The organism is Bradyrhizobium sp. NBAIM14, from assembly GCF_020193895.1.
Lineage (GTDB): Bacteria > Pseudomonadota > Alphaproteobacteria > Rhizobiales > Xanthobacteraceae > Bradyrhizobium > Bradyrhizobium yuanmingense.
This window is the reverse complement of record NZ_JADYVQ010000009.1, coordinates 1-226,983: the sequence shown is the minus strand read 5'-3', so window position 1 is coordinate 226,983 and position 226,983 is coordinate 1. Positions and strand designations below refer to the sequence as shown.

Annotated in this window: 214 protein-coding genes, 2 tRNA genes, 1 other RNA gene and 2 pseudogenes; 100 read left to right on the top strand and 119 right to left on the bottom strand. The window is 64.9% G+C overall.

Annotated features, from left to right (window positions below):
- Positions 1-322 precede the first annotated feature (322 nt).
- Complete coding sequence (locus tag I6F28_RS22445; protein WP_225141103.1) at positions 323-1,864, top strand: L,D-transpeptidase family protein; 1,542 nt, start codon at positions 323-325, stop codon at positions 1,862-1,864.
- Between the two features lie 20 nt (positions 1,865-1,884).
- On the opposite strand, the gene ligD is transcribed toward I6F28_RS22445, so the two are convergent.
- The 9 genes from ligD to I6F28_RS22400 all read right to left on the bottom strand — a co-directional run bounded on the left by ligD (position 1,885) and on the right by I6F28_RS22400 (position 11,514).
- On the bottom strand, positions 1,885-3,702 hold the full coding sequence (gene ligD, locus I6F28_RS22440; RefSeq protein WP_225141102.1) for a DNA ligase D: 1,818 nt from the start codon (positions 3,700-3,702) through the stop codon (positions 1,885-1,887).
- A 111-nt stretch (positions 3,703-3,813) separates the two neighbouring features.
- On the bottom strand, positions 3,814-4,509 hold the full coding sequence (locus I6F28_RS22435; protein WP_036014686.1) for a branched-chain amino acid ABC transporter ATP-binding protein: 696 nt from the start codon (positions 4,507-4,509) through the stop codon (positions 3,814-3,816).
- Positions 4,502-5,233 (bottom strand): ABC transporter ATP-binding protein, encoded by a 732-nt coding sequence (locus tag I6F28_RS22430; RefSeq protein WP_036014683.1) that lies wholly within the window; start codon positions 5,231-5,233, stop codon positions 4,502-4,504. The genes I6F28_RS22435 and I6F28_RS22430 overlap by 8 nt, the downstream gene beginning before the upstream one ends.
- A complete protein-coding gene (locus I6F28_RS22425) occupies positions 5,223-6,326 on the bottom strand; it encodes a branched-chain amino acid ABC transporter permease (protein ID WP_225141100.1) in 1,104 nt (367 codons plus the stop codon). The genes I6F28_RS22430 and I6F28_RS22425 overlap by 11 nt, the downstream gene beginning before the upstream one ends.
- 79 nt (positions 6,327-6,405) lie before the next feature.
- Entirely contained in the window at positions 6,406-7,623 is a 1,218-nt protein-coding gene (locus I6F28_RS22420) for a substrate-binding protein (RefSeq protein ID WP_225141098.1), read from the bottom strand.
- 4 nt (positions 7,624-7,627) lie between these two features.
- Positions 7,628-8,485 carry a branched-chain amino acid ABC transporter permease gene (locus I6F28_RS22415; protein WP_025032673.1) on the bottom strand — a complete coding sequence of 286 codons (858 nt, stop codon included), beginning with the start codon at positions 8,483-8,485 and terminating at the stop codon, positions 7,628-7,630.
- A 36-nt stretch (positions 8,486-8,521) separates the two neighbouring features.
- A complete protein-coding gene (locus I6F28_RS22410) occupies positions 8,522-10,036 on the bottom strand; it encodes an amidase (RefSeq protein ID WP_225141096.1) in 1,515 nt (504 codons plus the stop codon).
- 151 nt (positions 10,037-10,187) lie between these two features.
- A complete protein-coding gene (locus tag I6F28_RS22405) occupies positions 10,188-11,372 on the bottom strand; it encodes a substrate-binding domain-containing protein (protein WP_036026234.1) in 1,185 nt (394 codons plus the stop codon).
- Entirely contained in the window at positions 11,260-11,514 is a 255-nt protein-coding gene (locus I6F28_RS22400; RefSeq protein ID WP_162131185.1) for a hypothetical protein, read from the bottom strand. The genes I6F28_RS22405 and I6F28_RS22400 overlap by 113 nt, the downstream gene beginning before the upstream one ends.
- Positions 11,515-11,551: 37 nt before the next feature.
- Between I6F28_RS22400 and I6F28_RS22395 the strand changes: the two genes are divergently transcribed.
- The gene (locus tag I6F28_RS22395; RefSeq protein ID WP_025032676.1) at positions 11,552-11,995 is read left to right on the top strand and encodes a MarR family winged helix-turn-helix transcriptional regulator; all 444 of its coding nucleotides are present in this window, start codon (positions 11,552-11,554) and stop codon (positions 11,993-11,995) included.
- Positions 11,996-12,081: 86 nt separating this feature from the next.
- Here I6F28_RS22395 and I6F28_RS22390 read toward each other — a convergent pair whose 3' ends face one another.
- The gene (locus tag I6F28_RS22390) at positions 12,082-12,486 is read right to left on the bottom strand and encodes a DUF6006 family protein (protein ID WP_225141094.1); all 405 of its coding nucleotides are present in this window, start codon (positions 12,484-12,486) and stop codon (positions 12,082-12,084) included.
- Positions 12,487-12,963: 477 nt separating this feature from the next.
- On the bottom strand, positions 12,964-15,804 hold the full coding sequence (secA, locus tag I6F28_RS22385) for a preprotein translocase subunit SecA (RefSeq protein ID WP_225141092.1): 2,841 nt from the start codon (positions 15,802-15,804) through the stop codon (positions 12,964-12,966).
- A gap of 352 nt (positions 15,805-16,156) precedes the next feature.
- Between secA and I6F28_RS22380 the strand changes: the two genes are divergently transcribed.
- Complete coding sequence (locus tag I6F28_RS22380) at positions 16,157-17,071, top strand: peptidylprolyl isomerase (protein ID WP_225141090.1); 915 nt, start codon at positions 16,157-16,159, stop codon at positions 17,069-17,071.
- A 100-nt stretch (positions 17,072-17,171) separates the two neighbouring features.
- Positions 17,172-18,413, top strand: a complete 1,242-nt coding sequence (gene argJ, locus I6F28_RS22375; protein ID WP_225141088.1) for a bifunctional glutamate N-acetyltransferase/amino-acid acetyltransferase ArgJ — start codon at positions 17,172-17,174, stop codon at positions 18,411-18,413.
- Between the two features lie 43 nt (positions 18,414-18,456).
- Here the strand turns inward: argJ and I6F28_RS22370 are convergent, their stop codons facing one another.
- Complete coding sequence (locus I6F28_RS22370) at positions 18,457-19,782, bottom strand: TadE/TadG family type IV pilus assembly protein (protein ID WP_225141086.1); 1,326 nt, start codon at positions 19,780-19,782, stop codon at positions 18,457-18,459.
- Positions 19,783-19,919: 137 nt separating this feature from the next.
- On the opposite strand from I6F28_RS22370, the gene I6F28_RS22365 reads away from it, so the two are divergent.
- Positions 19,920-20,330 carry a (deoxy)nucleoside triphosphate pyrophosphohydrolase gene (locus I6F28_RS22365; RefSeq protein ID WP_225113640.1) on the top strand — a complete coding sequence of 137 codons (411 nt, stop codon included), beginning with the start codon at positions 19,920-19,922 and terminating at the stop codon, positions 20,328-20,330.
- A gap of 119 nt (positions 20,331-20,449) precedes the next feature.
- On the opposite strand, the gene I6F28_RS22360 is transcribed toward I6F28_RS22365, so the two are convergent.
- Entirely contained in the window at positions 20,450-21,298 is an 849-nt protein-coding gene (locus I6F28_RS22360; protein WP_057027793.1) for a methyltransferase domain-containing protein, read from the bottom strand.
- A gap of 64 nt (positions 21,299-21,362) precedes the next feature.
- Here I6F28_RS22360 and I6F28_RS22355 point away from each other — a divergent pair, with 64 nt between their 5' ends.
- Genes I6F28_RS22355 through I6F28_RS22340 form a run of 4 tightly spaced genes read left to right on the top strand, consistent with a single transcriptional unit; the run spans position 21,363 to position 23,836 of the window.
- On the top strand, positions 21,363-22,172 hold the full coding sequence (locus I6F28_RS22355; RefSeq protein WP_225141084.1) for a ComF family protein: 810 nt from the start codon (positions 21,363-21,365) through the stop codon (positions 22,170-22,172).
- Positions 22,173-22,206: 34 nt separating this feature from the next.
- Positions 22,207-22,482 (top strand): glutaredoxin 3, encoded by a 276-nt coding sequence (grxC, locus tag I6F28_RS22350; protein WP_036026245.1) that lies wholly within the window; start codon positions 22,207-22,209, stop codon positions 22,480-22,482.
- A complete protein-coding gene (locus tag I6F28_RS22345; RefSeq protein WP_036014649.1) occupies positions 22,479-23,357 on the top strand; it encodes a carbon-nitrogen hydrolase family protein in 879 nt (292 codons plus the stop codon). The genes grxC and I6F28_RS22345 overlap by 4 nt, the downstream gene beginning before the upstream one ends.
- Positions 23,354-23,836, top strand: coding sequence for a DUF1178 family protein (locus tag I6F28_RS22340; protein WP_036014648.1), 483 nt, complete (start codon positions 23,354-23,356; stop codon positions 23,834-23,836). Before I6F28_RS22345 ends, I6F28_RS22340 begins: the two co-directional genes overlap by 4 nt.
- On the opposite strand, the gene I6F28_RS22335 is transcribed toward I6F28_RS22340, so the two are convergent.
- Positions 23,833-24,732: an EamA family transporter gene (locus tag I6F28_RS22335; RefSeq protein ID WP_225141082.1), complete on the bottom strand. Its 900-nt coding sequence runs from the start codon at positions 24,730-24,732 to the stop codon at positions 23,833-23,835. The two genes, I6F28_RS22340 and I6F28_RS22335, sit on opposite strands and share 4 nt — an antisense overlap.
- A 140-nt stretch (positions 24,733-24,872) precedes the next feature.
- A complete protein-coding gene (locus I6F28_RS22330) occupies positions 24,873-25,526 on the bottom strand; it encodes a DedA family protein (protein ID WP_036026250.1) in 654 nt (217 codons plus the stop codon).
- 294 nt (positions 25,527-25,820) lie between these two features.
- On the opposite strand from I6F28_RS22330, the gene cobS reads away from it, so the two are divergent.
- The 8 genes from cobS (at position 25,821) to I6F28_RS22290 (ending at position 37,931) form a co-directional block, all read left to right on the top strand.
- Entirely contained in the window at positions 25,821-26,819 is a 999-nt protein-coding gene (gene cobS, locus I6F28_RS22325; protein ID WP_036014642.1) for a cobaltochelatase subunit CobS, read from the top strand.
- Positions 26,820-26,960: 141 nt separating this feature from the next.
- Complete coding sequence (gene cobT, locus I6F28_RS22320) at positions 26,961-28,862, top strand: cobaltochelatase subunit CobT (protein ID WP_036014640.1); 1,902 nt, start codon at positions 26,961-26,963, stop codon at positions 28,860-28,862.
- Positions 28,859-29,962, top strand: a complete 1,104-nt coding sequence (locus tag I6F28_RS22315; protein ID WP_036014638.1) for an esterase-like activity of phytase family protein — start codon at positions 28,859-28,861, stop codon at positions 29,960-29,962. The genes cobT and I6F28_RS22315 overlap by 4 nt, the downstream gene beginning before the upstream one ends.
- A gap of 208 nt (positions 29,963-30,170) precedes the next feature.
- Positions 30,171-31,283: an NADH:flavin oxidoreductase/NADH oxidase gene (locus tag I6F28_RS22310; RefSeq protein WP_225141080.1), complete on the top strand. Its 1,113-nt coding sequence runs from the start codon at positions 30,171-30,173 to the stop codon at positions 31,281-31,283.
- Between the two features lie 115 nt (positions 31,284-31,398).
- Positions 31,399-31,806, top strand: a complete 408-nt coding sequence (locus I6F28_RS22305) for a hypothetical protein (RefSeq protein ID WP_036014633.1) — start codon at positions 31,399-31,401, stop codon at positions 31,804-31,806.
- A 286-nt stretch (positions 31,807-32,092) separates the two neighbouring features.
- Entirely contained in the window at positions 32,093-33,292 is a 1,200-nt protein-coding gene (locus I6F28_RS22300) for an efflux RND transporter periplasmic adaptor subunit (protein WP_036026265.1), read from the top strand.
- Positions 33,289-36,453, top strand: coding sequence for an efflux RND transporter permease subunit (locus I6F28_RS22295; RefSeq protein ID WP_225141078.1), 3,165 nt, complete (start codon positions 33,289-33,291; stop codon positions 36,451-36,453). Before I6F28_RS22300 ends, I6F28_RS22295 begins: the two co-directional genes overlap by 4 nt.
- Positions 36,454-36,740: 287 nt before the next feature.
- Positions 36,741-37,931: an ABC transporter substrate-binding protein gene (locus I6F28_RS22290; protein ID WP_036014626.1), complete on the top strand. Its 1,191-nt coding sequence runs from the start codon at positions 36,741-36,743 to the stop codon at positions 37,929-37,931.
- Positions 37,932-38,144: 213 nt separating this feature from the next.
- Here I6F28_RS22290 and I6F28_RS22285 read toward each other — a convergent pair whose 3' ends face one another.
- From I6F28_RS22285 to I6F28_RS22270, 4 genes are read right to left on the bottom strand one after another with little or no spacing between them, the layout of a single operon-like run.
- The gene (locus tag I6F28_RS22285; protein ID WP_057027794.1) at positions 38,145-38,531 is read right to left on the bottom strand and encodes an MAPEG family protein; all 387 of its coding nucleotides are present in this window, start codon (positions 38,529-38,531) and stop codon (positions 38,145-38,147) included.
- A gap of 27 nt (positions 38,532-38,558) precedes the next feature.
- Entirely contained in the window at positions 38,559-39,641 is a 1,083-nt protein-coding gene (locus I6F28_RS22280; protein WP_225141076.1) for a lipocalin-like domain-containing protein, read from the bottom strand.
- Complete coding sequence (locus I6F28_RS22275) at positions 39,631-42,093, bottom strand: FtsX-like permease family protein (protein ID WP_225141074.1); 2,463 nt, start codon at positions 42,091-42,093, stop codon at positions 39,631-39,633. Before I6F28_RS22275 ends, I6F28_RS22280 begins: the two co-directional genes overlap by 11 nt.
- Positions 42,090-42,743 carry an ABC transporter ATP-binding protein gene (locus tag I6F28_RS22270; protein WP_036014611.1) on the bottom strand — a complete coding sequence of 218 codons (654 nt, stop codon included), beginning with the start codon at positions 42,741-42,743 and terminating at the stop codon, positions 42,090-42,092. Before I6F28_RS22270 ends, I6F28_RS22275 begins: the two co-directional genes overlap by 4 nt.
- Before the next feature lie 144 nt (positions 42,744-42,887).
- Here I6F28_RS22270 and I6F28_RS22265 point away from each other — a divergent pair, with 144 nt between their 5' ends.
- Positions 42,888-44,213, top strand: a complete 1,326-nt coding sequence (locus I6F28_RS22265; protein WP_109145517.1) for an MFS transporter — start codon at positions 42,888-42,890, stop codon at positions 44,211-44,213.
- 256 nt (positions 44,214-44,469) lie between these two features.
- Here the strand turns inward: I6F28_RS22265 and I6F28_RS22260 are convergent, their stop codons facing one another.
- The 9 genes from I6F28_RS22260 to soxX all read right to left on the bottom strand — a co-directional run bounded on the left by I6F28_RS22260 (position 44,470) and on the right by soxX (position 51,449).
- The gene (locus I6F28_RS22260; RefSeq protein ID WP_225141072.1) at positions 44,470-45,678 is read right to left on the bottom strand and encodes an MFS transporter; all 1,209 of its coding nucleotides are present in this window, start codon (positions 45,676-45,678) and stop codon (positions 44,470-44,472) included.
- A 166-nt stretch (positions 45,679-45,844) separates the two neighbouring features.
- Positions 45,845-46,018 (bottom strand): hypothetical protein, encoded by a 174-nt coding sequence (locus I6F28_RS22255; protein WP_036014608.1) that lies wholly within the window; start codon positions 46,016-46,018, stop codon positions 45,845-45,847.
- 87 nt (positions 46,019-46,105) lie between these two features.
- Positions 46,106-47,143 carry an MBL fold metallo-hydrolase gene (locus I6F28_RS22250; RefSeq protein WP_036042512.1) on the bottom strand — a complete coding sequence of 346 codons (1,038 nt, stop codon included), beginning with the start codon at positions 47,141-47,143 and terminating at the stop codon, positions 46,106-46,108.
- A gap of 131 nt (positions 47,144-47,274) precedes the next feature.
- Positions 47,275-49,026, bottom strand: a complete 1,752-nt coding sequence (gene soxB / locus I6F28_RS22245; protein ID WP_225141070.1) for a thiosulfohydrolase SoxB — start codon at positions 49,024-49,026, stop codon at positions 47,275-47,277.
- A 49-nt stretch (positions 49,027-49,075) separates the two neighbouring features.
- Positions 49,076-49,381 (bottom strand): hypothetical protein, encoded by a 306-nt coding sequence (locus tag I6F28_RS22240; protein WP_225141068.1) that lies wholly within the window; start codon positions 49,379-49,381, stop codon positions 49,076-49,078.
- A complete protein-coding gene (soxA, locus tag I6F28_RS22235) occupies positions 49,378-50,241 on the bottom strand; it encodes a sulfur oxidation c-type cytochrome SoxA (protein WP_225141066.1) in 864 nt (287 codons plus the stop codon). Before soxA ends, I6F28_RS22240 begins: the two co-directional genes overlap by 4 nt.
- Positions 50,241-50,552, bottom strand: a complete 312-nt coding sequence (gene soxZ, locus I6F28_RS22230) for a thiosulfate oxidation carrier complex protein SoxZ (protein WP_036014600.1) — start codon at positions 50,550-50,552, stop codon at positions 50,241-50,243. The genes soxA and soxZ overlap by 1 nt, the downstream gene beginning before the upstream one ends.
- 15 nt (positions 50,553-50,567) lie before the next feature.
- On the bottom strand, positions 50,568-51,065 hold the full coding sequence (gene soxY, locus I6F28_RS22225; protein WP_036014597.1) for a thiosulfate oxidation carrier protein SoxY: 498 nt from the start codon (positions 51,063-51,065) through the stop codon (positions 50,568-50,570).
- 27 nt (positions 51,066-51,092) lie between these two features.
- Positions 51,093-51,449 carry a sulfur oxidation c-type cytochrome SoxX gene (gene soxX, locus I6F28_RS22220; protein WP_524536112.1) on the bottom strand — a complete coding sequence of 119 codons (357 nt, stop codon included), beginning with the start codon at positions 51,447-51,449 and terminating at the stop codon, positions 51,093-51,095.
- Positions 51,450-51,670: 221 nt separating this feature from the next.
- On the opposite strand from soxX, the gene I6F28_RS22215 reads away from it, so the two are divergent.
- Positions 51,671-52,345 (top strand): DUF938 domain-containing protein, encoded by a 675-nt coding sequence (locus I6F28_RS22215; RefSeq protein ID WP_036014591.1) that lies wholly within the window; start codon positions 51,671-51,673, stop codon positions 52,343-52,345.
- Positions 52,346-52,462: 117 nt separating this feature from the next.
- On the opposite strand, the gene I6F28_RS22210 is transcribed toward I6F28_RS22215, so the two are convergent.
- The gene (locus I6F28_RS22210) at positions 52,463-54,529 is read right to left on the bottom strand and encodes a prolyl oligopeptidase family serine peptidase (RefSeq protein ID WP_225141064.1); all 2,067 of its coding nucleotides are present in this window, start codon (positions 54,527-54,529) and stop codon (positions 52,463-52,465) included.
- A 187-nt stretch (positions 54,530-54,716) separates the two neighbouring features.
- Here I6F28_RS22210 and I6F28_RS22205 point away from each other — a divergent pair, with 187 nt between their 5' ends.
- Both I6F28_RS22205 and I6F28_RS22200 read left to right on the top strand, forming a co-directional pair.
- The gene (locus I6F28_RS22205; protein ID WP_225141062.1) at positions 54,717-55,964 is read left to right on the top strand and encodes an MFS transporter; all 1,248 of its coding nucleotides are present in this window, start codon (positions 54,717-54,719) and stop codon (positions 55,962-55,964) included.
- Positions 55,965-56,150: 186 nt separating this feature from the next.
- On the top strand, positions 56,151-57,395 hold the full coding sequence (locus I6F28_RS22200) for an MFS transporter (RefSeq protein ID WP_225141060.1): 1,245 nt from the start codon (positions 56,151-56,153) through the stop codon (positions 57,393-57,395).
- 105 nt (positions 57,396-57,500) lie between these two features.
- On the opposite strand, the gene I6F28_RS22195 is transcribed toward I6F28_RS22200, so the two are convergent.
- Positions 57,501-58,991, bottom strand: coding sequence for a M48 family metalloprotease (locus I6F28_RS22195; protein WP_036014583.1), 1,491 nt, complete (start codon positions 58,989-58,991; stop codon positions 57,501-57,503).
- A gap of 35 nt (positions 58,992-59,026) precedes the next feature.
- Positions 59,027-59,797, bottom strand: a complete 771-nt coding sequence (locus I6F28_RS22190; RefSeq protein WP_225113658.1) for a thermonuclease family protein — start codon at positions 59,795-59,797, stop codon at positions 59,027-59,029.
- A gap of 399 nt (positions 59,798-60,196) precedes the next feature.
- On the opposite strand from I6F28_RS22190, the gene I6F28_RS22185 reads away from it, so the two are divergent.
- The 3 genes from I6F28_RS22185 to I6F28_RS22175 all read left to right on the top strand — a co-directional run bounded on the left by I6F28_RS22185 (position 60,197) and on the right by I6F28_RS22175 (position 63,134).
- Positions 60,197-61,402 carry an ABC transporter substrate-binding protein gene (locus I6F28_RS22185; RefSeq protein WP_128265543.1) on the top strand — a complete coding sequence of 402 codons (1,206 nt, stop codon included), beginning with the start codon at positions 60,197-60,199 and terminating at the stop codon, positions 61,400-61,402.
- A gap of 194 nt (positions 61,403-61,596) precedes the next feature.
- Positions 61,597-62,385 (top strand): enoyl-CoA hydratase, encoded by a 789-nt coding sequence (locus I6F28_RS22180; RefSeq protein ID WP_036026312.1) that lies wholly within the window; start codon positions 61,597-61,599, stop codon positions 62,383-62,385.
- A gap of 2 nt (positions 62,386-62,387) precedes the next feature.
- The gene (locus tag I6F28_RS22175) at positions 62,388-63,134 is read left to right on the top strand and encodes a VOC family protein (RefSeq protein ID WP_192893004.1); all 747 of its coding nucleotides are present in this window, start codon (positions 62,388-62,390) and stop codon (positions 63,132-63,134) included.
- Between the two features lie 111 nt (positions 63,135-63,245).
- Here the strand turns inward: I6F28_RS22175 and I6F28_RS22170 are convergent, their stop codons facing one another.
- Genes I6F28_RS22170 through I6F28_RS22160 form a run of 3 tightly spaced genes read right to left on the bottom strand, consistent with a single transcriptional unit; the run spans position 63,246 to position 66,319 of the window.
- Positions 63,246-64,058, bottom strand: a complete 813-nt coding sequence (locus tag I6F28_RS22170) for an enoyl-CoA hydratase/isomerase family protein (RefSeq protein WP_225141058.1) — start codon at positions 64,056-64,058, stop codon at positions 63,246-63,248.
- 17 nt (positions 64,059-64,075) lie between these two features.
- A complete protein-coding gene (locus I6F28_RS22165; protein WP_036014568.1) occupies positions 64,076-65,236 on the bottom strand; it encodes an acyl-CoA dehydrogenase family protein in 1,161 nt (386 codons plus the stop codon).
- Positions 65,237-65,254: 18 nt separating this feature from the next.
- Positions 65,255-66,319: an acyl-CoA dehydrogenase family protein gene (locus I6F28_RS22160; RefSeq protein WP_225141056.1), complete on the bottom strand. Its 1,065-nt coding sequence runs from the start codon at positions 66,317-66,319 to the stop codon at positions 65,255-65,257.
- A gap of 246 nt (positions 66,320-66,565) precedes the next feature.
- On the opposite strand from I6F28_RS22160, the gene I6F28_RS22155 reads away from it, so the two are divergent.
- Positions 66,566-67,351, top strand: coding sequence for an SDR family NAD(P)-dependent oxidoreductase (locus tag I6F28_RS22155; RefSeq protein ID WP_109141716.1), 786 nt, complete (start codon positions 66,566-66,568; stop codon positions 67,349-67,351).
- A 147-nt stretch (positions 67,352-67,498) separates the two neighbouring features.
- On the opposite strand, the gene I6F28_RS22150 is transcribed toward I6F28_RS22155, so the two are convergent.
- Complete coding sequence (locus I6F28_RS22150) at positions 67,499-67,771, bottom strand: GlsB/YeaQ/YmgE family stress response membrane protein (RefSeq protein ID WP_370103030.1); 273 nt, start codon at positions 67,769-67,771, stop codon at positions 67,499-67,501.
- Positions 67,772-67,798: 27 nt separating this feature from the next.
- A complete protein-coding gene (locus tag I6F28_RS22145) occupies positions 67,799-68,365 on the bottom strand; it encodes a YidB family protein (RefSeq protein ID WP_036014559.1) in 567 nt (188 codons plus the stop codon).
- A 161-nt stretch (positions 68,366-68,526) separates the two neighbouring features.
- Between I6F28_RS22145 and I6F28_RS22140 the strand changes: the two genes are divergently transcribed.
- Both I6F28_RS22140 and I6F28_RS22135 read left to right on the top strand, forming a co-directional pair.
- Entirely contained in the window at positions 68,527-69,528 is a 1,002-nt protein-coding gene (locus tag I6F28_RS22140) for a 2-dehydropantoate 2-reductase (RefSeq protein ID WP_225141055.1), read from the top strand.
- Between the two features lie 20 nt (positions 69,529-69,548).
- Positions 69,549-69,764 carry a hypothetical protein gene (locus I6F28_RS22135; RefSeq protein WP_074448068.1) on the top strand — a complete coding sequence of 72 codons (216 nt, stop codon included), beginning with the start codon at positions 69,549-69,551 and terminating at the stop codon, positions 69,762-69,764.
- Between the two features lie 163 nt (positions 69,765-69,927).
- Here I6F28_RS22135 and I6F28_RS22130 read toward each other — a convergent pair whose 3' ends face one another.
- Positions 69,928-70,551, bottom strand: a complete 624-nt coding sequence (locus I6F28_RS22130) for a hypothetical protein (protein ID WP_225113664.1) — start codon at positions 70,549-70,551, stop codon at positions 69,928-69,930.
- Between the two features lie 231 nt (positions 70,552-70,782).
- On the opposite strand from I6F28_RS22130, the gene I6F28_RS22125 reads away from it, so the two are divergent.
- Genes I6F28_RS22125 through I6F28_RS22110 form a run of 4 tightly spaced genes read left to right on the top strand, consistent with a single transcriptional unit; the run spans position 70,783 to position 74,362 of the window.
- Positions 70,783-72,300 carry an AMP-binding protein gene (locus I6F28_RS22125; RefSeq protein ID WP_225113665.1) on the top strand — a complete coding sequence of 506 codons (1,518 nt, stop codon included), beginning with the start codon at positions 70,783-70,785 and terminating at the stop codon, positions 72,298-72,300.
- Positions 72,301-72,321: 21 nt separating this feature from the next.
- A complete protein-coding gene (locus tag I6F28_RS22120; protein WP_036026331.1) occupies positions 72,322-72,960 on the top strand; it encodes an RraA family protein in 639 nt (212 codons plus the stop codon).
- A 26-nt stretch (positions 72,961-72,986) separates the two neighbouring features.
- The gene (locus I6F28_RS22115) at positions 72,987-73,358 is read left to right on the top strand and encodes a dimethylsulfonioproprionate lyase family protein (protein ID WP_036014542.1); all 372 of its coding nucleotides are present in this window, start codon (positions 72,987-72,989) and stop codon (positions 73,356-73,358) included.
- Between the two features lie 47 nt (positions 73,359-73,405).
- On the top strand, positions 73,406-74,362 hold the full coding sequence (locus tag I6F28_RS22110; RefSeq protein ID WP_074448067.1) for a tripartite tricarboxylate transporter substrate-binding protein: 957 nt from the start codon (positions 73,406-73,408) through the stop codon (positions 74,360-74,362).
- Between the two features lie 7 nt (positions 74,363-74,369).
- On the opposite strand, the gene I6F28_RS22105 is transcribed toward I6F28_RS22110, so the two are convergent.
- The gene (locus tag I6F28_RS22105; protein ID WP_036014526.1) at positions 74,370-74,729 is read right to left on the bottom strand and encodes a VOC family protein; all 360 of its coding nucleotides are present in this window, start codon (positions 74,727-74,729) and stop codon (positions 74,370-74,372) included.
- A gap of 137 nt (positions 74,730-74,866) precedes the next feature.
- Between I6F28_RS22105 and I6F28_RS22100 the strand changes: the two genes are divergently transcribed.
- The 3 genes from I6F28_RS22100 to I6F28_RS22090 all read left to right on the top strand — a co-directional run bounded on the left by I6F28_RS22100 (position 74,867) and on the right by I6F28_RS22090 (position 77,078).
- Positions 74,867-74,943 (top strand) — tRNA-Arg (locus I6F28_RS22100).
- Positions 74,944-75,062: 119 nt separating this feature from the next.
- Positions 75,063-75,785, top strand: a complete 723-nt coding sequence (locus I6F28_RS22095; RefSeq protein ID WP_225113667.1) for a DUF2569 family protein — start codon at positions 75,063-75,065, stop codon at positions 75,783-75,785.
- 153 nt (positions 75,786-75,938) lie between these two features.
- Positions 75,939-77,078, top strand: coding sequence for an amidohydrolase/deacetylase family metallohydrolase (locus I6F28_RS22090; RefSeq protein WP_057027798.1), 1,140 nt, complete (start codon positions 75,939-75,941; stop codon positions 77,076-77,078).
- A 44-nt stretch (positions 77,079-77,122) separates the two neighbouring features.
- Here the strand turns inward: I6F28_RS22090 and I6F28_RS22085 are convergent, their stop codons facing one another.
- Positions 77,123-77,848 carry an alpha/beta fold hydrolase gene (locus I6F28_RS22085; RefSeq protein ID WP_225141053.1) on the bottom strand — a complete coding sequence of 242 codons (726 nt, stop codon included), beginning with the start codon at positions 77,846-77,848 and terminating at the stop codon, positions 77,123-77,125.
- Between the two features lie 120 nt (positions 77,849-77,968).
- On the opposite strand from I6F28_RS22085, the gene I6F28_RS22080 reads away from it, so the two are divergent.
- Positions 77,969-78,949, top strand: a complete 981-nt coding sequence (locus tag I6F28_RS22080; protein ID WP_225141051.1) for a helix-turn-helix domain-containing protein — start codon at positions 77,969-77,971, stop codon at positions 78,947-78,949.
- 153 nt (positions 78,950-79,102) lie between these two features.
- Here I6F28_RS22080 and I6F28_RS22075 read toward each other — a convergent pair whose 3' ends face one another.
- The 5 genes from I6F28_RS22075 to I6F28_RS22055 are packed head-to-tail and all read right to left on the bottom strand — an operon-like array spanning position 79,103 to position 83,162.
- Positions 79,103-80,248 carry an acyl-CoA dehydrogenase family protein gene (locus tag I6F28_RS22075; protein WP_109141712.1) on the bottom strand — a complete coding sequence of 382 codons (1,146 nt, stop codon included), beginning with the start codon at positions 80,246-80,248 and terminating at the stop codon, positions 79,103-79,105.
- 13 nt (positions 80,249-80,261) lie between these two features.
- Complete coding sequence (locus tag I6F28_RS22070) at positions 80,262-81,089, bottom strand: SDR family NAD(P)-dependent oxidoreductase (RefSeq protein ID WP_225137656.1); 828 nt, start codon at positions 81,087-81,089, stop codon at positions 80,262-80,264.
- Between the two features lie 20 nt (positions 81,090-81,109).
- The gene (locus I6F28_RS22065) at positions 81,110-81,520 is read right to left on the bottom strand and encodes a MaoC family dehydratase (RefSeq protein ID WP_225141049.1); all 411 of its coding nucleotides are present in this window, start codon (positions 81,518-81,520) and stop codon (positions 81,110-81,112) included.
- Complete coding sequence (locus I6F28_RS22060; RefSeq protein WP_109141709.1) at positions 81,517-81,972, bottom strand: MaoC family dehydratase N-terminal domain-containing protein; 456 nt, start codon at positions 81,970-81,972, stop codon at positions 81,517-81,519. The genes I6F28_RS22065 and I6F28_RS22060 overlap by 4 nt, the downstream gene beginning before the upstream one ends.
- 8 nt (positions 81,973-81,980) lie before the next feature.
- Positions 81,981-83,162, bottom strand: coding sequence for a lipid-transfer protein (locus I6F28_RS22055; RefSeq protein WP_109141708.1), 1,182 nt, complete (start codon positions 83,160-83,162; stop codon positions 81,981-81,983).
- A gap of 88 nt (positions 83,163-83,250) precedes the next feature.
- Between I6F28_RS22055 and I6F28_RS22050 the strand changes: the two genes are divergently transcribed.
- Both I6F28_RS22050 and I6F28_RS22045 read left to right on the top strand, forming a co-directional pair.
- Positions 83,251-83,988: a TetR/AcrR family transcriptional regulator gene (locus tag I6F28_RS22050; RefSeq protein ID WP_225141046.1), complete on the top strand. Its 738-nt coding sequence runs from the start codon at positions 83,251-83,253 to the stop codon at positions 83,986-83,988.
- On the top strand, positions 83,985-85,541 hold the full coding sequence (locus I6F28_RS22045) for an acyl-CoA synthetase (RefSeq protein ID WP_225141044.1): 1,557 nt from the start codon (positions 83,985-83,987) through the stop codon (positions 85,539-85,541). Before I6F28_RS22050 ends, I6F28_RS22045 begins: the two co-directional genes overlap by 4 nt.
- A 122-nt stretch (positions 85,542-85,663) precedes the next feature.
- On the opposite strand, the gene I6F28_RS22040 is transcribed toward I6F28_RS22045, so the two are convergent.
- The gene (locus I6F28_RS22040; protein ID WP_225141042.1) at positions 85,664-86,605 is read right to left on the bottom strand and encodes an SDR family NAD(P)-dependent oxidoreductase; all 942 of its coding nucleotides are present in this window, start codon (positions 86,603-86,605) and stop codon (positions 85,664-85,666) included.
- A gap of 72 nt (positions 86,606-86,677) precedes the next feature.
- On the opposite strand from I6F28_RS22040, the gene I6F28_RS22035 reads away from it, so the two are divergent.
- On the top strand, positions 86,678-87,334 hold the full coding sequence (locus tag I6F28_RS22035) for a TetR/AcrR family transcriptional regulator (protein ID WP_225141040.1): 657 nt from the start codon (positions 86,678-86,680) through the stop codon (positions 87,332-87,334).
- 118 nt (positions 87,335-87,452) lie between these two features.
- The gene (locus I6F28_RS22030) at positions 87,453-88,130 is read left to right on the top strand and encodes an alpha/beta hydrolase family protein (protein ID WP_225141037.1); all 678 of its coding nucleotides are present in this window, start codon (positions 87,453-87,455) and stop codon (positions 88,128-88,130) included.
- Between the two features lie 3 nt (positions 88,131-88,133).
- Here I6F28_RS22030 and I6F28_RS22025 read toward each other — a convergent pair whose 3' ends face one another.
- Positions 88,134-89,108: a ketopantoate reductase family protein gene (locus I6F28_RS22025; protein WP_225141035.1), complete on the bottom strand. Its 975-nt coding sequence runs from the start codon at positions 89,106-89,108 to the stop codon at positions 88,134-88,136.
- A 151-nt stretch (positions 89,109-89,259) separates the two neighbouring features.
- Here I6F28_RS22025 and I6F28_RS22020 point away from each other — a divergent pair, with 151 nt between their 5' ends.
- Positions 89,260-90,063 carry an enoyl-CoA hydratase-related protein gene (locus tag I6F28_RS22020; protein ID WP_225141033.1) on the top strand — a complete coding sequence of 268 codons (804 nt, stop codon included), beginning with the start codon at positions 89,260-89,262 and terminating at the stop codon, positions 90,061-90,063.
- A 3-nt stretch (positions 90,064-90,066) separates the two neighbouring features.
- On the opposite strand, the gene I6F28_RS22015 is transcribed toward I6F28_RS22020, so the two are convergent.
- Positions 90,067-90,339 carry a hypothetical protein gene (locus tag I6F28_RS22015; protein ID WP_225113683.1) on the bottom strand — a complete coding sequence of 91 codons (273 nt, stop codon included), beginning with the start codon at positions 90,337-90,339 and terminating at the stop codon, positions 90,067-90,069.
- A gap of 112 nt (positions 90,340-90,451) precedes the next feature.
- Here I6F28_RS22015 and I6F28_RS22010 point away from each other — a divergent pair, with 112 nt between their 5' ends.
- From I6F28_RS22010 to I6F28_RS21995, 4 genes are all read left to right on the top strand, one after another.
- Positions 90,452-91,819: an FAD-dependent oxidoreductase gene (locus I6F28_RS22010; protein ID WP_225141031.1), complete on the top strand. Its 1,368-nt coding sequence runs from the start codon at positions 90,452-90,454 to the stop codon at positions 91,817-91,819.
- Positions 91,820-91,849: 30 nt separating this feature from the next.
- The gene (locus tag I6F28_RS22005) at positions 91,850-92,854 is read left to right on the top strand and encodes an ABC transporter substrate-binding protein (RefSeq protein ID WP_225141029.1); all 1,005 of its coding nucleotides are present in this window, start codon (positions 91,850-91,852) and stop codon (positions 92,852-92,854) included.
- A gap of 358 nt (positions 92,855-93,212) precedes the next feature.
- Positions 93,213-93,986 (top strand): ABC transporter ATP-binding protein, encoded by a 774-nt coding sequence (locus I6F28_RS22000; protein WP_225141027.1) that lies wholly within the window; start codon positions 93,213-93,215, stop codon positions 93,984-93,986.
- Positions 93,979-94,800, top strand: a complete 822-nt coding sequence (locus tag I6F28_RS21995; protein ID WP_225141025.1) for an ABC transporter permease — start codon at positions 93,979-93,981, stop codon at positions 94,798-94,800. Before I6F28_RS22000 ends, I6F28_RS21995 begins: the two co-directional genes overlap by 8 nt.
- 120 nt (positions 94,801-94,920) lie before the next feature.
- On the opposite strand, the gene gtdA is transcribed toward I6F28_RS21995, so the two are convergent.
- Positions 94,921-95,961, bottom strand: a complete 1,041-nt coding sequence (gtdA, locus tag I6F28_RS21990; RefSeq protein ID WP_225113687.1) for a gentisate 1,2-dioxygenase — start codon at positions 95,959-95,961, stop codon at positions 94,921-94,923.
- Positions 95,962-96,174: 213 nt separating this feature from the next.
- On the opposite strand from gtdA, the gene maiA reads away from it, so the two are divergent.
- Positions 96,175-96,807, top strand: a complete 633-nt coding sequence (gene maiA, locus I6F28_RS21985) for a maleylacetoacetate isomerase (protein ID WP_225141023.1) — start codon at positions 96,175-96,177, stop codon at positions 96,805-96,807.
- Positions 96,797-97,309 carry a MarR family winged helix-turn-helix transcriptional regulator gene (locus I6F28_RS21980; protein ID WP_225141022.1) on the top strand — a complete coding sequence of 171 codons (513 nt, stop codon included), beginning with the start codon at positions 96,797-96,799 and terminating at the stop codon, positions 97,307-97,309. Before maiA ends, I6F28_RS21980 begins: the two co-directional genes overlap by 11 nt.
- Before the next feature lie 153 nt (positions 97,310-97,462).
- On the opposite strand, the gene I6F28_RS21975 is transcribed toward I6F28_RS21980, so the two are convergent.
- The 5 genes from I6F28_RS21975 to I6F28_RS21955 form a co-directional block, all read right to left on the bottom strand.
- Positions 97,463-99,076 carry a benzoate-CoA ligase family protein gene (locus I6F28_RS21975; protein ID WP_225141020.1) on the bottom strand — a complete coding sequence of 538 codons (1,614 nt, stop codon included), beginning with the start codon at positions 99,074-99,076 and terminating at the stop codon, positions 97,463-97,465.
- Positions 99,073-100,236 carry an FAD-dependent monooxygenase gene (locus tag I6F28_RS21970; RefSeq protein ID WP_225141018.1) on the bottom strand — a complete coding sequence of 388 codons (1,164 nt, stop codon included), beginning with the start codon at positions 100,234-100,236 and terminating at the stop codon, positions 99,073-99,075. The genes I6F28_RS21975 and I6F28_RS21970 overlap by 4 nt, the downstream gene beginning before the upstream one ends.
- Before the next feature lie 187 nt (positions 100,237-100,423).
- Positions 100,424-100,639 (bottom strand): hypothetical protein, encoded by a 216-nt coding sequence (locus I6F28_RS21965; RefSeq protein WP_109145511.1) that lies wholly within the window; start codon positions 100,637-100,639, stop codon positions 100,424-100,426.
- A gap of 133 nt (positions 100,640-100,772) precedes the next feature.
- Positions 100,773-101,591 (bottom strand): cysteine rich repeat-containing protein, encoded by an 819-nt coding sequence (locus I6F28_RS21960; protein WP_225141016.1) that lies wholly within the window; start codon positions 101,589-101,591, stop codon positions 100,773-100,775.
- 147 nt (positions 101,592-101,738) lie between these two features.
- A complete protein-coding gene (locus I6F28_RS21955; RefSeq protein WP_036014249.1) occupies positions 101,739-102,746 on the bottom strand; it encodes an NADP-dependent oxidoreductase in 1,008 nt (335 codons plus the stop codon).
- 168 nt (positions 102,747-102,914) lie between these two features.
- Between I6F28_RS21955 and I6F28_RS37845 the strand changes: the two are divergent.
- Positions 102,915-103,010, top strand: a pseudogene (locus I6F28_RS37845) (amino acid ABC transporter substrate-binding protein); the annotation flags it as partial.
- Between the two features lie 197 nt (positions 103,011-103,207).
- Here the strand turns inward: I6F28_RS37845 and I6F28_RS21950 are convergent.
- Positions 103,208-104,008, bottom strand: a complete 801-nt coding sequence (locus I6F28_RS21950) for an ATP-grasp domain-containing protein (RefSeq protein ID WP_225141014.1) — start codon at positions 104,006-104,008, stop codon at positions 103,208-103,210.
- Between the two features lie 373 nt (positions 104,009-104,381).
- On the opposite strand from I6F28_RS21950, the gene I6F28_RS21945 reads away from it, so the two are divergent.
- The 3 genes from I6F28_RS21945 (at position 104,382) to I6F28_RS21935 (ending at position 107,494) form a co-directional block, all read left to right on the top strand.
- The gene (locus I6F28_RS21945; RefSeq protein ID WP_036014229.1) at positions 104,382-105,155 is read left to right on the top strand and encodes a ferredoxin--NADP reductase; all 774 of its coding nucleotides are present in this window, start codon (positions 104,382-104,384) and stop codon (positions 105,153-105,155) included.
- 303 nt (positions 105,156-105,458) lie between these two features.
- Positions 105,459-107,156, top strand: coding sequence for an FMN-binding glutamate synthase family protein (locus tag I6F28_RS21940; protein ID WP_197424408.1), 1,698 nt, complete (start codon positions 105,459-105,461; stop codon positions 107,154-107,156).
- 98 nt (positions 107,157-107,254) lie between these two features.
- Positions 107,255-107,494 (top strand): PilZ domain-containing protein, encoded by a 240-nt coding sequence (locus I6F28_RS21935; RefSeq protein ID WP_036014228.1) that lies wholly within the window; start codon positions 107,255-107,257, stop codon positions 107,492-107,494.
- A 178-nt stretch (positions 107,495-107,672) separates the two neighbouring features.
- Here I6F28_RS21935 and I6F28_RS21930 read toward each other — a convergent pair whose 3' ends face one another.
- Positions 107,673-108,968, bottom strand: a complete 1,296-nt coding sequence (locus I6F28_RS21930; protein WP_036014227.1) for a hemolysin family protein — start codon at positions 108,966-108,968, stop codon at positions 107,673-107,675.
- 242 nt (positions 108,969-109,210) lie between these two features.
- Here I6F28_RS21930 and I6F28_RS21925 point away from each other — a divergent pair, with 242 nt between their 5' ends.
- Entirely contained in the window at positions 109,211-111,286 is a 2,076-nt protein-coding gene (locus tag I6F28_RS21925) for a methyl-accepting chemotaxis protein (RefSeq protein ID WP_036014226.1), read from the top strand.
- Positions 111,287-111,503: 217 nt separating this feature from the next.
- Here I6F28_RS21925 and I6F28_RS21920 read toward each other — a convergent pair whose 3' ends face one another.
- The 4 genes from I6F28_RS21920 to I6F28_RS21905 form a co-directional block, all read right to left on the bottom strand.
- Positions 111,504-113,474 carry a carbohydrate porin gene (locus tag I6F28_RS21920; RefSeq protein WP_036014225.1) on the bottom strand — a complete coding sequence of 657 codons (1,971 nt, stop codon included), beginning with the start codon at positions 113,472-113,474 and terminating at the stop codon, positions 111,504-111,506.
- A gap of 387 nt (positions 113,475-113,861) precedes the next feature.
- Entirely contained in the window at positions 113,862-114,815 is a 954-nt protein-coding gene (locus tag I6F28_RS21915; protein ID WP_225141012.1) for a DUF1194 domain-containing protein, read from the bottom strand.
- Between the two features lie 206 nt (positions 114,816-115,021).
- Positions 115,022-115,285, bottom strand: coding sequence for a hypothetical protein (locus tag I6F28_RS21910; protein WP_036014244.1), 264 nt, complete (start codon positions 115,283-115,285; stop codon positions 115,022-115,024).
- Positions 115,286-115,425: 140 nt separating this feature from the next.
- On the bottom strand, positions 115,426-116,232 hold the full coding sequence (locus I6F28_RS21905) for a creatininase family protein (RefSeq protein WP_036014242.1): 807 nt from the start codon (positions 116,230-116,232) through the stop codon (positions 115,426-115,428).
- Positions 116,233-116,385: 153 nt separating this feature from the next.
- Between I6F28_RS21905 and I6F28_RS21900 the strand changes: the two genes are divergently transcribed.
- The 6 genes from I6F28_RS21900 to I6F28_RS21875 all read left to right on the top strand — a co-directional run bounded on the left by I6F28_RS21900 (position 116,386) and on the right by I6F28_RS21875 (position 121,812).
- Complete coding sequence (locus tag I6F28_RS21900) at positions 116,386-117,408, top strand: ABC transporter substrate-binding protein (protein ID WP_036014224.1); 1,023 nt, start codon at positions 116,386-116,388, stop codon at positions 117,406-117,408.
- A 191-nt stretch (positions 117,409-117,599) separates the two neighbouring features.
- Complete coding sequence (locus tag I6F28_RS21895) at positions 117,600-118,415, top strand: ABC transporter ATP-binding protein (protein WP_225141010.1); 816 nt, start codon at positions 117,600-117,602, stop codon at positions 118,413-118,415.
- A complete protein-coding gene (locus tag I6F28_RS21890) occupies positions 118,412-119,230 on the top strand; it encodes an ABC transporter permease (protein WP_057027478.1) in 819 nt (272 codons plus the stop codon). Before I6F28_RS21895 ends, I6F28_RS21890 begins: the two co-directional genes overlap by 4 nt.
- Entirely contained in the window at positions 119,230-120,219 is a 990-nt protein-coding gene (locus I6F28_RS21885; RefSeq protein WP_057027479.1) for a 2-hydroxyacid dehydrogenase, read from the top strand. The genes I6F28_RS21890 and I6F28_RS21885 overlap by 1 nt, the downstream gene beginning before the upstream one ends.
- Positions 120,219-120,941 carry an AprI/Inh family metalloprotease inhibitor gene (locus I6F28_RS21880; protein ID WP_036014220.1) on the top strand — a complete coding sequence of 241 codons (723 nt, stop codon included), beginning with the start codon at positions 120,219-120,221 and terminating at the stop codon, positions 120,939-120,941. Before I6F28_RS21885 ends, I6F28_RS21880 begins: the two co-directional genes overlap by 1 nt.
- Before the next feature lie 94 nt (positions 120,942-121,035).
- On the top strand, positions 121,036-121,812 hold the full coding sequence (locus I6F28_RS21875) for a tetratricopeptide repeat protein (protein ID WP_225141009.1): 777 nt from the start codon (positions 121,036-121,038) through the stop codon (positions 121,810-121,812).
- A gap of 5 nt (positions 121,813-121,817) precedes the next feature.
- Here I6F28_RS21875 and radC read toward each other — a convergent pair whose 3' ends face one another.
- The 4 genes from radC to I6F28_RS21855 form a co-directional block, all read right to left on the bottom strand.
- Positions 121,818-122,531, bottom strand: a complete 714-nt coding sequence (gene radC / locus I6F28_RS21870) for a RadC family protein (RefSeq protein WP_225141007.1) — start codon at positions 122,529-122,531, stop codon at positions 121,818-121,820.
- A 132-nt stretch (positions 122,532-122,663) separates the two neighbouring features.
- Positions 122,664-123,926 carry an adenylate/guanylate cyclase domain-containing protein gene (locus I6F28_RS21865; RefSeq protein WP_225141005.1) on the bottom strand — a complete coding sequence of 421 codons (1,263 nt, stop codon included), beginning with the start codon at positions 123,924-123,926 and terminating at the stop codon, positions 122,664-122,666.
- A 373-nt stretch (positions 123,927-124,299) separates the two neighbouring features.
- Positions 124,300-125,118, bottom strand: a complete 819-nt coding sequence (gene map, locus I6F28_RS21860; protein WP_225141004.1) for a type I methionyl aminopeptidase — start codon at positions 125,116-125,118, stop codon at positions 124,300-124,302.
- A 120-nt stretch (positions 125,119-125,238) separates the two neighbouring features.
- The gene (locus tag I6F28_RS21855) at positions 125,239-126,555 is read right to left on the bottom strand and encodes a mechanosensitive ion channel family protein (RefSeq protein ID WP_225114606.1); all 1,317 of its coding nucleotides are present in this window, start codon (positions 126,553-126,555) and stop codon (positions 125,239-125,241) included.
- A gap of 207 nt (positions 126,556-126,762) precedes the next feature.
- On the opposite strand from I6F28_RS21855, the gene I6F28_RS21850 reads away from it, so the two are divergent.
- Complete coding sequence (locus I6F28_RS21850; protein WP_225141002.1) at positions 126,763-128,556, top strand: potassium/proton antiporter; 1,794 nt, start codon at positions 126,763-126,765, stop codon at positions 128,554-128,556.
- Positions 128,557-128,692: 136 nt separating this feature from the next.
- Complete coding sequence (locus I6F28_RS21845) at positions 128,693-128,953, top strand: PepSY domain-containing protein (protein ID WP_036014215.1); 261 nt, start codon at positions 128,693-128,695, stop codon at positions 128,951-128,953.
- A 15-nt stretch (positions 128,954-128,968) separates the two neighbouring features.
- Here the strand turns inward: I6F28_RS21845 and modC are convergent, their stop codons facing one another.
- From modC to mepA, 4 genes are all read right to left on the bottom strand, one after another.
- Positions 128,969-129,631, bottom strand: coding sequence for a molybdenum ABC transporter ATP-binding protein (gene modC, locus I6F28_RS21840; RefSeq protein ID WP_036014214.1), 663 nt, complete (start codon positions 129,629-129,631; stop codon positions 128,969-128,971).
- Positions 129,632-129,633: 2 nt separating this feature from the next.
- Positions 129,634-130,329, bottom strand: coding sequence for a molybdate ABC transporter permease subunit (gene modB / locus I6F28_RS21835; RefSeq protein WP_225141000.1), 696 nt, complete (start codon positions 130,327-130,329; stop codon positions 129,634-129,636).
- Between the two features lie 67 nt (positions 130,330-130,396).
- Positions 130,397-131,182 carry a molybdate ABC transporter substrate-binding protein gene (gene modA, locus I6F28_RS21830; protein WP_225140998.1) on the bottom strand — a complete coding sequence of 262 codons (786 nt, stop codon included), beginning with the start codon at positions 131,180-131,182 and terminating at the stop codon, positions 130,397-130,399.
- A gap of 366 nt (positions 131,183-131,548) precedes the next feature.
- A complete protein-coding gene (gene mepA / locus I6F28_RS21825; RefSeq protein WP_225140996.1) occupies positions 131,549-132,493 on the bottom strand; it encodes a penicillin-insensitive murein endopeptidase in 945 nt (314 codons plus the stop codon).
- 452 nt (positions 132,494-132,945) lie between these two features.
- Between mepA and I6F28_RS21820 the strand changes: the two genes are divergently transcribed.
- Positions 132,946-135,111: an EAL domain-containing protein gene (locus I6F28_RS21820; protein WP_225127047.1), complete on the top strand. Its 2,166-nt coding sequence runs from the start codon at positions 132,946-132,948 to the stop codon at positions 135,109-135,111.
- Positions 135,112-135,357: 246 nt separating this feature from the next.
- Positions 135,358-135,522 carry a helix-turn-helix domain-containing protein gene (locus I6F28_RS21815; RefSeq protein WP_162130849.1) on the top strand — a complete coding sequence of 55 codons (165 nt, stop codon included), beginning with the start codon at positions 135,358-135,360 and terminating at the stop codon, positions 135,520-135,522.
- A gap of 889 nt (positions 135,523-136,411) precedes the next feature.
- On the opposite strand, the gene I6F28_RS21810 is transcribed toward I6F28_RS21815, so the two are convergent.
- The 3 genes from I6F28_RS21810 to I6F28_RS21800 form a co-directional block, all read right to left on the bottom strand.
- The gene (locus I6F28_RS21810) at positions 136,412-136,813 is read right to left on the bottom strand and encodes a GNAT family N-acetyltransferase (protein WP_225140994.1); all 402 of its coding nucleotides are present in this window, start codon (positions 136,811-136,813) and stop codon (positions 136,412-136,414) included.
- A gap of 138 nt (positions 136,814-136,951) precedes the next feature.
- Complete coding sequence (locus I6F28_RS21805) at positions 136,952-137,899, bottom strand: ABC transporter substrate-binding protein (protein WP_225140992.1); 948 nt, start codon at positions 137,897-137,899, stop codon at positions 136,952-136,954.
- Positions 137,900-138,089: 190 nt separating this feature from the next.
- On the bottom strand, positions 138,090-139,310 hold the full coding sequence (locus I6F28_RS21800) for an MFS transporter (RefSeq protein ID WP_036026423.1): 1,221 nt from the start codon (positions 139,308-139,310) through the stop codon (positions 138,090-138,092).
- A 305-nt stretch (positions 139,311-139,615) separates the two neighbouring features.
- Between I6F28_RS21800 and I6F28_RS21795 the strand changes: the two genes are divergently transcribed.
- From I6F28_RS21795 to I6F28_RS21785, 3 genes are all read left to right on the top strand, one after another.
- Positions 139,616-140,806 carry a serine hydrolase domain-containing protein gene (locus tag I6F28_RS21795; RefSeq protein WP_225140990.1) on the top strand — a complete coding sequence of 397 codons (1,191 nt, stop codon included), beginning with the start codon at positions 139,616-139,618 and terminating at the stop codon, positions 140,804-140,806.
- Positions 140,807-140,949: 143 nt separating this feature from the next.
- Positions 140,950-141,903 carry a tetratricopeptide repeat protein gene (locus I6F28_RS21790; protein ID WP_225140988.1) on the top strand — a complete coding sequence of 318 codons (954 nt, stop codon included), beginning with the start codon at positions 140,950-140,952 and terminating at the stop codon, positions 141,901-141,903.
- 430 nt (positions 141,904-142,333) lie between these two features.
- Entirely contained in the window at positions 142,334-142,747 is a 414-nt protein-coding gene (locus I6F28_RS21785) for an SRPBCC family protein (RefSeq protein WP_036014235.1), read from the top strand.
- A 147-nt stretch (positions 142,748-142,894) separates the two neighbouring features.
- Here the strand turns inward: I6F28_RS21785 and I6F28_RS21780 are convergent, their stop codons facing one another.
- The gene (locus I6F28_RS21780) at positions 142,895-143,140 is read right to left on the bottom strand and encodes a hypothetical protein (protein WP_036014203.1); all 246 of its coding nucleotides are present in this window, start codon (positions 143,138-143,140) and stop codon (positions 142,895-142,897) included.
- Between the two features lie 181 nt (positions 143,141-143,321).
- On the opposite strand from I6F28_RS21780, the gene I6F28_RS21775 reads away from it, so the two are divergent.
- The 5 genes from I6F28_RS21775 to I6F28_RS21755 are packed head-to-tail and all read left to right on the top strand — an operon-like array spanning position 143,322 to position 148,612.
- On the top strand, positions 143,322-143,576 hold the full coding sequence (locus I6F28_RS21775; RefSeq protein WP_036014201.1) for a DUF2933 domain-containing protein: 255 nt from the start codon (positions 143,322-143,324) through the stop codon (positions 143,574-143,576).
- The gene (locus I6F28_RS21770) at positions 143,576-144,250 is read left to right on the top strand and encodes a methyltransferase family protein (protein ID WP_036014198.1); all 675 of its coding nucleotides are present in this window, start codon (positions 143,576-143,578) and stop codon (positions 144,248-144,250) included. The genes I6F28_RS21775 and I6F28_RS21770 overlap by 1 nt, the downstream gene beginning before the upstream one ends.
- Before the next feature lie 48 nt (positions 144,251-144,298).
- Positions 144,299-145,006, top strand: coding sequence for an ABC transporter ATP-binding protein (locus tag I6F28_RS21765; protein WP_036026433.1), 708 nt, complete (start codon positions 144,299-144,301; stop codon positions 145,004-145,006).
- Between the two features lie 4 nt (positions 145,007-145,010).
- Positions 145,011-147,374: an ABC transporter permease gene (locus I6F28_RS21760; RefSeq protein ID WP_036014194.1), complete on the top strand. Its 2,364-nt coding sequence runs from the start codon at positions 145,011-145,013 to the stop codon at positions 147,372-147,374.
- 2 nt (positions 147,375-147,376) lie between these two features.
- On the top strand, positions 147,377-148,612 hold the full coding sequence (locus tag I6F28_RS21755) for an efflux RND transporter periplasmic adaptor subunit (RefSeq protein ID WP_036026436.1): 1,236 nt from the start codon (positions 147,377-147,379) through the stop codon (positions 148,610-148,612).
- 210 nt (positions 148,613-148,822) lie between these two features.
- Here the strand turns inward: I6F28_RS21755 and lepA are convergent, their stop codons facing one another.
- Positions 148,823-150,634, bottom strand: a complete 1,812-nt coding sequence (gene lepA, locus I6F28_RS21750; protein WP_036041840.1) for a translation elongation factor 4 — start codon at positions 150,632-150,634, stop codon at positions 148,823-148,825.
- 112 nt (positions 150,635-150,746) lie between these two features.
- Between lepA and I6F28_RS21745 the strand changes: the two genes are divergently transcribed.
- Entirely contained in the window at positions 150,747-152,372 is a 1,626-nt protein-coding gene (locus I6F28_RS21745; RefSeq protein WP_225140985.1) for a glycosyltransferase family 39 protein, read from the top strand.
- 98 nt (positions 152,373-152,470) lie between these two features.
- Here I6F28_RS21745 and I6F28_RS21740 read toward each other — a convergent pair whose 3' ends face one another.
- From I6F28_RS21740 to I6F28_RS21720, 5 genes are all read right to left on the bottom strand, one after another.
- Positions 152,471-152,788 carry an HPr family phosphocarrier protein gene (locus tag I6F28_RS21740; RefSeq protein WP_036014186.1) on the bottom strand — a complete coding sequence of 106 codons (318 nt, stop codon included), beginning with the start codon at positions 152,786-152,788 and terminating at the stop codon, positions 152,471-152,473.
- On the bottom strand, positions 152,785-153,186 hold the full coding sequence (locus I6F28_RS21735) for a PTS sugar transporter subunit IIA (protein WP_007597752.1): 402 nt from the start codon (positions 153,184-153,186) through the stop codon (positions 152,785-152,787). Before I6F28_RS21735 ends, I6F28_RS21740 begins: the two co-directional genes overlap by 4 nt.
- 133 nt (positions 153,187-153,319) lie before the next feature.
- The gene (locus tag I6F28_RS21730) at positions 153,320-153,844 is read right to left on the bottom strand and encodes an HPr kinase/phosphorylase (protein WP_225140983.1); all 525 of its coding nucleotides are present in this window, start codon (positions 153,842-153,844) and stop codon (positions 153,320-153,322) included.
- Positions 153,841-155,637 carry a sensor histidine kinase gene (locus I6F28_RS21725; RefSeq protein ID WP_225130995.1) on the bottom strand — a complete coding sequence of 599 codons (1,797 nt, stop codon included), beginning with the start codon at positions 155,635-155,637 and terminating at the stop codon, positions 153,841-153,843. Before I6F28_RS21725 ends, I6F28_RS21730 begins: the two co-directional genes overlap by 4 nt.
- A gap of 113 nt (positions 155,638-155,750) precedes the next feature.
- Positions 155,751-156,452: a response regulator transcription factor gene (locus I6F28_RS21720; RefSeq protein ID WP_008542552.1), complete on the bottom strand. Its 702-nt coding sequence runs from the start codon at positions 156,450-156,452 to the stop codon at positions 155,751-155,753.
- Positions 156,453-156,693: 241 nt separating this feature from the next.
- On the opposite strand from I6F28_RS21720, the gene I6F28_RS21715 reads away from it, so the two are divergent.
- The 3 genes from I6F28_RS21715 (at position 156,694) to I6F28_RS21705 (ending at position 161,999) form a co-directional block, all read left to right on the top strand.
- On the top strand, positions 156,694-157,443 hold the full coding sequence (locus I6F28_RS21715) for a HugZ family pyridoxamine 5'-phosphate oxidase (RefSeq protein ID WP_225134029.1): 750 nt from the start codon (positions 156,694-156,696) through the stop codon (positions 157,441-157,443).
- 64 nt (positions 157,444-157,507) lie between these two features.
- Complete coding sequence (locus I6F28_RS21710; protein WP_225140981.1) at positions 157,508-160,096, top strand: CHAT domain-containing tetratricopeptide repeat protein; 2,589 nt, start codon at positions 157,508-157,510, stop codon at positions 160,094-160,096.
- Positions 160,097-160,382: 286 nt separating this feature from the next.
- On the top strand, positions 160,383-161,999 hold the full coding sequence (locus I6F28_RS21705) for a phosphoenolpyruvate carboxykinase (protein ID WP_109145474.1): 1,617 nt from the start codon (positions 160,383-160,385) through the stop codon (positions 161,997-161,999).
- Positions 162,000-162,174: 175 nt separating this feature from the next.
- On the opposite strand, the gene I6F28_RS21700 is transcribed toward I6F28_RS21705, so the two are convergent.
- Both I6F28_RS21700 and I6F28_RS21695 read right to left on the bottom strand, forming a co-directional pair.
- Complete coding sequence (locus I6F28_RS21700; RefSeq protein ID WP_109145473.1) at positions 162,175-162,990, bottom strand: acyl-CoA thioesterase; 816 nt, start codon at positions 162,988-162,990, stop codon at positions 162,175-162,177.
- A 224-nt stretch (positions 162,991-163,214) separates the two neighbouring features.
- The gene (locus tag I6F28_RS21695; protein WP_057027505.1) at positions 163,215-165,731 is read right to left on the bottom strand and encodes a glycogen/starch/alpha-glucan phosphorylase; all 2,517 of its coding nucleotides are present in this window, start codon (positions 165,729-165,731) and stop codon (positions 163,215-163,217) included.
- 203 nt (positions 165,732-165,934) lie between these two features.
- Between I6F28_RS21695 and I6F28_RS21690 the strand changes: the two genes are divergently transcribed.
- Positions 165,935-166,168, top strand: coding sequence for a hypothetical protein (locus I6F28_RS21690; RefSeq protein WP_057027807.1), 234 nt, complete (start codon positions 165,935-165,937; stop codon positions 166,166-166,168).
- Between the two features lie 23 nt (positions 166,169-166,191).
- On the opposite strand, the gene I6F28_RS21685 is transcribed toward I6F28_RS21690, so the two are convergent.
- Positions 166,192-167,055 carry a LysR family transcriptional regulator gene (locus I6F28_RS21685; RefSeq protein ID WP_225127163.1) on the bottom strand — a complete coding sequence of 288 codons (864 nt, stop codon included), beginning with the start codon at positions 167,053-167,055 and terminating at the stop codon, positions 166,192-166,194.
- Between the two features lie 109 nt (positions 167,056-167,164).
- Here I6F28_RS21685 and I6F28_RS21680 point away from each other — a divergent pair, with 109 nt between their 5' ends.
- Positions 167,165-168,076 (top strand): DMT family transporter, encoded by a 912-nt coding sequence (locus I6F28_RS21680; protein WP_036014164.1) that lies wholly within the window; start codon positions 167,165-167,167, stop codon positions 168,074-168,076.
- Between the two features lie 116 nt (positions 168,077-168,192).
- Here I6F28_RS21680 and I6F28_RS21675 read toward each other — a convergent pair whose 3' ends face one another.
- From I6F28_RS21675 to I6F28_RS21650, 6 genes are all read right to left on the bottom strand, one after another.
- A complete protein-coding gene (locus I6F28_RS21675; RefSeq protein WP_225140979.1) occupies positions 168,193-168,963 on the bottom strand; it encodes a TIGR02186 family protein in 771 nt (256 codons plus the stop codon).
- Complete coding sequence (locus I6F28_RS21670; RefSeq protein WP_057027507.1) at positions 168,960-169,877, bottom strand: sulfite exporter TauE/SafE family protein; 918 nt, start codon at positions 169,875-169,877, stop codon at positions 168,960-168,962. The genes I6F28_RS21675 and I6F28_RS21670 overlap by 4 nt, the downstream gene beginning before the upstream one ends.
- 187 nt (positions 169,878-170,064) lie before the next feature.
- Positions 170,065-171,000, bottom strand: a complete 936-nt coding sequence (locus tag I6F28_RS21665; protein ID WP_036014158.1) for a transporter substrate-binding domain-containing protein — start codon at positions 170,998-171,000, stop codon at positions 170,065-170,067.
- 89 nt (positions 171,001-171,089) lie between these two features.
- On the bottom strand, positions 171,090-171,680 hold the full coding sequence (locus I6F28_RS21660) for an SCO family protein (protein ID WP_036014156.1): 591 nt from the start codon (positions 171,678-171,680) through the stop codon (positions 171,090-171,092).
- A gap of 24 nt (positions 171,681-171,704) precedes the next feature.
- The gene (locus I6F28_RS21655) at positions 171,705-171,899 is read right to left on the bottom strand and encodes a hypothetical protein (RefSeq protein WP_036014155.1); all 195 of its coding nucleotides are present in this window, start codon (positions 171,897-171,899) and stop codon (positions 171,705-171,707) included.
- Positions 171,900-172,026: 127 nt separating this feature from the next.
- The gene (locus I6F28_RS21650) at positions 172,027-172,548 is read right to left on the bottom strand and encodes a Clp protease/crotonase-like domain-containing protein (RefSeq protein ID WP_036014153.1); all 522 of its coding nucleotides are present in this window, start codon (positions 172,546-172,548) and stop codon (positions 172,027-172,029) included.
- Positions 172,549-172,829: 281 nt separating this feature from the next.
- Between I6F28_RS21650 and I6F28_RS21645 the strand changes: the two genes are divergently transcribed.
- The 7 genes from I6F28_RS21645 (at position 172,830) to I6F28_RS21615 (ending at position 180,618) form a co-directional block, all read left to right on the top strand.
- A complete protein-coding gene (locus I6F28_RS21645; protein WP_036026461.1) occupies positions 172,830-174,488 on the top strand; it encodes an FAD-binding dehydrogenase in 1,659 nt (552 codons plus the stop codon).
- 3 nt (positions 174,489-174,491) lie between these two features.
- Positions 174,492-175,409, top strand: a complete 918-nt coding sequence (locus tag I6F28_RS21640; protein WP_225140977.1) for a CE1 family esterase — start codon at positions 174,492-174,494, stop codon at positions 175,407-175,409.
- 128 nt (positions 175,410-175,537) lie between these two features.
- Positions 175,538-175,888, top strand: a complete 351-nt coding sequence (locus I6F28_RS21635) for a RidA family protein (protein ID WP_025032572.1) — start codon at positions 175,538-175,540, stop codon at positions 175,886-175,888.
- A gap of 113 nt (positions 175,889-176,001) precedes the next feature.
- Positions 176,002-176,367: a nuclear transport factor 2 family protein gene (locus I6F28_RS21630; RefSeq protein ID WP_036014140.1), complete on the top strand. Its 366-nt coding sequence runs from the start codon at positions 176,002-176,004 to the stop codon at positions 176,365-176,367.
- 249 nt (positions 176,368-176,616) lie between these two features.
- A complete protein-coding gene (locus tag I6F28_RS21625; protein WP_225140975.1) occupies positions 176,617-179,202 on the top strand; it encodes a ligase-associated DNA damage response DEXH box helicase in 2,586 nt (861 codons plus the stop codon).
- 42 nt (positions 179,203-179,244) lie between these two features.
- Positions 179,245-179,916: a ligase-associated DNA damage response endonuclease PdeM gene (gene pdeM / locus I6F28_RS21620; protein WP_050995974.1), complete on the top strand. Its 672-nt coding sequence runs from the start codon at positions 179,245-179,247 to the stop codon at positions 179,914-179,916.
- A 270-nt stretch (positions 179,917-180,186) separates the two neighbouring features.
- Positions 180,187-180,618 carry a hypothetical protein gene (locus I6F28_RS21615; RefSeq protein WP_036026470.1) on the top strand — a complete coding sequence of 144 codons (432 nt, stop codon included), beginning with the start codon at positions 180,187-180,189 and terminating at the stop codon, positions 180,616-180,618.
- A gap of 61 nt (positions 180,619-180,679) precedes the next feature.
- On the opposite strand, the gene I6F28_RS21610 is transcribed toward I6F28_RS21615, so the two are convergent.
- Together I6F28_RS21610 and pyrE are read right to left on the bottom strand one after the other, a co-directional pair.
- Positions 180,680-181,483, bottom strand: coding sequence for a DUF2865 domain-containing protein (locus I6F28_RS21610; protein WP_036026471.1), 804 nt, complete (start codon positions 181,481-181,483; stop codon positions 180,680-180,682).
- Positions 181,484-181,700: 217 nt separating this feature from the next.
- Entirely contained in the window at positions 181,701-182,264 is a 564-nt protein-coding gene (pyrE, locus tag I6F28_RS21605) for an orotate phosphoribosyltransferase (protein WP_036014130.1), read from the bottom strand.
- A 184-nt stretch (positions 182,265-182,448) separates the two neighbouring features.
- Here pyrE and I6F28_RS21600 point away from each other — a divergent pair, with 184 nt between their 5' ends.
- Positions 182,449-183,075, top strand: a complete 627-nt coding sequence (locus I6F28_RS21600) for a glutathione S-transferase family protein (protein WP_036026473.1) — start codon at positions 182,449-182,451, stop codon at positions 183,073-183,075.
- Positions 183,076-183,234: 159 nt separating this feature from the next.
- On the opposite strand, the gene I6F28_RS21595 is transcribed toward I6F28_RS21600, so the two are convergent.
- From I6F28_RS21595 to I6F28_RS21585, 3 genes are all read right to left on the bottom strand, one after another.
- On the bottom strand, positions 183,235-183,870 hold the full coding sequence (locus I6F28_RS21595) for a LysE family translocator (protein WP_036026474.1): 636 nt from the start codon (positions 183,868-183,870) through the stop codon (positions 183,235-183,237).
- A 270-nt stretch (positions 183,871-184,140) separates the two neighbouring features.
- Entirely contained in the window at positions 184,141-187,221 is a 3,081-nt protein-coding gene (gene polA / locus I6F28_RS21590) for a DNA polymerase I (RefSeq protein WP_225140973.1), read from the bottom strand.
- Positions 187,222-187,480: 259 nt separating this feature from the next.
- Complete coding sequence (locus tag I6F28_RS21585; protein WP_225140971.1) at positions 187,481-188,548, bottom strand: acyltransferase family protein; 1,068 nt, start codon at positions 188,546-188,548, stop codon at positions 187,481-187,483.
- Between the two features lie 203 nt (positions 188,549-188,751).
- On the opposite strand from I6F28_RS21585, the gene I6F28_RS21580 reads away from it, so the two are divergent.
- From I6F28_RS21580 to I6F28_RS21565, 4 genes are all read left to right on the top strand, one after another.
- Entirely contained in the window at positions 188,752-190,068 is a 1,317-nt protein-coding gene (locus tag I6F28_RS21580) for a UDP-glucose dehydrogenase family protein (protein WP_036026478.1), read from the top strand.
- A 118-nt stretch (positions 190,069-190,186) separates the two neighbouring features.
- Entirely contained in the window at positions 190,187-192,661 is a 2,475-nt protein-coding gene (hrpB, locus tag I6F28_RS21575; protein ID WP_036026479.1) for an ATP-dependent helicase HrpB, read from the top strand.
- 127 nt (positions 192,662-192,788) lie between these two features.
- Positions 192,789-193,301 carry a TIGR02281 family clan AA aspartic protease gene (locus I6F28_RS21570; protein ID WP_036026480.1) on the top strand — a complete coding sequence of 171 codons (513 nt, stop codon included), beginning with the start codon at positions 192,789-192,791 and terminating at the stop codon, positions 193,299-193,301.
- Between the two features lie 200 nt (positions 193,302-193,501).
- The gene (locus I6F28_RS21565; protein WP_036026482.1) at positions 193,502-195,001 is read left to right on the top strand and encodes a phosphomannomutase/phosphoglucomutase; all 1,500 of its coding nucleotides are present in this window, start codon (positions 193,502-193,504) and stop codon (positions 194,999-195,001) included.
- Between the two features lie 162 nt (positions 195,002-195,163).
- Here I6F28_RS21565 and I6F28_RS21560 read toward each other — a convergent pair whose 3' ends face one another.
- The 4 genes from I6F28_RS21560 to I6F28_RS21545 form a co-directional block, all read right to left on the bottom strand.
- Positions 195,164-195,673: an Lrp/AsnC family transcriptional regulator gene (locus I6F28_RS21560; protein ID WP_025032510.1), complete on the bottom strand. Its 510-nt coding sequence runs from the start codon at positions 195,671-195,673 to the stop codon at positions 195,164-195,166.
- A gap of 97 nt (positions 195,674-195,770) precedes the next feature.
- Entirely contained in the window at positions 195,771-196,688 is a 918-nt protein-coding gene (locus I6F28_RS21555) for a sugar kinase (RefSeq protein WP_225140961.1), read from the bottom strand.
- A 12-nt stretch (positions 196,689-196,700) separates the two neighbouring features.
- Positions 196,701-197,645 (bottom strand): NAD(+) diphosphatase, encoded by a 945-nt coding sequence (gene nudC / locus I6F28_RS21550; RefSeq protein ID WP_036026487.1) that lies wholly within the window; start codon positions 197,643-197,645, stop codon positions 196,701-196,703.
- Positions 197,646-197,655: 10 nt separating this feature from the next.
- Positions 197,656-198,075, bottom strand: coding sequence for an HIT domain-containing protein (locus I6F28_RS21545; protein WP_036026489.1), 420 nt, complete (start codon positions 198,073-198,075; stop codon positions 197,656-197,658).
- A 200-nt stretch (positions 198,076-198,275) separates the two neighbouring features.
- On the opposite strand from I6F28_RS21545, the gene ffs reads away from it, so the two are divergent.
- The 5 genes from ffs (at position 198,276) to I6F28_RS21520 (ending at position 201,777) form a co-directional block, all read left to right on the top strand.
- Positions 198,276-198,372: signal recognition particle sRNA small type (ffs, locus tag I6F28_RS21540), an RNA gene on the top strand.
- 95 nt (positions 198,373-198,467) lie between these two features.
- A complete protein-coding gene (locus tag I6F28_RS21535; protein WP_225140959.1) occupies positions 198,468-200,303 on the top strand; it encodes a DNA polymerase III subunit gamma/tau in 1,836 nt (611 codons plus the stop codon).
- Between the two features lie 26 nt (positions 200,304-200,329).
- Positions 200,330-200,650 carry a YbaB/EbfC family nucleoid-associated protein gene (locus I6F28_RS21530; RefSeq protein WP_036014105.1) on the top strand — a complete coding sequence of 107 codons (321 nt, stop codon included), beginning with the start codon at positions 200,330-200,332 and terminating at the stop codon, positions 200,648-200,650.
- Position 200,651: 1 nt separating this feature from the next.
- Positions 200,652-201,254 carry a recombination mediator RecR gene (gene recR / locus I6F28_RS21525; RefSeq protein WP_036026497.1) on the top strand — a complete coding sequence of 201 codons (603 nt, stop codon included), beginning with the start codon at positions 200,652-200,654 and terminating at the stop codon, positions 201,252-201,254.
- Positions 201,255-201,342: 88 nt separating this feature from the next.
- On the top strand, positions 201,343-201,777 hold the full coding sequence (locus tag I6F28_RS21520) for a hypothetical protein (RefSeq protein ID WP_036014102.1): 435 nt from the start codon (positions 201,343-201,345) through the stop codon (positions 201,775-201,777).
- Positions 201,778-201,911: 134 nt separating this feature from the next.
- Here the strand turns inward: I6F28_RS21520 and I6F28_RS21515 are convergent, their stop codons facing one another.
- The 3 genes from I6F28_RS21515 to I6F28_RS21505 form a co-directional block, all read right to left on the bottom strand.
- Positions 201,912-203,261, bottom strand: coding sequence for an AmpG family muropeptide MFS transporter (locus I6F28_RS21515; protein WP_225140957.1), 1,350 nt, complete (start codon positions 203,259-203,261; stop codon positions 201,912-201,914).
- A 195-nt stretch (positions 203,262-203,456) separates the two neighbouring features.
- Positions 203,457-203,759, bottom strand: a complete 303-nt coding sequence (locus I6F28_RS21510) for a GIY-YIG nuclease family protein (protein ID WP_225140955.1) — start codon at positions 203,757-203,759, stop codon at positions 203,457-203,459.
- A 133-nt stretch (positions 203,760-203,892) separates the two neighbouring features.
- The gene (locus I6F28_RS21505) at positions 203,893-205,092 is read right to left on the bottom strand and encodes a DNA recombination protein RmuC (RefSeq protein WP_225140953.1); all 1,200 of its coding nucleotides are present in this window, start codon (positions 205,090-205,092) and stop codon (positions 203,893-203,895) included.
- 169 nt (positions 205,093-205,261) lie between these two features.
- On the opposite strand from I6F28_RS21505, the gene def reads away from it, so the two are divergent.
- From def to truA, 3 genes are all read left to right on the top strand, one after another.
- Complete coding sequence (def, locus tag I6F28_RS21500) at positions 205,262-205,789, top strand: peptide deformylase (RefSeq protein WP_036041776.1); 528 nt, start codon at positions 205,262-205,264, stop codon at positions 205,787-205,789.
- Positions 205,790-205,923: 134 nt separating this feature from the next.
- Positions 205,924-206,847 carry a methionyl-tRNA formyltransferase gene (gene fmt / locus I6F28_RS21495; protein WP_225140951.1) on the top strand — a complete coding sequence of 308 codons (924 nt, stop codon included), beginning with the start codon at positions 205,924-205,926 and terminating at the stop codon, positions 206,845-206,847.
- 138 nt (positions 206,848-206,985) lie between these two features.
- The gene (gene truA, locus I6F28_RS21490; RefSeq protein ID WP_036014097.1) at positions 206,986-207,723 is read left to right on the top strand and encodes a tRNA pseudouridine(38-40) synthase TruA; all 738 of its coding nucleotides are present in this window, start codon (positions 206,986-206,988) and stop codon (positions 207,721-207,723) included.
- Positions 207,724-207,896: 173 nt separating this feature from the next.
- Here the strand turns inward: truA and dapE are convergent, their stop codons facing one another.
- From dapE to rpmH, 11 genes are all read right to left on the bottom strand, one after another.
- Positions 207,897-209,063, bottom strand: coding sequence for a succinyl-diaminopimelate desuccinylase (dapE, locus tag I6F28_RS21485; RefSeq protein WP_225134006.1), 1,167 nt, complete (start codon positions 209,061-209,063; stop codon positions 207,897-207,899).
- The gene (locus I6F28_RS21480) at positions 209,060-209,704 is read right to left on the bottom strand and encodes a DUF805 domain-containing protein (RefSeq protein WP_225140948.1); all 645 of its coding nucleotides are present in this window, start codon (positions 209,702-209,704) and stop codon (positions 209,060-209,062) included. Before I6F28_RS21480 ends, dapE begins: the two co-directional genes overlap by 4 nt.
- A 146-nt stretch (positions 209,705-209,850) precedes the next feature.
- Positions 209,851-210,696 carry a 2,3,4,5-tetrahydropyridine-2,6-dicarboxylate N-succinyltransferase gene (dapD, locus tag I6F28_RS21475; protein ID WP_128264986.1) on the bottom strand — a complete coding sequence of 282 codons (846 nt, stop codon included), beginning with the start codon at positions 210,694-210,696 and terminating at the stop codon, positions 209,851-209,853.
- A gap of 199 nt (positions 210,697-210,895) precedes the next feature.
- Positions 210,896-211,585 carry a pyrimidine 5'-nucleotidase gene (locus I6F28_RS21470; RefSeq protein ID WP_057027530.1) on the bottom strand — a complete coding sequence of 230 codons (690 nt, stop codon included), beginning with the start codon at positions 211,583-211,585 and terminating at the stop codon, positions 210,896-210,898.
- 194 nt (positions 211,586-211,779) lie between these two features.
- Positions 211,780-212,766 carry a DUF1036 domain-containing protein gene (locus I6F28_RS21465; protein WP_225141112.1) on the bottom strand — a complete coding sequence of 329 codons (987 nt, stop codon included), beginning with the start codon at positions 212,764-212,766 and terminating at the stop codon, positions 211,780-211,782.
- 161 nt (positions 212,767-212,927) lie between these two features.
- Entirely contained in the window at positions 212,928-213,815 is an 888-nt protein-coding gene (gene argB, locus I6F28_RS21460) for an acetylglutamate kinase (RefSeq protein ID WP_036014067.1), read from the bottom strand.
- Between the two features lie 166 nt (positions 213,816-213,981).
- Positions 213,982-214,347, bottom strand: coding sequence for a DUF423 domain-containing protein (locus I6F28_RS21455; RefSeq protein WP_225114333.1), 366 nt, complete (start codon positions 214,345-214,347; stop codon positions 213,982-213,984).
- On the bottom strand, positions 214,347-215,000 hold the full coding sequence (gene yihA, locus I6F28_RS21450; RefSeq protein WP_225140947.1) for a ribosome biogenesis GTP-binding protein YihA/YsxC: 654 nt from the start codon (positions 214,998-215,000) through the stop codon (positions 214,347-214,349). Before yihA ends, I6F28_RS21455 begins: the two co-directional genes overlap by 1 nt.
- A gap of 114 nt (positions 215,001-215,114) precedes the next feature.
- The gene (gene yidC / locus I6F28_RS21445) at positions 215,115-216,965 is read right to left on the bottom strand and encodes a membrane protein insertase YidC (RefSeq protein ID WP_036014059.1); all 1,851 of its coding nucleotides are present in this window, start codon (positions 216,963-216,965) and stop codon (positions 215,115-215,117) included.
- A 16-nt stretch (positions 216,966-216,981) separates the two neighbouring features.
- Positions 216,982-217,368, bottom strand: a complete 387-nt coding sequence (gene rnpA / locus I6F28_RS21440; RefSeq protein ID WP_109145452.1) for a ribonuclease P protein component — start codon at positions 217,366-217,368, stop codon at positions 216,982-216,984.
- 27 nt (positions 217,369-217,395) lie between these two features.
- Positions 217,396-217,530 (bottom strand): 50S ribosomal protein L34, encoded by a 135-nt coding sequence (gene rpmH, locus I6F28_RS21435; RefSeq protein WP_008542748.1) that lies wholly within the window; start codon positions 217,528-217,530, stop codon positions 217,396-217,398.
- A gap of 350 nt (positions 217,531-217,880) precedes the next feature.
- Between rpmH and I6F28_RS21430 the strand changes: the two genes are divergently transcribed.
- Positions 217,881-219,380, top strand: a complete 1,500-nt coding sequence (locus I6F28_RS21430; RefSeq protein WP_036014057.1) for a sensor histidine kinase — start codon at positions 217,881-217,883, stop codon at positions 219,378-219,380.
- A gap of 296 nt (positions 219,381-219,676) precedes the next feature.
- Positions 219,677-219,753, top strand: a tRNA-Arg gene (locus tag I6F28_RS21425).
- A 259-nt stretch (positions 219,754-220,012) separates the two neighbouring features.
- Here the strand turns inward: I6F28_RS21425 and I6F28_RS37840 are convergent.
- Both I6F28_RS37840 and I6F28_RS37835 read right to left on the bottom strand, forming a co-directional pair.
- Positions 220,013-220,180: a hypothetical protein gene (locus I6F28_RS37840; protein WP_225140945.1), complete on the bottom strand. Its 168-nt coding sequence runs from the start codon at positions 220,178-220,180 to the stop codon at positions 220,013-220,015.
- 127 nt (positions 220,181-220,307) lie between these two features.
- Positions 220,308-220,418 (bottom strand): annotated as a pseudogene (locus I6F28_RS37835) (SEC-C metal-binding domain-containing protein); the annotation flags it as partial.
- Between the two features lie 446 nt (positions 220,419-220,864).
- Here I6F28_RS37835 and I6F28_RS37830 point away from each other — a divergent pair.
- On the top strand, positions 220,865-221,089 hold the full coding sequence (locus I6F28_RS37830; protein WP_225140943.1) for a hypothetical protein: 225 nt from the start codon (positions 220,865-220,867) through the stop codon (positions 221,087-221,089).
- Positions 221,037-221,417 (top strand): hypothetical protein, encoded by a 381-nt coding sequence (locus tag I6F28_RS21405; protein WP_225141116.1) that lies wholly within the window; start codon positions 221,037-221,039, stop codon positions 221,415-221,417. Before I6F28_RS37830 ends, I6F28_RS21405 begins: the two co-directional genes overlap by 53 nt.
- Here I6F28_RS21405 and I6F28_RS21400 read toward each other — a convergent pair.
- The 6 genes from I6F28_RS21400 to I6F28_RS21375 form a co-directional block, all read right to left on the bottom strand.
- Positions 221,345-222,649 carry a hypothetical protein gene (locus tag I6F28_RS21400; protein WP_225140941.1) on the bottom strand — a complete coding sequence of 435 codons (1,305 nt, stop codon included), beginning with the start codon at positions 222,647-222,649 and terminating at the stop codon, positions 221,345-221,347. The two genes, I6F28_RS21405 and I6F28_RS21400, sit on opposite strands and share 73 nt — an antisense overlap.
- Before the next feature lie 229 nt (positions 222,650-222,878).
- Positions 222,879-223,475: a competence protein CoiA gene (locus I6F28_RS21395; protein ID WP_225140939.1), complete on the bottom strand. Its 597-nt coding sequence runs from the start codon at positions 223,473-223,475 to the stop codon at positions 222,879-222,881.
- A 111-nt stretch (positions 223,476-223,586) separates the two neighbouring features.
- Positions 223,587-224,024, bottom strand: a complete 438-nt coding sequence (locus tag I6F28_RS21390; RefSeq protein ID WP_225140938.1) for a hypothetical protein — start codon at positions 224,022-224,024, stop codon at positions 223,587-223,589.
- 3 nt (positions 224,025-224,027) lie between these two features.
- A complete protein-coding gene (locus I6F28_RS21385; protein ID WP_225140936.1) occupies positions 224,028-224,579 on the bottom strand; it encodes a hypothetical protein in 552 nt (183 codons plus the stop codon).
- Positions 224,580-224,626: 47 nt separating this feature from the next.
- Positions 224,627-225,148 carry an SbcC/MukB-like Walker B domain-containing protein gene (locus I6F28_RS21380; RefSeq protein WP_225140934.1) on the bottom strand — a complete coding sequence of 174 codons (522 nt, stop codon included), beginning with the start codon at positions 225,146-225,148 and terminating at the stop codon, positions 224,627-224,629.
- The gene (locus tag I6F28_RS21375; RefSeq protein ID WP_225140932.1) at positions 225,129-225,569 is read right to left on the bottom strand and encodes a hypothetical protein; all 441 of its coding nucleotides are present in this window, start codon (positions 225,567-225,569) and stop codon (positions 225,129-225,131) included. Before I6F28_RS21375 ends, I6F28_RS21380 begins: the two co-directional genes overlap by 20 nt.
- 131 nt (positions 225,570-225,700) lie before the next feature.
- Here I6F28_RS21375 and I6F28_RS21370 point away from each other — a divergent pair, with 131 nt between their 5' ends.
- Entirely contained in the window at positions 225,701-226,012 is a 312-nt protein-coding gene (locus I6F28_RS21370) for a hypothetical protein (protein WP_225140930.1), read from the top strand.
- 50 nt (positions 226,013-226,062) lie between these two features.
- Here the strand turns inward: I6F28_RS21370 and I6F28_RS21365 are convergent, their stop codons facing one another.
- On the bottom strand, positions 226,063-226,470 hold the full coding sequence (locus I6F28_RS21365; RefSeq protein ID WP_225140928.1) for a hypothetical protein: 408 nt from the start codon (positions 226,468-226,470) through the stop codon (positions 226,063-226,065).
- 192 nt (positions 226,471-226,662) lie between these two features.
- Positions 226,663-226,983: transposase (locus tag I6F28_RS21360; RefSeq protein WP_225140926.1), on the bottom strand; the 321-nt coding region annotated here is incomplete at its 5' end.

Below are 226,983 nucleotides of genomic sequence, written 5' to 3'. Positions count from 1 at the left end.
ATCTGAGTCCCCTCGGCCCGAAAGCCCAAGTTCCGTCCCAAGTCGCGTCCATTTAGTCTTCGTTGACCATGCCACTGGGCCAACGCCCTCGTGATCCCCGCTCGGGTTGCGACCACATGACCCAGAGGTTAGAATTTTAATCAATGGCTTCAGGGCATAAGCGCTGGAGCGGGGTCTGACCGGGCCCGTCTCGGCGGGTCGGTTTACCGGTCGGATTGCGCTTCGGAATAATTGGGGTTCGCGCTTCAATGCCCGGCACGGTGTGGGGTCCATCTTGATTTCTCGTTCGCTTGCTCGCGCGCTCTTGGTTTCGGTTGCGCTGATGACGGCCGGCGGTCTGCTCGCCGGCTGCAACACCGATCAGGTCTCGCTTGCGACCAACGCCAAGGCCAATCAGCCGGTGCCGCCGAAGCTGATCGCCGCGATGGCCGAGAAGGACATGGACCTGCAATCGCCGATCCTGGTCCGCCTGTTCAAGCAGGAGGCCGAGCTCGAGGTCTGGAAGCAGACCCGCTCGGGCCAGTTCGCGCTGCTCAAGACCTATCCGATCTGCCGCTGGTCGGGCGATCTCGGCCCCAAGGTGCGCGAAGGCGACCGCCAGGCGCCGGAGGGATTCTACTCGATCAATCCGAGCCAGATGAATCCGCAATCGTCCTATTACCTCTCGTTCAACACCGGCTACCCGAACGCGTTCGACAAGGCGCTGGGCCGCACCGGCTCGCAGCTGATGGTGCACGGCGACTGTTCGTCGCGCGGCTGCTACGCGATGACGGACGAGCAGATCGCGGAGATCTATTCGCTCGGCCGCGAGTCCTTCTTCGGCGGCCAGAAGGCGTTCCAGCTGCAGGCCTATCCGTTCAAGATGACGCCGGTGAACATGGCCAGGCACCGGAACAATCCGAACATGCCGTTCTGGAAGATGATCAAGGAAGGCTATGATCATTTCGAGGTGACGCGGCAGGAGCCGAAGGTCGATTTCTGCGAGAAGAGATACGTGTTCGACGCCGCCAAGCCGGCGGACGCCAAGCGCGATCTGGTGTTCGACGCCTCCGCCAGATGTCCGGCCTATGTGATCCCCGAAGAGATCGCCAGCGCGGTCCGCGAGAAGCAGGCCAAGGACGAGACGGAATATGCAAGGCTCGTCGCCAAGGGCACGCCGGTGGCGCGGATGAACACCGGCATTGACGGCGGCATGCACAAGGTGTTCGCCGCCAAAATTCCGGAAGGCTCGACCGGCCTGTCCGAGAGTGCCGAAGGCACCACGCTGCAGATGCTGGCCATGGCGAAGGCGCCGGGCACGATCCCCGGCCACGTCAACCCGCCCAAGCCGAACCTCGACGCGGTGGCAAGTGCGCCGGCGCCGCGGGAAGAGCCGGTGGTCGCCGTCAGCGCGCCTGCCGCGAGCACCCGCGTTGCCGCGGCGGCGCCCGCTGCGAAATCTGAAAGCGGCGGCTTCTTCTCCAATCTCGGCCGCAAGATGGGGCTCGGCACCGCCGACACCACCGCGACCGCGACCGCGACGCCTGCGCCGCAAGCCACCGCGTCCGTGGCCCCGGCCGCCCAGACGTCCACGACGCCGGCCACGGCCGCCTCGCGACTCAAGGCCGCCGTGACCCGCTTCGTGCCGGGACATGACAAGTCCAAGGATTCAGTCAAGGAGGCGGCGAAGGATACGCCGAAGCCGGCCGTAGCAGCCGCCAAGCCGGCCGAGCCGCCGAAGCCCGATACCCGCCTTGCCGCAACGCGTCCGGCGCTGAAGCCATCGGTGAGCGACGGCGCGGGCGATAGCACCGCGATGATGTCAGGCGCCGCGCCGGTGGTGCAGTCGAACTCGTTCGACAGCCGCTTCTCGGCGGTGAAGTAGGCTAGCGCCCGAGCGCGCAGTTATCGCTCTTTCCTCCGCACCGCACGGTAGGGAATGTGAATCGTGAACGCGTCCGGCACGATCCCGCTTTCGATCCGCTTCCATGTCACCTGCGCAGCAATGGGAAAGTTCTCGCGTGCCCGTGGTGAGAAGGTGCCGATCGCGGTGGTACCGCGGCCGTTGCGCAAATAGTCGAGAAAAATGCGGCCGCTGCGCCTGGCCTGGGCGGAGAGGACGTAGCGGTCCGGCCGACGCAATGCGAAATCGGCCATGAGGTTGCGGGCCGCCCGGTGCGCCTGATCGTGCAGCATTGGGCGGTCAAGCGGCGCCGTCAGATGAATGCCCTTGCCGCCGGTCAGCTTGGGCCAGGTCGCAAACCCCTCACGGCTCATTCGCGCGCGAAGCTCCAGGGCGGTCTCGATCACAGCATCCCATTCGACGCCCTCGCCGGGATCAAGGTCGATCACGATGCGATCGGCGTGCTCGAAATCCTCAACAGTCGAATTCCAGGGATGCAATTCGACTGCGCCGATCTCGACGAGTCCGAGGAAACCGTCAAGGCTGTCCACCCAAAGCCGCGTGCCTTCGCCGCCTTCGCGCTTTCGGATGCGTAGTTGGTGCACCGCTTGCGGAATGTCCTTCGGCAGCGGCCCCTTGTGATAGAACGTCGTGCCGTGCACGTGCCGCACCAGCTTGAGCGGGCGATGTCCTAGATGCAGCAGCGCCTTCTTCCAGACACGCGCCCAGTAATGCGCGAGCTCTTCCTTGGACGGCACGATCGCATCGGGCAGCAGCTGCAGGATATTCTCTTTGGGAACGCCGAGCTTCGGCCGCCCGACCGATGAAGGCACCAACCGGGGCGCCCTGACCTTCCGCGGCGCAAGATCGTCGCGCAGGCCCTTGAATACGGCTTCACGCAGCAGGCCATCGTCGGTCAGGGCGCCATATTCCACCTCGGCATTCACCACGGGCTCAACCCATGTAGCCTTGGGCTTCTTTACCGGCAGATCGAGCGGAGAATCGCGCCGGATCAGTGGGTCAAGCCGTTCACGCAATTCACGCGCGGTCGCCTCGGTGTATCCGGTGCGGACCTTGCCGGCATAAAGCAGGCGCCCATCCTCGTGATGCCCGACGTAAAGCGAAGCCACCTTGCGCGGGTACGCGCCCAGCTTTTCGACGAATGCGACGATCGGAAACGTCTCGCTCTTCTTGCATTTCAGCTTGAGCCAGGCTTCCTGCCGTCCGGAGCGATAAGGTGCGTCCGCGCGCTTGGCGAGCAGCCCTTCGAGGCCAAGCCTGCAAGCATGGCGAAGGATTTGCTCGCCGTCGGCTTCGACGTGCTCGACGTAGATGAAAGTCTCGGGCGCTTCTTTCAGGAGCCGCTGCAGCAGCTGCTTGCGCTCGACAAAGCCGACGCCGCGCAAATCGTATCCGTCAAGATACAATAGATCGAACGCGTGATAGCGAATGCGGCGGCTCTGCTTGGCGGCGAGCTCGCGCCGCAGCTGCTGGAAGTCCGGCCGGCCATTACTGCCGTAGACAACGGCCTCGCCATCAATGATCGCACTCCCGGCTCTGAGCTTTCGCGCGCCGGCTGCAATTGACGAGAACTGCTCGGTCCAATCGTATCCGGCGCGCGAATAGACCGTCGCCGCGCCCGCCTGCAGGTGAAGTTGCGCGCGATAGCCGTCGGCTTTTATCTCGAACACCCAGCCGCTGCCTTGCGGCGGGTTCTCGCGTAGCGTGGGATCGCATGGCACGATGTAGGATGGAATCGGAATCTTCCGCGCGCCGGCTAGGCGCGATAGTCCCGACTGACGCAACGCAACGGCACACATGCGGGATTCAACGCGGCCCGACAGATTCGTTCCGATCTGAAATAAAATCGATGGAATGCCGCGAAGCTCTTGAACAACCCGAATATTTCGCAGTGCGAGGGGCGCCGCGCGCTAAGGCGCCAGATACCGCATCAGCTCCGGACTGCCTTTCACCTCGCCGGCGTCGCCCTGCAGCGCGACGCGGCCGCGGTCGAGCACATAGGCGTAGTCGGCGACTCGCAAAGCGAGGTCGAGGTGCTGCTCGACGATGATGACGGCGATGCTCTTGGCAAGCTCGATCAGGCGCTCGGTGATCTCCTCGATGACGCCGATCCAGACGCCCTCGGTGGGCTCATCCAGCAGCAGCAGTTTTGGATCCCCGAGCATGGCGCGGCCGATCGCGAGCATCTTGCGCTCGCCGCCGGAAAGCGTGCCGGCGGGCTGGTCGAGGCGCTGGCCGAGCTTTGGGAAGATCGCCAGCACGCGGTCGATGGCGGAGGAATCCTTCTTAGCCAGCGAGCCGACGGCGAGATTGTCGCGCACCGACAGGCGCGCGAACACCGAATGCTCCTGTGGCACATAGCCGATGCCGGCGCGGACGCGCTCCTGGGTGGCGCGGCGACTGATGTCGCGGCCGTCGAAGGCGACCTCGCCCTTCCATGCCGGCAGCTCGCCGACGATGGTCTTCATCAGCGTGGTCTTGCCGGCGCCGTTGCGGCCGAGCACGGCGACGCCGCCGCGCCAGGGAATGCCGAGGCTGACGTCGAACAGGACCTGGCTGCGGCCATAGCCGGCGTCGAGATGCTTGATGTCCAAAAATTCAGGCACGGCGCAGATAGATCTCCTGGACGGATGTGTTGGCCTGGATCTCGGACACCGTGCCTGTTGCCAGCACCTTGCCCTGGTCGAGCACGGTGAGGCGATCGCAGATGTCGCGAATGAAATCGAGGTCGTGCTCGACGATGACCAGCGAGCAATGTTTTTTGATCGGCTGCAGCAGCTCGCCGGTGACGCGGCGCTCTTCCAGGCTCATGCCGCCGGTGGGCTCGTCGAGCAATAGGAGCTTCGGCTTGCCGGCGAGCGCCATCGCGATCTCCAGCCATTGCTGCTGGCCGTGCGACAGCGCAGCGGCCGCATCGAAGGCGCGGTCGGCGAGACGGAACTGCGTCAGCATGGACATGACCTGGTCGTGCAACGCACCGCGCGTGCGCGAGAACACGAGGTCGAACAGCGAGGACTGCGCCTGCAGCGCGAGCAGGATGTTGTCGTAGAGCGTGAGCGACGGCAGCACGGATGTGATCTGGAATTTCAGGCTCATGCCGGCGCGCGCACGTTCGGTCGGCGTGAACGCGGTGATGTCGGTGTTGACGAAAGAGACCTTGCCTTGGGTCGGCACTTCGGCGCCGGCGATGCACTTCATCAGCGTGCTCTTGCCCGAGCCGTTCGGGCCAATCAGGCCGTGAAACTCATTCTCGCCGACCGTGAGGGCTGCGCCGTCGAGCGCGGTGAGCTTGCCGAAGACCTTCTTGATGCCGGCCGCTTCAAGGAGCATTGCGCCTCTCCTTTTGCTTGGCACCAAAGCTGCCGACGCGTTCGCGCTCGCCGAGCACAAAACTGATCAGGCCGAGCGGCCGGAACAGGATCACGAGCAGGAGCAGCAGGCCGAGGATGATCGGCCAGATCTCGCGGTAATTGTCCGAGAGCCAGAAGCTGACGCCCTCGACGATGACAGCGCCGACGACGGCACCGATCAGCGTGCCGGAGCCGCCGAACAGCACATAGAGCACGACCTGGGTCGAAACCACGACGCCCACCATGTTGGGCCAGACGAAGCCTTCGTGGAAGGCATAGAGGCTGCCGGCGAGGCCTGCGACGGCGCCGCCGATGGTGAAGATGATGGCTTTGAGATGCTGCGCCTTGTAGCCGAAGAAGGCGATGCGCTGCTCGTTCTCGCGCAGGCCTGCGAGCGCAAGGCCGAATTGCGAGCGCACCAGGAAGCGGCAGAGCAGATAGACCACGACGAGGATGCCGAGCACGAGATAATAGAACGCTGGGCCTTCCGTGAAGTCGTATGACCCAAGCGACATCGGCGCGATCGAGGGGATGCCGTTCTGGCCGCCGAGATAGTACCAGCCGCGCGCGAGCCGATCGGCGGCGTAGGAGCCGGTCAGCGTGCCGAGCGAGACGAAGATCACGCTGGAGGGATGCCGTCCCAGCAGCAGGAAGCCGCCGAGCAGCAGCGCGAAGGTGAGGCCGATCAGCGTGCCTGCCGGCAACACCAGGAAGATGTTGGTGATGTCGAGGTCGCGCGCGAGCAGGGCGACGCCGTAACCGGCCGAGCCGAAGAACAGCGCCTGGCCGAAGCTCATGATGCCGGCATAGCCCCAGACCAGGTCGAAGGACAGCGCAAACAGCGCGAGGATGATCACGCGCGTCGCGAAGACCGTGAGATAGTCCTGCAGCACCAGCGGCGCGAGTAGCGCCGCGAGGAGCACGAGGCCCTCGATGACAGGCAGGATTTTTCGTCTTGCCTTGACCTCGTCATTGGCCCGTTTCGCCGCTGCGCCCTCAGCCATCGCACCGTCCACTTCGTCGTCCGCGTCGGCGACGATGGCCTCTCTTACCACACTCATCGGCTTCAGCATTCCGAGTTCAACATCGTCAGAGGCAGCCGTGTCAATCACGGCGGGGTCCACCTCTCCCCAAGAGGGGAGAGGCGAAGAATCAGCATTCCTTGGGATCGACGAGGCCGTTGCTGCGCCCGACGATCTCGTAGTTTCCGCTCTTGGCGACGGCGGTGTACATCTTCATCTTGCAGTGCCGTTTGCCCGGCACGATCTCGGCGGGTCCGCCCGGACCTTCGGCGATCTTGGCATGGTCGAGCGCGGCGGCCACGGACTCGCGGTCGATCTTGCCGGCTTCCTTGACCGCGGCTTCCCACAGCTTGAGGCCGCGATAGGTGCCGGTGGCAGCGCTGCCGGCGGCGAACAGGAAGTTGCCCGGGAAATCCTTTTCATAGGCCGCCTGGATCTTGGCGTCGAACGGGTTCTCCTTGGTCAGCACCTTGAAATAGTCGAGGCAGCTGGCGAGGCCTTCGATCTCGGCGGCCTGGTTGATGTTGAGCGTGTTCTCGTCGTAGTAGACGCAGGCCAGGCGCCCGCCGTTCTTGAGGAAGCCTGCTTCATAGAGCTGCTTGAAGAACGGGCCGACGCCGGGCGGGATGACGGTGTTGAAGACGACGTCGACCTTGTTGGAGATGATGCGGTTGACGGTCGCGGAGAAGTCGACCTGGTCGAGCGGGTAATATTCCTCGAACACGACCTCGCCGCCATTGGATTCGATCACCTTGCGGGCGTAGACGTTGAGCGTGTGCGGCCAGACATAATTGGCGCTGGGCAGCGCGAACTTCTTGCCGCCGTTCTTGATCAGCCAGGGAATGAACTCGTCGCATTGCTGCGCCGGCGTCGGGCCGGTGCAGAACAAATAGGGCGTGCACTCCTTGCCCTCGTAGAGCTGCGGATAGATGTAGAGGGTCTTGCCGCGCGCGACGATCGGGTCCTTGATCGCGTTGCGCATCGACGAGGTGATACCGCCGAGCACCATATCGACCTTGTCGCGCTGGATCAGCTTGCGAACGTTTCCGACGGCGACGGATTCGTTGGAGGCGGTGTCTTCGATGTAGAGCTCGAGCGGACGGCCGAGCAGGCCGCCGGCCGCGTTGATCTCCTTGATCACCATTTTCGCGACGTTGGCGTCGGCGTTGCCGGCATAGGCGATCGGGCCGGTGAGGTCGGTGGCGATGCCGACCTTGATCGGCGCCTCGGCCGCATTGGCCCAGGGCGCCGGAATCACCCAGCTGCCGACGCCGGTTGCGACCGCGCCGGATGCAAAGGCGAAATTGGACAGGAAACGACGTCGCGTGAGCTGAGTACGATCGAGCATGTGATTAAACCCCTTTTCCAGCGATGAGACCTTGCGGACGGAATTTGATGAAGACGATGGCGAGCACGAAGACGAGGACGTCGGCAACGACGGGTGCCATCACCCAGGGCAGCGCCGCGCTCAGCGTGCCGATAACGCCGGCGCCCGCGACCGGGCCGATGAAGGAGCCGACCCCACCGACCATGACCGCGACAAAGCCCTGGATCAGGAAGCGCAGGCCGAGATCGGCAAACAGGCTGAACACCGGCACGATCAGCGCGCCGGCAAGGCCGGCGAGTGCAGCGCCAAAGGCAAAGGTGGCGCCGTAGATCAGCGGCGTCGAGATGCCTGACGCACGCGCCAGCGACGGGTTCTCCAACGTCGCCCGCACGCGCAGGCCGAAGCTGGTGCGCGACAGCAAGAGATAGCAGAGGCCCATCACCAGCAGCGTGATGACGATGATGGTGAAGCGCCACGCCGAGATATGCATGGCGCCGATGTCGATCGATCCGCCGATCGGCTCCGGCACGGTGAGATAGAAGCCGCCGATCAGCCCGCGAACGGCTTCGCGGATGATCAGGCCGAGCGCATAGGTGCCGAGCATGGCAACGATCGGCGCGGCGTAGAATCGCCGGATGATCAGCGCCTCCAGCACGAAGCCGAGCGCACCGACGACGAAAGGCGCTGCAACCATGCCCGCCCAGATCGGCAGGCCCTTGGCATAAGCGAGATAGGTGATGTAGGCGCCGAGCAGGACGAACTCGCCCTGCGCGAAGTTGAAGATGCCCATCATGCTGGCGATGATCCCGAGCCCCAGCACGATCAGGACGATGATCGCGCCGAAGCTCAGGATCTCGAACGCCGCGACGAACGCGTTAGCCATGCGTTGCGTTTCCGCCGAGTTGAAGCAAAGGTTTCCTCACATCTTCTTCCAGTCGCCGATCTGCTCGAAGGCATGGGCGGCGCGGTAGATGGTGGATTCCTCGAACATGCGGCCGACCAGCATCAGGCCGACGGGCAAGCCCTCGACCATGCCGCAGGGCAGCGACATCGCCGGATGATGGGTGATGTCGAACGGCGCGGTGTTGGAGATCATCTCGAGCGCGCGGGCGACATATTCCTCGCGGCTGGCATTGGGCTCCGGCAGCTTGGTCGCCTTCATCGGCGTCGTCGGCATCAGGAGCAGGTCGTAATCCCCAAACGCCTTGTCGTAGGCCGCGGTCAGCCGGCGCGAGATGTTGAGGGCCTTGCCGTAGAAGCGAGGGCCGAAATTGTTGTTGATGTAGGTGCCGAGCATCATGAACAGCTTCGTGGTCTCGGACAGCGAATCGGCCTGCCGACGCCAGCCGCGATGGAAATCCATCAGCGAGGTCGAATAGAGATCGCCGCGGCTGAGGCCGTAGCCGTCGCCGAACATCATGGTCTGGGTCAGGCCTTCCGTGCCGATCGGCGTCCAGATCGCCCCGCCCATCAGGTGCATCGGGATCGAGACGGTCTCGACCGTGGCGCCGAGATCCCTAAAGCGCTTTGCGGCCTCGCGCACGCTTTCATTCACCGCAGACTCGGCGGTCGGCTGCTCGAAGCCTTCCTTGACGATGCCGATCTTCATGCCCTTGACGCCCTGGCCTAGCGCCTTGGTGTATTCCTCGACCTTCGGAGCCTTGATGCGCGGATCGTAGCCGTCGTCCCCGGCGAGCACCTCGAGCAGCAGCGCATTGTCTTCGACCGTTGCCGTCATCGGACCGGTGTGATCGACATAGATCTCGATCGGCATGATGCCGGTGTAGGGGACGAGGCCCCAGGTCGGCTTCATGCCGTAGATGCCGCAGAACGACGACGGCATGCGGATCGAGCCGCCCTGGTCGCCGCCAATGGCCATGTCGACCTCGCCGAGCGCGACCACGACGCCCGATCCCGACGACGAGCCGCCGGCCGAGTAGCCCATCTTGTGCGGATTATGCACCGGCCCGTAGGAGCCGGTGTGGCTGCCGCCGGACAGGCAGAAATGCTCGCAATGCACCTTGCCCTTGATCTCGGCGCCGGCATCCAGCATGCGCGTGACGATGGTGGCGTCGAAATCGGGCACATAGCCTTCCAAGGTCGACGAGCCGTTGGTCATGGGCACGCCGGCCAGCATGATGTTGTCTTTCAGCGCAACGGTCTTGCCCTTGAGCTTGCCGCTGGCGGCGCCCTGCACGGTCGACTTGCGATACCAGGCATTGCGCGGGTTCTCCTCCGCCGAGGGCCGGTAGCCCGGCGTGCGCGGATATTTCACTTCGGGCAGTTCGTCCGGCATCGCGGCAACGAGATTGTAGGCTTCGATCGAGCCCTGCATGAGACCGCGGAACGAGGCGACGTCCTCGTCGGTGAGCGAAAGGCCGCACTGCTCGGCGACACTGCGAAGTTGGGCTGGCGTGGGAAGGGCAACGGTCACGGCGCTCTCCTTGAAGTTCTTTGCAACGTTGGGCGTGGCCGCCCCGGCGCGACGCACGCACCCGCGGCCTCGCCGAAACATTCAAAACGGAAATATTTTCCTTTTCAAGTATTATTTTGCAAATGCGCCGGCCGGTCTAGTCGCGAGGCGGTCAGAGCGGCTTGATCAGCTTGAAATCGAGACCGTCGGCCTCGGCGAGATGCATCGGCATCCGCACGTGCCCGTTGCAAACAGTAACCCGACCGCGGGCGCCGCTGTAGACGATGTTGCGGCCGGCCGCGAGCAGCGGCCGCATCGCCAGCGAACCAGCCTTGTTCGCAACGGCTTCGAGGAAGCGCAGGCCTTCGTAACTCGATTGCCCCACCGAGCCGATCGGCGGCGCATTCGGCCCGAACATCGCGTGATAACGGCTCTGGAAGTCGTCATTGGCGCGCGCGCCGGTGCCGGTGAAGTAGCCGGAAGCGCAGAACATGTTCTCGCTGTTGTCGGCGCCGATGCCGAGTAGCACGGTATCGTCCATCGCGCCCGCGAGCCGCAGCGTCGTGGCGCCTAGCCCACATTCGCCGAAGGCCCGGTTGAAGGTGATGCTGTCGGTACCGATCAGCGAGATCAACACGACATCGGGCTTGGCGGCGCGGATCCGCGCCAGATGCGGCCCGTGATTGTCTTCGCCGAGCGGGACGAACTCTTCGCCGACGACGCGGCCGCCGGTTTCCTTGATGTAGTTCTTCACCGCGCGATGCGATTGCCAGGGCCAAACGTAGTCGCTGCCGATCAGGTACCAGCGTTTGGCCTTCTTGACGTCCGCGAGCCAATGGATGGCGGGGCGGCTCTGCCAGCGCGGCGTCTCGCCGATCGCCATCACGCCGGGCGTGCGCTCGCCGCCCTCGTAGACCGGCGTGTAGATATAGGGAATGCGGTGGCGTGTGGTGACGTCGCGGAGGCCCACGCGAACCGCGCTGGTGTGCAATCCGACGATCAGATCGACCTCGTCGAATGCGATTGCCTGCTCGGCGCGGTCCAGAACCTCATCCAGCGGCCCGCCGGCATCGTAGATCGACAGCTCGAGCTCGCGGCCGAGAATGCCGCCGCGCTTGTTGATCTCGGCGACGGCAAGCTGCGCGCTGTTCGTGGCACACGGGCCCCACACGCCAGGCGAGCCGGTGCAGCAGATGAAGCCGCCGACGCGCAGCTTGTTGACGCCGCGGCGCTTGAACAAGGCGTCACCGTGCGGCGACAAGGCACCGCCAGCTGCCGAAGACGACAGATTCCTGAACAGCAAGGACGGCGGTAACGCCGAGCCGCCGTGAGCCGGGAAGTTCACCGTCGCGCGCACGCCAACTCCTGTCTGAGGCCAGACCTGAAAGCACATTGAGCAGGCGGCCGCGGCTTCCGCCCTTTTGTTGGGCAATGATCTTATTTTGAAAATATTGAATATTCAAGAATTGAAGTGCATATAGATGCAGCATCGATTGCAAGACATTCACTCATTTGGGTCAAGGCGAAGTCTCAGCCGTGGCAAAACCGCCGAAACAAAATTCCCCAATCACCGAACACCTCGCTTACCTGCTCGCGCAAGCCAACCGGGAAATCAACCGGCAGCTCGAACTGAGGTTGAGCAAGGAGGGCGTGCCGGTCGAGCAATGGCGCATCCTGAAAGTGCTGTCGGACGGCGAGGGCCATTCGATGGGCGAGCTCGCGGACGCCGTGCTGCTCAACCATCCGACGCTCACGAAGATGATCGACCGCATGGTCTCCGACACGCTGGTCTACCGCGTGCAGGACCCGAACGACCGCCGCAAGGTGCTGATGTTCATCTCCGACCGCGGCAAGGTGCTGTGCAAGAAGCTCAACTCGCTCGCGGTCGACCAGGAGGAGCACATCCTGGAGAGCTACGGCGACAAGTCGACGAGCGAGCTCAAGCGGCTGCTGGAGAGCTTGATCGACAGCTCGAATTAGACCTCGTGAAGTGGAGCGTGGCGCCTTGCGAAGCGCACACACACATCTGCCGTTTCAATGCATAGCCAGAGGAAAGCACTCGCGCATCATCGCCAGCACGAGAGGCGATAGCGTTGGCCATTCCATGTCGTCCAGCCCGCGGCCTTGTTGCTGACCGGCTTGGCTAGATACCATTTGTTGCCGTCGGCATGGTTGAAGTACACGCCGCCCTGGGTTCCGGTGCGTGGATTTGTCAACTTCACCCATCGCGAGCCATTATCTGAGAAGCGGCCTGACCAGCGTGCTCCCGAAGTGCTGGTGCAAGTGTTGCCGTTGCAGGTTGTCTGACTGTCATCGACGGCGGCCCATTTCATCCGGGCCGGGCGGCCGTCGATGTTGCACGACCATGTTCCGCCCCACCATCCGCCCACTTGGCTCGCAGGGGCGGAACCGCAGGCGTAAAAACTCATGGCAAGGACACAAAAGGCGGTTGGCAGCGCGCGTTTGGACATTGTCTGGCTCCCAATTTTCAGGCCACGTCTCGTGATTCAATCAAACCACGGATTGAGCTCTGTAGCGGTGATCCAGATCACAATGAGCAGTGGTAAAAAATTGGATGGTCTACCCGAGGGCGTTCGCCGAGACGCGATGCCGCGCTTTGACCATTGGCTCTCCGGGTGAAGAGTTCTTCAGCGACGCAGCCGCGCGAGCGAGTGGCCGCCGGCCATCTGCAGAAGCAGCAGCACTCCGGAGTGATCACAGGAACAGGCGCTGAGGCGGGTTGCCAGATGACTGAAGCGTGCTCAGCCGCGCGTGACGGATAAAGGACCGTCTGACAATTGTGCGCCAGCCATCCTCAATGGCGTGCGCCTACCATTCGTTATGCAACGGAAGACCAGCAGGCATCATATGGATCGAAAGCATTCGACGCCTGGCGAACTCGTGGGCCAAGACAACACCGCGAGTTCGCTGGGTTTTGAGGTCATCGATCAAGCATACCGCCCGTGGCAGTGCTTGTACTTCTTGCCACTACCGCACGGGCAGTCCTCGTTGCGGCCGACCTTGCCCCAGCTCGTCGGGTTCTTCGGGTCGCGCAACGCCGCGTCGGTGGATTGGGCGCCGAGGGTGACGCTGGCGAGAGCCATCTCGTCCTCGCCGGTGTTCGGATCGAACTTGTGCGCCTCCATCGGCGGCAGGACGGGGGCCTCCTGCTCCGGCGGGACGATCTCGACGCGCATCAGCTGCGCCGTGACGGCCTCGCGCAAGTGAGCGCTCATCTCCTGGAAGAGATTGAAGGCTTCGGTCTTGTACTCCTGCAACGGATCGCGCTGGCCGTAGCCGCGCAGACCGATGACCTGGCGCAGATGGTCGAGCATGATCAGGTGCTCGCGCCAGAGATGGTCGAGCGTCTGCAAGAGGATGGTCTTCTCGACGTAACGCATCACGTCGGGACCCCATTGCGCGACCTTGGCCGCCATGTGTTCGTCGGCCTTGGTCTCGATGCGAGTCAGCAGCTCCTCGTCGGCGATGCCCTCTTCCTTGGCCCATTCGTCGACCGGCAGGTCGAGATCGAGCACGCGCTTCAATTCGTCCTTGAGCCCGGCGACGTCCCACTGCTCGGCATAGGCATGCTCGGGCACGTGCTTGGCGACGAGGTCGTCGATGAAGGCGTGGCGCATGTCGGCGACGGTCTCGGCGACGCTCTCGTCCTTCATCAGCTCGACGCGCTGGTCGAAGATCACCTTGCGCTGGTCGTTCTGGACGTTGTCGAACTTGAGCAGGTTCTTGCGGATGTCGAAGTTGCGCGCCTCGACCTTCTGCTGCGCCTTCTCCAGCGCCTTGTTGATCCAGGGATGGATGATGGCCTCGCCCTCTTGCAGGCCGAGACGCTGCAGCATGCTGTCGAGACGGTCCGAGCCGAAGATGCGCATCAGGTCGTCTTCCAGCGACAGGAAGAACTTCGAGCGGCCGGGATCGCCCTGACGGCCGGAACGGCCGCGCAGCTGGTTGTCGATGCGGCGGGATTCGTGGCGCTCGGAGCCGATGATGTAGAGGCCGCCGGGCTTCTTCACGGTCTTGGCAGGCTTGCTTCCCTTGGCCGTCTCGACCTCGACGGTCTCCTCGGCCTTCAGCACGATGTCGCGGAAGTGCTCGATATCGGCCTTGATCTGCTCGATCTTCTTGGCCTTCTCGGCCTCGTCGGTGATATCAGCAGTCTCCTGCTGGATGCGCATCTCCAGCGAGCCGCCGAGCTTGATGTCGGTGCCGCGGCCGGCCATGTTAGTGGCGATCGTGATCGCGCCCGGCACGCCGGCTTCGGCGACGATGTAGGCTTCCTGCTCGTGGAAGCGCGCGTTCAGCACCGCGAACAGTTTCGCCGGCTTGCCGGCGCGGGCGGCGGCATAGAGCTTGTCGAGCGCGCCCTCCTTGCCGAAATCGATCTGCTTGTAGCCGTTCTTCTTGAGGAATTCGGCGAGCACCTCCGACTTCTCGATCGAGGCGGTACCGACCAGCACCGGCTGCAGGCGCGCATTGGCGCGCTCGATCTCGGCGAGGATGGCCTGATATTTTTCCTTCTGGGTCCGATAGACCTCGTCGTCCTCGTCGAGGCGCGCGATCGACAGATTGGTCGGGATCTCCACGACCTCGAGCTTGTAGATGTCGAACAATTCGTCCGCTTCGGTCGCGGCGGTGCCGGTCATGCCCGCCAGCTTCTCGTACATGCGGAAGTAGTTCTGGAAGGTGATCGAGGCCAGCGTCTGGTTCTCGGGCTGGACCTGGACGTGCTCCTTGGCTTCCAGCGCCTGATGCAGGCCTTCCGAATAGCGGCGGCCCGGCATCATGCGGCCGGTGAACTCGTCGATGATGACGACTTCGCCGTCGCGGACGATGTAGTCCTTGTCGCGCGTGAACAGCGTGTGAGCGCGCAGGGCCTGGTTGATGTGGTGCACGACGGAGACGTTCTCGACGTCGTAGAGCGACTCGCCCTTGAGCTGGCCGGCATCGCGCAGCAGCGTCTCGATCTTCTCCATGCCGCCTTCGGTCAGCGTCACCGTGCGCTGCTTCTCGTCGACCTCGTAGTCGGTCTTGTCGAGCCTCGGCAGGAAGCCGTCGATGGTGTTGTAGAAGTCGGAGCGGTCGTCGAGCGGGCCGGAGATGATCAGCGGCGTGCGCGCTTCGTCGATCAGAATGGAGTCGACCTCGTCGACGATGGCGAAGAAGTGCGGCCGCTGGACCATGTCCTCGAGCCGGTACTTCATGTTGTCGCGGAGATAGTCGAAGCCGTATTCGTTGTTGGTGCCGTAGGTGATGTCGCAGGCATAGGCCGCCTTGCGCTCGGCATCGTCGAGGCCGTGCACGATCACGCCGGTGGTCATGCCGAGGAAGCCGTAGATCTGGCCCATCCAGCCGGAGTCGCGGCGGGCGAGGTAGTCGTTGACCGTGACGACGTGGACGCCTTTGCCGGCGAGCGCGTTCAGATACACCGCAAGCGTCGCGACCAGCGTCTTGCCTTCGCCAGTCTTCATCTCGGCGATGTCGCCCTCGTGCAGCACCATGCCGCCAATCAGCTGGACGTCGAAATGGCGCTGGCCGAGCGTGCGCTTGGCGGCCTCGCGCACGGTGGCGAAGGCCGGGACGAGGAGATCGTCCAGCGTCTTGCCGTTCGCGAGCTGCTGCTTGAATTCCGCGGTGCGGGCCTTGAGCGCCTCGTCGGAGAGCTTCGAGACCTCGGGCTCCAGCGCATTGATCGCGTTGACGCGGGACTGATATCCCTTCACCCGCCGGTCGTTGGCGGAGCCGAAAAACTTGCGGGCGAGCGCGCCGATCATGCCTGGTTCCTGTGTTCGCGATTCAACCGCGTTGGGCCTAAGAAGTTGTCACCCGCCCGCCTATCAACTCACCGTGACGCTTCGCGGCGTCAGAGCCCGGACTGCGGGGGACATCCGCCATATGGGTGGGAATTGGGCAAGTCTGGGTTCAACGGCCAAAAACGCAGCAAAATAAACGCCATCGCCATGGTCGCGACCGCGCAGAGATATGGCCCGGTCGGGGCCTTGTCAACGGCGGGCGCAGTGCGGCTAATTCATCATTTTGACAGACTTTTCGCGTTGCCAAGCCCCCCTGATTGGGCGAGTGTCCGCCCCGCTCGAGCAGCCCCCTGCTTCAACATAAGGATTTTCCATGACCACCTCGTTCCCGGCAACCCAGCGCTTCCGCTCCGCGTCCGCCCTGGCTGGCAGCCTCGCTCTGGCGCTGTCCCTGGCGTTTGCGGGCCCGCTCCGGGCCGCCGATGATCCGGTGCTGGCGAAGGTCAATGGCGCGGAAATCAAGAAGAGCGACGTCACCATGGCCGAGGAGGAACTCGGGCCGAGCCTCGCCCAGATGGACCCAGCGACCAAGGACGAGAACGTCCTGTCGTTCCTGATCGACATGAAGATCGTCAGCAAGGCTGCCGAAGACAGGAAAATCGCCGACGGCGAGGAGTTCAAGAAGCGCCTGGCCTTCGCCCGCAACCGGCTTCTGATGGACAGCCTGCTCGCCAGCGAGGGCAAGGCCGCCACCACGCCGGACGCCATGAAGAAGGTCTATGAGGAGGCCGCCAAGCAGATCACCGGCGAGCAGGAGGTGCGCGCCCGCCACATCCTGGTCGAAACCGAGGACGAGGCCAAGGCGGTGAAGGCCGAGCTCGGGAAGGGGGCCGATTTCGCCGAGCTCGCCAAGAAGAAGTCCAAGGACCCCGGCTCCGCCGATGGCGGCGACCTCGGCTTCTTCACCAAGGAGCAGATGGTGCCGGAATTCTCGGCCGTGGCCTTCTCGCTGGAGCCCGGCAAGATCTCCGACCCCGTGAAGTCGCAGTTCGGCTGGCACATCATCAAGGTCGAGGAAAAGCGCAACCGCAAGGCGCCCGATTTCGAGCAGGTCAAGGCCCAGATCGAGCAGTACGTGACCCGCAAGGCCCAGGCCGAGTATGTCGCCAAGCTGCGTACCGAAGCCAAGGTCGAGCGGCTGGACCAGCCGGCGGCGGATGCGTCGAAGGACGCCAAGCCGGAGGCGAAGCCGTCCGACAGCAAGATGGCGCCGCCGGCGAAGAAGTAAGAATTCGCTGTCACTTCGCGGACGCCAAGTATATCTAACGTCGCAATGGCCGGGGCCCCCCCGGCCATCTGCATGTCCAGACCCTACCAAGGCGCTCGCGATGTCCTCCTCCGTCTCCCCGCTCGCCCCCAAAACCGTCCCTGATATGCCTGTGATCGCGGGCATCCGTCTGGCGACGGCCGAAGCCGGCATCCGCTACAAGAACCGCACCGACGTGCTGCTCGCGGTGATGGACAAGGGCACTGCGGTCGCCGGCGTCTTCACCAGGTCGAAGTGCCCCTCGGCTCCGGTGGAATGGTGCCGCGCCAAGCTGAAGGGCGGCAAGGCGCGCGCGCTGGTGGTCAATTCCGGCAATGCCAACGCCTTCACCGGCAAGACCGGCCGCGCCTCCACCGCGCTGACGGCGAAGATCGCAGCCAAGGCGGTCGGCTGCAGCGAGAGCGAAATCTTCCTGGCCTCGACCGGCGTGATCGGCGAGCCGCTGGATGCCACCAAGTTCGACGGCGTGCTCGGTCGCCTCGCCGAAGCCGCCGAGCCCGGCGATTACCTGGCCGCGGCCAAGGCGATCATGACCACCGACACCTTCCCGAAAGTGGCGACCGCGACCGTCAAGCTCGGCAAGGCCAAGGTCACCATCAACGGCATGGCCAAGGGCGCCGGCATGATCGCGCCCGACATGGCGACGATGCTGTCCTTCATCTTCACTGACGCGCCGATCGCGCCCGCCGCGCTGCAGGCGCTGCTCAAGAGCGGCGTCGAGGACACGTTCAACGCCGTGACCATCGACGGCGACACTTCGACATCGGATACGCTGCTGGCCTTCGCCACCGGCGCCGCCGCTGAGCAGGGCGCGCCGAAGATCAGCCGCGCCAGCGACCCGCGCCTGAAGGCCTTCGTCAAGGCGTTCAACCAGGTGCTCGCCAATCTCGCCGAGCAGGTCGCCCGCGACGGCGAAGGCGCGCGCAAGCTGGTCGAGATCACCGTGGAGGGCGCCAAGACCAAGGCCTCGGCTCGCAAGATCGCGATGTCGATCGCGAACTCGCCGCTGGTGAAGACCGCGATCGCCGGCGAGGATGCCAATTGGGGCCGCGTGGTGATGGCCGTCGGCAAGGCCGGCGAGCCGGCCGATCGCGACAAGCTGTCGATCTCGTTCAACGGCATCCGCGTCGCCAAGCGCGGGGCGCGCGATCCCGATTATGACGAAGCGCAGGTGTCGGAAGCGATGAAGGCGCCGGAGATTGCGATTCTGGTCTCGCTCGGCCTCGGCAAAGGCCGCGACCGCGTCATGACCTGCGACCTCACCAAGGAATATGTGGCGATCAACGGGGACTACAGGTCGTAGGTCTTCTCCCTCTCCCCGTTCTTACGGGGAGAGGTGAGCGCCATCATCCGGAGATCCGCGCGTCCGCGACCGCCTTCTTGAACAGCGCGTTCATGGCGTCCGCGATGCCTTGCGTCGGGCTGACCTCGAAATACAGGCCCGGCGAAGCGCAGCTCTGCATGTTCTGTGCGATCTGGCTGTTCGGCGACGGGCCATAGGGGCCGGCATTGAACGGATCGATCCACTTCATGTACCAGGGGTTGGTCGGCAGCGCGAGATACGTCGTGTACAACACCGCGACCTTGACGCCGCGATCCTTCATCGTCTTGCAAAGCGCAGGGTTGAGCGGCGACTGGCACCGCGTGCTGCCCGAGAGCGGTTTCAGGCATCCGGTGTTGCTCTCATCGGCCACGCCATCGGACACGAAGAACAGGTATTTGAGCGGACTGGCCGACGTGCCGCTTCCGGGGGAGCTGATCTCGCCGTTGATCGCGGGAAAGACCGCGGTGAATGGGGTATCCTGATCGTTATTCTCGTTCTGGCCGTTCACCGACATCAAGTCGATCTTGCCGGCCGCCGACTTGGCGCTGGAGAGAGAGGCCGACAACGAAAACAGACTGCGCAGGCCGAGCGAACTTGCAGAGCCGCCGAAATCATAGATCGCCATTCTGAACTGGTTTGAATAGGTCTCGGTGGCGTTTGCCGTATCCATCAAGGACTCGGTGGCGCTCCGAAGCACGTCGATCCGGGTGGTCACGCCAAGCTTCTTGGCAAGGTCGTAATAGTTGTTCTTGTCCTTGAGATCGTGGCAGGCGAAAGCGCACTTGTCTGACGTGTTGTTGACCATCTTCTGCACGTCGGCCGGGGTCGCACCGACGCCCATCGACGGCGAATTGTCCAGCAGCAGGTAGAAATCGATATAGAGCGGCATGCTGGCCGTCGCCTTCGACGTGCCGCTCAACGTCAGCACCGACTTGCCGATCACGCCGAGGAACATGGTGTTCAAAGTTGCGGTGAACGAAACCGTCGCGGTGACGGTCGAGCCGGATTTGACCACGGTCGGTGTGAGGCCGGTCAGCGTGTAGCCGGACTGACTGGTGCGATTGGCATTGAAGATGTTCGTGGCGTCCGTGACGCCGACCGAAATCGAGCCGTCCGCAGTCATGTTGCCGGCGGCCTTGAAGGCGGGCGAAGCCTTGGCGATCGAGCCGACACTGGCGGCATCCGCCGCGGCCTGAAGCTTGGACTGGATCAGCGTCGCGCGCGAATAGTCGATGGCGCAGCCGACCGCACTGATCAGGGGAACGCAGGCGAGTGCGAAAATCACTGCGATATTGCCGCGCCGGTCGTCAACGAACCGGCGGAGGAGAGCCGAAAGCGCAGCGCGCATGAGGTGGCCTGGAGTGGTTTAAAGAGTTCCCACTCTAGGAACTGCGGATTAAATATGACTTATGGTGACCTTGGAAACGTAGACTGCAACGAGGTTAACAAACCGTTGCAAACGATCTCAGCGAGCGACAGACGCGCATGGCCGATCTCAAACTGACACTGGTGGTGGCCTGCGCGCTCGTCGACGCCGACAAACGCGTCCTGATCGCGCAGCGCCCGGAAGGAAAGGCCCTGGCCGGCCTGTGGGAATTCCCCGGCGGCAAGCTCGAGCCGGGCGAGCGGCCGGAGCAGAGCCTGATCCGGGAGCTTCATGAGGAGCTCGGCATCGACGTCGCCGAGCCGTGCCTCGCGCCGCTGACCTTCGCCAGCTACGGTTACGAGACCTTCCATCTGCTGATGCCGCTCTATATCTGCCGGCGCTGGGAGGGGTTGGTCACCGCACGCGAGGGCCAGAACCTTGCCTGGGTCCGCGCCAACAAACTGCGCGACTATCCGATGCCGCCCGCGGACATTCCGCTGATCCCGCATCTGATCGATTTGTTGATGTGAGGTCGAAGCGTACCGCTCTCTGGCGTCATGCCCGGGCTTGTCCCGGCCATCCACGGCCTTCTTGCCAGCCCGAAAGACGTGGATGGCCGGACAAGCCCGGCCATGACGGAAGAGAGAGATCACTCCTTCCCCGCCTTCTTCACCGCCTCCGCTAGGCTCGCTTTCGCCGACCCCGGCTTCAGCGGCTGCTGCTGGCTCGCATGCGGGGCCCAGCCCGAGAGCCAGACGATGTCGAAGGTCGCACGGATGCGGCCGTCGGCATCGGCAAAACGCTCGGCGTAGATCTCGGCCATGCGCAGCAGCGTCGCGCGCCGGCTCGGTGTGCGGCGCCGCTCGATCAGCACATTTGCCGCACCCATGCGGCGGAGATCCTGCATCAAGGCGAACGCATTGGCATAGCGCACCACGACACGGTCGACGTCGGTCACCGGCAGCGCAAAGCCTGCCCGCTGCAATAGCGCACCGATGTCGCGAAGGTCAGCGAACGGCGCCACGCGCGGCGACACACCGCCCTCGCATTCGGCTTCCGCCGCGGCAAACGCCTGCCGCAGCTCGGTGAGGCTGTCGCCGCCGATCATGGCAGCAAGCAGCAGCCCGTCCGGCTTGAGTGCCCGGCGGATTTGCGCGAGCACACCCGGCAGGTCGTTGACGTATTGCAGCGCCAGCGCCGAGACGACGAGATCGAGGCTCTCAGGCGCGAGGGGCAACTTCTCCGCGCCGGCCGCGTCGAGCGCGATGTGTTCGATGGAGGGAAGCCGCGTGCGCAACGCCGCCAGTCCCGCGCCGGGCGTCCAGAGGTCGGCGGGAGCGTGAAACTCCCGCATCACCGCTGCCAAGCGGTCGGACATGTCCTCGGCGACCCGCTCGAGCAGGAATGTGACCGCGCCTTGGGCCTGGGCGCGCTGCTGCCGCCTCTGCAGCAAGGCACGATCAAACAAGGCGGGCGGGATTTGAGCGGTCCGGACCATGCCGCTGGTTACGCCGATCTCCACAGTTCTGGCAATCCGCTGCGTGCAGCGTTAGCCTCCCCACATGGAAGCCGACGCTCCCCCCATCCGTTCCATCGCCGCACCGCTGCGGAGCGCGTGGACGGCCGGCCGCCACGTGCTGGCGCGGGCGGCGCGGCTCGCGCTCGACATCGCCCTGCCGACACAGTGCGTATCGTGCCGGGAGCCGGTCGATGGCGAGGGCGTTTGCGCTTCCTGCTGGGCGCGGCTGTCGTTCATCGAGCGGCCCTATTGCCCGCGGCTCGGCATTCCCTTCGTTTACGACCCCGGCCCCGAGATGCTGTCGATGGAGGCGATCGCGAGCCCGCCGACCTACCAGCGCGCCCGCGCGGCGGTACGCTACGACGACGTCGCGCGCACGCTGGTGCATGCGCTGAAATATCAGGACCGTACCGATCTGGCACCGGCCATGGGCCGTTGGATGGCGCGCGCGGGCCGCGAGTTGCTGACCGGCGCCGACATGCTGGTGCCCGTGCCCCTGCATTGGCGGCGGGCCTGGCGGCGCCGTTACAACCAGTCGGGCGCGCTCGCGCGTGTCATCGAGCGGCAGAGCGGGATCAAGGTGCGGGGCGACGTGCTGCGGCGGGTGCGCGCCACCGAGCAGCAGATCGGCCTGTCGCGGGCCCAGCGCGCCACCAATGTGCAGGGCGCATTTCAGGTATCTCCCGACCGTCAGGCCGAGGTCCAGGGCCGCCGCGTTGTCCTGATCGACGATGTCCTGACGTCAGGGGCTACGCTCGACACCTGCGCGCGGGCCCTGCTCCGCGCCAAGGCGGCCCAGGTCGACGTGCTGGTCTTTGCCCGGGTTGTCGAGAGCGGGCCCCGTCCCATATAATTCAATGAATTCATGACATGAGAGCGCCAGACGAATGACTGCTGCTGTCGAGATCTACACCCGGCCGGGCTGCGGCTATTGTTCCGCCGCCAAGTCACTGCTGACCCGCAAGAAGGCGACCTTCACCGAATTCGACGTCGCCAAGAACCCGTCCTGGCGCCAGGAAATGTACGGCCGCGCCGGCCAGGGCTCGACCTTCCCGCAGATCTGGATCGGCGGCACCCATGTCGGCGGCTGTGACGACCTCTATGCGCTCGATCGCGAAGGCAAGCTCGATGGCATGCTCGAAAGCGTGAAGGCGGTATCATGAGCGAGAACCGCACGTTCACGGCCGCCATGGTGCAGATGCGCACCGGCCTGATGCCCGGGCCGAGCCTCGAGCAGGCTACGAAGCTGATCCGGCAGGCTGCGGCCGATGGCGCCGATTACGTGCAGACACCCGAAGTCAGCAACATGATGCAGCTGAACCGCAAGGCGCTGTTCGAGCATCTCCAGAGCGAAGAGGACGACGCCTCGCTGAAGGCCTACCGGGCGCTCGCGGCGGAGCTGAAGATTCACCTCCATGTCGGCTCGCTGGCGCTGCGCTTCTCGCCGGAGAAGGCGGTCAACCGCTCCTTCCTGATCGGGCCCGAGGGCAATGTGCTCGCGAGCTACGACAAGATCCACATGTTCGACATCGAGCTGCCGGACGGCGAGAGCTATCGCGAATCCGCCAATTACCAGCCGGGCGAGACCGCCGTGATCTCGGATCTGCCCTGGGGCCGCATCGGCTTGACGATCTGCTACGATGTGCGCTTCCCGGCGCTGTACCGTGCGCTCGCAGAAAGCGGCGCCTATTTCATCACCGTGCCGTCCGCCTTCACCCGCAAGACCGGTGAAGCGCATTGGCACGTGCTGCTGCGAGCCCGTGCGATCGAGACCGGCTGCTTCGTCTTCGCCGCGGCGCAGGCCGGCACCCACGAGAACAAGCGCGAGACCTACGGGCATTCGCTGATCGTCGATCCTTGGGGCGAGATCCTCGCCGAAGGCGATGTCGAGCCGGGCATCATCATGGCCAGGATCGACCCGGCCAAGGTCGAGACCGCGCGCCGGGCGATTCCCTCGCTCCAGCACGGCCGCCGCTTCGGCGTCTCCGATCCCAAGGCCGGGCCGGACCATTTGCACCTCGTGCGGGGCTCGGCATGATCCGCTACGCGCTCCACTGCGACCGCAATCACGCCTTCGAAAGTTGGTTCCAGAGCTCGTCGGCCTATGATTCGCAGGTGAAGCGCAAACTCGTGACCTGCCCGATCTGCGGCTCAGCCAAGGTCGACAAGGCGATCATGGCGCCGCGCATCGTCGGCAAGAAGGGGCGCGGCCGCGCCACGCCGCCGCCGGAGCCCGTGGCCGCGACCACGCCCGAGGCTGCGCCGTCAGGGCCGACCTCGCTGCTGATGGCGCAGGAGCGCGAGCTGCGCGCCAAGCTGAAAGAGCTGCGCGACCACATCGTCAAGAACGCCGACAATGTCGGTGAGCGCTTCGCCAACGAAGCCCGCGCCATGCATTACGGCGACAAGGAGCACCGCCCAATCTATGGCGAAGCCTCGCCCGAAGAGGCGAAGTCGCTGATTGACGAAGGCATCGAGGTCTCACCGCTGCCGACCCTGCCGGAAGACCGGAATTAAGCTCCCACCAGCACAGCGACTCCGACGACGATCAGCGCAATGCCCGCAAGCTCGCGCGGTGCGATCGGCTGCTTGAACGAGTAATACGCCACGGCTTGCGCGAACAGCACCTCGATCAGCGCGAGTGTGCGGACGTTGGCGGCCGCCGTCAGTGCAAAGGCGAGGAACCAGAATTGCGAAGCGAAGGCGCCGATGAAGCCGGCGAGCATCGACGGTCGCCATAACCTGAGGATTCCTCGGAGCACGTCCGGCGCGCGCCAGAGCAGGTAGATCGTCAGCACCAGCGTCTGCACGAACAGGCCGAGCGCCAGCGTAATTGACGCCGCGGTCACGAAGGACACGCCGGGCACATTGATGATGGCGCCGCGAAAGCCGACCGCTGACAGCGCGAAGGCCGCCGCGGCAACGAGGCCGGTGATGGTCGGCTTCAGCTCGGCAAAGCTCTTGTCGCCGCCGGGGCGGAGCGCGGTGATGACGACGCCGACGGTGGCGATCATGATCGCGAGCACCTTCAGCCAGGTCAGGTGATCGCCGAGGAAGACGAAGCCGAATATCGCGGTCTGGATCGCCTCGGTCTTCAGGTAGGCCGTCGTCACGACAAACGAGCGGTCGTTCATCGCGAGCAGCATCAGCCCGGTGGCGACGATCTGGCTGAGCGCGCCCAACAGCAGCCATGGCCAGAACACGGCTGGCGGCGGGCTCAGATGATCGCCGGTCGCGAGCAGCACCAGCCCCAGGAACAGCAGCGAGAACGGAAAGCCGAACAGGAAGCGGATATTGGTCGCGCCCCAGGTCCCCAGCGGCTTCGTCAACGACCGCTGCATCGCATTGCGCGCGACCTGCCCGAGCGCGGCAACGATGGTGAAGGGAATCCAGAGGCTGGCGATGGTGAACATGGGGTGGCGGGCGCGAGGATCCGGGCCAACGTGCCGCTAGCGGTGGAGCAGGTCAATCACACGGATGTCATGGGTGCGATGCTCTCGCACAAACTCGGTGCCTGCGAACGCAGGGACGACGGTTGTGATGTAGCGTCTGCCTAAACCTGCGGCTTGGCCGTCGCGCCGCCATACCGTCGGCGATAGATCCACATCCCCACGCCCAGCACGATCGCAACCCCTGCAACGGTCAGCATCCAGATGTGCTTGCCGACATGCGCATGATGATGCAGCCCGGCATATTCATGCAGGGCCGACACGGCCAAGACGCCCGGCAGCACATGGGCGGGCGCCCAGGCCAGGATCGCCGGGATGTTCACGGCATAGAATTTCGTGGGCGCCATGCCCAGCGCGCCGGCGGTCACGGGCACGAAGGCGCGGATCGGCGGCACGAAGCGGGCGAAGAACACGGCCCAGGTGCCGAAGCGGTTGAAGAAGTTTTCGCTCTCCGCGACCACGCGCGGATAATTGGTCAGCGGCCAGGTGTTGAGGATCTCGCGCTGCCGCCTGTGCCCGATCCAATAGGCCGCCCCGTCGCCGAGTACGGCACCAGTTGCGGCCGCCAAGAGCACCCATGGCAGCTGCAATTCGCCGCCGGGGATCAGGGCGCTCAGCGCCAGGATGATGGTCGAGCCGGGGATCACCGATCCCACCACCGGAACGGCTTCGAGCAGCGCCGCCAGGAACAGGGTCAGATAGGCCAGCCACGCATGGGCGGAAACGAAGGCGATGAGGGGATCGAGGAAGGACGTCACGTCGTCTCTTGAAGGGCTGGAGCATGAGGGCTTCGGACCCTACATAAGTAACTGCCTACGGCCAAAGTACCATTCGCACGGATTGGGGCCGACGCGCCCGAATTTCGGCGTGATTCGCAAGGCAGCCCTCCAAAAACTGCGTTCCTTGCCTATCTAAATGAAAAGACAACGGAACTTTGATTGGTGGGCGGGCTTCTGCCGGCTCGTTGTCTCTGATAGGTTGATTTTCAGCACCCAGCCGCAGCCAACGTGCGAATAACCGGTTTCGGGACCGCCCGGGACCTCGGAGGATTGATGACGACCGCCGCCCTGTCCAAAGTTGAGGAAGTTTCCGGCCTGCCCGACATGAAGGTGTCGGTGCGCCAGGTGTTCGGGATCGACAGTGATCTCGAAGTCCCGGCCTATTCCGAAGTCGATCCTCATGTGCCCGAAGTGGATTCCGATTACCGCTTCGACCGCGCCACCACGCTGGCCATTCTCGCGGGCTTTGCCAGGAACCGCCGCGTGATGGTGACCGGCTATCACGGCACCGGCAAATCCACCCATATCGAGCAGGTCGCGGCACGCCTGAACTGGCCCTGCGTGCGCGTCAACCTCGACAGCCACATCAGCCGTATCGACCTCGTCGGCAAGGACTCCATCGTGGTCCGCGACGGCAAGCAGGTCACTGAATTTCGCGACGGCATCCTGCCTTGGGCGCTGCAGAACAACGTCGCGCTGGTGTTCGACGAATACGACGCCGGCCGCCCGGACGTCATGTTCGTGATCCAGCGCGTGCTGGAGGTTTCGGGCCGCCTGACGCTCTTGGACCAGAACAAGGTGATCAAGCCGCATCCGGCGTTCCGGCTGTTCGCCACCGCCAACACCGTCGGCCTCGGCGACACCTCGGGCCTCTATCACGGCACCCAGCAGATCAACCAGGGCCAGATGGACCGCTGGTCGATCGTCACCACGCTGAACTATCTCAGCCACGACGAGGAAGTCGAGATCGTGCTGGCCAAGGCCAAGCACTATCGCACCCAGGAGGGCCGCGACATCGTCAACAAAATGGTGCGCCTCGCCGACCTCACCCGCAACGCCTTCGCCAATGGCGATCTGTCGACGGTGATGAGCCCGCGCACGGTGATCACCTGGGCGGAAAACTCCGACATCTTCGGCGATATCGGCTTCGCCTTCCGCGTCACCTTCCTCAACAAATGCGACGAGCTCGAACGGCCCCTGGTCGCCGAGTTCTACCAGCGCTGCTTCAATGCGGAGCTGCCGGAATCGGCAATCAACGTCGCGCTGAGCTGATCTCTCACGGTGTGTCGTCCCGGCGAAGGCCGGGACCCATACCGCGTGATGTCTCGATTGAAGCGACGCTGATAGTTTCCTGACACAAGAGCGGCCGGTGGTTATGGTCCCGGCCTTCGCCGGGACGACAGATAGGGTCAGATGACCGCCTCCAACTCCAAATTCCGCAGCAACAAGGAAGCACCGACCGAGCCGTTCAAGCGCTCGGTCGCCTCCTGTCTGAAGGCGATCGCGAAGGCGCCCGAGCTCGACGTCTCCTTCGCGGCCGAGCGCCCGGGCCTTGCGCCCGGCAAAGCGCGGCTGCCCGAGCCCGCGCGCAAGATGACGAAGCGTGACGCCGCGATCGTGCGGGGCCACGCCGATTCCATCGCGCTCAAGCTCGCCTGTCACGATCCCAAGGTTCACCGCAAGCTGATGCCCGGCAATCCGCAGGCGCGCGGCGTGTTCGAGGCGGTGGAGCAGGCCCGCGTCGAGGCGATCGGCGCGCGCCGCATGGCGGGCGTTGCCAAGAACCTCACCGCGATGCTCGACGACCATTTCCACCGCGGCAAGTTCGACGAGATCACCGACCGCGCCGACGCGCCGCTGGCGGACGCGCTGGCGATGCTGGTGCGCGAGCGCCTCACCGGCATGGCGCCGCCGACGGCGGCCAAGAAGATGGTCGATCTCTGGCGACCGATCCTCGAAGACAAGATCGGCAAGCGGCTCGACCGGCTCGACGGCGTGCTCGAGGATCAGACCAAGTTCGGCGATGCCGTGCATGACCTGCTGTCGGCACTCGAGCTCGGCGACGAGCGCAACGCCGACAGCGAAGACAATGACGAGAACGAGGAGAACCAGGACGGCGACAACGACCAGTCCGGCGCCGAAGGCTCGCCCGATTCCGACGCCGCGCAGGAAATGAGCGCCGACCAGGCGCAGGCAACATCGGAGGAGATGAGCGAGAGCGCGATGGAAAGCGCGCAGGCCTCGACCTCCGACACCTTCGACGACGGCGAGCTCGGTGACGACGAGACGCCGGGCGAGGCGACGCGCCCGAACCAGCACGGCAGGAACGAGCCGCGTGGGCCGGAATATCACGCCTTCGCGCCCAAGTTCGACGAGGTCATCGCCGCCGAGGACCTCTGCGACCATGACGAGCTGGAGCGGCTGCGCGCCTATCTCGACAAGCAGCTCGCACATCTGCAGGGCATCGTCGCCCGTCTCGCCAACCGGTTGCAGCGCCGCCTGATGGCACAGCAGAACCGCGCCTGGGAGTTCGATCTCGAAGAGGGCATTCTCGACCCGGCGCGCCTGTCACGCGTCGTCACCGATCCCTATCACCCGCTGTCCTTCATGCACGAGAAGGAGGCGACGTTCCGCGACACCGTGGTGACGCTGCTGCTCGACAATTCCGGATCGATGCGCGGACGCCCGATCACGGTCGCGGCGACCTGTGCCGACATCCTCGCGCGCACGCTGGAGCGTTGCGGGGTCAAGGTCGAGATTCTCGGCTTCACCACGCGCGCCTGGAAGGGCGGGCAATCGCGCGAGGCGTGGCTTGCCGCCGGCAAGCCGGCCAATCCCGGTCGCCTCAACGATCTCCGCCACATCATCTACAAGTCCGCCGACGCCCCCTGGCGCCGTGCGCGAAAAAATCTCGGCCTGATGATGCGCGAGGGCCTCTTGAAGGAGAACATCGACGGCGAGGCGCTGGACTGGGCGCACAAGCGCCTGCTCGGCCGGCCCGAGCAGCGCAAGATCCTGATGATGATCTCGGACGGCGCGCCGGTCGACGATTCCACGCTGTCGGTCAATCCCGGCAACTACCTCGAACGGCATCTGCGCCACATCATCGAGGAGATCGAGACCCGCTCGCCGGTCGAGCTGATCGCGATCGGCATCGGCCATGACGTGACGCGCTATTATCGCCGCGCGGTAACGATCGTGGACGCGGAAGAACTCGGCGGCGCGATCACCGAAAAGCTTGCCGAGCTCTTCAGCGAGACCAACACGGCGCCAACGCAAGCGGCCGGTCGCCCGCGACGCAAATTGCATTCGTGAGCACGCATCCATCCCGCCGCAGCTTCGTCAGCCTCGCGGCGGCGGGATTTTCCACTCTCGCGCTGCCGCGCTTGGCGCAGGCGCAGCTGCAGCCCAAGACCGAGCCGCCGCCGCGCGCCCTCCAGCTCGAGCATGCCGTCACCGCGCCGGTCAGCGTCGAGGTCAACGCGCGTAGCATTGCCAATTTCGAGCCGCGCGACCGCTCGCGCACGCGCTTCGGCTCGCTGGATTTTCGCAGCGGCCTGGTGCTGACCTCGCCCTATCGCGGCTTCGGCGGGCTGTCGGGCCTCCGCTTCCTCGACGGCAAGGGCGAGCGCTTTCTCGCGATCTCCGATCAGGGCGGCTGGTTCACCGGCAGCATCCGCTATTCCGGCCGCGAGATGATTGGGCTCGCCGACGTCGAGGCCGCGCCGGTGCTGGGCGCCGACGGGCGGCCGATCACCGAGAAGCGGCTCTGGTACGATACCGAGTCGCTCGCGCGCGACGGCAACCTCGTCTATGTCGGGCTCGAACGCGTCAACCAGATCCTGCGCTATGATTTCGCCAAGGGTGCTACCGGCGCCCGCGGCGAAGTGATCGCCGTCCCGCCGGCCTTGCGCAAGCTGCCCTACAACAAGGGGCTGGAGGCGATGGTCGTCGTGCCCAAAGCGCAGGGACCGGGCAAGAGCCAGGCCCAGCCGCTCGCGGGCACGCTGATCGCCTTTTCCGAGCGCGGGCTCGATGCCGACGGCAACCTCCTCGCTTTCCTGATCGGCGGCTCGACGCCCGGCCAATTCAGCGTGCGGCGCTCGGAGAATTTCGACATCAGCGACGCGGTGCTGCTGCCCTCGGGCGATCTGCTGATCCTCGAACGTAAATTTTCCTGGTTCACCGGCGTCAACATCCGCATCCGCGCGATCCCGCTGAAGGGAATCGCGCCGGGCGCCGTCGTCGACGGCCTGACGCTGTTCGCCGCCGATCTCGGCCACGAGATCGACAACATGGAAGGCATCGACGCCCACGTCACCGCCGACGGCGAGACGGTGCTGACCCTGATCTCCGACGACAATTTCTCGATGCTGCAGCGAACCCTGCTGCTGCAATTCACGCTGGCGGAGTAGCCGGCACTGCCCTGCGGCAAACTCCGCCGTCATCCCGGGCTCGCGCGAGGCGCGCCCCGGGATGACGGCAGAGTCTGTGGCGCAGCTGACCATCAAGCCATTGCCGGAATGCACGAACAGGCGACCCGCCATTCCGGCGCCCCGCTAGCAATCCGCCGCGCGCCCACTACACTGATCCCATCTCCCTCCATCCCCCGGAACTCCCCGCATGTCCGTCCTGTTTTCCCCGATCAAGCTGCGCGGCCTGACGTTGAAGAACCGCCTCGTGGTGTCGCCGATGTGCCAATATTCGGCCGATGACGGCGTCGCCACCGACTGGCACTTCACCCACATCAACAATCTCAGCCTGTCGGGCGCGGCGATGTTCTGCATCGAGGCGACGCATGTCGAGGCGATCGGCCGTATCACGCCGGGCTGCCTCGGGCTCTACAGCGACGCCTGCGAGGCCGCGCTGAAGCCGATCCTGCATTCGGTGCGCAAGCATTCCTCCACCGCGATCGCGATGCAGCTCGCCCATGCCGGCCGCAAGGCCTCCAGCGCCCGCCCCTGGGACGGCGGCCAATTGATTCCGGAAGGGCAGGGCGGCTGGCAGACGGTCGGGCCGTCGGCGGTGCCGCACAAGGAGGGCGAGGCCGCCCCGCTGGCGCTGGATGCGGCAGGCCTGAAGCGCATCCGCGAGGCCTTCGTCCATTCGACCGAGCGCGCCGCGCGGCTTGGTATCGACGCCATCGAGGTCCATGGCGCGCATGGTTATCTCTTGCATCAATTCCTGTCGCCGATCTCTAACAAGCGCACCGACGAATATGGCGGTAGCCTCGCGAACCGCATGCGCTTTCCGCTGGAGGTGTTCGACGTGGTGCGCGCCGCGTTCCCCGCCGACAAGCCGGTCGGCATGCGGGTGTCGTCGACCGATTGGGTCGAGGGCGGCTGGGATCTGGCACAGACCATCGAATTCGCGAACGCGTTGAAGGCGCGCGGCGTCGACTGGATCGATGCATCGTCCGGCGGCGTCTCGCCGCTGCAGAAGATTCCGCTCGGCCCCGGCTATCAGGTGCAGTTTGCAGAGGCGATCAAGCGCGAAACCGGCCTGCCCACGATTGCCGTCGGCCTGATCACCGAGTCGAAGCACGCGGATGAGATCGTCGCGTCGGGCAAGGCCGACATGGTCGCGCTCGCCCGCGGCCTGCTCTACGATCCGCGCTGGGGCTGGCACGCCGCCGCCGAGCTCGGCGGCGTGGTCGAGGCGCCGCCGCAATATTGGCGCTCGCAGCCGTCCACGCAAAAGGCGCTGTTCGGCAAGACCACGTTCGGGGCGAGGTGAGAGCGAGTGGGGTGCGCGCGCTGCCACCCCTCACGCATCCGTAAACCTCCTCACCTTCCATGCCCCCCAAAACTGGCCTAACCTCTCCATACTCAACGCCTCGCGGAGGCTGGCCATGCGCTTTCGTTTTCGTAAAACTGCCCATGTGTTCGAGCGCGTTGGCCTTGCCATGGCGGGGGCCGCGTGCGGATTGTTCGTCGGCGCCTATGTCGGCTCGGCGATCCCCACCCTCACCACGCAGGGCTTCCTGCTGCTGATGATGCTGCTCGGCGGCATCGGCTTCTATCTCGGCATCGACACGCCGCAGATGCCTTTCGACGATGCGCACAGCCAAATTGACGCCGCCGAGCTCATGAGCGCCGCCGGCACGCTCTCCGCCACGCTCACCGCCTTCGCCTCGGTCGCCGTGATCGTGCTCCGGCTCGATCCGCACATGGCCTGGACCTGGCTCGTCTTGGTCGGCTGGATGGCCGGCGTCGCCATGCAGATCGTCGCCGGCGCCAAGGCCAGGCTGCGTAAGTAGCTCTCTTTGTCAGGATGGGCCCGCCTGAAGCGGGCGTCTCGAAGGACAGCCGCCGGGAAAAGCTCGCAATTCCGAGTGCCCGTCGTTCACGGCAGGGTTCGGCTTGCCGCAACTGCCTTGCCCGGCACCGTCTCTCTCTCTGTCAACCCGTCATCCGGTCAGGGCGCCGTTCGGAGCATTGCGCGCGCATTGGTCTTGAAGAGTTCATCTTTGCAACACATCTTGTGGCGCCCGCAGGTAGAGGCGTACCCTGCATCTTCTGCGGCTTTGATGCGAGGACCTGGGGATGAGCGGACCGGACGGAAGCAGGCAGTTGATCAAAAAGCACGATTTCGTTCAGGTCAGCGCAATTGCCGGGCTTCTCGCCGCCGCGTTCGCCCTGTCCGGCTGCGACAAGCCGGCATCGCAGGCTGCGGCTCCGCCGGCGCCGGCGGTGACGGTCGCCCAGCCGGTCAAGCGCACAGTCACCGATTGGGACGAGTTCACCGGCCGCTTCGAGGCGGTGGAGGAGGTCCAGGTGCGGCCGCGGGTCGGTGGCTTCGTCAACTCGGTCGAATTCCAGGACGGCGCCATCGTGCGTCAGGGTGACCTGCTCTACGTGATCGACCCGCGCCCGTTCGAGGCGGTGGCCACTCAGGCGGAGGGCCAGCTGTCAGACGCACGGGCGCGAGTGGAGCTCGCCAAGCGCGAGCTCGACCGTGGTCTCAGCCTCGTGCAGACCAGCGCGGTCTCCGAACAGGTCGTCGATCAGCGCCGCCAGGCCTTGCAGGCTGCGCACGCCGCCGAGATGCAGGCCGAGGGCGCGCTGAAGGCCGCCAAGCTCAACATCGAGTTCACGCATGTGGCAGCGCCCTTGACCGGCCGCGTCAGCCGCCATCTCGTCAGCCCCGGCAATCTCGTGCAGGGCAGCGACACCGGCACCTCGACGCTGCTGACTTCGATCGTCGCGCTCGATCCGATCTACATCTATTTCGACATGGATGAGGCGACGTTCATCAAATACAGCAAATTGTGGTTCGAAGGACGGCGGCCAAGTTCGCGCGATACCGCGAACCCGGTGCAAGTGACGCTGGCCGGCGAGACCAAGCCCTCGCGCGAGGGCACCGTCAATTTCCTCGACAATCGGCTGGACGTGTCGACCGGCACGCTGCGCAGCCGCGCGGTGGTGAAGAACACGGATCTTTCGATCCTGCCCGGCCAGTTCGGCCGCGTCCGCCTGATCGGCAGCGCGCCTTACGAGGCGCTGCTGATTCCGGACGCTGCGATCGCAACCGACCAGTCCCGCAAGATCGTGTTCGTGGTCAAGCCTGATGATACGGTCGAGGCACGCCCCGTCGTGCTCGGTCCGCTCGACGACGGCCTGCGCGTGATCCGTGAAGGGCTGAAGCCGGACGATCGCGTCATCGTCAACGGCATCCAGCGCGCCCGCGTCGGCGCCAAGGTCGCTCCCCAGACCGCGCAAGCGCCGGCCGGTGGCAAGTCATGAATCTTGGCCGCCTCTCCATCAACCAGCCCATTTTGGCGATGGTGCTGTCGATCGTGCTCCTGATCGTCGGTGCACTCGCCTACACTACGCTGCCGGTCTCCGAATATCCGCAAGTGGTGCCGCCGACCGTCGTCGTCACGACGCAATATCCCGGCGCCTCCGCCCAGACCGTGTCCGACACGGTCGCAGCTCCCATCGAGCAGGAGATCAACGGTGTCGAGGACATGCTGTATCTCTACAGCCAGGCGACCTCGAACGGCCAGCTCACCATCACCGTCACCTTCAAGCTCGGCACCGATCTCGACAAGGCCCAGGTGCTGGTGCAGAATCGCGTCGCCATCGCGCAGCCGCGCCTTCCAGAGGAAGTGCAGCGCAACGGCGTCACCACCCGCAAGAACTCGCCCGACATCCTAATGGTCGTGTTCATGCTGTCGCCGGACGACACGTTCGACCAGCTCTACATCTCCAATTATGCGCTGCTCCAGGTCCGCGACCAGCTCTTGCGCATCGACGGCGTCGGCGACATCCAGATCTTCGGCGCCCGCGACTATTCGATGCGGCTGTGGCTCGATCCTGACAGAATCGCCAATCTCGGCCTGACCTCGGCCGAGGTGCTCGCGGCCATCCGCGCCCAGAACGTGCAGATCGCGGGCGGCCAGATCGCCGAGCCGCCCATCGCCGATCGCGCCTTCCAGCCCAACCTCACCTTCACCGGACGTTTGAAGGACCAGAAGCAGTTCGAGGATATCCTGATCAAGGCCGGCCCTGACGGCCGCACGGTGCGGCTGCGCGACGTCGCCCGCATCGAGCTCGGGGCGCTGGCTTACAGCACCAACAGCTTTCTGCTGCGCAAGTCGGCGGTCGCGATGCTGGTGACGCAGCGGCCGGGCTCGAACGCGCTCGCGACCGCAAAGAACATCTCCGACACCATGACGAGGCTGAAGGAGAGCTTTCCCAGGGGGCTCGACTTCAATATCGGCTACAACCCGACCGAGTTCATCGCCCAGTCGGTCCACGAGCTGATCAAGACCATCTACGAGGCCATGCTGCTCGTGGTCGTCGTCGTGCTGGTGTTCCTGCAGGGATGGCGGCCCGCGATCATTCCGATCATCGCGATTCCGGTCTCGCTGGTCGGCACGTTCGCGGTGATGGCGGCGCTCGGCTTCTCCATCAACAATCTCACCCTGTTCGGGCTCGTCCTCGCGGTCGGCATCGTGGTCGACGACGCCATCGTCGTGGTCGAGAATGTCGAACGCCATCTCGAGCACGGCCTCAGTCGTCGCGATGCCGCGCTGAAGACAATGGAGGAGGTCGGCGGCGCACTGGTCTCGATCGCCCTGGTGCTATGCGCGGTGTTCGTCCCGACCGCGTTCCTCGGCGGCATCTCCGGGCAGTTCTTCCAGCAATTCGCCGTCACCATCGCCGTTGCGACGGCGATCTCCTGCTTCTGCTCGCTGACGCTCTCGCCCGCGCTAGCCTCGCAGATCCTCACACCACACGAAGAAAAGCGGCCGCCGGCCGCCTGGAACATCATCGCGCGCGGCTGGAATGCGTTCACCGGCGTGTTCAATCGCGTGTTCGACCGGCTGGCGCATGGCTATGCCGGCCTCGCCAATTTCGCGATTCGCCATTCGGTGGTGATGCTGCTGATCTACGTCGTGCTGATCGGCGGCGCCGGCTGGCTGATCGTGACCACGCCGCAGGGCTTCATCCCGGCGCAGGATCGCGGCTACGTCATCATATCCGTGCAATTGCCGGGCGCGGCGTCGCTGGCGCGCACCACCGAGGTTGTTCGCGAGATCGAGCGGATCTCGCTGGATACGCCGGGCATCGTTCGAGTCGCCGCCTTTGCCGGTTTCTCCGGCGCCACCCGCACGCAGGCCGGCAATGCGGCGGCGCTGTTCCCGGTGTTCGACGAGCCCGAGGCGCGGCTGAAGAAGGGCCTGTCCGCGAATGCCATCACGGCCGAGCTGCGCAAGCGCCTGTCCGCGATCCAGGGTGCCTTCATCATCGTGATTCCACCGCCGGCCGTGCCCGGCATCGGCACTGGCGGCGGCTTTGCCATCCGCATCCAGGATCGCCAGGGCCGCGGGCCTGAAATGCTCGCAGCCGCCACCGACGAGCTTGTCGCCGCCGCGCGCAAATCGCCCTCGCTGCTCGCCCCCTCGGTGTTCTCGCCGTTCACGGCCAACACGCCGCAGCTCTTCGTCGACATCGACCGCACCAAGGCGCAGAAGCTGGGCGTGCCCATCTCCAACATCAACGAGACGATCCAGACCTATTTCGGGTCGACCTATGTCAACGACTTCAACCTGTTCGGCCGCACCTACCACGTCACCGCGCAGGCCGACTTCCCGTTCCGGAAAGAACCGAGCGACCTTGCGCGCCTGCGCACGCGCAACGCTTCCGGCGACATGGTGATGCTCGGCAGCGTGGTCGAGTTCAAGGACGTCTCGGGACCCGACCGCGTCGCGCGCTACAATCTCTATGCGGCGTCCGAACTCCAGGGCGAGCCGGCGCCGGGCACGAGCTCGACCACCGCGCTCAACGCCATCAAGCAGCTCGCGGACGACACCTTGCCGAGCGGCTTCACCTTCGAATGGACCGATCTGTCCTATCAGCAGGTCACCGGCGGCAATGCCGGTCTCTACGTGTTCCCGATCTGCGTGCTGTTCGTCTATCTCGTCCTCGCCGCACAATATGGCAGCTGGACGCTGCCGTTCGCGGTGATTCTGATCGTGCCGATGTGCCTGCTCGCCGCCACCATCGGCGTTCGCGTCATGGGCCAGGACGTCAACATTCTGACCCAGATCGGCTTCGTCGTGCTGGTGGGACTAGCGGCGAAGAACGCGATCCTGATCGTCGAATTCGCGCGCGACATCGAGAACGAAGGCAAGCCGCGGCTGGAGGCCGTCATCGATGCCTGCCGCCTGCGCTTGCGGCCGATCCTGATGACCTCGTTCGCGTTCATCCTCGGCGTCTTGCCGCTGGTGATCTCGACCGGCTCTGGCTCGGAGATGCGCCAGGCCGTCGGCGTCGCCGTGTTCTTCGGCATGATCGGCGTCACCCTGTTCGGCCTTCTGTTCACACCGATCTTCTACGTCGTGGTGCGGAACCTGGCGGAAGGGCGGCGCGACAAGAAGCCGGAGGCGATGGCCTGACGTCTCTCTCGATGGCCAAAGACTCCGCCACATCCTCCGCTGTCATCCTCGCGAACGCGGGAATCCATAACCACAGGGAGGAGTTTAGCGCGACAGCGGCAAGTCTTCGCCAAACACCATCCTGTGGTTATGGGTCCCGGGCTCGCGCTGCGCACGCCCCGGGACGACGGTGGAGAATGTGGCACGCAGAATCCCATACTAACGACCAACATGAAATGGATGGGCGCAAGCGCGGTTCTTCACTACTATCCGCGCGATTTCACAGAAGAATGCCGGGAGTTAAACATATGAAATCAGCACTTTGGGCCGCAGCGGCCTCGGCCCTCTTGATTGCGGTTCCCGCCTCCGCGCAAGGCGTCAAGATCGGCATCCTCAACGACCAGTCCGGCGTCTATGCCGATTACGGCGGCAAATGGTCGGTCGAAGCGGCCAGGATGGCGATCGAGGATTTCGGCGGCGAAGTACTCGGCCAGAAGATCGAGCTCGTCACTGCAGACCACCAGAACAAGCCTGACCTCGCAAGCTCGATCGCGCGGCGCTGGTATGACGTCGAGAACGTCGACATGATCACGGAGCTGACGACCTCCTCGGTCGCGCTCGCGATCCACGAGCTCTCCAAGGAAAAGAAGAAGATCGACATCGTCGTCGGCGCCGCGACATCGCGCCTCACCGGCGATGCCTGCCAGCCCTACGGCTTCCACTGGGCCTACGACACCCGCGCGCTCGGCGTCGGCACCGGCGGCGCGCTGACCAAAGCCGGCGGCGACACCTGGTTCTTCCTCACCGCGGACTACGCCTTCGGCTACGCGCTGGAGAAGGACACCAGCGAGATCGTCACCGCCAATGGCGGCAAGGTGCTCGGCTCGGTGCGCGTTCCGCTCAATTCGTCGGACTTCTCCTCCTTCCTGCTGCAGGCGCAGAGCTCGAAGGCGAAGATCGTCGGCCTCGCCAACGCCGGCCTCGACACCACCAATTCGATCAAGCAGGCGTCCGAGTTCGGCATCGTCGCGAGTGGCCAGAAGCTCGCGGGCCTCCTGATGACGCTTGCCGAGGTGAACGGCCTCGGCTTGCAGGCCGCGCAAGGCCTGGTGCTGACCGAAGGTTATTACTGGGATCTCAACGACAGGACGCGCAATCTCGGCGAGCGCTTCCTCAAGCGCACCGGGCGGATGCCGAGCATGATCCACGCCGGTACCTATTCGGCGACGCTGAGCTATCTCAAGGCTGTCAAGGCTGCCGGCACCAAGGATCCGGATGCCGTCGCCAAGAAGCTGAAGGAGCTGCCGGTCGACGACGACTTCGCGCAAGGCGGCAAGGTGCTCGAGAACGGCCGCATGATCCACGACATGTATCTGTTCGAGGTCAAAAAGCCCTCGGAGTCGAAGAAGCCCTGGGATTATTACAAGCTGCTCGCCACCGTCCCCGGCGACAAGGCCTTCTTCACCGCCAAGGAGAGCGGCTGTCCGCTGACGAAGTAGGGAAGTGGCACAGCGAGCGCCACACCCGCGCTGTCGTCCCGGACAAGCGCGCCTCAAGCGCGCGCCGATCATCGACCCATAACCACAGGCACGCGTGGTTACGGGGACTCGGAGTGATCAGCTCGCATCACGACATCTTCCTGCGGTTATGGGTCCCGGATCGGCGCTTACGCTTGTCCGGGACGGCAGCGGAATGTGTAGCGGCGGATTGCCTCACACCAACCGCAGCACCACCGCCCCGAGCGCCCCGACCCACAGCGCCATTGCCGCGAGCGCCTGGATCGCAAAGCCGGTGCCGCGCTTGGCCACGGCTTGCGAATAGCCGATGAAATAGACGATCCGGCCGATGATCCAGATCACGCCAATCGCCGCCGCGATGGCGTCGCTGATATAGATCGCGAACAGCCAAAGGGCTGGCAGGACGATCGGCATCCATTCCAACGTGTTCATCTGGATGCGGAAGGCCCGTTCGAAATCCGGATGCCCCGACATCGCAGGTACCTTCACGCCGGTCTTGGTGCGCGAGCGCGAGACGTTGATGGAGGTGAAGAAATAAAACGCGATCGCCAGCAGCGTGACGAGGGCGGTGAGATGATACATCGTCGGTTCCTTCATAGAAATCGCGCCTCAATAGCCGGTCAGCTCGAGATAGCCAATGCCGTCATGTGTGCCGGCAAAGCTGATCGGCCCTTCCCAGTACGAGAAGCCGGTCCCCATCCAGGCGTTCGGATTGAGCGGCTTGCAGAGGATCGAGAATGATCGCGCGGGGATCGCGATCTGCCATTGCACCGGCAACTTGCGTCCCGCAATCTCAGCCGTCGCCTTCGGCATCATCTGGATGTCGCTGCCTGCAATCATCTGCGTCTCGCCGGCCGCGCTGATCCAATTGCCGAACGGATAATTTCTGCCGTCCTTCTGCCGCAGCCGGTACAGCATCAGCTTGTCTCCGGATGACAGATGCAGCGACAGCCAGTCCCAGCCGGTCTGGTCGGCGTCGAGCGGCTGGCTGCTCCATTCCCGGTCCATCCAGGCCTGGCCCGAGACCTCGACCGGCTTGTCGTCGATGCTGAGCGTACCGCGCGCGCGGTAGAACGGCTGACTGTAGTAGTACGAGGCCTGCCCACGCTCCGACTTTCGGCTGAAGCCGCGATCGCCCTGCAGCACGACCGGCCGGTCGGCCTCGAGCGTCAGTGCGTAGCTGAAATCGGCGCCAGCTGCCTTCAGCGACAGCGGCGCCAAAGCGCGGTCATCGGTGCGGTCAAAACTCTTCATCTCCCAATCGTCAATCCAGGCATCGAACGGTTTTGCCGTCACGCCGGCTTGCCCGACGCCACCCCGTGAAAACGTTTCGGAGAAGCGGTGGGTCTCGGCGCGCGTCACCGCGGCATGCGCCATCCAGACCTGCTGATTGGCCCAGCCCTCGCCTTGCGGACCTGGCTGCGCCGCCTGGCGGAACAGCGTCCATTGCAGGCCGCAAGGAGCGCCGCTGCTATCGACGAGGTTTGCCGTGAGATACCACCATTCGATACGAAACTGCGGATGCGGTCCGTGATCTTCGGGGAAGGTGAATGTCTTTCCCGGCGTTACCTTTGCAAACCCATCGGCGGTCTCGCCGAGCCCGGCATAGCCCTGTGCGCCGGCGCGGCGCGCGAGAGCGAGGGCGGCAATGCCGCCGGCGAAGGCGCGCCGCGTGATTCTTTCAACGCTCATTGGCAAACACCTTGACGAGGTTCGCCGGCTGCATCCGCGCCAGCCGCACCATCGGCAGCAGCGCCGCAAGCAGCGAGGCGAACAGCGCCACCGCGACCAGCTCGACCAATTGCAGCGGAAACACATGGAACGGCAGCCGCCAGCCGAATGCTTTCACATTGACGATCGCGATGAGGCACCAGGCGACCAGTAGTCCGAGCGGCACGGCCAGCAGTGCCGTGAACAGCGCGACCGAGAGCGTCTTGGTCAGCTCGATCGCGGCAAGGCGCGGCCGGGTCAGGCCGATCGCCCATAGCGGTGCAAGCTGCGGCAGTCGGGCGTTCGCCAGGGTCAGCAGGCTCGTGAGCAATGCGATTCCGGCGACGCCGAGCGTGAAGGCGTTCAGCGCCGACGTCACCGCGAAGGTGCGGTTGAAGATGCGGATCGATTCCGCCTTCACCGTCGCCTGGTCGGCGATTCTGCGGTCGTCGAGCCCGAACTGCTTCTGCAAAGCCGCAATCAGGCCGGGGATATTCTCTCTCGCGACGATCAGGCCGATCCGCGTCTGCGGCGTCTGCGGAAACTGCCGGATCAATGCGGCGACGTTCACAGTGAGCTGCCCCTTGGGGTTGCCGTAATCGGCATAGATGCCGACGATGTCGAGCTCCCAGGTCCCGCCCGGCGCCGGCACCTCGACGACGTCGCCGATCTGCACGTTCAGCCGCCGGCTCAATTGCTCGCTGATAAAGGCGGCATTGCCCGGCACCAGCCGCGTCCAGGCCCGCGGCGCCGTGTCCAGCAGCGGCCAGCGTTCGCGATAGAGCGCGTGATCGGGCAGACCGAGCAACTCGACCGGCTGGCCCTGAACCTGCGCCTCCGCGCGCCCGCCGGGGAGGATCGCCTGAACATCGCTGCGATCCTTCAGCCAGTTGCGGATCGCCGTACCTTGCGCATTGTCGGAGGCGCTGATGTAGACGTCGGCCGCAAGGCGCCCGTCGAGCCAGCCGATGAAGGTGCGGCTGAAGGTCTCCACCATGGTGGAGACCCCGACGTTGACGGCAAGCGCGAGCAAAAGCGCCATCAGCGCCAGCGACAATCCGGAGAGCTGCTGCCGGCTGTCCGCCCAGAACCACAGCACGAGCGGGCCTCGCGCGAAGCGCTGGCCTACGAGCAGGATGATGTCGAGGAAGGCCGGCAGGATCAGTGCCGCACCGAACATCAACGCGGCCAGCACGCCGAACCCTGCGATCAGTGATTGCCCGTAGTGGAGCAGCAGCAGCGCGACGGCGAACGCGCCGCAGGCTGCACAGCTCTGCAGGATCAGCCAGCGGCGTTGGCGCTGCTGCCAGGCGCCCGGCTGCGCCGTCGCCAGCACCGGCATCCTGATCGCCTTGATCAGGCTGGTCGCCGCCGCCACAAGCGCACCCGCCACGCTGATCCCGATGCCGGCGAGCCACCATTCGGGCCGCAGGCTGAGCTGCCCAGGGATCTGCGCGCCATAGAGTCCGCGCAGCGAGGCCGCGACATCGGGCAGCAGGGCGGCTGCGATGAAATAGCCGCACGCGAGCCCGATCAGGCCTGCGACCAGCGCCAGCGCCACCAGCTCGACCACCAGCACCGTATTGACTAGCCGCGCCGAGGCGCCACAGGCCCGCAAAGTGCGCAGCATTGGCAGCCGCTGCTCGAACGCAAGGCCGACGGCCGAATTGACGATGAACAGGCCGACGAAGAACGACAGCAGGCCGAAGGCGGTGAGGTTGAGATGAAAACTGTCGGTGAGACGCTCGAGCTCCGTCTCCGCATTGGGCTCGACTCGCTCTAACTGCTCGCCGACCACGCTCGCGAGCGGTGCGGGCTTGCCCCTCGGCTTGCCGATCAGCAGCCGCGAGACCTGGTCGGGCTTGCTCAGCAGCCGCTGTGCCACGCCGATATCGACCACGAGCACATCGGGTGCGAGCTGCGGCTGGACCCGCAGCGGCGGCAGCCTTGCGCCGCTGCTGATCGCCGGGGCCGTGCCCTCTGCTTGCTGCAAGCCCCTCAGCGTCTCCCGGGCCACCAACGTCTGGCCGGGCGGAGCAACGAAGCTGCTGAGATCCGTGGCACCCAGGCGTGGCGCGTTGCCGACATCGACCGGCAGCGTGACCGGCTCGATGCCGAGCAGCCGCACTGAATGCCCGTTGATCTGGACGCGTCCCTCCAGCACCGGCGACACCGGCCAGCCGGCGCGGCGGAGCTTTATGAACAGCTCCTGCGGGAAAGTCGCCGCATTGGGAGCGACCAGCATCGCGGTGCGCACGCCGCCGAATGTCGCTGCAGCGCGGTCATAGGCATTGCGGGCCTGCTGATTGATGGCCTGCACCCCGCTCCACAGCGCGGTCGCCGCAATCAGGCCAATCAGCAGCGTCGCGAACTGCATCTTGTGGCGCCGCCAATGGCTGAGCAGCACGGCGAGAACCCAGAGCGCGCGCTTCATGAAATGCGCCCCGCATGCAACGTGAGATGACGGTCGAGCGTGGCGGCGAGATGCAGGCTGTGCGTCACCATCAGGAAGCCGCAGCCGGTGCGCGCGACGAGGTCGCGCGCCAGCGCCAGCACCTCCTCGGCGGTAGCTTCGTCGAGATTGCCGGTCGGCTCGTCCGCCAGCAGCAGCGCGGGCTTTGTCGCCAGCGCCCGGCCGATCGCGACCCGCTGCTGCTGGCCGCCTGATATTTGCTCTGGATACCGTTTGAGCAGGCTGCCGAGTCCGAGGCGCTCGACAAGCTCTTTCGTCCAGGCCGCATCATGCCGGCCGGCGATCCGCGCCTGGAAGGCGAGATTGTCCGCGACGGAGAGGCTCGGGATCAGGTTGAACTGCTGAAAGACCAGGCCAACGCGATTCCGCCGCAAGCTGGCGCGTCCGGCATCCGATAGCGTGGTGACCTCGGCGTCACCCAGCCGGATCGAGCCGCCATCGGCGGCGTCGAGGCCGGCGATCAGGTGCAGCAGGGTGCTCTTGCCGCTTCCGGATTCACCGGTCAGCGCGACGCGCTCGCCAGCCCCGAGATCGAGGTCGACGCCGCGCAGAACATGGACGGGCTCGCCGGCCGAAGAGAAGGTCTTTGAGAGGTTTCGGATGCTCAGCACGATGATGGCGCCGGACGGAATTAACGGAATTGCTGCCTAGCACACCTGATGCGGAAATGCCGGGGTTGCGTTGGCCCTGAAGCCGCTGCTAGCTTCCAAGACGGCCAAATCAAATAGGTACCGAAAAGACATACGGGGAGAATGATGAGCGCTCAGGAAATGCCGAATGTGGCGGCTGGGACGACCAAAACGCCAAAGGGCGCCTGGACTGTTACATTTCTCCTCTTTCTTTTCATGGTGGTGAACTTCGCCGACAAGATCGTGGTCGGTCTCGCCGGCGTGCCGATCATGACCGACATGAAGCTCAGCGCCGAGCAGTTCGGCCTGCTCGGGTCCTCGTTCTTCTTCCTGTTCTCGATCTCGGCCATCGTGGTCGGCTTCATCGTCAACAAGGTGCCGACGCGCTGGGTGTTGTTGACGCTGGCGGTGATCTGGGCGGTGTCGCAGTTCCCGATGGTCGGCACAGTCTCCTTCACCACGCTCTTGATCTGCCGCATCGTGCTGGGGGCGGGCGAAGGGCCGGCCTTCTCGGTCGCCGCGCACGCCATCTACAAATGGTTCCCCGACGAGAAGCGCACACTGCCGACTGCAATCCTGTCACAGGGCTCGGCCTTCGGCGTCATCCTGGCGGTGCCGGCGCTGAACTGGATCATCGTCAACCATTCCTGGCACTACGCCTTCGGCGCGCTCGGCGTCGTCGGCCTGATCTGGGTCGCAGCCTGGCTCGCGCTCGGCAAGGAAGGCCCGCTGGAGGATACCGAGGTCCTGGCCGTCACCGAGCCGAAGATTGCGTACGTGCAGCTGCTGACCTCACGCACCTTCCTCGGCTGCGTGATCGCGACCTTCGGCGCTTATTGGGCGCTGTCGCTCGGCCTCACCTGGTTCACGCCGTTCATCGTCAAGGGGCTCGGCTTCTCGCAGAGCCAGGCCGGCTTCATCTCGATCCTGCCCTGGGTGTTCGGCGCCACCATCGTTCTCCTCACCGGCTGGATCTCGCAGGTGATGATGGCCCGCGGCTACACCACGCGCGTCTCGCGCGGCGTGCTCGGCTCGGTGCCGCTCATCGTCGGCGGCCTGATCCTCACCGCGATGGCGCATGTCGAGGGCGCCGGCCTGCAGATCGCGCTGCTCGTCCTCGGCTCCGGACTCTGCGGCGCGATCTACGTGGTCTGCCCGCCGATGCTCGGCGAGTTCACGCCGGCCTCGCAGCGCGGTGCAGTGCTCGCGATCTACGGCGCGCTCTACACGCTTTCAGGCATCATCGCGCCGAGCGTGATGGGCACCGTGATCCAGCGCGCCAGCAGCATGCTCGACGGCTACCTGACGGGCTTCACTATCAACGCGGTGGTCATGATCGGCTCCGGCGTCATTGGCCTGCTGCTGTTGTGGCCGAACACGGAGAAAGCCAGGCTGACACGTGGTGCGGCGGCGCAGGGCACGGCGCTGAAGGGCGCAGTGTCGCCGACGTAAGTCGCGGCTCTCTCTTACCCTCCCCTGGAGGGGGAGGCTCGCTGCGCATGTAGCGAAGCGGAATGCGTAGCGGGGTGGGTGACGGTGTTTCCCATCCGGCAGTGCCCGAGAGGAGAGATCACCCCACCCCGCTCGCGCTGCGCGCGATCGACCACGGGCGAGCTTCGCTCGTCCCGGACCCCTCCAGGGGAGGGTAAGCGGCTGCCTCGTTAGCCTTCGCAGGAACGACAGTTGAATTTGTGTCGATGCCGACGGCTCAATTTGCTTTCGCCGGCCGGCGCTCCGTGAACGGCGACAGCACCACCGTCGCCACCATGAAGATCACGGACGCGCCGAACACCCAGTGCGGCGCGCTTTGATCCATGATCCAGCCGAACAGCAGCGGTGAGACGATGCCACCGAGGTTGAAGCCGGTAGAGGCGATGCCGAAAGCGCGCCCCGCGGCACCCGGAGGCGCGGCATTGCGCACCAGCATGTCGCGCGAAGGCGCGATCACGCCGGAGAGGAAACCCGCGGTCGCCATCGTCGCCGTCAAGGCCCAGCCCGGCAGCGTCACCAGCGCGATCAGCAGCACGATGGCCGCATTCGCGGCGAAGCAGGCTGCGGCGACATAGCCGTGACGCTCGGTGCGGTCGGCGAGGAAGCCGCCGGCGAGTACGCCCGCGGCGCTTGCGGCGAGAAACGCAGTCAGCGCGACATTGGCGATCGAATAGGACGTGCCGTAGCCGCTCATCAGCGCCACCACGCCGAAATTGTTGATGCCGGCAACCGACAGGCTCAGCAGCATGAACAGCGCAGTCAGCGTGATCAGCGCCGGCGTGATGATGGCCTGCTTTGGCGCGCTCTCGCTGCCGGGCTTCTTCTTGTGCGCACCGGCATCGGGTATGTTCATGATGATCAGCAGCAGCGCCACCGCAATGCCGATCGCGCCCGAGGCGATCAGCGCGCCGGTGCCGCCGGACAGCGTTACGAGCGCGGCCACGATCGCCGGTGCGACGGCGCCGCCGAGAAAGCCGGCAAAGGTATGGATCGAGAAGGCGCGGCCCATCCGCCCCTCGTCCATGTGCTCCGCAAGAATCGCGTAATCGGCGGGATGATAGACGCTGTTGGCAAGACCCAGCAGCACTGCGCAGGCGATCAGCGAGGCGTAGCTGAGATGCAGACCGAGCAGGATCAGCGCGGCGCCGCCGAGCGCGAGCCCGGCCAAGAGAATGCGCCGCGCGCCAAAATGGTCGACGAGGTAGCCGGTCGGCGCCTGGGTTAACCCCGATACCGCCGCGAACACGGTGAGGGCGAAGCCGAGCTCGACATAGCCGACGCCGAGCTTCTCCTTCAGGAACGGAAACAGCATCGGCAGGACCAGCAGATGGAAATGGCTGACCCAATGCGCGATCGAGATCCCCGTCAGCGTGCGCAGCGCACTGTCCGTCTTGCCTTGTTGCGGTGCGGCGAGAACGTCGACCATTGCAGTTCCGTTTCACTCCCGATGGACCGGCAAACTATCGGGGCTGGCGGTTATTTGTCCATGAACGCAGGCGCATGGCAGGTAGTGCGGGCGGGGCCGTGCGGGGTCAGGTGTGCTTCACGCCGTTGTCCCCGGCGAGCGCAGGAACGACAGCGGAGCTGCATCCTCAGAACGGCTCGTCGTCCGGGCCATAGCGATCGCGCTTCGGCGTTGCGATGTCGCCGTCTTCGTAGTCGTCGTCATCGGTCTCGCGCCGGCGCGGGGCCCTCTTCGCCTTGTCGTCCGCGGGCTTCTTCTCGGTGATCTTGGGCGGCTCGCTCGACTTGCCGGTCTTGGCCATGGCTGGTCCCGGATGGGTGATGCTGCATCCGAATCTACCTGCCAAATATGTGCGGCGCCTGATTTATCTCAAGGGGCGACGAGATCGTCAGTGCACCACCGGCCCGCCTGCCTTCTTCCAGGCATCGAGGCCGCCGGCGATATGCGCGGTGTTCGGAAGCCCCGCCTCCTTTGCGGCAGCAACGGCCATCGCCGAGCGTTCGCCGAAGGCGCAGAAGAACACCACGCGCCGCCCGGTTGCGGCCGCGACCTCGCGCAGCATGCCGCCGGGCTTGAGGCTCTCCTCGACGGAGGGATACGGCGTGTGCAGCGCGCCTTCGAGCATGCCGTGCTTCATCCGCTCATTGGTCTCGCGCAAGTCCACCAGCAGGATGTCGGGCCGGCCGAGGCTGCGGATCGCCTCGATCGCGCTGAGCGCGCGGCCTTCCTTCTCCAGCTCTTCCTGGTGCAGGCCGACATGCATGTTGGCGGGAATCGCCACGTCCATCATCTTCGGATTGGGCAGCTTCAGATTGGCCATCAGCTCGACATATTCGTCGACCGAGCGCACCTGGAGCCGTGGATTGTAGCGTTTTTCCTCGCCGATGGTGGAGACGGTGTCGCCCTTGTAGTCGTGGGCCGGAAACACCATCGTCTCGTCCGGCAGCTTCAAGAGGCGGTTGAAGATCGAATCGTATTGCGCGCGCGCCGAGCCGTTCTGGAAATCGGTGCGGCCCGTGCCGCGGATCAGCAGCGTGTCACCGGTGAAGACGCGGTCGCCCATCAAATAAGAATAGGAATCGTCGGTGTGGCCCGGCGTGTACATCACGTCGAGCGACAGGCCCTCGATCGTCACCTTGTCGCCGTCGGCCACCCGCATGGCGACGACGTCGGCCTTGGTCTGGTCGCCCATCACGGTCATGCAATGGGTGCGATCGCGCAGCTCGCCGAGGCCGGTGACGTGGTCGGCATGCAGATGCGTGTCCACCGCCTTGACCAGCTTGAGGTCGAGCTCGCGCAGCAATTGGCAGTAGCGGTCGACCTTCTCCAGCACGGGGTCGAGAATCAGCGCCTCGCCGCCGGGGCGGCTGGCGAGGACGTAGCTGTAGGTGCCCGAAACGCTGTCGAAGAGCTGTCGGAAGATCATGGCAGAACCCGGCTTGGAACTGACTTCCAAGATTCTACTACAATACGGGTCGGAAAGAGAAGTAATTCACTGCATGAGCAGAAAAATTTAGAAGATTATTATTATGGCCGCATGATCGCGGACAAAACACATCATCCCAGTCCTGCAATGCCTGGATTGCCTTCGACGCCTTTCAGCGTCACGCCGGAGCCGAGCCGTTCGGGCATCATCCGGCCCGAGCGCAGATATTTGCCGACCACGTCCCACACCGGCGCGCCCTGCTGGCCGTTGACTGAGGCCCAGCCCGCGACCTTGTAGCGGTGGCTGGCGTTGAGCGCCTTGCCGCTGCCGAGCTTCAGCTCCGAGATGCGGCTGCCGATCGCAGCGTCCGGCGTGCAGGTGTAGCTGAGCCCGCCGGCACGGACCATGTCGCCGCCCTGCTGGTAGTAGGGATCGGCGTTGAAGAGGTTGTCGCAGACGTCCTCGAGCAGGTCCTTGATCTGGGCCCCCGTTATCTCCTGCACATAGGTCTCGGGATAGGTGATCGCGGTTTCCGCCAGCAGATCCTCCATGGTCATGGCCTGGCCGGACAGCGCGGTGACGCCCCAGCGGAAGCCCGGCGACAGCGCGATTTCGGCATCGAGCTCGGTGCGCAGCGCGGTGCAGATCAGCTCGTCCATGGGGCCGGAGAAATTGCCGCGGCGATAAAGCAGCCGGTCGGGCGTCGCGATCTTTTCCGACCAGTCGGCCACGTGCGGTGCACGGACCCGGCCGATCAGCTCGGCCATCGCCGGATCGGGCTTCAGCAGCTCCGAATAGACCGGCAGCAGACGATATCTGGCATCGCTGACTTTGCCGCTGTCGAGCGCGAGATCGAGCACACCCAGAAATTTCCCGTTGGAGCCGGCATTGGTGACGAGGGTCGTACCACCTGCGTTCTTCACCGGCATGGGCTGCGGCACGGCATCATGGGAGTGGCCGCCGAGAATGACGTCGATGCCGGTGATCCGGCTGGCGAGCTTGAGATCCACGTCCATGCCGTTGTGCGACAGCAGCACGACGGCGTCGACCTTGTCGGTGCCGCGCAAGGCATCGACATGCTTCTGCAACTCCTCCTCGCGGATGCCGAAGCTCCAGTCCGGTGTGAACCTCCTGGGATGCGCGATCGGAGTGTAGGGGAAGGCCTGGCCGACGATCGCGATGCGATGCCCGCCGAGCTCCTTGATGACGGAAGGCTTGAACACGCGCCCAGTGGCCTTGTCGAAGGCCGGCGCGTCGTTGAACGCGGCCTCTTCGGTCAGGAACACGTTCTGCGCCAGGAACTCGCCCTTGAAACGCTCGAGATTGTCGCGCAGCGCCTGCTCGCCATAGGTGAATTCCCAATGGCCCGTCATCGCCTCGATGCCGAGCAGATTGGCGACCTCGACCATGTCGCGGCCCTGCATCAGGTTGGCCAGCCCCGTGCCCTGCCAGAGATCGCCGCCGTCGACGAGCAGCGAACGCCGCTCGCCGACATCGGCGCGCAGGCGATCGACCAGCGTCTTCAGATGGGCAAAGCCACCGAGCTTGCCGAAGCGGCCTGCGGACTTCTCGAACTCGAAGCAGGTGAAGGCATAGGCATCGGCGCTGTCGGAGCGGATGCCGAAGCGCTCGAGAAAGGCCCGGCCGACCAGATGCGGCGGCCGTCCCGCCATCTCGCCGATGCCGATATTGACGCTGGGCTCGCGGAAATAGACCGGATTGAGCTGCGCATGCGTGTCGGTGATGTGCAGGATGCGCGCATTGCCGAACCGTTCGAGGTCGTAGATGCTGGCGGCGTCAGCGCCGCGGGCGAGCCGCGGCAGGCCAATCGTTGCCGCGGCAAGGCCTGCACCTTTCAGGAAATCGCGGCGGCGGATCGCCATTCAAGAATTCTCCGCGCCTCTCGTGGGGACTGCGTTCACCGCGGGCAGTCTAGCGGATTTCCATCGCCTTCCAGGCTTCTTTTTCGGAAACAGCCTGGAAGATCGACGCCCTCGCCAGCGCTTCGGCCTCCCTGGCTGCGGCCACCGCACGGCCGAAATCGCCGCCATCGGCAGCCCTTTTCGCGGCCGCCAGCGCAGATACGGTCACCGTCCACTGGTTGCGCATGCCCGCCGCCTCGTTGGAGGCGGCTTCGGCGGCGGCATAGGCCGCCTTGTAGTCCGCCTCGCTCGCCGCGCGCGCGGATGGCGCAAGGCTCAAGGCGAGCAGCATGGCCAAGCCAAGTGACAGCTTCATGGCCGTGCTCCCGGTCCCGAGATCGGCAGGCCGTTGGCGACGTAGGACAGGAAATATTCGACGTCGCGATATTCATCCGACTGCGGCTCCAGTGGAACCGCGCGGGTCTGGCTGTTGCAGGTAACGAAGCGGCGGCTGGTCGTGCCCATGCCGCTCCATTCGGAGCGGTAGATCGGCATCGCGTTGAGGATGCCGAGCGCTGGGGCGAGGGTCTCGGCGCGGATGCGCTCGCCCGGGCTCTGCACGTGGCAGCTCGCGCAGGAGAAATTCATCTGGCCGCGCCGCGTGTAGAAATAGCGCTTGCCGTTCTCGTACGCCGCCAGGGCGCGGGGATCGTCGGGTATCTTGATGTCCATCAGCTTGCCGCGCGAGGTGTAGGCCATGTAGGCGGTGAGCGAGGCCATCTCGTCCTTGATGTAGGAATAGGGCGCCTCGCCATTGGCCTCGCGGCAGCGGTTGAGCGCGAGCTCCAGCGTGATGACCTTGCCTTCCCCGCTGTCGAAGTACGGATAATTCTGGCGGATGCCGATGCCGCCGTTCGGGAAGCAGTCGGCATAGGTCTTGCCGTTCTTGAACGGGGTCGAGAACATCTCCTTGCCGGCCTCGAGCGCGAACTCGTAAGGCGGGAATTCCTCCTTCTCCTGCCACTGCCGCTTCATGTCCTCGTTCATGGAATACGGACCGTTGACGAAGTCCTCGTGCTTCACGTTCGGAAATTTCTGGAAGAAGAAGTTCTGGAACGCCTTGGCGTCGGCGACGGGATCGACCTTGTCGGCAGCGATCACGCGCGGCGCGGCGAGCGCGAACGCGACGAGCGCAGCGCTGAGCGAGCCAAGCAGGAGGTGGATGCGGGCCTTCATCACGCGATCTTCGCGGTGGTCGTATCCGAGCCGCCCTTGTTGTCGGTCCAGGAGATCTTGAGCTCGTCGCCCTTCTTGGCGCCCTTGAAGCTGAACTTGACGTAGGGGTCCTTGGAGACCGCTGTGCCCCAATCGGCGACGAACACGTCCTTGCCGTTACATTCGAACTTCAGCTGCTGGATGAAATGCGCCGGGATCAACTCGCCCTTGGAGTCCTTGACGAGGCCGGTGTCCATGGGGTGCTGGATCAGCGTCTGCACCTCGGTGATGTCGCCGGTCGATGTTGCGCGCACGCGAATGCTGGATGCCATGTCGAACTGCCTCGCTTAGCCGCCGCAACCGCCGACGGTGACCTTGACCTCCTTGGTCGCGCTGTAGAGCTTGCCGTCGGCCTCCACGATCGCGGTCAATTTCGTGGTCCTGGCCATCTTGAGCCGGTTGGCGACGGCAGGGATCGTGCCATCGGGAATCCTGTAGCTGGCCGCCAGCGCGCTCGGGTTTTCCGCCACGAAGAACGAGATCGAGGTGACCTTGTCCAGCGTCGTCGTCACCGAGATCGGCACGACGCCGCCGTTCTCGGCGATCTCCGGCGCATCCAGCTTGACCTTGTCCGACGGCTCGGCGGCCTTGCCGTAGAGCGCCTTGATCGCATCCGCCTCGCTCTTCTGCCTGAAGGCCTCTTCCGGATATTTGTCGTTCGCCGCGGCGCGCGCGGGCGCGAACGGCAGATTGCCGAGGCCGAGTAGCGCCACGGAGGCAGCGCCCTGAAGGATCAGGCGCCGCGTCGGATGAGGCCTCCAATGAGGCTTGGGGGTCGTGGTCATCTCAAGTCTCCTAGGGGCCGCCGGCGGTTACAGGGTCTGCAGGAAATCAACAATCGCGTTGATCTCCTGCTCGGTCAAAATCCGGTTCCGGCCGAACGGCGGCATCATGGTTTGCGGATTGCGCTTGGTCTCGTCGAAGATGATCGCGGTGAGCTCGTTGCGATCGGGGTATTTGGCCTTGATCTCCTTCAGCTCCGGTCCGATCGTCCCCGGCAGGTCGCCGCCTTTGATGACGTGGCAGGTGAGGCAATTGCCCTTGCCGCGGTCGAAGGCGAGCTTCTGGCCCTCCGTCACGGTGGATTGCGCCCCCGCCGGGGCCATTGCCGCGCCGGCGAGGAGGGCCAGCGCAGCAAGCAGAGCGGGCTGGCGAGGAAAGGCGGTCAAGGCATCGTCCCGGCGTTATCTCGATGATCTCGTTTGCGGAATTGTTCAAAAGCACAAAGGCCATCGCCTGACAATCAAGACTATGCACGCGGTGAAATGGAGTTAATATCCTGCGCATTGCAACTGACGAGATAGTTCGTTCATTCGGATGGGCGTGAACTAGCAGATTATTCTCGGACGTTTGGCCGCCTTTTCTGGTTCGCATTTTTTGGGGACGTCACTTGGCTGAATATGTGGTCGAATTTGGCAGGGATGGCGGACGGGTCGAGCCGGATGGCCGGCTCGATGCGCCGGCCTTCCATCGCAATCACGAACCGATCTGGGCAGCGCTGGAAAAGCATCTCGCGGATGCGACCGGCAACGTCGTGGAACTCGGCAGTGGAACCGGGCAGCACGTGGTGCATTTCGCCCGCCACACGCCGGGCCTGATCTGGTGGCCGAGCGATCTCAACCAGCGCCACCTCAAGAGCATCGAAGCCTGGCGCGTGCATGCCGGCCTGCCGAACATCCGTTCACCCCTGCGCATCGACCTCACCGATCCCGACTGGTGCCCGGAAATGAAAAGCGGGCAGGGGCCGACCAGCCTCGCGGCCGTGTTCTGCGCCAATGTCATTCACATCGCGCCCTGGGCCGTGGCCGAAGGCCTGTTCGCCGGCGCGGGCCGTTATCTGCGCCGCGACGGCAAGCTGTTCCTCTACGGCCCCTTCAAGCGCGACGGCAAGCATACCGCGCTCAGCAATGCGGTGTTCGACACCTCCTTGCGCGAGGGCAATCCCGAATGGGGCGTGCGCGACGTCGTCGACGTCGAGAAGCTGGCGAAGGCGGCAGGCCTCGGCCTCGTCGACACGATCGAGATGCCCGCGAACAATCTGACGCTGGTGTTTGCAAGAGGCTAGGAGGTCGTCATGCCCGGGCTTGTCCCGGGCATCCACGTTCTTCGGGCGGTAAGGCAAGGCGTGGATGGCGGGGCCAAGCCCGGCCATGACGATGTGGAGACGTCAGCGCACCCAACTCTAGCCTTCATCCCGCCACCCGATCTTCTCCTTCAAGAACCGATAGCCCAGCACCTCGAAACCGGCGCGCTCCTTGTTGTCCTTGCCGTAGCCGTGGCCGCCTGCGGGCGGCTCGTAGAACCAGGCCTCATAGCCCATGGCCTGCAGCTTTGCCGCCATCTTGCGGGCATGGCCGGGATGGACGCGGTCGTCGCGCCGCGTGGTCGCAATCAGGATCGGCGGGTACGACTGGCCGTCCCTGACGTTGTGATAGGCGGAGTAGGTCTTCAGCCATTCCCATTCCTCCGGCTTGTCGGGATCACCATATTCCGCGATCCAGCTCGCGCCGGCGAGCAGCTTGGTGTAGCGGCGCATGTCGATCAGCGGGATGGTACAGAACAATGCGCCGAAACGCTCGGGATAGCGCACCAGCATGTTGGTGATGAGGATGCCGCCGTTCGATCCGCCCTGCGCGGCGATGCGTTTTGCGCTCGTCACACCGCGGCGGACGAGATCGGCCGCGACCGCGGCGAAATCGTCATGTGAAAGCTTCTTGCCGGCAAGCCGTCCGGCATCGTGCCAGCGCGTGCCGAACTCGCCGCCGCCGCGCAGATTCGCCTGCACAATCGTGCCGCCGCGCTCCAGCCACAACTTGCCGAGCGAGGAATTGTAGTACGGCTTCACCGAGTGACCAAAGCCGCCATAGGCGCTCAGATAGACCGGCGCATCGCCGGTCTCGCCGGCAGGGCCCGTCTGCACATAGGGGATACGCTCGCCGTCAACGGAGATCGCCTCGTGCTGCGTCACCACGAGGCCATCGGCGGTGAACGTCTTCGGCGCCTGCTTCAGCACGATCGGGCTTGCGACGCCGCGCTCGATCAGCAGCAGCGCCGGCGGTGTCAGCGGATCCTGCACATTGGCGAGCAGATCGCCATTGCTCTCCGATGCATGGCGGTCGAGCGGCCAGACATCGACGACGCCGATCTGCGGCAGGCCGCCAAGTGTCTCGCGGCTCCAGCTAGTGGCAGACGGTGTGCAGATCTCGAAGCGAGGTTTGAGCTCGTCGAGAATCGACATCACCAGCTTTCCTTCCGCCCAGAACAACCCTTGCAGCGCGCGCCGCGGTGCGGGCTCGAACAGGACGACAAAATCGCGGCTGCCGGCGAGGAAGGCCGAGAGCGAGATGCCGAGCACGGTGTCGGTGGCATAGGTCCGGCCATCGACCTGCCAGTCCTTGCGTAGCTTCATCGCGAACCAGTCGCCATGCGCCTGCATCCAAATCCCGGTCGGCAGATCGAGCTTCGTCGTCGTGCCGGCCGCATCGCGCAGCCAGATGGCGTGGTTGAAGAAGTCGATCTGGTCGACGATCCAGACCCGGGGCGCCGCTCCGGTGTCGTCGGCCATGCCATAGATCACCATGTGATCGGCGGTGGTCTCGATGACCATCTGTGCCTGATCGACCGGTTGGCCGCGCCGCCATAGGCGGACGGTGCGCGCATAGCCCGAGCTCGTCGCCATGTCCTCGCCATGCGCGCTTGACAGCAGCAGCGTGTCGGCATCGAGCCAGTCGACGCCGCCTTTCGCTTCCGGCAGCGCAAAGCCGTTCGCCACGAAACTTTTCGTGGCGAGGTCGAATTCCCGCAAGGTGACGGCATCGCTGCCGCCGCGCGACAGGCTCAAGATCGCCCGCGAGCTTCCCGGCATCGTGGCGATACCGCTAAGCAACCAGTCCTCGTCTTCGCTTCTCGCGAGCTGGTCGATGTCCAGCATGGTCTCCCATGCCGGATCGGCTTTGCGAAATTCCGCAAGCGAAGTCCGCCGCCACAGGCCGCGCGGGTTGGCGGCGTCTTTCCAGAGATTGTGCAGGTCGTTGCCGCGCCGGCTGACATAGGGAATGTTGTCAGGTCGGTCATAGATCGCCGCGAGGATGTCGCGATCGTGCTCGAAGGCCTTGCCGCCGAACGCGGCGAGCGTCAGGCTGTTCTGCCGCTCGACAAAATCGAGCGCCTGCCGGCCCTCGATCTCCTCCAGCCACAGCCAGGGATCGTCGTCGGGCGCTTGAAGCGTGGGCCTGTCGTCGACGGACATGAAGGTAACTCCCGGAAGATCGCGGCGGATAGGATTTGATCGAGCGCAAGCCGTCAAGGGTGCGCAGCGTTATCATTCCAGCGATTGCGTCAGGGGCATGGCCCGCGCCCGTTTGCGCCGGTTGCCGGCCCTCTCTCACCCCTCCATAGTGCCGCGAATAAACAGAGCCCTTTGGGCGGAAATGCCGATGCTGGACGTGACTGCAGCCCATGAGATCGCCGACGATGCCCGCGTGCGTGCCAACGTCGTGCGCCTTGCCGCCGCGCAGGCGTTGACCGGCGCGAATTCGGCGGTGATCTTCGCCACCGGCGCGATCGTCGGCGCCACGCTCGCGCCCGACATGTCGTTCGCGACCGTGCCGATCTCGATGTATGTGGTCGGGCTCGCCGCCGGGACGCTGCCGACCGGCGCGATCTCGCGCCGCTTCGGCCGCCGCGCCGCCTTCGTCATCGGCACGGGTCTCGGCACGCTCACCGGCCTGCTCGGCTCGCTCGCAATTCTGCGCGGCTCGTTCGCGCTGTTCTGCTTTGCTACCTTCCTCGGCGGTCTCTACGGCGCGGTGGCGCAATCCTATCGCTTCGCCGCCGCGGATGGCGCCAGTGCGGCCTACCGGCCGAAGGCCGTGTCCTGGGTGATGGCGGGCGGCGTGTTCGCCGGCGTGCTCGGTCCGCAGCTCGTGCAATGGACCATGGATGTCTGGCAGCCTTATCTGTTCGCCTTCAGCTTCCTGGTGCAGGCCGCCGTCGCGCTGATCGCGATGGGCATCGTCGCCGGCGTCGATATGCCGAAGCCCGCGCCGGCCGATCTGCACGGCGGCCGGCCGCTGCTCACGATCGTGTCCCAGCCGCGCTTCATCGCGGCAGCGCTGTGCGGCGTCATCTCCTATCCCATGATGAACCTGGTCATGACCTCGGCGCCGCTTGCGATGAAGCTGTGCGGCCTGTCCGTGTCCGATTCCAATTTCGGCCTGCAATGGCACATCGTTGCGATGTACGGGCCGAGCTTCTTCACGGGCACGCTGATCGCGCGCTTCGGCGCTCCGAAGATCGTCGCCGCCGGCCTGCTGCTGGAAGCGGGCGCCGCCATCATCGGTCTCTCCGGCCTTACGGCGATGCATTTCTGGGCGACGCTGATCGTGCTCGGCGTAGGCTGGAATTTCTCGTTCATCGGCGCCTCCGCGCTGGTGCTGGAGACGCATCGCCCGCAGGAGCGCAACAAGGTGCAGGCCTTCAACGATTTCCTGGTGTTCGGCATGATGGCGATCGGCTCGTTCTCATCGGGCCAGCTGCTCGCCAATTACGGCTGGTCCGCGGTGAACCTCGTGGTGTTCCCGCCGGTGGTGCTGGGCCTTGCGGTGCTCTCGCTGGTCTCCTGGGCGAAGCGCCGCAAGGCGCGGCTGGAGGCGGCCATGGGCGAATTCCCCGACGCCGTGTGAGTGGCGGGAGGTTGTCAGCAGCGTTGACACTTCGATCCAGGTCGAAGTGATTTTCTGAGGAAGGTTATTTAGATGTCGTCATGGCCGGGCTTGTCCCGGCCATCCACGTCTTTGCGAGGTCGGAAGAAGAACGTGGATGCCCGGAACAAGTCCGGGCATGACGGAGCAAAACAAACGGCAGATGAAATGCTCGACAATCCTCAGACCCCAGCGGCCCACGAATCCTCGCTCCGCTATGAAGGCTGGCGCATCGTCGCGGTCTGCTTCCTGCTCGCCACCTTCGGCTGGGGGCTCGGCTTCTACGGCCAGAGCGTCTATGTCGCCGAGCTGCAGCGCGCGCGGGGCTGGCCGGCCTCGCTGATCTCCTCCGGCACCACGTTCTTCTACCTGTTCGGCGCGCTGTTGGTCGTCTTCGTCGGCGAGGCCGTGCGGAAATACGGTCCGCGGCTGAGCCTGATCGCCGGGACGCTGGCGATGGCGGCGGCTGCGGTCGCGATCGGCGCGGTGCGCGAGCCCTGGCAGCTCTATCTCGCTAATGCCGTGCTCGCCTTCGGCTGGGCCGGCACCAGTCTTGCCATGATCACCAATACGATCAGCCTGTGGTTCGACGAGAAGCGAGGCATGGCGATCAGTCTCGCGCTCAATGGCGCCAGCTTCGGCGGCATCGCCGGCGTGCCGCTGCTGGTGGCGTTGATCGGCCATATCGGCTTTGCCGGTGCGATGTACGCCGCCGCCGGCGCCATGCTGGTGCTGCTCGTGCCGGTCATCCTCCTTCTCGTCGGCCGCCCGCCCGATCGCCACGGGTGGCAGGCGGGGGCGAAGGCGAAGCCGCAATCATCGACTGAGATCCGCGCCTGGGCGCTGCGGGACGCCGGCTTCCTCACGGTGACGATCGCCTTCGCCCTGGTGCTGTTCGCCCAGGTCGGCTTCATCGTGCATCTGATCTCGTTCCTCGATCCCGTGATCGGACGCGAGCGCGCCGCCGTGGCCGTCGCGGTGCTCACCGCGATGGCGGTGGTCGGCCGCGTGCTGTTCTCGCTGGTGATCGACCGCATCAATCAGCGCCTCGCGTCCGCGCTGTCGTTCCTCAGCCAGGCCGCCGCGCTTCTCTTCGTCGTCAACCTGCACAACGATTACGTGCTGATCGCGGCCTGCGCCGTGTTCGGCTTTTCGGTCGGCAACCTCATCACGCTGCCCTCGCTCATCGTGCAGCAGGAGTTCGACTCCGCCGCCTTCGGCGTGCTGATCAGCCTCAACACGGCGATCAACCAGGTGACCTACGCGTTCGGTCCCGGCGTGGTCGGTTTCCTGCGCGATCTCTCCGGCGGCTATACGCTGCCCTTCTATCTCTGCATCGTGCTGGAGGTGATGGCGGCGGCGCTGATCATGGTGCGGGGGAGGCCGCGTCTCTCTGGGATGACATCCGCTTAGCGCGGCGTCGGAGCATGGTCCGGAAAAGTGTGTAGCGGTTTTCCGAAAAGATCATGCTCAAAAGAATAACCTAAAGCGCGATGACGATCCCAATCGCATCGCGCTTTAGTCCGCCACGATCTTGACGCGGTCGCGCACCTTCACCTGCGCGGTGCGATCGAGGCCGTTCAGTACGCGGAAGCGCTCGGCGGGATGGTCGACGCCGGCCATGCGGTGGGAGAGCGACTCCACGGTATCGCCGGGCTGCACAGTGATGACCTTGATGCGCAGCGGGCGCGCGGCCTGGATTTCCTCCAGCGTCAGCCGGCGGAACGAGTTGACGGTCTCGCGCGCATTCCGCTCGCTCTCGGTCGATTTCTGCCGTGCCGCGAAGATGAAGCGATAGACGTCGCTGCCGAAGCGCAGCGCATAGACCTTGAACTGCCACTGGTCGCCCTTGGCGGTGGCGGACGCCGCTGGAAAACCGTTGACGGTGAGATCCTCGGTCGAAGCCTTCTCGACGCCTTCCATCCAGCCGGAATTGAGGTAGTCGCCGAGCGACTGTTCGGCCGGCACGCGCACGACGTCGAAGCGCATCGCCTGCGCGCCGCCCTCGCGGACGCCGATCACGGCCTGCGCGGTGTTGTCGAGCGTGAAATTGTCCGGCGCCTGGAAGGTGAAGCCGAGCTTCGGATGCAGGAAGCGCCGGCCGCGGACAAAACCTTCGCTCGGGTCTTCGCCATAGACGAGATTGTCGATCGCGGCGAGATAGCTTTCGCGATCGCGCTCGGCGCCTTCAGGCGCGGTGTATTGGCGGGCAATGTTCTGCGCGTTCTGGACGCGTTCCGGAGTTGCCGGATGCGACGAGGTGAAATCCTGCGCGCGCGGATCGAGCGAGCTCTTGCCGGCCTTCAGCTCGGCATTTCGCTCCATCGCGGACAGGAAGCGCGCCGCGCCGTACGGGTCGAAATGCGCCTTGGCGGAGATGCCGACGCCGATGCCGTCGGCCTCGAACTCCTGCTTGCGCGAGAAGCTCGCCATGGTGAGCTTGGTCTTGGCCAGCGCCAGCGCGGTGAGGTCGGGATCGTTGCTCATGTCGGTGACGACGCGGGTGACGATCGCGGCCTGGCGGGCCTGGTCCTCGCGCATCGCCGCGTGCTTGGACAGCACATGCGCCATCTCGTGGCTGAGCACGGAGGACAATTCGGAGGTGTCGCTGGCGAGCGCGAGCAGGCCGCGCGTGACATAGAGCTGGCCGTTGGGCAGCGCGAAGGCGTTCACCGCCCCGGAATTGAGGATGGTGACCTTGTAGCCCTGGTCGGGCCGCTCGGAGGCCGCGACCAGCCGGTCGACGGTCTTGCTGACGAGCGCCTCGAGCTTGGGATCGTCATAGGTCCCGCCATAGCTCGCCAGGATGCGCTCGTGCTCCTTCTCGGTGGCCGGGGTTTGGGCGACGGCGGGCTTCGGCTTCGGCATCGCGACGGCTGCCGGGGTCGCCGCAGTCTGGAACCGGCCCATATCGCCGCAGCCAGCGAGAAGTCCGCCCAGCGCAAGGCAAAGCGCGGCCGGCGCAGCCCGCAGGCGGCGGCAATCGCCCAGTCCGTGCCGTTCTAGCACCCCATTCACGTCGTTTAACCCGTGCCCGGCCTGTCTTAAGGCCTTACCCCTGTCGGCTCGTTTGCGCCCAGCAACTCGATCTGCCCCACGAGGCGTACATCGATGCGTGGCCCCGTATTCCCCTCAACCCAGCCCCGAACGCGAATACGCCGATTCTCCAGGGACTTAAGGGCCATACCAGCGCTTTCGAACGCCGCTAGCGTGCGCTTTGAAATAGTCACGGCAAAGCCGCGTGTCCAGTTTCGTCCGAAGTTGAGGTAGGTCGTTGCCCCAGCTTGCCGGACCGACAGGACTTTGCCTTCGACCACCGTAAAGCGCCCGATCTCCGCCAAAATATCGTCCGGACTTTCCGCGTTTTTTATGGCCGACGGGTCAGCCCAGCTGCCCATTTTTTGGCGCCGCGCCGCAGCTTCGGACGCCATCAGGGCGGCCGCGCAGTCCTTGTCCAGGATCTCGGCGGAGGCGATGGCATCGCCCCGAGCGAGCAGCATGGCCTGCACCGAGATGTCGCCTTCGCCGATGAAGACAAGCGCACTCTGGCGGCCGTAGCGATCAGGCGTGTCGTCAGCGCTCCGCAGCATCACGTCGTGGCCGGCGAGCAGCGAGGTCAGCGCCTGCTTCGTGGTCGCGGTCGGCGCGATGCCGCTGAGGCGGATCTCGCGCCCGTCATCGAGCCGCACGCTGCGCGCATCGACGATGGCAGCGACGCGGCCTTCGCCTTGGGACTCGAACTGGCAGGGGCCCGCGAATGCCGAGCTACTTGCGACGAGAAGACATGCGACGATGAAGCGAAGCCGTTGCGTCACGTGATCCGGAGAGGTTGCATTGCGGCCGGACTTTAACTCATGCGTGGTGAGACGCGAAGGGGCTTTCTCACACCCTTCATTGCGAGGAGCTCTTCGCGACGAAGCAATCCAGACTGTTTCCGCGGACGCATTTCTGGATTGCTTCGCGGAGCCTGTCATCGGGCCGCGCTTCGCGCGGACCCGTTGGCTCGCAATGACAATGCGGGGACAGCTTCCGTCCTCGCGGCATTCCGCTTTGCGGAAAGCGCGCATTGATCATTCATCTGCATCGCACCTGCGCTTGCTGCACTCTTGCGCATGCGGCATGATTGCGGCAACAGCGAATAGCCAAGAGCAATAACCCAAGAGCAATAACCAAGCCGCCATCAGAGCACGGCGCGATAAGGGAGGTCGTTTTCGATGAAGACTATTTTGTCCGGCATTTTTGCCGCCGCGTTTGCCCTCAATGCGAGCGCCGCACAGGCTCAGGACAAGCCGCCGCTGAAGATCGGCGGCATCCTCGACATGTCGAGCCTTTATGCAGATATCACCGGCTCCGGCAGCGAGACTGCGGCGAAGATGGCGGTCGAGGATTTCGGCGGCGAGGTGCTGGGACGCAAGATCCAGGTGCTGGCGGCCGACCATCTCAACAAGGCCGATCTCTCCGCCAACATTGCCCGCGACATGCTCGATAATCAGGGCGTCGAGATGATCTACGACGTCGCGGCCTCCGCGACCGCGCTTGCCGCCGGCGAGATCGCGAAAGCGCGCAACAAGATCATCATGTTCAACGGGCCGGGCTCGATCCGTCTCAGCAACGAGGCCTGCGGCCCCTACACCATCCACTACGTGTTCGACACCTACGGCCAGGCCAACGTGACCGGTCTTGCGGCGGTGAAGTCGGGCCTCGACAGCTGGTTCTTCCTCACCGCCGACTACGCCTTCGGCCAGGATCTCGAGAAGGACACCAGCGCCGTCGTGACCAAGACCGGCGGCAAGGTGCTTGGCAGCGTCCGCCATCCGCTCAACACGTCGGATTTCTCGTCCTTTCTGCTCCAGGCCCAGGCCACCAAGGCCAAGGTGATCGGGCTCGCGAATGCCGGCGGCGACACCATCAACGCCATCAAGCAGGCGGCGGAGTTCGGCATCACCAAGGGCGGCCAGAAGGTCTCGCCGCTGCTCGCGTTCGTCACCGATATCGACTCGATCGGGCTCGAGACCGCGCAGGGGCTGCTGCTCGCGGAAGCGTTCTACTGGGACCTCAACGACGACACGCGTGCCTTCTCGAAGCGCTTCATGGAGCGCACCAAGCGCGTGCCGACCTCGGCACAAGCCGGCGTCTATTCCTCCGTCACCCATTATCTGAAAGCTGTGAAGGCAGCCGGCACGACCGACGCGGCGGCGGTGATCAAGCTGATGAAGGAGACGCCGATCAACGACTTCTTCGCCAAGAACGGCAAGATCCGCGAGGACGGCCGCATGATCCACGACATGTACCTGTTCGAGGTGAAGAAGCCGTCGGAGTCCAAGGGGCGCTGGGACGATTACAAGCTGCTCGCCACCGTCCCCGGCAACGAGGCGTTCCAGTCATTGGAGCTGTCGCGCTGCCCGCTGGTGAAGAAGTGACGGCGTGACGTAAGGCACGCCGTCATCCCGGGGCGCGCCAAACAATAGGTCGTCATCCCGGGGCTCGCGAAAGCGAGAGCCCGGGATCCATTGGGCGGCATTGACGGTTGAGAGATGGATTCCGGGTTCGCGACTTCGTCGCGCCCCGGAATGATAAAGTGAGAGAGTGGCACCACAGAATGAGGCCAACATCCATGAACGACATGGTCCTGCAAAAGCTCGAAGGCGGGCTGCTCACCATCACGATGAATCGGCCGGAGCGGAAGAACGCGCTCAATCCCGAGATGGTCGCCGGGCTGGTCGAGGCGGCGCGGCGCGCGGCTGATGATCCCGAGGTGCGGGCGGTGCTGTTCAAGGGCGCCGGCGGCTCCTTCTGCGTCGGCGGCGACGTCAAATCGATGGCAGCTGGTCGCGCGCCGCTGCCGTTCGAGCAGAAGCTCGCAAACTTGCGCCGCGGCATGGAGGTCTCGCGCATCCTGCATCAGATGCCAAAGCCCGTGGTGGCCCAGCTCGATGGCGCGGCGGCGGGCGCCGGCCTGTCCATGGCGCTGTCCTGCGACCTGCGCATCGCCTCCGAATCCTGCAAGATCACCACCGCCTTCGCCAAGGTCGGGTTCTCCGGTGATTACGGCGGCACCTATTTCCTGACCCAGCTGCTCGGCAGTGCGCGGGCGCGCGAGCTCTATCTGATGTCGCCGGTGCTCACCGCGAAGGAGGCACATGCGATCGGCATGGTGACGAAGGTCGTGCCCGACGCCGAGATCGACGCGGCCGCGCATGAGCTCGCGCTGTCGCTGGCGCAAGGGCCGTCGATCGCGCTCGGCTTCATCAAGCGCAACATCAACAACGCCGAGCACCTGGCGCTGGAGGATTGCTTCGACGGCGAGGCGATCCATCACACCCGTTGCGGCGACACCGAGGATCACAAGGAGGCGGCCAAGGCCTTCGTCGAGAAGCGCAAGCCGACCTTTAGGGGCGCATGACCATGGCGCCCTATATCCGGCTGCGTCAGATCTGCCTGGTCGCGCCGCAGCTCGAGCCCGTCATCACGGATATCGGTCGGATCATGGGCCTCGCCGTCTGCTATCGCGACGGCAATGTCGCCAAATACGGCCTCGAGAACGCGCTGCTCCCGGTCGACACGATCCTGCTGGAGGTGGTCGCGCCGTTCAAGGACGGCACCACGGCCGGTCGCTTCATCGAGAAGACCGGCGGCCGCGGCGGTTACATGGCGATCTTCTGCTGCGACGACCCGGACGAGCGCGGCCGCAACGCCAATGCGCTCGGCGTGCGCACCGCCAATGTCATCGACCACGCGCCGTATCACGGCGTCCAGCTCCACCCCCGCGACTGCCGCGCCGCCTTCATCGAGTTCAATCACACCGAAGGCAGCGACGACATCCTCGGGCCGTATCCTCCGGCGGGACCGGACTGGCAGAAATTCATCCGCAAGGATGTGACCGAGGCGCTGACGGCGGTGGAGATGCAGAGCCCGGATCCCGCGGGGCTCGCCGAGCATTGGGGCAAGATCATCGGCGTCCCGCCTGAAGGCACCGAACTGAGGCTGCCCAACGCGACCTTCCGCTTCGTTAAGGGCGCCAGCGAGATCATGAGTGCGCTGGAGTTTCGGGTGGCTGACGTGGCGCAGGTGCTGCATACAGCCAAGGCAAAAGGGCTCGCGGTTGCGGGCAACGAGTTTCTGCTGGGCGGAGTGAAGTTCCGCGTGAGTTGATCGACTCATCCGTAGGGTGGGCAAAGCGAAGCGTGCCCACCAATTCCGCCACACAAATGAAGCGATGGTGGGCACGGCGCTATGCGCCTTTGCCCACCCTACTGCCCCGGCTTACCTTCCCTTGAAATTCGCCACCCGCCGCTCTTCCGTGGCCTTCACGCCTTCCTTGAAATCGTCCGTCGCGCGCAGCCGCGTCTGCTCGGCGAGTTCGTGATTGGTCGCGGCCATCACGCGGTCGGCGAGGCCATTGCGCATCGTGGCGCGGGTGGAGAGCAGGCCGAGCGGGGAGCATTCGGCGATCTCGCCGGCGAGCTTCATCGCGGCCGCCTTCACCTGGTCCTGCGGCACCAGCTCGTTGGCGAGGCCCCATTTGTAGGCTTCCTCGCCCGTGACGCGGCGGCTGGTATAGAACATCAGCTCGGCGTTGTTCTTGCCGATCAGCTCCGGCAGCGTCACGGTCAGGCCGAAGCCGGGATGGAAGCCGAGCTTGGTGAAGTTTGCGGAGAAGCGCGCTTCGGGACAGGTGACGCGGAAATCGGCCGACACTGCAAGCCCGAGACCGCCACCGATGGCCGCGCCCTGCACGGCGGCAACGATCGGCTTCTTGGCGCGGAAGATGCGCACGGCCTGGATGTAGAGATGGTTGATCGGGCCGAGACTGTCGGCCGGATCGCCCTTTTTCTCGGCCTCGCGCGCCTCCTGGGCCTGCCGCGCCGGATCGCCGAAATTGGCGCCGGCGCAGAACGCCTTGCCCTGCGCGGAGAGCACGGAGGCACGGATTTCGATGTCGCGGTCGAACTCGTCGAGCGCGTCCGCGATCTGGTTGATCAGCGAGATATCGAAGAAGTTGAGCGGCGGACGGCGGATCTCGATGGTGCCGACATGCCCGACCTTCTCGACGCCGATATCTTGATAGGTGCTCATGATGATCCTCGATTGACTTAACGCAGACCCAATCCGCGGGCGATGATACCGCGCAGCACCTCGGTGGTGCCGCCCTGGATGGTGAGTTTCGGCGCGGTCTTGATCGCGAAGTCGAGCTGCCGCTCCAAGGTCTCACGGTTGGTCGCGGTCTCCTCGACGAAGGCGGCGAGATCGCGCACGCGATGCGGCAGCTGCTGCTCCCAGACCGTGCCGATGTCCTTGACGATGGACGCTTCGACCACCGGCTCCTTGCCGGCTTCGAGCATGCCGGCCACCGAGACCGACATCCGCCGCATAGTGTGGAGCTGCGCGACCAGGCGGCCGATGCCCTCGGCGCTGCGCGTGTCGGGATTGGGACCGACAGCGCGGACCAGCTCGGTGAGGACGTAATAGGTCTCGAGGAAACGCTCAGGGCCCGAGCGTTCATAGGCGAGCTCGCTCGTCGCCTGTTTCCAGGCGCCGTCGACTTCGCCGAGCACGTGATCGTCAGGGATGAAGTGGTCGGTGAAGACCACCTCGTTGAACTCGTACTGGCCGGTGATCTGGCCGATCGGGTTCACCTTGATGCCCGGCTGCTTCATCTTGACTAGGAACTGGGTCAGGCCGTGGCGGCGGTTTTCCTTGGTCGGCGGCGAGGTCCGGAAGATCGCGATCATGTAGTCGGCGATATGCGCCGACGAGGTCCAGATCTTGGTGCCGTTGATGAGATAGCCGCCCTCGGTCTTGGTCGCGCGCGTCTTCGCCGCGAACAGGTCGGAGCCGGAGTTCGGCTCGCTCATGCCGATCGCAAAGCAGATCTCGCCGCGGCAGATCCGCGGCAGGATCTCCATCTTGATGTGCTCGGGCGCGTACTTCAAAAGCACCGGCCCGCTCTGGCGGTCGGCGACGAAGAAGCGCCGCGTCGGCGCATTGGCGACGCGCATCTCCTCGGTCACCACGTAGCGCTCGAGGAAGGAGCGTTCCTGGCCGCCATACTTTTTCGGCCAGGTCATGCCGAGCCAGCCCTTGGCGCCGACCCGGCGGGAAAATTCCGGCGCGTCGGTGTCCTCGCGATTGGGCTTGTGCGGATCGAAAGTGCCGGCGGCGATTTCCTCGGCGAGGAAGGCGCGCACTTCCTTGCGCAATTGCTCGCATTTCTCCGGCAGGCGGATCGGATCGAAACGGAGGGCAGCGGTCATTTTTGTCTCGTCCCCTGATCAGCGCGACGCCACGAGCGGCCACAATTCATCGGCGCCGCGGTTTGCGACGAGCTTGCCGAGCTCGACGGCCCAGTAGCTTTCCGAGCCAAAATCGTCGCGCCAGGCCAGCGCGCGCAGCGAATAGCGGTGCAGGATGTGCTCCATGGTGAAGCCGATCGCGCCATGGACCTGATGCGCGATGCCGCCGCCCTTCTCGGCAGCTTCCGCGCAGCGGATCTTTGCGGAGGCGGCTTCGAGATAGATCTCGTCGTTGAACGATCTTGCATTGGCGATGGCGTCGGCGGCGGACGTCGCCGCCGCAAGCGCCGCGGCGGATTCGCCGGCGAGGCGCGCGAGATTGTGCTGCACGGCCTGGAATTTCGAGATCTTCTTCTCGAAGGCGACACGCTCGTTGGAATAGCGCACGGAGATGTCGAGCATGGATTCCAGCGCGCCGGCGATCTGGAGGCTGCGCGCGACGCCGCCCATCAGCATCAGATGGGTCTGCTCAAAGCCCTTCGGCGCGGGCTTGATGGCGACGGGCTGGACCTTGTCGAGCGTGACGGTATCGCTGTGGTCGTAGCCGACATTGAGCCCGGCCTCGATCCGCGCCTTGGCCGCGTCGATCAGCGCGATGGAAGCACCATCCTTGCCGTGCGCCAGCACGGCAAAATGCTTCGCCGTCTTGGCAAAGGGCACGCCGCGCGCGCGACCGGAGAGCGCACCGTCGGCATCGAGGGTGATGCGGTCCTTCGGGGACGCCGGCACGATCGTCATCTCGCCTTCGGGGGAAGCGATCCTGGCCTGTGCCAGCAGCCATCCCGCCAGCATGGTCTCGGCCAGCGGCACCGCGACTGCGAAACGGCCGGCGGCGTTCATCAGCGCAAAGCCGTCGGCGAGGCTCGCGCCCGAGCCGCCGAGATCGTCCGGCACCCAGGACAGCGTCAGGCCGGCTTCGCTCAGCGCCTGCCACAGCGGCGCCTGCCAGGAATTGTTCTTGTCGTTGTTGATGGTTTGCGGATCGGCGAGATCTGCGAAGATCTTCTCCGCGGTCTCGACGACGATATTGTCACTCTCCGCCACAGCGTTCCCCGTATCTTGCCATTGGCGCGTCCGGTCTGATCGGCCAGTGCGCAGTCTCTTCTTGCGCCCGATGATCGGAAAAAGCCATGGCCCTGACAAGCGTTGATCGCAGGTCCATCTGCGGCGTGGGCATGGGGCCAGGCTTCAGGAAATGCTAATTCCGCTTAGCGGAGTTTGCTCGATTTGCAGGGCGCGGCAAACTCGCTAAACAGGACGCCACACCAGAGACAGGGGAAGGAAATCCGGATGGCAAAAGACGGCTTGTGCGCAATCGTGACGGGGTCCGCATCCGGGCTGGGTGCAGCGACTGCGGAGATTCTCGCCCGCAGCGGGGCGCGGCTCGTCATCAACTATTCGTCGAGCCAGAAGGAAGCCGAGGCGACGGCCGAGACCTGCCGCAAGGCCGGCGCCGCGGAGGTTTTGGTCGCACAGGGCGACGTCTCCAAGGATGAGGATTGTCGCAAGATCGTCGCGGCGGCCAGCGGCTGGGGCCGGCTCGACATCCTCGTCAACAATGCCGGCACCACCAAGCATGTGGCTCACGCCGATCTCGACGGTCTGTCGGCGGAAGATTTCCAGCGGGTCTATGGCGTCAACACCATCGGCCCGTTCCAGATGGTGCGCGCGGCGCGCAGCCTGCTCGAAGCCGCCGCCAAGGCTTCGGGGCGGCCATCTGCGGTCGTGAACGTGTCCTCGGTCGCCGGCATCAGCGGCGTCGGCTCGTCGATTGCGTACGCCGCGAGCAAGGGTGCGCTCAACACCATGACGCTGTCGCTGTCGCGCGCGCTGGCGCCGCTGATCCGCGTCAACACGGTCTGCCCTGGCTATATCGACACGCCCTGGTTCACCAAGGGCCGCGGCGAGGCGCAGGCCAAGCAGGTGCGCGACAGCGTCGTGGCGAAAGTGCCGCTGAAGGTCGCATCATCCGCGGAGGACATCGCCCAGCTCGTCTGCTTCCTGGCGACGCCGGCCTCCAGCAACATGACCGGCGAGGTCGTGCGCATGGATGCGGGGATGCATTTGATTACGTGAGACCCGATACGCCCTCTCCGCGTCATGGCCGGGCTTGACCCGGCCATCCACGTGAGGCCGCTCGGGTCGAAGGACGTGGATGCCCGGGTCAAGCCCGGGCATGACGATGAGGAGGTGGCGTGCTCTCGTCGTTACCGCTTCTAAGCGCTACCCCTTGATCACGCCGCTCGCTACCAGCCGATTCCAGATGAACAGCACCACCACCGCGCCGATGGTCGCGGTGATGAAGCCGGCGCCCTGGTCGGGGCTGTAATGGCCGATGGCCTGGCCGATCCAGGTGGCCAGAAACGCGCCGGCAATGCCGAGGATGGTGGTGAGGATGAAGCCGCTCGGATTGTTCGGCCCCGGCGACAGCCAGCGCGCGATGAGGCCGGCAATGAAGCCGACCAGGATGATCCAAAACAGGCCACCCATGCTCATGACAGTGCTCCCCTCTCTTTGAACCGATCAGACCCGATCCGAGAGTTCATTCTCGGTCGGCAGCCGTCCGTCCGGCGTCAAATGGTCGACCACCTGCGGCAGATACTGGCTGAGGCCGGAGAGCAGTTCTTCGCGTGACAGGCCGCTCTGGGCGGACAAACTCTCGATCTGGTCGGCGCCGAGCGCGCTGGCGAGATCGCCCGGCGCGATTGGCTTGTTCTCGCCCTTGCCGACCCAGGAATTGGCGGCATCACCGTGTCCGCTCTGCTGGAGCTGGTTGAGGAGATCGCCAAGCCCGCCGCTCAGAATGCTGCCGGCCGCACCGCCGGCGAGCAGGCCGCCGAGGCCGCCCTTGAGCATGTCGTTCAGACCGCCGCCCCGACCTACGTTCACCGGCGGAGGCGCGGGTGTCGGCAACGGTTGGGGCGCTGAGCCGGACTGGTTGCCGGTGAAATGCTTGAATGCCTTCCAGGCGAGCAGGCCGAGCAGCGCCATGGTCATCGGCGACATGCCGCCGGAGGATTTCTCGGAGCTCGGTGTGCTCTGGCCGCGCGGGCCGTTCTGCATGCCGTTGAGGACGTCGAGTAGACCCATGGTGCTCTCCTTTGGCGTCTCGTTCGGCGAGCGTTCGCCGCTGACTGCCCCCGGGGCGAGAAGATATGGGGCACTCATGACCGTTACAAGTCGGATGCGCCGCGATTGGTTGTCGGGCTCGGCTCTGCTATCGAAGGCCGGTCATTCAGGGAGTGAGCTCGGTGATTGCGGATCGACCGATCGTTGTGGCCGGCGCCGGCGCCATCGGCTGTTTCGTCGGCGGCATGCTGGCCGCCAGCGGCCGCCGCGTCGCGCTCCTGGTGCGGCCGCGGGTAAAGACCGAAATCGAGCGGTTCGGCTTGCTTCTGACTGATTTCGACGGCTCCGAGAACAAGCTCGGCGCGGGTCAACTGGCGCTGTCGGAGGATCCCTCGATCTTCCACAGCGCCGGCATCGTGCTGGTGACGGTGAAAAGCGCCGATACCGCTGCTGTCGCCGAGCAGATCGCGCAGCATGCGCCTGAGGATGCCGTCATCGTCTCGCTTCAGAACGGCGTCGGCAATGTCGCTGCGCTGCGCGAGCGGCTGGGCGGCCGCCGCGTGCTGGCCGGCATGGTGCCGTTCAACGTGATCGCGATGGGCGAGGGCCGCTTCCACCGCTCGACCTCCGGCGACATTCATGTTGGCGAGGATGCGGAGAACACGGCCGGGAAGCTCTCGGTCGCCGGCCTCACGATGCGCGCGAGCGGCGAGATCACCGGCGTGCAATGGGGCAAGCTGATCATCAACCTGAACAACGCGCTCAGCGCGCTGTCGGACATGCCGCTTGCCGCGCAACTGGCCAGCCGCGACTGGCGCAGGCTGTTCGCCGACCAGATGGCCGAAGGGCTGGCCGTGCTGAAGGCCGCCCACATCGTGCCGGTGTCGTCGACGCCGATCCCGATGAGCTGGTCTCCAACCCTGCTGCGGCTGCCGGATGCGATCTTCGGTACAATCCTGGGACGGACCATGAAGATCGATCCCGAGGCGCGCTCCTCGATGTGGCAGGATCTGAAGCAGGGCCGCAAGACCGAGATCGACTATCTGCAGGGCGCGGTGATCGCGCTCGCCGAGCGGAACCATGTCGCCGTGCCGCTGATGCGCCGCATTGTTGCGCTGATCAAGGAAGCCGAGGCGGCCGGCAACGGTCCGCTCCGTATGACGCCGCAGCAGATTCGGGGGTAGCGCCCGAAAGGAGGAGCGCGATGAAACGTGGTCTTGTGATCGGGCTCGCGCTGACCGCCTTCTGCGGCACATCGACGCTCGCCTATGCGAGGCCGCCGACGGTGATGAACTCACCTGGATATGACAGGCGATTGCAGGAGAGCCGGTCGCAGTTGGGTGCTTCGCCGATGGTGACGGAGCCGGCGACTGCGCCGTTGGCGAAACCGAAGCAGGGCAAGAAGAAGCGCACGAACTGAGGGTGGGAGCTGATCTCCATCCAACTCGTCATTGCGAGCCACCGGGTCGGCGCAAAGCGCCGCCCGATGACAGGCTCCGCGAAGCAATCCAGAAGCCCACCGCGGAAAGACCCTGGATTGCTTCGTCGCAAGGGCTCCTCGCAATGACGGTTATGGATGCAACTCACCCCTTCTTCGCGGGCTTGCTCGGGGTCGGGTTGAACAGCTTCTTCAGGTCGTTCAAGCTCTCCGACAGCCGCGGCCATTCGCAGGAGAACGAGCCCTTGGCGCAAGGTGCAGCCTTCGGCTTCGCGCCCGCGGCTTGCTGCACCTTCGGCCGCTCGACCGGCACCGGCACGCGCGCGACTTCGGTCCGCAGCGCGACCTGCTGCAGCTGCTGCAACTGCTGCTCCTGCTGTTCGCGCTGCTGCCGGGCGATAGCCTGGGCCGCTTCGTTGCTGCGGCGCTGGTTGGCGAGATAGGCCGTATAGGCTTCGTCGATCTTCTTCTGCTCCTCCGGCGTCGGATTGGGACCGGCGATATCGAAGGTGCGATCCTGGAGGAAATCGTAATAGGAATAGCCGCCGCCCGGCTTGCGGCGGCCGGCGAACTTGGCGTTGCAATCGGCAAGGGCGGCCGTCTTCTCCGCTTTGGTTGCGGCCTTCTCGGCGGCGTCGGCGCATTCCTCGAAATCAACCGGAGCGCGCTTCCACCATTGCGCCTCGGCATGCCCGTGCGTCAGCAGGAACAAACCTGCTGTACCTACGGCGAGCAGCGCCGCACGACGCGATGTAACGACCGACAACATTCTACGAGAGCATTCCTTGCGCAACTCAACCCGAACTGAGTCGAGCCGGATTTTTGCCCCTTTCTTGCCGGCTTGTCACCCATGGAACCCAGGAAATTCAGGGCTGCGATGCTGACATTTTGTGCTTGACGTGGCGCGAGAGTCACAGCGCCCTGACCGCAGGCTGGTACACTCGTGCCGCGAGCGCCTCACTCCTGCGGCGACGCCAAGAAGACGAAATGGAAACGCCTGATGTTGCTGCCGCTCTCAGATGTGCCGCGCTGGTACGCGGAACGCAAACCACACGGCACGATTGCGATCCGTCACGGGCAGGACACGCTGACCTGGGACGAGCTCGAGCGCGGCGCCAACCGCCGCGCGCGGGCATTCATGGCCAAGGGCGTCAAGCCCGGGGATTTCGTCGCGATCGGATTGCCGAACGGCAACGCGTTCTTCGAGACCTCCTTTGCGGTGTGGAAATGCGGCGCGACGCCGACCTCGCTGTCGTGGCGGCTGCCGCGCGGCGAAGCCGCCGCCGTGCTCGACATTCTCAAGCCTGCGCTGGTGGTCGGAGGCGAGGCGGACTGGAATGCGCCGAACCGGTTGCCTGCCGACTTCGTGCCGGAAGGATTTTCGGATGGGCCGCTGGCGCCGCCGGTGGCGCGATACTGGAAGGCGATGACCTCAGGTGGCTCGACCGGCCGTCCCAAGGTGATTCTGGATCATCAGCCGGCGGTGACCGATACCGCGGCTGCGCCGCCGCTCAATATTCCCTTCGGCGTATCGCTGCTCAATCCCGGTCCGCTCTACCACAACGCGCCGTTCATCGTGTCGCATTACGCGCTGTTCGTCGGCGGCAAGCTCACGGGGCTGACCAAGTTCGACGCCGAGGAGACGCTGCGGCAGATCGAACGCGAGCGCGTGCAATGGGTCAATTTCGTGCCGACCATGATGCACCGGATCTGGGCGCTGTCTGCGAGCGTGCGCAACTCTTACGATCTGTCGAGCCTGCAGACGGTCTTCCACATGGCTGCGCCGATGCCGCCGTGGCTAAAGGAGAACTGGATCGGCTGGCTCGGACCCGAGCGGATTTGGGAGCTCTATGGTGGCACCGAGCGGCAGGGCGCCTGCATCATCTCCGGCACTGAATGGCTGACGCACAAGGGCTCGGTTGGCAAGATCGGCGACATGGCGAAGCTTCGCATCATCGGCGAGGACGGCAAGGACGTTGCGCCCGGCGAGACCGGCGAGATCTATTTCCTCAACAATGACGGCAAGGACGCCACCTACCATTATCTCGGCGCCGAGCCGAAGCGTCGCGCCGACGGCTGGGAATCGCTGGGCGATATCGGTCGGCTGGACGCCGAAGGCTATCTTTATCTCGGCGACCGCCTCGCCGACATGGTGCTGCGCGGCGGCGCCAACATCTATCCGGCCGAGGTCGAGGCCGCGGTGTCCGAGGCTCCCGGTGTGCGCTCCTGCGTCGTGGTGGGCCTGCCCGATCCGGAATTGGGCCAGCGTGTGCATGCCATCATCGAGCCGGAGCCCGATGCGGACGGGCAGGCCATTGCCGACGGCATGGCGGATTTCCTCAAGGACCGGCTCAGCCGCTATAAGCATCCCGAAAGCTTCGAATTCGTCAGCGCCCCGCCGCGCGACGATTCCGGAAAAGTTCGGCGCACCCTGTTGCGCGATGAGCGTGCGACGTGGATGAAGGAGGGGCGCGCGTTCCGGATCTTGCCTTCGAAGGCGCGGGCGCATGCCGAATGAGACAAGCAAGGAAGGACTGACATGACGATCACCATCGTAGCGAGCAGCGTGCCGAAGCCGCCGGCAAATATCATCGAAGGTTTCAGGGACGCGCCGACCTCGGTGATCTCGGACAATCTCGCCCGGCTGCCCGGCGCAGTGGGGCTGAGGCCCTATCACCGCGGCGGCAAGCTGGTGGGCACGGCCTTCACCGTGCGCACCCGTCCCGGCGACAATCTCGCGATCCACCGCGCGCTGGATCTGGTCGGGCCCGGCGACGTCATCGTGGTCGACGGCGGCGGCGACGAGACGCGCGCGCTGATCGGCGAGATCATGAAGAACATCGCGCAATGGCGCAAAGCCGAAGGCTACGTAATCGACGGCGCGATCCGCGACGTCGCAGCATTCGCGGCCGACGACTTCCCCTGCTACGCCCGCGCAGTGATCCATCGCGGTCCCTACAAGAACGGCCCCGGCGAGATCAACGTGCCGGTGACGATCGGCGGCAGCGTGATTGCGCCCGGCGACATCGTCGTCGGCGACGAGGACGGCGTGGTGTCGTTTCCCGCTGCCGGCGCGGCCGCCCTGTTGGAAGCGGTGCGTGTCCAGGTCGCGCGCGAGGAGGAGACGCTGAAGGCGATCCGCGAGGGCCGTTACCAGGGCGCCTACGGCAAGTCCTGATCAGAGGAGCGTGAAGGGAGGATGGCGTGAGCCAGAAGGAAGAATTTCACAATCTCGATGATGCCAGCGACGGACTCTTCCGCGAGCTTGCCGCCGGCGTGACCACGCGCATCTTCTCCGGCGAGCAGGCGATGCTGTCGGTGGTGACGCTGGCCCCGCATGCGCAAGGCACGCTGCATCATCACCCCGAGGAGCAGTGGGGCGTGCTGCTCGACGGCTCCGCCATCCGCGTCCAGGGCGAGGAGGAAATCCCGGTGAAGAAAGGCGATTTCTGGCGCACGCCCGGGAACGTGCCGCACACCATGCGCGCCGGCCCGGACGGCGCCCGCGTGCTGGACATCTTCAGTCCGCCTCGGCCAGAATACAGAAAAGCAGGATCAGGCTTCGGCACGACCTAGCGCTCAAAAGCAAAAAAGCAAAGCGCTACACATAAAGGGAGGGGACCATGACGATCACACGACGGGCGCTGCTGGCCGCGCCGGCTATTCTCGCATTGACGCCGGCGATGGCGCAGGCCGGCAAAATCACGCTGGTGGTGCCGTTCCCGCCGGGCGGATCGACCGACGCCATGGCGCGGCTGCTGCAGACGAACCTGCAGACCAAGCTTGGTCGCATCGTGGTGGTCGAGAACAAGTCGGGCGCGGCCGGTGCGCTCGGCGCTGCGCAGGTCGCCAAGAGTCCGGCCGACGGCTCGACCTTCCTGGTCACCTTCGATTCCCACGCGGTGATCCCGTCGATTCTCGACAAGCCGCCGGTCGATGTCGAGCGCGAGCTGATGCCGGTGCTGCTGATCGGCACCGCGCCTTACGTGATCGCGGCCGGCGCCGGCCGCCCCTACAAGAGCTTCGCCGACGTGGTCGCCGCCTGCAAGGCAAGCCCCGGCGCGGTGAAATACGCCTCGGTCGGCATCGGCACGCTCGGCCATCTCGCCATGACCGTGCTCGGCAGCAAGGCCGGCGTCGAGATCATGCACGTGCCCTATCGCGGCGGCGGGCCGGCCATGAACGACGTGCTCGGCGGCCACGTCGATCTCATCGCGGGATCGGCGGCGCTGGTCGCCGCCCAGCTCGGCACCAATATGCTGCGTCCGATCCTGCAGCTCGGCCGCGAGCGGCTGCCGGCCCTGCCTGATACTCAGACCGCGATCGAGGCCGGCTTCCCGGACTTCGAGACGCTGGCCTGGTGGGGCATCTTCGCGCCCACGGGCACGCCGCCGGACGTCGTCGCGGCCTTCGCGGCGGCGTCCAAGGAGATCCTGAGCGAGCCCGCGACCGCCGCCCAGCTGAAGGAGACGCAACACATGACGCTGCTGCTCCAGGACGGCGCCGCCTTCAAGACCTTCTTCGACAAGCAGGTCGCCACCTGGGGCAAGGTCGTGAAGGACAACAATATCAAGGCGTGAGGCCCCGTCATGCCCGACGAAGGGGACGTGCGAAACTGAGCTCATGGCCATCGGGGTCGGTGAGATGGAAGTAGCGCTCGCCCCATTCGGCGTCGCGCGGCGTGGTTGACGGCTGCCATCCGGCGGCGCGCGCCTGCTCATAGGTTGCGTCGACATCGGCGACATGGAAGATGACGCGGCCCCACCAGGACCAGCGCTTGTCGTCCGGCTGTGCCGTCAGGTTGAGATAACCGGGGCCGACGCGAAAGCTCGTGAATGCGGCGGCTTCGCCACCATACAAGAGCTCGAACCCCAGCGACCGGTAGAAGTGCACGGCGCGCCCCATGTCATGCGTGCCGAGCGTGATGGCGCTGATGCTTTCGATCATGTGAGCTGCTCCGTTGGGAGGGGCCTGGAAGTATAGCCGCCCCGTTCAGGCTGACGATCGATCTCGCCCGCCTGATGGCTGGCGAACCGCATTTTGCTCTGCTATGAGGGGGCCGAGCCCGCACCCACGGGTTCCGCGGTCCCGTAGCTCAGCCGGATAGAGCGGCGGTTTCCTAAACCGTAGGTCGGAAGTTCGAGTCTTCCCGGGATCGCCACTTTTCCGCGCGTTTACGCCGCGCCTAGGGCACGCAACGCCGGTATTCCCCCCAAGCGTTATTCCATCGTGACGTGTGCCGACAGCCGGCTAAAATACGGCGGGTGCAGGGGGCCTTGCATGGCGGACTCATGGTACTACGCTGAGGGCGGGCAGCGGCGCGGCCCGTTCTCGATTTCTGAACTCCTCACGCTTCTCGCGGGTATCGCCGATCCTCGGCGCGTGCTGGTCTGGCGGCACGGCTTCGAGAATTGGAAGCCGGCCGGGGAGGTGCACGAGATCACGCAGCAGCTCCTTCAATCGCCGCCGCCAAGCCCAGCATCGCCGCCGGTTGAGGTCATTCGCGAGGCGGCCGCTCCCGCAGAAGACGGCGCTTCATTCAAGGACGTCCAGCCAGAGATGACCGGCATCAGCGGCTGGCTCGGGCTTCTGGCGTTCGGCCAAATGATCGGCATCGTGCGCCTAGTCGTCAATACCGCGCAATATGTGCAGTCGATCTCCAGCGAGACCTGGGTGCAATTCTCAATCGTATTTTGGGGCGAGATTGCGATGAACGTCGCGCTGATCGGTCTCGCAATCTGGACGGCGGTGCTCCTGTTCATGCATTCCCGTAGATTTCCAGCGTTCTTCATTGTGCAGATGATCTGTGCGGTACTGATCCCGTTGATCGATCTGGTTTGGGTTGCATCGATCTTTTCCATCGGCTTGAACCGTCCGTTCGGTGATTTTTTCACTATCGAACCTCTTCAAGTCGCACGAATGGTCGTCGGTGCGATCAGTGCCGCGATTTGGATAACCTATGTCCTTCGCTCCCGTAGAGTCGCGAATACGTTCACGGAGTAAGCCGTCATGCATCTGGCGGCCCGCAAGCCGGGCGGACAGGATGCCCGCTGATTTGCTCGGCTGGTGCAAAAATTGCTAACAGAAGCGGCCGGGCCGGAAGGGGCACCTTCCAGCCCGGTCCATGCCTGTCCGTTGCCATACCCGGAGACCATGATGCCTTTTGACTTGATCCTTCGCGGCGGAAGGGTCATTGACCCCTCGCAGAAGCTCGATGCCGTGACGGATGTCGCATTTTCGAACGGCAAGGTTGCCGCTGTTGGCACAGGGCTCAAGGCGGATCCGGGCACCGATGTCCGCGACATCTCGCAGTTCATCGTGACGCCCGGACTCATCGATCTGCACACCCATGTCTATTGGGGCGGCACCTCGCTCGGCATTGATGCCGAGGAGTTCTGCCGCCTCTCCGGCGTCACCACGGCGGTGGATACCGGCAGCGCTGGCCCCGGCAATTTCGCCGGCTTCCGCAAGCATGTGATCGAGCCGAGCCAGGTCCGCATCCTCGCCTATTTGCACGTCTCGCATGCCGGCATCTTCGGCTTCTCGCACCGGATCATGGTCGGCGAGAGCGAGGAGCTGCGCCTGATGAATCCGATCGAGGCGGCCGAAGTGGCCGATGCCAACCGCGATCTCATCGTCGGCATCAAGGTGCGCGTGGGCCTGCATTCCTCGGGCACCTCGGGCGCGGTGCCGCTCGACATCGCGCTCGAGGTCGCGAACGAGGTCGGCATGCCGCTGATGGCGCATATCGATCATCCGCCGCCGAGCTATGAGGACGTGTTGGCGCGGCTGCGTCCCGGCGACGTGCTGACCCACGCGTTCCGCCCCTTCCCGAACACGCCGGCGACGGCGCAAGGCACTGTGAAGAAGGCGGTGCTGGAAGCGCGCGAGCGCGGCGTGCTGTTCGATATCGGCCACGGCAAGGGTTCGTTCGCGTTCAAGACCGCGCGCGCCATGCTGGCCAATGGTTTCCATCCGGACACGATTTCCTCGGACATCCATCAGCTCTGCATCGACGGACCGGCCTATGACCAGGTGACGACCATGTCGAAGTTCCTGTGCATGGGCATGGAGCTGCCGGATGTGATCGCGGCATCGACGGTGAATGCGGCGATGGCGCTGCGGCGTCCTGAGCTCGGCAGCCTCAAGCCGGGCAGCGTCGGCGACGCCACGTTGATCTCGGTGCGGCAGGGCCAGTTCGACTATGAAGACGTCGTCGGCGAGCACCTGATCGGCGATCGCAAGATCGTGTCCGAAGGCGTCGTCATCGGCGGCCGCTGGTGGCATCCGAATTGAGCGGCGCGCGCGGATCGTGACCACGTGCTCGCATGACGCACTGATCAGTCGCGTCCCGCCTCCCTGATCGCCTTGGCGAGCCGCGCCGGGTCCGAGAAGCACAGTTCGTGGCTTCCCGGCACCTGCACCAGGCGAAACAGGCCGAGCTTCTCCGACAGGCGCGGATGCCAGCCATGGCTGTGCGGCATCGCGGTATCCTCGGTGCAGTTGATGTAGGATTTGGCCAGCGGCATCTCGGCCGGATTGCTCTTGAGCGCGATCTTGTCGCTGAAGGTCGCCAGCGGATGCGGATTGAGCACGTCATAAGCGCGCTGCGCCGTCTCCAGATCGGCATCGTTGATGAAGGCCTCGCGCCAGATCGGGAAGGGCAGCACCACCGAGCCGTCGCCGCGCTCGGCCGCGATGGCGTCGAACAGTCCGATATAATGCGGCGGCACCATGTCGTTGAGGCATTCGCCGTCATTGGGCACGAAGGCATTCCAGTAGACCAGGCGGCGGATGCGCTCCGGCGCGAGGTCGGCAACGCCAGTGATAACCATGCCGCCATAGGAATGGCCGAGCAGGATGACGTCCTTCAGATTATTCTCGGCCAGGTAGTCCGCGATCGATTGGATCGCTTCCTTCAACCCGGTCGTCTTGGCATCGCCCGGACGGTTGCCCTTGATGGTGGGGGTATGGACCTGATGGCCGGCGGCGCGGATCGGCGCGGCGACCGGCTCGAGCTCGGCGCCTGTATGCCAGGCGCCATGGACGAGAACGTAGGTCGACATATTGTGGCTCCTCCCGAGGGTGTGGTTAGATCGGCGCAGCGTCGCCGCACGGCAAGTGTGGACCGGCGACCGATTTGCCGCTTGGCTGGAAGTGAACCGTATTGGTCTCGGAGTGAACCGATGCAGCAGATCGAGCGCCCCGTCCCGTCGCGCCACTCGGCCTGGAATACGGTGGGTGTACGGCCTCACGAGCAATTCGCCTATTATCGCGAGGCAATCTGCCAGGCTTTCATGAATCTGACGCCGGAGCCGGCGGCGGCAAGCGGCTTTCCCGCCAGCGTCGAGCACGTCCGTCTCGGTAATGCCGCGATCAACCGCGTCAGCTTCCCTGAGCATTTGGTGCGCCGTTCCGCGGCCGATATTGCGGCGTCGGATCGCAGCTGCTTCTACCTCAACCTGAAGCTGGCCGGCCGCTGCCGCATCCAGCAGGACGGTCGCGAGATCAGCCTGTCGCCCGGACAGGTCGGCATCTTCGACAGCGACCGCCAGTTCGCGCTTCTGCACGATCGTGGTCCGCAGCTGCGCGTCGCCTCGTTCTGGGTGCCGGCAGAAGCCTTGCGTGAACGGCTGCCGGCTTCGTTCGACGTCGTTGCGGCACGCCTCTCGGACGATCCCGTCGTCGGCCACCTCATTGTCGAGACCGCGCGCACGCTCAGCGAGGGCGCGCTGCAGATGAGCGAGGACGAAGGTGTGCGGCTGTTCCGGGCGCTGATCGAATTGGTTGCCGTGAGCCTGTCGCGAAGCAGCCGCCTGCACGCCGCTGAAGCCGAGAGTCTCGCCGATGCAACCACGCTGGCGGTGAAACGTGCCATCCACCGGCGGCTCCGCCAGCCGGGACTTGCGGTCGCAGACGTCGCCGCCGCCGTCGGCATCAGCGAGCGCTACGTGCACAAGCTGCTGGCGCGATCGGGCTCAGGCTTCACCGACTACGTCATCGACCATCGTCTCGACGGCGCGGCCAGGGATCTCAGGAATCCCGCGATGGCGGAGCGTGCGATCGGCGCCATCGCGTTCGATTGGGGTTTTTCGGACCTCTCCCACTTCACCCGCCGCTTCAAGCAGCGCTTCGGCTGCCGGCCGCGCGACTGGCGCGCGCGGTGAGGGGAGTTTGCGTGCGGGCCGCTTATGGCAACGCCGTAGCCCCGATCTCCGCTCGTCGTCCCGGATCGGCGCTCCGCTCCGCTTCGCTTGTCCGGGACGACGAGTTGGGATTGCCGTGCAGGGGTGCGCGCCTCTCCCCGACAGCGACCTGATCTACAAGGATCTGGCGATCAAGAGCTTCATGATCTCGTTGGTGCCGCCATAGATCTTCTGGATGCGGGAATCGATGAAGATGCGCGAGATCGGGTATTCCTGCATGTAGCCGTAGCCGCCGAACAGCTGCAGGCATTCGTCGGCGGTCTCGACCTGCTTCTCCGAGCACCAATATTTCGCCATCGATGCCGTCACGGTATCGAGGTCCTTGGCGACCAGGCGCTCGATGCACCAATCGACGAAGACGCGTGCGATCATCGCCTCGGTCTTGCGCTCGGCCAGCGTGAAGGCGGTGTTTTGGAAATCCATCAGCGGCTTGCCGAACGCCTTCCGCTCCTTGGTGTAGTCGGTGGTGAGCTTGACCGCGCGCTCCATCGAGGCGACGGCGCCGACCGCGAGCGCAAGGCGTTCCTGCGGCAATTGCTGCATCAACTGGACAAAACCCTGGCCCTCCTCCTTGCCGAGCAGGTTTTCCGGCGGCACGGTCACGTTGTCGAAAAACAGCTCCGAGGTGTCGGAGGCGTGCAGGCCGATCTTGTCGAGGTTGCGCCCGCGCTTGTAGCCGTCCGCGCCCGCGGTCTCGACCACGATCAGCGAAATGCCTTTGGCACCTAGCTCGCCGGTGCGCGCGACCACGATGACGAGATCGGCGGCCTGGCCGTTGGTGATGAAGGTCTTCTGGCCGTTGATGACGTAGGAATTGCCCTGCTTCTTCGCCGTGGTCTTGACAGCTTGCAAGTCCGAGCCGGTGCCGGGCTCGGTCATGGCGATGGCGCCGACCATCTCGCCGGACGCCATCTTCGGCAGCCAGCGTTTCTTCTGCTCCTCCGAACCGTAATTGAGGATGTAATGCGCGACGATGGCGCTGTGCACGGAGACGCCGGTGGTCAGCTCCGGCACCGTGCTTTCGAGATCGTCGAGAACGGCGGCGTCATAGGCGAAGGTCGCGCCCAGGCCGCCATATTCCTCCGGCACGCTCGCCAGCAGCGCGCCCATCTCGCCGAGCCCGCGCCAGGCGAAGCGGTCGACCATCTTCTGCTCGCGCCACTTCTCGGCATGCGGCGCCAGGTCCTTGGCGAGATATTTGCGGAACTGGTCGCGGAAGACGTCGAGGTCTTCGGTCATCCAGGACGATCGATAATGCATCAGCGCCTCGCTCTCAGACAATCAGGCCGCCGCCGGCGACGACCACCTGACCACTGATATAATTGGATTCCGGACTGCAGAACAGATAGACGGCGTCGGCCGCCTCTTCCGGCGTACCGCCGCGGCCGAGCGGGATCATGCGCGACATGGCTTCCAGCATGTGCGGCTGCACGCCGACCTTGATGTCCCGGCCGGCGACGTCGATGGTCTTCTGCTGCGCCTCGATCGGCTGGGTCAGGCGGGTGTTGATGAGGCCGAAGGCGACGCAATTGACGTTGACCTTGTAGCGGCCCCATTCCTTACACATGGTTCGGGTCAAGCCGATTAGCGAGGCCTTGGCCGAGGAATAGCTGGCCTGCCCGGCATTGCCGTAGAGACCTGCGATGGAGGAGATGTTCACGACCTTGCGGAACACCTCGCGTCCCTCTTCGGCCTCCTTCTTGGAGAAGACGCGGATCGGCTCGGCGGCCGCGCGCAGGATCCGGAACGGCGCGACGAGGTGGACGTCGAGCATGGCCTGGAACTGCTCGTCGGTCATCTTCTGGATGGTGGAGTCCCAGGTATAGCCGGCATTGTTGACGATGATGTCGAGCCCGCCGAACTTGTCCAGCGCGGCGCCGACGAAGCGATCGGCGAAGCCCGCCTCGGCGACGCTGCCGTTCACGGCAGTGGCATTGCCGCCGAGTGCCTCGATCTCCGCGACCACGGCGTTGCCGGGCTCGGCATCGAGGTCGTTGACGACCACCCTGGCGCCTTCGCGCGCCAGCTTGAGCGCGATCGCGCGCCCGATGCCGCGGCCTGAGCCGGTGACGAGCGCGACCTTTCCCTGCAGTTTTGTCATTTGAATGAGTCCTCTTGCTGTCACAGCGCGACGACGGCGCTGCCTTCGAGCTTGACCTCGCCGCGATCGTCCTTGGTGGTGAGCGCGAGCCTTGCGCGACGCTCGCCGTCCTTGACGAAGAGCTCGGTCACGGTGCCTTCGCAAGTGAGCTTGGCGCCGAGCTGAGTGATCGAGACGAACCGGGTCGCAAAGCTGCGGAGCTTCGACGGCGGCACCACATCCGTCAGCGCCTGCCCAAGACAGGCCATCACCAGCATGCCGTGGGCGAACACATCGGGAAATCCGGCGGCCTTGGCGAAGTCGATGTCGACGTGGATCGGATTATGATCGCCCGATGCGCCGCAATAGAGCGCGAGCGTGTGGCGGGTGATCGGCGGAAAGACCTTGTGGACGATGCGGTCGCCGGCCTTGATGTCTCCGGATGCCGTCATGACGCCGCCTCGTTGCGCACGACGATGGTGCGCGCGGTATCGGCGACATGCACGCCGTCCTGATTGGTCACCTCGCATCGGATGCCGATCAGCGTCATCGCGCCGCCCTTCTTGTCCGTTACGCTGGTTACGCGCGGCCGAAACGTTAGGGTGTCGCCGACCAGAACCGGCGCGTGATAGGCGAAGCTTTGCTCACCATGCAGCACGCGGGACAGATTGATGCCGAGCGCGCTGAACATTTCGAAGGGATCGTCGATGTCCATCATCTCCAGGCAGAACAGATAGGTCGGCGGCACCGGCATGCCGGTGAACCCGGCCGCCCGGGCAGCATCCGCATTGCGGTAGACCGGATTCTGTTCACCCAGCGTGTTGAGGAAGTAGCGGAGACGGCCGGGCTCCACGCGCGCGGTGACCGGCGTGAAGCTGCGCCCTACGGCGGACTGGTCGACCATGGCCGATATCAGTGCCGCTTGTAGAGCGTGACGACGCAGGCGCCGCCGAGGCCAAGATTGTGCTGAAGTGCGACCTTGGCACCCTCGACCTGCGTGGCGCCGGCGGTGCCGCGCAGCTGCCGCGTCAGCTCGTAGCACTGCGCAAGCCCGGTGGCGCCGAGCGGATGTCCCTTGGACAGCAATCCGCCGGACGGATTGGTCACGATCCGGCCGCCATAGGTATTGTCGCCGTCATTGATGAACTTGCCGGCTTCACCCTCGCCGCAGAGGCCGAGCGCCTCGTAGGTGATGAGCTCGTTATGAGCAAAGCAGTCGTGCAGCTCCACCACGTCGAGATCGCCGGGGCCGATGCCGGCGCTCTCATAAACCCGGCTGGCAGCCTCTTTTGCCATGTCGTAGCCGACCAGCTGCATCATGTCGCCGGCCTTGAAGGTCGAGGGCGTATCGGTGGTCATGGCCTGCGCCGCGATGCGTACTTCTTTGCCGATGCCATGCTTGTCCGCAAACCGCTCGGAGACCAGCACGGCGGCGGCGCCGCCGCAGGTCGGCGGGCACGCCATCAGGCGCGTCATGACGCCGGGCCAGATCACTTGGTCGTTCATCACGTCGTCCGCCGTGACTTCCTTGCGGAAAAGCGCGAGCGGATTGTTCTTCGCATGTCGGCTCGCCTTGGCGCGCACCTTGGCGAAGGCGTCGAGCGGCGTGCCGTATTTCTTCATGTGGCTGAGCCCGGCGCCGCCGAAATAGCGCAACGCCAGCGGAATGCCGGGGGCGTCGATCAGCTGGTCCGCAGCCGCGTCGAACTCCTCGAACGCGCTCGGGCGATCGGCATAGACGCTGCCGAGCGCGCCGGGCTTCATCTGCTCGAAGCCGACCGCCAGCACGCAATCCAGCGCCCCGCTTGCGATCATTTGCCGCGCCATGAACAGCGCGGTCGATCCGGTCGAGCAATTGTTGTTGACGTTGACGATGGGGATGCCGGTCATCCCGACGGGGTAGAGCGCGCGCTGCCCGCAGGTGGAATCGCCATAGACGTATCCGACATAGGCCTGCTCGATCTTCTCGTAGCCGAGGCCGGCATCGGCGAGCGCGAGCTTGACGGCTTCCGTTCCCATCTCGTGATAGGGGGCGCTGGCGCCCGGCTTGGCAAACGGAATCATGCCGACCCCGGCGACGACCACGTCAGACATCGCTTCCTCCCAATAAATTACCCGTTGGACTTTTTCTTACCCATGGGTAACATATCGTCCGATCTCCACCAGAGTCAACCGACCGACCATGGATTCAGCGCCGCCCGCTCCGCCGTCATCGCCTTCGCCCTGGCTGCCGTTCGAGAGCCGGCGCCGCGCCCGCGACGAGAAGCGCGAGGCGGTGCTGCGCGCCGCCGTGCAGCTGTTCCTGGAGCAGGGCTATCATCGCGTGACGCTGAACGAGGTCGCGGACCGGCTGAACATCACCAAGCCCGCGCTGTACAATTACTTCCGGGGCAAGGACGAGATCCTGTTCGAATGCTGGTCGATGGGCGCCGAACTCGTCGACGGCGTGATCACGGAGATCAACGCCGGCGGCGGTTCGGGTCTCGCCAAGCTGCGCAAGCTGGTGCACGCCTATGCCGAACTGATGGCGACCGATTTCGGCGCGAGCCTGGTGCGTTTCGATTTGCGCGATCTGGCCGAGCGGAACGCCGGTGTCGCACGCGCCGCCAAGAGGCGGATCGACGCCACCTTCCGGCGATACATTACTGCAGGCATTGCTGACGGTTCGATCAGGCCTTGCGATCCCAAGCTTGCAGCCTTCGCGATCGCGGGTTCGCTCAATTGGATCGGCCATTGGTATCGACGGGAGGGCAAGCTGTCGCCGACCGCGATCGCCGACGAGTTCACGGTGCGGCTGACGGACGGCCTGGCGGCCGAGGTTCGGCTGCAAATGACAAAGAAGACGCCGAGGGCGCCGCAAGGGCGCAACTCAGGACGCAAAGCAACAGGGAAGAAACGCACGGGAGGAGAGACGGGATGAACATCACGCACGGCCTGCGCAGGGCGCTGCAGATCAATCCGAATGGGCTGGCGACCGTTTATGGCCAGCGGCGGCGCAGCTGGGGCGAGCTCGGCGAGCGCGTTACAAGGCTGGCCGGCGGCCTGCGCACGCGCGGCGTCAGGGACGGCGACCGTGTTGCGGTGCTGTCCTTCAACTCGGACTGCTATCTCGAGCTCTATCTGGCGACCGGCTGGGCGGGAGGCGTGATCGTGCCGCTCAACATCCGCTGGAGCGCGCTGGAAAACGAGGATGCGCTGCGCGACTGCCGCGCGTCCGTTCTGCTGGTCGACAAGGCCTTTGCGCAGGTCGGCGCGCAGCTCGCCGGCGCCATTCCGGGGCTGAAGCTGATCTATGCCGACGATGGCGAGGCGCCGGCGGGGATGGAGAGCTACGAGAATCTTGTCGCGGGAAGTGCCCCCGTTGCTGATGCCATGCGCAAAAGCGACGATCTCGCCGGCATCTTTTACACCGGCGGCACCACCGGCCGTTCCAAAGGCGTAATGCTCAGTCACCAGAATCTGATGGCCAATGCGCTCAACGCACTCGGCGAAGGCCTGTTTCCGGCAAGCGCGATCTATCTGCATGCGGCTCCGATGTTTCACCTTGCCAACGGTGCGGCGATGTATTCGCTGCTGCTCTCCGGCGGCTCGAACGTGATCGTTCAGGGCTTCACGCCCGAAGGCGTGATGGCTGCGATGCAGAACGAGCGCGTCACAGACGTGCTGCTGGTGCCCACGATGATCCAGATGTTCGTCGATCACCCCGCGATCGGCAAATACGACCTGTCGTCCCTGAAGAACATCATCTACGGGGCCTCGCCGATCAGCGAGGCGGTGCTCGATCGTGCCGCGCGCGCACTGCCGCATGTCCGTTTCACGCAGGCCTATGGCATGACCGAATTGTCGCCGATCGCGACGCTGCTGCATCCCGACGAGCACATCGGGGAGGGACGCAAGAAGGGGCGCCATCGCGGCGCAGGCCGTGCCGCCCTCGGTTGCGAGGTGCGGATCGTCGACGAGAACGACCAGCCGCTGCCGGCGGGCGCCGTCGGTGAGATCGTGGTGCGCGGCGACACCGTGATGATGGGCTATTGGGAGCGGCCGGAGGAGACCGCGCGCGCCGTCGTCGACGGCTGGATGCATACGGGCGACGGCGGCTGCATGGACAAAGATGGGTTCATCTATGTCGTCGACCGGGTGAAAGACATGATCATCTCGGGCGGGGAGAATGTGTACTCGGTCGAGGTCGAGAACGCGCTGGCCCAGCATCCGTCGGTGCTGCAATGCGCCGTGATCGGAATTCCCAATGAGAAATGGGGAGAGCAGGTCCATGCCGTCGTGGTCAAACGCAGCGGCGTAGAGGTTTCGACCGGCGAGCTGATCGAGTTCACGAAGACGTTGATTGCCGGCTACAAATGTCCGCGCAGCATCGAGATCACCGAGACGCCGTTGCCGCTGTCCGGCGCCGGCAAGGTGCTGAAGCGCGAGCTGCGCAGGCCGTTCTGGGAGGGGCGGGAACGGCGGGTCAGCTGACGGCTCCCGCGCGTTACGGCCTGCGCGCCGAGGACGCGCGAAGATTGATGTTTTCCAGATCGTGGTCGCGCGGATACGCCCACCGGGATCGCCATGAACTGTGTTTTCAGGCTGCGTCCGATCTAGCCATGAGCCGTCTTGCCGCCGTCGATCACGAACTGGCCGCCGGTCGTGTAGGGATGATCGTCGGAGGCCAGCACCAGCGCAAAAGCCGCGATCTCCTCAGGCGCTGCCACGCGCTGTAACCCCGGGACGTTGGATTTGGCCCATTGCGCGATGCCGATATGCCAGGCCGCATCGGGCAGGCCCTCCATGCCGGCGAGCCGGCGGATCATCGGGGTGTCCGTGGTGCCGGGGATCAAGGTGTTGATGCGGATGCCATGCTTTGCGTAGTCGAGTGCCGCGGCCTGCACCAGGCCGACCAGTCCCCGCTTGGCAGCCGAATAGGCCGAGCGCTTGGCCGACGTCGCAATGGCGTTGGACGAGGAGGTGACGACGATCGATCCGCCTTTCTCCAGCATGTGCGGGATTTGATATTTCATCGACAGGAACACGCCGCGCAGATCCGTGCCGATCACGTCGTCGAATTCGGCCGCGCTGAATTCATGCAGCGGCTTCTCGATTGAGATGCCGGCATTGTTGAAGGCGACGTCGAGCCGCCCGTAGCGCGCGATGGTCGTATCGACCAGCGCCTTCACCTCGGATTCGTGGCGCAGGTCGGCGCGAACGAAGACGGCCTCGCCGCCGGACTCGCGCACCTCGGTCTCCACCTGCTTGCCACGGTCGGTGTTGCGCCCGCAAAAGGCGACGCGGCCGCCCTCGGCGGCGAACATCAGCGTTGCGGCCCGCCCGATTCCGGAGGTGCCGCCCGTGACGATGACGACCTTGCCCGCGAACCTTTGCTTGCCGCTCGGCTTTTGCTGCGGCAGCGCCGCGCCCTGGCCGAGCGCCACGCCGCCGGCGAGGCCGCCGACGGCACCTGCGAGCATGCCGAGGGCCGCGCCCCCGACCAGATGACGCCGCTTTACGGGATGGCTCGCGGTGATATTCTGCATTTCGGTCATTTCGAACTCCGGTCCGCTCAATCTGAACAGTGTTAAGATAGATATGCTGCAATCTGAACAGTGTCAAGTTACATGAAGAAACGGCCCCCCGCCGCCAAGCGCAGCACCGCTCCGACCCAGGCAAAGCCGGAGGTCGGATACCATCACGGCGAATTGCAGGAGGCGCTGATCGCCGCGAGCGAAGCCATTCTCGCCGAGCAAGGCGCGGAAGCCTTCACGCTGCGCGAAGCCGCACGCCGCGCCGGCGTTTCGCCGGCCGCGCCATCGCATCATTTCGGCAACGCCCAGGGCCTTCTCACCGAAGTGGCGATCCGCGGCTACGACGCGCTTGCCGGCGCCTTGCGCGAGGCGGCCTCCGCCAAGCAGGGCGTCCGCGACAAGCTCCACGCCCAGGGACTTGCCTATGTCGATTATGCGTTGAGGCATCCCGGCCGTTTCCAGATGATGTTTGCCAACAAGCGGCTGGTTGCCGACGATGCGCGCCTGAAGCAGGCGAGCAGGGCCGCCGGCCATGCGTTCGAGGTCGTCGTCGCCGAGCTGACCGGCGGCACCGCGAAGGAGGCGAAGACGGCGGCTGCGGCGGCCTGGTCCACCGTTCACGGCTTTGCCAAGCTTGCGCTCGAGGAGAAATTCGGCTCTGTGAACAATGAGGCCGGACGCCGCGAGATCATGATGACGCTCGATCAGGTCCTGAACTATCTCTGGCCCGCGAGCGGCACGCGCCAATAGAGCATGATCCGGAAAAGTGCGAAGCGGTTTTCCGGAAAGATCATGCGCGAACAACAACCTGAAGCGCGATGACGTTCATCCAGATCTCATCGCGCTTTAGATGCAAATCGAGGCGGTCATGACGGGCAAGACGACAGAGCTCAAGTTCGCCATCGAGCGCATCGGCACGGTCTCGGCGATCCTGACGCAGCCGACCCACGCGCGCGCCTGCTACGTCCTGGCGCACGGCGCCGGCGCAGACATGCGGCATTCCTTCATGGAGAAGGTTGCAGCCGGCCTTGCCGAACGCGGCATTGCGACGTTCCGCTTCAATTTTCCCTACATGGAAGCGAAGAAGGGACGTCCTGACCCGCCCGCAATCGCACACGCGAGCGTGCGCGCCGCGGTCGCGGAGGCGGGGCGGCTCTGCCCCGGGCTGAAGCTCGTTGCCGGTGGAAAATCATTCGGCGGCCGCATGACCTCGCAGGCGCAGTCGAAGTCGCCGCTCCCCGATGTCAAAGGGCTGGCCTTCCTCGGCTTTCCCCTCCATGCTGCCAAGAAGCCGTCGAGCGAGCGCGCCGAGCACCTCGCTGCAATCGCGATTCCCATGCTGTTCCTGCAAGGCACACGCGATGAGCTTGCCGATCTTGCCCATCTCGAGCCCGTCATCGAGCGGCTCGGGCGTAAGGCGACGCTGCATGAGGTCGCAGGCGGCGACCATTCCTTTGCGGTGCTCAAGAAATCCGGCCGTAGCAATGACGAGGCGCTCAACGAGGTGCTGGACACGCTCGCGGCCTGGATCGATGCGCTCGCCTGAGGCTCACGCGGAATAAAGCCCCTTGTCGCGCGCCTTCTGGATCGCGAGCGCGGCGATCAGGTCGAGCGTAGGTGTCGACAGGCCGGCGGTGCGCGCGAAGGCCTGGGGCGCCTTCACCAGCACGTCGATCTCCATGGCGCGGCCGAGCTCGTAATCCTGCAGCAGCGACGGCTTGTGGTTGGGGGCGGGGCCGCTGCGGCTGGCGCGCTTGACCTCGGGAATGAAGTATTGGGCGATCGCGTTGGCTTCGTTCAGCATACGCGGAATCACCTCCGTGAAGGCGGGGTCGTCGCGCACGCCGCGCGCGGTCTGGCCGGTGAGCAGGCACAGCACCGACAGCGACATGTTGGTCAGCAGCTTTGACCAGATCGCCTCGCGGATCTCGGCGACCGGCGGCGATTCCAGCCGCGCATCGTTGAAGACGCCGCGCAGCCTGGTGATGCGCTCGCAATTGCGGTCGTCGCATTCGCCGATCAGGAGGCGGTTGCGGTCCGGCGTCAGGTTCTGCACCACGCCGGGCGCGATCACCTCGTTGGAGGAGAAGATCACGCCGCCGACGATCCGCTCCTTCGGGATGCAGGCGCGCAGGCGTCCGCCGGGGTCGAGGAATGAAATGTCCGGCGGCGTCGGGTGCCGCGGCGGCAGGCCGATGCCGTACCACCAGGGAATGCCGTTTTGGGCGAACACGATCGCAGTATCGTCCTGGAGCAGCGGCTTGATGCTGGAAACCAGTCCCTGAAGCGCCGTCGCCTTCAAGGTCGAGATCACGACGTCCTGCGGGCCGAGCTGGGCCGGGTCGCCTGACGCGTTCACCTTGGCGCCGACCTCGGAATCGCCGACGCGCAGCTTGAGCCCACCCGCGCGGGCCGCCTCCAGATGCGCGCCCCGCATCACGCAGCTGACCTCATGGCCGGCGCGCGCCAGCCGTACCGCAATGTGGCTGCCGACGGCGCCTGCGCCGAAAATGCAGATGCGCATATTGATATCCCGTATCCATCCCGTGGTGTCGCCCGCAGCCAGCATGACACAAGCCGCCATGCGATGGACGCGGCCGCCCTACGCCGGAAAGATATGGATCAGGGCACGCGCGCTCGGCCATAGTGCGCGGCAAACAACCGGAGGACCGCCGATGACTGCCAGCCCCGTCCTGTGGAGCCTCGATGAACGCGGGGTTGCGACCGTCACGTTGAATCGGCCGGAAGTCAACAATGCCTATGACGGCGCGCTGATCTCAGGCGTGCTCGCGGCCATGGACGACCTCGGCAGCAAGCCCAATTTGCGCGTCGTCGTGCTCCGGGGCAACGGCAAGCACTTCCAGGCCGGCGCCGATCTCAAATGGATCAACAGCGTGCGGCCGCAATCGCGCGAGGCGAACGAGGCAGCCTCGCGGGCGACGTTCGAGGCCGTGCAGCGGCTCAACACTTTGCCGCTTCCGACCGTCGCGCTGGTGCAGGGCGGCTGCTTCGGGGGCGGCACCGGCGTCATCGCGGCCTGCGATGTCGTGATTGCAGCGGACAACGCCCTGTTCTCGATCACCGAGGTGCGCTGGGGCCTGACCGCGGCGATCATCATCCCGCAGCTCTGCGATGCCATTAGTGTACGGCAAGTCCGCCGTTACGCGCTGACCGGCGAGCGCTTCGGCGCCGAAGACGCCCGCCGCATCGGCCTCGTCCACGAGGTGGTGCCGCTCGCCGATCTCGAGGCTGCAGGCGCCAAGGTCGTCGAGCAGCTGCTCGCCAACGGACCGGAGGCCATGGCCGAAACCAAGCGGCTCGCGCTGGAGAGCTCGTTCGGCGGCATGGCCGTGGACGATGCTGCCTACACGCGGCTCGTGGAGCTGCATTCGCTCAAGCGCCAGAGCGCGGAGGCGGCGGAGGGACTGGCCTCCTTCGCCGAGAAGCGGGCGGCGAATTGGGGCAGTGGCAAAGGTTAGGCGTCAGCAGCCGCGGCAGATGTTGTTGATGCTGCGGTAGACGGCGTCGTCGTCCTGCCGCAACTGGCGCAGCGTGTCGAGCGTCGTGCTCTCAGCCGCCGGCGTGGCCGGCTTGCGCTTAGCCGACAGGTCTTCCTCCTGCCGCTTGTAGCAGGCCTCGCGATCGGGCTTGGCGGGGATGAAGCGGCAGTTTTGCTCCACGGCCGAGGCGGGAACGGCCGAGATCGCGAGGGCGATAGAAGCGGCGAAGCAGTATCTGACGATGATCGAATCCATGCCTGCACTTGTCTCAGGTCCACCGTTAGCGAGCAACCGCGATCTTGCGGGCATGAGGACCGCCGGCTAAGCCGTGATCCAGTTCGAACCAGATTCCGGGAAGGAACGCGCCATGTGGGCCACGACGATCGACGAACCAGCGCGCAAAGTACCGCTCTATGGCGAATATGAAGTCGTCGTGCTCGGCGGCGGGCCGGCCGGCATCGTGGCGGCAGCCGCAGCGGCGCGCGCGGGACGGAAGACGCTGCTGATCGAACGTTACGGCTTTCTCGGCGGCATGGGCACAGCGGCCGGCGTCACCAATTTCTGCGGCCTGCACGGCAATGTCCATGGCGAGCACCGGCGGCTGGTGCAGGGGCTCGCCTCGGAGCTGCTGGCGCGGATCGATCGCTTGAACGGCCTCAACGCGCCGCATCTGATCCTCGGCAAGGTTTTTGCCCAGGCCTATGACACCGCCGCCTACAAGATCGCGGCCGACCAGCTGCTCGCCAGCCATAAGGTGAATATGCTCTTCCACGCCCTCGGCGCCAGCGTCGTGATGGCCGATGAGCGCCGCATCGACGCGATGCTGATCGAGACCAAGGCCGGCCGGCAGGCGGTGCGCGCGGAGATCTTCATCGACTGCTCCGGCGACGGCGATCTCGCCGTGTGGGCCGGCGCGCCGTTCGAGATCGGCGACGAGCATGGCCATCCGCTCTACCCCTCGATGATGCTCCGTCTCAACGGCATCGATCCCGCAAAGGCCGGCGAGGCCTGGCGCACCATTCCGCAATTGATGGAAAAGGCCGTAGCGGCCGGCACGCACAGGTTTCCGCGCAGAAGCGCGATCGTGCGGCCACAGAAATCCGGCATCGAATGGCGGGTGAACTTTACGCAGGTGGCGCGCGAGGACGGTCATGCCATCAACGGCATCGAGCCCGACGATCTCACCCGCGGCGAGATCGAAGGCCGCAAGCAGGCGCTCGCCGCGTACGAATTCCTGCGCAGCACGGTGCCCGGATTTGAGAAGTCCTACATCGTCGACCTGCCGCCACAGCTCGGCATCCGCGAGACCCGCCGCATCAAGGGTGGCTACCAGCTCAGCGGCGAGGACGTGCTCGGCTGCGCCTCGTTCGCGGATTCCATCGGCGTCAACGGCTGGCCGATCGAGGCCCATGTGCCCGGCGACGTCGTCTTCACCTTCCCGCCGATCCCGGAATCGCGCGGCTATAATGAGCTGCCTTACCGGATGCTGGTCCCTGAGGGCGTCGACAATCTCCTGGTCGCCGGCCGCTGCGCCTCGATGACCCACGAGGGCCAGTCGGCCGCCCGGGTCTCCGGTGCCTGCTTCGCGATGGGTGAAGCCGCCGGTTCCGCCGCCGCGCTGGCGCTGTCCGGAAACCGGATTCCACGCGAAATCCCCATTGAAAAGTTGCAGGAAACGTTGAAACAACAGGGCGCCTTCATCGGACGGGATCAGGCGGTGCCCGAAGGCCTGTAACGCACTGCAAGACAAAGCGGAGGAAACGGGATGATCGGGATTGCGCGGCTCGCGGTAGGGGGCCTGATGGCGATCATGGCTATGGGCACGGCACGGGCCGAGGATGTGCCGAAAGCCAGGATCGGCGTGCTCCGCCTGTCTTCGTCGGCCCCGGTCTTCATCGCGCTGGACAAGGGCTATTTCCGTGAGGCCGGGTTGGAGGTCGAGCTGAAGTTCTTCGACGCAGCGCAGCCGATTGCGGTCGCCACCACCTCGGGCGACGTCGATTTCGGCGTCACTGCCTTCACCGCCGGGCTCTACAATCTCGGCGGCAAGGGCACGCTGAAGGTGATCGGCGGCATGAGCCGCGAGAAGCCCGGCTACCCCCTGATCGGCTATTTCGCCAGCAACAATGCCTATGCGAGCGGCCTGAAGACGCCGAAGGACCTCGCCGGCAAGCGTGTGGCGATGACGCAGGTCGGATCGAGCTTCCATTATTCGCTCGGCCTGCTCGCCGACAAATACGGCTTCAAGCTGGCGGACGTAAAGATCGTGCCGCTGCAATCGCTGTCGAATGCCGCCGCCGCGCTCAAGGGCGAGACCGTCGATGCCGCGTTGCTGCCGATCTCGACTGCGCGAAAGCTGATGGACGAGGGCGGCGCGAAATTCCTGGGCTGGGTTGGTGACGAGACGCCGTGGCAGCTGGGCGCGGTATTCGCCGCGCCGAAGACGTTGGCCAACAAGGCGCTGGTGACGAAATTCCTCGGCGTGCTCGCGAAAGCCGACCGCGAATATCACGACGTCATCCTTGCCGCGATGAAGGACGGTGTCGCCCCGATCAACGACAAGACCAGGCCGCTGCTGGAGATCATCGCAAAGTACACCAACCTGCCGGTCGAGCAGGTGGTCGGCAACTGCGCCTATATCGATCCCGACGGCAAGCTCGACGTGAAGAACGTCGACAACCAGATCAAATGGCTGCAGGAGCAGGGCTTCGTCGACAAGGGCTTTGATGCGGAAGCGATCATCGCGAAGGAATTCGTGAAGGTGGATTGATGCTGATTGTGCAAACTCCCGCGGCAGGCGATCTGCCACCCTCCCCTGGAGGGGGAGGGTCGATCGCACCGGCGATGCGCAGCATCGTCCGGAGCGAGCGGGGCGGGGTGAGCCACGGCGGTGGTCTATCTGTCGCTTGCTCCGACCATTCGCGGGAGCTTCGGGGGCAGGAATTGCCAGCATCCGCGCCGATAGACTGTCACCCCGCCCCGGTTCGCATTTCGCTTCGTTCAATACGACATAGCCGAAGCTTGGCTTCGGCGTTCTCAGGGACGGCCGCCATGGGCGGCCTATGCCCTCCCCCTCCAGGGGAGGGTGAAGAGCGCGCACACCAGTCCGAGCAGAAACGGTGCGCCTCATGGACCTGATCGCCAGCCACATCTCCCATCGCTTCGGCGATCTCGCCGTGCTCGACGACGTCTCCTTCACCGTCAGTGCCGGCGAGGTGGTGGCGATCGTCGGGCCGTCCGGCTGCGGCAAGAGCACGCTGCTGTCGATCCTCGGCGGGTTGCTGCAGCCGACCTCCGGCGCGCCCGAGCTGCGCGGCGCGCCGCCGGCGGACAGTCTCAATCCGCTGACCTTCGTGTTCCAGGACTTTGCGCTGCTGCCCTGGGCGACGGTGGAGGAAAACGTCGAATTCCCGCTGCTGCACACCCAGCTCTCGGCCGCGCAGCGCCGCGCGCTGGTCGAGGATGCGCTGCGCCGCACCGGCCTCACCGATTTTCGCCAAACCTATCCAAAGCAGCTCTCCGGCGGCATGCGCCAGCGCGTCGGCATCTCGCGCGCGCTTGCGGTGAGGCCCGCGATCCTCTTGATGGACGAACCGCTCTCGGCGCTGGATTCGCAGACCCGCGAGCTGCTGCTGGAGGATTTCATCCGCCTGCTTGCCGATGGCGGCATGGGCGCGGTCTACGTCACCCACAATCTCGAAGAGGCCGCGCGGCTCGCCGACCGCATCGTGGTGCTGTCGCGCCGTCCTGGCCGCATCCGCGAGGTCGTCACCGTGCCGATGGCGCGGGCGACGCGCGGCGAAGCGGCGGCGCGCGAAAAGCTCCTGGTGCTGCAGAATCAGATCTGGTCGCTGATCCGCAACGAGGCGATCGATGCCGAGCGCGAGGTCCAGCATGCTTGACCGCGCGGCAACGGACACGGCCAAGAACGAAGCGACGCGGCCCGTCCGCTTCCGCGGCGCCGGTTTCGTGCCTGCCTCGAGCCGGTACGGCGGCTGGATCGCGCTCGGCCTCCTCATCGCGATCTGGCAGGCGGCCGGCAGCGTCGGCCTCGTCAACGCGCTGTTTCTGCCGACTCCTTCCGCAATTGTCCGTGCGATCTACCAGCTCGCGGTCTCCGGCGCACTCTGGCAGCATGTTTCGGCCTCGCTGCTGCGGATCGGCGTCGGCTGGCTGTTGGGAACGGCGGCCGGCATCGCCGTCGGTTTCGCCATCGGCCTGTCGCGCCTTGCGCGCAGCGTCGGCATCACCTTCATCTCGGCGCTGTTTCCGATTCCGAAGATCGCGCTGCTGCCGCTGCTCATTCTCTGGCTCGGCATCGGCGAAGAGCCGAAGATCGCGACCATTGCGCTCGGGGTATTCTTCTCGACCGCGATCTCGGTCTATAGCGGCGTCGATGCCGTGCCGCGCAACCTGATCCGCATGGCGCAGAGCTTCAACGTTCCGTTCGCCACCATCGTGCGCAAGGTGATCTGGCCGGGCGCGCTGCCGGCGATCCTTGCCGGCTTCCGCATCACCGCCTCCGTCGCGCTGCTGCTGGTCGTCAGCGCCGAGATGATCGGCGCCCAATACGGCATCGGCGCCTTCGTGCTGCAGGCCGGCAACCTGATGCAGACCGATCAGCTGCTCGCGGGCGTCGTGATCCTGTCGGTGTTTGGGCTGGCGGTCGGGAAGGTGATCGGCTGGCTGGAGATGCGGCTGTTGCACTGGCGCTAGATACGATCACCGGCGCCGTAGGGTGGGCAAAGCGAAGCGTGCCCACCATTCCTTCATGAGTCGCGAAGACGTGGGCACGGCGCAAGGGCGCCTTTGCCCACCCTACGAGACCGGCGACCGTCACGCGTTCCCGCGGTCTTCCCTGAACAGATCCAGCTTCTGCTGCACCGGCCGATCCGAGAAGCTGAACAGCACGGCGTCCTCATCCGCCTCGTGCGTCACCCAATGCCAGCTCGGCACCACGAACAGGTCGCGCGGGCCCCATTCGAACATTGTATCGCCGACGTGGCTCCGACCCTTACCCTCGATCGGGCAGAACACCGTCGCATCGGTCGAACGATAGCGCGCGGTGTTGAAACCCTTCGGCAGCAGCTGGATGAAGGTGCCAATCGTCGGCATCGCGAAATCGCCGGTCTCGGGGTTGCTGAACTTCAGCTTGAGGCCGTGGCAGGCGTCCCATTCCTGGCTCGTCCTGGCCTTCTCCAGCGCCTCGCGGGTGTAGGCATAGGGATAGCTGAAGATCGGCGAAGTCTTCGAGCTCCGCTTCACATCAACGGGCAAGAGGTTGTGGCCGTAGCGGGCAAAGCTGTCGCCCGCGGGCTTGGTGATCTTCTGCTGGTCTTCCTTCGCGCCTTCGGCAAAGGAGCAGTCGAAGAATTGCACCAGTGGAATGTCGAGGCCGTCGAGCCAGAACATCGGCTGATCGGTCTCGTTGGAATGATCGTGCCAGGTCATCGACGGCGTGATGATGAAGTCCCCGGGCTCCATCGCAGTGCGCTCGCCGTCCACCGCGGTGTGGGCGCCCCTGCCTTCGAGCACGAAGCGCAGCGCCGACTGGCTATGCCGGTGCGCAGGCGCGACGTCGCCGGGCACCACCATCTGCACGCCGGCATAGAGCGAGGTCGTGATCTTGGATTGCCCGCGCAGCCCCGGGTTCTCCAGCACCAGCACGCGCCGCTCGGCTTCCTTGGCGGTGATCAGCTTGCCGGCCTCCGTCATGTAGTCTCGGATGACGTCGAACTTCCAGAGGTGTGGCCGGCAGGCGCTCTTCGGCTCCGGCGTGATCAGGTCGCTCATCACCGTCCACAGCGCGGTGAGATTCTCGCCGTCGATCTTCCGGTAGAACGCCTCGCGTTCCGGCGTCTTGGTCACGGCTTCCATGGTTGCTGCTCCCGATCGTTTGTTGATTGACAGTATACTGAGGATCTAGGTAGCGTCAACGTGACGGATGACATACAAGGTTGTCATTCCGGGGCGAAGGGCCGCGCAACGCGTGGCCCGGCGAGCCCGGAATCCATAACCACGATCGGGAGTATGGATTCCGGGCTCGACGCTGGCGCGTCGCCCCGGAATGACAAAAGCAGGGAGGTCTCAATGAAGCTGCACGGCTATTTCCGCTCCAGCGCCGCCTATCGCGTGCGGATCGCGCTGAACCTCAAGGGGCTCGGCGCCGAGCATCTGCCGCATCATTTGCGGAAGGGCGAGCAATGCGCCCCCAGCTATCTCGCCATCAACCCGCAGGGCCTGGTGCCGGCGCTGGAGGACGATGCGGGCGGAGTGCTGACGCAATCGGTCGCCATCATCGAATGGCTCGACGAGACCCATCCCAATCCGCCGCTGTTGCCGAAGGATCCGCTGCGCCGCGCCAAGGTGCGGGCGTTTGCGCTGGCGATCGCCTGCGACACCCATCCGGTGCAGAACCTGAAAGTGCTGGCGCGGCTGCGTGAGCTCGGCCTGCCCGAGGAGAAGGTCCAGGATTGGGCCGCCTGGGTCAACCGCGAGGGCCTGTCGGCCTGCGAGACGCTGATCAAGGACGAGAAGGGCCCATTCTGCTTCGGCGATGCGCCGACGCTGGCCGATCTCTGCCTCGTGCCTCAGCTCGGCAATGCCCGTCGCTTCGGCGTCGACGTCTCCGCCTATCCGCGCCTGCTCCAGGCCGAGGCCGCCGCCAAGGCGCTGCCGGCGTTTGCCGATGCGGCGCCGGAGAAGCAGCCCGATGCCGAGTAAGCCGCTTGCTCCGATCACGATGGACGCGGTCTATGCCGCGCCGGGTTATCTGTTCCGGCGCATGCAGCAGATCGCGGTCTCCATCTTCATGGAGGAGTGCAAGGCGTTCGACCTCACGCCGGTGCAATATGCCGCGCTGGTCGCAATCCACACCCATCCCGGCATCGACGCGACGCGGCTGTCGGCGGTGATCGCCTTCGACCGCTCGACGCTCGGCAGTGTGATCGAACGTCTCCAGGCCAAGGCCTATATCGAGCGCAAGCCGGCGCCGGAAGACAAGCGGATCAAGCTCCTGTACTTGACGAAGTCCGGCGCCGCGATCCTGCGCGAGATCATCCCCGCCGTCGAGCGCGCCCAGGCCCGGATGCTGGAGCCGCTCAAGCCCGCCGACCGCAAGGCGCTGATGGGCCTGCTGGCGCAGCTGGTCGATCTCAACAACGAAGCCTCCCGCGTGCCGCTGCGCGCGGAGGACGCCCTGGAGCATCTTGGGAAGGCTGGGTGAGGGGCTCCAGTTGTAGAGCGACACTGTCGCCCTCAATCTCGACTGTCATTCCCCGCGCAGGCGGGGAATCCAGTACCCCGCGGCGTCTCGATTCAACCGCTACCGTCTCGGAGTACTGGATCGCCCGGTCAAGCCGGGCGATGACAGCTCGCCTCACATCCGCAGCAACGCCTGCCGATCGATCTTCCCCGTGCCGGTCTTCGGCAACTCGTCGATGAAGATCACCTCGCGCGGATATTTGTAGGGCAGCAGCCTGGCCTTGACATAGTCCTGCAGCCTGCGCGTCGCCTCACTCTGGTCGACCGCTCGGCTGTTCATCACCACCACAGCCTTCAGCGTCATGCGACGGTCCGGCAGCTCGGCGGCGAACACCGCGCATTCGCGGATGTCGGGGTGATCGGCGAGGCACAGCTCGACCTCGAGCGGGTAGACCCACTGGCCGGAGATCTTGATGAGATCGTCGGCGCGGCCACGGAAGAAGTGGAAACCGTCGGCATCCCGCACGAAGCGATCACCGGTGTAGATCCAGCCGCCCTCGCGGATGGTCTCGGCGGATTTGTCCGGCCGGTTCCAGTACAGCGGCGTGTTGGAATCACCGCGGACCCACAGAATCCCTTCCTCGTTGTCGCCGACGTCGCGGCCGTCCTTGTCGCGCAGCGCGACCTCATAGCCGGGAACGCGCAGGCCCGCAGCGCCGAGCTTCTTCTGCTCGGGCCGGTTGGAGAGATAGATGTGCAGCACCTCGGTCGAGCCGAGGCCTTCGACGATTTCGAGCCCCGTCAGCGTCTTCCAGCCGTTGAAGACCTCGGCCGAGAGCACCTCGGCGGCGGAGAGCGCCATGCGCAGCGACGAGAAATCCGTCTTGTCCGCGCCTTCGGCCTTGGTCAGCGCGGTGTAGAGCGTCGGCAGGCCGAAGAAGACCGTGGGCCTGTACTTCTCGATCGCCGCGAAGATCGCTGCCGGCTTCGGCTGGCCCGGCAGCAGCAATGTTGCGGCGCCGGCCGAGAACGGGAAGGTGACGGAATTGCCGAAGCCATAGGCGAAGAAAATCTTCGGCACCGAGAAGCAGATGTCGTCAGGCGTCAGCTTCAGTACGTTCCGCGCAAAGGCGGCATCCGTGTAGGCCATGTCGTGCTGCAGGTGCACGATGCCTTTGGGCCGTCCGGTCGAGCCGGAGGAGTACATCCAGAACGCCATTTCGTCGCGCTGCGTCGGCGCTTCCGCCAGCTCAGCAGAAAATTGCGCGAGCCAGCTCGCCGCCGCGAGCGCCCGCGGCGCCGCGTGCTCGCCGGCCGCGCCGTTGGCCACGATCAGCGTATGCAGCTTGGTCTCCCTGCAAGCCTCGGCATTGAAGCGCGCCGCGAATTCTGCATCCGCCACCGCGACGGTCGCGCCGGAATCGGCGAGGTAGAATTGCAAGAGGTCCGGCGGCGTCAACGTATTGATCAGCAGCGGCACGAAGCCGGCGCGCACGGCGCCGAAGAAGGCGGCGGGGTAGGCCGGCGTGTCGTCGAGAAACAACAGCACGCGATCGCCGCGCTTCAGGCCAAGCGAGGCGAAACCGTTGCCCCAGCGGCAGGCCTCCGCGCAGAGCTCGGGATAAGTGCGCGTGCCTGCTGGCCCCAGGAGCGCGAGCTTGTCGCCGCGGCCCTTGCCGAGATTGTCGAACAGCACGCGGCCGGCATTGTAGATGTCGGGAACGGCAAAGCCGATCTCGCGCGCGCCATCGCTGTCCGCTGGCACCTGGTCACGGATGTCATGGCTCATGCCGCATCTCCGCCCTTGTCTTCGGCGCCGTCTCCGGCGTTCCTGGCCGCCTCGTAGCGAGCCATGAAGGTCGGCGACATCGCACGCAGCCGGGAATCGTCGATGCGGCCGGAGCGGGTGATGTAGCTGTAGGCGAAGTCCATCAGGGGAAGCTTCATGTGCTCGGCGAAATGTTCGTACCAGAACGCACTGGTGCGCGCCGCGTTGACGAGCTTCTGCACGATGGGCTTGCGCGCGGCCTGATAGCGATGCAGCGCGGTCGCAAGATGCGCATCCGACTCCAGCGCCTTGACGAGGGCGATGGCGTCCTCGATCGCGAGCCGTGTGCCCGAGCCGATCGAGAAATGCGCCGAATGCAGGGCGTCGCCGAGCAGCACCATGTTCTTGAACGACCAGTGCTCGTTCCAGATCCAGGGAAAATTGCGCCAGACCGATTTGTTGGAGACGAGGCAATGGCCGCCGAGCGTGTCGGCGAACACCTCCTCGCAGACGCCCTTGGACTGCTCGACGTCCTTGTAGGCGAACCCATAGGCCTGCCAGGTGGCGTAATCGCATTCGACCAGGAAGGTGCTCATGGTCGGCGAATAGCGGTAGTGATGGGCGTTGAAGGCGCCGCGTTCGGTCTTCACGAAAGTCTGCGACAGCGTGTCGAAGCGTTTCGAGGTGCCGTACCAGACGAACTTGTTGGATGAGTAGGACAGCGAGGTGCCGAAATCGCCCTCATAGGCGCGGCGCACCAGCGAGTTCAGCCCGTCGGCGGCAACGATCAGATCGTGGCCGTTGAGCTGGTCGATCGCCTGGATCTGCGTGTCGAAGCGTGGCGTGACGCCGATAGCGAATGCGCGCTGCTGCAGGAATCTGAGCAGGTCCAGCCGGCCGATCGAGGAGAAGCCGACGCCGTCGATGGCGACGCTGTCGCCATGCAGGTGCAGCGTGATGTTCTCCCAGCTCTCCATGTGCGGGGCGATCGCATCGACCGTCTCGGGGTCGTCGGCGCGCAGGAATTCCAGCGCCTGGTCGGAGAACACGACGCCAAAGCCCCAGGTCGCGTCGGCCGGGTTCTGTTCGAACAGGTCGACCTGATCCTCGGGGTGACGCTTCTTCCAGAGATAGGCGAAGTAGAGCCCACCGGGCCCCCCGCCAATCACGGCGATCCGCAACGTCTGCCTCCCTAATTGACAGTATACTTACTATCTAGGGGTAGACTAATGTGCTCCGGTGTCCTGCGCCAGCGGAATTATTGCCAGCGCGCGGCACGCCAAAGCACGTGTCCGGACACGCTCGTGCGCGTCCGAAACTGTCAGGTGCGAATCATAGCCAAACCGGGGCGGATTGGCCACCGGGGGGTCAGACGCAGCGCTTCACATAGACCCCGTTCACCAGAACCCGGGTGCAGCGGACCGCCGGCACCGGCTTGCGGACGACCACGGCCGCGTTCGGGCCGGCGCAGCCGGCGCGAACGACGCCGCGTGCGCACACCACCGCATTGGCGTCGGTGGCATCGAAGGTCATGGTGGCGGCGAAGGCCAGAAGCGCAGAAGCAACGAGCAGCAATGAACGCATGTTGTCCTCCCGGGGCTTGTCGTGGTCGTAGCGGCCTTTCAAACAAGGATCGGTTAGTTTACGCCTCAGCACGCGCAAACCTTCGCGTCACGCACCGCAATTCATGCCGCGGACGAATTAAGCCCGCTCGGTGTCATCGCGCCGCGAAAGGCGCGAGCACCTCCTTGCAGGCCGGCGAGAGCGATGCCGCCCGATTGGAAATGCATTGGATGATCCGGCCGCCGCCGGGCGCCACGCCGGCGCAGAGGGTGCGGATGTCGGCGCCGCAAGCCGACCGCACGATGAACAGCTCTTCGCGCGGCAGCAATGGCCGCAGCACGATGGCGGCCGGAGCCGCGGCAGGCGCCGCCTCTGCGGCCGGTGCAGCAGCGGAAGCAGGCGCGGCCGCTCCGCCACCGAAAGCCGCGTTCACCGCCTTGGCGCAACCGGCCGACACCTTCGCCTTGTTCTTCTCCAGGCATTCGAGCGCGGGCGCGCCGCCGGGCGGCACGCTGGCGCAGACCTTGGGATAATCGCCGCGGCAGGCGCTCTTGATCGCGGAAACCTGCGCGGGGCTCGGCTGCTTTGCTGCTGCTGCCTTCGGCGCCGCCGCCGCTCCCGGCTTGGAAGCTGGCGCGGCAGCCGGCGCCGCTTCCGTTTTGGCCGGTTCAGATTTGGCCGGTTCAGATTTGGCGGGCGCTGCTTCGGTCTTCGGCGCGGCGGCCGGTTCGACCGCGCGAACCGCAGCTTGGCAGCCCGACGACAGGCTCGACATGTTCTTGGCGAGGCATTGATACGCCTCCACTCCGCCAGGCGTCACGCTCGAGCAATGCGCCATGAAGTCCGAGCGGCATGCGGACCGGATCGCGCTTTTCTGGGCCTCGGTCTGCGCGAACGCTCCTGTTGCAGTTGCGAAGAGTGCTGTCGCCAGCAACGCTGTGCGCGTCGATGCATGCTTCAACGTTTTGAACATTTGAATGAATTCCTGCCCGATCGGGAACGCCGACCATCCTGAAAAAATATGCAAGCGCAATAGTCGCGAGGGTCAGCTCGCGAGCGGCATCTTTGGCCGCTTCGGCCTCTACCGCAAGTCAATTGTGCCGGCGCAATTGGGGCGCGACTACGTCGTCAGTCTCACCATGCGCTTGCCGCGGTTCTCGCCTGCGAGCAATCCGATCAGCGCTTTCGGCGTGTTCTCAAGTCCATCGAGAATGTCCTCCTGCACCTTGAGCTTGCCGGATTTCACCCAGGCCTGGAGATCGGCGAGCGCGCGCTCGCTGTCCTTCATGTAGTCCATCACGATGAAGCCCTGCATGGTCAGCCGCTTCACCACGACCAGGCCGGGCACGCCGCGCGGGCCATGTGCGGCAGGCGCGCCGTCATATTGCGAGATCGCGCCACAACAGGCGATGCGGCCGTAATTGTTCATCTGCGGCAGGCAGGCTTCGAGGATGTCGCCGCCGACATTGTCGAAATAGACGTCGATGCCTTTCGGGGCCGCTGCGCGCAGCGCCTTGAACACCGCGCCGTCCTTGTAGTCCACGGCGGCATCGAAGCCGAGCTCGGAGGTCAGCCAGTTGCACTTGTCGGCGCCGCCGGCGATGCCGACGACGCGGCATCCCCTGATCTTGGCGATCTGTCCGACGATCGAGCCGACCGAGCCTGCGGCTGCGGAGACCACGACCGTCTCGCCCTCTCTCGGCTTGCCGATCTCAAGCAGGCCGAAATAAGCGGTGAGGCCCGCGATGCCGAACACGCTGAGCAGGTGCGTCATCGGCTCGAGCTTCGGCATCTTGGTCAGATGCTTCGCCGGCACGGCGGCAAATTCCTGCCAGCCGGTGTCGCCGAATACGATATCGCCGGGCGCAAGCCCCGCTGCCTTCGAGTTGACGACCTCGGCGATGGCGCCGCCGGCCATGACGCTGTTGGCTTCGACGGCGGAACGATAGGTCGCGCCGTGCATCCAGGCGCGGTTGGCCGCGTCGAGCGAGATGTAGCGTACGCGCAGCAAGGCCTCGCCGTCCTTCGGCTCCGGCATCGCGCCCTCGACCATCCTGAAATGTTCGGGACCGAGCTTGCCGCTGGGCTTCTCCACCAGCAGGATCTGGCGATTGATGTTGCCGCTCATGGCGTTTCCCTCTTCATTTGCTTGACGATCATTGATGCAGCCGCCGCAAGGAAAGCGTGCAAGCCGCATGCGTCGTGCGCTGCATGAAGGCTAGATCGCCGCTTTCCATTTCACAACGGGAACATCCTGAAAACGCGGCCGCACGCAAGGCGTGTTGCGTCGAGCGCGCCTTCCACAAACAAATGGTTCACCGCGCGACTGCCCACAGGCGAGCGCCTGAACGTGCCGATCTCGCTGCAGTTGGAGGAGGCGTTCAAGGCGATTCCCCGGGCGCGAAGAATTAGCGCTTACTTCCCTTCTCCCCTTGTGGGAGAAGGTGGCGCGAAGCGCCGGATGAGGGGTTGCATCCGCGAGTCCTGTTGCGAGAGGCTCGCGCGCGGAAAGAGACCCCTCACCCGTCTCACCGCTACGCGGTGAGCCACCCTCTTCCACAAGGGGAGAGGGTGCAGTGTGCTTCGCAGCTAATTTTTATCAAACACCCGGTCGAGCGCCGCGTCATACGCCGCCTGCACCAGCTCCGGGTGCAGCTTGCCCAGCGCCTCCATCATCACGCCGGAATTGATCTCGAGCACCTTCCATTCGCCGTTCACGCGAACCACGTCGATCGAAGCAAAGACGATGCTGATGGCGCACGCGGCATCGATCGCGAGCTTTGCGCAGGCCGCGCGAACTTCGCCGTCCTCCAGCAACACCGGCTTTGCGCCGGCATCGAGATTGTGCCGCCAATCCGAGCCGCGCTGCTTGCTGTAGACGACGAGCGGCATGTCATCGAGCAGGACCACGCGGACCTCCTCCTCGATCGCGACAAAGGGCGAGATCACGAGCCCCGTACTCATCGAAAAGACCTCGCTGGCCGCCCGGTCGAGCTCCGCCTCCGTCGTCACCTTGAACACCGATCGCCCTGATGTCCCCTCGTTCGGCTTCACCACCAAGCCCTGCGGGTTTTGGGCAAGCTGCGCCAGCATCCCCTCGCGCCAATCCGCGCCGGCGACATGCACGCCCAGCTTCGGGTTGAGGAACAGCCGATGCGGAACGCAGGGCACCTCCGCCAGCGTCAGCGCCTCGGCGGTGGCCGATTTGTCATTGGCGAGGCGATGGGCGATGGCGTTGTTGAGGCCGATGTCGTAGCCGAAGGCGAAACGGCGCCGCGGCCCCCGGCGCATTGCGATCAGCCAGCCGTCGGAGCGGACATCGACCGCGATGCCCCTCTCCGCGCAATACCGCCTGATCGCCTGAACGAAGATCCGCTCGCCGCTTGCCATGGTGTTTCGTCATTCCTGTCGCCAAAAGCCGCAAAAATGCGGGCATCGGCGCCAAACCGGCTGAAAATCAGAGCTATTCTTAATGAAATTCTTGCGAGCGCGCCGGAAATTAAGTGCTGCAATGAACGCCGAGAGGGAAAAGAAATTATCCTCCGCGCGCGCCAGGCAGCAGATTCCTTAATGTTGTGACCAGTTCTGCCGCAAATGCCGGTTTGACCGGCATCAATTGCATCCGAAACGAGGTTGATTATTGGTCTCAATGGCGTAGATCACACACGCGAAATCCTCCGCCATGGCAAATGGTGCCGCCCCGATTTCAGGGCCGGGCAACGCTTTTGCCCTAAAACCGCAGTTATTCGGAATATCGAAAATCATGAGCGCGTTTTACCGAGAGAAGGTTCTTTCCGTCCACCACTGGACCGACACGCTGTTCAGCTTCCGCGCCACCCGCGATACCGGCTTCCGGTTCCAGAACGGCCAGTTCGCCATGATCGGCCTCGAGGTCGATGGCCGGCCGCTGCTGCGGGCCTACAGCATGGCGAGCGCCAACCACGAGGAAGAACTCGAGTTCTTCTCGATCAAGGTGCAGGACGGTCCGTTGACCTCGCGCCTGCAGAAGATCAAGGAAGGCGACACCATCCTGGTCGGCCGCAAGGCGACCGGCACGCTGATCACCGACAACCTGCTTCCCGGCAAGCGGCTGATGCTGCTCTCGACCGGCACCGGCCTTGCGCCCTTCGCCAGCCTGATCAAGGACCCCGAGGTTTACGACCAGTTCGAGTCCATCGTGCTGGTGCATGGCTGCCGCCAGGTCTCCGAGCTCGCCTATGGCGAGAAGCTGGTCGCGACCCTGCGCGAGGATGAGCTGTTCGGCGAGCTGCTCGCGGACAAGCTCGTGTATTATCCGACCGTGACCCGCGAGCCGTTCCGGAACCGTGGCCGCATCACCGACCTCATCAGCTCCGAGCAGATCTTCAACGACATCGGGCAGGGCCCGCTCGACATCGCAACCGACCGCATCATGATGTGCGGCAGCCCGGCGATGCTGGAAGAGCTGAAGCAGATGTTCGAGAGCCGCGACTTCGTCGAAGGAAGCGGCAACAAGCCCGGCCATTTCGTGATCGAGAAGGCCTTCGTCGAGCGCTAAGCACCACGCTCTCGTGTCCCGGACGCAGCGCCCCTTCGCCGTGCGCTGCAGAGCCGGGGTCCATCTCGCCGCATCGTATGCTGTTGCATTCTGGGTCCCGGGTCTGAGCTTGCGCTTGCCCGGGACACTGCATGGCTTGCGCCGCCTCCAGCCTGACCCCATCCGACCCCTCTGCTGCACCGCAAAATCCGTCCATCCGGCCGATTGATTTGTCTCGGCCGAATTCGCTAGCCTGAAACAAGGGCCGCGTCATATCCGTATGACAGGCGAGGACGTATCGTACCGCCTCATGCTGGCGAGAGGATGGGAATCGTGGCCGACGACAACAAGACGCAGCAAGCCCCCAAACGCCTGCCGCTGGCGGAGGAGGGGATCATGGAAACCCTGCTGCTGCCCTTCTCGCCGCGCTTCATCGTGCTGACGATCTGCGCGGTGGTCACCGCGCTCCTGATCGGCATCGGCATCTCCGACGGCAAGATCTTCGACATCCTGCTGATTCCGATCCTGATCTTCGGCGCGCTGACCCTGCTCGGCGTCCGCGATCTCCTGCAGAAGAGCCACGCGGTGCTGCGCAACTACCCGATTTCGGCGCATATCCGCTTCCTGCTCGAAGAGATCCGCCCCGAGATGCGGCAATATTTCTTCGAGAGCGAGAAGGACGGCATGCCGTTCTCGCGCGACACCCGCGCGGTGGTCTATCAGCGCGCCAAGATGGAGCTCGACAAGCGTCCTTTCGGCACCCAGGAGGACGTCTATCGCGAGGGCTATGAGTGGATGCATCACTCGGTCTCGCCGAAGGCGCATGCGACGGAGAAATTCCGCGTCGTGATCGGCGGGCCGGACTGCGCAAAGCCCTATTCGGCCTCGGTGTTCAACATCTCGGCGATGAGTTTTGGCGCGCTCAGCCCCAACGCCGTGCGCGCGCTGAATGCCGGCGCCAAAAAGGGTGGTTTCGCCCATGACACCGGCGAGGGCGGCGTCAGCCCCTATCACCGCGAGATGGGCGGCGACATCATCTGGGAGATCGGCTCGGGCTATTTCGGCTGCCGTCATCTCGACGGCAGCTTCGATCCCGAAGCGTTCGCGCGCGTCGCCGGCGACGACCAGATCAAGATGGTCGAGCTCAAGGTCAGCCAGGGTGCCAAGCCCGGCCATGGCGGCGTGCTGCCGGCGGCCAAGGTCTCCGAGGAGATCTCCAAGATCCGCGGCGTCGCCATGGGCGAGGACTGCATCTCGCCGGCCTCGCACCGCGCCTTCTCGACGCCCGTGGGCATGATGCAGTTCATCGCCGAGATGCGCCGCCTTTCGGGCGGCAAGCCGGCCGGCTTCAAGCTCTGCATCGGCCATCCCTGGGAGTTCCTGGCGATCTGCAAGGCGATGCTTCAGACCGGAATCTATCCTGATTTCATCGTCGTCGACGGCAATGAGGGCGGCACCGGTGCCGCGCCGCTCGAGTTCATGGATCATCTGGGGATGCCGATGCGCGAGGGCGTCAATTTCGTCCACAACGCGCTGGTCGGTATCAATGCGCGCGACCGCATCAAGATCGGCGCCTCCGGCAAGATCGCGACCGCCTTCGACATGGCGCGCGCCATGGCGATCGGCGCCGATTGGTGCAATTCGGCGCGCGGCTTCATGTTCTCGCTCGGCTGCATCCAGTCGTTGAGCTGCCATACCGACCGCTGCCCGACCGGCGTGGCGACGCAGGACCCGACGCGGGCGCGCGCGCTCTATGTGCCGCTCAAGATCGACCGCGTGCACAATTATCACCATGCCACGCTGCACTCGCTGACCGAGCTGATCGCCGCGGCCGGGCTCGAACATCCGCAGCAGCTGCGGCCGATCCATTTCAGCCAACGGACGTCGACGACCCAGGTGAAGTCGTTCGCGCAGCTCTATCCGGCGCTGCGTCCGGGCGAGCTGCTCGAAGGCACGGAAGACCCGCGCTTCCGCGACGCCTGGCAGATGGCGCGCGCCGAGACGTTCCAGCCGGCGTTGTAAGATGCGGGCTGCGGCTGCCGTAGGCCAGGGACCTCAAATTGCCGAGAGCGGAGGGTAGGGTTTAACGGCTGGTTCAACTTTGGGTGTAGATTCGCCCCATGGACGAGCGACGCGACAAGGCCCGACATCGCGTGCTGAAGGCCGGAACGATCGAGTTCGGCGGCGGCGCGATCGACTGCACCGTCCGCAATCTCTCCGATACCGGCGCCGCACTCGACGTCGCCAGCCCCGTCGGCATTCCCGATCATTTCACCCTGTTCGTCCAGGCCGACGGCACGCATCGGACCTGCACGGTGGTCTGGCGCAAGGAAAAGCGGATCGGGGTCAGGTTCGGGTGATGATGTTTCCCTCTCCCCTTGTGGGAGAGGGTGGCTCGCCGCGTAGCGGCGAGACGGGTGAGGGGTTCTATCCGCGAATCCAATTTTCGATTGAATGTGCGGAGACAACCCCTCATCCGGCGCTTCGCGCCACCTTCTCCCACAAGGGGAGAAGGAAAAGCGGGTGCGCCGTCACCTGCTACCCCGTCTCGACCTCAGTCAATCGGCTCGCCAATATCTTGTCGATCCTTCGCCCGTCGAGATCGACCACCTCGATGTGCCAGCCGCCGAAATCGAAGGCATCGCCGACATCGGGCAGCATGTTGAATTGTTGCAGCACGAGGCCTGCGACCGTGTTGTAGCGATGCGGCGGCAGCTCGATGCCGAGCAGCTCGCCGAACTCGTCGACCGGCATCCAGCCGGAGACCAGCAGCGAATCGTCGTCGCGCCTGATGAAGGCCGGCTCGGGCGGTCCCTCCTCGGAATGAAAGGCGCCGACGATCGAGTAGAGGATGTCGGCGGCGGTCACCATGCCCTCGAAGGCGCCGTATTCGTCATAGACGAGCCCGACGTGAACCGGGGCCGCTTTCAGGATGGTCAGCACGTCGCGCGCATCTGCCGACACCGGGATGCCGGGCGCCTCGCGCACGAGCGCGCGCAAGTCCGGGCTGCGTTCGTTCATATAGGCGATCAGCAAATCCTTGGCCTGCAGCACGCCGATCGGCTTGTCGCGGTCGCCGTCAGAGACGGGAAAGCGCGAATGCGGGCTCTTGGCGATGATCTCCCGGATGGCGGCGCGATCGTCGTTCAAATCGATCTCGTCGACCTCGGTGCGCGGCGTCATGACCGCGCCGACCGGCCGGTCGCCCAGCCGCATCACGCCGGCGATCATCTCCTTCTCGCCCGGCTCGAGCACGCCTGCGCTCTCGGCCTCGCTGACGAGGTGATGGATCTCGTCCTCGGAGACTTTCTCCTCGGCCTTGCCGCCGCGGCCGAGCAGGGTGAGGATCAGCTTGCCGGAGACGTCGAGTAGAAAGACGAGCGGCAGCGATATTTTCGCGAGCGCGTGCATCGCCGGCGCGACCCGCACCGCGATGCTTTCAGGATCGCGCAGCGCCACCTGCTTCGGCACCAACTCGCCGACGATCAAGGTGCCGTAGGTGATGAGCGTGACCACGATGCCGACGCCGACGATGTCGGCAATGCCCTTGGACAGGCCGAGCTCGAGCAGCCATTGCGTCAGCCGCTGCCCGAGCGTCGCGCCCGAGAACGCGCCGGAGAGCACACCGACCAGCGTGATGCCGATCTGCACCGTCGAGAGGAACTTGCCGGGATCGGCCGCCAGCGTCAGCGCCCGCTCGGCGCCGCGCACGCCCTTGGCCGCGAGCAGCGACAGCCGCGCTGGGCGCGATGACACCACGGCCAGCTCCGACATGGAGAGCAGGCCGTTGATGACGATCAGGACGACGACGATGGCGAGTTCGAGCGAAAGCATTGACGTTCCGGAGGTAAGCAAGTGTGGCCGGGCTGCCGGCAAGCCACTGATATAGGTATTCAGTGCGGAAGTGCTGGCGATTCTGCTTATTCGTCGCCGAAAGGGAACCCGTGCGCGACGGCGTTCCCAAAGGCGTCCGCGACGACTTGACACCCCGCGGAACTACGGATCGTTGCTTAACGAGCCCTTAGTGGCCGCCCGCTAGCTTTTGCCCTTGCAAGAATAGACCCGGGGACCTGAGGATGCGGATCGGAAAGCTTTTCGCGCTGTCGATGCTGACGGTGACGGTGTTTGCAGTCATCCTCGGCGCCGAGGTGCTAATACCGCAGGCGCGCATCTTCACCGATCGCTCCGATGCGATCAAGACGGTGGAGGCATTTGGCGCGACGCTGCTGGCCAACCAGCACGTCGCCAGCCTTCGCGCTCCCTATATCGGACCGATCTTCCAGGAAGGCGCTGCAACGCAGGCGCAGCTCGAAGTTGCCGCGAAGGCCGCGAAAACGGCCGAGGAGGGCTTCGAGGCCGCGAGGCGCGCCGTCATGGTGCTGGACGGCGGCGGCGCCATCGCCGAGAATCTTGACCGTGCCGCGCGGCGGCTGAAGGAAGTCACCACGGCGGCCGATCGCGCGATGAGCGTTCCGCTGGCGGCGCGCGACGGCGCCGCGACCAAGGGATTCCTCCCCGGCGTTGCCGAGGTCATCGGCCACATCGAACCGGTCATGAACAAGCTCGAGGCGAAGGTCATCAACGCCGATTCCTCGCTTGCGGCGCTGTTGAACCTGGCGCGGACGGCGCAGGATCTGCGCGTTTCGGCCGGCAGCCGCGCGGCCACGCTGTCCCCGGCGCTCACTGCGCGCCGTCCGCTCACCGCGGCCGAACTGTCGCTGATGGATCGCATGCAGGGGCGCGTGGAGGTCGATCGCGAGCGCATCGAGGCCGGTCTCGAACAGCTCGAAAATCCCGTCCGCATCGCCACCGCACTGAAGGCGGCTACGGAATCCTATTTTGGAAAAGCCGCGGTTGCCGTGGACAAGGAGATTCCTGCAGCACGGACTGACGGTAAGTACGCCGGCACCGCCGACGAGCTGGCGAAGATCATCGTGCCGGCCATCCAGATGTTCTACGGCGTGCGCGACGCTGCGCTGGCGGAAGCCGCCGAGCGCGCCTCGGCCGCTCGCGACGGCGCGTTGGCGATGCTCGCGCTCGCCGGCGTCGCCGTGCTGGCCCTGCTCGGCACGCTCGGTGGCGTGACCATCATGCTGCGCAGGCGCGTGGTGACGCCGCTCGGCCGGATCGCCGACGTGATCGGAGCGCTCGCCGCCGGGCAGCACGAGGTCGAGATTCCCGCGACGGGCCGCAGCGACGAGATCGGCCAGGTCGCCGGCTCGCTCCAGCATTTCAAGGATTCGCTGCTCGCCAAGAAGTCCGCCGACGAGGCGGCCGCGATCGAGGCGGAAGCGAAGCTGAAGCGCAGCCAGCGCATGGATCAGATCGCGCGCGAGTTCGAAGCCATGATCGGCGACGTCATCAACACCGTCTCGTCGGCATCCTCGGAGCTGGAAGTCTCCGCGGGAACGCTGACGAGCACGGCCGAGCAATCGGAAAAGGTCACCGCGACCGTTGCCGCCGCATCCGAGCAGGCCTCCACCAACGTGCAGACCGTTGCCGCCGCGGCCGAGGAGATGGCCTCGTCGGTCGACGAGATCAGCCGTCAGGTTCAGGATTCCGCGCGCATCGCCGGCGAGGCCGTGCAGCAGGCCGGGCGGACCAACGAGCATGTCGGCGAGCTCGCCAGGGCTGCGGGGCGGATCGGCGACGTCGTCGAGCTCATCAGTCAGATCGCCGGCCAGACCAACCTTCTGGCGCTCAACGCCACCATCGAGGCGGCGCGCGCCGGCGAGGCCGGTCGCGGCTTCGCGGTCGTCGCGTCCGAGGTCAAGGCGCTGGCCGAGCAGACCGCCAAGGCGACCGGCGAAATCAGCCAGCAGATCTCCGGCATCCAGGCCGCGACGGAGGACTCCGTCGGCGCCATCAAGTCGATCGGCGACACCATCTCCCGCATGTCCGAGATCGCGTCCGCCATCGCCGCGGCGGTCGAGGAGCAGGGCGCGGCGACGCGCGAGATCTCACGCAATGTGCAGCAGGCCGCGCGCGGCACCCAGCAGGTCTCCGCCAGCATCGTCGACGTGCAGCGCGGTGCCAACCAGACCGGATCGGCCTCCTCCAACGTGCTCGCATCGGCGAGATCGCTGTCCGGCGAGAGCAGCCGGCTCAAGGTCGAGGTCGGAAAATTCCTGGACGCGATCCGCGCGGCGTGACGAGCGTCTCTCGCCGCTTGGTGAGGCAATCGCATTGAAGAGCGACGTGCCCGCGGTCCATCCTTCGAGACGCCTGCCTCTGGCGGGCTCCTCAGGATGAGGACGGACTATGCGGCAGCTATTTCCACGGGCGCCGGTGTTGCTTAGCCTCATCCTGAGGAGACCGCGACGCGGTCGTCTCGAAGGACGCGTCGCGCGCACCGAAGTCGCGTCGAGCTCAGAACTCCCCGTGCAGCCGCCCCGAAAACACCGACACCGGTCCGCGGTCGGCATTGTAGGCGGGGTTGACGATGAGCTGGTAGTCGGCGGTGAGGGTGATGTTCTTGTTCACCGCATAGGCGTAATAGGTTTCAAGGATACGTTCCTTGCGGTAGTTCAGCGCGCCGTCGCCGACCAGCACACCGAGGCCGCCGGCGGCGAGGAATTCGCGATAATCCTGCGAGATCGCATTGATCGCGCCGCCGACGCCGATCACGTCGTCGGGTCGGCCCCAAGTCGTGCCTTTGATCGAAACGCCGCCGGACAGGCTGCGATGAATGTCGGTGAAGGCCAGCGTTTCTGTCTTGCCGTCGTTCCAGCTCCAGCGGCCGAACAGGCCGACATCGTCGGTGATCGCCTGCTCGAGGTTGAGCACGTAGCCGTACTTCAGGCGGCCGCGCCGGGTCTGCGCGATGTCGAGATTGAGCGCGGGATTGTCCAGCGTCTCGCGGAAGCTGCCCATGTTGGCGCTATCGAGCCAGCCGATGGTCCTGAGCTTGCCCGGCCGGCCGAACAGCGAGAAGCGCGTCTCGAGCTCGAGCAAATATTGACCGCGCTCCCCGACCCTGGTGTCGAAGTGATTGGCGTTGGACTCGGAGACCATCAGGAAATAGCCGCCGCGTAGCGCCCATTGCTTCTGGTTGAGCTCGGCGGTGACGCCGTAGGTGAGACCGACCTTGTCGGCGGAATAGTCGAAGGCGCCGGGCGCCCAGATCGACCAGTTCATGAAGTCCCGGCGCGTATCCTTGGCGTAGGCATTGCCGTCGAACACGTCGATCACCGGAAACTTGCCGGCCTGAATCGTGAGGCGCGACACGTCGACCTTCTGCCCCAGCTGCAGCTGACCGCTCGCGAGCTCTTCCTGCTCGCCGCCGAAGCCGAAGGTCTGGCGCACGAACAGGCGCGAGGTGTTGTAGTGCGGATAGGGGAAGTTCGACTTCTGCGCTTCGCCGTTCGGGAAGCCGGCCGCACCGACCGTGTCATTCAGCCCAAATCCCTGCAGCAGCTCGGGATTGTAATAGACCTCGCCGCCGTCCCACAGCCGCGCGTTCAGGAACAGGCTGTTGCTCCAGGTCGCTTTGGCCTGCCGCGACGGCGACAGCGAGTTCGGCCCGGTATAGAGCGCGGGAAAGGATGGATAGCCTTGCGGAAGATAAGTGGTCTGGCCGTGAATCTCCCAGCGGTCCGATTCGGTGTCGATCAGTGAGCTCTTCGGATCATAGCTAGGCAGGCCCGGCCAATCGAGCTTGCGGTTGAGGCCGAGCCTGACCTGCTGGAAGTCGAGCGACGAGGACGTGTATTGCGCGCCCGTGGAGAAGGCGACGTTGGCGCCGTCGAAGCGGCTGTAGAGATATTCGAGCCGCGCGCTCCAATGCGGCGCGAAGGCGTATTCGAGGCCGGCGCCTGCGACCCAGCCGGGCCGCGTGTTCAGGATCTTCGGGATTTCGGCGCCGGAGGCCGGCGCGTCGAAATAGCGCTCGCCCATCCAGGCGAAGCCGCCGGTGGCATAGATGAGCCAGGGACCGCTGGTGTAGCCGACGCGGCCGCGCACGCTCGCGGCGTAGTCCCATTGCTGGGTGACGGTGTTGGCGGGCGTTGCCAGGAACGAGACGATCGAGTTCGAGGTGATGTAGTTGGGAAACGTAAAATCGCCTTCGACGCCGACCAGCCAGCCGGAGTTGAGGCGGTAATTGTAGCCCGCCTGCACGCCGCCGATCATGCCGCTGAAGACGCCGCTGTCGCCGAGTGCGGTGCCGTCGTTCAGCGCGAAGCGCGACGAGCCGCGGCTGTAGCCGGCATGCGCGCCGATATAGAGACCGGTCCAGTCATAGACCGCTCTCAAGGCCGGCTCCTTCAGCGGCAGATCGGCCGCGCGGCCGGCGGCCGGAAAAGCCAGCACGCCCGTGGCAATCGCCGCGGCCGTTCGCAAGCACCAGTGTCTGTGACCCCTCAACCTCAAACGCACGCCCCCGCAAACGCGAATGTGTCCCACCCGCCGCGATATCCCTGCCGGGTCGCGGCGATTCTGTCACCAGGCCTCCGCGTTCGAGGCGACCGGCCGGGATGGTCTCGATTCGCCTCGACTTCGTCCCAAGCTCCTGAATCTGCGACAAGCCTTATTGCGAATAATTCGCAATAGCAACTGATCCCCATCGCCATGGAGGAGAGTTCGCACCACTATGTGACGCGGCTGCAACATCGCCCCTCTGCTCAGCAACCTGAACAGCCCGAGCGGAGCCCGGCCGCTTGCGGGAGGACCTGTCAGGGATGGGTGGGCCATGGGGGGCGATGGCCGGTTCCCGGCCCGCGGAAGGACCTAGCAGCCGCGGCAGATGCCCTTGATCTTCTTGTCGAGCAGCGCGTCATCCTTGCTGGACTGACTGCTCGCCGCCGGTTTGCTCATGGCCGGACTATTGCTCCCCGGTGTGATCGCGCCCCAGCGCTCCTGCCAGAGTTTCTCGCCGATCGTGCAGAGAACGCGCGGCTCCTTGTCCGTAGAGGGGGCAGGCGATTGATCTGGCGTTTGGCCCGCCACCTCGAGAGTCAGCTTGGTCCGGATCGCCTCCTTGAAATTTTCGCGATCGGTGACCGGTACGACAAAGGAACCCGGGCCGCCGATCACGCAATCCTCGTAGTACCAATCGATATGGTCGATATGCTGAAAGTCTGTCGGAGCAGCGGGTGTTGCGTTGGTCATGACCGGCAGGCCTGTGATGACGAGGCCTTGCTGCAACGCTTTGTCGCGCGCTGAGGTGACCGGATCGCCATTGCTGTTGGGGCCATCGCCCGAGACGTCGATGATACGGCGCGGACCACTGTAGGGGTTCTGCTCGAATAGCGAGGCGGCGAACTTAATTGCACTTGAAATCGAGGTGCGCGAACCGCGGCGGATCGGTGCATTGGTGATTTCAGTTGCGACCGCCTCAGCCGCTCCCGGCCCGTCGATCTGTCGCCAGGGAACGACAATTTTCTGGTCGCTGGTCGATGACCATTCGAAATAGGTCAGCGCGATCTTGCCGGCAGGACCGGCTCGCACCGCCCGGAGAAACTCCTGCGAGACGATGGCCTTGGCATAGCCTTCGCGTTGGGCTGCAAGGTCATCCGGCTCCATTGAGTAAGAAACGTCGACTGCGATGACGAGCTCGAGGTCTACGGCAGGGCGGCTGTCGCCCTGGGTCGCCGTTAGCGGCTGTGAGGCCGGCTCGGGACATGCCTGTGTCGATGTCAGGATCGCAATCAGGATCGATCCAATTGAGATCTGCCAACTCACGCTCGCCCTCCAGCCGCCCATTCGTATCCTGACACGCGGAACGTGCAATCGGAAGGGTTGTCCGACTCATCATGGGCTGTTCTGGCCGCAACACGAATGACCCCGCCCGGGGGGACGGCCGGGCGGGGTCGGGGGCACGACACGGGGTGGATGAGGCGCCCGTGTCGGACGCGGGATCCACGTGGAGATCGCCTCAGATACTCAGATCAGTAGCAGGTGCGAACGCGGCCGACGTACTGGCCGAAGGCGTTGTACTGGGCGACCCAGCCGCAGCGGTGATAGCCGTGGTAATAGGGATCGTTGCTGGCGGCGATCGCGGAGCCGACGACGGCGGCGGTGGCGATGCCGGCACCGACGCCCCAGACCCAGCCGGGCTGCTTGGCTTCGGCCGAGGTGGTGGTGGATGCGATGCTGCCGGCAACAGTGAGAGCAGCGAGAGCTGCGGCGGCAATCTTGGTCTTGATCGACATGTGAAACTCCATCCGGGGTTGAGGCGGTCCGTTGTGGCCCGCGTGCCCAGTTGGACGGAGGCTGCTCGCGTCCGGTTCGAAGACTGCAAATGCGCTCGCGAAGAATAGAGCTTTCCTGAATGAATCCAGGAAGATGCCCCCTAGCCGAGGGGACCCTTGGCAAGCCTGTTCACGTCGAAGTTATCGACCTCACCCAGCAGCTCGCAGAACGCCGTCGCGCCCTGATCGAGCAGCTGCTCGCCCTTCTCTGGCTGCGCCAGCGTCGCGTTGCCGACAGCACCGCTGGTGTTGAGATCCTGCGCCTGCCAGGCGAACGGCGCCGGCCGCTGCGTCGACAGCCAGCGATATTGCTGCTCGATCGCGATGCTGCTCGCGGGAAAATCGGCGATCGCATCCTTGCGCACCTGATCCGGATAGCGCGCCAGCATGATCGAGGTCTCGACCGCGCCGCCGTGAATGCCGTGCCGCACTTCATCGGCCGGGAACAATTTGTCGGCGCCTGAGAGCCGCGACCACGACGTCGTCACCACGAACAGCTTGTGATGCGCACGCAGATCCTGCGCGACCAGCATCATCGCCGCGCTGTTGCCGCCATGGCTGGTGACGATGACGAGCTTCCTCACGCCGCGGCGTGCAACGTCCGCGCCGATCGCTGCCCATTTCCTCAGCGCGATTTCAGTCGGCAGCGTCTGCGTGCCCGGATAGTCGATATGTTCGGTCGAAATCCCGACCCGTTCGACCGGGTGGAAGCTCGCCGGAATGCTGGTGGGTAACAGCTGGCGCACACGTGCGAGGTAGGCGTCCGCGATCAGCACGTCCGTCGTCAGCGGCAGATGCGGGCCGTGCTGCTCGGTTGCCGCCAGCGGCAGCACCGCGATCCAGCGCGACGCCTCGTCCGGGCTCGCATCAGCCCAGTCGATGTCGATCCAGTCGCGGGAGGGCGTCATCGAGGTTTCCTTGCCCGAATTTGTCACGTAATTTGCGGTATGAGGGGATGCGGGCCCGGGCGGCTCGCATCCCCTGATGTCATGCGGTTCTATCGCGTTGCCTTCACCCGGACCAGTCGCGATTGGGCCAGCCACGATCGACGGAGTGCCAATATGACCCCCTTTCATCTGCGGCGAGCGTTAGTTGCGGGCTTGTTGGCCGCTCTTGCCTCCTTTGCGCCGGCGCGCGCCCAAACGCTCGACAAGGTCACCTTCGGCACCAACTGGGTCGCCGAGGCCGAGCATGGCGGCTTCTTCCAGGCGGTCGCCGACGGCACCTACAAGAAATACGGCCTCGACGTCACCATCGTCCCTGGCGGCCCGAACGAGAACAACCGGATGCTGCTGATCGCCGGCAAGATCGATTTCTTCATGGCCGCGAACACGCTGATGTCGTTCGATGCCGTCGCCAACAACGTTCCCGTCATCACCATCGCCGCGATTTTCCAGAAGGATCCGCAGGTGATGCTGACGCAGCCCGACGCCAAGGTCGCCAAGATCGAGGACCTCAAGCCGCTGACGCTGTTCGTCTCCAAGGAAGGCATGACCAGCTACTTCCAGTGGCTGAAATCCGAATACGGCTTCAGCGACAAGAACGTCCGCCCCTATAATTTCAATCCGCAGCCCTTCATCGCCAACCCGAAGAGCGCGATGCAGGGTTACGTCACCTCCGAGCCGTTTGCGGTGGAGAAGGCCGCCGGCTTCAAGCCCAATGTGCTGCTGCTCGCTGATTACGGCTTCAACACCTATTCGACGCTGATCGAAACCCGCCGCGAGATCGTCGAGAAGAAGCCTGACCTCGTGCAGCGCTTCGTCGATGCCTCCATGATCGGCTGGTACAATTACCTCTACCGGGACAATTCCGCCGGCAACGCCCTGATCAAGCAGCTCAACCCGGAGATGACCGACGATCTCCTGGCCTATTCCGTCGTCAAGATGAAGGAGCACGGCATCGTCGATTCCGGCGACAGCTTGAAGAACGGCATCGGCGCAATGAGCGACGAGCGCTATGCCTCCTTCTTCAACAAGATGGTCAAGGCTGGGGTCGTGAAGGCGGATCTCGACTACCGCAAATCCTACACGCTGCGCTTCGTCAACAAGGGCGTCGGCGTCGAGCTGCGCCCGAACAAGCCGTAAATGTTGAGATCAGGCACGCCGGTGAGGCTGGCGCCCACCTCTCCCGAAGGGAGAGGTCGCATCGCATCGCCAGATGCGGTGCGGGTGAGGGGTAACGCTCCCTCGTTGGACCTGAGGCCCCTCACCCGGCGCTGCGCGCCGACCTCTCCCCGCTGGGGGGAGGTGACGTGCCCCGCCATGTTCAGCGCGTGATGACAGAGAGCAGAACCGCGCCCGCCGTCGAGGCCAGCCTGACGCATCTCGCCGTCAGCCTGCGTGGCGTGACGAAAACTTACGACAACGGCGTGATGGCGCTCGGCCCGTTCGACCTTGCCGTCCGCAAGGGCGAGTTCATCTCGCTGCTGGGCCCCTCCGGCTGTGGCAAGTCGACAGTGTTGCGGCTGATCGCCGAGCTCAGCGCGCCGTCGTCGGGCACGGTGCGGGTGGCACGGCAAGAGGGCGTGCCGCAGCCGGGCCACGGTATCGGTTTCGTGTTCCAGGAGCCCACCCTGATGCCCTGGGCCAACGTCCGTGAGAACGTGCGACTGCCGCTGAAGCTCGGCGGTGTGCCGAAAGCGGAGGGGCGCGCGCGTGCCGACGCGGCACTGGCGAGCGTCGGCCTTGCCGATTTTGCAGATAGCTTTCCGCGCGAGCTCTCCGGCGGCATGAAGATGCGGGTGTCGCTGGCGCGTGCGCTCGTCACCGATCCCGATATCCTGCTGATGGACGAGCCGTTCGCCGCGCTCGACGAGATCACGCGCTTCCGCCTCAACAACGATCTGCTGGCGCTGTGGCGAGGCTTACGCAAGACCGTCATCTTCGTCACCCATTCGGTGTTCGAATCCGTCTATCTGTCGCAGCGCGTCGTCGTCATGACGGCGCGCCCCGGCCGCATCCAGGCCGACATCCGCATCGAGACGGTCGAGCCGCGGGGCGAGGAGTTTCGCACCTCGACGGCCTATTCCGATTATTGCCGACGCGTGTCGGCCGCGCTGGCGCCGTCCTATTCGGGGCAGTCGACGCTATGAACGCTCAAGCTCCCGTGCCCGCAAAATCGTCCGGCGCGCAACGCGCGATGCGCTTCGTGCTGCCCGTCATCGTCTTCGCAGCCGGCCTCTTTGCCTGGGAACTCGTGGTCCGCATCAGGGAGATCCCGCCTTACGTGCTGCCGGCGCCCTCCGTCATCGTGCTGACACTGATCAAGGACTGGGCGGTGCTGTCACAATCGCTGGCGACCACGCTTGTCACCACGCTCGAAGGTTTTGTCGCCGCCAGCATCGGCGGCATCGCACTGGCGCTGCTGTTCAACCAGTCGAAATGGGTGGAATATTCGCTGTTCCCCTATGCAATCGTGCTGCAGGTGACGCCTGTCATCGCGATCGCGCCGCTCTTGCTGATCTATCTGGAGCAGCAGACCGCGGTGGTCGTCTGCGCCTTCATCGTCGCCTTCTTCCCGGTGCTGTCGAACACCACGCTCGGGCTGAACTCGGTGGACCGCAACCTCGCCGGCCTGTTCCAGCTCTATGGCGCATCGAAGCCGCAAACCCTGCGCTTCCTCAAGCTGCCGGCGGCGCTGCCCTACATTCTCGGGGGCCTGCGCATCGCCGGCGGCCTGTCGCTGATCGGCGCGGTCGTGGCCGAGATCGCGGCCGGAACGGCCGGCGCCGGCTCCGGGCTCGCCTACAGGATCGCCGAGTCAGGCTATCGCTTGAACATACCCCGCATGTTCGCCGCGCTGCTTCTGTTGTCGCTGGCCGGGATTGTCATCTATGGGGTGCTGGCGCTAGTTTCCCACCTCGTTTTACGGCGCTGGCATGAGAGCGCGCTTGGAAAGGAAAACTGATGGCTGCCGGTTCGATTTCGTCCGAAAAGATCGACCTTCTGATCTATGGGCCGGTGCGGCCGATCCTCGAGAACGGGTTTTCCGATCATTTCGTCGTGCACAAGGCAGAGACGCGCGGCGATCTCGAGCGGCTGACGCCGGCGGTCCGCGACAAGATCCGCGGCGTCGCGGTGACCTACCACACCGTGCGTGCGGACAAGGACTCGCTGTCGCAGCTGCCGAAGCTGGAGATGGTGGCGAGCTTCGGCGTCGGCTACGACCACATCGATGCCAAATATGCGGCCGAGCACGGCATTATCGTGACCAACACGCCCGACGTCTTGACCGAGGAGGTCGCCGACGTCGCGATGGGCCTTCTGATCTCCACCTTGCGGGAGTTCATCAAGGCCGACCGCTATGTCCGCTCCGGGCTCTGGCAGACCCAGAACTATCCGCTCAGCGTCGGCTCGCTGCGCGACCGCAAGGTCGGCATCGTCGGCATGGGCCGGATCGGCCAGGCCATCGCGCGCCGGTTAGATGCCTCGCTGGTGCCGGTGGTCTACCACTCCCGCAATCCCTCCAAGGACGTCTCGTACAAGCACTATCCTGACCTGATCGAGATGGCGAAAGCGGTCGACACGCTTGTTGTGATCGTGCCCGGCGGTGCCAGCACCAACAAGATGATCAATGAAGAGGTGCTCAAGGCGCTCGGCCCGCGCGGCGTGCTGGTCAACGTCGCCCGCGGCTCGGTGATCGACGAGCCGGCGCTGATCCAGGCGCTGAAATCCGGCACCATTCTCGCCGCCGGGCTCGACGTGTTCGCGGCCGAGCCGAACGTGCCCGACGAGCTCAAGACCATGCAGAACGTCGTGCTGCTGCCGCATATCGGCTCGGCCTCGGTGGTGACGCGCAACGCCATGGACCAGCTCGTGGTCGACAATCTCAAGGCCTGGTTCGCCGGCAAGGCGCCGCTGACGCCGGTTGCGGAAACGCCGGTCAAGGGACGCTGATGATCGCTCGTCGCCTTCTCGCATATGTCGTTGCGGCCTGCCTGGCCGCGATCGGCGCCGTCGCGGCCTCCTTGGCCGCGATCGGCATCGCGCATGCGCAGGATGCGGCGAGCCTGAAGAAGCAGATGCCCGGACAATGGGAGCTCTCGACCACCGAGCGCAGCAAGACCTGCGTCGTCACGCTGAAGGCTGACGCCGCAGGCCAGGGTTTCAAGCTGGAGCTGGAGCCGTCCTGCAAGACCGCGCTGCCCTTCACCAAGGACATCGTGGCCTGGAGCGTGAGGGGCCTCGACATCGTGCGCCTGCAGGATGCGACCGGCGAAGCCGTGATCGACTTCACCGAGGTCGAGGCCGGCATCTTCGAGGGCCTGCGCCAGGGCGAGGGCGTCTACATCCTGCAGGATCTCGCCGCCGCGCGCTCGATGGCGAAGTCAATGGACCAGATGATCGGCGATTGGTCGATGGTGCGCCGCAACGGCCAGCCGGTGTGCGGGCTGACGCTGACCAACACCGAGGCTGATGCGGACAATTTCCAGGTTTTCCTCAAGCCGAGATGCGACGCCACGATCGCGCAGTTCAACCCGACGCAATGGCGCCTCGAGCGCGGCCAGATCATCCTGATGTCGAAATCCGGCGAAGCCTGGCAGTTCGAGGCCGACGACAACGCGCAGTGGCGCCGCGTCCCCGACACCGCCGATCCCCTGATCATGCTGAGGCAGTAGGGCGTCGGCCGAGACCGCTAAGGCGGTGCGGCGTTTGGTCGTGCCCTGACGGGACGAACTCGGATGGGCCAAAAATCGCCTTGACCCCGGAATATTGCCGGCTCGAACTTTTCTCGCATCTGGAGAGACCAAGACAGGAATCGTTCAAACTCGATCGGGCTTTGACATGAAATTCGTTGCCCTGGCCTTTTCGTGCCTTCTGCTTGTCGCGGCGCCCGCCAGCGCGAATGACAGCCGCACCTTCAATGCGATGGTCGCGTTGGCCAATCGCGGAGATGCGGAGGCGCAATATCATGTCGGCATGATGCACAATAACGGCATCGGCACACAGCAGGATCGCAGCCAGGCATTCGAGTGGTTTCAAAAATCGGCCGCGGCCAACGATCCGCTCGGAGCCTATAAGCTCGGCTGCTATTATGACGGGCAAGGCGTGGGCGTCGTCGCAACGGATCCGGATCAGGCATTGAAGTACAAGCTTGTGTCCGCCAAGGCCGGCTACGCGCGTGCCCAGCACGATCTCGCTCTCATGTATGACCGGCAAGGGAATAGGGAAGAAGCGCTGAAGTGGTGGAAGATGGCCGGCGACCAGGGGCTCCCTAGCGCCCTCTTCAGCCTGTCCCGCGCATATTCCGCGGGAAAGGGCACGCCGAGGGACGTGTCCCTGTCGTATGCCTATTTCAAGCTGTCGAAGGTGGCGCCGGCCAAGAATGTCAACGAGATGGCTTCGATGTTATCGAAGCCTGAGCTCGAGAAGGCCGAGAAACTGGTTGCGGAATGGAAGCCGCAACCGACCGCTCTGACGCTGAAGGCATTCGCCGGCATCACAGCCGCGGAAAACCACTTGAAAGCCGCCAAGAACCAGGCGTTCTGATTGGCCTAGATCAACCGCATTCCGCGCAGGCTCGCATGCCCGTTCTTGCCGACGATGATGTGGTCGTGCACGGCAATCCCGAGCGGTTTTGCGATGTCGATGATCGCCCTGGTCATCTGGATGTCGGCCTGCGAGGGCGAGGGATCGCCGCTGGGGTGGTTGTGCACCAGGATCAGCGCGGTCGCGGACAGCTCGAGCGCGCGCTTGATCACCTCGCGCGGGTAGACCGGGGTGTGGTCGACCGTGCCGGTCTGCTGCACCTCGTCGGCGATCAGCTGGTTGCGCTTGTCCAGGAACAGCAGGCGGAATTGCTCCTTGTCGGCAAACGCCATGCTTGTGCGGCAATAGGCGATCACCTCGTTCCAGGATGACAGCGCGTTGCGGCTGTTGACCTCGCCCTTGGCAACGCGATGCGCGGCCGCGGCGATCAGCTTGAGCTGGTTGATCGCGGACTCGCCGACCCCCTCGACCTCGCGCAAGCGCGCCACTGGCGCATGCACGACCTCGGCGAACGAGCCGAAGGTCTTGATCAGCGTCTTCGCCAGCGGCTTGGTGTCGCGCCGCGGCAGCGCGGCAAACAGCGCCATCTCGAGCAGCTCGTAATCGCTGAGCGCATCCGCGCCCGCGCTATAGAAGCGCTCGCGCAGCCGCTCGCGATGGCCGAGATAATGCGGCGTGTCGTCAGGTCTGCTCTTGTCGTGGTCCGGCTTGGCGGGCATCGGCCGCCAGCATTGCCGGGGATGGTGGTTTTTGCAACCGTCAATTGCGCGCGCCTTGCATAGGTGCGCTTCCGGCATGAAGCGGATGATGATCAGCCGACCGTTTTTCCCGCCCTTCGTCTCAGCTGGCGATCATGGGCCCTGGTGACGCCAGAAGCTATCGTTGGGCACGACGCCTGCGGGATCGGCAGCCAGGTCCGGCCTGATACGATCGAGGAAGTACATCGGGGTGGGCCCCTTGCCCTTCACCTCGATGCTGCCGCGCGGTTCGCAGGTGAAGCGCGCTTTGACCACGTTCCAGGTCGCCTCGGCAATGTTGATCCGTCCGGGATCGGCGGCCGCCTGCAGACGCGCGGCGACGTTCACCGCGTTGCCCCAGATATCGTAGCTGAACTTGCGCGTTCCGACGACGCCAGCGATGACCGGGCCGGTGTTGATGCCGATTCGTGCCATCCAGAGCGGCAGCCTCAGCCGTTCGCGCTGACGGTTCGCCTTGGCGAGCAGGTCCTGAATCTCGAGCGCCGCCAGCGCGGCATCGACAGCGTGCGTCCGGTTGATCTCGGGCAGGCCGCCGGCACAGAGATAGGCATCGCCGATGGTCTTTATCTTTTCGAGCCGATGGCGCGCAATGATCTCGTCGAACGTGCTGTAGTACTCGTCGAGCTGGTGCACGACCTGCGCCGGCTCGATCGCCTCGACGTGCCGGGTGAAGTCGGCGAAATCGACGAAGAGGATGCTGACCGACTGGTAGAAGCGCGGCCGCACCTTCGCGTTGGCCTTGAGCTCCTCGGCGATCGCAGGGGGGAGGATGTTGAGCAGGAGCGCATCTGATTTGCTCCGCTCCGCCTCCGCCATTGCGCGCGCCTTGTCGAGCTCGGCCAGCATCTCGTCGCGCTCGCGGAGTCTACGTCTGAGCTCGAGCTGAGCCACGGCCTGACGCGAGATCCGCCGCACTGCTTCTTGCTGCTCGAAGCTGAGCTCGCGCGGCTCGAAATCGATGACGCACAGCGTTCCGAGCGCGTATCCCTCCTCGCTGATCAGCGGCATGCCGCAATAGAAGCGCAGCCCGAACTCGCCGGCGACCAACGGCGAATCGCTGAACCTCGGATCCTTCGTGAGGTCAGGCACATACATGAGATCGTCATGGCAGATCGTCGCCTGGCAGATCGAGATCTCCTTGGGCACGTGCGTAAGGTCAGGCGGCAGGCCGCACTTGGCCTTGAGCCATTGTCGCTTGTCGTCGAGGAAGGTCAGCAGCCCGGCGCTGCAGCCGCAGATCTGCGCCGCCAAGTCCGCCAGTTCATCATAGGCGATCTCCGGCGGCGTATCGAGAATGCGATAGGTTTCGAGGGCTTGCTGCCGCGCCTGCTCGTTGTCCGGCAGGTAGATCTTCATGTCGTCCGCCACCGCTCGACAGAACCCGCCATGACCATATCTCCATGCCCAGTCAAGACGCCTGCATTAGAACACCGGAGGCGGATCATGGAAAGGTGCGACTCCCTGCGCAGTCAGCGAAACCGACGTGATTGTGGTCATGCTTTTCCTATCATGCACGTGCTTTCACCTCGACGTCGGCCGCCTGTTGCCCGTCGCGTGCGTCTCAGCGCTGTTGTGGGGGGCCTTCTGGCGAAGGCAAGATCTGGGACGATCAACCGAGACCCGGACTCGGGCCTAGGTCAGTAAGCGCGTCCTCGACGCGTTGGTGCGCAAAGGCAGAATCGCCACCCGCCAAAGGGGGCCGCCGCTAGCAATAGCTGACGCACCGGGCTCACCCGATCTGCTTCTCGCCGTGCCGCGCCGATAGCGTGAAGATCTCGACGCCGGTCGCCGTCACGCCGACCGAGTGCTCGAACTGCGCCGACAGCGAGCGGTCGCGGGTCACCGCGGTCCAGCCGTCGGACAGGATCTTCACGTGCGGCTTGCCGAGATTGATCATCGGCTCGATGGTGAAGAACATGCCGGGCTTGAGCTGCACGCCCTCGCCGGGCCGGCCGATATGGATGATGTTCGGCTCGTCGTGGAACATGCGCCCCAAACCATGGCCGCAGAAATCGCGCACCACGCTCATGCCCTGCGGCTCGACGAAGCTCTGGATGGCATGGCCGATGTCGCCGGTGGTGGCGCCGGGCTTCACCGCGGCGATGCCGCGCATCATGGCTTCATAGGTCACCTCGATCAGCCGCTCCGCCTTGCGGGCAATTGGGCCGATCGCATACATCCGGCTGGAATCGCCATACCAGCCGTCGACGATGAAGGTGACGTCGATGTTGACGATGTCCCCCTCTTTCAACGGACGGTCGCCTGGCATGCCGTGGCAGACAACATGGTTGAGCGAGGTGCAGGTCGAGTAGCGGTAGCCGCGATACATCAGCGTCGCCGGATAGGCACCATGGCTGAAGGCGAAGTCGCGGACGAATTCGTCGATTCTGGAGGTCGGCACGCCCGGCCCGACGATGTCGGTGAGCTCGTCCAGGCACCTGGCCACCAGCGCGCCCGCCTTGCTCATGCCGGCAAAGGCGGCAGGCCCGTGCAGCTTGATCTGTCCGGTCTTGCGCAGGGAGGTCTCGGTGGCGTCGACATAGCTCATGCGTGTCAGGTCTTCTCGGGCTGATCTCGATGTCGGTGGAAAGGTTTGATTTCAGGCCCCAATCTAATGATTGGCAGGCTTCATGCAAGCCGAAGGGCCTGCTTGGGGGGTGAAAGTGACCTAATTCGGCACTTCCACGGCGGTTTCCACCGGCAGGGCGCCGCCGCGGATGCGGATTTCGCGGACGGGATAGGGAACTCGGATGCCCTCACGCTTGAAGGCGTCCCACAGCTCCAGCATCACGTCGCTCTTGACCTTGTCCATGCCGTCGGGGTCGGCGATCCAGAAGGTCAGCGAGAACTTCATCCCGGCTTCCGCGAACTCGCTCAGGAGACAGGTCGGGGGCTTGCCCTTCTGCGCGCGCGGATGAGCGGCGGCGGTCTCGGCGGCGAGCGTACAAACCAGCTTCGGGTCGGCGTCGTAATTGGTGCCGAAGGCGATCTTCACCAGCGTGTTCTTGTCGGTATAGGTCCAGTTAACGACCTTCTGCGTCACCAGATCCTCGTTCGGGACCAGGAATTCGCGCCCGTCGCCGGCAGCGACGGAAATATAGCGCGTCTTCATCGCGCTGATGCGGCCGGTGTTGTCGCCGATGGTGACGAGATCGCCGGGCTTCACCGATTTGTCGGCGAGCAGGATGATGCCAGAGATGAAATTGGCGACGATCTTCTGCAGGCCGATACCGATGCCGACGCCGACCGCGCCGGAGAACACCGCGAGCGCCGACAGGTCGATTCCGACCGCGCCGAGCGCGATCACGATGGCGACCGTGAGCAGCCCGATGCGGATGATCTTGACCAGCAGCACCTGCACCGACGGCGTCAGGTCGGTGGTCGAATTGATCCGGCTCTCGGCGAAATTGCTGGCGATGTTGGTGAGCCAGAGTGCGATCAGCAGCAGCGCGCCGGCCTTCAGCGCCAGGAGGGGGGTCAGCCTGAGGCCGCCGAGCACGATCGCGAAGGAATCCAATAGGTCGACCGTCGCATCGAGCTGGCCCACGATGGAGAGCGCGGCGATGAACCATGCCGTGATCGACACCAGCTTGACGATGAAGGCGTTGCGCAGCACCGAGGTCACGAGCCGGATCACGAGCCATGCGAAACCAAGCTTGGCTGCGACCATCAGGAGATAGGAACGGCTCGGCCAGGTCGCGTGATACATCACCACGCGCGAGACGATCACGAGCAGCGTGAACACCGCCGTCGAGGCGCTGGCGACCATGACCCGGACGAAATGCCGGAGCGGCAGCGGCCAGCGCATCGCCAGCGAGGTCAGGTCGGCACGGCTGCGAATGGCGGCCTCCGCGGCATAGGCGATGCCGGCGGCGGCCAGGATGAGGCCGAATTGCAGGTAGAACCAGGGTGAGGAGAATTCTGCCCCGACGCTGCGTGCGGTGGTCTGCACGAACTCCATGAAGTCTTTGAGGTCCATGTCCATCGGGTCTCGTCGGCAAGCGGGGAGGAATTGATTCGAGGGCGCCGACAATCCCACAAAGGACGCGGCCGGGCCATCGATACACCGTGAAGTGAAGCGCGTTAAGGCCGTAAAATACGGGCAGATTGCCGCGAAGCGCGAAAATGGGTTGGCGCGCGAGTCCACCGACGATAAGGATGAAATTCCAGCGATTTCTTACCCGGAAGGTGGATGGCTTCCCTCGACTCCGTCAGTCTCGCCATATTGCTCGGCGCCGTCCTCGTCATGGCCGGCATCCTCTCGAGCCTGCTTGCGCTGCGCTTCGGCGCGCCCTTGCTGCTCGTCTTCCTCATCATCGGCATGCTCGCCGGCGATTCCGGCCCAGGTCAGCTCCAGTTCGACGACGTCCGCACCACCTATCTGGTCGGCTCCGTCGCGCTCGCTTTGATCCTGTTCGACGGCGGCCTGCGCACGCGCTTTGCCAGCATCCGCACCGTGCTGGCGCCGTCCGTGGTGCTCGCGACAGTCGGCGTGCTGCTGACCGCGCTGGTCACGGCGCCGTTCGCCAAATATGCGCTCGACCTCAACTGGTCGGAGTCGCTGCTGGTCGGGGCGGTGGTGGCCTCGACCGACGCTGCGGCCGTGTTCCTCCTGGTGCACACCCAGGGCCTGCGTCTGCGCCCGCGCGTCGGCGCGACGCTGGAGGCGGAATCCGGCACCAACGATCCCTTCGCGATCTTCCTCACCTTGATGCTGGTCGAATACATCTCGCTGGGATCGAGCTCGCCCGGCCATGTGCTGATGGAGTTCATCCAGGAGGCGGTGCTGGGCGCCGTCGTCGGCGTCATCGGCGGCCGCCTCGTCGTCATCGCGCTCAACAAGGTCGCCCTGCCGCAGGGCCTGCATGCGCCCTTCGTGACCACGGCCGCGCTCGTGATCTTCGGCGGCTCGCAGATCATGCACGCCTCCGGCTTCCTCGCGGTCTATCTCGCCGGCATCATCATCGGCAACCGGCCGACCCGCGCGCATAATTCGGTGGTGACGTTCCTCGACGCCGCGACCTGGCTGGCGCAGATCGTGATGTTTGTGCTGCTCGGCCTTCTGGTCTCGCCGAGCCGGTTGGGTTCCAGCGTGCTGCCGGCGGTCGCCGTCGCGCTGGTCTTGATGCTGGTGGCGCGCCCGCTCGCGGTGTTCGTGTGCCTGACGCCGTTCCGCTTCAACTGGCGTGAGAAGATCTTCATCGCCTGGACCGGCCTGCGCGGTGCGGTCGCGATCTTCCTGGCCTCGATCCCGATGCTGGTCGGGCTGCCCAAGGCCTATCTCTATTTCGACGTGGCCTTTGTCGTCGTCATCATCTCGCTTCTGCTGCAAGGCTGGACCCTGGCGCCGGCCGCGCGCAAGCTGCACGTGGCGCTGCCCCGCGCCGACCGCGGCCCCCGCCGCGTCGAGCTCGATCTGCCCGGCCAGCTCGAGCAGCAGCTGGTCGGCTATCCGGTGCGACCCAAGAGCCTGTATTTCCGTCGCGGCCTGATCCCGTCCTGGTCCAAGCCGACACTGGTGATCCGCAACGAGCACATCCTGACGCCGACGGAGGCCGATCCGATCGCACCGGGCGACTACATCTATCTGCTGGCGCCGCCGGAAAAGGCCGAAGCGCTCGACCGTTTCTTCGTCGACATGCAGCCGAGCACCGCGCCCGATCCGCATCTGCTCGGCGACTTCATGGTCTCCGGCGAGCACACGCTCGCCGAGCTCGCCGCGATCTACGGTGTGAAGGTCGGCGAGGACGACGGCAAGCTGACCCTGGCAGATTATTTCGACGTCCATCTCGACCACGCGCCGAAAGAGGGCGCCGAGCTGCCGCTGGACGAGATCGTGCTGGTCGCACGATCAATCTCCGGCGGCCGCGTCAACGTCGTCGGCCTGCGTCTGCCGGAAGAAGACGAAACGCCGCCGCCGCTGACCCGCGCGCAGGCCGTGAGAAAGAAGCTCGCCGATGTCTGGACTTCAGTCGCTGGAGTTTGACTTGCGAAGAGGAACTGCCACCAAATCGCCGCAACCGCCGAAGTTTTGCGCGGCTTCGTGACATCCGGATCCGGAACGCTCCGCATTGCCTCTCGTTCTAAGCTGTATAGAACTTTGGACTGACAGGAGTACGCCAATGCGAAAGTTCGCCCTTCCGATCGCGACTGTCCTCGTGCTGGGCGCAGCGGCGCCGGCTATGGCCTACGACACCGGCGATCAGATCTCGATGCAGGTTGCGCTTGACGTCGCGACCGATCTTGGCGTTGCGACGGTGTCGCACACGAACTTCCTCGGCGACGAATGGCAGATTGAGGGCCGCGACCGCGCCGGCCGCTGGATCGAGGTCGATGTGGATGCCCGGACCGGCGAAGTGCGAAACGTCGACCGCGGCTGGTAGCGGGGGTTGGCCCGATCACGTCAGCACCTTCACCCCGCCGAACGACGTCACCCGTCCCTGCTTCAGCATCACGATCTGCGTCGCGAGCTGGCGCAGCTCGGCGACGTCGTGGCTGACATAGACCATCGGCACATTGGCCTCGTCGCGCAGTCGCACCAGGTAGGGCAGGATCTCGAGCTTGCGGCCCTCGTCGAGCGCGCCGAGCGGCTCGTCGAGCAGCAGGAGGCGCGGCTTCGACAGCAGCGCGCGGCCGAGCGCGACGCGCTGGCGCTCGCCGCCGGACAGCTTCCCGGGACGGCGATCCCTGAGCGCGCCGATGTCGAGCAGGTCGATGATGCGCTTGTGCTGCGCCGGATCGGGCGCAAGCCCGTTCATTCGCCGTCCGTAGTCGAGGTTCTGCGCCACGCTCAGATGCGGAAACAGCCGCGCATCTTGGAACACGTAGCCGATGCGGCGGCGGTAAGTGGGCACGTGAATGCCGGCCGCGGTGTCGTCGACGATCTCGCCGTCGATCGCGATGGTGCCGCGATCGGGCCGCAGCAGGCCGGCGATCATGTTGACCAGCGAGCTCTTGCCGGCGCCCGAGGCGCCGAACAGCCCGATGACGCGCCCCTCGCTGCTGAAGGAAGCGGACAGCGAGAATTCACCGAGCTGTTTTTCGACGTCGACGCGCAGCATGGTCAATTCCCGTGCAGCCGCTGCGTGGCGCGGCGGGCGAACCATTCGGCCGCGATCAGCGCACCGATCGCGAGCACGATCGAGACGATCACGAGCCTTCCCGCAGCGGCGTCGCCGTCGGGGGTCTGGATCAGCGAATAGATCGCGGACGAAATCGTCTGGGTCTCTCCTGGAATGTTGGAGACGAAGGTGATGGTGGCGCCGAACTCGCCGATCGCCTTGGCAAAGCCCAGCACCATGCCGGCGAGCACGCCCGGCAGCGCCAGCGGCAGCGTCACCGTGAAGAACACTTTCCACGGCGCTGCGCCGAGGGTCTCCGCAGCCTGCTCAAGCCGGCGGTCGATCGCCTCGATCGACAGTCGCATCGGCCGCACCAGCAGCGGAAACGCCATCACGCCGCAGGCGAGCGCAGCACCGGTCCAGCGGAACGCGAAGACGATGCCGAGATGGTTGGCGAGAAAGCTGCCAATGAGGCCTTTGCGACCGAAGCTGAGCAGCAGCAGATAACCGGTGACGACGGGCGGTAGCACCAGGGGCAGATGCACGAGTGCGTCGAGCACCGACTTGCCCCAGAAATCACGCCGCGCGAGCAGCCACGCCAGCGCAATGCCGAACGGCGTCGCGACCAGCGTGGCAATGACGGCGACCCTGAGCGAAAGCAGGATCGCCGTCCATTCGGCGGGAGAGATGTCGAACATCAAGCCGTCATATCAGGTCGCAGAAACAGGTTGCAAAATCAGGTTTGCAGGAATCAGGTCGCAACAATCAGGTTGTGGGGCTGATCAGGAACTTGAAGCCGTATTTTTCCAAGATGGCCTTGGCCGCCGCCGAGCGCAGGAAGGCGAGATAGCCGTTCGCCTCCGGCTTGGCAGTGCTGGTCGCCGCGACCGGATAGATGATCGCAGGATGCGAATCCGCCGGGAAGGTGCCGACGATCTTCACGCCCGGCTCGATCTTGGCGTCGGTCGAATAGACAATGCCGAGCACGGCCTCGCCGCGGGCGACCAGTGTCAGCGCCGCGCGCACGCTCTCGGCCATGGCGAATTTCGGCTCTGCCGCCTGCCAGGCCCCGAGCTTTTCCAGCGCTGCCTTGGCGTATTTGCCTGCCGGTACCGACCTGACGTCACCGGTCGCGATCCTGCCGTCGCCGGCGAGCTTGGCGAGATCGAAACCTGGCGCGATCGTCACGCTGTCGAGCTTGGAATCCTTCGGCGCGATCAGCACGATGCTGTTGCCGAGCAGATTCACTCTGGAAGGCTCGTTGATGGTCTTCTTGGCGATCGCGTAGTCCATCCAGTCGGTGTCGGCCGAGACGAACACGTCGGCCGGCGCGCCCTGCTCGATCTGCTTGGCCAGCACCGAGCTAGCGGCATAGCTGACGCTGAACTTGACCCCGGTCCTGGCGGTGTAGGCGGCGTCGATCTCGTCCAGCGCGTTCTTCATCGAGGCGGCGGCGAACACGGTGATGGTCTTGTCCTCGGCCGCGGCGGGCGCGACGGCCGTGCCGGCGAGAATGACGAAGGCGGTGAAAAGTCCTGACAGACGAAACATGGATGCGCTCCGTGCGGGCTCGCGCGCGCAAGGTTGCACGCGCGAAATCTGGCGTTGGCTGGTCAGATGCGACGGGCGGACGCGCTGTTCCACGGTCCCTGGCGACGGCTTACGGCCGGCGGGGATATCGCAGTGCAAACATAGCAGGCCGTGGCCGCAGGTCAAAGCCGGCCGTTTGTCGGCCAGCTTCTATCGGGCCGGCGAGTTCGTCATCCCGGGGCGCGCGTAGCGCGAGCCCGGGATCCATAACCACAGGATTGCGTTGGGCGAAGACTCGGAGTGACCTGCTTCGCGCAAGTATCACTCCCTGTGGTTATGGGTCCCGGGCTCGCTTCGCGCCCCGGGACGACGTCCGTGGGCGAGCCCTTACGGCTTCACATCCCCTGCATGCAGCACCGCCTTGCAGGCTGCCGGCATCTGCGCAAGCGTCATCGGCGGCTTCGGCTTGGGCGGCTCGGGCGGCGGCTTGGGGTGCAGCACCGCATCGGAGAACCAGTAGGCGAGATCGGCGGGCTTGCAGCCTTCGTCCTCGGCCTGTGACGGCTGGCCCTCGCATTCGCCGGCCCCGGCCGGGCAGTGCATGCGGATGTGGAAGTGGTAGTCGTGGCCCCACCAGGGGCGGATCTTCGACAGCCAGGCGCGGTCGCCCTTGGCCTCGCGGCACAGCGCCTTCTTGATCGCGGCGTTGACGAAGATGCGCTGCACGGCGGGCTCTCGCGCCGCGGCGCGCAGCACCAGGACGTGGCCTGGCGTGAACACCTTGGGATCGATGTCGAGCCGGTCCTGGCGCACCATCATCACCGCCGACATTTCCTCGCGCTCCTCGCGCGAGAGCCGGCGGTCCGGCATCGGCGTCAGCCAGATGTCGGCGTCGAGACCGATCTGGTGGCTGGCATGGCCTGACAGCGCCGGCCCGCCGCGCGGCTGGGCGATGTCGCCGACCAGGATGCCGGGCCAGCCTGCGTCCTTGTGCGCCTTCGCGGCAAGCCGCCTGATCAGCGCGATCATGTCGGGATGACCGTAGCTGCGATTGCGCGACAGCCGCATCACCTGCCAATTGTCGCCGTTGACCGGCATCTGCGCGGCGCCGCCGATGCAGCCCCTGGTGTAGGAGCCGATGATATGGGCCGGCCCCTTCGATGGCAGCAGCTTGCGCGCGAACAATTCCTTGGCGGCGAGATCGGGGTCGTTGGGATTGGCGAGCGACGGCAGCGGCTTCGGGTTGATGCTGCCACGGTCCTGGGCCAGCGCGCCACCGGCGCCCAGGCAGACGAACGAGAGCAGGAGGAGGGTGATGCCGCGGCGACTCATGCTGACGCTCTTATAACCCAATGCTGCACCAGGGTTAAGAACGAGGCGACGAGCCCGCCGCCGGCTCATCGCAGCGCGCCCCGAATCGCGTCTCGACCCGCCGTTTCTTAAGGGTGTAATAACCGTATCCTGCATTGACCAAAATTCGTGCGCAGCGCGCAGAAAATTTTGCGGTTCGCATGCAATCGCGCGCAATTTCGGAACCGATTCAGGCGCGCGCGCAATTTTGCGCCAGATCGCTCATTGATTGCGGCGCCGCACTCAGTCTGATGGCGCCTGCCGCCGCCCGCCACGCCGCGCAAACAGGCAGTAAGCGCGCCGCGCGCGGACCGCGGCTGGCTAAGATTACTTTTTTTTCAGACACTTGCCTCAAAACTTGCGGCCGCTGGACGCGACTGGGACGAGTGAAGTTGAGTTTGGGGTCTCGAAGAACAAGAAAGCGAAAGCAAAGCGTGCTTGCCCGCGCCGGCCAAAAGGCGCGCAAGCCGCGCTTTGCGCGCGCGCACCGTGCCCTTTCCGAACACGACGAAATCCTGCGCAGCCGTGCCGAGGCGGAAGCCGCGATCGCGGAGGCGCGCAAATCCCATGAGCGCCTGCGCCAGGCCATCGACATCCTGCCGCAGGGCATCGTGTTTCTCGACGCCGAAGGCCGCTACGTCCTCTGGAACAAGAAATACGCCGAGATCTACAGCAAGACCGCCGATCTGTTCGAGGAAGGCGCGCGGCTCGAGGACACGCTGCGTATCGGCGTCGCCCGCGGCGACTATCCCGAGGCCATCGGCAATGAAGAAGCCTGGATCGCCGAGCGCCTGCAAAAGCTCTACAAGCCCGGCGCGCGCCACGAGCAGAAGCTGTCGGACGGCCGCGTCATCCTGATCGACGAGCGCTTGACCGATGACGGCGGCGTCGTCGGCCTGCGCGTCGACATCACCGAGCTCAAGCAGCGCGAGGCCTCGTTCCGCCTGCTGTTCGACGGCAATCCCGTGCCCATGATCGTCTGCGCGCTGGACGACGAGCGCATCCTCGGCGTCAACGATGCCGCGGTCGCGCATTATGGCTACAGCCGCACCGAGTTCGAGCGATTGAAGATCCGGTCCTTGCAGGCGTTCGAAAGCGTGCCGCCCTGGACCGTCGATGGGACCGGCGAGGATCAGGCCGGCCGCACCTGGAAGCACGTCAAGGCCGACGGCGCGCTGATCGACCTTGCGATCTATTCCCGCGAATTGACTTATGCCGAGCGGCCCGCGGTGCTGCTCGCGCTGATGGACATCACCGAGCGCAAGCGCGCGGAGGCGCGACTCGCCTTCATGGCCCAGCATGACGGGCTGACCGGTCTGCCCAATCGCAACCTGCTGCGGCAGCAGATGGACGAGATGCTGCTGCACACGCGCCGCGGCTCCGAGAAGGTCGCGCTGCTGATACTAGGGCTCGACAATTTCAAGGCGGTCAACGACACGCTGGGGCATGCGGTCGGCGACAAGCTGCTGCGCGGCGTCGCCAAGCGACTACGCTCCACCTTGCGTGACGAGGATGGGCTGGCCCGCCTCAACTCCGACGAGTTCGCGGTTCTGCAGAGCGGATTGGCTCGGCCGGAAGATGCGGTGGGTCTCGCAAAACGCCTCCTGGCGGCCATTGCCGATCCCTATCTGCTCGACGGTCATTCCGTGGTGATCGGTGCCTCGATCGGCATTGCGATGGCGCCGGGCGACGGCGAGGATTCCGAAAAGCTGCTCAAGAGCGCCGACATGGCGCTGTCGCGCGCCAAGCTGGATGCGCGTGGCAGCTTCGCCTTCTTCGAGGCCGCGCTCGATGCGAAGGCGCAGAGCCGCCGCAAGATCGAGGTCGAGCTGCGCGATGCGATCCAGAATGACGTGCTGCGGCCGTACTACCAGCCGCTGATCGACCTCGCGAGCGGCCGCATCACCGGCTTCGAGGCGCTGGTGCGCTGGCTGCATGCCGAGCGCGGCATGGTGTCGCCGGCCGAGTTCATTCCGGTCGCCGAAGACACCGGCCTGATCAATCCGCTCGGCGGGCTGATGCTGCGCCGGGCCTGCCTCGACGCCGCGGCCTGGCCCGACGACGTCCGCGTCGCGGTCAACCTGTCGCCACTCCAGTTCCGCAGCGGCAATCTGCTCTCGATGGTTACTGACGCGCTGAAACATTCCGGCCTGGCGCCGCGGCGGCTCGAGCTCGAGATCACCGAGACGCTGCTCCTGGAGAAGAGCGCGCAGGTGCTGGCGACACTGCATGCGCTGCGCGCGCTCGGCGTGCGCATCTCCATGGACGATTTCGGCACCGGCTATTCCAGCCTCAGCTACCTACGCAGCTTCCCGTTCGACAAGATCAAGATCGACCAGTCCTTCGTGCGCGATCTCGCGGCCAACCGCGAGGCCCAGGCGATCATCCGCTCGATCGTCAGCCTCGGCAAGGGCCTTGGCGTCACCATCACCGCCGAAGGCGTCGAGACCGAAGCCGAGCTCAGCTGCCTCCGCGCCGAAGGCTGCCATGAGGGCCAGGGCTTCCTGTTCAGCAAGGCCCGGCCGAATGCGGAGATCGTCAGCCTGCTGGCCGCACAGCGCGGCATCGACCGCAACGAGGACGCCGCGCTGGTGGCGTGACCGCTCGCCTCCACGATATCTAAGAACGCACCGCTTCGCCCATCGGCCTCTCCCGCCTTGCCCGGCGCCAGCAGCCTTGATCTGCCTCAACAACGAGGCCAAAGGCCGGGGCGCATGACAGCGCGGCGTCGGTCAATTTCCGTTTGGAGGTTCGGACGGATAATGGCCCGGGCGCGCCACCCGTAAATTTCCCAAGTGCGGACCGTCAGCTGCCGTCGTTAAGTCGTGCGGTCGTGGGGTCGCACCATGAAGACACCGAAGCCGAAGCAATGGGCCGAGCAGGAGGTTCGACGGCTGGTCACGCTGGCCCGGCAGGGCATTGGGGTATCGAAGATTGCCGCCGAACTGGGCCGCCACGCCGGATCAGTCAGGCGAATGGCGCGAGCGAAAGGAATATTGTTGAAGAAATAGTCGCCGGTAGGGCAGGCGCTGCCTGATCGACGAGGCGCGTGGACGGCGCCCTACAGCCCGAAGCCTCGGCCGATGTCCCGCACAAGGCTGAGCGCAGCCTCAGTATTGCGACCATGGGAGAGCGCTCGATCGAGCCGAGACAAGATGCCTTTTCCGAAGAGCGCTATAGCGATGCTTCTGAGCATGGATCGGGTTTGAACGATGCTGCGAAAGTTCAAAACGGCCCCAGCCGCAGGATGGGGTAACAGCCGGGGCCGGCATTCCCATTCCAATGTGCCGCATCGGCGGTGGGCGGCACTCTTCAGGTTAGGCACACAGAAGCTAACAAATTATTCTGTTTCGCTCTCACCTCGCGTCGGCCGTGGCCGATTGTATCATAGCGTGCTCACGGTGAAGCGGTGAGCGAACCGAGCAATGGTCGACATGCTCGAGCGGCGCATCATTGGCCAAGTGCTCCCAATATTCAGCTTCCGCGAGTAGTTTCCAACCTCGATCCGGATGACGCGCGGCTGTCTGACGGCACAATAATGCCATCGCGCGCAGGCGACCCGCAGTATCCATCTGCTCCTCCCATTATATTCTTGTTGATTGCACCCTATTTTCTTTTTTTGCGTCGGAGTCATTACGATTATGTCGCAAAACTAATTTCCACTTTTCGAAGCGCGACTCGACTTTCGTTCCGGCTACAAATCGCGCATCGAACACAACTGGCGCAATTCAGCTCGTATCGGTAGATCGAGACCGGACCATCAGGCTTCGTGCTTACTAATCAAAACTGGCAAGAACGGCGAGATACTCGCGCCCGTCCGTCGGCGATGGGTTCCGCAAGAGCTCGAACTACCACCACGCGTCGGGCTCTCCGCGGCGATTGCCATGGTGTGGACCAGGTCTAGGTCCGCTCGATGAGCACCCGCTCCATGATGATCGTGCGTTCGTCCCCATAATAGCTGTCGCGCACGGCATTGAACCCCAGTCGCGCATAGAAGGTCTCTGCAGTGACCGATGAAGGGACCGTCAAGGACGAAATGTTCCGCTCGCGCGCTGTGCGCTCGATCTCGGCCATCAGCAGCTTGCCGATCCCGCGGGCCTGAACGTCCGGAGCAACGAAGACTGTGCGGACGACGCTTCCGTCGAGGCTTGCCGTTCCGACCAGGCGGCCGCCGATCGTGGCGACGAAAACGGTACGCTGCCCGATCAGCCGGCGCACGGCATCCGGGCCGAAGCTGGGCTCGATCCGCGCGATGATCTCCGCCGTATAGTCCTTCGCATTCGTTTCGCGCAGCGCACGCAAGATGACCTGATGGCCGCGGCGTCATCGTCGAGCGCGGGCCGGATGCTGCATTCCATGAACTGCTCCGCCGAAGCTTCGCGAATGACTGGATTTGAGCCCGCCTCACGGCGCGGCAATCGGCGGATTTTCAACGACCCGTCACTCGATCACGTCGTCCGTCAGCACGAGGATGGTGGGCGGGATCGTCACGCCAAGCGCCCGCGCGGTCTTGAGATTGACGGCCAGTTCGAATTTGGTTGGCAGCTGGATTGGCATATTTGCCGGCTTTTGTCCCTTCAGGATCAGATCAACATAGCCCGCGGCGCGACGAAACAGGTCGCTGATGTCGGCGCCATAGCTGATCAGAGCGCCGGCATGCGCGAACTCCTTCTGCTGGCCGATGACGGCGATCTTCATGTCGATGCCGATACGGCAAATTGCGTCCTGCATCGCGGCGGTCATGTAGTCGCGAATGACAATCACGGCGTTGCCGCCGGCGCCCGCGAGCACGTTGAATTGCTCGGCAACCGCCGCCGGCGACGCGCTCGTCAGTCCGAGGCGCACCGGTTCCAGCCCGGCGCGTCGTGCTTCCTCGATGGTTTGCGCGCCCCAGGCGCTGAAGGTCGGGTCCGTCGCATTGTTCAAGACGCCGATCCGCTTCAGCGAGGGCAGGATCTCCCGGATCATCTCGATGCGCTTGGCCGACATCTCCTCGCCGAACGCGGCGAAGCCGGTGAGACTGCCGCCCGGCCGCGCGAGGCTCTGAAACAATTCAGGGTCGCTTTGCACCGCAGGCAGCGCCACGGCGACGACGGGAATATTGGTTTTCCTGATGATCGCGCGTGCTGCGGCCGGGCCGGGCGAAAGCAGCACGTCCACCTGTCTGGCCACGAGGTCGTCGATCAATGCAAGGCCCCGCGACACATCGCCGGCCGTCGAGTGGGCCTCGATGACGATGGTGCGGCCCTCCACGTAACCCAGCTCGGCCAGCGCCTTCCGGAACGGAACGAGCACCGCATTGTCGATTTCCGGCGTGGCAAATCCGACGAATCCCACGACCGGAACGCGCTTTTGGGCCAAGGCTTCGCGCGCCGATATCGCCGTCATTCCCAAGAAGCTCAGAAACGTCCGCCGCCTCATTTGGCCTCTCGCGATGCCAGAACGATCTGATCACAAGGGCAATGGTACACGAAGATAATCGGTGCCAGAAGGCAGGAAGTAGGATGACCGAGGGAGGCGAAATCCATCAAACTTACATTTATGCAAAGTCAGATCCGGTATTCGCCACTGTCCGGTGTCACGCCGTCGCGCGGCTAAGATCGAGCGATGGCCTGCGCCGCGTCGGAAAACTCAGCGCCACCGCGACCGCCGCAAGCCCGATCGCGAAGGAGCCAGCGTGCAGCCAGGTGTATTGCTGGAACGTGTCGAACACGATCCCGCCGGCCCAGGGCCCGAGCGCCATGCCGAGGCTGGCGAAGGCCGACACGGCACCGAACACCGTGCCCATAATGCGCGCGCCGAAGAACTCGCGGACCAGCACCGCATAGAGCGGCATCACCCCACCATAGGCGAGGCCGAACACGACCGAGAGCGCGTAGAACTCGCCGAGCTGCGCCACGGCCAGATAGGTCGCGATGCACATCGCCTGCACGAACAGCCCGCCGACAAGGACCGGTTTCGCCCCGATGCGATCGGCCAGCGCGCCCAGCAGCAGGCGTCCGCCGAGGCCTGAGACGCCGGCGACGCTATAGACCGTCACTGCCGTGAGCGGAGCGATGCCGCAGACCATCGCATAGGACACCATGTGGAAGATCGGGCCGGAATGCGCCGCGCAGCAGGCGAAATGCGCCGCTGCGAGCGCGATGAATTGCGGCGTGCGCAGCGCCTGCGCCGCGCCCATCTCGACCTCTGGCGCCGCGTCCGTCGTTGCGGAGCCAGCGGCTGGCGGCGCCGGACGTACCAGGAAGCAGGCGGGGATCAACAGCGCCCACGAAGCGATGCCGATCGTCAGCATCGCGGTGCGCCAATCATAGGCCGTGATCAGCCAGCTCGCGGCCGGCGCGACCGTCACCGGCGACACGCCCATGCCGGCCGAGACCAGCGCCACGGCGAGGCTGCGGTTCTTTTCGATCCAGGCGCTCGCGAGCGCCATCATCGGTGCGTAGAAGCTGCCCACGGCGATCCCGATCAGCACGCCGAAGCAAAGCTGGAATTGCCACAGGCTTGCTGCCTGGCTCGCTGTGACGAGACCTAGTCCCAGCAGAACGCTTCCCGAGAGCACCACGATGCGGGTGCCGAACCGGTCCGACAGCGTGCCCCATAGGAATGCGGCGAATCCCATAAAGAGGAAATCCAGCGTCGCGGCAGCCGACACCCCGGCGCGCGACCAGCCCATCGCCTCCGAGATCGGCTGCAGGAACACCGCCAGCGACAGCATCGTGCCGAACCCGATGCAGGTCATCAGCGCGCCCGCGGCGACAACGACCCAGCCATAGTCGAAACGTGACGGCTTGCTCATGCGTTTCCTTGGCGCTTTTGCTCTTGTTGATGGTGCGCGGCAGGGATGGTGACTGATCCGCGGGGCGAGAGCAAGGCGGGTTGCCACCGCAGGCTGACACGGCCCGCCCGCAATGATAGCATGCCGCGCGTCACCAGCCTGCGACGTTGTTCTCGTGAAGCGCACACCCACCAACGTGCGGGGAGGCAAGTGCAATGAACTGGGGAGCGTCGTTTAGGCCGCGTGGGTGCCGCCGGCTTTTCCTGCCCGTCATTTTTGCCTCTGCGCTCTCGGCGCCGCTCGCATGCGCGCAGGACGTCCGAAGCGTGCCCGCCGCGCCGGGACCGGTCTTTTCGGAGAGCGGTCCCGATGCCGAGCTCTACGGTGCGGCTGAGGGCTATCCGGTCGGCACGCGCGGAGCCGCTCCCCCGCTCGACAAGCTCGTCGGCAGCTACAGCCATTTCGGCGAGATCTATCCCTCGCGCCGGGTCGCTCGCGCGACGACGCCCTGGCAATTCAAGCGCGCGCCGGAGCCACAGGTCACCTACAGTTTTGGCACCGAAAAGCTCGGCATCGCCGACTACCTCAAGCGCAACCCGGTGACGGGACTGCTGATCGCCAGGGACGACACCATCCTGTACGAGCACTACCAATATGCGCGGACCGACCATCACCGCTTTGTCTCGCAGTCCATGGCGAAGACGCTGGTGGCCACGCTGGTCGGGATCGCGGTCTCGGAGGGACGGATCAAGTCGATCGACGACCTTGTCTCGACCTATGTCGGCGGCCTTGCAGGCACGGAATATGGCGACACGTCCATCCGCGCCTTGTTGAACATGTCGTCAGGCGTCGAATTCTCGGAAGTCTATGACGGGAACGACGACATCGCCCGGCTTGGGCGGGCCTTGTTCGCCGGCCCGCCGAAAGATCCCGCCGCCATCGTCGCGCAGTTCAACACGCGGACCGCGCCGCCAGGCACCAAATTCCACTATGCCAGCGTTGAAACGGAGATACTCGGCTTGGTCCTGCGCGCCGCCACGGGCACGCCGGTCGCTGACTATCTCCACGACCGGATCTGGGACCCCATCGGCACCGAGGCGGACGCCTCCTGGGTGATCGACGGCACCGGGCAGGAGATCGCCTATTGCTGCTTCAACGCAACCTTGCGCGATTATGCGCGCCTGGCCCGGTTGCTCGCCCATGACGGCGCCTGGGAAGGCCGGCAGCTGATCCCCCGGCAGTGGCTGCTGGATGCCACGACCGTCAGGCCAGAGGACGGTCATCTCGCTCCGCGCGTGGCCACGCGCTATTTCGGCTACGGCTATCAGGTGTGGCTCCTCCCCGGCGAGCAGCGCCGATTTGCCCTCATCGGCATTCGCGGTCAGCTCATCCTGGTTGATCCCGCGTCCAAGCTCGTCATGGTGCACACGGCCGTTCGTCAGAAGCCGTCCGAGCCTGGCGCGCTCCGGGAGCCGCTTGCGTTATGGTCTGCTGTGCTGCAGCAGCTCGGGCAATGATCAATTGCTGATGCCTGCCAATGGCATATAGCCACGCAGGCGCGGTCGGTCGCGTCGGAAAGCCGCGGTTGCATTGAACCTGTCCGGCTTCCGGGAGCACCAATGGCGCGTAAGTCCCAATAGCCGCGACGAGGGAAGGCGCGATGAGGACCTTGACAGCATCGATCTGCGTTGCAGTTGCTGCGCTTGCCTTGAGTCTGTCGTTCGGCGTGCCGTCCCATGCCGAAGAGGACGAGGCGGGCACGCTGGCCCGGCAGATGAAGCAGCTTTATCGGGCCGGGAAGTACATGGAAGCACTGCCTATGGCCCAGAAGTCGCTGGCCCTTCGCGAGAAGGAGTTCGGCCCCGATGATGCGCACGTCGCGATGCCGCTGAACGACCTCGGCACGATCCATTATAATCTCGGCCAATACGCCGTTGCCGAACCGCTGTACAAGCGCGCGCTGGCCATTGACGAGAAGACGCTCGGCCCGAATCACTCCGAAGTCGCGATGGTGCTGAACAATCTCGGCGACCTCTACCGTGCGGAAGAGCGTTACGCCGAAGCGGAGCCGGTGCTCAAGCGGTCGATCGCCATTCACGAGAAAAGCGGTGATCCATCGATCGTGATGGCGTTGAGCAATCTGGGCGCCGTCTACAGCCATCAAGGCCGATACGATGAGGCCATACCGCTGTTCAAGCGAGGCCTCGCCGTGCTGCAGAAGGCGCTCGGTCCCAACGACCCCGAAGCGACGGTGCTGATGAACAATCTGGCCGACGCCTATATCAATCGCCATCGCTATGCCGATGCCGAGCGCCTGCTGAAGCGGTCGATGGCGGTGACCGAGAAGGCGTTCGGCCCGGATCATCCCGACATCGCGCAGGCACAGAACAATCTGGCTGCGCTCTATGGGCGTCAGGGCCGTAACGCGGAGGCCGAGCGGCTGTTCAAGCGGTCGGCGGCCACTTTCGAGAAAACCCTCGGCCCTGACCATCCGGATCTCGCCGGCGTTCTGGAAAACCTCGCCGGTCTCTACAAGTATCAAGGCCGCTATGCCGATGCCCAGCAGGTCCTGAAACGGTCGATGGCCATTCGAGGGAAGACCAGGCCGATCTGAAGACCAGCGCGGGACGGTAGTGCGATCTGTCCGCCGCAGCCCGAAGAGCGAAGCTGGCGGGCAGGGCTATCGCATTAGAGAGTTTTTCCCTGCGGCCATCCTTCGAGACGCCCGCTTGAGCAGTCTCCTCACAGGATGAGGGCGGAGTCCGCGGCAGCAGTTTCAACAGGCACCGACGCCCAATGAGCCTCATCCTGAGGAGACGCGTCAGCGCCGTCTCGAAGGACGAGGCGTGCGCGCAGGCACACTTCGCTTGCCCACACCACAACTTCTCCAACTTTTTTGGCACATTGACGCCGGACCATGTCGGCATGGGCCGGTCTCGATCGTCCTCGGGTCGACACGTCCCGGACGTGCTGGAAATGGACCCGGCACACGTGGCGAGAATTCCGTCAATTCGAGCGTCAAAGTCGCAACTGGAGCAATGCCCATGAGGATCACCGTCGAAACCAGCGTCGCCGCCCCGATCGATCAGGTCTGGCGTGCCTATACGACGCCAGCCGACATCGTGAAGTGGAATGCCGCGTCCGACGACTGGCATACGACCAAGGCGACGGTCGACCTGCGGGAAGGCGGCGTCTTCTCGTCGCGGATGGAGGCCAAGGACGGCAGCATGGGCTTCGACTTCGCCGGCACCTACACCAAGATCGTCGAGCACAAGCGGATCGAATATGCGTTCGGCGATCGAAAGGCCGAAGTCGAGTTCGTGCCCGGCCCGAACGGCGTTGTCGTGCGTGTCGTCTTCGACGCCGAAACCACGCACTCGGTCGAGCAGCAGCAGGGCGGCTGGCAGGCGATCCTCGACAATTTTGCGCGATACGTCGAGGCAAAGGGGAAATCGTGATCGATTAGCAGCGAACGTGGATGCCTGCATCGCACACGCTGCGATGCAGGTGCCATGCTTCAGCGCGGCCATGAAGCTTCCTGCGGCATGTCGACCTTGCCGAATTGCCGCATCTTCTTCTTGCCTTCGCGTGCCGCTAAGGTCGAACTATTTCTTGTTGCCCATGTGATGAGGCGACGACGTGCCGGGGCCGCCCGTGTAGTGATGACCGCCTGATTGAGCGTTGGCAGAGGTGCCGGTCTTTTCTTTCTTGCCCATGTGGTGCGGAACTTCTGTCTTGGGTCCGCCGCTGTAGTGATGGCCGTTCTTTTCCTTGTCGGTGGATTGAGCCGTGGCGGGTACGGCCAGCAGGGAAACAATGCCGATTGTGGCGAGAAGCGTCTTGGTGATCATGTTCGGTCCTCCAGGTTGCGAAGGTCCACGATACGCATCGGCGCAACGTCGGTCTTGACGAATCTCAAGGTACGATCGGTTGCTAATTGTCTCGCGCGCTCAGCTCCCGCGAGCCTTTGATCTGCGTCAAAAGCGATGGTGGCGGTGCTACTATGCTGCGGGGATCGAGAGGAGCGCGCCCATGCCGGTGCAGGATCATTCCGCTTATCGACAGCGGCATGCCGCGGGCATGTCCATGAGAGCCAAGGCTGGCCTGGTCCTGATCGGATTCCTGGCCATCGCCGGCGTGCTGCTGTTCAGCGAGCACAGGGCTCACGTGCTGGGGCTCCTGGTCTGGCTGCCGCTCCTTGCCTGTCCGCTGATGCATTTCTTCATGCATGGCGACCATGGTCACCGTCACGGTGGCGGCCGGCCAAACGATTCGAGGAGCGCGTGATGCACGACATTCCGCCTGCTTACGGCCTCTGGAGCCTCGTCACCGTCAACTCGGCGGTGTTCATCCTGTTTTCCTACAGCTTCTTCAAGCCGCAGACCTCGCGCGACTGGCGCTCCTTCGGCGCCTTCAGCGCGTTCCTGGTGGCGCTGTTCGCGGAGATGTACGGTTTTCCGCTCACCATCTATTTCCTGTCGGGTTGGCTGCAGTCGCGCTACCCGAACGTCGACTGGTTCTCGCACGACGCCGGTCATCTGCTCGAGATGATGTTCGGCTGGAAGACCAATCCCCACACGGGGCCGTTCCATGTCGTCAGCTTCATCTTCATCGGCGCCGGGTTCATCCTGATCTCCCTCGCCTGGAGGACGCTGTACGAGGCGCAGCAGACCCGGAGCCTCGCCACCACCGGTCCTTACAGCTACGTCCGGCATCCGCAATATGTCGGCTTCGTGCTGGTGATGTTCGGCTTCCTGTTGCAATGGCCGACGATTCTGACCTTGGCGATGTTTCCGGTGTTGACCGTCATGTACGTGAAGCTCGCCAGGGACGAGGAGCGTGAGGCCCGGAGCGAGTTCGGCGAGGCCTATGCCCGGTATGCCGCGCAGGTGCCGGCCTTCATTCCCCATCTCAACCGGCGATCCGGTCATAGCTCTTCTGGCGGCTATCGTCACGGCTGACCTTCGCGAGGAGATGCCTGCAAACGGCGCTAGCTTTAAAGGACGTCAATGAGCGTTCCCGTCTTCACCGCAAAGGCGCTGACTAAGATCTATGTCTCCGGCGAGGTGATGGTGCATGCCCTCAACGAGGTCGACCTCGACATTCCCGAGAAGGAAGTGGTCGTGCTGCTCGGCCCCTCCGGCAGCGGCAAGACGACGTTGCTCAACATCATGGGCGGCCTCGACCGTCCGACCAGCGGCCGGCTGTTCTTCCGCGATCTGGACCTAACGGACCTGGAGGACCGCGAACTCACGAAGTACCGCCGCGATCACGTCGGCTTCGTCTTCCAGTTCTACAATCTGGTGCCCAGCCTCACGGCCTACGAAAACGTCGCGCTGGTCACCGAAGTCGCCAAGAATCCGATGCGGCCGGCCGACGCCCTCGCGCTGGTCGGACTCGAAGCGAGGATGCATCACTTTCCCGCCCAGCTCTCCGGCGGCGAGCAGCAGCGCGTCGCCATCGCCCGCGCGATCGCGAAGCGGCCGGCGGTGCTGCTCTGCGACGAGCCGACCGGGGCGTTGGATTCGAAGACCGGCATCCGCGTCATCGAGGCGCTGCTTGGCGTCAACCGGCAGCTCGGGACCACTACAGTCATCATCACCCACAACGCCAGCATCCAGGAGGTCGCCGACCGAGTGCTGTTCTTCGCCGACGGTCGCATCTCCCGCATCCGGACCAACGAGGCCCGGCGGGAGGCCGCCGAGCTCACCTGGTGACGACATGAAGGTGCTAGACATCAAGCTGCTTCGTGACGTCAGACGGCTCTGGGCGCAGGTGCTCGCGGTCGCGCTGGTCGTCGGCGGCGGGGTTGCGACGCTGGTGCTCGCGGTGGGCTCGCACCGATCGCTGGAGGAGACCCGGATCGCTTATTACGAGCGTTACGGCTTTGCCGATGTGTTCGCGCAGGCGAAGCGGGCACCGAAGGCGCTCACCGACAGGATCGGCGAGATCCCAGGAGTCGCCGCCATCGACACCCGTATCGCCAAGCCGGCGCTACTCGACATTCCCGGTTTCTCCGCGCCGGCCAGCGCGCAGTTCGTTTCGCTGGCCGACACGGGTGAGCAGCATCTCAACCGGCTCTACATGCGCTCCGGGCGGTTCCCGGCGCCGGGACGGACCGAAGAGGTCGTCGTCAACGAGCCGTTCGCTCGGGCGCACGGTTTCGCCGAGGGGGCGCGGTTCTCCGCCATCCTCAACGGCAGGAAGCGCGAGCTCGTCATCGTCGGCATCGCGCTGTCGCCCGAGTTCGTTTACACGGTCGGACCGGGCGACCTGATGCCGGACGATCGCCGCTATGCCATCGTCTGGATGTCGGAGAAGGTGCTTAGCGCTGCCTACGATCTCGACGGCGCCTTCTCGGCGGTCGCGGTCAAGCTGCAGCCCGGCGCCTCCGAGCGCGATGTGGTCCGGCGACTGGACGCCCTGCTCGATCCTTATGGCGGGCAGGCGGCGCATGGCCGCAAGGACCAGACCTCGCACGCCTGGCTCGATCATGAACTCGACATGCTCAACAACATGAGCCGCACGTTGCCGCCGATCTTCCTGCTGGTCGCGGCCTTCCTCGTCAATCTCACCTTGACCCGGCTGGTCGCGCTCGAGCGCGAGCAGATCGGCCTGCTGAAGGCGCTGGGTTATTCAGACGGCAGCATCGTGCTGCACTATTTCAAGTTCGTTGCCTTCATCGTCGTGGTCGGCATCGTGTTGGGCGGCATCGTGGGCACCTGGCTCGGTTTGCACGTCACCGCGCTGTTCGGCGACTTCTTCCACTTTCCGTTCCTGGTGTTCGCGAAGGCACCGGACGTTTATCTCACGGCAGGTGCGCTTAGCGCGGCGGCTGCGGCGATCGGCGCATTCCGTGCGTTGCGCGAGGTGGTGAAGCTGCCCCCGGCCGTCGCCATGCAGGCGCCGGCCCCGCCGGTCTATCGCCGGCTGCTTTCGGCGCGCATCCAGCTCGACCGGATCGTGTCGCAGCCGACGCTGATGATGATCCGCAACATCGCCCGGCATCCGGTACGGGCCTTCTTCACGGCGCTCGGCATGGCGCTGGCCACCGCGATCCTAGTCGTCTCGCTGTTCACGCGGGACAGCATGGAGCATCTGACCGATGTGACCTACTTCCTCGCCGACCGGCAGGACGCAACCATCGGCTTTGCCGAGAAGCGGATCGCAAATGTCGTGGAGCAGGTGAGCCGGCTTCCGGGCGTTCTCGCCGCCGAGCCGTTCCGCGAGGTGCCGGTCCGGATCCGCCACGGCAACGTCGAACGGCGCATCGTCATCAGCGGCCGACCGGCTGCTGCCCACCTCAGGCGCATCATCGACGTCGAGCTTCGGCCGGTCATCCTGCCGGAGACGGGCCTCGCCATCTCCGGCATGCTCGCGCATATCCTCGGCGTCGGACCAGGCGATAGCGTCGAGGTCGATCTGTTGGAGGGCGCCAGGCGATCCGTGACGGTGCCGGTCGTCGCGACCGTCGAGGACTACTTCGGGATTAGGGGCATGATGGAGATCGAGGCGTTGCACAAGCTGATGCGCGAGGCGCCCGTCGTCACTAGCGTCAATCTCAGCCTCGACGAGAACCGGACGGAGGACTTCTACACGGCGGTGAAGTCCATACCGACGGTCGGCGGCGTGGCGCTGCAGCGCGTTTCGCTGGCGAACTTCCGCAAGACCGTCGCGCTGCTCGTCACCACGATGGCGAGTATCTACACGGGCCTTGCCGGCGTGATCGCGTTCGGCGTCGTCTACAACAATGCGCGCATTTCGCTGTCCGAACGGGCGCGCGAACTGGCCAGCCTGCGCGTGCTCGGCTTCACGCGCGGCGAGGTGCTGCGCATCCTGCTGCTTGAGCTCGCCATCCTCACCCTGATCGCCCAACCGCCCGGTTGGCTGATGGGCTACGGCCTCGCCTGGGTAATGAAAACGAACCTTGCCGGCGAGTTGATGCGCGTCCGCCTCGTCGTCGAGCACTCGACTTACGTGATCGCCACGTCCGTCGTGGTGCTGGCCGCCATCGTTTCCGCCGCTGTGATCCGAGAACGCATCGACAGATTGGACCTTGTTGCGGTCCTCAAGACGCGAGATTAGCCATGCCCGCCAACTGGACCAAACGCATCATCGGCGCCGCGCTCGCTGCTGCGATCCTCGCAGGGCTCGCTTGGTTCGCCTGGCCCCGACCGGTTCTGGTCGATCTCGCGACCGTCGCGAAGGGGCCGATCGAGGTCACGGCGGACGACGACGGCAAGACCCGCGTGCGCCACGTCTACACGGTGTCGGCGCCGATCGCGGGCAAGGTCTTGAGAATCTCGCATCCGCTCGGCGAGCAGGGGCCTTCGCTCCATGTCGGCGACGACGTCGTCGCTAACCAGACCGTCGCCCTGATGCAACCGACGCTGCCCGGCTTCATCGATGCGCGATCGCGCGATCAGCTGCAGGCGGAGGTCCTGGCCGCAGACGCCGCGATCCAGCAGCAGGAAGCTGAAGTGCAGCGGATCGAAGCCGCGCTGGATTTTTCGCGGACCGAGTTCCAGCGGGTGCAGACGCTGTTGCGGACGCAATCCACCTCGGCCCAGGCCTACGACAAGGCGAAATTCGAGGTCGCCACCAACGAGGCCGCCCTGAGAGGTGCCAAGGCCCAGGTCGAGATGCGCCGCGCAGTGCGGACCAGCCTGGCGGCCCGGCTGATGGACCCGGCAAGCGCTATCCCTCCCGCGGAGCCGACCTGCTGCATCCGTGTGCTGGCGCCGACAAGCGGACGGGTATTGAAGATCATCCAGGACAGCGAGACGACGGTTCTGCCCGGGACGCCGCTGGTTGATATCGGCGACCCGTTCGATCTCGAGGTCGTGGCCGACCTGCTCTCGACTGACGCGGTCCAGATCAAGGTCGGCGCGCCGGTCCGGATCGATGGCTGGGGCGGTCAGCCCATCGCGGGAAAGGTGGTCCGGGTCGACCCGGCCGGTTTCCTGAAAGTCTCCGCACTCGGCACCGAGGAGCAGCGGGTCCGCGTGACCATCGATTTCACCGACCCGCCCGAGAAGTGGGGCACGCTCGGGCACGACTATCGTGTTATCGTTCACGTGACGACATGGAGCGCGACCGAGTCGCTGACCGTGCCGGTGAGCGCTTTGTTCCGAAAAGGCGACCAATGGGCGGTTTTCGCCGACGAGAACGGCCGTGCAAGAACTGTCCCGGTCCGCATCGGCCACCGGAATAACCGCGTGGCCGAAGTTCTCTCCGGACTAGCTGCAGGTGATCGCGTCGTGTTGCACCCGAGCGACCGGATCATCGAGGGCATCAGGATCGCGAAGAGGGGCGAGGAATAGATACACGGCTGAGAGGCAAGCGTTCGATGATGCCACCATACCCCTGTTTTGCCCGACGGGTCAAACCGACTTCGTAAAATCGAAAAAGCACAATGCCGCCAAGAGGGCGGCTACTGTGCATGGGGTTGTTTTCGCACTTTTTTGTTTGCCGTCGGGAGAGCGCCTGTTTGCCGGCCACGGCGACCCGGCTGGCCCGTCCTGAGCCTCGCCTCAGCTGTCGACCTTCAGCGCGGCAATAAAAGCTTCCTGCGGGATGTCGACCTTGCCGAACTGCCGCATCTTCTTCTTGCCCTCCTTCTGCTTCTCCAGAAGTTTTCGTTTACGCGTGATGTCGCCGCCGTAGCATTTCGCGGTGACGTCCTTGCGCAGCGCGCGCACCGTCTCGCGCGCGATCACCTTGCCGCCGATCGCCGCCTGGATCGGGATCTGGAACATGTGCGGCGGGATCAGCTCCTTCATCTTCTCGACCATGGCGCGGCCGCGCCCTTCCGCGCGGGTGCGGTGGACCAGCATCGAGAGCGCATCGACCGGCTCGGCATTGACCAGGATCTGCATCTTGACGAGATCGGCCGGCTTGTAGTCGGTGAGATGATAGTCGAACGAGGCGTAGCCCTTGGAGACCGATTTGAGGCGGTCGTAGAAGTCGAACACGACCTCGTTGAGCGGCAGGTCGTACTTCACCATGGCGCGGGAGCCGACGTAAGTGAGCTCCTTCTGCGCGCCGCGGCGGTCCTGGCACAGCTTCAGGACGCTGCCGAGATATTCGTCGGGCGTGAGGATCGTCGCCTCGATCCAGGGCTCGTCGATCTCGGCGATCTTGACCACGTCGGGCATGTCGACGGGATTGTGGATCTCGATCTCCTGGCCGTCGGTGAGCTTCATCTTGTAGATCACGCTCGGCGCGGTCGCGATCAGGTTGAGGTCGAACTCGCGGGACAGGCGCTCCTGGATGATCTCGAGGTGGAGCAGCCCGAGGAAGCCGCAGCGGAAGCCGAAGCCGAGCGCAGCCGACGTCTCCATCTCGAAGGAGAAGCTGGCGTCGTTGAGGCGCAGCTTGCCCATCGCGGCGCGCAGCGTCTCGAAGTCGTCGGCGTCGACCGGGAAAAGGCCGCAGAACACTACCGGGATCGCCGGCTTGAAGCCCGGCAGCATCTCGGCGACCGGCTTCCTGTCGTCGGTGATGGTGTCGCCGACGCGGGTGTCGGCGACTTCCTTGATCGCGGCGGTGATGAAGCCGATCTCGCCGGGACCGAGCTCCTCGACCTGCTGCATCTTCGGCGTGAAGAAGCCGACGCGCTCGACGTCATAGGCCGCGCCCGTGCCCATCATGCGCACGCGCTGGCCCTTCTTCATCGTGCCATCGACGATGCGCACCAGCACGACGACGCCGAGATAGACGTCGTACCAGCTGTCGACCAAGAGCGCCTTCAAGGTCGCGTCGCGGTCGCCCTTCGGCGGCGGCAGGCGGGTGACGATGGCTTCCAGCACATCAGGAATGCCGAGGCCGGTCTTGGCCGAGATCATCACCGCATCCGAGGCGTCGATGCCGATGACGTCCTCGATCTGCTGCTTGACCTTCTCGGGCTCCGCCGCGGGCAGGTCGACCTTGTTCAGGACCGGGACAATCTCGTGATTGTTGTCGAGCGCCTGGTAGACGTTGGCGAGCGTCTGCGCCTCGACGCCCTGGCTGGCGTCGACCACGAGCAGGGAACCCTCGCACGCCGCCAGCGACCGCGAGACCTCGTAGGCGAAGTCGACATGGCCGGGCGTGTCCATCAGGTTGAAGATGTAGTCCTTGCCGTCCTTGGCGCGGTAGGCGAGGCGCACCGTCTGCGCCTTGATCGTGATGCCGCGCTCGCGCTCGATGTCCATGGAATCGAGCACCTGTTCCTTGCCCGCCATCTCGCGGTCGGAGAGGCCGCCGGTCATCTGGATCAGGCGGTCGGCCAGCGTCGATTTGCCATGGTCGATATGGGCGACGATGGAGAAATTGCGGATGTTGGAAATAGGGACGGTCGTCATGGGCGCGGGATACCACTCACATCCCCGTGCGGCAACCATATTGCTGTATTTTCAGGGCCTTTGTTCACGCCAAGCTGATTCCATGACGGGCCAAAACGCGCTACGCACGGCCATGTCCACGACCTCTCTTCCCACTGCCGGAGCGCGGGCAAAGGCCCGCTTGAGTTACAACCGCTTCCGGGCCTTCCTGGTTGCCTGTGCGGTCCGCCCCGAGGCGCGCCTGTGGCTGGTGATCCAATTTGCCATCCTGCATGCAGTGCTCTGGACCTTCATCCTGATCAATCTTAAGGCGGCGCAGGACGTTCATATGGACGTCGCAGAAGCCTGGGGCTGGGGCCAGAAATTCCTCTGGGGCTATGGCAAGCACCCGCCGTTGTCGGGCTGGGTGGCCGGCCTCTGGTTCAAGGCGCTCCCGGCGGCGGACTGGGCGACCTATGCGCTGGCGATGACGACGGTGAGCGTCGGCATGGTGATCTGCTGGCTGATCGCCTTGCGCGTGGTGGATGCGCGCCGCGCGTTCCTGGTCGTGGTGATGATCGCGCTCTACCCGATCTTCAATTTCAAGGGCTTCAAGTACAACCCGGACCTCTTGCAGCTCGTCACGCTGCCGCTCCTGGTGCTGGCTTATCTCAACGCCTTCGAGAAGCGGAGCTGGCAATCCGGAATCCTGCTCGGGCTTGCCGGCGCGCTGGCGCTGATGACCAAATATTGGGTGCTGACCATGATCGGCGCGATCGGCCTCGCCGCGCTGATCCATCCCGACCGGTTGCGCTTCCTGTCGTCGCCCGCGCCGTGGGTCGCGATTGCCACGATGGTCGCGGCGATGATCCCGCACCTCGTCTGGCTGGCGGATGCGCATTTCGTGCCGCTGACCTATGCCGGCGACACCTACAGCCTTCAGGACAAGGCCCAGGTGCATCAGCTCGTCGCGGGCTATGTGCTGCACAACTTCGCGCTGCTGGCATTGCCGGTGGCGCTCGCGGCGCTGGCCATGGCGCTGGTGCCGCCATGGGGCAGATTGCTGCTGGCTGCGCCGTTGCGCATCGTCACGCGCGCCTGGGCGCGTGGCGCCAATGCAGGGGTCAATGTCTCGCAGGCGCTGAATGTCTGGATCGTCCAGGTCATCGTCGCAGTCGGCCCGCCGCTCGGCGCGCTCGCCTTCAGCATCTACATGAAGACGGATTGGGGCATCTCGCTGTTCTTCCTGGTGCCGCTCGCACTGGTCGCGATCCCGACGCTGCGCGTGCAGAGCGCCGCGCTGTTCAACATCGCCGCGATCTGGCTCGTGCTCAGCGCCGCGACGCTCGCCGCTTCGCCCTGGATCGCCGCGCGCGAGATGGCGGCCAATGCCGGCAATGCCCAGATCTATGGCGCGCGCTCGGAGCTCGCGCGCGAACTGACCCAGGCCTGGCACACCCGCTTCGGCTCGCGCTGGGCCGTTGTTGCCGGCACGATGGAGCAGATCCAGCCGCTGGTGTTCTACAGCCCGGATCATCCGTCCGCGCTGCTGCCGTTGGAGGCCTGGGATTCCGGACTGACCTCGCGCGACGACGCCAGGAAGTACGGCTTCATCGGCGTGTTCGATCCGACCGACGGCCGCTTGCCTGCGTTCGAGAAATGGGTGTCGGACGTCGCGCCCAATGCCGAGCGCATCGTGATGACCACGCGCCGCTTCACGGGCGGCAAGGCCGGCCCGTCGATGAGCTGGAACATCTACTTCGCGGCGCCGGGGAAATAGCTGAGCTGCCGTAGGGTGGGCAAAGGCGCGAAGCGCCGACAGACTTGGTGGGCACGCTTCGCTTTGCCCACCCTACGGCAGCTTCATTGACGAAGCGCCTAAACCCCTTCCTCGTTGAACTTGCTTTCAACGAGCTCCGTGATCGCCGCGAGCGCGGCTTCGGCGTCGGTCCCTGCCGCCGCCACCGTGATCGTCGTGCCGGGACCCGCGGCGAGCATCATCAGGCCCATGATCGAGGTGCCGCCGACGGTCTCGCCGCCGCGCGTCACCCACACCTGCGCATCGAAGCGCTCGACCGCCTGGACGAATTTCGCCGAGGCGCGGGCGTGCAGGCCGCGCTTGTTGATGATCAGGAGATCCTTGGAGATCGCGCCCGCGGGCACGCCGGTCGCGGCTTGTGGCGCCTCCTCGCTCATTTGCCGGCGAGCACCCGGCTGGCGATGGTGACGTATTTGCGGCCAGCTTCCTGCGCCATCGCGATCGCGTCGGGCAGCGGTCGCTCCTCGCGCACCTTGGCAAGCTTGACCAGCATGGGCAGGTTGATGCCCGCGAGCACTTCGACCTTGGGCCGGCTCATGCAGGATATTGCCAGGTTCGACGGCGTGCCGCCGAACATGTCGGTGAGGATCGCAACGCCGTCGCCGGAATCGACGCGGTTGACCGCCTCGATGATGTCGCTTCGGCAGAGATCGGAATCATCTTCGGCGCCGATCGTGATCGCTTCGATTTGCTTTTGTGGGCCCATGACATGCTCAAGCGCTGCCTTGAATTCGTCGGCAAGGCGCCCGTGGGTCACAAGTACTAGACCAATCATCGGAAAACTCCTCGCGGGCGCTTTTGGTGCACCGCACGAACGCGCCACTTTGACCATCCAGAGCCCCCGCGCAAGAGGGGATGTTGCGTATCTCCCTGAATCTAGACGGATGGATGAGGGGAGCTGCGCCGGTCTATTCGGTCGCGATAGTGGGGTTCATATGGTTACCATTTCCCTTCAAACAATCGCCTGATGGGATAACGGAAGATGAACTCTTGGTAGTGGTCAAGGCCGCAACAACCAGGGGAAGGGGCGAATAGTCGCGGGCAACAGGGATTCGCGGTATTTCGACACCAAAAATGCTGGTTTTCAGGGCTTCAGCCGGCGGCAGGCGCTCCGCGTCGACTGCGGCCAGATCGACCACGAGACCGACAGTCGCATGCTCCACGAAGTCGCAGCGGCGGATTCCGAGGCCCCGGATCTCGATCAGGCCCGCCAGGCGAGGCGCGGGGCGGACCTCAATTTCGTGGCCGAGTGTCGCCAGATGGACACGGTCGTCACCGACCAGAACGGCCCTTTCCACGATGCCCGAGCGCCCCGCCATGATCAGATCGAAGGCAAGCCGCGACTTGCCGGACCCCGAGGGCCCGCGGATCAGCACGGCGTAAGGCCCGACCTTGACGGCAGAGGCGTGAACGCTGGGCCCGCCTTCGTTCATAGCGCCGGCAGCCTCACCACGAAGCGCGCACCGGCAATTGTCGGAGTGCCGTCGGCGTCCGGCGGGCCAGGGCGGTTCTCTGCCCAGATCCGTCCGCCATGGGCGTCGACGATCTGCTTGGAGATCGACAGGCCGAGGCCGGAGTTCTGGCCAAAGCCCTGATGCGGGCGGTCGGTGTAGAAGCGCTCGAAGATGCGCTCCAGCGCGTCCTCGCGAATGCCGGGGCCGTCGTCGTCGACCACGATCTCGATCTCGGAGCGGACGCGGCGGCAGGTGAGGCGCACCTTGCTGCCGCGTTCGGAGAAGGATTGCGCGTTGGAGAGCAGGTTGGAGACGACCTGTCCGAGCCGGGAATCGTGGCCGCTCACGGCGAAAGTGTCGGTCGGGCTGCGGCCCTCGAAGCGCGTTTCGACCGCGACGTCGTGGCCGAGCTTGGTTTCGTTGGCGACGGACACCAGCGTCGTCAGCAGCCGGCGCAAATCGACCGGGATCGCATCCTGGCGCTGCAGCTCGGCATCGAGGCGGCTGGCGTCGGAGATGTCGGAGATCAGCCGGTCGAGCCGCTTGACGTCGTGCTCGATCACCTCGAGCAGGCGGGCGCGGCTGTTCTCGTTGCGCGCCAGCGGCAGCGTCTCGACCGCCGAGCGCAGCGAGGTCAGCGGGTTCTTCAATTCATGGGCAACGTCGGCAGCGAACATCTCGATCGCCTCGATGCGGCTGTAGAGCGCGCTGGTCATGTCGCGCAGCGCGCCGGAGAGGTGGCCGATCTCGTCGCGGCGGCGGGTGAAATCGGGAATCTCGATGCGGGCCTTGATGCGGCGGCGGACGCGTTCGGCGCTGTCGGCGAGCCGGCGCACTGGACCTGCGATCGTGCTCGCCAGCAGCAGTGACAGCATGATCATGACGGCGGCGGCGACGCCGCCGACCTTCAGGATGGCGAGGCGCTCGGCGGTGACCATCTGGTCGATGTCGTCGCCTTGCGTCGACAGCATCAAGGCGCCGTGGATCGCACGCGAGCGCAGCACGGGGACGGCGACCGAGACGATCACCTCGCCGCGTGCATTGACCCGCACCATCGAGCGTTTCTGGCCCTGGAGGGCGTCGCCCACTTCGGCATAGCCGTTGCCGTTCTCGGGCCCGAGCTCGCGATAGAGCGGCAGGTCGCCGCGGTTCAGCCAGGTGCGCACCGCGACCTTGCCGCGCTCGATGATGCCGGGTTGCTCGGCCGGCGGCGGCAGCGGAAAGCGCAGCACGTTTTCGAGGTTGCGGCTGTCGAGCAGCAGGCTGCCGTTCGGATCGTAGATGCGGGCGCGCGTCTTGGTCGGCGAGATCAAGGTGCGCAGCACCGGCGCGACGCGCTCCGGATTGATCGGGAAGTCCAGCGGCGAATACTCGTCCGAGCCGCCATAGGTCTCGCCCGGCTTGAGGTCGAGCAGCCTGTCGGGGTCGATGGTAATGGCGTTGGTCTGCACCGTCGCGGAGGCCGCGATCGCCCCGGCGATGATCTCGGCCTGCACCAGCAGGCTCTGCGCGCGCGCATCGATCAGGCCGGCACGGAATTGCGACAGGTACAGGATGCTCGCCACCAGTGCGACGAGGCCGGCGAGGTTGAGCGAGACGATGCGGCGGGTCAGGCTCGAGAAGGACAGCGCGAAGAAGAACTGCCCGGCGCGTTTCAACCAGTTCAGCGGCCGGAAGCCCTGCGGCTTGTTGTCGGCAACGTGCTCCTGAACGCCGTCGGATGCGATATCCCCGGCGCTCTGGTTAGGGTCAGGCTGCGTTCGGTCAAGCAATGCTTACGCCCGCGTTAGGACGGCCCGTGCGAAGGTCCCCGCATCCTAGAGCGATCCTCGTCCCGATGGAACGAGAACCGGAGATGCTCTCGATCGCCGTGGAGGAGGCGCCCTCAGGCTTCCTTGAAACGGTAGCCGACGCCGTAGAGCGTCTCGATCATCTCGAACTCGTTGTCGACCACCTTGAACTTCTTGCGCAGCCGCTTGATGTGGCTGTCGATGGTGCGGTCGTCGACATAGACCTGGTCGTCATAGGCGGCGTCCATCAGCGCGTTGCGGCTCTTCACCACGCCGGGCCGGGTCGCGAGCGCTTGCAGGATGAGGAATTCGGTCACGGTGAGCGTCACCGGCTCGTTCTTCCAGGTGCAGGTATGGCGCTCGGGGTCCATGCGCAGCAGACCGCGGTCGAGCGCCTTGGCGTCGTTCTCCTTCGGCGCAACGGTCGGATCCTTCGGCGCCGAGCGCCGCAGCACCGCCTTGACGCGCTCGACCAGCAGACGCTGCGAGAACGGTTTGCGGATGAAGTCGTCGGCGCCCATCTTGAGGCCGAACAGCTCGTCGATCTCCTCGTCCTTGGAGGTGAGGAAGATCACCGGCAGGTCGGACTTTTGCCTGAGACGGCGCAGCGTCTCCATGCCGTCCATGCGCGGCATCTTGATGTCGAGGATGGCGAGATCGGGCTGGGTGGTACGGAAACCGTCGAGCGCGGAAGCGCCGTCGGTGTAGGTCATGATACGGTAGCCTTCGGCTTCCAGCGCGATCGAGACGGATGTGAGAATGTTGCGGTCGTCGTCGACCAAAGCGATTGTGGGCATGAGCCTCTCTGCTTTCTGCTTTCCGTTTGGGTCGTGGCTTGAAACGGCGAGCAATCAGTGATGCGCCGCATACATGGGTGCCGAAGTGGCGTTCGAACCTTGTCACCGAGCAATGCAAGCTGGGCTGAAGTGTGACCAAGTTCCACGAAACACGGCAGATTCGCCGCATCTCGACCCATAACCGGGCCCCCGTTTACCCGAAAAAAGACCCTCCTTGCAACCACCTGAGCCGAGAAAGCCGATGCAACCGACCCCCGATTTCGACCCCGCAAAGCTCGCCAAATCGCTGCTGAGGCGGTCCCGGCAGGGGGCTCTGGCGACGCTGATGGCCGGCAGCGGCGATCCCTATTGTTCCCTGGTCAATCTGGCCAGCCATCCCGACGGCTCGCCGATCCTGTTGATCTCGCGCCTCGCCGTGCACACCAAGAACGTCCTCGCGGACTCCAGGGTCTCGCTGATGCTGGACGAGCGCGCGGCCGGCGATCCCCTGGAAGGCGCCCGGATCATGCTGTCCGGCCGGGCCGAGGAGGCCGATTCCAACAAGGATCTGCTCCAGCGACGGTATCTGAGTGCTCATCCCTCGGCAGAAGGCTTTGTTTCCTTTAAGGATTTCTCCTTCTTCCGGATCCGGCCCACGGGAACCCATCTGGTCGCCGGCTTTGGCCGGATCGTCGACCTCAAGCCGGAGCAATTCCTGACGGACCTCACCGGCGCCGAGGACCTGCTGGCGGCGGAGGAGGGCGCCGTCGAGCACATGAACGCCGACCATCGCGACGCCCTCAATCTTTATGCCACGAAGCTGCTCGGCGCCACCGAGGGCGACTGGCGCTGTACCGGCTGTGATCCTGAAGGCCTCGACATGCAGGTCGGCCAGGCAACGCTGCGGCTGGACTTCCCGGAGCGGGTGACGGATGGCACGGCGCTTCGCAAGATGCTGGTCCGTCTCGCTGGCGAAGCGCGCACGAAGGTGGACCAGGGCGCAACCGCTTGAACGCGGCTACCGATCGCCGCGACCCATGACCGTGATGGTTTTCGGGCTCGCAGCGAGAGGGGTCATGACGCGTCAACGTTTGGCATGGACGGCGGCTCTCGCGCTCGCCATCACCACCTTGCTCGCCACGCCAGCTCTTGCGCAGAAAGGTCTCGCCGCGGAGAGCGCGCGGCTCAACGCGCTCATTGGTGCCGGAAAATATTCGGAAGCGCTGCCGTTGGCGCAGGCGATGGTCGCCAGCCTGGAGAAGGACAACGGCCGCGATCTCTCGGCCGCGTTGAACAATCTCGGCCAGGTCCATGCCGGTCAGGGGCGGGACGATCTGGCTGAGCCGCTCTACAAGCGCGCGATCGCACTCATGGAAAAATCGCTCGGCTCCGACAACGCCCTGGTTGCGGCCGAGCTGACCAATCTTGCCGCGCTCTATCAGCGGCAGGGTCGCTTCGCAGAGGCCGAGCCGCTGTTCAAGCGTGCACTTGCCGTGCGCGAGAAGGCGCTGCCGCGCGAGCATCCCGACGTCGGTCAATCCCTCAACAATATCGCCACGCTCTACGCCAAGCAGCAGCGTCCGGCCGATGCCGAGCCACTGTTCCGCCGTGCGCTCGCGATCTATCAGAAGGCTGCCGGTCCCGAGCATCCCGCGGTCGCCACGGTCCTGAACAACATCGGACAGGTCGAGCGCGACCTCAATCGCGACGCCGGTGCCGAAGCGCCGATCAAGCGCTCGCTCGCGATCCGCGAAAAGGTGCTGGGGCCTGAACACCCCGACGTCGCGCGCTCGCTCAATAATCTCGCCGGGCTCTACCAGCACCAGCAGCGTTTTGCCGATGCCGAGCCGCTGTATCGTCGCGCGCTGGCGATCCGCGAACGCGCGCTCGGGCCGGATCACCCTGATGTTGCGACTTCGACGAGCAATCTTGCCGACTTTCTGCAGGCGACGGGGCGGACGGCGGATGCCTTGCCGTTGGCGCAGAAGACGCTTGCGGCCAATCGTGCGCAGCTGCGCGTCGTGCTGCCGATCCTGTTCGCGGCACGGCAGCAATCGCTGCTGGCGAGCGAGAAGGCGCTCGACGATGCGCTTGCTGCGATCCAGCGCGGCACGCAATCCTCTGCCGCTTCTGCCGTGAACAAGCTCGCGGTGCGGCTCGCCGCCGGCAGCGACCGGCTCGCCGAGCTCGTGCGCAAGGATCAGGATCTCGCGGCCGAGTCGGAAGCGCTCGACAAGGCGATCATCGCTGCGGTGTCGAAGCCATCGGCGCAGCGCGACGTCGCGGCCGAGCAGCGCAGCCGCGTGCGGATTGCGGCGATCGCGGGCGCGCGCAATGGATTGCAGAAGACGCTCGCCGTCGAGTTTCCCGACTATTCCTCGCTATCCAACCCGCTGCCGCTGACCATCAAGGACATCCAGCCGCTGCTGGCGTCCGACGAGGCGATGGTGGTCTATTCCGTCGTCGACAGGCGGAGCTATGTCGTCGCGATCACGCGCGAGAGCGTCGACTGGAAGGAGATTCCGCTCGGAGCGGACGCGGTCGCACAGAAGGTCACGGCCTTCCGCAGGGGGCTCGATGTCGGCAAGGCGCGCGATGCATCCGGCAAATCGGGATTGTTCGACCTCGGTCTTGCCAACGAGCTCTATGTCGCGCTGCTCGGCCCGGTTGAGGCGCTGACCAAGGACAAGCGCAACCTGCTGGTCGTGCCGTCGGCGGCATTGACCGCATTGCCGTTTCATCTGCTGGTCACGGAGAAGCCACAGGCTGCGATCCCGGACCGGCTCGAGGGCTATCGCAGTGCTGCCTGGCTGCTGCGGCGTCAGGCCGTTTCGGTCCTGCCGTCAGTGATCAGCCTGAAATCGCTGCGCGCTTTTGCCCGCAGGGATCAAAGCGTCAAGCCGATGACCGGTTTCGGCGATCCCGTGTTCAACCCTGCAGCCGAAGGGCCTGCCGACCGGCGTGCCGCGAACGGCAAGGTCGCCGCACGCAGCATCGCGACGATCGCCTATGCCGACTTCTGGCGCGGCGCGGGCGTGGATCGTGCGCGGCTGGCCCAGGCGCTGCCGCAGCTGCCCGATACCGCCGACGAATTGAACGCGGTGGCGAGGGACGTCGGCGCTGCCGAGGCTGACATCCATCTCGGCCGCGACGCCAGCGAAACGACGCTCAAGCGTGCAGCGCTTGCCCAATACGGCATCATCTACTTTGCCACCCACGGCCTCGTCGCCGGCGATGTCAAGGGATTGGGGGAGCCCTCGCTGGCGCTCTCCATCCCCAACCAGCCGACGGAGCTCGACGATGGTCTTCTCACCGCGAGCGAAGTGGCCCAGCTCAAGCTCAATGCCGATTGGGTTGTGCTGTCCGCCTGCAACACCATCGCGGGCGACAAGCCCGGTGCCGAGGCGTTGTCGGGATTGGCGCGCTCGTTCTTCTACGCAGGTGCTCGCGCGCTCCTGGTGTCGCATTGGGCCGTGGATTCGGAGGCTGCGACCCGCTTGACCACGTCGACGTTCGAGCTGCTGAAGAACGAGCCAAAGCTCGGCCGCGCCGAAGCCTTGCGCCGCGCGATGTTAACCTACCTCGACGACGCCTCGTCGCCGCGCAACGCTTATCCCGCGATGTGGGGACCGTTCGCGTTGATCGGAGAGGGCGAGGTAAGATAGGGGTGTTGACGCAGTGATTGTGCGTCGCAATAACCGGACATAACGCGCAGATGTGCATTTGGTTGCGCGATCATCCGCACATTCTCGATGCGGCCTTTCAGAGCTGACATGCGCGGCGTTTGGCGCGGTCCTTGAATAAACCAAATCCTGCGGGATCAGCTTGGCAACGCCGGCGTTCATCATTATTAGGTCGTTCAGCCGAGGCCGAACGGCCCATATTCACGGTGATCGCGACGGCGCCAAACTTGGCCGCGCTTGATGTCGCGGGTTCTAGGAGGGATTTTTCGTGCAAGAGACGGGCGTGCGCAACGGTGCCTTCGGCGCCGACAAATTCGGCTTAAAGAATCTCAAGCAGGTTCACTGGAATCTGGGTGCGCCACAACTCTATCAATACTCGCTGGCAGCGGGTGAGGCGGTGCTCTCCGCCGACGGCGCGCTCTGCGCCGACACCGGCGAGTTCACCGGGCGCAGCCCGAAGGACAAGTTCACGGTGCGCGACGCCACCACCGACAAGAAGATGTGGTGGGCCGGCAACCAGTCGATCACCGCAGAGCAATTCGAGACGCTCTACCAGGACTTCCTCAAGCACGCCGAAGGCAAGCGCCTGTTCGCGCAGGACCTCTATGGCGGCGCCGACCCGGCCTACCGGATCAAGACGCGCGTCTTCACCGAGCTTGCCTGGCACTCGCTGTTCATCCGCACGCTGCTGATCCGCCCCGAGGCGATCGAGCTGCCGACCTTCGTGCCGGAGCTCACCATCATCGACATGCCGAGCTTCCGCGCCGATCCTAAACGCCATGGCTGCCGCTCGGAGAACGTGGTCGCGATCGATTTCGCCCGCAAGATCGTCCTGATCGGCGGGTCTTATTATGCCGGCGAGATGAAGAAGTCGGTCTTCACGACGCTGAATTATTATCTGCCCGAGCGCGGTGTGATGCCGATGCACTGCTCGGCGAATGTCGGCGCCAAGGGCGACACCGCGATCTTCTTCGGCCTGTCGGGCACCGGCAAGACGACGCTGTCGGCCGATCCCAACCGCACGCTGATCGGCGACGACGAGCACGGCTGGGGCCCGAACGGCGTCTTCAATTTCGAAGGCGGCTGCTACGCCAAGTGCATCAAGCTGTCGCAGGAAGCCGAACCGGAGATCTATGCCGCCTCGACCCGCTTCGGCGCGGTGCTCGAGAACTGCGTGCTCGATGAGGACACCCGCGTCGTCGATTTCGACGACGGCTCCAAGACCGAGAACACGCGTTCGGCCTATCCGCTCGACTTCATCCCGAACGCCTCGCGCACCGGCCGCGCGCCGCAGCCGAAGAACGTGGTGATGCTGGCCGCCGACGCCTTCGGCGTGCTGCCGCCGATCGCCAAGCTCTCGCCGGCGCAGGCGATGTATCACTTCCTGTCCGGCTACACCGCCAAGGTCGCCGGCACCGAGCGCGGCCTCGGCAACGAGCCGCAGCCGGAATTCTCGACCTGCTTCGGCTCGCCCTTCCTGCCGCTCGATCCATCCGTCTACGGCAACATGCTGCGCGACCTCATCGCCCAGCACAATGTCGATTGCTGGCTGGTCAACACCGGGTGGACCGGCGGCAAGTATGGTGTCGGCTCGCGCATGCCGATCAAGGTGACGCGCGCGCTGCTCACCGCCGCGCTCGACGGCTCGCTTCGCAACGTCGAATTCCGCACCGACAAGTATTTCGGCTTTGCGGTCCCGACCGCGCTGCCGGGCGTGCCGGCCGAGATCCTCAACCCGGTCAACACCTGGAAGGACAAGGACGAGTTCGACAAGACCGCCCGCGCGCTGGTCGGCATGTTCCAGAAGAATTTTGCCAAGTTCGAAGCACAGGTGGACGCCGAGGTGCGCGCGGCTGCCCCGGACGTGAAGCTGGCCGCGGAGTAAGGTCGCTCGGTCTTGGATGCGAAGAGGGCGGCCTCGCGGCCGCCCTTTTTGCTTGTGGCGAGATCCCTCCACCGTCATTGCGAGGAGCCCTTGCGACGAAGCAATCCAGACCGCCTCCGCGGAAAGATCTCTGGATTGCTTCGCTGCGCTCGCAATGACGAGTTCGCGGAAGCAGCTACGCCTTGAAATACGCGATCTGCGTCGTGGTCGCGAGCAGCCGCCCGTTCGGCGACCACAGCTCGGCGTTCTGGTCGGCGTAGCTCTTGTGCATGATCTTCGAATCCGCCGTCGCCAGCACGCGCGTGATGTCTTCAGCCGCGAGCTCCTCGGCGTCGGTGTGGAAATAGGTCGTCAGCGACACCGTGCCGAACGGCACCAGCTCGCGCCGGGCGTGGAAAATGCGGCCGAAGAAGGCGTCCGACATCGACATCAGCGATAGCATGTCGAGCTTGCGCGGCGTGCGGTCGCTGATCCAGATCTTCGAGTAGGTGCTGGCGGGCTCGGCCTGCGGCGGGCCGATCCGCATCTCGCCCTCGACGAAGCGGAATTCATACTGGTTGGCCCAGGATGCCGAGATCTTCGGGAATGGCAGCGTCTGCTCGAACGGCTTGGCATCCGGATATTGCGCCACCCTGTGCTCCCAGGACGGACGGCGCTCGGCGAACACCGCGGTGGCGAGCGTTGCGACCTCGCCGCCGCCCTGGCTGAGCTCGACGCTCCAGTGCTGGCTGGAGCGGTTGGCCTTGACGAGGCGCACGTCGAGATCGAACGGACCCTTGGCGATCGGCGCGCAATAATTGACGGTGAGGGCGAGCGGATCGCCGGCGGCTTGCGGATGCTCGATCAGCGCCCGCAAAATGGTCGCGGCGGTGGCGCCGCCGAACGGGCCGACAAAGGCCCAGTAATCGTCGCTGGTGTGCCCCTGCCAGCTAGAGTCACCGGCGGTGACGCGCGTGGCCTCGTCGAACGGGTGCGGGAGCTTGGCGTGCATTGTTGGTCCTCGATGCCTCCACAGCCGTCATTGAGCGTAGCGAAGCAATCCAGACTGTCTCCGCGGAAAGATTCTGGATTGCTTCGCTGCGCTCGCAATGACGGCGGTTGAGGTTGCGGCGTCGTGTCACAACGCCGCTTAGGGGATGATGACGATCATATCATCATCCCTCGCGAAGGATGCAATAACCTCGCAGGTAACGCCGCTTCCACGCCGCGGAAAAATCAGCCCGCGGCGTCGCGCAAATTCGGCAGCAGCGGCGTGGTGGGATTGACCGGCACGTTCCAGATCTCCTCGGCATATTCGCGAATGGTGCGGTCGGACGAGAACCAGGCCATGCGCGCGACATTGAGGATCGAGGCGCGGGTCCAGGCCGGCGCCACCTGCCAGCGCGCATCGACCGCGCGCTGCGCCTCGTAGTAGGAATCGAAATCGGCGCTGACCATGTAATGGTCGAGATAACGCAGCGCGTGCGCGATGGATTCGAAACGGCCGGGGTCGCCGGGCGAGAACTCGCCGGCGCCGATCGCGTTGATGGCACGCTGCAGCTTCGGCGACCGGCGGATCACGTCGGAAGCATCCAACCCCTGCTTGCGCCGGATCATCACGTCGCCGGCTTCCATGCCGAAGATCGCGATGTTCTCGGTGCCGACATGGTCGCGGATCTCGATATTGGCGCCGTCCAGCGTGCCGATGGTGATGGCCCCGTTCAGCGCCAGCTTCATGTTGCCAGTGCCGGAGGCTTCCATGCCCGCGGTCGAGATCTGCTCGGACAGATCGGCCGCGGGAATGATCACCTCGGCGAGGCTGACATTGTAGTCGGGCAGGAACACGACCTTGAGCTTGCCGCCAATCGCGGGATCGTTGTTGACGATTTCGGCGACGTCGTTGATCAGCTTGATGATCAGCTTGGCGTAGCGATAGCTCGCCGCCGCCTTGCCGGCGAAGATCTTCACCCGCGGCACCCAATTGCCGTTGGGCTCGTCCTTGATGGCCTGGTATAGCGCGACCGTTTCGATGACGTTGAGCAGCTGGCGCTTGTATTCGTGGATGCGCTTGATCTGCACGTCGAACAATGCGCCCGGGTCGACCCTGATGCCGAGCCGTTCGCCGATCAGGCGGGCGAGCTGGGCCTTGTTGTGGTGCTTGACGCTGCGGAACTTCTTCTGGAACTCGACGTCGCTGGCGCGCGCCTCGATCAGCGAGAGCTGGGTCGGATCGTCGAGCACGGCATCGCCGCAGCTCTCGCGCAACAAATCGGTCAGCTTCGGGTTCGCCAGCATCAGCCAGCGTCGGAAGGTGATGCCGTTGGTCTTGTTGGTGATCCGTCCGGGATAGAGATGGTTGAGGTCGTGGAACACGGTCTCGCGCATCAGGTCCGAATGCATCGCCGAGACCCCGTTGATGCGATGCGAGCCGACGAAGGCGAGTTGGCCCATGCGCACGCGGCGGCCGCTCTTCTCGTCGATCAGCGACACCGAGGCGCGGAAGTCGATGTCGCCGGGGCAGCGCGCCTCGGCGAGCGCCAGATGCTGCACGTTGATGCGGTAGATGATCTCCAGATGCCGCGGCAGCAGCCGCTCGAACAGCTCGACCGGCCAGGTCTCCAGCGCCTCCGGCAGCAGCGTGTGGTTGGTGTAGGAGAGGGTGGCGACCGTGATCTTCCAGGCCTCGTCCCAGCGGAAATTGTGGAGGTCGACGAGGATGCGCATCAGCTCGGTGACGGCAAGGCTCGGATGGGTGTCGTTGAGCTGCACCGCGACCTTCCCGGCGAGGTTGCGCAGCTGGCCGTCGGAGGCGAGATGCCGCTTCACCAGGTCCTGGAGCGAGGCGGAGACGAAGAAATACTCCTGGCGCAGCCGCAGCTCGCGGCCCGCCGGGCTCTCGTCGTTCGGATAGAGGAACTTGCAGATCGCCTCCGCGCGCGCCTGCTCGGCGCTGGCGCTGACGTAATCGCCTTTGTTGAAGGCATCTAACTTGAGCGGATCGGGCGAGCGCGCCGACCACAGCCGCAGCGCGTTGACGTGGTGGCCGCGCCAGCCGACGATTGGCGTGTCATAGGCGATTGCCTGCACGGTTTCAGCAGGATGCCAGATCGAGCGGTCGCGGCCCTTGTCGTCGACATGCTCGACGCCGCCGCCGAAATTGACGTCGTAGATCACCTCGGGTCGCTGCAATTCCCAGGGGTTGCCGAAGCTCAGCCATTCGTCGGGATATTCCTGCTGCCAGCCCTGATTGATGATCTGACGGAACAGGCCGTAATCGTAGCGGATGCCGTAGCCGATCGCGGGGATCGACAGCGTCGCCATGCTCTCCATGAAGCAGGCGGCGAGCCGGCCGAGGCCGCCATTGCCGAGCGCCGCATCCGGCTCGCATTTGCGCAGCTCCGGCAGCGAGACGCCGAGATCGCCAAGCGCGACCTCGAAGATCTTGAGCAGGCCCATGTTGTTGAGCGCGTCGGTGAAGAGCCGGCCGATCAGGAATTCGAGCGAGAGATAGTAAACCCGCTTGCGGCCCGCGTCGTAGCTGTGCTTCTCGGCCGTGAGCCAGCGATGCACGATGCGGTCGCGCAGCGCGAGCGCCGCGGCCTGGTACCAATCGTGCCTGGTCGCCATGCCAGCGTCCTTGCCGATGGCAAGGCGCAGCTTTGCCAGGATTGCGCCCTTGATCTCGGCCAGCGCGAGTTCGTCGATGGGCTGCCCGGGGGCCGGATAACTGGGCTGGAACGATGAATCCTGCAAAGCCGTTACTTCCTAGGTCGAAACAACTCTTAACTCTACGCGTCCTGCCCTTGCACCGGAACTGTCGCCCGCGTGGCCGTGCACTGCGCTGGCGCAAATTTATGCAAGGAATGGGCCGAATTGGGAACCCGGAGGAGCACGGAGAAACCCAGATTCGGTGCTAGATTACGAAAGATTCAGCCATCAGTGTGGAGAAGCGGACCGTGAGACTGCTGATCGAAATCGCCACTGCGGCCCTGCTCGTCGTCTGCATCAGCGCCACCAGTGCGGCGTTTGCCGCCGGCACGACCGGTCGCAGCGCCGATGGCCTCAGCTGCGGCTTCACAGCGCCGCAGAAGGCGTCGCCCGCAGCCCGCTGCGCTGCGATCAAGCGCCAATGCGGCGGCAAGTTTTACGCAAGCGCGTGCGGCGACAAGCTGATATCCGCAGCGAATTGAGAGCCGTAGGAGGTTTGGTGAGCTTAAGCCGCCTTGCTCTGCACCGTATCGCAAAACTCCGCGAGACGGTCCGCAAGCCGCAGCGTCGCCGGGCTCGCATCCGGCGAAGCCATCAGTGCAACCTCGGTCTTGTTGATCGGCGCAAAGCCGTCCTTCGCCGTCAGCACGCGGTGGTCGGTCTGGATCGCCATCTCCGACAGGATGCTGAGGCCCATGCCGGCGGCGACCGCGGCCTGAATGCCGGCGAGGCTCGATGAGGTGTAGGCGGTGTGCCAAGCGCGGCCGGCCGTTTCCAGCGCGTGGATGGCGCCGGCGCGGTAGATGCAGCCGAGCGGAAAGCCGATCAGCGGCACCGACGGCACGTTGACGTCGACCGGGTGGCTCTTGCTGGTGACCCAGTGCACCCGCTCCGGCCACACCGCGATCGCGTCCTTCGCGCCAGCCTCGCGCTTGTAGAGCGCAAGGTCGAGCTCGCCGCGTTGGAGATCGCGGGCGAGATGCTTGCTCTGGTCGGCGCGCACGTCCAGCCGCAATCCCGGATGCGAGCGCGAGAACGCGCCCAGCAGTTTTGCCAGCCGGTACGCGGCAAAGTCCTCGGGGATGCCGAGCCGGATCGCGCCATCGCTATCAGGCTGGCGCAGCACGTCGCGCGCCTCCTCGGCCAGCGAGAGCAATCGCCGCGCATAGGACAGCAGCCGCTCGCCGGCCTCGGTCGGGCGCACGTCCTTGCCGTCGCGGTGCAGCAGCACCTGACCGACATCCTCCTCCAGCCGCTTGATCTGCTGACTCACGGTCGATTGCGTGCGGTGGACGCGCTCGCCGGCGCGGGTGAAGCCGCCGGCCTCGACCACCGAGACGAAGCTGCGCAGCAGCTCGAGATCGAGCACGGCCGCCTCCATTAAGAAATCCACTGGGCGCGAGTTAATCATTTAATTTCCAAATGGCAAGCGGCCTCCCTAGATCGAGGGCAGAAAAAAACATCCGAGAATGCCCCTCATGTCGCTCGCCAGCTCGCTTCCCGCCCCCCGCAGCCGCTTCAACACATTGCCGCTCGCGATCGGCCTTTTCTGCCTGCTCTGGAGCTACGCCTTCATCGCTGGCAAGATCGGCGTCACCCATTGCCCGCCGCTGATCCTGCTCGCCGCGCGCTTCTCGCTCGCTGGTATCTTGATCCTGGGCGCCACGTTGATCCGCGGCGAAGCCTGGTCGTTGTCGTGGCGCGATGCCGCGATCTTCGCGTTGCTCGGCATCGCCAACAATGCGCTCTATCTCGGCCTCGGCTACACCGGCCTGCAATCGGTCTCCGCCGGCCTCGGCGGCCTGATCGTGTCAGCCAATCCGGTGTTCACCGCGGGCCTTGCCGCGCTGCTGCTCGGCGAAGGCATGACCTGGCGCAAGGCGAGCGGCCTCTTGCTCGGCATCATCGGCGTGACCGCAATCGTCTGGCACCGCCTGTCGGTCGGCACCGATTCGCTGCACGGCATCGTTTTCACGCTGGCCTCGCTCGCTTCGATCGTGGCCGGCACCATCCTGTTCAAGCTGCTGGCGCCGAAGGGATCCCTGTGGATCGGCAATGGCGTGCAGAACCTCGCGGCCGGCATCGTACTGACACCGGTCGCGCTCACCTTCGCCGATGTCGACGCGATCGACTATACGCCGAGCCTGATCGGCGCCTTCGCCTTTCTCGTGCTCGGCGGCTCGATCATCGCTTCTTGGCTCTGGTTTCGTCTCTTGAAGACGTGTGGCGCCACCGCCGCCAGCGCCTATCATTTCCTGATGCCGCCGCTCGGCATGCTGTTCGCATTCCTCGTCCTCGGCGAGCACATCGAGGCGCGCGACCTGCTTGGCATCATTCCGGTCGCGCTCGGCATCTATCTGGTGACGCGGCCGGCGAAGGCGGTGGTGTAGGGTGGAGGCCCCGCTGTTCACTATCGTCATTGCGAGGAGCTCTTGCGACGAAGCAATCCAGACTGCCGCAGCGGAGGCAGTCTGGATTGCTTCGCTGCGCTCGCAATGACGGGGGGCTAGTCCTTCCTGAACACGATCGAGGCCATCCACCCCGTCATCAGCGCCATCGCCACGGTGGCGAGGCCGTAGATCAGGCCGTTCTGGCGGGCGGTGGTGGCGACGAACTGCTCGAAGCCGACCTTGACGATCTCGAACGCGGTCTCGGTCTTGCCGATGAACGCGCCATTTGCAAACAGCTTGATCTCGATCTCATAGGTGCCGATCGGCACCTCCGCGGGCAGCGGAATGCCGGTGCGGAACAGCGTCGGCGTCAGGAACGTCACCGCGCTGCCGTCTTCGCGATAGAGCCCGCGCTGGGTGCGCAGGCGAATGAAGGCCGAGCGGAACGCATCGTTCGGCACCACGTCGGCGAAGTCGCCGCTGACCCGCTGGGTCAGCAGCACGTTGTTGAGCCCGATCTGCTGCCGCCGCGCGATCTCGGGCGAGGTGATGGCGTCGAACGGGCGGTTGGCGAACAGCGCGAGATAGCTCGGCACCTGCAGGAACTGGCGGTAGTCGGTATTGATCCAGATGCCGAAGGTGCGCTCCTTCCGCCGCGTCACCATGTCGGCGCGCGGGCCCATCACGGTGACGACGAGATCGTAGGCGGTGCGGTCCGCGGGCGTCGTCGCATCCTTCTCGACCGAGCCGAACAGCACCAGCTCCTCGCCGGAATAGTTCGGCGTCACCGTGACGCGGTGATTCGAGACCGACACGATCAGCCGCTCGGCCCGCGCAGCGCCGCCGAGCAGCAGGACGAGGACGATGGCGAGAAGCATGCGCCTCATCGGCTCGCTCCGAGCTCACGGATGGTGAAGAGGTCGGAGGGCTGGATCACCAGCTCGATCGCGAAGCGTATTCCGACCGAGAGGATGAGCAAGCCCAGCAGCAGCCGCAGCTGTTCGCCCCGGATCTTCTGGCCGGCACGGGCGCCGAACTGCGCGCCGGTGACGCCGCCGACCATCAGGATCAAGGCCAGCACGGCATCGACCAGGTGATTGGTCGCCGCGTGCAGCATGGTCGCGAACAGCATGGTGACGACGGTGAGAACCATCGAGGTCCCGATCACCGTCGAGGTCGGCACCCTCAAGAGATAGATCATGATCGGCACCAGGATGAAGCCGCCGCCGATACCCATGATGGCGCCGATGAAGCCGATCACGATGCCGACGATCACCACGGGGATGACAGAGAGATAGATCTTCGAGCGCTTGAACCGCATCTTCAGCGGCAGGCCGTGGATCCAGTTGTGGGTGCGGCGCGGCGGCAGTGCGCCGCGCCGAGTCCGCATCAAGGCGCGCAATCCTTCCGAGAACATCAGGCTGCCGACCGTGGTGAGCAGCACGACGTAGGAGAGCGCGATCATCAGGTCGAGCTGGCCGAGCGCGCGCAGCTGGGTGAAGGTCCAGACGCCGAGCGTCGTGCCGGTCACGCCGCCGCATAACAACACGCTCGCCAGCGCCGGATCGATCGCGCGCCGCCGCCAATAGGAGAGGGCGCCGGAAAAGGAGGAGGCCGCGATGTGGCTCGCCACGGAGGCCACCGCGACCGCCGGCGTGATGCCGATGAAGATCAAAAGCGGCGTCATCAAGAAGCCGCCGCCGATGCCGAACATGCCGGAGACGAAGCCGACCGCCGCGCCCATGGCGAGCACCAGGAAGACGTTGACCGGAAGATCGGCGATCGGGAGGTAAAGCTGCATTGAACCTGCGCACCGGCGAGACGGATCGACGAACGCGGAATGCTCGCGGAGAGGACGGAACGATTGCCGCGTCCTTCAATAGCGGAATTCGCGGGCGGGCGGGACCGGGAATTTCAGGCGTGGTGAATGGGTATGACGCGCGCGTGATGATCTCTGCGATCGTCCGCACTCCCGCTGCAGGCGGAGGTCAGAACGGACTGACCGAGAAATACCGTAGCCAGAGATCGGTGTAGCGGCCTTTTTCCCAGATCCGGAACATCGCCCAGTTCAGGGCCTGGCGCAGCACGTCGTTGCCCTTGCGCACGGCGATGCCGATGCCCTCGCCGAAGAAACGGCTCTCGACGAACGGACCGCCGGAGAAGGCGCAGCAATCGGCCGAATCCGTGCCGTTGATCCAGAACGCCAGCGAGATGGCGTCGCCGAAGATGAAGTCGACCTCGCCCCTGCGCAGAGCTGCGCGCATCGCATCGTCATTGGGGTAGGCGTGCAGCTCGGCGTCGGTGAACATCGCCTTGAGATACGCCTCGTGCGCCGAGCCGGCGATGGCGCCGACCTTCTTGCCCTCGAGATATTCGGGGCGGATCTCCGGCATCACCGCATCCTTGCGCGAGACGAAGCGCGCCGGCACGCGGTAATAGGGATCGGTGAAGTCGACGCGGGCGCGCAGCTGCGGGCTCACCGCCATGGAGGCGATGATGGCATCGCCCCGGTTGGAGGTGAGCGCATCGACCAGCGTCTCGAAACGCCGCATCTGCACCGTGCAGGTGACCTTGATCTCCTCGCACAGGGCGCGGGCGAAATCGACGTTGAAGCCGGCCGGATTGCCGTCCGCACCGGTGTAGTTGAACGGCGGATAGTCGGTCTCGGTCAGGAAGCGGATCACGGTCAGGCGGGACAGGTCCGGCCGTTCGGGGCGCCGGCGCGGGTCCCAGAACCCGGGCACCGCCTGCGGGGCGGCCTGGGGCGCCGCCTGAGGGGTGGTCTGTGGCGCAGCCGGAGGCCGCTTGGCGGGAGCTTGCGCGTTCGCCTCGGTGAGGCCGCCGAGCAGGCAAAGGCCAGCAGCCAGCCCTGCCAGCAAGCCACGGACAGATTTGAGCGATTTCGCCTGTTGCGATGGAGCCATCGGCCGAAGGAATGAATTTCGTCGGGATCGGAGGGCCTTATAGACCATCCCGCCGGGAACGCGAGCGCCGATTGTGGCCAGCGTGAAGCTCAGAGATACCGCTTCAAATCAACCGCTGCCTCTTCCGGCGTCCGCTTCAAATTGAACGGCGAGACGAACCTGCCCTCGCGGTCCATCAGGTAGATCAGCGCGGTGTGGTCCATCGTGTAATCGCCGTCCTTGGTCGGGACCTTTTTGGCATAGACCCGGTAGGAGGAGATCACCTTGGCGGTCTCGGCGGGGTCGCCGGACAGGCCCTGGAGGTGCGGATCGAAGCTCGACAGGTAATCCTTCATCGTCGCCGGCGTGTCGCGCTCGGGATCGACCGAAATGAAGATGGCATTGACCTTGTCGGCGTCCTTGCCCAGCGCGCGCAGCACTTCCGAGATCTCGAACAGCGAGGTCGGGCAGACGTCGGGGCAATGGGTGTAGCCGAAGAAGATCAGGGTCGGCTTGCCCTTTAGGCTCTTGTCGGTGACGGCCTTGCCGTTCTGGTCGGTCAGCTGGAACGGGCCGCCGATCGCGGCCGGCTGTGCCACCTTGCCGACCCCGCCCATGGCCCAGAACATGATCAGGAGCCCGACGACGAGGCTTGTAGCGAAGGCGGTCGCGATCACCAGCGGACGGGTGGCGGAGCTCATGGGCGGAAAACTTCCTGTCGCAGGTCAGAAGCAGGCGGCAAAGCCGGTCCTGATCATTTCGAAGAACACCTGGCTGCCATAGTGGAACCAGAGCGCCAGCGCGCCGATCACGGCGAGACCGCCGATTGCAGCGCCCGCCCACAGCAGCACGGATGGCATCCGCCCGGCAGTGGGCGAATTGTCCGATAGCCGATGTGCCGGGTGCAGCGGTTGAGCCATGACAACGATCGGGACGAAGGCCCCGGTTCCCTGGCTTTCAGATAGGCTTTGCGCCGGCTGCGAGCAAGGCGCCGCCCGCAGGCAAGACGCCGCGGCGGCGCCAGAGGACGCCGCCAGCCTGTGGATGTCAGTGGAGGAGCTGGCCCCGGGCGGATTCGAGCGGCTCCGCTTGCGGGAGCGACCGGCGCGACGGCCTGGTCGTCGAGGCCTGCGCGTCCAGGTAGCACGGCTTGTACATGGCCTGGAGCTGCTTGCCCCTCAGGAAGAGCATCCGCGGGGTGAGGCCGCCCCGCTGGCCGATCCAGCGCCTGATCTGCGAGGGATACATCGCATAGAGCATCTGGGTCGCTTCGGGATTGGTGATGGCGCGGCCGTTCGCGCCGAAATCCCAGGCGGCATGGAAGCCCAGCGTCGCATGCGAGGTCACGCAGATCCGGTCGTGCGGGATAGCACCGAGAACGATGGTACAGGCCGAGGCGCAGAGGCCATCGATGATGACCGTCTCGCCCGATTGCCTGAGGTCCTGGTACTTGTCGACGTAGGTTCCGATCCGGCCGCCGCGGTCATCCGCGATCCGAACCACCGCGTGAGAAGCCCCCATGCCTGCGATCAAGAGAACCGCCGCAAGCAACCCCGTCAGAAAATTCATTTTCCCCCGCCCCAGTCGAATTCGAATCTGTGTGTCAGGTGATGATGCACGGCTAGCGTCGGTCGTAACCGAGGCTTTGTCTAGGCAGGCCTGCTGGCTCAAAACAAATTAAATCCAGTGTTGCGTCCGCGCTGCACCCGGCCGGTCTCCATCCCAAAGTGGAACAAGTTAACGAGGTCTTGCGCGCCCTACCCTTGATCTCAGTTGCAACCGCTGGCTTCAATCCGGGCAACTACAGGGGGGAACCCTTGAGGAGGAGAAAAACTTGGAGGGGGAAGCGCATGGTTGAAGAAACGGATGTCATCGTCGTCGGTGCGGGACTGTCGGGCCTCGTTGCCGCCACTGAGATCGCTGATGCGGGCAAGCGCGTGATCGTTATCGACCAGGAAGGCGAGCAGTCGCTGGGGGGCCAGGCGTTCTGGTCGTTCGGCGGATTGTTCCTGGTCGATTCGCCGGAGCAGCGCCGGCTCGGCATTAAGGACTCCTACGAGCTTGCCATGCAGGACTGGCTCGGCACCGCCGGCTTCGACCGCGACGAGGATTTCTGGCCGCGCCAATGGGCCGAAGCCTATGTGGCCTTCGCGGCCGGCGAGAAGCGCGGCTGGCTGCGCGCGATGGGCCATCGCTTCTTTCCCGTGGTCGGCTGGGCCGAGCGCGGCGGATATGATGCGATGGGCCACGGCAATTCGGTGCCGCGCTTCCACGTCACCTGGGGCACCGGCCCGGGCATCGTCGAACCGTTCGAGCGCCGCGCGCGCGAGGCGATGAAGACCGGCCGATTGATCTTCCGATTCCGCCATCGCGTCGATGCGCTCTCGGTCACCAATGGCACGGTGGATGGCGTCAGCGGCGTCGTTCTTGCGCCTGATGATGCAGAGCGCGGTAAGAGCTCCTCGCGCAACGTGGTCGGTGACTTCGCGTTGAAGGCGCAGGCCGTGATCGTCGCCTCCGGCGGCATCGGCGGCAACCACGAGCTCGTGCGGCAGAACTGGCCGGAGCGGCTCGGTGAGCCCCCGAAGTTCATGATCTCCGGCGTGCCCGAGCATGTCGACGGGCGCATGATAGGCATCACGGAAAAGACCGGCGCACGGCTGATCAACCGCGACCGCATGTGGCACTACGTCGAGGGCATCCAGAACTGGAACCCGATCTGGCCGCGCCACGGCATCCGCATCCTGCCGGGTCCTTCCTCGATGTGGTTCGACGCCACAGGCACGCGGCTGCCGGCGCCGCTATTCCCGGGCTCGGACACGCTCGGCCAGCTCAAATACATCATGTCGACCGGCTACGACTATTCCTGGTTCATCCTGACCCAGAGCATCATCAAGAAAGAGTTTGCGCTGTCGGGCTCGGAGCAGAACCCGGACCTGACCGGCAAGAGCTGGCGCATGACGCTTCGCCGCGCCACCAACAAGGGCGCGCCGGCGCCGGTGGAGGCGTTCAAGAGCCATGGTGTCGACTTCATTGTCCGCGACAAGCTCGATGAGCTCGTTGCGGCCATGAACAAGCTCGCCGGCAGCGATCTCCTCAAGCTCGAGCACATCAGGATGCAGATCGAGGCGCGCGACCGCGAGATCGCCAATCCCTACGTCAAGGATGCGCAGGTCATGAACATCCACAATGCGCGCCGCTATATCGGCGACAAGTTGATCCGCACTGCTTCTCCGCACCGCATCCTCGATCCCGCGCATGGGCCGCTGATCGCGGTGAAGCTCAACATTCTCACCCGCAAGACGCTGGGCGGCTTCGAGACCGATCTCGACTCCCGCGTGTTCGGGGAGGAGGGCCGCGTCATTCCCGGCCTTTACGCCGTCGGCGAGGCCGCCGGCTTCGGTGGCGGCGGCGTGCATGGCTATCGCTCGCTGGAAGGCACCTTTCTGGGCGGCTGCCTGTTCTCGGGCCGCAATGCGGGCCGTGCCGCCGCCAAGGCAGTGGGCTAGACCATGCGGCGGCGGATGCGCATCGCCACGCTGATCGCTGCTTTGACGGCAGCTTCGGCTGCGTCCGCCGATACGGTCGATGTCAACGGGGTGAAGCGCTCCTACACCGCGCAACTGCCGGCCAAGCGGCCCGCACCGCTCGTCATCGTGCTGCATGGCAAGACCCAGCGCGGCGCCGACATGGTCACACGGACGGCCTGGCCGCAGGTCGCCAAGCGCGAGGGCCTCGCCGTGGTGTTTCCGGACGGGCTCAACAACGCATGGGCGGACGCGCGCACCAAGGCGGGGCCGGCCCTGCGCGGACCACCGGTCGGCACCGATGACGTCGCCTTCATCGCAAGGCTGGTCGAGAAGCTGGTGGGCGACGGCACGGCCGATGCGAAGCGCGTCTACGTCGCCGGCGTCTCGAATGGCGGTGCCATGGCGATGACCATGGCCTGCGCGCGGGCCGATCTGTTTGCGGCGGCTGCGAGTGTGATCATGAACCTCAACGATGAAGCCGCCGTCACCTGTCATCCGTCGCGGCCGCTGCCGATGCTGCTCATGAACGGGACCGAAGATCCGCTGGTCCCTTATGAGGGCGGGCGCGGATCGAGCTATTTTGCCGCAGAGGGATTCTGGTCGACGGACGAGACGCTGGCGTTCTGGCGCAGGCTCAATGGCTGCGAGACCGACGACGCCGGGATCACCGACATGCCCGACGCGACGCCGGCGGACCAGTCCACGGTGACGCGGATCAGCTCGCGCTGTCCGGCTGGGCACGACGTCGTGCTCTATCGCATCAACCACGGCGGCCACCGCATGCCAGGCTTTGCTCCGGATGCCCGATTCCCGAAGGTCGCCAGGAACCTGCTCGGACCGCAGAACGGCGACATCGACGGCGCCGAAACGATCTGGACGTTCTTCAGCCGGTTTCCGTAAACGGCGTTGCTGCCCCACGCATGCGTGCCGGGCAACGCATGCGTGGCAGGCAACGCACGCGTGCCAAGGGGTGGCACAGTGCAAACCGCTGGGCTAGACAGGGCCGCCATTCCAGCCAGGAGATCCAGATGAGCATTCAGCGTTTTGAAACCGGCCCGCGCATGAGCCAGGTCGTCGTGCACGGCAACACCGTCTATCTCGCCGGTGTCGTCGCCAACAAGGCGGCCGGCGAAAGCGTGACGAAGCAGACCCAGGACATCCTGGCGACCATCGACGGTCACCTCGCCAAGGCCGGCACCGACAAGTCGAAGCTGCTCTCGGCCACGATCTACATCACCGACATGAAGACCTTCGCAGAGATGAACGCTGTGTGGGACGCCTGGGTCTCGCCCGGCAATACGCCTGCGCGCGCCACCGTCGAAGCCAAGCTGGCCGCCCCGCAATACACCGTCGAGATCATGGTGACGGCGGCGAAGTAATTTTTGCGAAAACCTCACGCGCGTTGATGACCTCCGAGGTAATCGATCAACGCGCGTGAACCTTCGATAGTCACGGTCAGCCGGACAACACGGCGCCATCGAAGGAGAGAACCATGACCGACCCCGTCACCATCGCCCGCCGCTACATCGAGCTCTGGAACGAGCGCAGCGCCGGCCGCCGCCGCGAGCTGCTGAGCGAAAGCTGGACGACGGATGCGAGCTACGTCGACCCCGTGATGAAGGGCGACGGCCAGGACGGCATCGAGGCGCTGATCGCAGGTGTGCAGCAGCGCTTTCCCGATTTCACATTCAAGCTGATCGGCGAGCCCAACGGCTACGGCGATCACATCCGCTTCTCGTGGGGACTTGGCCCTGACGGCGCCGACAGCCCGATCAAGGGCACCGATTTCGCCGTGCTGAAGGACGGCCGGATCAGAAGCGTGACCGGATTTCTCGATCAGGTCCCGGCCGGGGCGTGAGAGCGCTGGCCCTCGACACGCAGGCGAGGAGAGGACCGAAATTTGGACCTCACAAGCGGTCGTCATGCCCGGGCTTGTCCCGGGCATCCACGTTCTTCGTGCCGCGGGTAAGACGTGGATGGCCGGGACAAGCCCGGCCATGACGATGTCGAGTCTATCGTGCTTCAAATGGACAGCGCGTGTTCGATCGCCCTGTCGCAGGCCATAGCCCCCTCGACGAAGCCATCCCTACGGCTTACCTGTCATGCCGTGCCGCCCCGTATCCTCCAAACATCGACCGAGCCGGCCGCGCTGCTGCCGGATCGCTTCCAGGCCTGGTTCGCAGCCCGCGGCTGGTCGCCGCGCGCGCATCAATTGGCGCTGCTGGAGAAGGCGCGCGAGGACCGGTCGGCGCTGCTGATTGCGCCGACCGGCGCCGGCAAGACGCTGGCCGGATTTCTGCCGACGCTGGTCGAGCTGTCGGCGCAGCCGCTGACGCGCAACGCGGGCGCGAAGAAGAACCTCGTCTCCACCGGCCGCAGCGTGCAGCGCAGCGGTGGCCTGCACACCCTCTACATCTCGCCGCTCAAGGCGCTCGCCGTCGACATCGCGCGCAATCTCGAGCGTCCGATCGCCGAGATGGACTTGCCCATCAAGGTCGAGACCCGCACCGGCGATACGCCGGTGTCGCGCCGTCAGCGGCAGCGGCGCTATCCGCCCGACGTGTTGCTGACGACGCCCGAGCAGCTCGCGCTGCTGCTCTCCTCCGACGACGCACCGTTCCTGTTTTCCTCTCTAAAGCGCATCGTGCTCGACGAGCTGCACGCGCTGGTCACGTCCAAGCGGGGCGATCTGCTCTCCCTCGGGCTGGCGCGATTGTGGCGCCTCTCGCCGCAGATGCGCGCGATCGGCTTGTCCGCGACCGTAGCCGAGCCAGAGCAGCTCGCGCGCTTCCTGGTGCCGCAGCCCGACGGCAAGGAGCGGGCAGCCGACATCGTCGTCGCTGGCGGCGCCGCGCCGCCCGTGGTCGAGATGCTCGATACGCGCGAGCGGCTGCCCTGGGCCGGTCACAGCGCGCGTCACGCGCTCCCTGAAATCTACGAGCTGATCAAGGCCAACAAGACCACGCTGGTCTTCGTCAACACCCGCAGCCAGGCCGAGATGCTGTTCCAGAATCTCTGGAGCATGAACGACGATGGCCTTGCCATCGCGCTGCATCACGGCTCGCTCGACGTCGCCCAGCGCCGCAAGGTCGAAGACGCCATGTCGGCGGGCCGGCTGCGCGGCGTGGTCTGCACCTCCTCGCTCGACCTCGGCGTCGACTGGGGTGACGTCGATCTCGTCGTCAATATCGGCGCGCCAAAAGGCTCCTCGCGTCTGATGCAGCGCATCGGCCGCGCCAATCACCGCCTCGACGAGGCCTCCCGCGCGGTGCTGGTGCCCGCCAACCGTTTTGAAGTGCTGGAGTGCCGCGTCGCCATCGACGCCATCGCCGAGAATGCGCAGGATACGCCGCCCTTGCGCACTGGCGCTCTCGACGTGCTGGCTCAGCATGTTCTGGGCTGTGCCTGTGGCGAGCCGTTCTTCAGCGACGAGCTCTATGGCGAGGTTCGCACCGCCGCGCCCTACGCAAGCCTGTCGCGGCAGGATTTCGACGACGTCGTCGATTTCGTCGCCTCCGGCGGCTATGCGCTGAAGACCTATGAGCGCTTTGCTCGCATCAAGCAGGACAAGGAGGGACGCTGGCGCGTCGCCAATCCCAAGGTGCGGCAGAGCTACCGCATGAATGTCGGCACCATCGTCGAGGACGACATGCTGAAGGTGCGGCTGGTGCGTTCGCGCGGCAGCGGTGCAGGATCCACAGGCGTGATCGCACGCGGCGGCCGACTGCTCGGCGAGATCGAGGAAGCCTTCATCGAGGGCCTCTCCCCCGGCGACACATTCGTGTTCTCGGGCGAAGTGGTGCGCTACGAGACCCTGGTCGAGGACCAGGTCTATGTCTCGCGCGCGCATGACAAGGACCCGAAGGTGCCGTCCTACATGGGCGGCAAGTTTCCGCTTTCGACCTATCTCGCCGAGCGCGTGCGCCGCCTGCTCGATGATGGCCGCGCCTGGGGCGGCTTGCCGGAGCAGGTGCGCGACTGGCTGTCGCTGCAGAAGGATGTCAGCAGAGTGCCGGCGGTCCGCGAGCTGCTGGTCGAGAGCTTTCCGCGGGCCAACAAGCATTATCTCGTTTGCTACCCCTTCGAGGGCCGTCTCGCGCATCAGACCTTGGGCATGCTGCTGACGCGCCGGCTGGAGCGCGCTCGCGCGCGTCCGCTCGGCTTCGTCGCCAATGAATATGCCGTGGCGATCTGGGGGCTCGGTGATCTCTCCTTCATGATCCGCGATGGGCGGGTCGACCTCAACGCGCTGTTCGATCCTGACATGCTCGGCGATGATCTCGAAGCCTGGCTCGCCGAATCCGCGCTGATGAAGCGAACCTTCCGCAACTGCGCCATCATCTCCGGCCTGATCGCGCGCCGTCACACCGGCGAAGAGAAGAGCCGCCGTCAGGTGCTGTTCTCGACAGATCTCGTCTACGACGTGTTGCGCAAGCACCAGGCCGATCACGTCCTGCTCCGCGCTGCGCGCGCCGATGCCGCCACCGGCCTGCTCGATTTGCGCCGGCTCGGCGACATGCTGATGCGCATCCACGGCCGCATCACGCACCGGGAACTCGACCGCGTCTCCCCGCTCGCCGTGCCCGTGATGCTGGAAATCGGCCGCGAGTCAGTTTATGGCGAAGCTGCAGACGAGCTTTTGGCGGAAGCCGCCGACGAGCTCGTCAAAGAGGCGATGGATCGAAGCGGGTAAGACGTGACGGCAGGCGCGCTGATTTCGGGAGATGTCGAGGACATGCGCGTTTCCAGAGTCACGATCAGCGATGTGACCTTTGCGGCCGATCTCTCCGGCGCGCTGTTCTGGGACGAGCAGCGCCTGCTCGTCGTCTCCGACCTGCATCTCGAGAAAGGCTCGAGCTTCGCTACGCGCGGCGTATTGCTGCCGCCTTACGATACCATTGCGACGCTCGGCCGGCTCGCTGCTGTCATCTCCCGCCATGATCCGCGAGTGGTCATCGCGCTCGGCGACAGTTTTCACGACCGCAGCGCGCATGAGCGCCTGTCCGCCGAGGACCGCGACGCCTTGGCCGCACTCCAGACCGGCCGCGACTGGATCTGGATTTCCGGCAATCACGACCCCATGCTGCCGCGCGATCTCGGCGGCACCATCGCGGACGAAGTCGCAATCGGCCCGATCACCTTCCGCCACGAGCCGACCGGCGCCCACGGCGAGATCGCCGGCCATCTGCATCCGAAGGCGCGTGTCTCGGCGCGTGGCCGCTCGATGGAGCGCCGCTGCTTCGCCAGCGACGGGATGCGGGCGGTGATGCCGGCATTCGGTGCTTACGCGGGGGGCCTCAGCGTCCGCGATCCAGCCTTCGCAAAGATCTTTCCGGCGAATGGCTTTGTCGCCCATCTCCTCGGCGACCGCCGCGTCCACGCCATTGCGGCCTCGCGCTGCCATTGAGGCGCCGGCTGCATTAGGACAGCACTACGACCGGTATTTTTCCGGAATCGCGCAAAGCCCGCTGTCGGTATTAACGTCCGCGCTTGCCGGGGCTGGATTTCATCCCGAACAAGATTGCAACCGGCAAAGGGGTCGCCTCGGGCGGCCCCTTTCGATTCCACGCGCGCCCAGAACAAATTAAGAACACTTTAGCAAGTCTTTGATATATCATTGTGATTCGGCGTCTCGCCGATACAATATCTAGCGTCTGTCCGACTTTGCGAGGACTACATGTCCACCATTGCCTTCGACCAGTTTGCCCTCACCCGGATCGCCGATTTCGCGCGCTCGCTGTCACGGCTGCATCAGGCCGCGCGGCGCCAGAGGGTCGATGACGACCAGTTCGACCGCGAGTTCAACGCGGTGTGCCAGTCGATCTGGGGCTACACCATCGACGATGTCAGCGACGATCTGTTCTCGTCCGAGGATCATCTGTTTCTCGACACGCTGGACGAAGCGCATGCGCGCATCTTCGCGGCGGAGCAGGGCTATGACCTCGTCGGCGATCAGGGCATGCTGACCGATTGGTGGGGCTTCTGCTGGATGATCCTGGCCGAGAAGCGCGGCCTCCTGACGCCGGAGAACCGCGCCTCCGCGCGCGCCGCGATCGAGGAGAAATATCTGGCGGCGCCGAATGTGATCGGCGTGATCATCGGGAGGTAGTGCCGCAAATTCCGTCATTGCTTCGCTACGCTCGCAATGACGGTGTGGTTACAGGTGAGGCTTAATCCAACCCCGCCCGCTTCGCCGGCTTCGCGGCGGTCTTCGGCACTGTCACGTCCGGCAGCGGCTCGCGCACGATCTCGTTTGACGCTGGCGCATCTGCCGACACCGTCTCGGCGCGCACCGGCGCCACCTTCATCTCGCCGAGCCGCGCTCGAACCTGCGCGGTGAGGCCGGGATAGGAGGCAACCGGGGTGAAATCCGCAGCCTGGTCGTTGCCGACGCGGACGCCGGTATAGGCGACGAGGCCGTCGCTGGTGGCGATCACGTCGCCGGCCTTCAGGGAGGAATCCAGCGCAAGGTCGACCGGGGCAAGACCGACGGGTTCACGGCCGTTGCAGGTGCAGTCGGCGCGCAGCGCCTTGCGGTAGGCGAACGCGTTCTCGCTGTCGGCGTAGCGCTCGCCGGTCTGTGAATAGGCACCGTCGATCGACGAGCCGAAATAGACCTTGGTCGCGCTGGCAGGACAGAACGCCTGACACATCTGCGCGGGTGAGACGAGACCGCGCATCAGCGGAAAGTATTTCCCGTCGCAACTGCGTACGCAGAAGGCCGGTCCCGAGCCACCGGCCGCGGCCGAGCGGGTCGGCGGCACATATTGCGGCGTGGCGCCATTCTGCTGGCTGCTGAAGGGATCGACGTGGGAGTTCGCCGGCGGCACCTCGCGCTGCGGCCGCTGCTGCATTCCGCCGAAGAGGAAATCGAACAGGCCTTCGGCTGCAACCGAGGTCGGCGCCGCCAGCAGCGGCGCTGCCAGCATGGCGGCCACAAGCGAAGCGCGACGCCGCCGGCGCGCATGGGACATGACTGTACGCAATGCTTACTCCACCCGACGCTACTGAATCGGCTGGGACCGAGCGATCTCAGCACACGATTCACCATAAAGCGGGATGGTAAATGAGCAGTTGAGCGTAGGCGGTTTCAAGACGAGGCGGTGGCCTCTTTAAGGCTGGGCGCAGCTTTGGACGGGTGGTTGCTACCGGGACACATTGAGGCATGACGGCGGAGAAATTTCCGCCACTTCACCCCTTCAAGAATTCCGACGCCTTGTACAGCGAGCGGAACGGCAGGCCAGCCGCACCGAACGTGTCGGTGGCGCCTTCCTCGCGATCGACCATGGTCAGCACCAGCACGACATTGGCCCCGGCCTCGCGCACCGATTCCACCGCCTTCATCGCCGAGCCGCCCGTGGTGGTGACGTCCTCGACGATCACGACGCGCTTGCCCGCCAGCGTCTCGCCCTTGGGCAGGCCCTCGATCGCGAGCTTCGCGCCGTGCTCCTTCGGCTTCTTGCGCACGAAGAAGGCCGCGATCGGATGACCCTTGATCCAGGAGATCTGCGCCAGCGCGCCGGCGAGCGGCACCGCGCCCATCTCGAGACCGCCGATGAAATCGAGCTGGTCGTCCTTGAGCGCCTCGTAAGTCAGCTCGGCGAGCAGCGTTGCGCCCTCGGGGTCGAGCATGGTCGGCTTGAGGTTGAAGTAGAAATCGCTCTTGCGGCCCGACGCGAGCGTCACCTCGCCGCGGCCGAATGAGCGCCGGCGGATGATCTCGAACAGGCGGGCGCGGGAGGCGGATTTCGACACGGCGGTCCCTCAAACAGCGTTTTTGGTGGGGGCGGAATTTATCCGCGACCGACGCGACATTCCAGAGGGGGCGTCTCCCGTCAACAGGGATCGGCCATCCCGGCCCAAAGGTTGTGAGGGCGCAACCTTCTGGAGTAGGTGAGGGGGCAAGCCTTCGGGCAAGCCTCTTGGGGAAGGACACGGAATGACCATCGAGCTCTATACCTGGAACACGCCGAACGGCCGCAAGATCTCGGTCGCGCTGGAGGAGATGGGGCTGCCCTATAAGGTGATCCCGGTGAACATCACCAAGGGCGAGCAGATGGCGCCCGAGTTCCTCAACCTCTCGCCCAACAACAAGATCCCCGCGATCGTCGACCCCGAGGGGCCTGAGGGCAAGCCCGTCAGCATCTTCGAATCCGGCGCGATCCTGCTCTATCTCGGCGAAAAGACCGGCAAATTCCTGCCGAAATCGCTTATCCAGCGCATTCCGGTCTACGAATGGCTGATGTGGCAGATGGGCGGCTTCGGCCCGATGCCCGGCCAGGTACACCATTTCATCGCACTCGAGAACGAGCAGGACCGGGCCTACGGCCTGAAGCGCTTCATGGCCGAGACCCGCCGGCTCTACGGCGTGCTCGACCGCCGCCTGGAGGGGCGCGACTTCGTCGCCGGCGAGCTCTCGGTTGCCGATTTTGCCATCCTGGGCTGGGCCTGGCGCCATCCTCGCCACAAGGTTGATCTGGCCGACTTCCCCAACGTCAAGCGCTGGTACGAGGCCCTGATGGCGCGCCCGGCCGTGAAGCGGGGGATGGAGGCGAAGCTGGATTGAGCTCTCTTCTCCCTCTCCCCGTTCTTACGGGGAGAGGGTTGGGGTGAGGGGCCTCTCTCCCCATGCGAGATGGTCGAGAGACCTGTACCCCCTCACCCGAATTCGATCTGCGATCGAATTCGACCTCTCCCCGCAGGCGGGGAGAGGTGAAGACCATCCTCACACCCTCTTCGCTTCGACCGCCATCCGCACCGCGAGCCCGGCCAGCACGGTGCCCATCAGCCAGCGTTGCACCAGCATCCAGCTCGGCCGGTTCGCCAGGAACAGCGCGATCGATCCGGCCGCGAGCGCGATCATCGCGTTGACGCTGACGCTGATCGCGATCTGGATCGCGCCCAGCACCACCGACTGCGTGAGCACGCTGCCCGCTGTGGGATCGATGAACTGCGGCAGCAGCGCCAGATACAGCATCGCGATCTTCGGGTTGAGCAGGTTGGTGATGAAGCCCATCACGAACAATTTGCGCGGGCTGTCGACCGCGAGCTTCCTCACCTGGAACGGCGAGCGTCCGCCCGGCTTCACCGCCTGCCAGGCGAGCCACAGCAAATAGCCGGCACCGGCAAAGCGCAGCGCGTCATAGGCGAAAGGAATGGCGAGCAACAGCGCCGTGATACCGAACGCCGCGCACAGCATGTAGAACACGAAGCCGAGCGCCACGCCGCCGAGCGAGACGATGCCGGCCGCGCCGCCTTGCGTGATCGAGCGCGAGATCAGGTAGATCATGTTCGGTCCCGGCGTGAGCACGAGGCCGAGGCTGACGAGGGCGAAGCCGAGCAAGGCGTAGGTGTGGGGCATGGTTGAACCGGTGCGGGAGATGCAAAGGTTCTAATACGCGCGGGATCGCGCTGCCATCGCGCAATTGCTCGGAGGACAATCGAGGTCTTGCGCCGGTGTGCTCCCTCGCCCCGGTTCTTACGGGGCCGGGACGAGCTTCGCTCGCCCTGAGAGGGTTGGGGTGAGGGGCTTTCTCCACACGGGCGGTCGTCGATAGACCTGCACCCCCTCACCCGGATCGGAAGGGCGATCCGACCTCTCCCCGCAAGCGGGGAGAGGTAAGGAAGTGCGCTAATGCGCCTCGTCCCAATTGTTCGCGGCGCGGGCGTCGACATGCAGCGGCACCGAGAGCAGCACGGCCGGGAACGGCGCATCCTGCATCACCTTCTGCACGACGGGGAGCGTTGCCTCGACCTCGTCGTCCGGCACCTCGAAGATCAATTCGTCGTGCACCTGGAGCAGCATTTGCGCCGAGAGCTTCTTCTCGGTGAGCGCATCCTCCACGCGCGTCATGGCGCGGCGGATGATGTCGGCGGCGGTGCCCTGAAGCCGCGCGTTGATCGCGGCGCGCTCGTTGAAGGCGCGCACCGAGGCATTCGAAGCCTTGATGTCGGGGTAGTGGCACTTGCGGCCGAACAGCGTGGTGACGTAGCCGTGGTTGCGGCAGAAATCGCGCGTCTCGTCCATATAGGCGCGGATGCCGGGGAACCGCTCGAAATACTTCTTGATGTAGGCGGAGGCTTCCTCGCGCGCGATGCCGAGCTGGTTGGCGAGGCCGAAGGCGGAGATGCCGTAGATGATGCCAAAATTGATCGCTTTCGCGCGGCGGCGGATCTCGCTCGGCATGCCCTTGATCGGCACACCGAACATTTCCGACGCGGTCATGGCGTGAATGTCGAGCCCATCGCGGAACGCCTGCTTCAGCACCGGAATGTCGGCGATCTCGGCCAGCAGCCGCAGCTCGATCTGTGAATAATCGGCCGAGACCAGCTTGTGCCCGGGCGTGGCGATGAAGGCGCGGCGGATCTTGCGGCCGTCCTCGGTACGCACCGGAATGTTCTGCAGGTTCGGCTCGTTCGACGACAAGCGCCCCGTCGTGGTCGCAGCCAGCGCGTAGGTGGTGTGCACGCGGTGGGTCTGCGGGTTGACGTAGGTCGGCAGCGCGTCGGTGTAGGTCGATTTCAGCTTGGAGACCTGGCGCCACTCCAGAATCTTCTTCGGGAAGTCGTGGCCCTGCTCGGCGAGCTCGTCGAGCACCTGTGCGGTGGTCGACCACGCGCCGGTCTTGGTCTTGGTGCCGCCAGGCAATCCCATCTTACCGAACAGGATGTCGCCGATCTGCTTGGGGCTGCCGACATTGACCGGCTCGCCCGCGATCTCCTGGATCTCGGCCTCGACGCGCGCTGCGGTCTGGGCGAAGTCGCCGGACAGACGCGACAGCACCTGGCGATCGATCGAGATGCCGCGCCGCTCCATACGCGCAAGCACGGAGACCAGCGGCCGCTCCAGCGTCTCGTAGACCGCACTCATGTGCTCGGAAACCAGGCGCGGCTTCAGCACGCGCCACACCCGCAACGCGATGTCGACGCTTTCGGCTGACAGCGGTGCGGCCTTGTCGATCGGCACCTGGTCGAAGGTGATCTTGCCCTTGCCGCTGCCGAGCAGCTCGCTGTCCTTCAGCATGGCATGGCCGAACCAGCGCTCCGACAACGATTCCAGCGCATGCGAGCCGCGGCCGGCATCGAGCACGTAGGAGATCAGCAGCGCATCGTCGATGTTGCGCAGGGTGATGCCGTGCTGCGCCAGCATCACGGCCGTGAACTTGACGTCGAAGCCGATCTTGAGGATGCCCGCCGATTCCAGCACCGGCCGCAGCGCTTGCAGCGCGTCGTCATGCTTGACCTGGTCCGGCGCGAGGCCGGCATCGAACAGGCCGGCGCCGCCGCCGGATTGCTTGTGCGCCAGCGGCACGTAGCAGGCCTCGTTCGGCGCCAGTGCCAGCGCGATGCCGCAGAGATCGGCCTGCATCGGATCGATCGAGCTCGCTCTTGTCTCGATCGCGACATGGCCGGCGTCATGGATGCGCGCAATGAAGGCGTCGAGCTCCTTCAGCGTCTTGATGGTCTGGTATTTGCCTCGATCGACCGGAAGCTTGCGCAGCGCCTCTTCGCGCGCGGCGGCGAGGGAGATCGGTGCCCCCTTCGGGCTCGCAGCCTTGTCCTCCTTGCCTGCCGACTTGTTGGGCTGGTTCGGCCGGGCCGGCGCCGGAGTTCCCGTGCCCGGTGTGGGCACCACGTCCGAGGGCGGCAACGTCGTGAATACGCTGGCGCCGCTGGCATAGCCGGGATCGGCATCGATATTGGCGGGATCGATCTGCGCATATTCGGCGACGCGCCGCGTCAGCGTCGTGAACTCCATCGCCTTGAGGAAGGCGATCAGCTTGCGCGCGTCGGGCTCGTGGACGGCGAGGTCGTCCAGCGGCACCTCCAGCTCGACCTTGTCGTCGAGCAGCACGAGCTGCCGCGAGATGCGCGCCTTCTCCGCGTTCTCGAGCAGCGCCTCGCGCCGCTTGGGCTGCTTGATCTCGCCGGCGCGGAACAGCAATTGGTCGAGATCGCCATATTCGGTGATCAGTTGCGCCGCGGTCTTGATGCCGATGCCGGGTACGCCCGGCACGTTGTCGGTGGAATCGCCCGCGAGCGCCTGCACCTCGACCACCTTGTTCGGCGGCACGCCGAACTTCTCGATCACCTCTGATATGCCGATGCGGCGGTCCTTCATGGTGTCGTACATCGTGACGCAATCGGTGACGAGCTGCATCAGGTCCTTATCTGACGACACGATGGTGGCGCTGGCGCCGCGCTCGCAGGCTTGGCGCACATAGGTCGCGATGAGATCGTCGGCCTCGAAGCCGATCTGTTCCAGGCAGGGCAGGTCGAAGGCGCGCACGGCTTCGCGGATCAGCGCGAATTGCGGAATGAGATCGTCGGGGGCCGGCGGCCGGTGCGCCTTGTAGTCCGGATAGATCTTGTTGCGGAAGGTGATCTCCGACTTATCGAAGATGATGGCCAGATGCGTCGGCCGATTGTCCTCGGGCATCTCGCGGAGCAGCTTCCACAGCATGTTGCAGAAGCCGAGCACGGCGTTGACCTGGAGCCCGTCGGATTTGCGGTTCAGCGGCGGCAGCGCGTGATAGGCGCGGAAGATGTAGGAGGAACCATCGACCAGGAAGACGTGGTCGCCCTTTCCGGCCGCCTTTGCCGCGACCGGTTTGGCAGCAGCCTTGGCAACAGCGGGCTTGGTCTCTGCGGCAGCTTTCGGCGCGGCCTTGGTGTCAGCTTTGGCGGTGGTCTTCGGAGATGTCTTGGGCATGGCCGCAATGTATGAATTTTTGCGGACTTTGACAGCCTTGGGAGGCGGATTTTTGGGCCGGTAGCGCGACTATCCCCCGCTGTCATTCCCCGCGACCCGGCTACGCCAAGGCTTCGCCGAGGTCTCGGTCTTGGGCACGCCGAAGCTCTAGCGTAGGCGGCAAGCGGGGAATCCAGTACGCCGCGGCTTCTCGGCTCAATCAATGCTCTCGGCGTACTGGGTCGCCCGGTCGAGCCGGGCGACGACACCGAGAGGGCAGCTACTCCGCTGCCTGCAACCGCGCGCCCGCCTTCCTCGGCGCGATCCAGAACGCATCGGGCCGCTCGAACAGGAAGCGCGCATTGAGGCGGAGCGCGACCTGCCAGATCACAAGCGATCCGAGCACGCCAGCGACGGTAACGAGCAGCGACACCGTGCCGATATCAGGGATGACGCCGGTGCGCAGCAGCAGCGTTCGCGTCGCCGCCATCGGCAGGAAGAAGGCGAGATAGATCACGATCGAATGCTCGCCGCAGAAGCGGAGGAAGTTGAGCCAGTGCGCCCGCGCGAGCAGCGTGCCCGCCGCGATGATGGCGCAGGCGCCGGCGAAGCCGAGCGCGAGCGAGACGATCGCCCACTCGCTGGCGCCCGCTGCGACGAGGCCGGCATTGATCAGCGCCCAGGCAGCGAGCGCTGCAAGCGCCAGCGCCGGATGCTTCCGCGCCTGATCCGACAGGGCGAACACGTAGGGCGCGAACAAATAGCCCGAATAGAAATAGACGAAGCGTGCGCAGAACTCGTCGATGGCGGTCCAGCCGGTCGTGATGTGCGCGGTCTCCAGCGCGGCGGCGACGAGCCAGACCGCGAGCGATGGGACCTTGCGTGTCAGTTTCGTGACGACGAAGAAGACCGGCAACAGATAGATGAACCACAGCGTGCCGAACGGCTCGATGAAGGATTCGAGATACAGCAGGCCAACATGCTGCCAGCTGGTCTCGGCCGCAAAGGCCGGGGCCTTGAAGCCGAATTGGATTGTCACCCAGACGACATAAAAATAGGCGAAATGCACCACCTTGCGGTCGAGATAGGTTCGCCAGTCCCGATCGATCACCAGAGACAGGAACAAGCCCGAAATCAGGAAGAAATCCGGCATCCGGAACGGCTTTGCGAAGGCTACGAGCACGTGCATGAACCCGGTCTGCCCGGCGGCAAGCTCCACCCCCAGCACCGAATGCATCATCACCACCATGACGATGCAGATACCCTTGGCGTAGTCGACCCAGTCGATACGCGCGCCCGAAGCGGCCGTGGAGGGGCTGGCCGCCGCGATTGTGCCTGATCGTGCCATGGTGTCCCTTTTCGAGGCGCGTTCCGCCCGTGCCTGTGCGGGCCTGGGGCAGTTTGGAGCCCAGTAGTTTCCGACTTCTTTACCGGTTCAAATCGCGGGCCGGTTTTTGCATGCGGACTGTTCCATGGCCTCGGGAAAATGCTAAACCGCCCCGGATTGGGCCGAGTTGGACGTCCGTTAACCAAGCTGGAACAGGATTTTTCATGCGAATTGCGATGATCGGCACGGGCTATGTGGGATTGGTGTCCGGCGCCTGCTTTGCGGATTTCGGCCACGACGTCACCTGCGTCGACAAGGACGAGAGGAAGATCGCGGCACTCCATCGCGGCGAGATCCCGATCTACGAGCCCGGGCTCGACGAGCTGGTCGCGAACAACGTGAAAGCCAAGCGGCTCGACTTCACCACCGACCTGAAGCAGCCGGTCGCCGATGCTGATGCCGTGTTCATCGCGGTCGGCACGCCCTCGCGCCGCGGCGACGGACACGCCGACCTGTCTTACGTCTATGCCGCCGCGAAAGAGATCGCGCAGTCGCTGCAGGGCTTCACCGTGGTGGTGACGAAATCGACCGTGCCGGTCGGCACCGGCGATGAGGTCGAGCGCATCATCCGCGAGGCCAATCCCAAGGCCGACGTGGTTGTCGCCTCGAACCCTGAGTTCCTTCGCGAGGGCGCGGCGATCCGCGATTTCAAATTCCCGGATCGCATCGTGGTCGGCACCTCCGACGAGCGCGGCCGCAAGGTGATGGGCGACATCTACCGTCCGCTGTCGCTGAACCAGGCGCCGCTGATGTTCACCGCGCGCCGGACCGCCGAGATGATCAAATATGCCGCCAACGCGTTCCTCGCGACCAAGATCACCTTCATCAACGAGATCGCCGACCTGTCCGAGAAGGCCGGCGCCAACGTGCAGGAGGTCGCGCGCGGCATCGGTCTCGACAACCGCATCGGCACCAAATTCCTGCATGCCGGTCCCGGTTTCGGCGGCTCGTGCTTCCCGAAGGACACGAAGGCCCTGATCAAGATCGCGCAGGACTACGACGTCTCCCTGCGCATCGTCGAATCGGTACTGGCGGTCAACGAGAACCGCAAGCGCGCGATGGCGCGCAAGGTGAGCCAGGCGCTCGGCGGCAATCTGCGCGGCAAGACCGTCGCGGTGCTCGGCCTCACCTTCAAGCCCGACACCGACGACATGCGCGATGCGCCGTCGATCCCGCTGGTAACGGGCCTGATCGACATGGGCGCGAAGGTGAAGGCGTTCGATCCCGTCGGCATGGAGCAGGCCAAGGGCGAATTGCCCGATATCACCTATTGCGAGGACGCCTATGCCTGCGCGCAAGGCGCCGACGCTCTCGTCATCGTCACCGAATGGGTCCAGTTCCGCGCGCTCGATCTCGACCGGTTGAAGGCGACCATGGCGCAGCCGGTCGTCGTCGACCTCCGCAACATCTACCGCCCCGAAGACATGGAAGCCGCCGGCTTCGTCTACGAGAGCGTCGGTCGGCCGGCGGTGCAGGGCTGATCGTTCCCAGCTCCACATAAATTCGTCATGGCCGGGCTTGTCCCGGCCATCCACGTCTGTTTTCTGGTCGAGGACGTGGATGCCCGGGACAAGCCCGGGCATGACGAGTGGATAGATCTTGCCCCGCAGTTTCGACACGCCCCTCCCGATCGATGCCGTGCTCGACGATTTGTCGCGTACGCTGGAGGCTAGCAACGCCGCAGTGCTGGTGGCCCCTCCCGGCGCCGGCAAGACCACGCGCGTGCCGCTGGCCTTGCTCGATGCGCCCTGGGCCAAGGACAAGAAGATCATCGTGCTGGAGCCGCGCCGCATCGCCGCGCGCGCCAGTGCCGACCGCATGGCCAAATCGCTCGGCGAGCGCGCCGGCGAAACCGTCGGCTATCGGGTCCGCTTCGGCTCGAAGATCTCGCGCGCGACGCGCATCGAGGTGGTGACCGAGGGCATCTTCACCCGCCAGATCCTCGACGATCCCGAACTAACAGGCGTTGCCGCGATCCTGTTCGACGAATTCCATGAACGCTCGCTCGACGCCGACATGGGCCTGGCGCTGGCGCGTGATGCGCAAACCGGCTTGCGCGAGGATTTGCGCATCCTGGTGATGTCGGCGACGCTCGACGGTGCGCGGGTGGCAAGGCTGCTCGGCGATGCCCCCGTCGTCGAGAGCGAGGGCCGTGCGTTTCCGGTCGAGACACGCTATCTCGGCCGCAAGGCGGACGCGCCGATCGAGCGGCAGATGGCGGATGCGATCGCATCTGCGCTGCGCGCCGATAGCGGCTCGGTGCTGGCCTTCCTGCCAGGCGCCGCCGAGATCCGCCGCACGCAGAATTTCCTCTCCGAGCGCGTGCAGGACGCCTCCGTCGAGATCGTGCCGCTGTTCGGCGCGCTCGATGCCGCCGTGCAGGATCGCGCCATCGCGCCGGCACCCAAGGGCACGCGCAAGGTGGTGCTGGCAACCTCGATCGCGGAGACCTCGCTCACCATCGAGGGCGTGCGTATCGTCGTCGATAGCGGTCTTGCCCGCGTGCCGCGCTATGAGCCCGATATCGGCCTGACCCGGCTCGAGACCGTGCGCGCCTCGCGCGCGGCGGTGGACCAGCGCCGCGGCCGTGCCGGCCGCACCGAGCCCGGCGTCTGCTACCGGCTCTGGGACGAGCCGCAGACCGCATCGCTCGCGCCGTACACCCAGCCGGAAATCCTCAGCGCCGACCTGTCCTCGCTGGTGCTCGATCTGGCGCAATGGGGCGTCAGCGATCCCGCGGCTCTATCGTTCCTCGATCCGCCGCCGCAGCCGGCCTGGAAGGAAGCCAAGAGCCTGCTGAGCGAGCTCAACGCGCTCGACGGCGACGGCCGCATCACCGCCGAAGGCAAGAGTTTGCGTGCGCTGGCGCTGCCGCCTCGGCTGGCGCGCATGATCGTGGATTCGCATCGCGCCGGCGAGGGCCAGGCCGCCGCCGAGATCGCGGCCATCATCACCGAGCGCGGCCTTGGCGGCGACAGCGTCGATCTCGAGCACCGCCGCGACCAGTTCCACCGCGACCGCTCACCACGCGCGGCAAGCGCGCGCGATCTCGCGCACCGCTGGGCTTCGCAGGTCGCGGCGTCGGAGAAGGTGGCGCAGCAGGAGGATCTGTCGACCGGCCTGATGCTCGCCTATGCGTTCCCGGACCGCGTCGCGCGCACTCGCGGCAATGGCAGCTTCGTGCTGGCCAACGGTCGCGGCGCCTCTGTCGAGCAGACCTCCTCGCTCGCCCGTGCGCCCTACATCGCGATCGGTGAGATGACCGGGACGGCGGCGAGCGGACGCATCCTGCTCGCTGCACAAATCACCGAGGACGAGATCGAGCAACATTTCGCCGAGCATATCGAGACCGCCGACGAGATCTCCTTTGATCGCGGCGCGATGGCGCTGCGGGCGCGGCGCAAGCGCGTGCTGCACGCGATCACTCTGTCTGAGGCAACGCTTTCAGTATCGCCCTCGGAGGAGACCGCGCGCATCTTTGCCGACGGACTGATTGCGGCCGGCCTCGACCGGCTGCCCTGGTCGAAAGCCGCCAAGCAATGGCGTGATCGCGTGATGTTCCTGCGCAAGGCCGAGGGCGACAGCTGGCCCGATTTGTCCGACGACGGTCTGATCGCGCGGCGCGACGACTGGCTGGTGCCGGCGCTCTCCGACAAGATCGCGCTCAAGGACATCTCCGCGGGCGATCTCTCCGACGCCCTGATGGCGCTCTTGCCCTGGGAGATGCGCACGCGGCTCGACCGCGAGGCGCCGACGCATTTCGAGGCGCCGACCGGCACTATGCTCGCGATCGACTACGAGGCCGAGCAGGGACCGACCATCGCGGTGCGGCTGCAGGAATTGTTCGGCCTCAACACCCATCCCTCGATCGCCGCCGGCAAGGTGCCGCTGGTGCTGGAATTGCTGTCGCCGGCCCAGCGTCCGGTGCAGGTGACGCGCGATCTGCCCGGCTTCTGGCGCGGCAGCTACGCCGCCGTCCGCTCCGACCTGCGCGGCCGCTACCCGCGTCACCCCTGGCCCGACGATCCCGCGAGCGCCGTGCCGACAAGGCGGGCGAAGCCGCGCGGGACGTGAGAACTCGCAACCGGCATTAACCCTCCGCTCATCCTTTTCGTCAAAATGACAGGAGCCCCGGCGTGCCTTCGCTCGCCGCCGGCCTCGTCGCGTGATGAAATCGAGCTTTCGGCTCGGAAGTGGTGTGATGCGTAACATTATGATCATCGCGGCCGTCATGATCGGCCTCGGCACCTTCATGGCGCAGATGGCGGACAAGATGAGCTCGGCTTCCGCCACGTCAGTGCCGCGCACGACGGTCGCAGTCGCGGCCACAGCGCCGGCCGGCGGCCGCAGCCTGGCCATTGCCCGTGACGCCCGCGGTCATTTCCAGACCGAGGGCCGGATTGACGGCCAGCGCATCGGCTTCATGATCGATACCGGCGCCTCCGTCGTTGCGCTGAACGAGACCTCGGCCGCCCGGTTTGGTCTCCGTCCCTCGCGCGGCGAGTACAACGCCACCGTCTCCACCGCCAACGGCACCATCAAGGCCGCGCGCACCCGCATCGCCATGCTCGACGTCGGCGGTCTCATCGTGCGCGACGTCGATGCCATGGTCCTGCCAGACGAGGCGCTGTCGGAGAACCTGCTTGGCCTCTCCTTTCTGTCCCGCCTGAAGCGTTTTGAGTACGCCAACGGGCAGATGGTGCTGGAGCAGTAGAGGCGCGCCTCCCGCGCGATCGCGCGGTCGCCAATTTCAAGAAGATGATATCCTTGCTCCGGCCGCCCTCCCGGTAACGTTTCTTCGTTACCAAACTGCCGCAATTATCGGCCATAAGCCTTCATTCCCGCCTTTCGCTGCGGTTTGGCATTCGCTAAGCCTGCAGCAACTCCCGCCCCCCCTTTCACGAGACCGACTCAATGTTCCCGAAGCCGAAATCCGTATTGTTGCCCAACACCTACGCCTTCGAATCCGAGCCGATGGTGAAGCCGACGGGCTTTCGCGAATACGACGCGCGCTGGTTGTTCCAGAAGGAAATCAACCTGATGGGTGTGCAGGCGCTCGGCATGGGGCTCGGCGCGCTGATCGCCGAGCTCGGCGTCAAACAGGAGATCATCACCGGCCACGATTTCCGCGGCTACTCGGCCTCGATCAAATACGCGCTGATCTCCGGCCTGATGGCGGCGGGCTGCAAGGTGCACGATATCGGTCTTGCGGTGACGCCGATGGCCTATTTCGCGCAGTTCGATCTCGACGTGCCCGCCGTTGCGATGGTTACGGCCTCCCACAACGACAATGGCTGGACCGGCGTGAAGATGGGCGCCAACCGCCCGCTGACCTTCGGCCCTGACGAGATGACGCGGCTGAAGGAGATCGTCCTGAACGCGGAATTCAAGAACAAGGCCGGGGGCTCCTACCAGTTCCACGAGAACTATCCGGCGCGCTACATCGCCGACCTCACCTCTCGTCCGAAGCTCAAGCGCAAGCTCAAGGTGGTCGCGGCCTGCGGCAACGGCACCGCCGGTGCGTTCGCGCCGCAGGTGCTGGAAGCGATCGGCTGCGAGGTGATCCCGCTCGACACCGAGCTCGACCACACCTTCCCGAAATACAATCCGAATCCGGAAGACATGGAGATGCTGCACGCGATCCGCGACGCGGTGTTGCAGCACAAGGCCGATGTCGGCCTTGGTTTCGACGGTGACGGCGACCGCTGCGGCGTGGTCGACAACACCGGTGAGGAGATCTTTGCCGACAAGGTCGGCGTGATGCTGGCGCGAGACATGTCGGCGATCCACAAGGACGCGCAGTTCATCGTCGACGTGAAGTCCACCGGCCTGTTCATCACCGATCCCGTGCTGCAGAAGCAGGGCGCAAAGACCGCCTATTGGAAGACCGGTCATTCCTACATGAAGCGCCGCACCAACGAGACCGGCGCGCTCGCGGGCTTCGAGAAGTCCGGCCACTTCTTCTTCAACAAGCCCTATGGCCGCGGCTATGACGACGGCCTGGTCTCGGCGCTCGCGATCTGCGACATGCTCGACCGCGCGCCCGGCAAGTCGATGGCCGATCTGAAGAACGCGCTGCCGAAGACCTGGTCGTCGCCGACCATGTCGCCGCATTGCGCCGACGAGACCAAATACGGCGTCATCGACAAGGTGGTGAAGCACTTCGAAGGCCTGCAAGCAAAGGGTGCGAAGATCGGGGGGCAGGCGATCCGCGATCTCGTCACCGTCAACGGCGTGCGCGTCACGGTCGAGGACGGCAGCTGGGGCCTGGTGCGCGCCTCGTCCAACAAGCCCGAGCTCGTCGTCGTGGTCGAAAGCCCGGTCTCGGAGCAGCGCATGCACGACATGTTCGAGATGGTGAACAGCGTGCTGCGCACGCATCCCGAAGTCGGCGAGTACAATCAGAAGATTTGAGGAGCACCTGAGAGAGGCGATCCGTCCCTCTCGCTCCGCTGTCATGCCCCGGCTTGACCGGGGCATCCAGTACCCCGCGGCTTCTCGATTCTATCACCGGCGTCTCTGGAATACTGGATCGCCCGATTAAATCGGGCGATGACACTTTCCGTGTGGCGTAAATTAAGCCGCCACCACCGCCGGGATCGGTAGCGCCGTCACCGACTTGATCTTCTCCATCGCGAAGCGCGAGGTGACGTTCTTCAGCGGCACGGCGCTGATCAGCTTCTTGTAGAACACGTCATAGGCCTGCATGTCCGCGACCACGACGCGCAGCATGTAATCGACGTCGCCGGCCATGCGATAGAACTCCATCACCTCCGGCATCGCGCTGACGGCCTCGGCGAATCGCTTCAGCCAAGCATCCGAATGGTCGGAGCTCTCGACCGACACGAACACGGAGATGCCGAGCCCGATCTTGTTCTGGTCGACGAGGGCGACGCGCTTGATGATCACGCCGTCGGCCTCCAGGCGCTGGATGCGCTTCCAGCAGGGGGTCGAGGACAGGCCGACTCGGTCGCCGATCTCGGCGACGGAGAGGGAGGCGTCTTCCTGGAGCACCATCAGGATCTTGCGGTCGATGGCGTCGAGGCGGCGGCTGGTCTCGGGAATCTGGACGGCGACATCAGTCATTTGAAGAACTTTGTTTCATTTCAGGGGCAGATTTCCCTGATATAGAGAAAATCTTTCCACGGCAAGCCCATAATCTCGGCGCGTCAGTGGAATCGCTCTAGAGCTTGCCTTGTAAAAGCTCTTCAACTTCAGCGCGTTGCGGGGCGGCCAGCCCGCCGCCATGGCGAGTGCATTTCAGCGCCGCGGCGGCTGCGGCGAATCGCATCGCTTCCCGCAACCCCTTGCCCTCGGCGAGGCCGAGAGCGAATGCGCCATGGAAGACGTCGCCGGCGCCGAGCGTATCGACCGCCTGGACCGGGAAGGCTGGTGTTTCCTCCAGCGTGCCCGCCTGGTTCAGCCAGATCGCGCCGCGCGGGCCCCTTGTGGCCGCGAGGAAGGCGGGCGTCAGCTCCGCCAGGCGCTTCAAGGCCGCGCCGTCGTCAGCGATGCCGGCCGTCTCCTGCAGCTGGGCGCTGGCGAACAGCAGATGCGAGGCGGCCGTGAGCAGGCCGTCCTCCAGCGCCATCGCGCGGTCGACGCCGACGATGACGGGAATGCCGCGCCGGCGTGCCTCGGCGCAAAGCGAGGTGGCGAACGCCGCGCAGCGGCTCTCGACGAGCACCGCCTGACAATCGGCGACAAGCGCATCGGCCTCGGGCAGCCTCACGGTCCACAGCGCGGGATCGCGATAGATGGTGAGCGTCCGCTCGCCGGAGGGCTCGATCATGATCGCCGAGACCGGCGTGCTCAGGCCAGGCATGCGCACGATGTGCGTGGTCTCGATGCTCTCTTGCGCCATCTGCGCGAGAATGAAAGCGCTCGACGTCTCCCGCGCATCACCCATCGGCCCTGCGAAGGCGACGCGGCCGCCGAGCCGCGCCATCGCGATCGCGGCGTTGAGCGCGTTGCCGCCGCAGATCTCGGCGAGATGGCTGGCGTTCGCCTTGCCGCCGCGTTCGGGCAAGGCCTCGACGCGCAGGATGAGGTCGCGCACCGGCATGCCGATGCAGAGGATGCGCGGCGCGATCCCGGCCATCGTCGGCTCGGCTCAGGCGCTGCTCTTGTCGTGCACCCAGCGGCCGAGCAGATGATGGGCGATGGCGAAGGGATGCGGACCGGCGAGCCCGTCAGGATGCGTCCGCGTCAGCATCTTCGCCGCCTCCTCGCGCGTGAACCAGCGCGCGTCTTCCAGCTCCATCCGATCGACGACGATGTCCTCGTTCAACGCCCGCGCGCTGCAGCCGATCATCAGCGACGACGGATAGGGCCAGGGCTGGGTCATGTAGTATTGCACGTCGGTGCAGCGGATCCCGGACTCCTCAAAGATCTCGCGGCGCACCGCGTCCTCGATGGTCTCGGCCGCCTCGACGAAGCCGGCGAGGCAGGAATACATCCCTGCCGGAAACTGCTTCTGGCGTCCGAGCAGGCACTTGTCGCCGGACGCCACCAGCATGATCACGACCGGATCGGTGCGCGGAAAATGCTCGGCCTTGCAACTCGGGCAGTCGCGCTTCCAGCCGCCTTCCTTCATGCTGGTGCGTACGCCGCAATTGGCGCAATAGCCGTGGCGCTGATGCCATCCCACCATCGACTTCGCCATCGCGACGGCCGAGAGCTCCTCGGGCGGGATCGCGCCCTGCATCGCCATGCCGCGCAGCTCGGTCACGGTATAATCCTCGCGGCCGACCAGCTTCTCGGCGGCGGCCTGCGACAGGCCCATGCCGAACACGGCCGCACCGTCGCGAAGCCCGAGGAACACCGTGCCGGGATTGGCGCCGCATTTCAGCGCTTCGTCGATTCCGAGCAGCGCGCGCACCTTGTCGCCCTCGCGCTTTACCAGCAGCGAGTCGCGATAGACCACGTAGGCGCGCGAGGACGGCTTCTGCTCCAGCGCGAACAGCTTTTCGTCGTCGCGGCGCAGATGCGCGGCGCGGTCGAGGACGTTGGTGACGAAGGCCGGCTGCCCCAGCGGAAACGCGTTGAATGCTGACATTATTGTTCTTTCAACCCAACCAGATCTTGCGGCGAAGCGCGCTGATGAAATTCTGAACCTCCGCGGCGTCGTGTGCCAGCGGCGGCATCACGCCCCACACCGGCCGCGGCCAGGCGGCGTCACTGGTGCGGCGTGCGATGATGTGGACATGCAGCTGCGGCACGAGGTTGCCGAGCGCGGCGATGTTGAGCTTGTCGCATTTGCTGATCTCCTTCAGCGCGCGCGAGACGCGGGAGATCTCCGTCATCAGCTGCGCCTGCTGCACCTCGTCGAGATCGATGATCTCGACCGTGTCGGCGCGCCGCGGCACCAGCAGCAGCCAGGGATAATGCGCGTCCTTGATGACCAGCACCTTCGACAGCGGCAGGTCGCCGATATCGATGGTGTCCTCTTTCAGGCGGGAGTGCAGCGACCAGGCGGGTTCGGGCATGAAGGCTTCTCTGGATTGATTCTTACCGTCGCAGAGACCACGCCCCCAGACAACATCCGTATGCGCCGTGGTCCTTATGCGTCGGACCCGGTGGGGCAGGCCGAATGAGGGCGAATTCGGCGCCGGAAGTCCCCAAGCGCCGTCGGAACAGCCCCAGACCCCGCTTGCTTTCCGCTCCCTTTGGCCCCAAATAGGGACCGGGAGATTGGCGGTGGACGAGCCACTCGCCAACCGGGTCAGGTCCGGAAGGAAGCAGCCCTAACGAGGTCCGGATCGGGTCGCTCGTCAGTCTCCTACCTGTTTTTCGAGCGAACCAGCGCCGGCGGCACCAGCCGCCAGCGCGCTCCTTTCCGCAAAAGCCGGCCAAGAGACATTTCATTGCGGATCGACCGATGACCGACGCTGGCGCCCCTCCCGATCCCGATAGCGCCGGCCAGGCCGGCAATGCGCCCTACCGGGTGCTGGCGCGCAAATACCGCCCATCCTCGTTCGACGACCTGATCGGCCAGGAGGCCGTGGTCCGTACCGTCTCCAATGCGTTCGAGACCGGCCGCATTCCGCAGGCCTGGATTCTCACCGGCGTCCGCGGGGTCGGTAAGACCACCACCGCGCGCATTCTCGCCCGCGCACTCAACTACGAGATGCCGGATGGATCGGTGAAGGGGCCGACCATCCACATGCCGTCCTTGGGCGTGCATTGCCAGGCGATCATGGAAAGCCGGCACATGGACGTGCTGGAGATGGACGCGGCCTCGCATACCGGCGTCGACGACGTCCGCCAGATCAATGACAGCGTGCGCTATGCCCCGGCCAGCGCCCGCTACAAGGTCTACATCATCGACGAAGTCCACATGCTGTCGACGGCGGCGTTCAACGCCTTCCTGAAGACGCTGGAGGAGCCGCCGGAGCACGCCAAGTTCGTGTTCGCGACCACCGAGATCCGCAAGGTTCCGGTCACCGTGCTGTCGCGCTGCCAGCGCTTCGACCTGCGCCGCGTCGAGGCCGACGTGCTGATGAAGCACCTCGCCAGCATTGCGGCGAAGGAAAACGTCGAGATCGAGCCGGAAGCGCTCGGCATCATTGCGCGCGCCGCGGAGGGCTCGGTGCGCGATTCGCTGTCGCTGCTCGACCAGGCGATCGCGCATGCGGCGGGGCAGGTGAAGGCCGATGCCGTCAGGCAGATGCTGGGCCTTGCCGACCGCACCCGGGTCATCGACCTGTTCGAGTCGCTGGCGCGCGGCGACATCGCGTCCGCCTTCAAGGAGTTCCGCGACCAATACGATGTCGGCGCCGATCCCATCGTCGTGCTCTCGGACCTCGCCGAGTTCGTCAATTTCGTCACCCGTGTGAAGGTCATCCCGGCGACCGCCGACAACGTCGCCTATGGCGAGACCGAGCGGGTGCGCGCCAAGGAGTTCGCCTCCAAGATCTCGATGCGCGTGCTGTCGCGGATGTGGCAGATGCTGCTTAAGGGCATCGCCGAGGTGCAGGCCGCAACGCGTCCCGCAGCCGCGGCCGAAATGGTTCTGGTGCGCATCGCCTATGTCGCCGACCTGCCGACGCCCGACGAAGCGATCAGAATGCTCGAGCAGAACGGCGGCGGCTCGCCGGTCGTGAACGGCGGAAGTAGCGCGCGCAACGGCGCGCCGGCCGCGCCGGTTGCCTCCGCAGCGCCGATGTCAGCTGCGCCCGTGCGCATGCCGATAGCCTCGGCTCCAGCGTTTGGCGGTGGCGCCCGGCCGCAGATGGCGGCCCCCGCGCCGGATACGCAAGGGGCGGCGCCCCAGCTGCGCATCGCGAGCTTCACCCAGCTGGTTGCGCTCGCAGGGCAGAAGCGCGACATCATGACCAAGAGCGCGCTCGAAGGCGACATGCGCCTCGTCCGTTTCGAGGAGGGGCGGCTGGAAGTCGCGCTCGAGCCCAACGCTTCCAAGACCATGATCTCGGAACTTGCGAAGAAGTTCGAGCTGTGGACCGGCCGCCGCTGGACCGTGATCGTCTCCAACGAGCAGGGCCAGCCGACTTTGCGTTCGGTGAACCAGGCGGCCAAGCAGGAGCATGCCCGTACCGCGGAAGCCGATCCGCGCGTGCAGGAGGTGCTGTCGCGTTTCCCCGGCGCCAAGGTCGTCGAGGTCCGCAGGCTTGCTCCCGAGACGCCGGAAACCGATATTAACGCCGACTATGGCAGCGACGATCCGCCCGACGGTTCCGACGGCGACGATCTCTGAACCATTCTTTCCAAGGACACGCACCCATGGCTGATTTTCTCGGCATGATGAAACAGGCGGCGCAGCTGCAATCCAAGATGCAGGAGATGCAGGACCAGCTCGCCAACGTCGAGGTCGAAGGCATTTCCGGCGGCGGTCTCGTCGCCGTGCGCATGACCGCGAAGATGGACGTCAAGAGCATCAAGATCGATCCTTCGCTGATGAAGGCCGAGGAGCGCGAGGTGCTGGAAGACCTGCTCGTCACCGCCCTCGCTGATGCGCGCCGCAAGGCCGAGACCGCCATGCAGGAGAAGATGCAGGCCCTCACCGGCGGGCTCGGCCTGCCGCCGGGGCTGTTCGGCCAATAAAATGGGCGCTGTTGCAGGTCCCGAGATCGAGCGGCTGGTCCAGCTGCTCGCGCGGCTGCCGGGCCTCGGTCCGCGCTCGGCGCGGCGCGCGGCCCTGCATCTGATCAAGAAGCGCGAAGCACTGATGATGCCGTTGTCGAGCGCCTTGCAGGTGGCGCTGGACAAGGTCCAGGTCTGCAAGACCTGCGGCAACATCGACACGCAAAATCCCTGCACCGTCTGCACCGATCCGAAGCGCGATCCTGCGATCATCGTCGTCGTCGCCGATGTCGCCGACCTCTGGGCGCTGGAGCGCGCCAATGCCACCCAGGGGCGCTATCACGTGCTGGGCGCGACATTGTCGCCGCTCGACGGCGTCGGCCCGCAGGACCTCACCATCGACGCGCTGGTGGCGCGCGCGCATGATTCGCAAGTGCATGAAATCATCCTAGCGCTGAATGCGACGGTGGACGGCCAGACCACGGCGCATTACATCACCGACCTGCTTCAGGACGCCAATGTGAAGGTGACGCGGCTCGCCCACGGGGTTCCCGTCGGCGGCGAGCTTGATTATCTCGATGAAGGTACGCTATCGGCTGCGATGCGGCAGCGCACCCTGTTCTAGAGCGTTTTCGAGCGAAGTGGATACCGGTTCGCGTGAAGAAAACGCGTCAAAACAGGAATCTCCATCCAGACTTTACGGAACGGACGACATGACGAAACTTTTCGCCACGCGATGGGCTTTGGTCGCGACGATGCTGATGCTGGTGACCCCGGCCATCTCCGCGCAGCAGGGCGACGCGGCGCTGCCGCCGTCCAAGCCCGGCAAGCCGATCAACACTGGGGACGTGCTCTCCGGCGAGCTCAACGCGATGAAGGTGCGCGACGCCAAGAACGGCAAGCGCGTCGCGACCTACCAGATCACGTCCGAGCCGCGCCGCCTGCCGCCGCCGAACGGGCTGTGCAATCTCGAAACCGGCCCTGAGACGTTCCAGCTCGTCACCTCCAGCGAGGCGCAGGCCGCCCAGCTGAAATCCTTCGTCGGCAAGGAGATCTCCGTGAAGGTGGACGAGGTCGCCTGCGCCAGCGATCCCGGCCAGATGAGCGAGGCCGTGATCACGAAGTGGAGCCTTATCAAGAAGCAGTAGGGGTGGAGTCGTCTCCCCGATTCCGGTGTCATCGCCCGCGAAGGCGGGCGATCCAGTACGCCGCAGCTTCTCGGTCGATCACGACTGTCTCGGAGTACTGGATGCCCCGCCTTCGCGGGGCATGACAGGGGTGCCTACACCCGCACCGGCCCCAGTGCCTCGAAATGCCCGCGCTTCTGCAAATACGCAAGCAGCATCAGGCTCGGGATGGCGACGAGGACGGAGATCGCGAAGAACATCGGCCAGCCCGTCGCTTTCGCCAGATAGCCTGCGCCCGACGACAAATAGGTCCGTCCCACCGCGGCGAGCGCCGTCAGCAGTGCATATTGGGTCGCCGTGTGCAGCGGGTTCTGGCACAGCGCCGAGAGATAGGCGACGAAGATCACGGTGCCGATGGCGTTGCAGAAATTGTCGGAGGTGATCGCGAGGGTCAGCGCCCATTCGTTGACGCCGACCAGCGCCAGCCACGAGAACGACAAATTGGACATCGCCTGCACGATGCCGCCGATCCACAGGCTGGTCGCGAGCGAATAGCGCCGGGCCACAAAGCCGCCGGCAAAGCCGCCGGCCAGGGTCGCGACGATGCCGACGCCTTTGACGATCACGGCATAATCGTTCCGCGTGAAGCCGATGTCGATGACGAACGGCACGGTCATGTTGCCGGAAAACGCGTCGGTGAACTTGAACAGCACGACGAAGGCGAGCACGACCCATGCTTCCTTGCGGCTCAGAAATTCCGAGAACGCGCCCAGCGCGGCATGGAACACGCGCGTGAGCGCGCCGTCGTCCTGCGTGGCGGCCTCGGCGCGCGCGGATTGTGCGGGCTCGGTAGCGGCGAGCGCAGTCACCGTGCCGATCAGCACCAGAGCCGCCATCACCACATAGCCCCACATCCAGGCGGCGCCACGCGGGACGATCGCCTCGAAGCCGGTGACGATGAACAGGGCGCCTGCGGTCGATACCAACATGCCGATGCGATAGGCGGCGACATAGGCGGCCATGCCGGCGGCCTGCTCGCTTTCGGGCAGGCTCTCGACGCGGAAAGCATCGACCACGATGTCCTGCGTCGAGGACATCGTCGCGACCAGCAGCGCGCCGAGCGCGACAAGCAGTGGCGAACGTGCCGGATCGGTCAGCGCCAACAGCAGGATCGCGCCGATCAGCAGCAGCTGCGCAAACACCAGCCACCCGCGGCGGCGTCCGAAGGCATGCGTGAAGAACGGCACATGCAGCGCATCGACCAGCGGCGCCCACAGGAATTTGAGCGTGTAGGGCGTTCCAACCAGCGCAAACAGCCCGATCGTTCCAAGATCAACCCCGGCCTCGGCCATCCACACCAGCAGCGTCGATCCCGACAGCGCCAGCGGTAGCCCCGAGGAGAAGCCGAGAAACAGCACGATCAGCACCCGCGGCTGCAGGTAAACGGCAAGGCTGTCGCGCCAGGAGGACGAGGCGGCAGGGGAGGTCGCGTCGGGTGCGGTCATGGGGGGCGTGTTAGCAGATTCTGGGGGAAAAGACTCTCGCGGTAGCTGGTGAGACGGGAGAGCTTCCAACACGCTCGGTGTCATCGTCCGTGAAGGCGGACGATCCAGTACTCCGCGGCGTCTCGGTTCAACCACACGGGCTGCGGAATACTGGATGCCCCGCCTTCGCGGGGCATGACATTGAGCATGACGCCATCATGATGGTCCGGCTATCCCAGGATAGAGGTCATCCCAGTTTGGGTTATGCTGCTCGATCAAGCGGACCTTCCAGGCCCTATTCCACTTCTTCAACCGCTTCTCCCGCTTGATCGCATTCTCGGGATCGTCGAACTGCTCGAAGTAGACAAGTCGGGCGACGTCGTACTTTTCCGTGAAGCTTTCGATGACCTTCAACCTGTGCTGCGCCACCCGGCGGATGAGATCGTTCGTCACGCCGATATAGAGCGTGCCGCCAATTCGGCTGGCGAGAATGTACACGTCGTACTGGCGTGGATCCATCTTCGCCTTCCATTCCGCCGTCATCGTCCGCGAAGGCGGGCGATCCAGTAAACACCGGCACGTCGGCTTAACAACGATCGTCACGGCGTACTGGATGCCCCGCCTTCGCGGGGCACGACAGTGTGCCCTAGTCTCACTCCCCCGCCTGGAGCTTGCGCGGAAACAGCTCTGCCGCTCCCGTCGCCACCAGGCGCGGCGCCTCCGGCGCATCGCTCTTGCTGAAATCGAGCTCTTCGATTCGCCCTGCGCGCTTTTCGATCTTGTCGGCGGAGATCAGCACCTGGCGGACGTCCTCGTTCACGTCGGCAAAATGCTTTTGCAGCTTGAGCACGCGGTCGCGCAGGCGCCCCAAATCGTCGCCGAGCTTGATCACCTCGGTGCGGATCTGGTCGGCGGCGTCGCGCATGCGCGCGTCTTTCATGATCTGCTGCATCACCTGGATCGCGAGCATCAGCAGCGACGGCGACACCAGCACGACGCGGGCGCGATAGGCCTTCTGGATCACGTCGTCGAAGCCGTCATGGATCTCGGCATAGACCGATTCCGACGGCACGAACATCAGCGCCATCTCCTGGGTCTCGCCGGTGACGAGGTATTTTTCCGCGATGTCGCTGACATGCTTCATCACGTCGCCGCGCAGCCGCTGCGTGGCAACGCGCCGCTCCTCGTCGGTGCGGGCGTCGTGCAGCGCCGTCATCGCCTCCAGCGGAAACTTCGCGTCGATGCAGAGCGGGCGCTGGTCGGGCAGGAACACGACGCAGTCCGGTCGTTTTCCGGTCGAGAGCGTGAACTGGAACTCGTAGGAGCCTTTGGGCAGACCGTCCTGGACGATCGCCTCCATCCGCGCCTGGCCGAAGGCGCCGCGCGACTGCTTGTTGGCGAGTACGTCGCGCAGAGTGGTCACCTGCGTGGTGAGGTCGGTGAGGTTCTTGTGCGCGTTGTCGATGATGCCGAGCCGTTCATGCAGCGCGCGCAGGCTCTCCATGGTGTTGCGGGTCGAATGTTCCATGGACTGGCCGACTCGATGCGTCACCGAATCAAGCCGCTCGTTGACCGCGCGCGCCATCTCGGCCTGGCGTCCCGCCAGCGCCTGGGTCATGGCGTCGACCCGCCCCGAGGCCTCGCTCTGGGCGTGCAGCACCTGGGCGAGCCGCTCCTCGAGCTCGTCGGCCCGGATCGCGTTCGCCATGGCGAGTTCCGCGCCACGCCGCCCCGAGCGCGCGATCACAACCGCAATCACAACCAGCAGGATGAGGACGAGCGCACCGAAGCCGATCAGCGCATCGACGATGCGCACCGGCCAGTCGCCCAGGATGACAATGATCTCGTTCATGCCGCCTTGTAGCCGATTCGCCGCGCTCTCGCGAACGAAGAGGGAACATTCTGGGTTAACCGGCCCCTAATTTTCATGGTTAATGAAAGGTGAAGTTTTATGGTTAGCGAGGGGTTAAGGGGTTCCGGGCCGCATTGACCGCATCCGGCGCGCGGCTTAAATCGCGGCCATGGCCCTCAGAGAAATCATCATCCTGCCCGACAAGCAGCTGCGCCTGGTCTCCAAGCCGATCGAGAAGGTCACGGCGGAGATCCGCAAGCTTGCCGACGACATGTTCGAGACCATGTACGACGCGCCTGGCATTGGGCTGGCGGCGATCCAGGTCGCGCAGCCGCTGCGCCTGATCACCATGGACCTCGCCAAGCGCGATGAGAACGGCGAGACCAAGCCGCTGCCGCGCGTCTTCATCAATCCAGAGATCATCGCCTCGTCCGAGGAACTGTCGGTCTACGAGGAGGGCTGCCTCTCGATCCCCGAATATTACGAGGAGGTCGAGCGTCCCGCGAAAGTGCGCGTGCGCTTCACCGATCTCGACGGTAAGGTGCACGAGGAGGATGCCGAAGGCCTCTACGCCACCTGCATCCAGCACGAGATCGACCATCTCAACGGCGTGCTGTTCGTCGACTATCTGTCGAAGCTCAAGCGCGACCGCGTCATGAAGAAGTTCGAGAAAGCCGCCAAGCGCGCGGCGGAGTGATAATTCCTCCGCCGTCATGCCCGGGCTTGTCCCGGGCATCCACGTTCTTTGCCGCCGCGAGCAGGACGAACGTGGATGGCCGGGACAAGCCCGGCCATGACGAGTACCTTGCTCGTTTCAAGGATTGTCGTCAAATGCCCCTCCGCCTCATCTTCATGGGCACGCCCGATTTCTCCGTGCCGACGCTGCTCGAGCTGGTCGCGCATGGCCACGAGATCGCGGCCGCCTACACCCGCGCGCCGAAGCCGGGCGGCCGGCGCGGCCTGCAATTGCAGCCGACCCCGGTCGAGGAGGCCGCGCGAAAGCTCGGCATTCCCGTGCTGACGCCGAAGACGCTGAAGACCGAGCAGGCGCTGGCGGAGTTCCGCGCCTTCGATGCGGACGCGGCCGTCGTCGTCGCCTATGGCATGATCCTGCCACAGGCGATCCTCGATGCGCCAAAACTCGGCTGCTACAATCTGCATGCCTCGCTGTTGCCGCGCTGGCGCGGCGCTGCGCCGATCAACCGCGCCATCATGGCAGGTGACGCCGAGAGCGGCGTGATGGTGATGAAGATGGATGTCGGCCTCGATACCGGCGACGTCGCCATGGCCGAGCGCATCGCGATCACCGACGGCATGACCGCGCTCGACCTGCACGATCGCCTGTCCCGGTTGGGGGCCGACCTGATGGTGCGCGCGATGGCCGCGCTCGAACGCGGCGGGCTCCAGCTCAAGGCGCAGAGCGCGGACGGCGTCACCTACGCCGCCAAGATCGAGAAGGCCGAGGCGCGGATCGACTGGACCAGGCCCGCGCGCGCGGTGCTGCGCCACGTCCATGGCCTCTCGCCCTTCCCCGGCGCCTGGAGCGAGCTTGACGATGCCCGCGTCAAAATCCTGCGTTGCGAGTTGGCGCAAGGCGCCGGCGCGCCTGGCGACGTGCTCGACGATCAGCTTATCGTCGCCTGCGGCGACGGCGCCATCCGCATCATCGAGCTGCAGCGCGAGGGCAAGGCCCGCATGCAGGCCGCGGACTTCCTGCGCGGCGTGCCGTTAAAGGCGGGATCCAAATTCACCTGACACTGTCATACCCCGCGAAGGCGGGGTATCCAGTACGCCGAGGCTTCTCGGTCAATCGGATAGGCTGCGGATTACTGGATTGTCCGCCCCAGTGCGCAACAGCGCACAAGGCGGGCAATGACGACGAAACTGGACACGATGCCCCGCTACAAGCTCACCATCGAATATGACGGCGCGCCGTTCTTCGGCTGGCAGGTGCAGGACACGCTGCCATCGGTGCAGGGCGCGCTCGAGGCGGCCGTGAAGGCGATGACCGGGGCGGATCTGCGCGTGCACGGTGCCGGCCGCACCGATGCCGGCGTGCATGCGCGCGGCCAGGTCGCGCATGTCGACGTCGACAAGCAGTTTCCGCCGGGTCGTTTTCGCGACGGGCTCAACGCGCATCTGCGCCCGCATCCGATCGCGGTGCTCGAGGCCGAGATCGTGCCCGACGATTTCGAGGCGCGCTTCTCGGCGGTCAAGCGCCACTACCGCTATCGCATCGTCAACACTCGCGCCAATCTCGCGCTCGATGTCGGCCACGCCTGGCGCGTGCCGCGCAAGCTCGATGCCGACGCAATGCACGCGGCGGCGCAGCGCCTGCTCGGCAAGCACGATTTCACCACCTTTCGCGACACCGAGTGCCAGGCCAAATCGCCGGAGAAGACACTCGACCAGCTGGACGTGATCCGCGATGGCCGCGAGATCAACGTCATCACCTCGGCGCGCTCGTTCCTGCACAGCCAGGTGCGCTCGATGGTGGGATCCCTGGTCTGGGTCGGCGAGGGCCGCTGGACCGCCGACGATCTCTCCGCCGCACTCAAAGCCCGCAACCGCACCGCCTGCGGCATCGTCGCCCCGCCTGAGGGGCTGTATTTGATGAAGGTGGATTATTAGGCGAGCGGCGCAGAGAGCGGGCACGCTCTCGCCAAACCTCGGTGTCATGCCCCGGCTTGACCGGGGCATCCAGTACGCCGCGGCCTCTCGGCTCAATCACTGCCGTCTCTGGAATACTGGATCGCCCGGTCAAGCCGGGCGATGACGGTCGTGTTTATGGAGGCAACACTGCCTCAAGCAAAATACCGCGCCAAAATCCCGCGATACACTTTCGTCAGCCTCTCCAGATCCGCCACCGGCACGCGCTCGTCGATCTGGTGCATGGTCTGCCCGACCAGGCCGAACTCGATCACGGGGCAATAGAAGGAGATGAATCGCGCATCCGACGTGCCGCCTGAGGTCGAGAGCTCGGGCTTGCGCCCCGTCACCTCCTCGATCGCGGAGACCGCGAGATCGGTGAACGGACCCGGCTTGGTCACGAACACGTTCGAGTTCGAGGGCTCCCAGACGATGCGGGCCTTGATGCGGTTGCCGCAGGCTTTGGCGAGACGCGTCTCCACCAATTCACGCAAGCTCGCCTGGGTGTGGTTGTCGTTGTAGCGGATGTTGAATCTTGCGCGGGCCTCGCCGGGGATGACGTTGAAGGCCTTGTTGCCGACGTCGACCGAGACGAATTCGAGATTGGACGCCTGGAATTGCGCGCTGCCATGGTCGAGCGGCTCGTCGGAGATCGCGACGATCAGCCGCGAGATATCAGGCACCGGATTGGAGGCGCGGTGCGGATAGGCGACGTGGCCCTGCACGCCGTCGACGACGAGCGTGCCGGATTGCGAGCCGCGCCGGCCGATCTTGATGGTGTCGCCGAGCGTCTCGACGTTGGAAGGCTCGCCGAGCACGCAATGGTCGAATTTCTCGCCGCGCTCGGCGACCCATTTCAGCAGCTTGATGGTGCCGTTGATGGAGACGTCTTCCTCGTCGCCCGTGATCAGGAACGAGATCGAGCCCGCACCGTCCTCGCGCGGCTTGCCGTTATTGGCGGCGAGATGCTCCAGCACCGCGGCGACCGAGCAGGCGATGCCGCCTTTCATGTCGACCGCACCGCGGCCATGCAGCACGCCGTCCTTCACCTCTCCGGAGAACGCGCCGACGCTCCAGGCGCTCTCGTCGCCGGGCGGCACCACATCGGTGTGGCCTGCGAAGGTGATGTGCGGACCGTCGGTGCCGATCCGAGCGTAGAGATTGTCGACGTCGGCGGTGCCTTCCTCGCTGAAGGTCACGCGGTGACAGGTGAAACCGGCAGCGCCCAGGATTTTTTCGAGCACCCCGAGCGCGCCGGCATCGGCCGGAGTGACTGAGGGGCAACGGATGAGGTCGCGGGCGATCGAGAGGGCATCGGTCATGCGCCCCGCTTAACATGCATGCCGCCGGGGGGGCTAGCGCTGGGCGGAACAATTTCGATCTCGCGGCCCTGGTCCCAGCTCTTCGCAGGTGGCGAGGCGGGCGTGGACTCATACGCGATCCCGGCCAGCGGATCAGGCCCGAACCGGTTCTCGCCGACAGTGCCGGGCACGCAGAGCATCTCGACGAGACCCCACAGCCACAGCATCGAAGCGGCGAGGTTGAAAAGAAGCATCACGCTGGTGTCGGGGAGCAGGTCCGAGAACTGGTTGAAAAGGCCGGGCACGAGGAAAAACGGAACGAGCCACCAGCCGCTCCTGTCACGGTCGTACAGCCGCTTGATCGCCGTTGCCAGATAGACCCACAGGAACAGCGACATGCCGAATGCCCTCAGGATCAGGGGCGCGCGGTCGGTAGACGCGAGTGAAGGGTGTTCCCGGGGATCGGCCAGCTTGAACAGATCGCCAAGGCCGAAATCGAGCTTGAGCGAGAGCTTCAACGATCCGTCGGCATTGGGCAGATGAATGATCTGACCGATCACCTCCAGCAAGCCTGCCAGCAGCGCAACGATCAGCAGCGCCTGCCACAGCAGGGCGCGATTGATGCGGCCGTCGAAGCGGAATAGGTACCAGATCCAGTCCATGCGAGTGGCTCCGGGCGGAATGGCCGCCCGGAAATTGGTCGCGATGGAGGGAGGGTGGGTTCGATCCTAGCAGCGAATGGTGAATGGTGAATGGCAAGTAGGATTGGCGCCCTATTCGCCACTGGCCATTCGCTACTCGCCTTGCATCAATCCCGCAGCAGCTCGTTGATGCTGGTCTTCGACCGCGTGCGCTCGTCGACGCGCTTGACGATCACGGCGCAAGCGGTGCTCGGGCCGATCTGGCCGTTCTTCATCGGCTTGCCGGGCAGCGCGCCGGGCACCACGACGGAATATTCGGGCACTTCGCCCATGAAGACCTCGCCGGTCTCGCGGTCGACAATTTTGGTCGAGGCTCCCAGGAACACGCCCATCGCCAGCACCGCGCCCTTGCGCACGATCACGCCTTCGGCGACTTCCGAGCGTGCGCCGATGAAGCAATCGTCCTCGATGATGACCGGCTCGGCCTGCAGCGGCTCGAGCACGCCGCCGATGCCGGCGCCGCCCGAGATGTGCACGCGCTTGCCGATCTGTGCGCAGGAGCCGACGGTGGCCCAGGTGTCGACCATCGTGCTCTCATCGACATAGGCACCGAGATTGACGAAGGACGGCATCAAGACGACGTTCTTGGCGATGAAGGCCGAGCGGCGGACGATCGCGCCGGGCACCGCGCGAAAACCGGCATCGCGGAAGCGGTTCGGGCCCCAGCCTTCGAACTTCGAGGGCACCTTGTCCCACCAGCTTGCCTTGCCGGGGCCGCCGCCAATGACGTCCATGTCGTTGAGGCGGAACGACAGCAGCACGGCCTTCTTCAGCCATTGATTGACCTTCCACTTGCCGTCGCTGCCGCGCTCGGCAACGCGCGCCTCGCCCTTGTCCAGGATCTCCAGCGACTGGTCGACGGCCTCGCGCACCTCGCCCTTGGTCGTGGTCGAGATGCCGTCACGCGCCTCGAAGGCGCTGTTGATGGTGGATTCGAGGGCTGCAAGGGACATCGTGATTTCCTCTGGGAAGCGCGTGGTTTCGCGAGAATTGGAGCGCTTTTTCGGGATTTGGCGGAGCGGAGTCAAGGCTGCGTTCTGGATCACCACCCGGGAAGACCCGTAGCCCGGATGGAGCGAAGCGCAATCCGGGACAGTCTCTCCGCAGCTACGCCAGCCCCGGATTACGCTGCGCTCCATCCAGGCTACGAAATCACCCCGACAACTTTGCCAAAAACCCCGCCAGATCATCCGTGACGTGGTCGACATGGGCGGCGTCGCGGCCTTCCAGCTCCCAGTCCTCGCGCACCACCTCCTTGGTGCCGTCGGGCACCACCAACACGGTGGTCATGCCGAGCCGGTAGGGCACGGTGAGGTTGCGGGCGAGGTCCTCGAACATGGCGGCGCGGGTCGGATCGACCGCATGCTGGCCGAGGAACTTGCGGTAGGTCTGCTCCGCCGGCTTCGGTTCGAACTCGGCGGCGATGATGTCGAACACGCCGTCGAAATGGCCGGCGAAGCCGAGCCGCGCCAGCACGGCATCGACATGGTCGACCGAGCCGTTGGTGAGGATCAGCTTGCGGCCCGGCAGCTTTGCGATGGCCGCGCCAAGCGCCGGATTCGGCTCCAGCGGAGAGTGGTCGATCTTGTGGACATAGGCGAGGTAGTCGTCGGCGGAGACGCCGTGCAGGGTCATCATGCCGCGCATCGTGGTGCCGAAGCGGCGATAATAGTCTTTCTGGATCGCCCGCGCTTCCTCCGGGCCGACATTCAGCCAGTTGCAGACGAACTCCCCGATCCGCGCATCGACCTGCTGCCACAGATTGACGTGATGCGGATAGAGCGTGTTGTCGAGGTCGAACACCCAGGTGTCGACATGGTTGAAGCTGCGGGGGAAGGTCATATCGGCATTCTCAACTTGTCGTCCCGGGGCGCGCGAAGCGCGAGCCCGGGACCCATAACCCCAGGGAGGAGTTTTGCGAAGACTCGGGGTGACCAGCTTCCCTCCGCAACCACTCCCTGGGGTTATGGGTCCCCGCCTTCGCGGGGACGACGGCGGAGCTTGTGGATGCTTGCGTGCTGATCATTGCGCCAATCTCACGGCACGGCAAAGCGCAGCGTCTTGCCGCCGCTCGACATGTCTACCGCGCCGAAGCCCGTTGGCGCAAAGCCGCGCGCGCCGCAATCGGTCTGCTCGCTGGTCTCGAACTTGGTCTCGCGTGTGCAGAGCTGCCGGTCGCCGCCCCAATTCAGCGGCTTGTCCTTCAGCTTGACGATTCGGTTGTCGGCGTCGACCGCCTCCGCGAAGCTGAAGATCTGCTTCGGCTGGCCTGATACATCGGGGTGCAGGCAGGTCTTGGGATCGACGCGATACCAGCCGCGGCTGGTCACCGCCTTGCCGTCGTCGGTCGCGATCGCCGCCATCACCTTGTGCGGCGTGTCGTTGCACCAGGTGAGGCCGGTCGCGGACGGCGTCTGCACGGCATCGACCATGGTCTTGAAGAAGTTCTGCGAGCCCACGATGTCGGACGACAAGCCCCGGCTCTTCAGGAATGCGGCCAGCGCGCTCTGCGTCTTCGGCCCGTCGACGCCATCGATCGGCGCGGCGTCGTAGCCTGCGATCACCAGGAGCCGCTGGATGCCGGCGAGGCGCGCCTGCTCGTCGTCATATTCGGAATCCTCGGCGAGATAAGCGACGAGGTTGCCGTCCGGGCTTTGCGTCGGCGTCACCTGTGTGAAGGGAACCTGCGTCTGGCCGCTGCGGCACTGCCTGGCCGCCGCGATGACGAAATTGTCCTGCGCGACGCACAGCATGTCGTTGCCGCTTTGCGGGATCGGGGACGCGCCGTAGACGCCGAGCGCGCGCGCGTTGAGCAGGATCCGGTCGGCGGTCAGCGTGCCCTGCACCACCACGCGGCAGGCGGCGGGATCGATCCTGAACCAGCCGCGCGTCGCGGTGGCCGCCTTGTCGTCGATGCCGATCGCGGCCTCGACCACATAGGACATGCGGTTGCAGATCTTGAGGTCGGCGATCGCCGGCGCCGAGGAGAAGAAGAAGGAGACAGTTGCGGCAGGCAGCGTCATCAGGAAGCGGGTGAGGGGGGAGCGGCGTGGATGACGCTCTCTCAAATCGTCATGGCCGGGCTTGACCCGGCCATCCACGTCTTTGCCGCGAGAAGAAAGGTCGTGGATGCCCGGGACAAGCCCGGGCATGACGACCTTCTTCCGCTGCTCGCGTTCCCGCATCACTTGTGGATCAGCGTGCCCGTGCCCTGGTTGGTGAAGAGCTCGAGCAGCACCGCGTGCTGCATCTTGCCGTCGATGATGACGACGCCCTCGACGCCCTGCTCCAGCGCGTAGATGCAGGTCTCGACCTTCGGGATCATGCCGCCGGAGATGGTTCCGTCGGCGATCAGTTTTCGCGCGTCCTTCACCGACAATTGCGGGATCAGCTTCTTCGACTTGTCGAGCACGCCGGGCACGTCGGTGAGCAGCAGCAGGCGCTTGGCTTTCAGCGCGCCGGCGACGGCCCCTGCAAAGGTGTCGGCGTTGATGTTCAGCGTCTGGCCCTCTTTCGAGGTTGCGAGCGGCGCCAGCACCGGGATCAGCTCGTAGCCGATCAGCTGGTTCAGCAAAGTGAGGTCGACCTTCTCGGGGTCGCCGACGAAGCCGAGATCGATCGCCTTCTCGATGTTCGAGTCGGGATCGACGATGGTGCGCGTCGTCTTGGTCGCCTTCACCATGTTGCCGTCCTTGCCGGACAGGCCCACCGCCTTGCCGCCGGCCTCGTTGATGTAGCCGACGATCTGCTTGTTGACGGAGCCGGCGAGCACCATCTCGACGATCTCGATGGTCGCGGCATCGGTGATGCGCAGGCCCGCGGCGAATTCCGAGACGATCCCAAGACGCTTGAGCATGGTCGCGATCTGCGGCCCGCCGCCATGCACCACCACCGGATTGATCGCGGTCTGCTCCAAGAGCACGATGTCGCGGGCAAAGTTCTTCGCGGTCTCCTCGTCGCCCATGGCATGGCCGCCATATTTGATGACGATGGTTTCCTCGTCATATTGCTGCATGTGCGGCAGCGCTTCGGACAGGATGCGGGCCTGGTCGAGCGGAGAGATGTCGGTCATGTCGCGGGTCTCGCTGGCGGGTCGAATGGTGCGCGTTCTATCCGATTGGCGGGGACAGCGCAAAGGTGTGGCAGCTATGTAGCCCGGATGGAGCGCAGCGTAATCCGGGATTCGTCGCCGCAGACACCGGCCCCGGATTGCGCTTCGCTCCATCCGGGCTACGGATTCAGCGCTTCGCCACCACCGCCGCCACGCTTACCGCCAGCCAGCTCGCAATCATCACCATCCCGCCCGTCGGCGCCGCCATCGGAAACAGCGCGTGCCCGGCATACTGCCGCAAGGTGAGGTCGCCTGCGAACAGCGCGGCACCGATCGCGAAGCCGAACGTCGCCACGATTCCAATTCCGCCGTGCAGAAGGCCGCGCGTGAGCAAGGCGATGGTCGCAAGTATGGCACTTGCATGAAACAGCAGCATGGCGCTGGCGGAGGCAAGACGGCTCGCGTCGGCACCATGGGCGGACGCGGCGGCCAGCGCGACGCCGGCGGCGCCCATCAAGCCGGCAAGCCCGATCAGCAGGCGGTGCGCTGCCATCACGAGGCCCGCTCTTCCAGGAGCTTCGCCATCGCGGCGCGAAGCTCGGCCATGCCGGTCGCGCTGCGCGACGAGGTCGCGAGCACGGTCGGGAACGCGGCCGGATGCTTGGCGAGCACGGCCTCGGTCTCGGCGATGCGTGCTTGCAGCTCGGCGACTTTCACCTGGTCGGCCTTGGTCAGCACGATCTGGTAGCTGACGGCGGAGCGGTCGAGCGTCTTCAGCACCTCGAGATCGACATCCTTGATCCCGTGCCGCGCATCGATCAGCACGTAGACGCGCGCGAGACTGGCGCGTCCCAGCAGGAATTTGTGGATCAGCTCGGTCCAGGACGCGACCTGGCTCTTCGGCGCCTTGGCATAGCCGTAGCCGGGCATGTCGACGAGGCGCAGGTCGTTCTTGCCGGGGACCTCGAAGAAGATCAGCTCCTGGGTGCGGCCCGGCGTATGCGAGGTGCGCGCCAGCGCGTTGCGGCCCGTGAGCGCGTTGATCAGGCTCGACTTGCCGACATTGGAGCGCCCGGCAAAGGCGATCTCCAGCCCCGCCATCGGCGGCAGCGTTTCGATCGAAGGCGAGGCCCAGATGAACTGCCAGTCACGAGCGAACAGTTTTCGCCCGGCCTCGATCAGCTTCGCATCTTTGTAGTCGGTCATGCGAAGCCTCGCTGTTTCCTTGCGTCATTGCGAGCGAAGCGAAGCAATCCAGAAATGTATCCGCCGAGGGACTCTGGATTGCTTCGTCGCAAGGGCTCCTCGCAATGACGACGCTTACGTCGCCTTCCTCGCGAACGTTGCCTTGAGATTGTCGAGTAATTCCACCTTCACGCCGTTGCGGCGCATGATGTAGCCCTGCTGGACCACCGAGAGCAGGTTGTTCCAGGCCCAGTAGATCACGAGGCCCGCCGGGAATCCCGCCAGCATGAAGGTGAAGATCAGCGGCATCCAGTTGAAGATGATCTGCTGGGTCGGATCCGGCGGCGTCGGATTCAGCTTCATCTGGATCCACATCGTGATGCCCATGATGATCGGCCAGATGCCGAGCGCGAGGTAATAGCCGAACACCGGAATCGTGGTCGGATCGAACGGGAGCAGCCCGAACAGGTTGAAGAGGTTGGTCGGGTCCGGCGCGGAGAGGTCCTTGATCCAGCCGAAGAACGGCGCGTGCCGCATCTCGATGGTGACGAACAGCACCTTGTAGAGCGCGAAGAACACCGGAATCTGGATCAGCACGGGCAGACAGCCGGCGACCGGATTGATCTTCTCCTTGCGGTAGATCTCCATCATCTCCTGCTGCTGCTTCACCTTGTCGTCGGGATAGCGCTCCTTCAGTGCCAGCAGCTGCGGCTGGATCGACTTCATCTTCGCCATCGAGGCGTAGGACTTGTTCGCCAGCGGGAAGAACAACAGCTTCACGATCACCGTGACGAGCAGGATCGAGACGCCGAAATTGCCGAAGAAGCGGAAGAAGAAGTCGAGGCCGAGGAACATCGGCTTGGTGAGGAAATAGAACCAGCCCCAGTCGATCAGCAGGTCGAACTGATTGAGGCCGAGCGCCTTGTTGTAGCCGCCGAGGCCCGCGAGCGGGAAGTTGATGCCGACCACGCCGGCTTCCTTGGCGCCTGCGAACAGCCGCGCGTTGGCCGTCGCGGTGCCGCCGATCGCGACGGTGACGGGGTCGAGCAGATAGTCGGTCTGGTAGGTATGGACCTTGCCGACCGGGTTCGACGAGAAACGTGCCTGGAGCTGGGCGTTGGTATCCGGCAGCAGCGCGGAGGCCCAGTATTTGTCGGTGATGCCGAGCCAGCCATTGGTGGCCTTGAAGTTCACCTGCTTGGCTTCGTCGATCTTGCTGTAGGCATATTCCTGCAGCCTGTGTTCGCCGAGATAGCCGATCAGGCCCTCATGCAGGATATAGTAGCCGGAGACATGCGGCGCGCCGTGGCGCGAGATCAGCGCGAACGGATAGAGCGTGACGGGCGCGTTGCCGACATTGCTCACCTCGTCCTTGATGGTGAAGAGATAATGGTCGTCGACGGCGATGGTGCGGCGGAAAGTCAGGCCGTCGCCATTGTCCCATTTCAGCACCACGGGCGTCGACGGCGTCAGGCTGCCGCTGCCCTCCTGCTGCCAGACGGTCTGGGCATCCGGCATCTTTGCCGTCACGCCCGTCGCTGCAACCCAGCCGAACTCGGCGTAATAGGGCTCCGCCGTGCCCGACGGCGAATAGAGGACGATCGGCGGCGATTTCGGATCGACCGTCTCGCGATATTGCACCAGCGCGATGTCGTCGATGCGGCCGCCCTTCAGCGAGATGCTGCCGGCGATCCGCGGCGTCTCGATCTTGACGCGCGGGCTCGCTGCAATGGCAGTCTCGCGCGAAACGACCGCTTGGGGCGGGCTCGCGGCCGGCGTCGACGGCTGGGCCGCGCCGGGCTGCGGCGCGCTGCCCGGTGTCGGGGACGCGCCCGGCTGCGGCGTGCTGCCCTTCTGGAGCTCGGACTGCGCCTGCTGCTGGGCGCGCTGCTTCTCCATCTGCGGCACATTGTAGAAGTACTGCCAGGCGATCAGCACCAGGCCGGACAGAATGACGGCGAGGATGGTATTGCGATTGTCGGTCATCTCGATTGTCTCGTCATCAATCCGGTTTGCGGCTGGTCGCTGCGGCGTGACCCGGCCTGTGGCCGCGCGCTTTGGCCGTATGCCGCGCGGGCTTCGTGAACGCTATGCGCAGATCGTCGAGCATGGTGGCGAAGTCGCGCGAGAGCGCGTCCTTTCGTCCGACCAGGACATAATCATGGTGGGGCTGCATCGATGTCGGATCGAGCCGCTTCACCAGTTCGCGCAACCGGCGCCGGATGCGATTGCGCTCGGGGGCGTTGCCGTTCTTCTTGGTGACGGTGAAGCCGATCCTGACAGGGCCGGAATCATCGCGGCGGCGGCTTTGCAGGACGAACGCGGGACTATTCACCCGCGCGCCATTGGCAACGGCGAGGAAATCCGCCCGCTGCCTCAGCCGATCCATGATGAAATCCCAAAAAGGGGGTCCGGCTCAGGCGCTCAGACGCTTGCGGCCGCGGGCGCGGCGGGCGGCGAGAACCTTGCGGCCGCCGGCAGTGGCGAGACGGGCGCGGAAGCCGTGACGGCGCTTGCGCACCAGTTTGCTGGGTTGATAAGTCCGCTTCACGGGTTTTTCTCCGCTGACCGGGCAATTTGCCTGTAGAATTGATGGTAAAGTCCGGAAGATACGGCCCAAAACGGGCCCTTTTTCGGCCCCAAGAGAGCCGCTCCCGGTGTCGCACCGGGTCATCGCGGACAATTCGCGCGGCTTATAAGGGAGCGCCTTGTCTTCGTCAACGCCGCACAAGCGCGCGATTGTGGTGAATATCGCTGTTTGCGCGGCGTTTTTAACCCTTGAGGTGGCGACTCGCGCTATCAGCGCTTACATCACACCTCGGCAGATTAGCGATCCGTAATTTGACCGGACATCGGTCGGGTCGCATCCTCCATCAGCCAAGGCCAACAGGGGCGAGTTTCGTGCCAGCCACAGATCGCCAGCCGATCCAGGATCTGGATCAGCCAGACCAGCCGGCGACGCGGCCCCGCGGCTCGCGCGGGCTCGGGTTGTCCGGCAAGCTGCTGCTGCTCACCATTCCCTTGGTGATGATCGCCGCGGTGCTGCTCTACGTGCCAGCCATCGCGAATTTCTGGGTCAACCGGCTGAATGATCGCGTCGCGGCGGCCAACACCGCGGCGCTGGTGCTGGATGCGGCGCCGCTCGGCATGGTCCCCGATTCGCTGTCGCGGCAGATCCTGAAGAGCATCAATGCCCGCGCCGTCGCCATCAAGATGGGCCAGCAGCGCCGGCTGCTCGCCAGCGACAACATTCCCGCCGCCATCGAGCACGACATCGACCTGCGCGACATGACGGCTTGGGAGGCGATCACCGGCTCGTTCCGGATGATGCTGGAAACCGGCAACCAGGCCATCCGCATCGTCGGCCCCGGGGTCGGCAATGCACAGTTCATCGAGATCGTCACCGATGAGCTGCCGCTGCGGAAGCAGATGTACCGCTTCTCCCGCAACCTCGTCGTGGTCGCGTTGATCATCGCGGTGCTGACCGCGGGCCTCGTCTATCTCGCGCTTCATTATCTCTTCGTGCGCCCGATGCGGCGGCTGACCGCGAGCCTGGTCGGCTTCCACGAGAATCCCGAGAGCTCGGCCGGCATCATCGTGCCGAGCCAGCGCAGCGACGAGATCGGGGTCGCCGAGCGCGAATTGTCCGACATGCAGCGCGACCTGATGTCGATGCTGAATCAGAAGAGCCGGCTCGCTGCCCTCGGCCTCGCGGTCTCCAAGATCAACCACGATCTGCGCAATCTGCTCGCCTCGGCCCAGCTGCTGTCGGATCAGCTCGCCAGCGTGCCGGATCCGCGCGTGCAGCGCTTTGCGCCCAAGCTCGTGCGCTCGCTCGAGCGCGCCATCGCCTTCTGCCAGTCGACATTGTCCTACGGCCGCGCCCAGGAGGCCGCACCCGACCGCCGCATGATCCTGATCGAGCCTGTTGTGATGGAGGTGCGGGAGACCGCGGGGCTCGCCAACGACGCCTCGATCGCCTGGGTCGCCGCGATCGAGCGCGGGCTCGCGGTCGACGCCGATCCCGACCAGCTGTTCCGGGTCTTGCTCAACCTCGTCCGCAACGCCGCCCAGGCGCTCGAAAGCCATGCGGCGGGTGAGGGGCGCGTGCAGCAGATCCGGATCACCGGAAAGCGCGAAGGCGCCGTCGCCATTCTCGAGGTCTCCGACACCGGCCCCGGCGTTCCCCCGAAGACCCGGGAGCGCCTGTTCGAGGCCTTCCAGACCTCGGGCCGCCCCGGCGGCAGCGGCCTTGGCCTCGCCATCGCCGCCGAGCTGGTCCGCGCCCATGGCGGCGAGATCCACCTGGTCGAGGGCACCATCGGCGCCACGTTCCGCATCGTCATCCCCGACCGTCCCGTGGAACTGCTCTCCATCCGCAACGAGCGCCAGAGGGCTTAAGGCTAGGCCAGCGGCCGACTGAAACGAGCTGGGCCATCGCCATTCCTTCCGTCATTCCGGGACGACCCGAAGGGTCGGGCCCGGAATCCATAACCCCGGCTGGTGGTTATGGATTCCGGGCTCGCGACTTCGTCGCGCCCCGGAATGACGAAGAGAAGTGCGGAAATGCCCCAAAATACCGGCGAGCCGGACCTTGCCAATCGGGACAAGAGCGGTTAGTCAGAGCGCTCTTTCGCACCCCCTCCGGCTCCGCCGGGGGCTGCTTGCGGGCCCTGCCCGCGCTGTTTGCGAAACACGCGCCCGTAGCTCAGCTGGATAGAGCATCAGACTACGAATCTGAGGGTCGGACGTTCGAATCGTTCCGGGCGCGCCAGCTAACTCCTTAAAATAACACAGGTTTCGAGATTGGCCTGGAGCAACCCCGGACTAGAATTTCCATTTAGTCTGGGATTTAGTCTGGGGATTTTATTGCGATTGCGGATCCCGTGACGGAGAACGAACCCAAGAGGAGCGCTGGATTTCCCGAGCTGCGTAACCGACCATCGAAGATCGTGCGGCGGCGCCATCAGAAAATATGGCTGGGTCGGTCTGCGAGAAGGTCCACCGGCTGAAAGTTGCTAGTACCTCGCCACTCAAGCCGCCAGCGGTTGCTTTTCACTTTCGGAAAGCCACTTCGCATCGTCGATTCCATTGCTGAGAAAGGACAGAATGACGAAGTCGAGGATTGCAGCCGGAAGAGCCTCGATGATGAACATCCATTGCCAGCCGTGCATTTCCTCAGCCTGCGAGAAGACATCCATAATCCAACCGGAGAGCGGTGCGCCAAGTATGAGGGAGATCGGCTGCGCAACGAATAGCAGGGCGGCGACGCGTCCCGGACGTTGCGAGGGATGCCAATAGTTGACGATGGGCGGGTGCCGTTGTCGATCATCGGCCGTGACAATGCTTGTATTTCCGGCCTGACTGGCACGGGCACCGCTCGTTTCGGCCGACCTTGGTTCGACGCTGCTGGGGTGGCGCCGCTGGCCCGTTGCGCGCCGCAAGAAGCTTCTGCATTGCCGGAGGAATAACAACCTTTCTCTGCGGCGGCGGGCCGGACCGGCGAAGGCGTGTAATGAGGCGGCGCCGCCCCTTGGGCAGCAGCGGGCGGATGGCTGGCGGGTTTCTGCCAATGACCTGCTCTGGCGATAGGCCAAGGAGGTCATAATACTCTTCACCGAGCCGTTCCGTTTCCTGGAGCGTGAGGTCGTAGGCCCCGAGCTTGAACATCGCCAGTGCTCGGTTGTAGCGAAAGATGCGATGGTGCTGGTCGCTTTTTGGAAGGCGCTCCTCAACCTCGGCAAGCATGTCCCCGCATTCAATACATAGTAGGGCAGCCCGCCGGTGAGACGCGACAGACGCTCGCAATCCGCGTAGTCGGCCACGCAGCCGACCTCGGCGACCACCGCCGCAATGGTGTCCTCGTCCCAACCACCCAGCGTTTCATGCTCGACGCCGAGGAGTGCCGCGATCTCCTGTGTCACGATGCCCGGCTGGCACAGCAGAAGAAAGCGGACGTTCTGCGCCTGGTCGACAATCGGTTTCAGGTCCGCCGGCGTCAGGCGATGGGCATTGTCGATCACGACATCGACACTCAGCGCGTCCTGACCGAGCTTGATGTTCAACGGCCAAGCGTCTCCATGCCCGACGCGCCCGGGAGGAGCCCTTGATGTCGCCAGCTTCCAGGAGTCCCTGGCGCGTCTTCACCTGCACATAGAAGCAGTCGGCCGCCCGATGCAGTTCTACGTCCTCGTCTCCTTCGACGACGATTTTGTCGACGCCGGCCGATCCGGCGCGCAGCAAGCAGTTCGCCAGATAGAGGTGCTGATACAGGAAGCCACGATGCACCGCTTCGATACGCACCAGTTGGCGCGGATCGAGCACGTTTGGTTTTGCCTCTTCGTTCTGCTGGGTCATTCCAACGCCTATTTCGATAGCGGCGCAATCGCGGCTGCTTGCTCGAACTCTGTAATGGAGCGCGCAGGCGGCCGACCGTAGGCGTCCATCAAAGTGTTCCAGAATCGGAACAGGAGCGCCCGCCGTTCGTTCGGCGTCCAGGACTCAAGTTCTTCGCCCACATCCGCACGCCCGCTGACAGCCGGGAAGCGTTGCGATTGGTATTGGCCAGGCAAGACAGTGTCGGTCAGATCGCCAGCACCCAGCTTGATCCCGATCCGGCCTTTACCGCCCATGGCTCTGATGGCGGCAATGCCCTTACGAAGAAACTCATCCAGCGGTGTGAACGGCAGCGCGGACGCGAAACACAGGCCGCCGCTGTTTTCAGCGAAGCAGTTGCTGTTGACCCCCCAAAGCTCGCCGTTCGACTGGAACCATTGCGTCGCATTCGTGACGTCCGTGTCGTCAGCGTTCCCCGCGATCCGCCCCCAGACTGACAGCGCGCCATCGCCATTGAGGCCCCAATCACCGTCCCGCCCCCGAATGTTCAGTCCCACGTCGGAGATGCGCTGTTCAAGCTCGACCCGGGCCGGCGCTGACCATTCGCTAGGCGCGATGCGTGCGAAGATCCGCGTCCCTTTTCCCAGTCGGACATTCCGGCGCTGCTCCTCCATTGCATTGTTGCGAAATTCGAGCTTCTTCTCAGCCGCCGGCCAAATGGTCGGATCGCTACTGCTCGACGGTTGCCAGGAAATTGGGGGTGGTGGTGCCTTTACCGGAGCCTGCTCAGCCAGGATGGGCATGATGCAGCTCTTCAGCACCTCCGCGAAGCGCTTCTGCTCGGCCTTGATCTCCTCCTTCGTGGCTCCATCCTTGAGGGTGTAGACCTTCGCGCCGCTTCGGTGACGCCAATCAAAGGGAAGCGCCACGGGACCGGGATAGTGCGCGCCGTTCGCTACGAGAATAATGCGGCCCTGTGAGAGCGCATGCTCGGCGTAGCCGAGTTCGGACATGACGTTCGGGTTCTGGAGGTATTTGGGCTCGGAACGCTTTTCGGCAGCTATGTTGGGCTGAAGTGCTACAGGGGCCGTCATGCCCACCGGGGTCATGTCCGCGACAAAGACGTTCGCGCCGGCGATCTTCTCCAGGATGGTCTTCGTGATGTCCGGCGTTCCAGCGACATTCTTGGTATCGTGATCGACCTCGGGACGCTCCGCCTCCTCATAGTCGGGATCGATGGCGATGAGCTTGCAGGCGTCCTTCAGCGCATCGCGCACAAAGTAGTGATGCAACTTCGGATCGCGATCACTCTGCCATGACCAAAATATCTTCATTGGAAAACATCACCTTCTACTATCAGCGAGCTTTGTCCCGAGCGCTCGCATTGTGTTTAATCAGGAATACCGGCAGCCATGCAAAGTGATCTGGCGTGGCGCCGCTCAATACGAGCACGCCGTCAAGAAGGAGCAGTATCCTCCCAGCGGACAGCTCGCAGAAACTCATCGCGGGTCAGGGCGCAGAGAGCGAATTCGCCGCGCTTCAAGGGGCCTCCAAGACGAGACGCTACGCCGGGGCCTGCAAGGTAGAAGATGTAAGGCCCTGCATTGAAGAGACGTGGGCTACCGCACGCTTCCACTTCTCGATGAACTGCTTGTTCGGGCCCACCCAGCGCATGATCGCGAATTCCTTGCCGTCGAGATTTACGACCCGTGATCCGAAATCGAGCGACATGTTGAAATACGTCCCAAGGAACGAGCTTTCGCTGTGAATGTGGACCAGCCAGAACATCCGGTTTCCGCGCCGATAGAAGGCCTCCCGCGCGTTTCGCTCGTCCTCGCTGATCGAGGAGTGCTGCAGCTCAAGGACGGTCGCGCGCGGGGTGCCGCTGCCGACGAGGACGTCTGCGCGGTGCAGCTCTCCTGTCGTCGGGTCGCGTAGAGCGATCTCGCGGCAGGACATATCGAAGAGTTCTTTCCAGCCGAGGTGCCAGGCTCCCTCCGGCTCGCTCCAGGGATCGCAATCACCCGCCTTGTGCCGCCAGTGGGACGTGTTCTCGACGGGCATGACGGCGGTGAGCAAGCCGCCGCAGTCGCGACACGTGGTCCGTTCACCCTTCGCGACGGGGGCGCGCTTCTGGTCGCCGACCCAGGCATAGAGCACGTTTATGGCTCCCCTTTACGCTTCGCTAAACCCAACAAGCACGACAATGGCGCTGCCGCCAGCCGATCGGCCGAGCCTTTGGTCAAAATGCATCCTCCCCCAGCAGACATCCTATCTCGCCGTCATTAGTCGACAGGCGAGCTCCTGCTCGCCCCAACGCGCAGCGAAAGTATCGGATACCTCGAACCAACTGCCGTCATTTCCGGCGCCGTGATAGAGGCCCATGCAGGAGCACTGGCACTCATGCCCAGTCGCATTCTGGCACGCAGGAGAGCATTTCTCTTGCTCACGGTAGGGCTGAATAACGTAGACTTTGCCATATTCGGCCAACGAGCGTTCGACGAAATCGTTGAACCAAGCTTTCGGCAGTTCCCAGTATTTCTTGCCGGCAATCCAAATAGGCGACGTTCGTCTACCATTCTGAAGCCACTGGCAATTCGTTTCCGCGAAGGGAAGTCGAACGCGCAAGCGCTGCCCTCTTCCCGTCCGCCGCAGTACGACCGGTATCCGCTCCTGCCCCCAGACGTAGTTCAGCGTCAGTTTGTCCATGTTCTATCGAATTTGTTTGACCGCCCGCATGACGCTCTCGGCTGTCGTCAAGCTAAGCCCCATGTCGAGGCAAAGTTTGAAGAACTCTTCTGGTGCATCCGTCTTGTCCAGACGATATTGGCGGGTGAGATCCCGAGCAAACTTTCCGATCGGAATGACATCACTAGAGGAAACCCACTGTGGGTTACCGACTTTTTCCTCAAATGCTGCAATGACGTCGTCGGGAAGATCGGCACCAAACAGAAAATATCGAAGATAACGGATAAAATGTGGATGCGTGTAAATGTCCGTACCTCTGCAACCATTTCTCTCGAATAGACCCTTGCGCGACGCTTTGATCCTCCCGTGATGGTATCGGGGGTCATTCCAGTAATTCAGCCTTTCTTGGGGAACTGCGGACCTGTCGCTCAGAGATTGGAGCAAGGTAAGGATCGGCTGCGCATTGGCTTTATAAGCTGCGTGGCCCTCATCATGATTGCAATGAGATTCCCTGAGATCGATCTTCGCGAGTGTCGCGGCCTCGCTCTCAGTCAGCTTGATATGATATTTCTCCATGTATCCCCTCTTCCGGCCTGAACACTCCGAGGCCGCTTCGCCTGATATTATTGTGCGCTACTCGTCGCAGGCCACGCGGCTCCCTTGCCACCAGAAACTCTAATCTCGGATCGACCTGCACCGCGCTTTTCCACGCGCACCTGCACGGCAATCCGCTCGATCATGGCAGCGACGTGCGTGATGACGCCAACCTTCTGACCTCTACCCTGTAAGGTCTCCAGCGCATCTACTGCTAAGTCGAGGGTCTCCGCATCGAGCGAGCCAAAGCCTTCATCGATAAACAGCGTGTCGACAAAGGACGATCGACCCTCAAGACCTGACAGCGCCAACGCCAGCGCAAGGGAGACGAGGAAACGTTCACCGCCTGACAGGCTTCGGGTGCCGCGGACCTCGTCGCCCATGTCGCGATCAATAATATGCAGCGTGAGATCGGACGCAGCCCCCCGCGCGAGCCTGTAGCGGGGTGTCAATGCATGGAGATGATCATTCGCCAATTGCACCATGTGGTCGAGCGTGATGCCCTGCACAAAGCGACGGAAACGATCACCGCTAGCCGAGCCGATGGGCATCGTCGACTGCTTGCCAGATTACGAGTTCCGCTTTCGCAGTTTCGATTTGCGCGGATAGATTTGCAGCGGCGCCGCGCGCCTCGTCGTCTCGCGCGAGCGTAGCGGCAAGTGCACCTGTCCGTTGTTGCAAGTCTCCGATTTCGGTTCCCAACGCCGCGACGACTGCGGCCAACTTCTCGACATCGGTGGTCTCGTCGAACCCTTCTAACGCCCGGTGTAAGTCATTCTGACGCGTCAGCACTGCGGTGCCCGCATCGTTCACGCCTCGATCGATCTCTCGAATTCGGACCCGTAACGCTCCGCTCAATGCTGGGTCGGTTGCGATCAGCGCCGCAACCTGATCTGGCGGGCGAGCAATATCCATGCAGGCCGCGTTGAATGCCTTTTCGGCTAAAGCGTTACGGCCTTTGGCAGTCTCCAATCCGGCGGCGGCCTCGTCGCAACGAGCGCCGGCCGCCTGGAACGCTGCATCTGTAGTGGATTTTGTCTCGCGCGCGCGAGCAAGAGCTTCACGAGTGGTCTGGCAAGCCTCGGCGATCCGAGCCCGGTGACTTGCTGTCGCCTCGCCATCGAGGAGTTCCGCTCTGGCACGCGCCTTCTCTCCTCGGCCAGGCGACGCTGATCGAGAAGAAGCGCCGCCGCCGTTACGTGGGCCTGCGCGTGCCGAAGCGAGGCGTCCGCCGCCGCACGCTCGGGCGCCAAGCGCTGGAGCGTCATTTCAAGCTGGCCAACCTGCTCGCGCAGGGCGGCATACTCCGTCGCAACTCTCGACAGCGTGACGCCAACACCCGCGGGATCGACATCGAGGTAGTCGACGGCCAGACCAGCGGCAGCAAGAAACGGCGTGATTTCACGGCTAATTGAAATGAGGCGCTCAGCAAGGCCCGCCGCCTGGACCGTGTACTCAGTTGCCTTCAATTGCGCAGCGTGGAAATCAGACGTCTTTGGTCGATGGAGCGCGCGGTCGTCTCGATCACCTCACCGAGCGCGTCATGCTCCCGCTGCAAACTGTCGATCTCTGTCCGAAGACGCCGGGAGCTTGCGAGCGGAGACGCAATGGCTGATCGTTCTGCGATCGCGACTGAGATGAGGGCCGCCAGTTTCAACGCAGCCTGGTCATCGAGAACGGGAGGTATGTTCCCCTCGATCCCAGCCTTCGTGCAGAGATCGTCCAACGACGACCACTGTTCGCCAAAAGCGCTGTTGGCAGCCAGAACTTGTCCGCGCGCCACATCGATGCCGCGATTTGTCTCCGCCTGGCGCGCTTCTCCAGCGGAGAGCGCGCGCGTTGCGGCATCCAAACGTTGGCCTGTCGCGGTCAACGCGGTATCAAGTTCTTCGCGCCGACGGCGAAGCCTAGCATTACAGTTGCAATTTTTTCCTGAGATGGGCTTTGCGCGCGTTGGCCTGATGGGCCCTACGCCAAGACGACCATGCGAGGATATGGGCGTGCGGGATGCGCCGCTGGGCAAGCTTCATGGCGAGGCGCCGGATTTCCTGGATCGACCAGCGGATCAAGAACGATGCTTCGGTCGAGGCCGCGGTCGTGTTTTTTTAAGCAACGACCCGGTGTTGGCCCGATGACGGATGACGGCCATCATGGCGAAGGCAAGCATGACGAGTGCGACATGGCGATGCCAGCCATGCCAGGAGCGGGTTTCGTTGTGATCAAGGCCGAGCTCGTTCTTGGCGGTTTCGAAGCTGTCCTCGATGGCCCAGCGATGGCCTTCCACCGACACCAGCTTCTGCATGGACGTGCCTTTGGGGCACCATGTGGAGAAGAAGGCCAAGCTGCCGTCGGCGATGTTGCGGCGGATCAGAAGACCCCGCGTCCA

Coding starts and splice junctions, on each gene's coding strand:
- I6F28_RS22445 (WP_225141103.1), top strand. CDS start 323: ATGACGGCCGGCGGTCTGCTCGCCGGCTGCAACACCGATCAGGTCTCG.
- ligD (WP_225141102.1), bottom strand. CDS start 3,702: ATGTGTGCCGTTGCGTTGCGTCAGTCGGGACTATCGCGCCTAGCCGGC.
- I6F28_RS22430 (WP_036014683.1), bottom strand. CDS start 5,233: ATGCTCCTTGAAGCGGCCGGCATCAAGAAGGTCTTCGGCAAGCTCACC.
- I6F28_RS22425 (WP_225141100.1), bottom strand. CDS start 6,326: ATGCTGAAGCCGATGAGTGTGGTAAGAGAGGCCATCGTCGCCGACGCG.
- I6F28_RS22420 (WP_225141098.1), bottom strand. CDS start 7,623: ATGCTCGATCGTACTCAGCTCACGCGACGTCGTTTCCTGTCCAATTTC.
- I6F28_RS22415 (WP_025032673.1), bottom strand. CDS start 8,485: ATGGCTAACGCGTTCGTCGCGGCGTTCGAGATCCTGAGCTTCGGCGCG.
- I6F28_RS22390 (WP_225141094.1), bottom strand. CDS start 12,486: ATGTCCAAACGCGCGCTGCCAACCGCCTTTTGTGTCCTTGCCATGAGT.
- secA (WP_225141092.1), bottom strand. CDS start 15,804: ATGATCGGCGCGCTCGCCCGCAAGTTTTTCGGCTCCGCCAACGACCGG.
- I6F28_RS22380 (WP_225141090.1), top strand. CDS start 16,157: ATGACCACCTCGTTCCCGGCAACCCAGCGCTTCCGCTCCGCGTCCGCC.
- argJ (WP_225141088.1), top strand. CDS start 17,172: ATGTCCTCCTCCGTCTCCCCGCTCGCCCCCAAAACCGTCCCTGATATG.
- I6F28_RS22370 (WP_225141086.1), bottom strand. CDS start 19,782: ATGCGCGCTGCGCTTTCGGCTCTCCTCCGCCGGTTCGTTGACGACCGG.
- I6F28_RS22365 (WP_225113640.1), top strand. CDS start 19,920: ATGGCCGATCTCAAACTGACACTGGTGGTGGCCTGCGCGCTCGTCGAC.
- I6F28_RS22360 (WP_057027793.1), bottom strand. CDS start 21,298: ATGGTCCGGACCGCTCAAATCCCGCCCGCCTTGTTTGATCGTGCCTTG.
- I6F28_RS22355 (WP_225141084.1), top strand. CDS start 21,363: ATGGAAGCCGACGCTCCCCCCATCCGTTCCATCGCCGCACCGCTGCGG.
- grxC (WP_036026245.1), top strand. CDS start 22,207: ATGACTGCTGCTGTCGAGATCTACACCCGGCCGGGCTGCGGCTATTGT.
- I6F28_RS22345 (WP_036014649.1), top strand. CDS start 22,479: ATGAGCGAGAACCGCACGTTCACGGCCGCCATGGTGCAGATGCGCACC.
- I6F28_RS22340 (WP_036014648.1), top strand. CDS start 23,354: ATGATCCGCTACGCGCTCCACTGCGACCGCAATCACGCCTTCGAAAGT.
- I6F28_RS22335 (WP_225141082.1), bottom strand. CDS start 24,732: ATGTTCACCATCGCCAGCCTCTGGATTCCCTTCACCATCGTTGCCGCG.
- cobS (WP_036014642.1), top strand. CDS start 25,821: ATGACGACCGCCGCCCTGTCCAAAGTTGAGGAAGTTTCCGGCCTGCCC.
- cobT (WP_036014640.1), top strand. CDS start 26,961: ATGACCGCCTCCAACTCCAAATTCCGCAGCAACAAGGAAGCACCGACC.
- I6F28_RS22310 (WP_225141080.1), top strand. CDS start 30,171: ATGTCCGTCCTGTTTTCCCCGATCAAGCTGCGCGGCCTGACGTTGAAG.
- I6F28_RS22305 (WP_036014633.1), top strand. CDS start 31,399: ATGCGCTTTCGTTTTCGTAAAACTGCCCATGTGTTCGAGCGCGTTGGC.
- I6F28_RS22300 (WP_036026265.1), top strand. CDS start 32,093: ATGAGCGGACCGGACGGAAGCAGGCAGTTGATCAAAAAGCACGATTTC.
- I6F28_RS22295 (WP_225141078.1), top strand. CDS start 33,289: ATGAATCTTGGCCGCCTCTCCATCAACCAGCCCATTTTGGCGATGGTG.
- I6F28_RS22290 (WP_036014626.1), top strand. CDS start 36,741: ATGAAATCAGCACTTTGGGCCGCAGCGGCCTCGGCCCTCTTGATTGCG.
- I6F28_RS22285 (WP_057027794.1), bottom strand. CDS start 38,531: ATGTATCATCTCACCGCCCTCGTCACGCTGCTGGCGATCGCGTTTTAT.
- I6F28_RS22280 (WP_225141076.1), bottom strand. CDS start 39,641: ATGAGCGTTGAAAGAATCACGCGGCGCGCCTTCGCCGGCGGCATTGCC.
- I6F28_RS22275 (WP_225141074.1), bottom strand. CDS start 42,093: ATGAAGCGCGCGCTCTGGGTTCTCGCCGTGCTGCTCAGCCATTGGCGG.
- I6F28_RS22265 (WP_109145517.1), top strand. CDS start 42,888: ATGAGCGCTCAGGAAATGCCGAATGTGGCGGCTGGGACGACCAAAACG.
- I6F28_RS22260 (WP_225141072.1), bottom strand. CDS start 45,678: ATGGTCGACGTTCTCGCCGCACCGCAACAAGGCAAGACGGACAGTGCG.
- I6F28_RS22255 (WP_036014608.1), bottom strand. CDS start 46,018: ATGGCCAAGACCGGCAAGTCGAGCGAGCCGCCCAAGATCACCGAGAAG.
- I6F28_RS22250 (WP_036042512.1), bottom strand. CDS start 47,143: ATGATCTTCCGACAGCTCTTCGACAGCGTTTCGGGCACCTACAGCTAC.
- soxB (WP_225141070.1), bottom strand. CDS start 49,026: ATGGCGATCCGCCGCCGCGATTTCCTGAAAGGTGCAGGCCTTGCCGCG.
- I6F28_RS22240 (WP_225141068.1), bottom strand. CDS start 49,381: ATGAAGCTGTCACTTGGCTTGGCCATGCTGCTCGCCTTGAGCCTTGCG.
- soxA (WP_225141066.1), bottom strand. CDS start 50,241: ATGAAGGCCCGCATCCACCTCCTGCTTGGCTCGCTCAGCGCTGCGCTC.
- soxZ (WP_036014600.1), bottom strand. CDS start 50,552: ATGGCATCCAGCATTCGCGTGCGCGCAACATCGACCGGCGACATCACC.
- soxY (WP_036014597.1), bottom strand. CDS start 51,065: ATGACCACGACCCCCAAGCCTCATTGGAGGCCTCATCCGACGCGGCGC.
- I6F28_RS22210 (WP_225141064.1), bottom strand. CDS start 54,529: ATGTCCGTCGACGACAGGCCCACGCTTCAAGCGCCCGACGACGATCCC.
- I6F28_RS22205 (WP_225141062.1), top strand. CDS start 54,717: ATGCTGGACGTGACTGCAGCCCATGAGATCGCCGACGATGCCCGCGTG.
- I6F28_RS22200 (WP_225141060.1), top strand. CDS start 56,151: ATGCTCGACAATCCTCAGACCCCAGCGGCCCACGAATCCTCGCTCCGC.
- I6F28_RS22185 (WP_128265543.1), top strand. CDS start 60,197: ATGAAGACTATTTTGTCCGGCATTTTTGCCGCCGCGTTTGCCCTCAAT.
- I6F28_RS22180 (WP_036026312.1), top strand. CDS start 61,597: ATGAACGACATGGTCCTGCAAAAGCTCGAAGGCGGGCTGCTCACCATC.
- I6F28_RS22175 (WP_192893004.1), top strand. CDS start 62,388: ATGGCGCCCTATATCCGGCTGCGTCAGATCTGCCTGGTCGCGCCGCAG.
- I6F28_RS22170 (WP_225141058.1), bottom strand. CDS start 64,058: ATGAGCACCTATCAAGATATCGGCGTCGAGAAGGTCGGGCATGTCGGC.
- I6F28_RS22165 (WP_036014568.1), bottom strand. CDS start 65,236: ATGACCGCTGCCCTCCGTTTCGATCCGATCCGCCTGCCGGAGAAATGC.
- I6F28_RS22155 (WP_109141716.1), top strand. CDS start 66,566: ATGGCAAAAGACGGCTTGTGCGCAATCGTGACGGGGTCCGCATCCGGG.
- I6F28_RS22150 (WP_370103030.1), bottom strand. CDS start 67,771: ATGAGCATGGGTGGCCTGTTTTGGATCATCCTGGTCGGCTTCATTGCC.
- I6F28_RS22145 (WP_036014559.1), bottom strand. CDS start 68,365: ATGGGTCTACTCGACGTCCTCAACGGCATGCAGAACGGCCCGCGCGGC.
- I6F28_RS22135 (WP_074448068.1), top strand. CDS start 69,549: ATGAAACGTGGTCTTGTGATCGGGCTCGCGCTGACCGCCTTCTGCGGC.
- I6F28_RS22130 (WP_225113664.1), bottom strand. CDS start 70,551: ATGTTGTCGGTCGTTACATCGCGTCGTGCGGCGCTGCTCGCCGTAGGT.
- I6F28_RS22125 (WP_225113665.1), top strand. CDS start 70,783: ATGTTGCTGCCGCTCTCAGATGTGCCGCGCTGGTACGCGGAACGCAAA.
- I6F28_RS22120 (WP_036026331.1), top strand. CDS start 72,322: ATGACGATCACCATCGTAGCGAGCAGCGTGCCGAAGCCGCCGGCAAAT.
- I6F28_RS22110 (WP_074448067.1), top strand. CDS start 73,406: ATGACGATCACACGACGGGCGCTGCTGGCCGCGCCGGCTATTCTCGCA.
- I6F28_RS22105 (WP_036014526.1), bottom strand. CDS start 74,729: ATGATCGAAAGCATCAGCGCCATCACGCTCGGCACGCATGACATGGGG.
- I6F28_RS22095 (WP_225113667.1), top strand. CDS start 75,063: ATGGCGGACTCATGGTACTACGCTGAGGGCGGGCAGCGGCGCGGCCCG.
- I6F28_RS22090 (WP_057027798.1), top strand. CDS start 75,939: ATGCCTTTTGACTTGATCCTTCGCGGCGGAAGGGTCATTGACCCCTCG.
- I6F28_RS22085 (WP_225141053.1), bottom strand. CDS start 77,848: ATGTCGACCTACGTTCTCGTCCATGGCGCCTGGCATACAGGCGCCGAG.
- I6F28_RS22080 (WP_225141051.1), top strand. CDS start 77,969: ATGCAGCAGATCGAGCGCCCCGTCCCGTCGCGCCACTCGGCCTGGAAT.
- I6F28_RS22075 (WP_109141712.1), bottom strand. CDS start 80,248: ATGCATTATCGATCGTCCTGGATGACCGAAGACCTCGACGTCTTCCGC.
- I6F28_RS22070 (WP_225137656.1), bottom strand. CDS start 81,089: ATGACAAAACTGCAGGGAAAGGTCGCGCTCGTCACCGGCTCAGGCCGC.
- I6F28_RS22065 (WP_225141049.1), bottom strand. CDS start 81,520: ATGACGGCATCCGGAGACATCAAGGCCGGCGACCGCATCGTCCACAAG.
- I6F28_RS22060 (WP_109141709.1), bottom strand. CDS start 81,972: ATGGTCGACCAGTCCGCCGTAGGGCGCAGCTTCACGCCGGTCACCGCG.
- I6F28_RS22055 (WP_109141708.1), bottom strand. CDS start 83,162: ATGTCTGACGTGGTCGTCGCCGGGGTCGGCATGATTCCGTTTGCCAAG.
- I6F28_RS22050 (WP_225141046.1), top strand. CDS start 83,251: ATGGATTCAGCGCCGCCCGCTCCGCCGTCATCGCCTTCGCCCTGGCTG.
- I6F28_RS22045 (WP_225141044.1), top strand. CDS start 83,985: ATGAACATCACGCACGGCCTGCGCAGGGCGCTGCAGATCAATCCGAAT.
- I6F28_RS22040 (WP_225141042.1), bottom strand. CDS start 86,605: ATGACCGAAATGCAGAATATCACCGCGAGCCATCCCGTAAAGCGGCGT.
- I6F28_RS22035 (WP_225141040.1), top strand. CDS start 86,678: ATGAAGAAACGGCCCCCCGCCGCCAAGCGCAGCACCGCTCCGACCCAG.
- I6F28_RS22030 (WP_225141037.1), top strand. CDS start 87,453: ATGACGGGCAAGACGACAGAGCTCAAGTTCGCCATCGAGCGCATCGGC.
- I6F28_RS22025 (WP_225141035.1), bottom strand. CDS start 89,108: ATGCGCATCTGCATTTTCGGCGCAGGCGCCGTCGGCAGCCACATTGCG.
- I6F28_RS22020 (WP_225141033.1), top strand. CDS start 89,260: ATGACTGCCAGCCCCGTCCTGTGGAGCCTCGATGAACGCGGGGTTGCG.
- I6F28_RS22015 (WP_225113683.1), bottom strand. CDS start 90,339: ATGGATTCGATCATCGTCAGATACTGCTTCGCCGCTTCTATCGCCCTC.
- I6F28_RS22010 (WP_225141031.1), top strand. CDS start 90,452: ATGTGGGCCACGACGATCGACGAACCAGCGCGCAAAGTACCGCTCTAT.
- I6F28_RS22005 (WP_225141029.1), top strand. CDS start 91,850: ATGATCGGGATTGCGCGGCTCGCGGTAGGGGGCCTGATGGCGATCATG.
- I6F28_RS22000 (WP_225141027.1), top strand. CDS start 93,213: ATGGACCTGATCGCCAGCCACATCTCCCATCGCTTCGGCGATCTCGCC.
- I6F28_RS21995 (WP_225141025.1), top strand. CDS start 93,979: ATGCTTGACCGCGCGGCAACGGACACGGCCAAGAACGAAGCGACGCGG.
- gtdA (WP_225113687.1), bottom strand. CDS start 95,961: ATGGAAGCCGTGACCAAGACGCCGGAACGCGAGGCGTTCTACCGGAAG.
- maiA (WP_225141023.1), top strand. CDS start 96,175: ATGAAGCTGCACGGCTATTTCCGCTCCAGCGCCGCCTATCGCGTGCGG.
- I6F28_RS21980 (WP_225141022.1), top strand. CDS start 96,797: ATGCCGAGTAAGCCGCTTGCTCCGATCACGATGGACGCGGTCTATGCC.
- I6F28_RS21975 (WP_225141020.1), bottom strand. CDS start 99,076: ATGAGCCATGACATCCGTGACCAGGTGCCAGCGGACAGCGATGGCGCG.
- I6F28_RS21965 (WP_109145511.1), bottom strand. CDS start 100,639: ATGCGTTCATTGCTGCTCGTTGCTTCTGCGCTTCTGGCCTTCGCCGCC.
- I6F28_RS21960 (WP_225141016.1), bottom strand. CDS start 101,591: ATGTTCAAAACGTTGAAGCATGCATCGACGCGCACAGCGTTGCTGGCG.
- I6F28_RS21955 (WP_036014249.1), bottom strand. CDS start 102,746: ATGAGCGGCAACATCAATCGCCAGATCCTGCTGGTGGAGAAGCCCAGC.
- I6F28_RS21950 (WP_225141014.1), bottom strand. CDS start 104,008: ATGGCAAGCGGCGAGCGGATCTTCGTTCAGGCGATCAGGCGGTATTGC.
- I6F28_RS21945 (WP_036014229.1), top strand. CDS start 104,382: ATGAGCGCGTTTTACCGAGAGAAGGTTCTTTCCGTCCACCACTGGACC.
- I6F28_RS21940 (WP_197424408.1), top strand. CDS start 105,459: ATGGGAATCGTGGCCGACGACAACAAGACGCAGCAAGCCCCCAAACGC.
- I6F28_RS21935 (WP_036014228.1), top strand. CDS start 107,255: ATGGACGAGCGACGCGACAAGGCCCGACATCGCGTGCTGAAGGCCGGA.
- I6F28_RS21930 (WP_036014227.1), bottom strand. CDS start 108,968: ATGCTTTCGCTCGAACTCGCCATCGTCGTCGTCCTGATCGTCATCAAC.
- I6F28_RS21925 (WP_036014226.1), top strand. CDS start 109,211: ATGCGGATCGGAAAGCTTTTCGCGCTGTCGATGCTGACGGTGACGGTG.
- I6F28_RS21910 (WP_036014244.1), bottom strand. CDS start 115,285: ATGTCGATCAAGACCAAGATTGCCGCCGCAGCTCTCGCTGCTCTCACT.
- I6F28_RS21905 (WP_036014242.1), bottom strand. CDS start 116,232: ATGACGCCCTCCCGCGACTGGATCGACATCGACTGGGCTGATGCGAGC.
- I6F28_RS21900 (WP_036014224.1), top strand. CDS start 116,386: ATGACCCCCTTTCATCTGCGGCGAGCGTTAGTTGCGGGCTTGTTGGCC.
- I6F28_RS21895 (WP_225141010.1), top strand. CDS start 117,600: ATGACAGAGAGCAGAACCGCGCCCGCCGTCGAGGCCAGCCTGACGCAT.
- I6F28_RS21890 (WP_057027478.1), top strand. CDS start 118,412: ATGAACGCTCAAGCTCCCGTGCCCGCAAAATCGTCCGGCGCGCAACGC.
- I6F28_RS21885 (WP_057027479.1), top strand. CDS start 119,230: ATGGCTGCCGGTTCGATTTCGTCCGAAAAGATCGACCTTCTGATCTAT.
- I6F28_RS21880 (WP_036014220.1), top strand. CDS start 120,219: ATGATCGCTCGTCGCCTTCTCGCATATGTCGTTGCGGCCTGCCTGGCC.
- radC (WP_225141007.1), bottom strand. CDS start 122,531: ATGCCCGCCAAGCCGGACCACGACAAGAGCAGACCTGACGACACGCCG.
- I6F28_RS21865 (WP_225141005.1), bottom strand. CDS start 123,926: ATGAAGATCTACCTGCCGGACAACGAGCAGGCGCGGCAGCAAGCCCTC.
- map (WP_225141004.1), bottom strand. CDS start 125,118: ATGAGCTATGTCGACGCCACCGAGACCTCCCTGCGCAAGACCGGACAG.
- I6F28_RS21855 (WP_225114606.1), bottom strand. CDS start 126,555: ATGGACATGGACCTCAAAGACTTCATGGAGTTCGTGCAGACCACCGCA.
- I6F28_RS21850 (WP_225141002.1), top strand. CDS start 126,763: ATGGCTTCCCTCGACTCCGTCAGTCTCGCCATATTGCTCGGCGCCGTC.
- I6F28_RS21845 (WP_036014215.1), top strand. CDS start 128,693: ATGCGAAAGTTCGCCCTTCCGATCGCGACTGTCCTCGTGCTGGGCGCA.
- modC (WP_036014214.1), bottom strand. CDS start 129,631: ATGCTGCGCGTCGACGTCGAAAAACAGCTCGGTGAATTCTCGCTGTCC.
- modB (WP_225141000.1), bottom strand. CDS start 130,329: ATGTTCGACATCTCTCCCGCCGAATGGACGGCGATCCTGCTTTCGCTC.
- modA (WP_225140998.1), bottom strand. CDS start 131,182: ATGTTTCGTCTGTCAGGACTTTTCACCGCCTTCGTCATTCTCGCCGGC.
- mepA (WP_225140996.1), bottom strand. CDS start 132,493: ATGAGTCGCCGCGGCATCACCCTCCTCCTGCTCTCGTTCGTCTGCCTG.
- I6F28_RS21815 (WP_162130849.1), top strand. CDS start 135,358: ATGAAGACACCGAAGCCGAAGCAATGGGCCGAGCAGGAGGTTCGACGG.
- I6F28_RS21805 (WP_225140992.1), bottom strand. CDS start 137,899: ATGACGGCGATATCGGCGCGCGAAGCCTTGGCCCAAAAGCGCGTTCCG.
- I6F28_RS21800 (WP_036026423.1), bottom strand. CDS start 139,310: ATGAGCAAGCCGTCACGTTTCGACTATGGCTGGGTCGTTGTCGCCGCG.
- I6F28_RS21790 (WP_225140988.1), top strand. CDS start 140,950: ATGAGGACCTTGACAGCATCGATCTGCGTTGCAGTTGCTGCGCTTGCC.
- I6F28_RS21785 (WP_036014235.1), top strand. CDS start 142,334: ATGAGGATCACCGTCGAAACCAGCGTCGCCGCCCCGATCGATCAGGTC.
- I6F28_RS21780 (WP_036014203.1), bottom strand. CDS start 143,140: ATGATCACCAAGACGCTTCTCGCCACAATCGGCATTGTTTCCCTGCTG.
- I6F28_RS21775 (WP_036014201.1), top strand. CDS start 143,322: ATGCCGGTGCAGGATCATTCCGCTTATCGACAGCGGCATGCCGCGGGC.
- I6F28_RS21770 (WP_036014198.1), top strand. CDS start 143,576: ATGCACGACATTCCGCCTGCTTACGGCCTCTGGAGCCTCGTCACCGTC.
- I6F28_RS21765 (WP_036026433.1), top strand. CDS start 144,299: ATGAGCGTTCCCGTCTTCACCGCAAAGGCGCTGACTAAGATCTATGTC.
- I6F28_RS21760 (WP_036014194.1), top strand. CDS start 145,011: ATGAAGGTGCTAGACATCAAGCTGCTTCGTGACGTCAGACGGCTCTGG.
- I6F28_RS21755 (WP_036026436.1), top strand. CDS start 147,377: ATGCCCGCCAACTGGACCAAACGCATCATCGGCGCCGCGCTCGCTGCT.
- lepA (WP_036041840.1), bottom strand. CDS start 150,634: ATGACGACCGTCCCTATTTCCAACATCCGCAATTTCTCCATCGTCGCC.
- I6F28_RS21745 (WP_225140985.1), top strand. CDS start 150,747: ATGTCCACGACCTCTCTTCCCACTGCCGGAGCGCGGGCAAAGGCCCGC.
- I6F28_RS21740 (WP_036014186.1), bottom strand. CDS start 152,788: ATGAGCGAGGAGGCGCCACAAGCCGCGACCGGCGTGCCCGCGGGCGCG.
- I6F28_RS21735 (WP_007597752.1), bottom strand. CDS start 153,186: ATGATTGGTCTAGTACTTGTGACCCACGGGCGCCTTGCCGACGAATTC.
- I6F28_RS21730 (WP_225140983.1), bottom strand. CDS start 153,844: ATGAACGAAGGCGGGCCCAGCGTTCACGCCTCTGCCGTCAAGGTCGGG.
- I6F28_RS21720 (WP_008542552.1), bottom strand. CDS start 156,452: ATGCCCACAATCGCTTTGGTCGACGACGACCGCAACATTCTCACATCC.
- I6F28_RS21715 (WP_225134029.1), top strand. CDS start 156,694: ATGCAACCGACCCCCGATTTCGACCCCGCAAAGCTCGCCAAATCGCTG.
- I6F28_RS21710 (WP_225140981.1), top strand. CDS start 157,508: ATGACGCGTCAACGTTTGGCATGGACGGCGGCTCTCGCGCTCGCCATC.
- I6F28_RS21700 (WP_109145473.1), bottom strand. CDS start 162,990: ATGCACGCCAAGCTCCCGCACCCGTTCGACGAGGCCACGCGCGTCACC.
- I6F28_RS21680 (WP_036014164.1), top strand. CDS start 167,165: ATGTCGCTCGCCAGCTCGCTTCCCGCCCCCCGCAGCCGCTTCAACACA.
- I6F28_RS21675 (WP_225140979.1), bottom strand. CDS start 168,963: ATGAGGCGCATGCTTCTCGCCATCGTCCTCGTCCTGCTGCTCGGCGGC.
- I6F28_RS21670 (WP_057027507.1), bottom strand. CDS start 169,877: ATGCAGCTTTACCTCCCGATCGCCGATCTTCCGGTCAACGTCTTCCTG.
- I6F28_RS21665 (WP_036014158.1), bottom strand. CDS start 171,000: ATGGCTCCATCGCAACAGGCGAAATCGCTCAAATCTGTCCGTGGCTTG.
- I6F28_RS21660 (WP_036014156.1), bottom strand. CDS start 171,680: ATGAGCTCCGCCACCCGTCCGCTGGTGATCGCGACCGCCTTCGCTACA.
- I6F28_RS21655 (WP_036014155.1), bottom strand. CDS start 171,899: ATGGCTCAACCGCTGCACCCGGCACATCGGCTATCGGACAATTCGCCC.
- I6F28_RS21650 (WP_036014153.1), bottom strand. CDS start 172,548: ATGAATTTTCTGACGGGGTTGCTTGCGGCGGTTCTCTTGATCGCAGGC.
- I6F28_RS21645 (WP_036026461.1), top strand. CDS start 172,830: ATGGTTGAAGAAACGGATGTCATCGTCGTCGGTGCGGGACTGTCGGGC.
- I6F28_RS21640 (WP_225140977.1), top strand. CDS start 174,492: ATGCGGCGGCGGATGCGCATCGCCACGCTGATCGCTGCTTTGACGGCA.
- I6F28_RS21635 (WP_025032572.1), top strand. CDS start 175,538: ATGAGCATTCAGCGTTTTGAAACCGGCCCGCGCATGAGCCAGGTCGTC.
- I6F28_RS21630 (WP_036014140.1), top strand. CDS start 176,002: ATGACCGACCCCGTCACCATCGCCCGCCGCTACATCGAGCTCTGGAAC.
- pdeM (WP_050995974.1), top strand. CDS start 179,245: ATGCGCGTTTCCAGAGTCACGATCAGCGATGTGACCTTTGCGGCCGAT.
- I6F28_RS21615 (WP_036026470.1), top strand. CDS start 180,187: ATGTCCACCATTGCCTTCGACCAGTTTGCCCTCACCCGGATCGCCGAT.
- I6F28_RS21610 (WP_036026471.1), bottom strand. CDS start 181,483: ATGTCCCATGCGCGCCGGCGGCGTCGCGCTTCGCTTGTGGCCGCCATG.
- I6F28_RS21600 (WP_036026473.1), top strand. CDS start 182,449: ATGACCATCGAGCTCTATACCTGGAACACGCCGAACGGCCGCAAGATC.
- I6F28_RS21595 (WP_036026474.1), bottom strand. CDS start 183,870: ATGCCCCACACCTACGCCTTGCTCGGCTTCGCCCTCGTCAGCCTCGGC.
- polA (WP_225140973.1), bottom strand. CDS start 187,221: ATGCCCAAGACATCTCCGAAGACCACCGCCAAAGCTGACACCAAGGCC.
- I6F28_RS21585 (WP_225140971.1), bottom strand. CDS start 188,548: ATGGCACGATCAGGCACAATCGCGGCGGCCAGCCCCTCCACGGCCGCT.
- I6F28_RS21580 (WP_036026478.1), top strand. CDS start 188,752: ATGCGAATTGCGATGATCGGCACGGGCTATGTGGGATTGGTGTCCGGC.
- I6F28_RS21570 (WP_036026480.1), top strand. CDS start 192,789: ATGCGTAACATTATGATCATCGCGGCCGTCATGATCGGCCTCGGCACC.
- I6F28_RS21565 (WP_036026482.1), top strand. CDS start 193,502: ATGTTCCCGAAGCCGAAATCCGTATTGTTGCCCAACACCTACGCCTTC.
- I6F28_RS21560 (WP_025032510.1), bottom strand. CDS start 195,673: ATGACTGATGTCGCCGTCCAGATTCCCGAGACCAGCCGCCGCCTCGAC.
- I6F28_RS21555 (WP_225140961.1), bottom strand. CDS start 196,688: ATGGCCGGGATCGCGCCGCGCATCCTCTGCATCGGCATGCCGGTGCGC.
- nudC (WP_036026487.1), bottom strand. CDS start 197,645: ATGTCAGCATTCAACGCGTTTCCGCTGGGGCAGCCGGCCTTCGTCACC.
- I6F28_RS21545 (WP_036026489.1), bottom strand. CDS start 198,075: ATGCCCGAACCCGCCTGGTCGCTGCACTCCCGCCTGAAAGAGGACACC.
- I6F28_RS21535 (WP_225140959.1), top strand. CDS start 198,468: ATGACCGACGCTGGCGCCCCTCCCGATCCCGATAGCGCCGGCCAGGCC.
- I6F28_RS21530 (WP_036014105.1), top strand. CDS start 200,330: ATGGCTGATTTTCTCGGCATGATGAAACAGGCGGCGCAGCTGCAATCC.
- recR (WP_036026497.1), top strand. CDS start 200,652: ATGGGCGCTGTTGCAGGTCCCGAGATCGAGCGGCTGGTCCAGCTGCTC.
- I6F28_RS21520 (WP_036014102.1), top strand. CDS start 201,343: ATGACGAAACTTTTCGCCACGCGATGGGCTTTGGTCGCGACGATGCTG.
- I6F28_RS21515 (WP_225140957.1), bottom strand. CDS start 203,261: ATGACCGCACCCGACGCGACCTCCCCTGCCGCCTCGTCCTCCTGGCGC.
- I6F28_RS21510 (WP_225140955.1), bottom strand. CDS start 203,759: ATGGATCCACGCCAGTACGACGTGTACATTCTCGCCAGCCGAATTGGC.
- I6F28_RS21505 (WP_225140953.1), bottom strand. CDS start 205,092: ATGAACGAGATCATTGTCATCCTGGGCGACTGGCCGGTGCGCATCGTC.
- def (WP_036041776.1), top strand. CDS start 205,262: ATGGCCCTCAGAGAAATCATCATCCTGCCCGACAAGCAGCTGCGCCTG.
- fmt (WP_225140951.1), top strand. CDS start 205,924: ATGCCCCTCCGCCTCATCTTCATGGGCACGCCCGATTTCTCCGTGCCG.
- truA (WP_036014097.1), top strand. CDS start 206,986: ATGCCCCGCTACAAGCTCACCATCGAATATGACGGCGCGCCGTTCTTC.
- dapE (WP_225134006.1), bottom strand. CDS start 209,063: ATGACCGATGCCCTCTCGATCGCCCGCGACCTCATCCGTTGCCCCTCA.
- I6F28_RS21480 (WP_225140948.1), bottom strand. CDS start 209,704: ATGGACTGGATCTGGTACCTATTCCGCTTCGACGGCCGCATCAATCGC.
- dapD (WP_128264986.1), bottom strand. CDS start 210,696: ATGTCCCTTGCAGCCCTCGAATCCACCATCAACAGCGCCTTCGAGGCG.
- I6F28_RS21470 (WP_057027530.1), bottom strand. CDS start 211,585: ATGACCTTCCCCCGCAGCTTCAACCATGTCGACACCTGGGTGTTCGAC.
- I6F28_RS21465 (WP_225141112.1), bottom strand. CDS start 212,766: ATGACGCTGCCTGCCGCAACTGTCTCCTTCTTCTTCTCCTCGGCGCCG.
- argB (WP_036014067.1), bottom strand. CDS start 213,815: ATGACCGACATCTCTCCGCTCGACCAGGCCCGCATCCTGTCCGAAGCG.
- I6F28_RS21455 (WP_225114333.1), bottom strand. CDS start 214,347: ATGGCAGCGCACCGCCTGCTGATCGGGCTTGCCGGCTTGATGGGCGCC.
- yihA (WP_225140947.1), bottom strand. CDS start 215,000: ATGACCGACTACAAAGATGCGAAGCTGATCGAGGCCGGGCGAAAACTG.
- yidC (WP_036014059.1), bottom strand. CDS start 216,965: ATGACCGACAATCGCAATACCATCCTCGCCGTCATTCTGTCCGGCCTG.
- rnpA (WP_109145452.1), bottom strand. CDS start 217,368: ATGGATCGGCTGAGGCAGCGGGCGGATTTCCTCGCCGTTGCCAATGGC.
- I6F28_RS37840 (WP_225140945.1), bottom strand. CDS start 220,180: ATGGATGTCTTCTCGCAGGCTGAGGAAATGCACGGCTGGCAATGGATG.
- I6F28_RS37830 (WP_225140943.1), top strand. CDS start 220,865: ATGCTCGACGCCGAGGAGTGCCGCGATCTCCTGTGTCACGATGCCCGG.
- I6F28_RS21405 (WP_225141116.1), top strand. CDS start 221,037: ATGTTCAACGGCCAAGCGTCTCCATGCCCGACGCGCCCGGGAGGAGCC.
- I6F28_RS21400 (WP_225140941.1), bottom strand. CDS start 222,649: ATGAAGATATTTTGGTCATGGCAGAGTGATCGCGATCCGAAGTTGCAT.
- I6F28_RS21390 (WP_225140938.1), bottom strand. CDS start 224,024: ATGGACAAACTGACGCTGAACTACGTCTGGGGGCAGGAGCGGATACCG.
- I6F28_RS21385 (WP_225140936.1), bottom strand. CDS start 224,579: ATGGAGAAATATCATATCAAGCTGACTGAGAGCGAGGCCGCGACACTC.
- I6F28_RS21380 (WP_225140934.1), bottom strand. CDS start 225,148: ATGCCCATCGGCTCGGCTAGCGGTGATCGTTTCCGTCGCTTTGTGCAG.